Origin of the sequence: Sphingobacterium sp. InxBP1 (genome assembly GCF_026191775.1) — a bacterium.
In the GTDB taxonomy this organism is placed as follows: domain Bacteria; phylum Bacteroidota; class Bacteroidia; order Sphingobacteriales; family Sphingobacteriaceae; genus Sphingobacterium; species Sphingobacterium thalpophilum.
Genome location: NZ_JAINDX010000042.1, coordinates 1 through 230,686 on the forward strand (window position 1 = coordinate 1; position 230,686 = coordinate 230,686).

A 230,686-nucleotide genomic window follows, 5' to 3' on the forward strand; every position below is an offset into this window, starting at 1 on the left:
CCCGTCACCGGCGTATGTACACGTGTACTGGTCAGCAGATCTCCCGCAAAGTTATAGGTATTGGTCACATAATCCGTTCCTCCAAGATGGTTCTTTGAAGCAGTCTGGATCACCCTACCATAGTCATCATAGTATAGCACCGTCAGCAGTGGCTGGGTACCATCTGTCCGATAGATTTTGCTACCGGTCTGCAGAGACTTGATCTTGGTGCTTTTGGTTACTCCATTCACAGGAAGCGTCGTCGCTCCGGTAAATGTATAGTCATCGTAGTAATTAACCTGAAGCACCGTCATATTGTCCTTGTTCTGCGGGATGGTATTGTTGGTATATCCTTCCAAAACAGTGCCACGCTCTTCCCACATCGGCCCCGTAAAATCTGATAATGCCTGCTGCAGATCGTCGTGATTGTCACCAACATGGCCTTTCTCAATTCCTGTCATTACCACCCGCCCAAATGCATCGTATTTGGTAAACGTCCACTCCTCACGCTTGAGCTGCTCGGCATCCCGGGTGAACACGACCTGATCGTTCTTATTATAGACCAGATAATCCCAGCCCCTGCCAGGAATCTTTTTCTTGATCAACCGACGGCGTCCGTCATATTTGTACGCATATATATATTTGTCAAAGTTTGGGTCTGCAGCCAGCTCGTTGAAGCTGTCTGCTGTCACAGCAGGCGGAACCACATAGCGCAGGTCACCAAAATCGTCATAAACATAATAGGTATTGAGGGCCTTGCTTTCGCTCTCCCACACACGCTTGAGCACCACTCGTCCCTCAAAATCCTTGTATTCGTCCACAGACCCACTGCGGTCGGTCGTATTAACCGTATTCTCATCCCGGGTGGTCGTACGATAGAGCTTACCAGCACCATAGTTCGTTGTACCACTGGCTCCACTTGCCGTGACAGTCCACAGCCTCACCACATCGGGCCCGGTGGCCGTATTGGTCCCGTAGTCCGTCTTGACCGTATGCCCAGTCCCTGCTGCAGGCAGCGGCTGCCAGGCTGCTCCCGGTGCACCCTGCTCCTTAACACGGTTCAGCGGGCTGTTCTCGAACACCGTAACCGAGTACGGATTCGCTGTTTTTACCACCGCAGGATCCCAGGTGTTCGTTGTCGCATAATAAGCCTGCTGGTCAGATTTTGCTGTAGGCTTGAACGATCCGTCTCCGGCCTGATTTTTTACATGTGGTAGAAATTTGGTACTTTCCCTACCAAACCCGTCATATTCGATATACTGCACAATGTCTTTATAGGTAGGGCTGGCCATCAGCTGTATCGTCTGGCTCGGCCGCCCCAATCCGTCAAAGTACTGGATCGTCTGGTTCTCGTCACCGATCGTGCGCTGCGCATTCAGCGTGGATAGCGTCACTCCGGGACTACGGAAGGTTCTGGTCACGATATAGTTCTGATCTGCACTTGGCCTGCTCACAAGGGTCTGGAACCCAGCAATGCTGATCGTAACACTCTTCCCTGCAGCCGGTGCAGGGATATAAAAACCATTGGTCAGTGTCACACTCTTTAAGGCCTGGATGCTGGTCTGGTTGCTGTAACTGTTTAGCGTTAGATTGTCAACAAGCGTCTGCCCTTGGACAGATGCCATGGCAGCTAAGGATAATATCGTCAATAAGTTCTTTTTCATAACAGGTCTGGCTTAATTGGGACGGTAGTGATAGTCAAACGCTCTGTTCACTTGGTTCAGATGGTCAAGGATGGCTTGAAGACGCTGCATACCGTCATACGTATAGCTCTCTTTGATCCCCCTCGCATCCGTCTTGCTGGTCATGCCGACCAGTGGCCTATACGTGTAGCTGGTCACCATCGCATTAGGTAGGCTGGCCCGCAGTTTGTCCGCAGCGGCCTTGATCAGGGTATCCATAGTCGCTTCAGAGTGTGTCGACACGTTGAGGTTGTCGATAGCTGCTTTGGTCAGAACACTCTCGACCTGGGCATACGTCGCATTTCGGATCTCGGCTATAGGATACTGACCTCCGTACCCCCACAGATAGATCACTGGTGGTAGTTCTTTTGATTGAATGGTTTTGATCGTACCATTCGGATAATAGCTATAACTGTCTTCTTTGGAGTAGCTCGTCGGTATAGCATTAAAATCCAAAAAATTGCTCGGCGAAACAGGAACTGAACTACTGAACCTGTAAACCCGTTCTACATCACCATTAGATAATCTGGTAAAAATAGTTCCATCAATTGCTTTACCATTTATCACCGTTTCTTGCTGAACAGGCAGGGAAATCATATTATTGCCAAATGAAGAGTTTAGGTCTCCTGAATAACGATATATTCTTTCAGTTCGTTTTCCCGTACTGCCAATATTAACTTCCTTTGAAAGATCCCGATAAGCATTATAACTCATTTCACGTTCCACAGTTAAACTGTCCATCAGGTTTCCATACGGATCATAATTGTATTTTTTCTCTATTGTAGAATTAAGCTGACGGCTCCCGATAGTTTCGAAATTATTTTGAATATGGTACCTACCACGGTTAATCAGATACATCCCAACTCCTCCACTAGTTAAAAAAAACAGCTCTGAAGCAGGTCCTAATTCTTCAACCCGAAAATTCTTTATTAGCTCCACCTTAGGATGACTATAATGGTAGGATCTGTCTTCTAACAACTGCTCTGATCCTCCATTATCCGAATAGACTTTTTCCCGAATCAAGCTACCTTTCCCCCAGTTCGGAAACGCAATATTATCATATGGATATTTTCCTGGTGCCATTGTCACCCGATAGGAATAACCTTCATCAAAATAGCTTTCTTTTCTCCCATTTTTTATTCCGCTACTTTCCTTAAAAACAATTACCTTATCATAGAAGACAGGGCTACCGTTGCTCAGCCCCAAAGCAACCGTGCTGAGAGAAGAAAATTGAATCATTTTTCTCAGCGTCCCTTCACTTGTAAGATTATGATACAGCGCGTCCTTATAGCAGAAGTACTTACCTAAATCGTTCACTAATTTCCCCCCTGGCTTGCCTTTGTAAAAATATTCATACCTCTCAATATCTGTAATTTCGTTTGAAACATTATAATTAACCTGCTTCTTTATTCGTAATCCGCCCGCCTGGACTGGTTCAGAAATACCGGTGACAATTTCCTGTAAATATTTATAACTCACGTAAAACTCAATCGACGGGTTCCCACAGAGGCCGTGCACAGAATTAGTGGCATCATGCAGATCCAGTTCTACTCGATATCGATGTCCTTTCTGAATAATTATAGTTGACTCAAAGTTCTTAGGAGAAGACTTATCCGAATTAGAATGTTGAAATTTCTGAAACGAGTTGTTAGTTAAATTCGTTATTTTTGCTTCCGGAACCAATAAATAATTTGGCAGGGTGGAGTAATCCGAAAATCTGACGATCAGTTTTCCGGCATCCTGTCCTGAATTGACGATATTTTCGTCTGCGGTAAACTCATAAGTAACTTTTTGCGTAGCATTGACAAGTTCAGGAATGTCCTCACACACGACGGAAGGTGTTTTCCAGTTAATTGCAAAAACATTTACATTTTTAGTTGTCTCTCTATATTGCACCCCGTCCTTTTCTAACTGATAATTGTTTGCTTCATATTCAAATATCGAACTGCCTCCCGACGGATAGGTTATTTTGGTAAGTACACCTGCCTTCATAAAATTAAAGTCCGATTTTCGATTGTCACCATTAAAAATAGGTTTCGAAACACTTTGTACAGAATAAAAGTTGTCAGGAATCAGGGAAGAATTGGATTTCCCGTTATAGTAGCCCCAAAAATCAAGTGAATTAGTGTAATGTAGAGGAGGTAGTGGCGTTTCGTCATACTCAAACCTATAAATCTTATGATTTTGGCTCACAGGATCTACCTCGGTAAATTCGGTTAATTTCAAGCTTTTCTGATTTCTTCTAGGAATAGGGACGGTGCCAACGATATTGTGGGAATAACCTGAACGATCAAAATAGGTACCATTATTTAGCTTAAATTCATGTGTTAACAATGTCTTGTCAAAAACTTTTATACCTGTCAACCTAGGGGTATTGTATCCTGTATCTGTTATATCCTGACGGTCAGCTGTACCTATAAACTGAACCTTATTTGTTCCGTACCGAATCTCCCGCAGAATTTTGTTGGTTATATTGGTTCTGGTAAAATACTTTATATTCATCTTATGGTAAATACCTTTGCTATCAATAGGGTCACTCATGTTTGTCATGTCCGTCGCGATTTCAGAGGATCGCTTATAGTCCATATACCGATAGGAATCATAATAAAACCGAACGGTATCAGTTCTGTTTGAACTAATAATTTCAGTAAGTTTCCAAGAAGAAACATACGGCAATATCGGAGTAATACCCGGATCAATATTGGATGAAGGAGCATCATTAATGGCTGTATTCTCTATACTTGTGATTTCTCGTGCCTCAATATTGTCAAGGCTCTTACCAAACCTATATTCAGTACCGATTTTGTCATAAACGATAAACACCCCATTCACTTTATCAAAAGATATCTTTATTGGCTCTTGATTGTTAGTAATATATTGGCCATTGTTATTAACTGTAAACTCGGTATTTAATAACGGAGCCCTTAGATAATAACTATCAGGCTGACCATCTTTAATAGAAAGATAATCGTTGGCCAAGTAATTCGTATCCGCAACTATTCTCCCACCCAGCAAAAGTTCTGTATCTATTGGGTTAATATCGGGCAATTTTTTGCCAATTGTCAAAAAACCATTCTCGCTTTCATCTGGGAACCCGCGGACAGACCTTATTATTTCTCCTCCAGCCATGAGAGTCCAACCTAAACCAACAATACTAGACTCTTGGTCAGCCTGTATTCCGCCAGCATGATAGGATAGTTGGATATCTACAGGCACACTTTTGGTTTTAAGGCTATATACAGGAATGGATATCTGCTTTACTCCTGCAGATAAATCTGTAGGGTACTCAGAATATTTTCCCAATCCCGTTACATCAGGAGAATGGAAAGAAACCAAAGGCTTCTCCAATTGATTCTGTCCTTTTACCACACTTGGCAAGACTAAGATTGCAGCTACAAAGAGAACTGCGCAAAAATGTTTGTTTAAAAAAAACATCATATTCATTATTTCTTCTATAGAATTTTCAATAGTCTGACTGCTTAAATAACATTCATCCTAAAAATTAGGCAAACGGAAAGCGTCCCCATAAATTGCCAACAAGGTTAAATAACTATTATTTCCAAGACTGCACCTCCCCAACGAGAGGTAATATAATTATCAAATTGCTTTATGCTTGCTGCCTCCTTGTTGTGCCGTCGGCGCACCGCTCAGATCATATGGCGAAGCTGGAAAATTAATTCATTTACCTTAACTGCTCCGATAACGTCCAATTTTTTCTCCGTAGAGGTTGCTCAAATTCCAACATCCCCGCTTGTAGGAAAACTATTGTTTTGTGCAACTGCAGTAGCTGATAAAATAGACAGCGCGCGGCAAAGAAACCATTGATTACTTTAATCTTTATAGTCATTAATACTTTAGGTTTCATTCTATACAAATACGATTGATACCCTAGTACCTTTAAACGACTGGGACGTCAGTTGTCGTTTAATCCTTTTTCTGATTAAGCTGGCGTTTGATTTCTGAAATTTCCTGATCTTTTTGCAGCAAATACAATGTCAGTTCCTCTATTTTCTTTAACAGGAGCTTGTTCATCTCACCGAGATCCAATCCTTCACTTTCAACAGTTTTTGCACTCGGCACTTCAGGAAGGTGCCCATTCTGCGTGATAAATCTCCGCAAAGAATCCAAGCTCTTTAGTTCGTAGTTATCATGAAATACATAATCAGGCCAGTTGGCAGTTTCGACTTTGACCTCCTGTGCGCGGATCCTTCCGTTCACGGACAGCTTATCACGTGGAGTTTCGGTACCGATGCCGACGGCACCATCAGTATAAAAAAGATTGGACGAACGGCGCTGCCAATGAAACGATGATCCGAATAGGTCGGGCACCACATTGCCGTTGCCGGTATCATAAAACTCAACAAACACCCTGACGGCATATATATTGGCGTGATTGGTATACACTTTAACAATATTATCTTCAACGATAAGCAAGGGATGATTAGAACTTTGGCCCGCAGCAGAAACCATTCTTATTTTCCATGCGCTCGTCGGAGAATCGTACCATGCCAGGTATTCAGCTCCTGTGCGAGTTCCTGTAGATATAATAGACAATTTCACACGGTACAGCCCGCCTACTTTCAGGGGCTGGTTACTGGCATCAGTCAATTCAACTTTGGTAGTGGCATTGACATTCAAACTTTTAATGAATGTGGCGGTCTGAGCCTTGATCTGGCCCGTGAAACAAACCGTCAGGAGCATAAAGACGACCTGTGAAAATACTTTTCTGTTCATATCCAATATGGTTAAAAAATTTCGCTAAGGTTATTCGCTATAAAAACAACCAATCATTCAAATATTTCAATAATTTTTTCAATAAAAATTTAAGATGTACAATATATGTTATTTCGTATAATTCAACGATGTATCGAGACTCTCGGTGCAGTCAGGTTCTTGTCAATTGCCCTAATGCTAGTAGACAGCACACAATAGGCCACCAGTAACTGGCTTTGATAGGCAAATAAGCCTGTGAATTGGAAATTCCAATCCCAGCATTTCCGCTTCCTGGAAACACATTCTGCGCTTGTACCACATGAAAAAAAGCAATGGCAGGAACTAAGAGTAAATTTCGGATCGTCATATTATTTCTGTTGGGCCGAGAGGGTTAAGATTAATTTCTCTAGTTGTGAGACTTTGTCTTCCAACGCTATCCTTTTTTTTTCATTTTCGATAGCGTGTAAGGTCAGCTCTTCATTTTTCTTAAGCAACTTATTGATCATATCGCCTACCGATATTCCATCAGTCTCAACCTCTTTAGCTGTGGGTATATCCGGTAAATGTTTGTTTGTTTTAATAAACGTTTCCAATGCTTGCAAACTAGGCATCTGATAATTGGGATCAAATACATAATCTGGCCAGTCTGCCGCTGCTGTAGTCACTCTAATTTCCTCGGCTCGGATCTTCCCCTTGACAGATAGTCTATCTTGCGGATTTATCGTACCAATCCCGACGTTGCCATTTGGGCTATAGTTTACTAAAAGGTTATCATATGCGGTCGTTGCTTCTGGATGTATAAAGAAGAATTCTGACAACCCCATTATATTTTCCCCTTGTGACGTTCCATATACTGTAAACCTGATTTTACCAACAGACATAGAGGGTACCTGCACAATAAAATAACCATTAGGATTGTTAGTGACATCAGCCACCGTTACCCAAATGTTATTCCACTGATCGAAAACTTCAAGTTTAAACTTTTTTGGTGCATAATAGCGTGCGCTCCATCCTATCCAGGCACCTCTTTGGGTATGCCTATCTGGAAGATTTTCAATTAATAATACAAATGGATTTGATGGATTAATACCTTGGGTAGTGTAGACAGCATCCATATTTCCATCAAATAAGAGATGAATAGGGAGCTGAGCACTTCCCGACTGACTTACATTATACCGACGGTCTGCATAAAACAAAATATTTTTTTCTAAGGACGCCACCGAACCGTTGGATGGAGATATCACCTGCTCTTGCTGCGCAAACAAGTACGTGTTTAACAACAGTCCAGTTGTTAACAATATGAGATGTATTAATTTCATATAATTTACTTTTCAATTACACTTATAAACCTTAAAAAACCATAGAGTTGAGCACATAAAAATTCATAACAAACATATGAAAGTCATTTGGATTCAAGTCTCTCTAGCCTCTCCATCACCTGATTAAGCACTTTGTCTTTTTCGATTAGATGCAGGGTTAATTCTTCCACTTTTTTTAATAGCAGTAAATTCATCTCTGCAAGGTCCAAACCGTCTTTTTTGATCTCGTTTGCAGATGGAATTTCTGGAAGATGTTTATGGGTTTTGACATAATTGGCGATGTATTCCAAACTATGAAGTGCATAATCGGGTTCGAAAACGTAATCGGGTACATTAATGTCGGTCTTTACCTTGATTTCCTTCGCCAAAATATTTCCTTCAACGGCTAACTTGGCCATAGGATTCCAGGTTCCAATACCAACATTTCCATTTCGGCTGTACTGAACCATGAGGCCATCATACGCTTTCATAGCTTCAGGTTGAATATAAAAAAGTTCTGAAATACCTAAGCGATTCTGCGTATCATCGGTGTTGTAAATAGTAAAACGAATTTTTGATGGAGACACTGTACCGGGAGTAATTCGGGCAACGTAATGGCCAGCAGTATTGTTGCTCACGTCTGCAATGGTACGCCATTGATTAGAGCCATTATAGGTATCGAAAACCTCCATCTTGAATTTTGTAGGCACGTAAAAGCGTGCAGTCCATCCTATCCAAGCGCCTTCCTGCGCATGATATGTTGGTAGATCCTCAATAAGCAATACATAAGGGTTTTGGGGGTCTATACTGGTAGATGAATAACTGGGAAAGAATTGACCGTCAAACAATGTCGGTATATTCATATTGGCGCTGCCCGACTGAGTTACCTTAAAGCGGGCATCAGCAAAGAAAAGGACATTTTTCTCTAGTGATGCAAAAGATCGATTAGACGGCGGCACAATGGCTTCTGTTTGTCCAAACACGGGCAAACTAAGGCTTGTGATAAGGGGCAAAAAAAAATTGATTTTTAGATTCATAATAGTTGATAACTGTCTTACGACCACTTACAATAACAAGTTGTTGAGACCGATTACATAAGTACTGAAGTAGCGATTTATACTTAATAGTAATATTTTAAAGATTTGATCTTTCCTAATTGACACGAATAATGATCAACTGTACGGATGGATATTATAAAGCATTTCAGAAAAAATAAAATAAGTTAATTTTGACCTAGCGAGTAAATGCTTCATAGTCAATGAGAGCCTTTACCACAACAAAAGTAAACCGTTTAACGAAAAAAGCAAAATTATTTTCTCAAAATTACCTACCTAAGTTCTTTTTCTAACTTAGGTAGGCCCAATCAGGAGTAAACATAGCGTATAGGTTAGGTGGGCTACATTTGTAATACGAATCTAAATCGTTGGAGTTTCGCCCCATTCACGCGATTATGGAATATTCTTGATCCATTTTTCGCTGCAATACTCCCAGTACTTGCGACTAAAGACAATTACATACACGCCTTGGACATTTGATCCCCGTTGCGCGTTCAGCCAAGTCCCCCCCCGTTTGAAGTCGAAACCTCGAAACCCGTTGGGACAGTGCCCTTTAAGTTGCCGCTCGTACTGCCACCATCCCGAACTATGCCAATAGGGATTTATCAGGTAATATCCCTGTTCGGTTCGCACAACCTCTTTAAAATTCTTAAACCCTCGCGAATTCAGTTGCTGAACGACAAACTTGCTTATCCATAAAATATCACCTTTTTAATCTTAAAGTTTCGAGTTCTTCTTGCAGTGAAATCATATGTAAAGTCAACTCTTCTATCTTTTGTAAAAGGATCTTGTTCATCTCCCCTAAATCCACCCCATTCACATTGACTTCTGAAGCTTTTGGAACATTTGGAAGATGTTTATTAGCTCTAATAAATTCTTTTATTTCTTGCAAGCTATTCAGTTTATACTCTTCTTCAAAAACAAAATCAGGCCAGTTAGCAACCTCCACTTTAACTTCTTGCGCTCTGATTTTACCATTCACGGATAGCTTCTCTTTAGGCGATATAGTTCCGATTCCAACATTCCCATCTGGTAAGAAAGTTAAATACGTTTGGTCATACCCTTTGCCTATAAATGAGTAGCCTGCTTTAGCTACGCCATTAGTCGTATTTCCGAATGTTCCAAACTGTATGAAATTCTCTGCACCTGTTTGATTTGATACACGATACCCTCTTGCCCATATTCCATTACCTCCTGGAAAATTTGTTTTGATATTCACTCCGAATGCGGGTTCACTCAAGCTGATCTCAATATTGGGATCAGCTGATTGTCCGAACGTGATAGCCGGCGCAAAAGCAAGCAATGTTGCAATAATTTTTTGTTTCATTTTTTAATATAGATTATAAATTACTTTAATAAAATCAGTTGATCAGCTATTCTGAAAACGAGACTTCGCTCATAAGAAATATTTAATAACTAATATCACGTCTTCCCCTGTATTTTATCTTTTTGATTTCTCACGTTCCAATCGGTCCAATCTCCTTTGCATCTCTGAAATTGCCCTGGCCTGCTGCTCTAATAATTCTTGCTGCTTAAAACGTACTTTTTCGTCTGCAATCGCCTGCAAGGTCAATTCCTCTATCTTTTTAAGCAGGATCTTGTTCATTTCTCCGAGCTGTAGCCCATTGGCTTCGACCTCTGATGCTTTGGGCACTTCGGGCAGATGTCCATTTTCCTTAATAAATTTTTCAATATCAGAGAGCCTAGGTAAATTGTATCCTGATCTAAAGACGTAATCAGGCCAATTGCTCGTTGTCACTTCTACCTCTTGAGCAGATAACTTTCCTGCCACAGACATTTTGCTGCCTGATTTTAATCCATGCCCGACAGCTAAAGTATTCATGACCCGTAAATCTCCATTTTTTGTTAATGACATTGAATAGGCGCTTGCATGCCCCCAGTACATACTTCCGTTGCTATGAAAGCCATACATCAGTTCCGTACTCTGGCCAGGATTATACAGAATCGCAGCATGAGATGGATCTACAAGTTGAATGGCATTACCAAAGCCATTTATCCCCGGAGATGGATTCCTTCCATTCACAGATAGTCCGCCTATAACCTGGAGCTTACTTTGTGGCGCAGTAGTGCCAATACCAACATTTCCAGAGGCCGGAAATGCGTTACTTTGACCTTTTGTGTCAAAAGCTAAGCCCAATACAGAAAATAAAATAAATATTCTTTTCATTTTAATAATTAATTTGTTCACGGCATCACTAATATAGAGCATCACTATCGTTTACAAAACTATTGGCGAACAGGTCCAACGACCATTCGAACCACTGCAGATGACGCTACTGATACATGTCTCGGTTAATATTTCAATCAAGGTAAAAACAGGTCAATATCAATTGACACGTCAATTTAGATAATTTATATAAACATTCATACTTTTTAAGAAAAATAATTTACATTTATAATATACAATGAATTTGTAGACCAGGAACATTATTGAATACATTTTCACAACTGTAGATTTTTATGTAGATTTACGGAGCACAATTAATTAATGTGGTATGAAAAGATTTTTAGCCGTATTTTTTTTATTTTCTGGTTGCTTTGTTGCTTGCTCGGAATTTATCGAATATCCTCTGGAGAAAAAAAGCGTTAACCTGATTGCGCCGGCAGACAGTATTTCGACGGTGGACAGCGTCGTGAGTTTCCATTGGGAAAAGCACGAAGATGCGGATAAATATCGACTTCAGGTAGCAACACCCGACTTTGATGCTATAAAAAAAATCATTGTTGACACCACGACAACTGCTGACCATCTAAACTTGACCATAAGCCCCGGGACCTACCATTGGCGAGTCAGACCGGAGAATACAGGAAGTGTAGGATTATTTAGTTCGCGTCAGCTAACCATATCACCTGAAGCCAAATAGAAAAAGAGCGAAACTGCAATGAAGAATAAAGCCATGACATATATACTACTATCGTTGGTAGTGGGTTTGTGGGGTTATATCATTTATAAAATCTTTGCAGCAGTGTCGGACGATAATCAGGCTCCCAGAACTGCACAGAAGAGCTTTGTCCAGAACACGGGCGACCTCAGGTATTACCGACAGAAAAAAACAACTGCTCTGCTGCTGAACTATCCGGACCCCATGCTAAAAAACTCGAATGCCCCTACTTTGCCCGTAGAGCCGGCCGCTCAGGCTCCAACAGAATATATAGCACCTCCCATGGACAATTATCAACCGGAGCCTCAAGTGAATGTACAGTACATCGGCTTTATAGAAAACCTAAACGATAAAAAGCCGACAGCCATCGTGATGATCATGGACCGACAGTATATGATGAACATTGGAGATCAACAGGGTGAAATAAAGCTAACCGGAATACAACAAGACCATATTTCTATCAAAGTCAATGGGAAAAATAAGACGATATTTAAAAATGACAATTAGACTGATACTTCCTATATTCCTTCTTCTTGTGGCTCAATTACCGACTTTCGGACAAGTGAAGGAACTGCAGATTTTCCGTAGGTTCACTATTCCACAGGAAGATGGCAGCAAAACGATATTCTATGCAGAAAACATTAAAGTCCGACCAAACAGCGATAAAGTTTATACTTGGTACGAAAGTAATCAAATTCACCAAACTATGGGCGGCTACGCAGGAAAGCTGCTAAATGGACAGTTTACGAAGTATTTCCCAAATAGAAACCTAGCCGAACAGGGGATGTACTTCAAGGGCTTAAAACAGGGGGTCTGGCGCAGCTGGTATACCAATGGGAATCTCAAGAGCGAGTCCCAATGGATGGCAAACATCGAGGAAGGCCCTTTTGTACGGTATGACGAACAGGGCAACTGGATACAGAGAGGATACCTAAAGGACGGCAATTTACATGGAAGCATTGAAAATCGTGTAAAGGACAGTGTTAGCTATCAGTATTTTGACCGGGGACAGCAAATTACCAAAGAGGCATATCAGAATAATAATATCTTCCGTAAAACAGGTAAACTGATCGGCGATCAGATCAACAAATGGTTTAAAAAGAAGGAGAATCAGCCACCGACGGCCGCTCCCGAAATCTAAAAACCCATGCTCAAGGCTGCTGCTCTATATCTGGTATTGGTCATTTCCCTCATCGTATCGGTACTGTTGGGGAGCATGATCTATCTAGCTTTCTTCTACCGTGACCAAGAAGCGCGGTTTTCTCACAAAGAAATGCTCAGACAGCAGGCAGAAGCCGGATTTGTTCTGGCATCTTCAAGAGACTTTCCACACGTACAAGATACCACGCTCACCAATGTACTACAGCAGGGGGATTCGATATATGTCTCCAAGTTTAAATGGGGATTATATGATATCGCAGTCGTCCGCGCACGTATGCAGCAGGATTCGGTGATGAAAAACGCACTGTTGGGCGCTGCTCCGGCGGATTCTACCGTACTCTACATTACGGATGAGGACAGACCGCTGTCGGTAAGCGGTGAAACGGTAATAAAGGGCACGGCGTTCTTGCCCAAATCCGGTGTACGGCCTTCTTATGTGGACGGTGAATATTTTAAGGGGAATGAGAAGATTGTTGAAGGGCAAAGTAAAGACAGTGACCGGCAGATGCCAACCCTCGATAGCGACCGGCTGTCTTATATCCAGTCGCTCGTCAAAGGTGACAGCACTATTGTGAACTTGTTGCCCTCCGGGACGACTACCAGGAATCCGTTTCATCTGCCGACAGCCCGTTACCGGCTGATATCCGGACAAACCGAGCTCCGCGACAGCCTCCTAGGGAATGTGCAGCTGATAGCAGACTCGACCATCACTATTCCAGCCAATACAGTGCTGCAGGATGTGATCGTGATCGCTCCCTGTATCCGGATCGAGAAGGGATTTTCCGGTGCGGCCCAATTTTTTGCCAGGGATTCTTTGATTCTGGAAGATAACGTTTCACTGCTATATCCCTCCACAGTGGCTGTCATCGGTAATGAAGGGAAAAGTATGAGTATGCGCGTCGGCAACAGCTGTAAAATACTCGGAACAGTGCTCCTCTACGAACCGAAGCGCTCGGATATGCCCTCTTTGGCCAGTTTTGGCAAGGACTGCCTGATCCAGGGGGACCTGATTGTGTATGGCCTGCTGGATTACAGCAAAGGCATGCAGGTGCATGGTCGCACGGCATGCTACCGCTTCCTGTATAAGAGCCCATCATCCATGTACGAGAACTTTTTGGTCAATATCAAATTTGACCGCAGCAGGCTGTCGCCGCATTTTCTACATTCGCCTTTGGTACTGCCGGATCGGAAAAAGCTGGTCAATAAACCTTTAAAGTGGTATGGATATGGCAGTTAAAGCAAAGAACCTCAAGGGATCGTCTCTGGTCGAAACCCTGGTCTCCATGGTGATCATACTGATTGTCTTTGGGATCGGCTTGATGATCTTTGTCAACATCACGAAAGCCTCGCGGAGCGAAATGCGCAAAAATACTGGGGAACTAATGGCTGCATGGAGCCACGAACTGGAAGCAGCCACACCTGACGGCAACCTGACTGGCGAGATACAGCGGGACAGTATGCTATTGTCATACGAAATGACCGAAATGCAGTCGTACCCTGACCGGATACGACTGGTCATCCATGCGATGCAGCAGGGGGATAAAAAAATTATGGACAGTCTGGTACGCTACATACCCAACAGGGCAGGAAAAGGAGGTGAACAATGAGGAACCGGAAGTTAAAGGCATTTACCCTGCTGGAACTCACTATAGCGATGCTGATCTCGGCTATCAGCATCGGAATGGCTTTCTATATGTTTCAGTACTTCCAGCAACTCTTCCTAGCACAGCAGAAACAGCGTCAGGAACGATTTTCTTACAGTCTGCTCAAACATCTCTTACAACAAGATATAGACCGTGCGGTATGGCTAAAATCTGACGTAAACGGTCTGATCTGTGTAAGCGGAAAAGGGAGGATAAGTTATGAATTTGATGCTCAGTATATCGTGCGCCATCAATATGACAGCCATCAGGATACCTTTCAGATAGCGACCATTGATTTCGATACCACAGCCCGGCTGGAAAACCTGCCCATGGATGATCTGACAGATCACCTCAGCCTAAGGATTAAATTTGAAGATAATGAGCACAGATTTGAGTACAACAAAACGTACTCAGCTCAGCAACTCATACAGCCAGAACTGTATAATTATGAATAATTAATTTGGAATATGCCACCAATCGATATATCAAAATACAAAAAGAAACCAGAAGTTTCTGTTCCGAGGCAAAAGCAAACGGAGAACGGAGGCCTAATGGCTTTTCTGAATAGGGATATCAGCTTCGGAAACACACAGCTTTCGGATAAGAAGAAGGAGGAGTTCTATGTGGAATTCAGCACACTGTTATTGTCGGGAGTCGACCTAAAGACTGCTTTTGAGCTCGTGCTGCTGGATCAGAAAAACAGCAAGGACAATAAGCTCTTTCAGGAGATCAAGGCTAATGTGCTGGTGGGTGACAGTCTTTCGGCTGCGATCCAGAAAAGTGACAGATTCAGTAATTACGAATTCTTTAGCCTGCGTATTGGTGAGGAAACAGGTAAACTTGGAGAAGTGATGAAGGAGCTGGCTCAGTTTTATAAGAGTAAGATCAGCCAGCGCCGCAAGATTATCTATGCCCTAACCTACCCTGTCATCGTATTGAGCACTTCGGTAGGTGCAGTTTTATTCATGCTCAAGTTTGTCGTGCCGATGTTCTCCGATATTTTCACACGATTTGGAGGTGAGCTTCCGGCGATTACGGCATTTATATTAAAAGTTTCGCAGTTTATGGACAAAACATTCTGGTGGGGTGTTTTGGCCCTATTGGGGTTCATTGTTTTTATCCGCGTGAACCGAAAGCAGCTCTGGTGGCGCAAATGGTCCTCCATGATCCTGCTGAAACTTCCACTTTTTGGGGATATCATTCGCAAGGTGCATCTCGCGCGCTTCGCCAACACCATGCGCTTGCTGGTCAGTACCAATACGCCACTGCTGCAGTCTATTAAACTGGTACAGCAGATGACGGATTTTTATCCGATTGCCAATTCCTTAGAAGGTGCTGAAAAAGAAATCCTTCAGGGCGAATCGCTGCATGCAGCGCTGTCAAAATATGCATTCTATCCGGCCAAAACTGTGCAACTGATCCGGGTGGGTGAGGAAGTGAACCGCCTTGATTTTTTCTTCGAAAAGATCGCCACGCAGCTTACAGAAGAAGTTGAATATAAGACTTCTACCCTTTCCAGCTTAATGGAACCCTTTATCATCATATTTCTGGGGTTGGTCGTTGGATTGATCCTTATCGCCATGTACTTACCCATGTTCCAGATGAGCAATAGTTTTTAATCATATTTATTATTTTATGAAAAAGTTGATTTTATTTTTGGCTATGTGCTGGTTAGGGTACGGCCATACCACAAAGGCGCAGAATACAAACGATTATTTCGAGACCACAGTTACCTTTCCTGCTGATTTTAAGTTAGGGGACTTTATCGAATTTGCAACTGCCAAACCTACAGCTGCTGGCGCTTCAGGATACTATGAAATATCGATTGCCTACACACGCGGTAATATCGCGGCAGCAGCCACTCACATCGCGTCATCCACACATGCAAACACTTCGCGATGGCAAGAAGCAGGGCGCGTAAACAACAATGTATATACTGTTGGTGGTGTCAACTTCACCGTTGATCACAACCCCAATACAAAGGCTTTTAGAATAAGGGCTATAAATACGCTGGGCATAAGTACCGAATTAAACGTACTTGTAAAAATTCGTTCTATTAATTTCAATACGGGATTCGTTAAGTATACAACGCCTATCTCCGGAAATGAAACCAATGAGGTAAAAATGCTTCCAATGACCTATGACTGGGATCTTATTGTAGGCAATAGTTTCACGTCGCCGGAAGGCAATGTTGCCATTAAAGCAACGGCAAACGGATATATTGGTATCGGTACAGCAAAACCAACCGAACGGTTGTCGGTCAATGGCAAAATCAGAGCCCAAGAGATTAAGGTGGAAGCCTCCCCTTGGCCTGATTATGTATTTGAAGAAGACCACCCCCTGATGCCTTTGGATGAGCTTGAGCACTTCGTCAAAAACAATAAGCATCTTCCAAATATAGCCCCTGCTCAAGCAGTTCAAGAAAACGGTGTCGCTTTGGGGGAACTAAATCGCCAACTGCTCCAAAAGGTGGAAGAGATGACTTTATACCTCATTCAGCAGAATAAGGAAATCAAGGCACTCAAAGACGAAGTCGCCGCCTTGAAATTAGGTAAAAATTAACCGCCGCTTATTATTCTCTAAAAGATTAGAGCCGATTTGGTCTATCGGCTCTAATGCTATACAATTGGAAATAAACAGTTTACCTTCTTCCGTTTTCCAACCTTTTCAGACGGTCCGAAAATTCTTTGAAGCTTTCCTTTTGACTGGTCTTCAGCACATCTATCTCCTTTTCCTTCGCAATCAGGTGTAAGGTGAGTTCCTCGATTTTTTTGAGGAGTAGCAAATTCATTTCTGTCAAATCTACTCCTTCTTTTGCTATCTCCGCCGCTGAAGGAACTTCAGGCAAATGCCTATGTGTTTTCACATAGTTTTCAATACTGGGCAATGTCGGTAATTGATAATCTGGATCGAAAACGTAATCCGGTACCGAAATATCCGTTTTTATCTTTATCTCCTTTGCAAGAATGTTCCCATTGACCGCAAGTTTTGCTTTCGGGGTATTGGTGCCAATTCCCACACTACCGTCATTCTCAACTGTAAAGACTACATTCGCATTGGCCGTCGCTGTACCGCTTGATAAACGCAAAATAGGTTGTCCAGTGACTTCCTGATTTATATAAACCGCAGCTCCGCCACCATTTCTATTGAATTGGTGATAAGTGGTATTGCCAGCGACAGTACGAAATGTACCGGTGTAGGTCTGAGCAATGGAGCATAAACTTGCAAACATGACCCCACTGGAAACAATTATCTTTTTTATCATCAGATCCATTTTTACTGTTCTTTAATGTTCAACCTTTTTTCCAATGCTTCGATGCGTTTATCCTTATCAATCATATGAAGCGTCAATTCTTCAATCTTTTGCAGCAGAATCTTGTTCATCTCACCAAGGGAAAGCCCATTTTCTTGAATCTCCTCCGCTTTAGGCACCCCCGGAAGATGCTTGTTCTCCTGAATAAATTGGGCGGTCTCCTTCAAGCTGGGCAATTGATAATCTTCAGAAAACACATAGTCAGGCCAGTTCGCGGTCTCCACTTTGATTTCCTGAGCACGAATATTTCCGTGTACTGAAAGACGCTCTTTCGGGGTAGCCGTACCGATACCCAGATATCCTTGGGAAGTCCACTTCCCTTCAGGAAATGTTATTTCGCCTTTAAAACCATTTTTATAGCTCGCTTCTGCCACCATCGTTCCGGTAAAGGCCTCGTCAACAATAGTCCATCCTTGATAATAAGTGGGTTTATTGAGGCCTGAATGTGCATTTATGTATATTTTTTGATGGTATACCTTGTCTGTAAAATAAATGACAACAAGATTGTTTTCATTCCCAATTTTAATTGTCGGCGTATGTGCGCCAGAGGAAGATATATTCGGCAAGTGAACATAAGGTCCGTTTGCATTGTTATAAATATAAAAACAAAGGTGCAGATCCAACGTTGAAGAAAGCCCGTAACTATACCCTTTGATCTCTAAAGAAACCATGTCGGCTCCTGAAGAGAAAGGAATGTTCGTCTTTATTTTTAATCCGTTGACTGGCGTGGTGGAAGTATGGTAACGCGCGATATCTAGAAGCACTTGCGCTTGAGCCCTCTGCATAGAAAATAAAGCGATAACGCTGATAAAGAATAATATTACTTTTAAAACGCTCGCAGTATCTTTCCACTGTTTAAATTTGTGATTTTTACTTCTCATAATTAGTATGGTTAGATTGGTTAAGACACATGACACCAACAGATTATTACTTTCTTTCCAACTTCTCAAGACGCTCGAGAACAGCTTCCAAGGTTTTTTCTTGCTGTACGATTTTTTTGTCCTTTTCAATCAGATGCAACGTTAATTCTTCGATCTTCTTTAAAAGCGCAAAGTTCATCTCTGTTAAGTTTACTCCTTCTTTCTGAATCGTGGCAGCCGAAGGTATTTCCGGAAGATGACGATGTTTCTTCACATAATACTCTACACTAGCCAAGGTAGGCAGCTTGTATTCTGGATCAAATACGTAGTCTGGTACAGAAATATCGGTCTTTACTTTTATTTCTTGGGCTAGGATTTTACCATTGACGGATAGGGCTTCTTTCGGATCGTTTGTTCCAATCCCCAATCTATCTACAACATACATCTTGCGTGCGGTCCAATCCGCTGTCTCATGATTCGCATTAGCACCAGTGTAGAGTACTTGCCAATCTGACCAGCCTACATTGTTATAGCTTCCCAAACGTATCCTTGGAACATTGCCGCCATATAAGTTGGAGTATGGGAAATACAATTGGAAGGCGCCTCCATCTTGTGTATTATTATAGCCACCACCTGTCAACACAGTGCCGTAATTAGGGAAGCCTTGGCCGCCGCTTACGAAGCCGATTTGTAATTTACCATTAAATTCTCTGGGAGCTTGGGTGATTTGCCAAGAATAATTTTGCACCGGCAAAAGGGACGTCTGTGCAGTTGCCAAGCATGGAGCTGCAAATAGAACGACTATCGCCCATTTTGTTAATTTCGATTTTTTCATCATATCGGTTTTAAAGGTTTTCCTAATCTTATTCTTTTACCAGATGTCTTACCAAATTCTCCAGATTTTCGAGCCGTTTTGCTTGGCTTTGTATTTGTTTATCCTTTTCAATCAGATGCAGCGTGAGCTCTTCGTTTTTCTTAAGCAACTTATTTACCATCTCACCCAGCTGTATACCATTGACCGACACTTCTTTCGCGGATGGTATATCGGGTAAGTGTCCATAGGTTGTGATAAATTGTTCTAAACTATCTAAAGGCATTAGATTGTAATCCTTTTTAAAAACATAGTCTGGCCAGTTAGAGGTCTCCACTTTGATTTCATGAGCACGGATTTTGCCGTTGACAGATAAGGTTTCTTTGGGAACGGTTGTTCCGACGCCGACACGACCGTTATGCGCAACATAGAAATAATCACCCACATTGAACCTTCCACCTTTTGCCTCAGCTCTAACCGTGCCGCCACCATCAGGCAACACACCGCTAAATAGTTTAGCTGCATTCCAGCCGTAAGTGTCGCTGAACGTCTGAAGACTAGCGATAGCTACTGTAAAGTTAACTTCAATAAACGCGGTGTCTTGATCGTAAGTGATCCGTGCTCCATTCCAATAGCCCGCATTACTATTCGTCTTGAGGGAGAGACCGCCAACATACTGCCAATCTTTAAACCATTCGATATCCAGATAATTGGGCGTGGTAGCACCTCCAGAAGTAAATAGGGTGACCTTACCGAAACCTCGGCCGGAAGCACTACTGACGTAGGCAACGCGCTTCCATCCAGGCGCGTCGACTTTAGCAGTAACGGGCGTTTGCCCAAGAAGATGTAAGGAATGCAACAAAACAACCAAAAGCAATAAGACGTTCCTCCTAATAGCGTAATGAAATATGGCTTTCATAATTTATATATTTAAGTAAATTGATACGTTATTATCTGTATCCTTCAATTTTCACCTTAAATCCTACCTCCCCTTCAATAACTTTCCGCTCGTTGGTCGAGGTCCGTCTATTATCCATCTTCAATGTAACAGTACTGAGATATCCCAATGTGTTAATCTTTTCAAGTTCTGCAACAGATGACACGATAGCCCGGTAATCACCCTTGACAATCAAGCTCTTGGATTTGACTGATACGGTATCGGCCTGCATTGTATTTCTAACAGCATTATTAAAATACACTTGAATTTGCGGCGAATTGACCGCCCTGCTGGCTTCGGACAGGAAATTGTCACTCCAAACCGCAGAGTCCGTCTGGTATACGTTACTCAAACTATCCAGCACTTTGCTACGGCGCTCGAAATCATATTGTGTACTATTACTGATATCCCTGCCAATCAGCTGATGCAACCTGTTGTTTTCGCGGTAGGCCTGATATGTTTTTTGGAAAGCCAGAAACCAAGCCAGCACTAACAAGATACCGGCACCAACAAACAAAAGCTTATTCCGCCTTTTGTAATCAATTTCCCTCCACTTGATCATTGTAATTTATTTTGATGGTAAAAGCGTCAAGCGTATCGTCGTGCTGCTTGTTACCATATTCCTCTATACTGACCTTGGTAATCCAAGGATTATTTTTTAGTTCCCGCAACCATAAATTGAGCATTTCTAAAGTGGGGCTGTTTCCCTTAACGACGATCTGATCGGGCTGTTGCAGTACCGCGTTGCCCAGCGCTTTTGTCTGCGGATTGATCTGAACCTGTGATAGGGTAATCTGGGTGTATTGCCGGATCGTGTAAGCAATTTGATCCAATAGCCAGGCCTTTGATACGCCGCCGTTCCAGCCTAGCTGCGACAACAGCTGTTCGTTCTGTTTTATTTCCGCTTCCAGTTTTCCTAGATCTTTTTGCGTGCTCTGTTGTGTACTTACCCGACTTTCCAAATCCTGATTCTCCTGATAGTAATGGCTAAATAGAAATGTATTGATCAGGAGCAATAGAAAAAGCGCCCCGGTTAGTAATGCCAGGTTGTTTTTAAATTTCTGTTTTTCTAGCCATAACTGCCGCTGCTCTTCCACTTTTGGAACAGCAAGAGATAAGTCGCCAATATAATCGGCCATGAGTGTCGAAAACGCCGCTGCATAAGCAGTTACAAACTGCGGCTTGATCGGATGGTCACCGATCTTTAGGGCGAAACGGCTTTCAAAGCTATTGGCCCACTGATACCGCTGCCATTGTCTGCTTTCGGCGTTGATGTGGATGGCATGTCGATCAAAATAATATTCATTACTGTAGCTATTGAGTTGTTCAAGAATATTGTCCAGCAGAAACGGCCCGATAAATAGTTTAATAACTTGATATCCTGCAGTGTCAAGTCGGTCCAATATATCCGAAACGAAATCCTTACGTACAAAGGCAATCCAATTTGTCGTATCTCCTCGAAACTGTACAGAATAAAATCGTGCAGCGTCATAACTGGGAAAAATCGTCCGGAGCTGATCTTGATCTTGAAAAAGAGTGGTACTTTCTTTGATTAGAATCTGCCTGGATTCGAGATGCAACGCTACGGGAATCATTTGATTCTTACTATTGGACAACAATTCCCAATCAGCAACCTCCCAGGTCTCCTCAATTTCTAACTGCTGCTTGTCTAGACGAACCTTACAACAACGAAAAGATAAGGCCTCCCCTTCCTGACGCAGTGAGATGCCTATACAGCTGTGCAATCGATATTTTTCCTTGATCCACGCCAACATAGCTTAATACAATATGGTCGGTTTGATAAATACTACAGATACCACTTTCTGCGTACTTTTCTCCCGGCTGCTGAACAGCCACTTTAATACTGGTATACGTGATAGTATAGGGATACCTCTACCACTATTGCTATTTTCGGTACGTTCGATACCACCCAACACTATCATGTCCTCATTACGGGCACGAATAATTGATTCAAACCTGCTATTTGATGTTGGAGGAGGTTCGTTTTTGGCCACCGTCCCAATAAAATCAGAGATGTTGACTACAATCTTCATTGTTATTTGGTCATCCCCTGAGACAACTGGAGTGACATCTATCTTGAGGTCAGCACTGACATCCTGATATTGGGTGGTAAACACATTCGTATTGGTAAGCCCCGGATAGACATTTTGGGTTTCAATTTTATAGTATCGCTTACTTCCAATACTTAAAGTTGCTTTATGCCCATTTAGAGTGGAGAGCTTAGGCACAGATCTCAATTCGACATTTTTATTTTCTTCCAGTGCCTGCAGACGGACGTAAAAATTGGGAGTCACGCGGCCCAGGTTGAAAGAACTATTTTTGCCGAGCTGTGAGAGAAACCGGTTGATAGATCCGGCGCCAAATGTAAAACCATCAGATAAGCTGCCCCCGGTTTTAGGAATAGAATCGGCCACCCCCATCTTAATGCCCGTCTTTAGTGTATTGCCTTTCTGTATATCAAGAAGAGTCACCTCAATCAATACCATTGGCACGAGTTTGTCCAACTGCTTCACGTAAGTCTCTATCTCACGGATCTGCGGACCGGATCCCGAGAGCAACAGCATATTTTGTTCCTTAAATTCTTTGATCTCAACATCTTTACGCCATTCCATCGGGATCATCATCATAATGGTATCAATAGAACGATGCTGCAACTGTACTATCTTGCTGTCCCGTAGACCCTCATTCCGACGGTTACCGATCAGATACGTTCCATTGTCTATTCGGAAGGTGTAGGGCGTGCCCTGAAAAATGGAAGTCAGAAACTGATCAAACGATATATCTTTGACATTGGTCGTGATATTACCATCAATCTGGCTATAGATAAAATAGTTGACACTGGCTTCTTCCGAAGCACGTTTGATCAGCTCGATAATCGGAGTATTGCTCGCCTGTATAGTAAATAATTTTCCTCTACCCTGCTCGGTCTTGCCATACAGTGCATAATTACCGGGCTGGCCACCGCCCATACCTTGATTCATGGCGTCCATTCCATTCACTGGATTGGTCGCATTATTCGGGCGGAAACGGACATCTGTCTGACGGTCGTCGTTGATAAATAGTTCTTCACCGGGTATCAGCGATTCAAACACATACACGTTATCATTCGTTTTGCGATACTTTAGCCCGTTTACGTAAGCTAATTTCTCCAGCGCGGTCTCAAAAGGTGCCTCTGCCATAAACCCAGTTACGGCCTTTTGAAGTAAAGGGGTGGGCACAATTAAGTTTTTGCCAGATAATGAACTAATCTTTTGCGCTACCCTCCCCAACGAATCGTTTTGAAGCTCGTAACTCAGCCCATCGTTTGCAGCATTATATCGCACATTAATATCCTTCGGAATAAGAACGGGCTGAGGTTGAGGCAACTTCTTGATGGTCATAATAGATCCGATCACGTCGATATCGAGCCCATAGGTTTTGGCGAGGAACAATAATACGTTTTTGGCGGTCTCACCAGTAAAATTATTAACAATCGAAAAGCTAAGTGTAGGATCAACATTAATATTGAGATCATTGGACTGCGCAAGCGCCCTTAAAAATTCTTGCGCTGTTACGCCTGACACAGAAAGCTTCACTTTTTTTTCAAGCCCTGGAACAGTGCCAGCTAAGGCATTGAGCCGCTGTTCCACACGCATATAATTATCCTCGGCTTCCTGAGCCCGTGTCATTAGGTTCACACAGAACAAATATAATAGGGTTACATATAAAATCTTTAATCTCATCATCAATAATCAATAATTAAATAGTAGAGGGTAAATCTCTTCGATCGTTGTTTCCTGATTAGCAAATAGCTCAAAGGCATTTTCTCCCAAGGTTTTAATCCTCCGTTCTTTTAAATGTTCGTCGACTCTCATATTTCCTTTCTTTATTTCGTCGACTAGGCCTTGGTCCATCGGAATGATTTCATACACCGCTTTTCGGCCCTTGAACCCTGTAAAGTAGCAGGATGCGCAACCAACGGCAACAGCATGACGACTTACCGGAAAGTACGGCTTGAATTGCTTAGGATACAGGGATTCGGTCATCGGCTCCTCACGTTTGCAGCTTGGACATAGTGTTCGGACAAGTCGCTGGGCTACCGAGGTATTGAGCGTATTGGCAATCAAGAAATTAGGTATCCCCATATCCACTAGACGAGATACTGTGCCCCATGCCGAATTGGTATGTATCGTAGACAGCACTAGGTGCCCTGTGAGCGCCGCACGGATCGCCATATTTGCGGTGTCCGGATCGCGTATCTCCCCTACCATGATAATATCCGGATCTTGTCGCAAAAAGGTACGCAGTGCTGCGCCAAAGGTCAGTCCGATATTCTCCCTGAGCTGTACTTGGTTGATTCCTTCTAATGTATATTCTATAGGATCCTCAATCGTGAGTATGTTGTTGGTCGTTTTGTTGAGGTGCTTAAGTGTTGCATATAAAGTCGTAGTCTTACCCGAACCAGTGGGTCCACTGATTAGCAGTATACCGTTTGGCTTCTTCACTCCATGGAGATAGTTCTCATAATCCTGCTCCGACATACCCAATTTGTCCAATTGGATATTGGTCGCATTGTTATTGAGTAGCCGCAGCACTACTTTTTCACCGTGGAGGGTGGGCAGCACGGATACCCGGATGTCGAACTGATCCTGATTACGCCGGTAGTGGATCCGTCCGTCCTGTGGCAAGCGTTTCTCGGCGATATCAAGATTGGACATAATCTTTATTTTATTAATCAGAGCCGGATAATCCTCCCGTTGTAGAACATAACGCTCCACCATCATACCGTCGATACGGATACGCACGCGGCAGCGGTTTTCATACGTTTCGATATGAATGTCACTGCTCTTTAGCTGTTTGGCTTCGTAAATCAGGTTGTCCAAAAAATCGGCATTGAACACCAAATTTTTAACAGCGTCCTTACCGTCCCCTGATTTTTCGCCGAAATAATATTTGTTCAGCCATTCTTCAACTTGTGCTGAGGAAGCCGCCTCCAGAATAATCTGCTCATCAAAAAGAATAGCCAGTTCATTCTGTAGATCTGCAAAGTGACCGGATTCGTCCGCATAAAAAAAGATCTTGTCGGCCTCTCGTTCATAAGGAACAATACGATAGTGCCACGCAATATCCCTCGAAATCGCATGTAGCACTTCTGCCGAAAAATTTGTTGTTGTTGCCACTCCAATAAGTGTTAATAATTATACTTTTCTCATCCGATCCGCAGCAGTTTTTGAAAACTCTGCTCCCAGTTAATATATCCTGCTCTTTCGACAATAAAATAGCCCAAAAACAAGAGCGCTTGACATCCTGCAAGAGGAATTCCGATTTCAGCATCCCGCCATTTTTTTTTGATCAGCGCGAGCGGTAACACAATGAAAAGGCTGCTTGCATAGAATACAAAAAAGCTCAGAAATGGCAAATATAAACTTAAACAGGCTAAAAAGGCTATATCTCCCCAACCAAGTTTCTGGTCCATCACTTGCTGCCACGTCCCTGTCTTAAGCCGGAAATACAGTGTGATTGCCCCCAACTGAAGTAGCAAAAATAGCAGATTCGCAAATATCTGTATATAATCAATCTGCCACAATCCTGTAGAGAAATTCAACGCTATCAAGAGTGCTCCCAAAATAATAAATAACGTAACGTTTACAGCCCGCTGTTTAAAATCTTGTAATGCTATCAGGCTCAAGCTTACACAGATGGCGATATTCCACCACATCTAATCCGGAGTAACCTCGTTTAAATTTTTGTCCTGGTCGATCTCCCAGACGTTAAATGTTCCATCACCATCAAAATCGACTACCGCTGTGGCACGCCCCAAGAACGTGTTCTGATCAGCCCGAACAATTTCGATCCGGTAATTAGCTTTACCATCCTTTCCGTCGGTACTTAACTTTTCCTGTACAAAGCCGAGTTCCTCCAAGTTGCCACTGTACTTCGATTTTTCGAAAAAATAATTCTTTTGCAAGGTCTGCAGATGCTGAAGTTGCACTTTAGCTTCCGTACTTTTCGCTTTGGTAATCAATGGCATTAAATTAGGCAAGGCAAGAAGTACCAGGATACCAATAATCACCATCACCACCAAAATCTCGGTCAGGCTATAAGCCTTTAATTTTCTTTTAAAAAATCTTTTCATAACACTTTTCAACCCCAATCTATTTAGGTCTCGCTAATATAAATATTTTCGTTTAACTCGCGTAATTAAATTCACTGATTAAATCAATATAAATGAATGAGACAAGGGTGTTACTTTCCTAAATTCTGTGATGTATTACGAAAATTGTAGTCGATTTCCCGTCAGATCCGGAGGTGCCACAAACCGCTTTTTTTGAATGGTCTGTCCCCCTAAGTTATGGAACAACTGTATTTGATTATTACATTGAGAAAACAGAAGGACTGGACATAGCCAAAGTTGATCACGACAAATGGTGTATTGCGCGAGATGATCGAGAAGGGCTAACATGGGCTGTACCCTAGTTTGAGAATGGAGTTAAAGGCTATTCCTTCAAATGAGAATAGTACTTTTCTTCACATTAGTATTTTGCCCATCTGGGCCCCTGTTATCACTGGTGTTCCGAATAGCTGCAACGATGAACATATCAGTACTTCCCTTTGATTTTCTTGCGATGCTTCAGCCCAAAATCCAACAAAGCATGGATGACGGGCTGCACTTCCTGCGCATATTGGGTAGGCGTATAAGACACAGTAACTGGTTTTGTGTTGTTGACTGTCCGCGTGATTAGCAGGTTTTCTTCCAGTTCCTGCAATTCCTTTGACAACACCTTTGGAGAAATCCCTTGCGATGTTTCCTGTAAGTCCTTAAACCTCATTGTACCATGATTCTGTAGATTATGCAGAATGCAAAATTTCCATTTGCCACTCAACAGTTCAATGGCATCTTTGAGTGCCAGTATCGTTTCTTTGTCAACGTTGTTTTTAATGTCATCCATAAAAGATAGTCACTTTCCTAAAGGTAATGAATAGCAAATATAAATCGAATATCCAATAGTTTTGTGGTCAGAAATCTAAAAGAATTCATTATGAAAGTAACGGTAATCGCAAATATCTCGGCAAATGGAAGGATCCTATTATCCGACAACCCGCATCATCAATTGCCTCCCGAAGCAATGGAATTTTATATACAGTTTGTCAGGCAGGTTGGCAACGTCGTGATAGGATTAAAAACCTTTGAAAATTTTCTGAAATTTCCATCAGAGGTCAAAGCACTTTTTAATGCGATAGAAATCATCATACTTTCCGCTGGTCCGTACAAGGCAGAAGGCTACAAGACCGTGGCAAGCCCCGAAGAGGCTATTCAATATATGTCCTCCAAAGGTGTACAGGAAATAGCCGTCGGAGGCGGGGCAGGTACTTTCAATGCTTTTATCGACAAGGATCTGGTTACGGATATTTATTTCAATATCAATCCCTTAATCACGGGAGCCGGAGCAACTTTAGCAAACAACAGCCAGCTGAATTCCATATTTACCCCTAAAAACCAGACACTTAAAAATGGCTTTATTCAATTGTATCTGACTAAGGAGTAGATATATGCTATTTAAAATGATGTTTTTAATAAGGCAAACTGTGAATAATTTTTGAGTACAGGCTCATTAAAAATCGTGCGGAAAATTCGGTGTTCGACAAAATGCATAGCGAACGCATTTTGTCGAACACCGGATTATTTCTTCTGGATGGCTGTACTGACTTCCATAGGTAAATCAGACTCTAAAATAGAGGCACCATCCTCGAATACAGCCCGATATTTCTCGTAACGTTGCTCTTTTTCTTGCAGTTTATCGTAACTGGGCGCGCTCGATATCATGCACATCACACCTTTGGCGTTAAAAAAACGATACATTTCTTGATTTCCGGGTACGATTTCCGAACCGATATAAACAATCATGCGGTCATAGGGCAATCCGGAGCCTACCCATTTATCTAAAGCAGCGCGGTCTTTAATATGCATGGACAAATACTGATCTTTATTTTGACCAAGGTAGTATTTTGCCTGGTCGACATTATGCACCGTCACCCAGACCCAGGCATAAGCATTATTTTGTCTTATGATTTCGGCAGTCTTAGCTAGAGGCAAGTCTTTCTTATCGAGATTCAGAATCGTCTTACCTTTGGCCCATTCGATCACTTCCTGAAGGGTGTTGATTCCATATGGAGTTACCTTACCTGTCTTGTCCCGCAACCTCAGTTTCTGAAGTTCGGCCCAAGTATAATCAGCGACCTTGCCAACCCCATTGGTGGTCCGTTCCAGGGTTGCATCATGCAATAAGACAGCCACACTGTCTTTGGTGTAACGCGGATCTATTTCGAATATAGCAGGCGTTTTTTTCAAAACTGCTTCAAAGGCTGCGATCGAATTTTCGGGCAGCCCATTTTCGATCGTACCTCGATGGCCGCTTATTATCTTTTTACCGGGCGAATAGCGAAAATAAGCCCGCATGGCTTTACTCGTTTTAAAGTCAAGCCTATGAAGCTCCTGCGCCTGCAAGCTCCCTACTGCCAGCGCACCAACCAACAAACCCATAAATAACCCTATTTTTTTCATTTGCTATTAATTTTTAACTGTACAACAATTCGGATCGATCTAAATCTCAGGCATTCAATTTTAATAAACTGAAACCAGCTGCTTTGTCTAAAGTAAAAAGAGTCAGAGCGGAATTCTCCTGCACAATACGTCGGTAGTTTGCCAGCGGCATCCCGAGTTGATTAGCCAGAAACAGCCGGTTGATCCCATTATGACCAACGATCAAAACAGTTTTACCGTCGTAGCGTTCGAGCGCGTCCTCATAAAAACTGTTGACCCGCTCGATTACCTGACGCCCGGTCTCCCCTATTGTTCCCGCGGCATAATCCTCCGGTGATCGCAGCCAATTGTCCCAGGCCTGAGGATCCTCGGCAATGAATTCGGACGCACGCTTCCCTTCCCATCGTCCAAAATCCACTTCTATCAATCTCTTGTCAACCTGCAATGCATGTACCGCTCCTGATGCGATCTCAGCCGTTTGACGAGCGCGCATCAGTGGTGAACAGAATACGGCATCAAAAGTATATTCTTTCAAAAGCTGCTGCATCCGCTTGGCCTGATCGACCCCTCTAGCATTCAGCGCGATATCCGTACGCCCACAATATTGATTTCCATTTGCGTTATAGGCCGTTTCGCCGTGCCTTAATAGTATAACCGTTAGCATCTTAAATATAGCCTAATTGTTTGAGTTTAGTTTTAAACTGTTGATATTGCCCTTCATAGGAAGCCGCTAAATCCATGTCGGGAAATACCTGCATTTCTTTCTGGGTCATTTTTGAAGCTGCCTCTTCCAAAGAACCGTAATAGCTGTATGATGCGGCCATAATGGCCGCTCCCAGAGCGCCTGTGGCTTCTTTACATTTGAAAATCGGCACCTGCAATACGGCACTTCTGATCCTCAGCCATACTTTACTATTGCTGCCTCCCCCAGCTGTAAATACGGCAGTGACCTGCTCGCCGGAAAGTTCCTCAATGATCTCGTATGCTAGCCGTTCAATGAAAGCTACGCCCTCTAAATTGGCGGCAAATAAGCGTTCGCGTGACACAGACCCAGGTTCAAAACCACGCGCCTGCGGTGCCATAATGGGGTACCGCTCCCCCTTGTGTTTGAGCGGCCAGGCCAACAGCCCGGTAGGAATCAATGTGGCTACCTCTTCGTTCAGTTTCTCAAAGTCGGTCGGAAAATCCAGACTAATCCAGTCCGCCCCCGTATTGCTCGCCCCACCCGGCATCCAGAAACCCTCAGGATGGCGATGGCTATATAATCTACCCAGGGGATCGACAACTTGTGACCTGGTCACCCCTTTGATGACTAAAGTGGTTCCGATCGTCGTATTCCACTCTCCGGGATTGACTGCCCCGGAAGCCATCTGAGTTGCACAGCCATCGGTCATGCCCACCACCACATCGATACGGGGCAGCTGCCAGGCCCTGGCCAGATCCTCGTTCAGTGTACCGATAACTGTACCCGAGGGAACAACCTGCTGTAACCATTCGGGCTTCATACCCAGTACATCAAAAATATAGGCCGGCCATTCCAGAGCATTCAGGTCGTATCCGCTCTTGAGGACATTGGTGTAGTCGGTTATATGATATTGCCCCGACAGCCTTCCCACAATATAGTCCGAAGCATGTATCCATAACGCGATATCTTTTACCTTCTCGGGATAATGGTCTACATACCACAGCATTTTGCTTATTCCACTCGAGGAATTGAATCCTGTATAGCCGTGCTGCACAAAGTCTTTTGCTGCCTGCATACAACGCTCACCTTGCTTTACCGAGCGGCCATCGCTATACATGATCGCGTCGTGAAGCGGAAGGTTATTCCGATCGAGAGGGATAACCGTTCCCGAGGTCGAAGTGACAGAAATCGCCCGAATGGCCTTTCTATCGACGTCTTGAGGGAGCCTTGCCAAAATATGGGTTATAATAGCCTCACAGTCCCGCCACCAGATAGCCGGAGACTGCTCCTCTCTAAAATTCCCCCGGAGATCGAATTTAACCGATTCTGAACCTACTATGTTTCCGAGCTGATCGACCAAAACGGCGCGTGCACCCTGTGTGCCCACATCCAGTCCAAAGAAATAGCTATCCATCTATGCGGTCACCTGCTTAAATGTCCGACGTGCATTCTTCCACTCCTGATACAGCTGCTCAAACTGTTGGTGGTCCTGGGGCTCAATTTCCTCCAGCAGCACAGGCTCAAAATTAGCCAGGCCAAGTGCTTCATTACAGACAAGAACTCCTCCCAAAACTGATGCCTGCCGGAACGTATTTCTGATCTTGATACTTTTACCAAATAAATTAGCGATAAATTGACGCAATTTGCGGCTTTCCATACCGCCGCCACAAGCCCAGATATAACTTTCATGATGCGGCGACACATCGCTCAGAAACTTATAATTTTCGTAGATGCTACAAGCGATGTCCCAAAGAATAGCAAAAACAAAACTACCTCTGGTCAATTGATGGGAGACGGGGGCATTAAAGATAAATCCCCCTTTGGTAAGCGGCTGGTCTTCGTCGGCAATAAGCGAGCCCAGTGAAGCAACGCATTGCGAATAAGTGGCGCTTTCCAGTTCTTTTTCGATGACATCGTAACCTTCGTTTGGATAGAAAATTTCTTTTAACCGCTGATAATTGAGCCCCGTCACTCCCGCATTGGCTTCCAGGATAAAACTGTCGGCGTCGATGTGGCGGCTGGTCCAGGTGCGCTGGTCTGCATCCAGCACATAATCCTCAACAATCTTGATAATAGGTGTTGTGGTACCAGAAACGATCACAACGTCGTTGGATGTCGGTGCAATACTTTTGATGGCCAATTGTGTATCGCCACCACCAACAATCACTTTGGCTCCTGCATGGATATTCATGCTCTGGGCTAGATCCGGTAAAATATCTCCTAAAATAGAGCCCGCAGCTTTTAATGGTGGAACAAGACTTACTGGTAAATCAAACTGTGCAAATAACGTGTGGCTCCAGTCTCTTTTGGCGACATCATATAATAACGTCTCAGAGGCCTGCGAATGCTCATAGGCACAGACACCGGAAAACTTATACTGGACCCAATCGCTGATACTCATAAAGCAAGCAATGTCCTTGAAGATATTGGGATATACCTTGCGGAGCCCCACCAGTTTGAATGCAGAAAAGAGCGAAGTCGGGTATCTTCCGGTCATTTGGTACACCCGGTCTTTATCCGTTAATTCAGCTTCCCATGCCCTGCCCCGATGGTCGATATTCGGCATGCCCAAAACAGAACGGCCTTCTGTGTCAATAATAACAATACCTTCGCGCTGGCTGGTCGCTGTGATGGCTTCGATCTGCACGGGCCCCGCTTCTTCTATGGCCAGGGCAGACAGCCGGAGAATTTCATTCCATAGTGTATCGGGATCGAAATAAATCGATTCTTCGTAGCGATCGTCAGATTCGTACTGCACATTTTCCCGCTTTATGCTCAGCAGCTCACCCGCTGGCGATGCGACGGCAACACGCGCATTTCCTGTCCCGATATCTATAATCAAATATGCTTTTGTAATCACCATTATACATTTAAATTTTCTATTACCGCTTTATTCACCAATTGACGGATATGCTTATTTCCATTGACAAAATACTCCCTCAAATTGTTGTTCATAATAAACGCATGATGGTCCTCTACTTCATGGGTAGCACCGGCAATATGCGGTGTGGCGATCACATTCTTGTGCTGAATCATTTTATAGTCAATCTCATCCGGAGGTTCATGATAAAAAACATCCAGCACTGCGCCCCGGATCTGCCCCGACTCCAATAGGCCGAGCAGGTCTTCACGATTGACCACCGTAGCCCGGGCAGTATTGACAAAAATAGCCTCTTTTTTTAATAAAGAAAGATATTTCGCATCAATCATCCCGACCGTCTCGGGGGTGACCGGCAGGTGTATGCCGACGATATCACAGGCGGTAAAGAGTTCGGCCAATTCCACCTTTTTATAATCGGTATTCTCGTCTGTATAATAAGGATCGAAATAGTAAATCTCACAGGGAAAACTGCTCAACATACGCGCGATATGCTGACCTACCGCACCAAAACCCACCATCCCCACTTTCTTTCCGGCAAGTTCATTTCCTTTGAATTGCAGATAGGAAGTATGTGCTCCCACTCCCCAGTTTTTATTTTCCAGCCAGTCCATAGCGGGAAGCGTATTGCGCATTAATGTGATCACATTGGCTATAAACATTTCTGCTACAGCCTGCGCATTACGTGCCGGCGTATTAAACACCGGAATCCCCAATCTGGTAGCTACAGGCAAATCAATATTGGACGGTGTGCCCCGACAAATACCCACAAACTTTAACAAGGGGTTGGCGTGCAGCACCTCGGCAGTAATTTCGTCATGCTCAGAAATCAAGGCTTCGGCCCCTGTTTCCCGCAGGAGTTCAATGAGCTCCGTTGGATTAAAAGCTCTGCCATGTGGCTTCCAGGGCCGATAAATGACTTCGCCAACCAAACTCTCCAATTCTCCAAATGCCCTCTCATTCTCATAGGGAGCCGTCAATAGTACTTTCATAGTTTTCGTTCTTCTATTTTATGATATATTTTAGTCCGTGTCAATTACATTTTGTTCGGGCAATTTTAATAAGGCTGTCAAGAGTGCACTCAACAAATAGAGGATGGCTAACAGCCAAACTACACCTTCGCTGCCCAGCGTACCGATGCAGAGCCCCACCAAAACTGGCCCCACGAATACAGGCAGGCCAGCCCCGAGATTGAGAATCGCCATTGCTGATCCCTTCTCCTCTTTCACCAGCGATGGCACCAGTGCGGACAGGGGCACATAGCCGGCGAGCAAAGCTCCCCATAATACGCCCGCCGCCAAGACAGCCCAATAGTTCCCCCCGAACCAAGCCGGGGAATAATAGAACAGCAGCGTGGTCACGGCACAGCCGACTCCGCCAAACCACATAATGGTATTACGCCAGCCCAGCTGGTCGCCCACAAATCCAAATAGGAGGTTAAAGACTATGTTGCTGGTAAAAATCGTACCCCAAATCTGCAACCAAGCTTTGGTCTCAAAACCATATTCGGCCATATATAGGGGCAGAAAAACCGGAAAAGCAAATTGCGCCGTTGTATTGATTACCCTTACGATTCCGCCCACCAGAACCTTAGGCTCGCGCTTAACAATGGTAAGCCCCTTCAGCATATCCCTGAATTTCGATCGGCCTGCATGTGGTACCGAGAATCGATCACGGTTCAGGATCAAGGCAATAAAGGCCCCGATTAAAACCCAGAGCAAGGAAGACCATAAGGTATTCTGATAGCCCATATAGTCCAGAGCCCAGCTTGAATAGTAAGCCCCCAGCACATTCAATCCCCCCGTAAACACAAACCAAAACCAGCCTACTGCCCGCCCCAACATGGATTGCGTAGTGCGATAAGTAATCCATACCATAAATGAATACGCAAACAAAGGGTAACCGAAACCACGAACCGCATAAAATACCAGCATATAAGTAAAATCAAGCTTTTGCATTCCAAGCCCCACAAAACCGATTGTTCCGATCATATAAAGAAGTAAGCCCATCACCATGGATCTGCGTGGCCCGTATGTTTCGGCAAGGACACCCGAAAACCAGGATGAGATGGCTATGGTCACCCCATAAACTGTAAACAAACTAGCCGACTGCTCTATATTCATGCCATGCGCTATCAGATAGGGACTCAACCAGCCCTGTTCAACACCGTCGCCCATCATAAAAAGGAGGATACCCAGATACCCCCATTTTAAATTTGAAGGAATTCCCCATTTCCCAAGTATGTGTACCATAATTTAGTTTTTAGAATTGGTTACTTTACAGCACTAAAATAACAAAATAAAACAGAATAAAATAAAAAATAACATAAATAAAACGTATCAAAACAAAAAAAAGCAATATTAAACATATTGCTTTTTTGGAAAGAACGGGGAATACCAATTTATAATTCAAGTTCAGCGCGCAAAAAATAATGATCACTGGGGTAGACACCCTTATAATTATCTTTGACGATGGCAGATGTTCTGGGGACAACCGCGCCCTTCGTAAAAATAAAATCTATTTTTTTTGCACGGTCTTTCTTTTCATATTGCTCGCCTTTAAATCCATGCGTCGTGCCACCGAAATCTTTCGCCCCGTGAATTTCCGTAAACGTGTCTTTCCAGCCTGCCGACACAACTTTCTGGTACACCTGGCTTTCGGATCCAACATTAAAATCGCCGGTCATGATCTGCACAAATCCATCGGCATACTGCGCAGACTCCTCAAGTACAAGCGCTATCTGTTTCAGTTTTGCTTCGGCATTGACATGATCCAGATGCAGGTTGACCAGACGTAGTTCCTTTTTACTATAACGATCATACAAACGTACCCAACAGGCATTACGGGCACGCGCCGACCCCCAGGAAATACTCCCTCCGATTAAAGGTGTTTCGGACAGCCAATAGGCTCCGGCCGCCAGGAGTTCAAACCGCTTTTTGGAAAAGAAAACCGGATTTTTTGCGATGCCATGATAACCCGTTTTGATGGAATCCATTTCCGGGCCATCAAATCCGAAGGCATGATAATCGGGCATCGCCGCTTTCATATCGGCAAACTGATTATAAAGCACTTCCTGAAAACCGATGATAGCTGGCCGCTGACGCCGGATCACTTCCAGACAGGCGGACCGACGCTGTTGCCAGCCCAATCCTTTTGCCGCGTCCTCTTCAAGGTCCACCCGGATATTACAGGTCAGCACACAGAGCGTATCCTTGCTGACCAGGGCATGGGCAACGTTGTCTTCCAAGGGAAGCAGCGACACCATCGCCGCCGCCCCAAGCTTCTGCAAAAAACCTCTGCGCCCTACAAGATCATGTTGAGTACCTCTTTTCATATCAGACGGTCATTTCATTTTCTCCAAGATATGCCCCTTCGGCTATAAGTTCCTGACGGAGCTCCTCCACATTGATTTCAGCAGGAGAAACACCGCGACGCACCGCAATTTTGGCAGCACGTCCAGCGGCTTCGCCCATCGCCATACAGGGTGCCATGACCCGTATCGCAGACATGGCCTCATGCGTGGTCGAAATCGAACGTCCGGCGACCAACAGGTTTTTCACCCGTGTAGGCAACAAAGAACGGTATGGGATGTCATAACTGTCTCCACACCAGGTAAGGGTACAGCCTCCCCCTTCCGGATGATGAATATCGAGTGGATAGCTCGCCACCGCAACCGCATCGTCAAAACGGGTACAGGACAGAATATCGTCGGCAGTAAGCACGTACTGGCCAACTATGCGCCTTGTCTCCCGAATCCCCAAAAAAGGAGCCATTTTAGTAAATTTAGCCTGCTCAAATCCGGGCACATACGCGACCAGATAACGCTGAATCTCCTCAATCTGCTTGCGGCCTTCGATTTCACCAAAGGTCAGACTCGCCGGATCTGTTCCATCCACACCATTTATCCGCGACATATTCACCCAGACTTCGCCTTCGCGAAGCCCCGTGATCAATATCGTACGCTCTACCGGCAAATGATAGCCGGCCGCTCTGGCTTTCTCCATCACACTACGCAGCCCGACGACGATAAACTGATTATTCTGCCCGAAATATTCGGCCGGAATAAAATCCGTCAGATAGGTCCGGGGCTCCTCAGCAATGGACATACGCAGTTTTTCGGTATCGACACCGCCCATGCAGAACATCAATGTCGGAGGCTGTGCCCCACCTGTTTCATTGCCCTGCTCGCAAGCCACTCCAGCCCTGAAAGCCACGTCGGCATCGCCCGTACAATCGATGACTGTTTTTGCCAGAATTGCCTCCCGGCCAGATTTGCTCTCTATCAGCACCCCTTTTAAAACATCGTCCTCCATCACCACCCCGGCCGAAAAAACATACAGCAACACCTCTACCCCAGCCTCTTCCAAAACCTTGAGCCCGATATTTTTAACCGCTTCAGGTTCGACCAAGGTCAGACTCATATGCAAGGGACAAGGACGATGCTCGGATGCGGCATCCACAGCTTTTAACCTGTCGATAAAACGCTGTGGCAGTCCTTTAATGATCTGATTGCCCTTTTGCCCCAGAAAACCCAGAATGGGCAAACCAATCGTCATATTGCCACCGACAAAACTCCTGCTGTCGATTAAAGCCACTTTCAGGCCATCTGAGGCTGCCGCCTGGGCCGCAATAAGACCAGCAGGCCCCGCCCCCACAACCAGCACATCCACCTCCATTCTTACCGGAACCTCTCTTGCGGGCTCCATAATCTTTTTGATACTGTCCATTTCTGTATAAAATTTATTTTACAAACTACATAATCTATTTGAGCAGCAACACTTCTGCCCTTTGTGTTTCCTTTATCGGGGGAACCTCTTTTTTTATCATCGTCCATAGGATCAATGCTGCCAAAGGATGCATAAATGCCATCACAATAAATAGGGTTCCTGCGCCTACCGAGCCAAGCATCTGCCCGACAAAATAATTGAACAGCACAGCCCCCAATGCACCAAAACCTCCAGCAATTCCCAATACCGATGCGACATTGGCCACCGGAAACGCCTCCGCAATCACCACACTGATTGTAAATAACCAGCTTAGACAAGCTATGGCAACAAGCCCAAAGATGAGCAAAGTCAAGTAGGGATTAGCGATATACGTGGTCAGACAACACAGCGGAGCCAACAAAGCGACCGCCGTCAGCATCGTCTTGCGAGCCAGGAGTGGATCTTTCCCTTTCCTGACCATCCGGTCAGACCAGGCCGACGTACCTATGGCTCCCAAATCGGCCAGCAAAAACGGTATCCAGCCAAACATGCCAATCTGAGCCAGCGTCAGTCCCGATTCTTCCTGCAGATAGCCGGGCAACCAAAACAGGCAAAAATACCATACCGGATCGCTTACGAATCGGATCAACAGAATCCCCCACAAAGACTTTCTGCCCCACAGCTGCCCCCAGGAAAAGGCAGCGGCCGGCTCCCCGGGCTCGACGGTGTTTTCTTTAGCGACAGCATCAGGTGGCTCGCAGTAAATCAGAAACCAGAGCAAGGCAATCACCAGACCGATTGCTCCCGCCACGATAAAGACTGTATGAAAATCGTAGGAAATAGCCAGCCAAGCCACCATCGGCGGTGCGATGATCGCTCCGATCGAACTCCCCGCGACACAAAGGCTGTTGGCAGTAGCCCGCATCTTGCCGGAAAACCAGACTGCAACGACCTTCAGCTGCGCAGGAAAATTGGTCGGCTCTGATGCACCCAGCAAGCCGCGAAAAAAAAGAAAAGAACCAAATGTACGCGAAAAACCACCTCCAAAACAGGCCAGAGACCAGCCTAAAATACCTACTAGCATCACACGTCGTTCGCCAAAACGATCCACAAGCCAACCGGATACCGGATACATAAGTGCATAAAACAACGTAAAAACGTTAATAACCATCGCATAACCATCGTCACCCAAGCCGTATGCTGCCTTCAGCATAGGTTTTAAGATAGACACGATCTGCCGATCGTAATAATTGAAGACAATCGCTAAAAATATGACGAGTATGATTAACCAACGCCTATACAGCGGAGCAATCGGAAGGGCAAACTTGGACATAAATAGATTCTGGTTTTTTTTATATTTTGATTGATCAAATTTATAATAAAAAAAGTAAATAAAACATTTTTAAATAAAAAAAAAGATAATTTAACATTTGAACGCTTGAAGTTTAAAGGTCAACACAGTATCTTTGTCAATAAACTTGTAGAATTATGAAAAGTATAACAGAGCGCCACGAATTCATACTCAAGAAACTTAAAGAAAAAGGAAAAATTTCCATCGAATGGTTAAGTAAAACAATGGAGGTCTCCAGCGTAACGATTCGTAAAGATCTTAAGCTTTTAGAAGATAAGAACCTTTTATTTCGTACAAAGGGGGGTGCTTCTACCTACAATCCCTATGCGGGAGACCGCCACATTCTGGAGAAAGAGTCCATCAATAGTGAAGACAAAGAACGTATTGCCAAAGCTGCAATTAAGCTGATCAAAAACAACGATTCGATCATGATCGGCTCGGGTACCACGGCCTATGCCCTGGCAAAAAATCTAGAAGTAACGCAGCATCTGACGGTGATCACTCCAGCACTGAAAGTCGGATTAGAACTGAGCAACAAGAAAAACATCGAAGTTTTACAGCTGGGCGGACTGATCAGACCCAATTCGTCCTCTGTCGCCGGCCACTATGCTTCAAGATTGCTCGACGAAGTAAGCTGCAGCCTCCTTTTTCTCGGTGTAGATGGTATCGATTTAGAATTTGGCATTTCAATCAGCAATCTTTCCGAAGCTACGCTTAACCAAAAGATGCTTGAAACCTCCCAAACGGTCATTGTACTGGCAGACAGCAGCAAATTTGGAAAAAGAGGACTTGGAAAAGTATGCAACATTGAAGATATCCATTATATCATCACCGATAGTAAAGTCTCCGAAAATGACGTTAGAAATATTGAGGAACTGGGCGTCAAAGTCATTATAGCTTAACCTGAAAAAAGGCCTTTAGCTTTAAAAGCCAGAGGCCTTTTACCTGTCCGGAGACTTTAGTATCCGGGATTTTGTTTCAGATCTGGAACCATCACAATTTCACTTTCGGGTATCGGCCAAAGCTCATCCTTATTAATTTTAAAAATCACATCCTGAACACCAAAAACTTTATTAGCCAACTCTTTATTATAAACCGGTGAACTATTATCGTCGATTTTGACCAATACTGCCGAAGACCACTGATTTGCATCGCGGTTGAGATAAAGATTACCGTTCAAGATCTGGCTGGCAATCCCCCAGCGGCGAAGGTCATACCAGCGGAAGCCATCACCCGCGAGTTCGACTTTACGCTCATAACGCAGCGCTTTCCTTAATTCAGCCTGGCTGAGCCCCGTCCTGAGCGGTGGCATATGCGCCCGCAGGCGGATCTGATTGATCGCATCGTACACTGAATTATCAATCTTATTCGCCTCTATTTTAGCTTCCGCATAGATCAAGAGCAGTTCGGCATACCTAAAAAGACCGATATTCAGGTCACTTTGCCCATTGACAGAAGTGGTTGCAAAATCTTTGATATCCACATGTTTCCGCCACAAATAGCCGCTATATGAACGGGCGGCGTTCGTCTGGTCTGCATTCACCACAACGGCCGGCTTATCGCTGGTCCCGTTTAAAACAGGCCAATAATTTGCCACATTTTTAAATGCGCTGTTCATTTCAAATTGGTAGCCAAGAAATCTGGCCCCGGGCCTCACACAGTACATATCCAGTCTCGGATCTCTATGGGCAAAAGGATGGGCGGCATCATATACGGCAGACTCCGTAACCGGCAGTCCGTCAGACGCCTGAAAAGAGTCTATAAAATCTTGCGTCGGCCCCCAGTATGCAACCCCTCTACCAAGGCGCGACGCTGCATAATATTGTTGATTATGCACATTGCCGGGAACACTGACATTATATTCCATGACCCATATCCATTCTTTGCTGCTCTTGAAGCCCTCATGTCCAAAAATATTGCTCACATCAGGCTCACCTACCACGTGGTTCTTTCCTGCATAATTTATGCTCTCGTTGAAAGGAGTCAGCTCATGCAGTCCATCCGAAAGCTTGATCGCTTTGTCGGCCGACTCTGCGGCAAGCTCGTATTTACCGGCGTAAAGCGCAACACGAGCCTTTAACATATAGGCAGCCACACTGCTCGCTCTTACTTTTCCGAAAGCGGATTGATTAACGGGCAGCGCATCCGCAATCGCTGTCAGTTCGTCCATAATCCATTGCCGGATTTCGGCTGCATCCGTTTTGCCAATATTCGCCTCGCCCAGGGGGACATTTTTGGTCAGTAAAGGTACTCCTCCATACAATTCTATCAATTGTGAATACACGTATGCCCGAATAAAACGGAGCTCTGCATCCAGCTGCTTCAGCTTCTCGGGCGCAATCTTCCCTTGCAATGCCGCGAGATTATCCAATACCAGATGTACCCGGGCAAGTGTTTTGTAATGTGCTGTCCACGGTTTGGTGGCCAAGGCATTATCCGTCGTATAGGAGCTGGTAATGCCCGGCGTATAATTATTCCCCGGACGCGCATAACCGATATCGGTAATATTGTCCAGCACATGCAAGAAAGGGGTGCTGCTTGCATCCAGGAGTGTCAGCGCCTTATAAGCACCCAACAGGCCACTCTCAGCTTCTGTCTCATTGGTCGGAAATGTGCCTGTTGCCGGACCATTCAGAGGCTCTTTATCCAAATTACAACTACTAACCAGTCCGGCCAGTAGTGCGAAACCTAAAACTATCTTCATGTTTTTCTTCATGTCTTCAAAATTTAAAATCAACGCCAAAGGTGTATACTTTAACCTGCGGATAGAAATTACCATCTCCCAAAGAAACCCCTTCACCCGCTGCTGCATTGTAATTGATTTCGGGATCATACCCTTTATAGAAATTGGTTTTCGTCCAGAGATTTTGCCCGTTGACATAAACAAACAGGCCATTCAATCTGAGTTTAGCGAGCAGATGCTTCGGGATTTCATACCCTAGCTGCACATTTTTAAGACGAAGGTACGCTGCACTCCGCATCCAAAAAGTTGAATTCTGCGTATTGTTTGTGGAAGAATGTGATAAGCGCGGCAATGCAGCATCCGGATTGTCTACGGTCCAATAATCGGTCTGCCATTCCTTGACAGCACTAGCCATCGCCAACGGCACCACGTAATGCGAACTCAGATAACCATCCACCTTAGCCACACCCTGTAAAAATGCATTCAGCCGAATCCCTTTATAACTGAGATCCAGATTTATCCCATAGGTATAACGCGGAATAGTATTGCCAATGATCACTTTATCACTTTCATTGATTTTGCCATCCGGAATCGGGTTACCAGCTGCATCAAATTCTCCTGCGATATCTTTATAACGGATATCCCCCGGCTGGAGTTTTCCGAACTGGGCGGGACCGTTTTTGATTTCATCCGCATTATTATAATAACCGTCGGCGAGATAACCGTAGATTGAATTAATCGGGTACCCGGTTTGCTGACGTAAAAACGTACCCATCGTTGTATTGCGCATATCCAGGATTTTGTTTTTTACATCAGCTATATTCCCGCCCAGACCGAGCTTAAAATCGCCGAATTTCTTATCATAACGAACGGCAAGCTCCCAGCCTTTGTTCTGTACCTTCCCTGCATTCTGGAACGGCCCCGGGAGCCCGTGCAATGCAGGTATATCCAGTTTGAGCAAAATCCCGTTGGTCGTCTTGCTATACCAGTCAAAGGTCAGGCTAAAATCCTGAAACAATACCGCATCGAGCCCCGCTCCACTCATTGTCGTCGATTCCCATACCAGTCGCTCGTTTGCCATTTCATTCTGCGATACCAGGGGATACAATTGTCCGCCCATCGATATACTTCCCAGCGCCAGCTGCGAGGCGAAAGGGTAATAAGAATCACCGATATTCTGATTTCCGAGCTTACCCCATGAACCTCTTAATTTGAGCTGACTGACCACCCCTTTCAAATTTCCCATAAACGGCTCTTCGCTAAGGCGCCAGCCTGCCGAGAAAGACGGAAAGGTAGACCATCTGTTATTTTTCACAAACCTGGAACTGCCGTCGTGCCTGATGTTCGCTTCAAACAGATAGCGATCTTTGAAACTATAATTAAATCTGCCGAACTGAGATACCAACAGCCACTCATCGATGGTACTGCCATTATCCTTTGTCGCATTGTCAGCCCCGGCGTTTAAAACCTCGTATGTGTCATACATAAAATCCCGACGATAGCCCATCAAAAATTTTTCATTGTAAGATTCCCGGGAGGCCCCCAGCATCATTTTGAATTGATGGTCACCGTACGATCTGTCGGCTGTTGCCGTTACAAAATAGCTCCCAAAATACTGTCTGTAAGCGCGTTCCGTAAGATCGGTAGTCGTATTGGCCGAGCCCGCCGAAGCGCCGTTTATATCAAATACCTCTACCATTTTATTAAACTGATGGGTATTTCTCGTCACATACCTCGGCGCGATTGTTCCCAGGAGGCTAAGCCATTCCGTAGGTTTATAATTCACCGATAAATTACCAATAAATTCCAGGTTGTTGGTCTTGTTATTCCCTCCCTCTTCAATCTGGGCCACAGGATTATTTTTCACCCAGCCCTCTGCCCATAAACCATTGGGATGGCGGATCGGCCGATCAGTCGGCATACGGCCCAAATAATTCCAGATGGTTCCTTCACCCGCAATCTGTTCCCTGTTTTTATTGGTCATCGAAAGGTCCATCCTCACAGTAAATTTTTCGTTTGGGGTAATGTCCATGTTGTTGCGGAAAACATAACGTTTAAACCCCGTGTTCTTGATAAGTCCGTCCTGCGTGGAATAACCAAACGAAGGTGCGACACGGATAATACCGCTATTTGCAGAAAGACTCAAGAAATGGTTTTGTGTAAAGCCAGAACCCGTTAGAATAGCCTTTTGCCAGTCAAAATTATCGGGGTTTTCGGCATATAAGCGGCTATATTCGGCAATGGCCTCATCCGTATAGGTCGGTTGATTTCCATCATTGAGGTTGGCCTCATTAAACATCCGCATATAGGTGAGCCCGTCAGCCACCTTCGGAATGGCTGTAGGATCCTGCATGCCGATATACCCCTTATAATGGATGGCCAGCTTGTCCTTCCCTCTTTTGGTAGTAATCAATATGACACCGTTGGCTGCCCGTGAACCATAGATAGCTGAAGAAGCAGCATCTTTAAGCACAGAAATACTTTCAATCAAATTGTAGTCAATATTATCGATCGAGCCCGCCACTCCGTCTATGATCACCAACGGTGAAGAGTCAGAGCCACCAAAGGAATTAATCCCACGGATCCGAATCTGGCCGGCATCACCGCCCGGAGCACCTGTCTGTGAAGTCACGGTCACACCCGGAGCCAACCCCTGCAAGGCCGATGAAGTCGAAAGATTGGGCCGACGTTCCAGCTGGCTATTTTCGATAACGGAAACAGCGCCCGTCAAATTCACTTTCTTTTGTGCACCATATCCAACCACAACAACTTCCTCGATGCTGGTCGACGTTCCCTCTAAAACCACCTCTAGACTGGCCTGCCCCTGATAGACCAGCTCCCGCTGTGCATACCCGAGCATAGTGACCAAAATGGTCTCTCCCTTTTTTACATTTAAACTAAATTCCCCATTGTCCATTACAGCCGAAGGACTAGCAGAACTTCCCTTAACCTGAACAGTCGCCCCTATCAGCGGATGCCCCTGCGCATCAACGACGCGACCTTTCATGGCGACCTGCTGTGCCAACGCCATCCCTATGGGCATCGCACATAGTAACGCAGCCAAACGAAATGCTTTATTCATTTTGATTGTATAAGAATTATAGATTTACGATTCATACCACTGAGATTTTCCCGATCCAATTGGTTATTATGAAACTTAGGCATTATATTATTGAACAATATTAAACATTAAATTTTATTATTAAAAACAAAAAACAAATAAAATTAACATTTTAAAACTTATTTAAACACCAAAATAAACATATTTAAAGATAATTTAATATGAAATTAACATAAAAACAGCTTTCAAAAATCGTAAACAGCTTTTTAAATTTCACCCCTAAACACTCATAGATAATGATTTAAAACCATATTCTCCTATAACTTCTCGCTGAGTATCCAGAAATAAAAAGAAAGATTTTTAAACATTAAAAAAATAAGCTAAATTCACACCGGTTCAGCTAATTGAAAACGTCGTCATTAATTAAATTCTGTATGAGAACGAGTATCAAAAACAGTCTACTATTCTTTTGTCTGTGGTATTACATAACCGCAGCAAAAGCGCAGTCAACAAGCAGTGAATTTCAACAGCCTACTTTGAGCGATCAAAAATCGTGGTCCATGGTACTACTGCCAGATATACAGAACTATGTAAAGTTTAAGCGGAATCAGCCTATTTTAGATATCATGATGAACTGGATCGTAGCGCATCAGGAACAAATGAATATAAAAATTGTGCTGTGCACCGGTGATCTGGTGGAGCATGATGACATTATCAACCCCAACCGGCTAAAAATGGACCAGACCGGCAAACAGCAATGGGAAGCTGCTGCACGGGCTTTTGCTAAGTTAGATGGGAAAATACCCTATATTACGGCGACGGGAAACCATGATTATAATATATTCAGCTATACGCACAAACCAAAGACCACCCATTTTCCGCATTATTTCCCTTCGGACAAAAACAGCAAAAACCAAGAGCTGCTGCGGGATGTCACCGAAAATATATACGGTGACCCGAGTTTAGAAAACGCAAGCTATGAATGGCGCTCTCCTCATGGACAAGATTTTCTTTTCCTCTCGATCGAATTTGCACCGAGGGACACGGTACTGAGCTGGGCCAGATCAGTCATTGACAAACCCACATATAGCACGCATAAAGTCGTTCTATTGACACATTCCTATCTGAATTATAAGAATGAGCATATTGAAAAAGAAAAATATGACCTGCAGGACGCCAACTACGGAAAATCCATCTGGAAAAAATTAGTCCAACCTTCCAAAAACATTGAGCTGGTATTCTCAGGCCATATCGGTGCTGCCAATGACATCAAAAAGCACATTGGTTTTCGCACGGACAAAAATGCTGCCGGCAAAAAGGTCAATCAAATGACCTTCAATGCGCAAGCGCTTGGGGGCGGGCACCAGGGGAGCGGTGGTGATGGCTGGTTACGTATTCTTGAATTCCTCCCCGATGGCAAAACCGTAAAAGTTAAAACATTCTCCCCCTTATTTGCACTTTCGACAAGCACACAGCACATGGCCTGGCGCAAGGAATCTTTTGACGAATTCGACATGCAATTGGAATAAGTTTAAAATCTCCTGCGCATTCTCAGATTTATAAATTAAAAGCAGCTAATATTCAGACCTAAATTGTCTCTTAAATTTTGATCTGATAAAGGTATTTACGCATTACCACCAATTGTCGTCTCAGTTTCACCTGATCCGGCGCTGCCGGCAGTAAACTGTGCAAGGAAAGCTCTTCAACCTCCTGAAAAAGCTTTTGAGCCCGTATAAAAAGCTCATCATAGGTAAAGACGCCACTCTTGATACGCAGGAGCTCTTCCCTATCAAGGCGACGTACATTCAGCTTGCCGTCAGACAAGATCTCTTTTGCCTGCTGCAGCAGACGGAGGCTATGCATCATATTTTTGGCGTCATAGCCCCCGCCATGTTGCATTGTGCCTTGAAAACGGGTTTCATTGCGCTCAGATACCCAGCTAAAATATTCACGATAGGCCTTGCAATAAGAAGAATATGCGTCATGATTAACAAAAAGATACGCACAAAGTGCTTGTTCCTTGCCGATAGCACTGCATGAAACCTCATGACTCTCCATTGTAGCCACGATACCTTTATAATTCATGGTCTGAGCCTGGTCATAAAACAGAGCATACATTCCCTTTGCATGGTCGATCTTGACCAAACCACAGTTTTCCTGTTTCCACTGCCGCTTGCTTAACCACTTGCTCAACGGTTCACTACGGTCACCGGCTATGATGAAGCAGAAATCCAGCAAACTTTTGCGCGCACGATCCATCGGATTGTTGATTTTCTTATTCAGTCCCTTTGCCTTGCGCACTTGTACCATCCCGTATTGAGCAAAGCTCGTAGCTGCCTCCTGTGTGATAAAATCCTGAATCTTAAATTGGTCAAATATAGGATCCCGGTCTAATATGCAGTCGGCAGGACTGGCCAGAAGCTCCAATATATTAGGATTACTCTTTGAAAGGAGTTCTACGAAGCGTCCTAGCTCATAATAGACTTCATCATTACTGGCATTTGCAACCTGGGCAATATATTGATTGCCCAGGTAATATTCCAGCGGTAGATAAAATACACCTCTGATATCGGTATCAGAGGACGCTGTGTCCAATCCGTACGCCCTGCTGCCGACAACTGCCTCATACAGGATCAGCCCGCGATCTCTAAGTTCGTTTATAGTCATTTTGACAGCGTTCTAAAGTAATGCTCAAGTCCTTCTTTATCCGATGCTGAGACGGGAAGACGTTTTACTTGATCCTCCAACTTTGTCAGCTGCGTCTCCATGTAGCTCCTCATGGATACTGAACAACTGTATGTAAATCCTTCATCCACCGAGCCCTTCAGTTGGCGTAATTCCGCCACTTCAGTCTTAACGCTCGCAGGTAACAGCACGCCCAGTTCTGCCAAGGTCATGGGAGCACAAGCGCTGCGGCTAACACACCACTCTGCTGCAAGTAGAGACCGCAAAATATAAAATAAGCTTTTGAGCTTCATATTCTCGCGTCGAAGATCTTCAACTTTGCTACGGACAATACCCAAATAATGATGAGCATGCCTACGGCGGTCAAAATAATTTTTGATCATTGCGATAAAACTTGTTTTGAATCCATCAACCTCGTAATAAACGATTGGCGACTGGATCCATTCAAATGGACTGACATTGCTCTTATACAATAGTGTAAGTATTTTACGTAGATCCCAGCCTCCTATATCAAGGTCATCGACTAGGGGAAACCGCATTTCCGTAGCCAGCGGAAATAAGCGGGTGTAGTCTTCCGTTTTTCTCACATAAATGAACCGAACATCGTAATCGCTGTCGATTGACGGAAAGCCCCAGCCCCGGCTTCCTGATTCACAGGCAAAAAGCATCCGTATCCCCTCGCCTGCTTCGATTTCCTTTAGTTTATTGATGATATTTGTTTTCATGTCTTCATGCTTTAATTATACATTAACACAAAGATCAAAAGGGGCACCGAAGCTTTTTTGCGCAACAAAAAAACAACAGCAAAAATAACAGTAGAAACCTTAGTATCAGCCAGATATTTTTCTTAACAAAAGAAAGCGTTAGACAAAAGTAGTTAAAGTACGTAGATAGCGTACGTAGTTAGACAAAGACGCATAGACGTCGTTTCTTACCAACAAAGGGTACACGAATTATCATGTACCCAATCACTAACTACTGAAAATGATGTTTTAATCCCTCAATGTCGTAACATCCTGATCCGGTATCGGAAGATTGAGATTGGCTATTTCTGTATAAACAGACTCATCAACCCTAAATCCCCATTTTCTAAAAAAGTCTGACAGGTCTTTTTGTGAAAATTGACAAGCTGACAGCATAAAATAACGCATTTTTGCTGCATCTGTAGATACAGTAGGACGGTTGTCACGTGTGGCCTTGCTCAAATTAATATACAGATCATCACCAAATGCTAACCATAGTTGATGGAACATAATCATCTTCAGGTCATTGCTGCCCGCATTGAAATCACGTTCAGTAATAGGTTGCTGGAAATACGCATCCAGTTTAGGCCATGCATTATTTGCAGTAACACGACTAATAGGCAGACCAAAACCTCGCTCACTTGCCAGGGAGTACACATTGACTGTGGTTTCCGTCAAATTGCCCCAGGTCCAAGCTTTCTGTTGATAGGTATGTCCTACTTCATGCCAGATACCCCATCCATTCGTGTTCGAAAGGTATTTAGGCTGTAGCATCCTATAAGACAATGCTTCTGTGTAATAAATGGAAATCCCTGCCGCCATATATCCACCAGACGCAGAATCTCTAACTGTAATCAGATGTTTATTATAAGGGGTAGCATGCACGCCGCTTGTACCACTCAGGCCGCTTATACGATTTGAAAAATCAATGATAGAATCCAACCTATCCACTATCAACTGTTGATCCTCCCCCTTATAAAGAAGAGCTTCATCCATGTTGGCCACCATAATTGTACGGTCGGAAGAAAACACCACGTCTGGAGCAACGTTCTTAAGTGAGTCCAATGTCGCAACCCATTGACCATGTGTTGTTTTCCCTTTTTGAAAATAAGGTACTGGAATAAATCCGTCGCCGAAAGTAAGTTCAATTTCACCTGTTGTTGTATAATTATTGGCTGTATAAATCACATAAACTAAGCCTCCGTATTGATCCACTGTAAAGGATTGTGTGCCCGGTTGTAAGTCTAAATATTGCCTCACAGGTCTGATATTATCCCTAAATGGAGTACCGATGGCGAGTCGGGCGCCTGTTGTACCAGCGTTGACTTTAACGGTTACGGTTATCGTACTGTTTGGGGCAACATAAAATCCTGTTGCCTGCATATCATTATGATTACCCCTGAATTGCATTCGATCGGCTTCTGTAGACGCCGATGGCGTCACTCTGAATGTTTGGACACTGTCTGCAATGGCCAGTTTCACCGGATCCGGATCAGAAGGAACGGGATGCATCCAACCGCCATCCTTTTTACAGGAGGATAACATGCTAACAAAGCAAATTGCGATTACATAAAAGATGTTTTTTTTCATTGGTTTTCAATTAAGTTTATGAATGGTATTAATTAAATTATTGTCCTGTCTCCCATCCGGAATTTTGTTTCAAGTCGGGTTCCAATACCAGATGTGCCCCAATAATATGACAGACAAGCAGATCCTTTGTTTCGTTCCTTTTTTCATTCAGATGGCAGTTTAAAATCTTTTAAAAATTATTCATAGGATTATAATCTGTGACGAATATAAAAGGAATATTCACATGATATTTCAGCAATCGATTGCGCAACAATCGCAAACGTTATCGTGTACAATAAACACAATAACATCAAATAATATAAGTTTACTATTAATAAAATTAATAAACTGAATAATAAGACATGGCTGGAACAGCAAAACGTACCTGGATGAAAAAACCGGTAGGCTTGTCAATGTGAACATATAAATGAGAGATAAGGCTTCATAATTTGGTCCGATCACAGTCCTATCAAGTTCAAAATAATTTTTAGTTTTGTTAAGCTTGTTTAATTAAAGTCTACAAAGTCATCGATAAACTAATCGCCATAGAAACCAGAACCAGTAATAGTTTTTTTGAGAACTATAGCTCAGCCTATTACCATATGCTCCTGTTTGAGGATGATGCAGAATTTGCTATCGATTTTGTAGATTATTCCTCTTCAGGTAGCACTCTGCTGTTTCTCAGCCCGTATCAACAGCTAAAATGGTTAAATAACCAAAATATTCCAATCCAGGTATTGAAATTTCACGGTGATTATTACTGCATTGAATACCACAAGAAAGAAGTGGCCTGCAACGGGCTGCTGTTCAATAATATTTATGAAAACCCTTACTTCCCAATCGGGCAATCAACCTTTGACGAAATCAAGGAATTGTTACAACGAATGGAAAGAGAGATGGCCAACCATCCAGAGGATCCTTTCGCCGATTCGGTACTCCGGTCTTATCTACAGCTCATTCTGGCTATCAGCAGCAAGGAAAAAAGCAAAACCCTGCCGCAGATGTTGCCTGGAGAATCGTTCCCAGATCCCATCTCCCGATTTCAGTCTCTGCTGGACCAACATTTCATTACAGAGCGATCGGTAAGCTTCTATGCCGACGTGTTTGCGCTCTCGACCAATGCTTTCAGTAAAAAAGTTAAACACCGTTTTGGCAAGGCTCCTTCACAGCTTATCAAGGAAAGGGTGATTCTGGAGGCCAAAAAGATGCTGCACTTGAGTTATCTCTCAATCAAAGAGATTGCCGATCAGCTTACCTTTGAAGATGAATTCTATTTCAGCCGCTATTTCAAAAAAGAGGTTGGTGTTTCGCCTTCCCATTATCGCAGGAAGGTCGGCATTTCCATCGTGGCTGAAAAGTCCATTGATTAACCTTATCTGTCCATTTCATCCTATAGGAAACCGACTAGCTTTGTATTATAAAGCATACACATATGAACAAAGCACTTTTGGTATTAGCGTCCATGCAGGACAAATCGATTCATTTTATACGTATTGCCATATTTGTGGTTATGGCATGGATCGGTGGCTTAAAGGCCTTTTCCTACGAGGCCGAAGGAATCGTACCCTTCGTAACAAACAGCCCATTAATGTCTTTCTTTTACAAGAACAGCGACAATCTTGTCCAAAACAGCAAAAACCAAACTGTACCCGAATACACGCTGTATAAAAATCCGGAGGGTAAAACGGTGCAGAAAAACATAGATTGGCACCGGGCAAATGGTACCTACACTTTTTCCTACGGTTTGGGCACTGTAATATGCCTTATTGGAATCTTTGTGCTCCTTGGTATCTGGTTTCCCAAGATTGGACTAATCGGTGGGCTATTGACCATAGGCATGTCGATTACGACCTTATCGTTCCTAATTAGCACACCTGAAATCTATGTCACCAATCTGGGCGGTGATTTTCCGACTCCGCATTTCGGCTTCCCCTATCTTTCAGGTGCCGGAAGACTTGTGCTAAAAGATATTATCATGTTGGCGGGAGGACTAATCATTGCTGCCAATTCCGCCAGATCCGTTCTGAAAAATTGAACGTATAAACAGTTTTACCATTGAAGAAACAGGACCCACAAGTCTTTTACCAAAACTAGAGAAGTGTATTAATCAGTTAAACAGAAAACTAAATAATGTGCTTATGAATATAGATTGCTCTAAACGCAAATTAATTAAATAAATTCGTATATTGGTAGTGAACTAATTTTATTTAAATTATGCGCTACTTCCCTATTTTAATTTCCGCCCTGCTACTGACTGCCTGTAAAAAGGATGTCGATCCTACCGAAGGTAAGGAAATATTAAAAGCAGGTTTTTTATATGTAAATCCTCAAGGCAAACAGCTGACGGACTCGATTATTATCGTTCCGCCCAAGGTGTCTACTATGCCTTTGAATATAAGTTACATCCCTTATGCAGGAGCAACGTTCAAAAGCAATATAAAAGTGAAAAAAGGTGCATTTGAACAGGATTATCCAGGGACCCCTGTCGTTAAATGGGTGTTATATGATTTGGACAGAAAGAAGATTGTAAAAACGGAATCCGCAGTAGATATAAATGTCGATATTGCAAACTTAGGTAGATATCGGCTGACGCAATATATTTTTAAAAATGAGGAAGAAAAGGGAACACTGCATCTAGCAGTAGACTCGGCATCCAAGATTGTGGAGATCACAGCACTCAAGTCCATTGACACGATCGTACTCGATAAACTCTCTTCGTATAGTCCATATCTGACCTTTTATTTTAAAGATGACGAACCCTTTGATGCCGTTGTCTCACTTTACAACTCTTTGGAAGATGCAGAGAATAACAAAAAACCAATCGCTGAAACAGACGTACATAAAGCCTTGAAACTGGGTACATCTCAAATCGTATTCACAACTCCAGATCCTATTTTCATCCCGACATTTGATGTTCCGGAAAAGGATGATTTTTACCTACAATTAACTTACATACAGAACGGCAAAAAATTCAGGATACTCGATAATCACTTTGGCACAATTTTCAAATATTATAAAACAGGCTATCTGACAGACGATAGATCCGCCCTTCGGGAAGAAAGAAAATTAAAATTTGGGGATATGACGCTCACAATTAGTTCTTCATTTACATTTCAACGCTAGCTGGGCCTTAACTAGAAATGTTTAATGGTTTGTTTCTTTATTTATTCACCTTTTTGATAGTTATTCACCTTATTGATAAAGCTATAGCCGTACCGGCATAATGATAACCTTTGAAGGGCATTCGGCAGAAGCATAGTTGCTGGTACTTTCTTTGTCCTGTCTCTATGCGATGATCAGAAAAATGATTAACTTTAAAGCACTATGCTCCAAGTAACCTGTGCTATAATAGAACATGCGAATAAAGTACTGATCTGTCAAAGATCTGCATCGATGAAGCTTCCTTTGAAATGGGAGTTTCCGGGCGGAAAGATTGAAGCTGGAGAAAGTAAAGAAGATTGCTTATTCAGAGAAATTAAAGAAGAGCTAAATATCGATATCGCCATAGCGGGTGCGCTTACGATGGTAGAGCACTACTACCCTGGTTTCTCGATCAGGCTCTACCCTTTTGTATGCAGGCTGACAGCGGGAGAACTGAAACCTGCGGAGCATGCACAAGCAATATGGGTTGATGTCATGGAATTGCCTAAATATGACTGGGCTGAAGCAGATCTGCCAATAGTGAGTGAATATTGTCTCCGTCGCCTTTTTAAGTAACTTGATTACCTGACTTGCCCCGTATTATCTCACATCAACATATCAATTTACATGAATCTTACTCACATATCAACATAACGACCCAATACGATGAATTTCAAAGAAACACTAAATAAATTACTAAATTCCAAAACGGTTCAAGGAATTTTGATAGCCAACATTATCGCATTGCTGGTCATTGGTATCCAGTCCGCACTGATACCTAATGAGAACGGTACACTGGTTTTTTCAGAATTTGTGATTATTCCAATATTGATGGGTATGATCACTGCCTGGTTTTGGAAGGACATGGGGATAAAGGGAAAGCAAATAACCGGATATTCTATCCTGAACGGCCTTATCGCTATTCTCATGAGCTTTTTCTTTTTAGGCGAAGGCTTTATCTGCCTGCTGATCGTTTCACCTCTTATTTTTGGCTTCATCATCTCTGGTGCCTTTATTGGCAGAGCAATGTTTAAAAAGAGAAATCAAACATTAAATATAAGTGTTTTGAGTCTATTACTTGGAATCTTTATTGTTGACTCCCTGAGCGACCATCATCACGAAAATATGGTTTCTGATGAGATCTTGATCAATGCGAGTCCAGCAGAGGTATGGCAACACGTGGTTGCCTTCGAGCCCATATCGCAAAGGGAAAACTATTGGCTCTTTAAGATTGGGATGCCGAGCCCCATGGCCACTACAGTAAGTGAGCATAAATTGGGGGCAAACCGAAAATGCATCTTTAGCAATGGCTATATCTTCGATGAGAAGATTGTAAAATTTGACATCAATAGAAACCTGGTTTTTGATATCATTGATCAACCTAAAGACCCTGAAATCATGGGACATATAGATATAAAAAGAGGGGAATTTATCTTAAAGGACAATGGAAATGGAACCACCACCCTGGTCGGCAACAGCTGGTATAACCTCCATGTCTTCCCTACATGGTACTATGACCTATGGGCTGAGAGTGTCACAAGGAACGTCCATTTCAGGGTAATGGAACATATTAAATTTTTAAGCGAACAATAACATATGTTTTCCTTCATCGTCAAAAGGTTTGGATTTTTAAAGGATATTCCCTTATTCGCCGTTGTATTTGATAGTCTCATGCGATTATGGATGTTCTTTACCAAGCCCGAACTACTGGATTGGATCGATGAACTGGAGGAAAACGCCATACGGATGCCTGGTACTACGGTGGGCATACATAAATATGGTGGTACTCAGTTTAATTACAGAGGACGCGAATTCGCACATATACATAGCAATGGCTTATTGGACATCTTGCTAAATAAAGACCTAAAACGGTCGCTCATAACGGAAGGAAAAATTAAGGACCATCATGTGTTTAAAAATTCAGGATGGATAAGTTTTTATATCCATAGTAAAGAAGACGTAAGCTACGCATCTTATCTTTTAAACAAAGCTTACGACCGGGCTAGGCAAAAAGATAACAAAGAAATTTATAGCTAGAAAACTGAAAGTTACGGAATATGCACAAGCAGAACGGATACCCCTGCCTAAACGCCACAAAAGCCAGCCCTTTTGGAGCTAGCTTGCTACTTATGATTATTTACTTTTTATAGGAGCGTGTTTTGGTATATTAACTCGGGGCCCAATCGTACCATGAGGCCAAATATTAGGCATCCGCAAAAGGCGGTTCGTTCCAGCACTGGCCACGGTCCACAATGGGACGCAATTTTGTGATGCGGAAAGTCGCCGTCGCCATTAACCCATCAGCCTGTTCATCGCCAAATTCTATCCGAAGCTGCTCCCTAATATGTTCTAATTTTTCACCTTCTGTGAGTATTTCAATCGCTTCGGCGTATATCCGCACGCCTTTGTAATCTCTTGCCCGCCCAGCGGGTTCGTACACCAAAAAAACCACGGCTTTATTCTCCTGAATATTGTTTAGTGAAACCGAAGGGTTGTCGCTTAATTCCAGTTCAATATTGCCTGCACTATTTAATCGTGGTGTTCCCATCAAAGCGATTGACGGTTCTCCATTTTTATTCGCTGTGCAGAGCAACTTGTCATGATGACTTTTGAAAAAATCTCTCAGTTGGTCCGTACACAGGGTATTCTGTTGCTGTCTTGTGTCCATTTTAAAAAAATAAGATTCAAATTGTACCTTATCACAAAGATAAACAGAATAACTAAATAAGATACATATTGTTTCTAATTTTTTTTATCTTTATAAAAAATTATATGGAGCAAACTAGAAACAGCAGGAGACGTGGCGATGAACTACTGGAAAGCTTGTACGATGCAACAATGAAGCTGACGACCACAGTAAAGATTACGGACCTGACCTTTCAGCAGATAGCCGATGAAGCCAATACGAGCCGTACAGTGCTATACAGAAGATGGGCAACACCATTTGACTTACTCCAGGAAATATACGCATATAAGGCAAAAAAACTGTTTGATGGGATATTCTTCGCGGAATTAAAAGACAATGGAAGCCTGAGAAAAGATTTTGTACAATTGTTGACTGTATTCCAAAAAGTGTATACGGAGATTGGCACCGAAATTATAAACAACTATTATTTTTTAAGAGCGCAAGACAAAGCGGAGACAAACGAGCTTCCCATACACCAGCAGGCTATTGAAAAATACCTGAACGCAACAAAAGACATATTGTCAAATGCTGAAAAAAGAGGTGAACAAATCAAACAAACGAGTGAAGTAACTTTAATGCTTCCCTTCGACCTGATACGAACGGAAAACCTGATCCGACCTCAAATGATCACCAAAAAGAGGTTAGAAATGATGGTAGATGAAATCTTGTTACCGGTATTTTTAAAATGAAAAAGATGCCACTGACATACTTATAAAGGTTTTGCTATGAAATAACGACGGGCCGCCTGCAGGGAAGTCAAAAAGCCCCTTATCCGGGACGGATCGGGGCTTTAATAAACATATGAAACAAACTCTTAGATTTCTAGATGTCTTTCGTATCGTTGATTTTTCAGCTCAAATACACAACGGACATAGGGACGATACACTTTTTTGACTGCTCCTTGATGCCTTTGTTGCATACCGGTTGCTACTATCTGTGACTGATATTCGCCCTTGACGACTTCGCCCGTATGGGAAAGGATCTCCCAGGAAATCAAGCGAACAATATCACGGGATCCATTTTCAAATAACGTGCTGATATTGGCCGTTACATAACCGTTGTCGGAGATACGTCCCGTAGTGCTTAATTGGGTATATACCTGTTCGTCAGGATTTAACACAACGATATTACCGCTTGCATAGCGCTGCGGGTTTGCGACCGACCTGGCACTAATGATCGCCGTACCTCTTGCCTTGGCGGTGATCTCTCCTTCGGAGCTCACTACCGCCACATTATTGTCAGAGGACGTCCATAGGATTCTTTTATCACTAGCGTCGACAGGAAATACTGTGGCCGCAATGCGTTCGCTATCTCCTACAACGAGCGCTAGGCGCTGTGTCGACAAGGCGATATGTTCGACTTGAACAGGTGTGACGGTAACTTTACAGGTTGAACTTTTTTCGCCGTCGGTGGTAGCGACGCTGATCATAGCCTGACCCGGCTTCTCACCTCTTACCTTTCCATCAACCACTGTGGCCACCTGCTCGTCGGTAGACTTCCAGATCAAGCCTCGTGCGTCAGCATTGATGGGTAATACCTTTGCTGCCAACAGCAAATCCTCGCCAACCTGTATCTGTGCCTGGGTGGGCTGGAGTTCGATAGCCATGATCGGTACTGGATCTACCTGTATAAGCAGGTTTCCTTTGATTGCCATCCCTTTAACTTCGGCAGTCACCTGAACAGTACCCGGGGCTATGGCTCTGATCTTTCCGTTATCCACGGTGCATATCCGGATATCTGAACTATGCCATTCGATCTCTGGAATAGGCTCTGATACATCGTTGGGTTCGATCGTATAGGTAGCCTGTATCTCTTCACCGACCTCTAAGGTCGTCTTGGATATATGTAACTGTAATGCAGACGGCAATACCGGAACCACCCGGACGACAGCTACCGCTTTCAGAGGCTGCCCTCTTACCGATACGGTCACTTTTGTTTCACCGATGCGACGGGCATATACAACACCGTTTTCTACGGTCGCGACCTGAGGATCCAGCGTCGACCAAACATAATCGATATTTCTGATGTCTGCAGGTGTATGTACGACCTGCAGCTTTTCGTATTTTCCAACTACAAGGGTGACCTCCTCCTGTTCAAAAGCTATACTGCTAATATCGGCGGGAGCAATATCTTCTCTGTCACAGCTCGTTGCAAATACAAGCATGTGCAATACGAACAGATATCGGCTCAGGTAAACCAAATTACTCTTCATTTCAATAAATAATATGTTCTTCATTATATTGGTGTCAATATTTCCCTTTCGACAGATTACGCTTTCCTGATTCGAATATCTTGGCTCTAAAGCGGCCATTCGCCGTCGTCGTGCTCATTAAAAACTGGCCATATCCGGCATTGGTTACATGGAATACCCCTTCTACCCATCCATTCTCTATTTTAGTGATATTGATCTTTCCGCCACTGGGTACAATATCTTTGACAATCTCATCCAGGTATCGGCTCATGTAGGTGGTTGTAGAAGTCTGAAAATGGAAATGGTTCCCCCCATTGGCTATACTGTACCCATATTCGCCCACACCGCCATTCCAGCGCAGCAAAAAGTATCCACCACCTTCATTTTCAGGATTCGACAATAAATATTGATTACCTGATTTTGCTACTGAAGACGCTGGGAATCTCACCGCAGCGGAGCCGGCTATACTGAGTTCAATCCAGCCATTGCCGGAGAGGTGCAGATTGGAAAGTAACAGATAAGTTCCCGCGCGCGGCGCCTTCAACTTGAGACTTACTGTAGCCGTAGCGCTGCCATTCATCGCCGCCGGAGCCTGATAAGTCACCGTGCTCGCATCTGCTTTAACAATCTTGCCAGGCCCTATTAGTTCCCATGCATCTATAAATCTACTGGGTAAAGCGGCTGGTGTGCCGACGGGATAACCTGGCTCTGCTCCTTCAGATGGACCAGTCAGCGGAGTCAATAAGTCGTCCCACTTGGTCTGTGTGTAGATCAGTGCACGTACGGACTGGCTCTGCCCCGGTTCGACAGTGGCTTCGTATGGTGACAAGGACAGCCTGTTCATCAAAGACCAGTCGCTGAAATGCGTCGTTTCGTAACTTATTGTTTTTTGCGCCATATCCACACGACTGGCACCGACGTACTTCCAGACCTGGTCGTCCTGCTGGTAGGCAAATCCGAGGGTCTGCGGTAGACCGATCTGTTCGGCTACTTCTTCCAGTCCTAAACTAAGTGTCACCTTTTTCTTAAATGTGAGCTGATGTGGCGTCAATCGGTAAGACAAGCCGATACCGGCAATATTTGTCTGTTCGACCGGTTGCACCGAAATGAGTTTGTCTTCTGTCAATGCGCCGGCAGGAATGGAAATGTGCAGGCGTCCATCTGCCGAAACAAGAGTACCCCCGGCAGCACCGATAGTTTTGCTTGAGATATCTCCTTTAGCCACACCAACCGGACGTGGCAATGGCGTAATAGCGGTACTGACCTCCGGATCAGGCGAAACGGGGTCTTTCTTGCAGGATGTACTGAACAGTAGGCCACAGCTCGTGGCACAGGCCAGCAAAATATATACATAGTTGTTTTTCAGCTTCATTTTGATATCACAGCTTTACGAATTCCACTCTTCTATTTTTTGCTCTGTTTTCCTCACTGAGTTCGTCGGCGACCGGCACCGTGGATCCTTTACCTTCGGTTTCAATCTGCGCAATGGCAACCTCATAAATTTTGACAAGCATATCACGGACGGCATCGGCGCGCTTCTTTGACAATAGCATATTTTTTTCAGGATCTCCCACAGCATCGGTATGGCCCACAATGCGGAGCTTCATCGACGGATTGTCTTTGAGCACGCTTGCCACTTCTTTTATCGTGCCATCACTATCGGATGTTATTTCGGCGGAGTTGGAGGCAAAGAGGATACCACTGGTTTCTAACCTACCACTCGTCAATAGCTTGGACCGCGTATCGGCACTTCCTTCGGCAAACCTGAAATTAGAAACATAGAAGCCCAATTGATCGTTGGTATAATTGGAACTGGCCATATCTAATTTAAGCTGGTTGAAGTTGCTGTTCACTGGCGCTGCATTGGGCAGGTCAAACACCTTCTCTTTATCCAGCCAGATGCGGACCCGTTCTTTTTGAATACTGACCGCCACATGAATGACCTGGCCTACTTTCTTATCAAAATTGGCCACCCTATATTTATCTGTCTCTAGCTTTTTGGCGACATTTTCGTAGGAAGTCAACTGTACCGCCGCTTCCGAACGGTACGGAGCGATACTGACTTTGAGACAGTTTTTTAAACGGTAGTCGTAAGACAAAATTTCGCCTCTATCGCCGCGGTCATAAAAAGCAAAGTTCAAGGCCGGCACCATATAACCGCCTGCCAAAGGCCAGTCCATGATCAGGTCAAACTCAATAGTAGCGTGCTCCCCGATATTGACCACTGGGCTGACAAAAGTCCCTGGATACAACCGCAGCCATTTCCCTTTGACATTATTGAGACTGACAACCTCTCCTTTACTACGGGTGTACCATTTTAAGGGGAACTGTCCCAACGGATCCTGTGAAAAATCGTCTGCAAGAAGTACCCGACTCCCTGGAACAAAATCATACGTAGTCGTACTGCTCAGTCCGCGCTGTTGGCGGACCGCCTCGCCTCCCTGCGCCTCAGCACTGCCAGTTGTCGCAGCAGCCTGCGAGCCTTGTTCGTTTTGCTTTTTGATCTTTCCCTCGATTACATTTTCGATGGTATTCCCAGCTATCTTCTCCGCTTTTTGTTTGATTTTATTAAAAAGTCCCTGAGCCATCGCATTGCCTCCTGTCAATAAAATGACCAATAGTGCTAATCTTTTCATATTATGCGTGTTTATCCTTTTGAGCATGTGAAACCAAAATCTTACTGATTTTCCAGCCTTCGGCAGTAGACAGCATATAGATATAATCAGTGCGCGTAAAGGTTTCAAACTGCAGGGTCATTTTAGCCATGCAGGCCACTGGAGTTTCGTCCAATAATGCAAACTCAGTTACACAGTCATAACTGTGGTCTGCCATCGATTTTAAAAACTTGACAAATTGCTTTTTGGAATACCGCTGCTTTGTCTTGTCTAAATGATAGTCAAAGTCATCGGTGAAAAGATGTTCAACCCACTGTACGTCTCCGATACTGATGGTATTAACATATGCACCGATGACTGAGACAGCATTCCATGTGCGAAGTGGGCTGGATTTTGAAGTGGCATGGACAGCGCTAATTCCTGCCCATATGAGCAACAGCAGGACGAGTGTCTTTTTCATGTTCCTTATGTTACCTCCGACCGCTCGGGGCGCCTTGCCAGACGTTCTGTAGCCGTAAAAAGCACTGCTCAAAAGAGTGATGTAAACCATATGAATGGGCTCCAGTACCTTTTTGTTGATTGTTTCTTTTAAAATAGCCATATTTAATTCATTAATAATTTTAGTTGAGATCTTATCTCAGCTCCTAAAACCTGAGAAATTTCTTTTTCAAAATTAAATTCTATCACTGCGGTAGTCCATCACATCTTTGTGTGGTTTATCGTCAGCAGCCATTTCCGTACAGGTATCCGTACCATATGGTATTTGTCTGACGGACATCAAAAGGCAAAAAGCTTTCTATCGCTGCCCGTTTCGGGCAAGAGTGCGGTAGGCTATATAAGCTTATGAATCACATGAACATGTGGTTGGTCCGACTTTCTTTTCTCACTAATTTGCAGCATCATTAGCGCACTAAGGCAGACCGGTGGCGAAATCTGTCTTTACGATCAAAAAACTATCTCTTATGAAAAACAACATCATCCTTTTGCTGATCATGCTGCTGCTTCCGGCGGCTGGGCTGCTGGCGCAGGCACACAAGCCGCAATACGTGCTTTCGGGAAAGGTGGTCACCACAGATAGCAGCAGCCTCGAAGCTCACCTATTCGATCTGGACAGCAAATTGCTGAAAACCGAACTGCTCGGTCCGACCGGAGAGTTCAGATTTGAAGGCCTCAGCAACGGATCCTACTATGTGAAGATCCATCGCCATCAATCGGATATATATAATTCCAAAGTTTTCGAGATCCGGGATAGAGACCTCCTCTTTCCAGAAATCCATATAAGCGACCAAAGGCTGGAGACGGTCGTGATTGCGAGGACCCGTCCTTATATCGAGCGGCAGGATGGTAAACTTATCCTAAATGTAGAAAGTAGCCTTCAGAATACTGGCGGCTCCGCCTTCGATGTCTTGGAAAAAGCCCCGGGGGTAAGCATCGATGCCAATGACAATATAAGCCTGAGAGGCAAAAACAATCTGCTCATACAGGTTGATGGGAAGAATACACCCCTCACGGCAGACGCACTGGCGGACTATCTACGCGGAATCTCAGCTTCTGCGATCGAAAAAATAGAGTTCATCACCAACCCTTCCTCGAAATATGATGCTGCGGGCACGGCAATTGTCAATATAAAACTCAAAAAAGGAACAAAAAAGGGAACCAACGCAACATTAACGACTGCCATAGGCACAGGAAGGTATATCAAAAACAGCAATAGTTTCCATATCAACCATAGGAATAATAAGGTAAATCTATTTGCTAACTATAATTTTGCCTATCGTGAACTGTCAAACGACCTGATTCTGGACCGAAGCTTTTATGACCAGGACAATCTCACAAAGACCTACTTTCAGGATAACTTTATTAAGACCGACAACAGTAACCATAGCGGAAAGGTCGGACTGGACTATCAGCTCAACAAAAAAAATATACTGGGTGCTGCGATCAGCTTTAATAGCAATGTCTTAACTCCTAACAGCAACAGTAAAACCAGTATAATGGACCGCCAACAGCAGCTCTTAAAGACGATTGAAACACAGAGTGACGCCAAAAACAAGTGGCGAAACGGCAGCCTCAACCTCAACCACAGATATAGCCTTGACTCCCTCGGTTCAGAAGTGAATACCGACATCGACTGGATTCATTATTTTAATAAGTCTGTCCAGCGCTTCGACACCAAAACGACAACACCGGGCCAAACCGGCACAGTACCTTACGTACTACGAGGCAACATAGACGGCGGTTTGGACATCTATGCACTCAAGAGTGATGCGATTATGATTTTCGAACAAAACTGGAAATTGGAAACTGGCATCAAATCGAGTTTTGTGAAGTCGGACAACGATATGGAATTTTATGATCACAGCGCTGAAAAGCCAGTACTGGACACCGGCAAATCCAACCATTACATCTATAAGGAATATATCCATGCCGTATACGGCAACCTCTCAAAAAAATGGAATCGGATGACTGCTATCGTCGGGCTGCGGGCCGAACATACCAATGTGACCGGAACGCAGATCACAATGGACCTGGTCAATAAAAAAAAGTATACGCAGCTGTTTCCGAGCGCATCCCTGTCATTTGATCTCAATGAGGACAACAGGCTGGACATCAATTTCAGCAGGAGAATCTCACGGCCAAGCTACATACAGCTCAACCCCTTCAAATACTATATCAATGCGACAACATATAAGACGGGAAATCCTGGGCTGAACCCACAGACTTCGCAAAATTACGAATTGACATACAGCTTGAAAAACAAATATTTAGCAACAGTGAGCTATAGCAAAACTGCTCAAAACATTACATCTGTTGTCAAACCCATCATTGAAAACGGAGAGAACATTTCAGTGCAGACAGACGAAAATATCAGCGCGGCCTTGTACTATGGACTCTATCTCGTCGCTCCTGTTCAAGTAACAAAATGGTGGGAGATGAATACCAGTGCCAATTTTTATTATGGATCCTACTCAGGCAATGTGTCAGAAACGACAATCAAGAACAAAGGGAACTTTAATGTAGACCTGAACATGGTCAACACGATCAGGTTGGGCAATAATTATGCGGCAGAACTGGCTGCCAGCTACAAGTCAGCAGAAGTCTATGCGTTCGCCCGTATTTCACCACTGTGGTCACTGAATATCGGTGCGCAGAAGAAATTCAGCAACAACAGTACTTTAAAGCTATCTTTTAGCGATATCTTCCGCACCAACTACTACAAAGGACTAACTGTCTATAACAATTACAAAGAAAATTTCAGCACCAAAAGAGATACACGACTGGCCATGCTTTCCTATAGCTACAGTTTTGGAGATAGCAAGTCGACGAAGATCCGAAAAACCGGGGGAGCGGAAGACCTCAAACGGCGCGCAGAATAACAGGCCTCCCGGATTTTATTAAGTCGTGTATTTGTTGCATTTTTGAAAAAATAATCCGCCCGATGATGACGAGCAAAAAGTTTGCGCTGTTTCTGGCAAGCCTCTTCACCTTGCTTCCGTTGATGCTCAAAGCAATGGAAATATCATTTAACCGCATCACCGACGGTCTCGCTTCCAATTTTGTCAACTGTGTCACGCAGACGGCAGATGGATTTATCTGGGTAGGCACCAAAAATGGATTGCAACGTTATGATGGAATCCGTTTCCGCAGACTCCTGAGTCCCGGTCTTCCGGGACTCCCCGTAGACCAGCTCCTCGTATCCCAAAAGTCGAAGTCGCTGCTTGTGCGAATGGAACATACATTTTTCTTGCTCAACCCACAAACAAATAAAGCTCAGGAAGTAAAGGTCGATCAGTACACAAAAGACTTCCAGAATTATCAGATCCGTCTCGTCCAACAAGCTGGGCAGATATTCCTTATACTTCATGGGGTAGACATTCTGATATTGAACGAATCGACAAACAAGTTCGAATCGAGCAGCAATACGATCGGCTTTCCTGCTAACTGGGGGCCAACGTGGCTGCAATACGATGGCACAGGGATATTCTGGATAGCGGGACTACAAGGAATGGGCTATTTTGACAGCAATAAGAAGACCTTTTTTACCAACAATAAGCTGAGTTCGGTCAAGAACATCAACCGCTTTTACAGAGACTCCAGAGGCCGTGTTTTTATCCAGATCAAAAAGCGCCATACAAACGGCCTCATCTATCTTGCCGACACTAATTTTGAAAACAAAAAGCTGATTCCGTCCGAACCCAACAGCCGTAGTAACTATCACGACTTTTACGAATGTGTGGAGTTCGGGAATATCATATGGGCCTATGGTGTCGATATTTTCAATCTCTTCGATGAAGACAAAAAAAAGTTTGTTCAATTTTACGACCAGAAGAATACAGACTACGGCATACAGGTCACCACTGTTTCACAGGTTTTCAGAGACCGCGACCAAAATGTGTGGGTAGCGACGGATAACGGACTGTATATCATGTCAATCATAGGCGATCACGTGCGTAATATCGTTACTTCAGGTATATTTGAAAAGGCGGCCATAACTGATCTGACCTCCTTTGGCCCAGATGGTATTATGGTGGGTTCTTGGGGCGAAAAATTAACCACGATTAAATACAATGATGCGCTTAAAGTAAACCTCGAACCGAAAGTCAGCGATATTTTATACAATGGAGCGCCCACCCAGGACCTGAACTTTAGATATATCTGGTCGATCGAATACGATCAAAAAACGGGAAATAGCTGGATCGGATGCAAAAATGGCAGATTGATCTTTTTTGACGCGAAAACCAGAAGATCGCAGTTTCTGGTGCCCAAAATATTCGGCGGACAATCGATCCGCCGCATTTCGGTCCACCCGAACGGACAGATATGGTTTGGCACCGACAATGGCAAAATCATCCGAAAAGAAAATAGCGGCTATACTATACTCAATGATCTAAAATCGTCCGTCTCCTGCATCCGGCCCGGCAATGGAAACGACGTATGGGTAGGTACTCGGGGCTCAGGCGTATTTCAGCTGGAAGCCAGTTCTGGAAAAATCATAAAAAATTACAAATCGGGCCCCCACGGACTTACCACCTCCAAAATACAAAGCATCGAACTTATCGGTGACAGGCTGCTCGCTATCGCGGGTTATTCCGGTCTTGATATTTTAAATCTGCACACGGGTGAAGTGATAAAATACAACATCGGCAACGGCTTGCCACAAAACATGGTAACAGCCTTGGTAACCGACAATGAAGGTTTATTGTGGATGAGCACGACCGCAGGTATCTGTCGTTTTGATCCCGGCAAACGTGAATTTCGTTCGTTCAACAAGCGGCATGGACTCGTGAATACTTCGAACGTAGCCAATCTGCTGACTTGCGGCGTGAAACTGGCGAGCGGAAAACTTGCATTCAGCAGTGACAAAGCCGTCCTAATTTTCGACCCCTCAAAATTCAACAGGAATAATTCTGCACCAAAAGAGCTACATATCACCGATTTCAAACTGTTTGACAAATACCTGTCGGTCGATTCGCTGATCCGAGCGGGGGGTGTCACACTCGAACACTGGCAGAATTTCTTCTCCATCTTCTATTCGACCCTTTCCTATAACGATCCCGACAGCTTTAAATACTACTACCGGCTTGAAGGTTCGGGAAAATCCTGGATTCCGAGTGATCCTCAGCTGGCTACTAACTTTGCTTCACTGTCTCCAGGAAAATACGTATTTATGGTACGCTCTGAGAGCCAAGGCGGTAAATTTTCGGCCATCACCAAGCTCCCGATCACGATAAAGCCCGCGTTCTATCAGACCTGGTGGTTTTTTGTCATAATTGTTCTTTTTATTTTATCCGGCATTTTTATTTTACACCGCTATCGGCTAAAGAGATTATTGGAAGTACACCGCCTAAGGGAAAAGGTGGCCCGCGACCTGCACGATGATGTAGGCTCTACGTTGACGTCCATCCATATACTGAGCGAGGTAGCCAAAAACGATCTTTCGGAACAGCATCACATCGTACGCTCCTACCTCGACCGGATCGGGGCAAACAGTTCGCAGATGATGCAGGCGATGGATGATATTGTCTGGAGTATAAAGCCAGACAATGATCTGCTGCAGAAGATCGTAGCCCGCATGCGCGAACATGCTGCCTTGATTTTGGATCCGCTCAAAATCCAATATGTCTTTCAAGCGGACGATAGCATACGCGATATAAAATTGGATATGGAACAACGGCGCCATTTATTCCTTATTTATAAAGAAGCGTTAAACAACATTTCCAAATATGCTGAAGCTACACATGTGCATATAAGTATAGGGGCAGGTCCTTCACATATAGAACTGCTGATAAAAGATAACGGCAAAGGCTTTGATTGTTCTAAACAGTACTCTGGCAATGGTCTGTTCAATATGAGCCAACGCAGTCAGTCCTTGGGGGCACAGCTCAGCATTACCTCGTCCGCCAATGTGGGAACCGCCGTTTTGTTGACCCTTAAGATTTAACACAGATTCACATCAACATGGGATTGTTATAACGACAAACATTCTCTAACTTGTACTAAATTATGACAAAGATCCTGATATACGAAGACAACAGCCAATTGAGAGAGGTCTTGTCGATTCTCATCAATAGCGATCCAAAATATGTGGTACAGGCTACTTATGGCCATTGTGCTAATGCCCTCGCAGATATAAAAACGCATGACCCAGACCTCATCTTGATGGATATAGACATGCCTTTTGTAAATGGTATATCGGGACTAAAACTTTTACGGGAGTCGGGATTCAGGGGAAAAATAATCATGCTCACGGTATTTGATGACAATGGAAGTGTTTTTGACGCCATAAAAGCAGGCGCCAACGGCTACATCTTAAAGAAAACACCGCCAGCCAAGATTCTGGAGTATATTGAAGATGCTTTAAACGGTGGAGCTCCGATGACTTCGTCCATTGCCGCACAGGTGCTGCATATGCTTGCTGAAGGCAAAACGACGAGAATGTCCACTTTCGATCTTTCTGCACGTGAAAAAGACGTTCTGGATCTGCTCGTCGAAGGATATAGTTATAAGATGATCGCTGATAAACTGTTTATTTCTATGGATACGGTGCGCTCGCATATCAAAAAAATCTACGAAAAACTCCAGGTCAACTCCAAAAGTGAAGCCGTCGTCAAAGCGCTACGAAATAATCCTTCCGGCGGGATCGGGACTGCGTAGAACTGTTTCCATCTTAGATTTTCCACCGTTTATGTGTCCACAGCCAACCGTAAGGTTCTTCCCGGATATTGTCCGCTAGCAGGTCCATATACTTTTTGGTGATGTCACCCTCTTTCGTCGTTTGCGCTTGAGCAGATATAGGTATGCAAGCTATTTTGTAGCTTCCTTTGGATAGCTGCGTGATATGTAAATAGATCACCGCCGCCTGAGCACTGCGCGCGAGCTTCTCCATGCCGGAAAACACGTAGGTGTCCTGATGCAGTAAAGTAAATCTGTATTTCTCCTCTTTGGTCCGCGGACACTGGTCGGCGAGAAAAAGGTAAACCGCAGGCTCTCCTCTCTCTGACAGCACATGACGTATAATGGCATGGTCAGGGACGAGCCTGAGGCCAAAACGCGACCTTAGCTTAACCATGAACATGTCTATCGGCACAGACTTAAGGGGTCTATAAACAGCATAAACATCATGGCGTATCTTAATGGGCATAAAATTAAACATTTCCCAATTGCCACAGTGTCCCAGGCAAGCAATGACATTGCGCCCATCGTGTATATGTTCTTCTATTAATTCCAGATTTTCAAAGATGATCTTTTGGTCCAGTACCGCTGCCGGAGCGGAAATACCTTTTATGATCTCAGCAAAATAAGAGGCAAAACAAGTATAGAATTTTTTGACGATGGCGCGGATTTCCCCATATCGCTTATCCGGAAAGGAGCGTGCTACATTCTGAATAACCACCTCTTTTCTGTACCCAACGACATAATAAGCTACAAAGAAAGCAACTGAGGCCAGGGTATAAAGAATTGGCATGGGCAATAAGCTAACGGCGTAGGCAATAATATAAATACCTTTATACGCCATTACCTGCAAGGCTTGCTTGGGTTTCATCCGCTAAAATTTCATTTTTAAACCCACCGACCCATATGGGGAGACAGAAAAATAATAATCATTATCACCTGCAAACACGCCCTTCAGCGTCCGGTCGCTGTAAGCTGCCGGACGGTATAGGTTCAGTCCAGCCATACCGGTGACGGACACTTTTTCGCCGAACTTGATCTCGGGACGAAACCCCGTAACGATATACTGGTGGGAGAATATCACATCTTTGCCATCCTTTTTCAGCAGAGCGATCTGCCCGTTCATCTCCAAGGCGTACGATAGTTTGAACCTGTCGTTGAAAGCATAGCCTGCGGACACATCCAGCCCTTCTACGAGTTCGATGTTTACATCAAATTTGCCACTGTGTCTCCATTTGACGTAAACTGCCGGAAATATCATCGGATAACCCAAAGAACTATTGATTGCCAATCCACCACCGATATCGAGTCTGGGATTGAGGTGCCGGATAAAAACCGCACTACCACTGGCCAGAACATTCCTAAAACCGATTTTGGAAAAGTCGGTGGATGGTGAAAAAACACCCATCCCCACGCTCGCGCGCAACGACCACCGATCGTTGAGCGGGCGCAAATGGTAGACACCCATCTGAATATTCATGATTTCGGATACCATATATTCGGAAAAGTTCTGGTTTTTCAACGAAACATAGGATCCGCCGAAACCAATGCCCCAGGCTGTGGGACGCTTGTTCTCGTTTAGAGTCATGGATAAGGGGATATTTACCCCCGCCTGATAGACCATGGCCGAGCCTTTACTGTTACCGATTTTTTCTTTTGGTTTTTCTCCGGGAGGCAGATAATAGTAACCGGAGTTTCCAATGTATTCGGTCTTCAGAAATACCTCCTGAGCCTTTCCGTCGAGCGTTAACAAAATAGCCAACGTGGCTAAGAATAATGTTATTGACTTCATGATGTTAAATTTGTATCTGTACTGATTTCTTGGTGCAAAAGAATGGTGAAAATGACGATCCATAAATCGATATTCCATGGACTTCAGAATCGAGCTGATGAGATGCAGAATAGTGAAAATGGAATAATACGTATATTGTCAGACGAATAGCGCTTTTGCGGACCGAAGTTCAGTCGCTGAACCAACGGCGTGAACCTAAACTCCGGTGCGCAATCTGCTGTAATGGCTGGCGGTGTTAAAATTTGTACGCGATGCCGACGGATGCAACGCGGCTCTTCATGCCTGCCCCTTTCGCTTTATCCAGGTCTGCCAGCCCAAATTGGTAGTTGGCTTTTAACTGCCAGTGCTGGTCAAACTCGTAACCGATGACACCTCCTATTCCATAGTCAAAGCGGTTTAGAGCGGGCATATCGGGAGTCCCGTTCTCTTTGAATAGGCTTACACCTCCCAATTTTGTGCTGATCCCATAACCCGCATAAGCGCCGGCCCCTATAAAAGCCTTTCCACTGCCGAGTTCGCCTTGAATGATCCCATAAAGGGGGATTTCTACGCCAAAGGAATTGAGTTTCCTGGAGGATGTACTGGCGGTGGATTCAAGCTTAGAACTGTGAAAATAGACATCAATACCGGATTGAACCGCGAAATTTGGAGTCAGGTCATATTTGATAAAACCGCCGGCAGAGCCGCCGATGCCCATTTTGCTTTTTAGGCTTTTCGCCTGTCCGCTGAGGCTATAATTTGATAGGCTGCTGTTGGCTCTGAAACCCAAAGACAGCTTGCTCTCCTGAGCGGATAATTGGGTGGAAAAAAGCAGCGTACTGAGGGCGAAAGCTAATGTTAACATGTTCTTTTTCATTGTTCCAAAATTTTAAAATTTTTAATGTTATTATTTTAATTCTGAACAAAAGAACGACGCTCGGAGCAATTCGGGAACCAGGAAACGACGGGCTTTAGAATCTAAAACATGAAGTGTATTTTTAATAAGATGTAATTCCGGAGATAGATTATTCCACGATACCATCCATCCACTTTAGGAAGTCGGGCACGCGTACGCGGCTCACCAAAACCTCATGCGGGCATACTGGGGAAAAGGAAAGCTTGAGACGGCTGTTGAAGTATTTGGCAACATTTTTAATCGCTCTTACATTCCCGATACAGTTGCGTGAGACACGAAAAAATAGGCGGTTGTCCAGGAGCTGCTCCAGCTGTTCCAGTGTATAGTTGATGATATAACGCTTATCACTGGACGTATGAAGGAATACGACCCCGTCTTCACTGTAGAAATGAGCGATATCCTTGGTCTCTATATAGTGGTAGTTCTCACCCTTGGATATCAGAAACCGGTTTTTGGTCCTGACAGACAATAATTGTTCGTAATTCTTAGGGCTGGTGGTATAAGGAACATGCTGAAAAATCTTTTCGAACTTGATCAGAGCGGCTTCTAGCTCGGTCTCATTAAATGGTTTGAGCAGATAATCGATACTGTTCAATTTAAACGCTTTAATAGCGTGCTCGTCATAAGCTGTTGTAAAGATCACTGGCGTGGTGACCTCCAAATGATTGAATATTTCGAAGCAGTTGCCATCGGCAAGGCGTATGTCCATCAGTATTAAATCTACGGCAGAGGTTTTCAGGAATGCGATGGTATCGATGACTGTTTTGGTCTGCTTTTCCAGTTCGTAATCGGGCCGTAATTTGCTGATCATACGTTTCACTTCTTCATATGCGAAGCGTTCATCTTCTACTATCAGGTACTTCATGACTTTATATAGGGAATTTTGACGACAAAAAGTTGTGGGCTATGTTCCACAATAACATCCTGGCCGTATAATTTGTACTGCTGTGTGATATATTTCAGCCCGATTCCGCCCTTCTCCACATCGTTGGATGGCTGGATATTGTTTTCAACGGTTATATAACTGCTGTCTACCGTGATGTTAATGTTCAAAAGGGATTCTTCGGTTGCTTTATTATGCTTGAAGGCATTTTCAATCAATAATTGTAGGGTCAGCGGAATAATCGTATGCTGCTCGGAAGAGGTAAGTTTGTTGACCGTAAATGTAAAAGCATTTTCAAACCGCATCCGCATCAGGAATATATACGAATCCAGGGCGTCCAATTCTTCGGAAACCGACACGACCGGCTGCTGGCTGAGAGACAGCACATAACGGTAGGTTTTGGAGAGTGCCTTTGTAAACTTATTTGCATTCTCCTGATTGATATATATTAATGAAGATAGCACATTCAACGAATTAAACAGGAAATGGGGATTGATCTGTGACCTCAGTGTTTCGTGTTGAAAGAGGAGTACCCTACGTTTTGCGGTTTCGGAATCAGCAATGGCTTTTTGTTCGGACTGGAAGTAATAAATCAGTTCAAACGATAGCAGGATCGGTATATTATTAGTCATCGCAAAGGCAAACTTGACCAGGAAAGAGGGTAATCCTTCTGCTGAAATCAACAGGACGTCATAAATCACGTAATTGAATGTCCATAATACAAGCAGACAAATGACGACCAATCCAGCGATATCCGCCAGAATACGATATAGAATATTTTTGGAATAGGGCAGATATTTATTCAAGAACCTGAGTAAAAGGAAGTCCGCTATACACATGGTAACGATCACCAGATAATGTGAAAACAGCTGGATGTGAAAATGGTCCCATAAATCTTCCTTCATCAGAATTATGCTGAACAGCATCTGGCACAAAGAGTAGATCAATGTGGAGAAGAAAAAAATAAGCAGGTTTTTAATACCTAAGTTTTTAAGTTGGACCATCGCTCAAAAATAAAGTTTTTGGTCTAAGGTTTAATGGCCCCCCCTCATGTTTCTGATGAACTTCATTATTTGTGGGATGAATTTAATTAACGCTCATATCGAGTAAGCGGTTTTCTAAAGAGTAATTTTTATCCGCTAAACGATTGGCGGAACTCCAGGGGCGATAGATTGGTTTTGGTCTTAAACAATTTGTTAAATGACTGCACATGTTCAAAACCGAGTTCATAGGCAATTTCGCTCACGGTTAACTTGGTCGTGGAGAGCTTTTCTTTTGCTTTGCCAATGAGCTTTTGCTGTATATGCTGGCGGGTGTTTAAGCCTGTCAATGACTTGAGTAAACCGCTTAAATAGTTGGGCGACACACACAAGGAATCGGCAACGAACTGAACAGTAGGCAAGCCTCGGTTTGTAAGGGAATTATCATTGAAGTAATCGTTTAACATTTCTTCCAGCTGCGACAAAATCATGTGATTGGCCTTCTGACGTGTGATAAATTGACGATTGTAAAATCGTTCGGCATAGTTGAGCAAAGTCTCAATGTGTGAAATAATAATTTTTTGGGAATACCTGTCAATGTTGGTAGCTAACTCTTTATCAATATTTGAGAAAATTGACTCTATGATTTTTTGTTCATCATCCGAAAGAAACAAGGCCTCGTTTATCGCATAACCAAAAAACTCATAGTTTTTGATAGTGCGGGCCAGATCTGTATTCCAGATAAAATCCGGATGAAAAAACAACAGCCAGCCACTGCGGTTGCTGTTGGTCGATTCACTTTCCACCACAATATTCAACACTTGGTTTGGTGCAAGAAAAGACATCAGGCCTTCGTCAAAATCGTATTCCTGCTGTCCGTACATGAACTTGACATCCAAATGTTTTTTCATGGCTATTGAGTAAAAATCATGTAACCAGTTGACATTATTGTGCTCTGGCAAATCGACTATCTGAGAATAATCCACCAAGCTAACAAGAGGATGCTTAGGTTTTTCCAGAGACCTTAACTTATGATACTCTGAGATTGTATTTATCTTCTTAATTCGATTTGCCATAGCTGTTTGTGTTAAACAAATTTAAGAAATTGGTTTATTGTTTTTTGATAGATATCTTTTTGATTTGAGCTACGGTCTGCCCACCCACGGCATAGTTCTCGTCACCCACGATATCAATCATGACGTGTATATATTCCAAGGGGACTCGGGTAATAGAATGGACACTTGCGGTAATGGATTGTATCAGTTCCATCTTTTGGTCTTCAGTTAACGAAGCAGTTGTAATTTTTATACTTGGCATAGACATGTATGTTAAAGGTTAGAACCACCAGAGATTTCGATGCGTTGCCCATTGATCCATTTGGCATCATCTGTACATAAAAAAGCAACTACGCCGCCGATGTCATCGGGAAGACCGACGCGTCCCAGAGCAGTCTGTGCAGCTAGATTTGCATTCATTTCTTTATTATCGCGTACAGCACCGCCCATAATGTCTGTTTCGATCGGTCCGGGAGCAACTACATTTGAACGTATGCCTCTTTTGCCTAATTCTTGTGCCTGATATTTGGTTAAGGTCTCAATGGCTCCCTTCATTGAGGCATAGGTTGCGAATCCCGGAGTTGAGAAACGCGCCAACCCTGTTGATACATTGACCACGCCACCGTTATCGTTTATGTGTTTAAGTAGTTTTTGAGTTAGAAAAAATGGCCCTTTGAAATGAACATTCAGCAAATCATCAAACTGATCCACAGTTACATCTGCATAAGCGGAATAATAAATGAACCCTGCATTATTGATAAGATAATCGATTTTGTCTGTGCCTAAATTTATCTTCAATGAATTGGTTAATGAAGTAACAAAAAGATCAAAACCAGATATATCGGTGACATCCAAGGCCAAGGCAATGGCCTTTTGTCCAACTTTTTCTATTTCGGATATCACCTGCTTTGCCAGTTCTGGATTGGAATGGTAGGTAATGATTACGTCTAATCCTTTTTTCGCGAGATTGATAGCCATATCTCTCCCGAGCCCTTTGGTACCTCCTGTTACTAATGCGATTTTGTTTGACATTTCCGTCGTATTTTAGTGATGAATAATGATTCAAATGTCGGTACATATCTCTTGCCGGACTTAGCCGAATCTAAGATTGTTTTATCCGAAACGTGATCCTTATGCTTATACCCAACATCCCAACTGTCGTTCAGGTTAGTTTTAATCAAAACTCGTCGGTCTCACAAGGGTGTTCGCGAACTGCATTATTGGATTGGTCTGTAGAAAATGAAGAGATATTGAGGTCTCTTTTCGAACGGTTCAACAGCAAAGAATAGTATTATTCTTCCGTGATCACATCAAACACTTCCATAATGTTTGTTTCATTGTCGGTCCAAAGATTCCCCAATGTGTCACCTGCGTCTACGTATATACCTTTTGCCTGCAGCCTTTTAACGGCTGCAAGCGAATCGACCTGTAATGCTCTAAACGCGTCGGCAATAGGTGCTTTAGCCAGTCTTTCCAAAATAATGGTATCTACCTTCGGGCTGTATTGTTGCTCGACGATAAATAGTACAGATAGTATAGCCAAAGCTAATGCAGCAGGCAGAAAGACCCCTTTTTTGAAATGAATTTTCAAGGGTTTCCAATTGAGCAGGATGTGAAAAATGGCACAAATGAAAAAGAAAAGGCCAAAGATCTCATGCACTACTTCGGTATAACCGTCCAATAAATGGAAAAACATAAGCATACCTGATATCCCTACGACAAGGAAAATTAGGGAGATGAAGGGGGTGACGTAATTTCTGTTCAGTTTCATGGTATAAAGTTTATTTAGTTAAGTTTTGAAAATCGTTTTTCAAGATTTGAAAGCCATTTAACACGCTTTTCTCTGCTTACTGATTTCACTGAAGTGAAACTGATCCAGTGAAGGTTTTTGTAGCCCATCGTCTTAAAAATACTTCTTAGCATTACCTTTCGGATGAGATTTCCGATGAGTAGAGCATATAAAATTCGAGGTTTGTTCATCGTGGTGATGATGGTTATGCTTTTTAAATTTTTCAAAAGCGGTACCAATCCAAAACCTCGGGGGTGGTGGTCATACATCACTCCCGGACCTAACACCCGGTCAACGAAACCCTTGGTTGTTGCCGGCATAATGTCCCACCATATGGGAAAAATAAAAATGAGGTGGTCGGCTTGTTTCAGGCGCTCGCTGTAGTCGATCACCTGGGGGTCTATAGGCTGGTGATCTACAAATGCTTTTAGGTCTGCTTTTGACATTGCTGGATTAAATCCATCGTTGTCAAGGTGCATTAGGTCAACTTCATGACTGGCGTTTTGCAGTCCTTTGGTGACAGACTGCAAAATGGCATGGCAATAACTGCCTTCGTTGGGATGGTTGAATACGATAACTGTTCTCATTTTTCGCTGTTTTGATTACAGTACAAAGTTGAGAAGTCAGGGTGCTGTGAGACGATAACAATTGTTAAGAAATTGTACTCCTAATCACAAATTTAGCGCCGATTTCGTATCCTGCTCAGCGAAACAGAAGTAATGCCTAAGTATGAGGCGATATAGTGCTGTGGTATACGCTGAACGATATGGGGATAATTTTCAATCAATTCTGCGTAGCGTTGTTGGGGTGTATTTTTCAGATAAGAGTACAAAAGCTTTTGTCCTTGAAGGAGCCGCCTGAACAAATGCTCTTCCAGCTGCATTCTTAACTCGGGTGAGTTCTCAAGTGCATCGCGAAATTCTTTCTGCGAGACCGTTTGTAAAATACATGGTTCCAGACTCTCGATGCTGTATAAACTCGGTTGGTTTGTCCTAAAACTCTCAATGGAAGATACACTGTGTCCTTCAAAGAAAAACTGGGTGGTAATTTCTCTACCGTCATTATTCACCCAGGTTCTCAAACATCCTTTCTCAATAAAGAACATTGTTCGTGAAATTTCACCTTCCTGCAAAAGAATGCTTTTGGCAGGAACTTCAAGACGTTTAAAAAGATGCTTGAATGGTCCCCATTCTTCAGTCATTGCCTACAATTATTTTATATTTGCTGCTCAAATCGCTCCCCCAATTTTCCATCATATTCACAAGCGGCAAAAGAGACTCCCCTACTTCCGTTAAAAAATATTCGACTTTAGGGGGCAATACAGGATAAATAACTTTTTTGACCACACCATACGCCTCCAGCTCTTTCAGTTGTAAATTTAATACCCTTTTGCTCGCCAGCGGATGTTTTTTCGCGAGTTCAGCGGGTCTACGGATACCACGACTGATCGAATCAATGAGGCAGGGTTTCCATTTACCTCCTATAATCTCAAATGTGATGCTAATGCCACAACTAAAATCTTTTGGTATTTTTTTCTCGTACATGGATCTTTTATTTAGGGATAAATTTACGACATATTTCGTTTTCAGTAATATAGGGATAATATTATCCCTATACCAATATTTTTACCTGTATTTTTCCGCATATATAAGGTCAGTAGCTTTGTCGATAATAATTCATCATAAAAATTAAAAAATGAAATTAACAAATAGAGACAAAGCTGAAGCTATACAAAATAGCATCGAGACCGAAACATTATCCGAACTGGGATTGATCAACCCGCACTCGTATAAGCAGCACAACCCACATGTAGCCACGGGACTACAGGCAATTTTGGATCTGCATGAGCAAATGCCCATGGATAAGGTCTATACGAATGTTGTTCGAAAATTTCAGGATGGCGATTTCGGATTTGTCCATGTCGACTATTTCCTTTTTGAACCTACGGTCGCTTTTGATATCCACCGGTTTGAAAATGGTGTCAGCGTCGAACACTGGGACAACCTTCAGCTCAATCCAAAAAAATTGAACAAAAGCGGGAGAACCATGACTGACGGAAAAACCAAGGCGATAGATCATCATAAAACTGAACAAAACAAAAGCCTTGTAACCGGGTATGTTCAAGACATCCTTATCGACAGAAGGTTGGAGCTATTGCCAAAATATTTCAAGGCGGACAAACTGATTCAACATAACCCCGATATGGGCGACGGCGTACAGGAATTTCTGCATGTATTGGAACAATGGGAGAACGAAGGCAAGCCTCAAACGTACATCAAACTGCATAAAGTACTGGGCGAGGGAAATTTTGTCCTTGCACTGAGTGAAGGCTTTTTTAAAGGGGACCATGTGGCATTCTACGACCTGTATAGGGTCGAAGATGATAAAATCGTGGAGCATTGGGATGTCATTGAAGCAATACCTGAACCCGAAAAACGTAAAAATGATAATGGTAAATTTTAGGAAAGATGGACGCCACAAGATGGTGAGCACTTTTTTTGTGGTGTTGCCTACAACGTTTATAATGTCTGTCGTATCCAGTGTTATGAAGGCGCGGACGGTTGAGAACTGGACCGGTGAACTTCTTAAATCGTGGCTTATCTCACTACCTATTGTGTATGTATGCGTACTGCTCTTATTGCCGCTTGCCAATAAATTGGCGGGCAAGCTTGTAGACAGGAAAGTAAATGTATAATGCGCAAGCATCTCCAAAATCTACTTTTTGGGAATGTTCTCTTTTACGTCAGCCATTAATCGTAAATTCATTAAGGCGGCCGGAAAACGTTCGGGCCGCCTTACATTTTTAAAGCACTGAGCTTAGGCCTGCTGCACGGCTATTTGCTACGCTACAAAGAAGGCGGTGGTCAGCCCGCAGAAGAGAATAAATTCAGTGGTTGATTAAGAATATGGATGTACACAGTTTGAATTATATCGTTCTTTGTTTGTAATATTGTCACTAATGAAAAAGTTACCGCGTAAATGAACTCTGGATATTTAAAAAGTCTGTCTTCTGCAACAGATAAACATACATTAAAGTTAGTTAATGATCAAGTGGTCCTATGCCCCTTGACAGAGGCTGACGCTGATTTTTTTTATGCGATTTACTCACATCCACAGCTGGCTGTTAATTTTGATGAAAGCCCTTTTTTAGAGAATGAGACGGCAATAGGCTTTACCAAGCGTATAATTTCCGTGTGTGAATATAACTTCACCATCAGGTCGACAGAAAACCCTCAGATTATTATTGGAGACTGTGCCCTGCACCATTGGGATCAGACCACTGAGCAAATTGCCATTGGCGGTTCATTGCTTCCCGAATACTGGGGCAAAGGATTTATGCAGGCGGCATTTGAGCTGCTGTTTTTACTCGCAAAAGAAAATTTGGGCGTCAAGAGCATTGTAGCAGTTACGACAACCCGAAACCATAAGGCAATACGGCTTGCTGAAAAAATGGGATTTAAAAAAATTGAAGCAAACGAAGTTGACACTGTCTTGCGGAAAGAGCTTTGATGAAGGCTCCAACGGAGCATATTTTATGTCTTCCTATTTCTTGTATCACAATATACATTTCTACCATATATCCAGTAAAGCGACAATCCGACAAAGGAACCAAATACAAGGGCGAGTATCCAGATCGTCTTTCTATAACTATTCAAATTCTTATTTCTCGATACATGGTAGATTGAATATAAAAACGGAGCGATTATGCATATGAGAAAAAACATCTCCTGTGGCGTAATACTTGATGAGTTTAGCATATCTTCGATTTTACAGAGAGATTGCCACCGCAATCGCTACGGCAATCTTCCGTTATGATGTACAACACCGACTGGAAAAAGTACTAAAGGAACTAAAATACTTATTTAGACAGTTCTTTAATCCTATTGATCTCGTCCAAATTTTCGATCCGGTGTTTATGTTCGATCCCCCATTCATTGATAATCGATATTACAGGCAATAAGCTGACGCCCAATGAAGTAAGATAGTACTCTACTCTAAGCGGCAGCCCCGGGTAGATTTCCTTGCCTACAACACCGGCCACCTCAAGCTCGTGAAGCTGCATGTTTATCACTCTAGGACTTGCTTCGGCAATAGAACGATGTAATTCACTCGGGCGTTTTATTCCTTTATGAATGGCATCTAATATACAGGCCTTCCATTTTCCGCCAATGATCTTCATGGTGACGACTATGCCACAGTCCAAATCTTCCGGAATCTTTCTGCTATACATATTTTCTTATTTTAAGTAAATCTACTCAATTTTTACATTCCCTAGGGAATAATTATTCCCTGGCTGAATCCTTTTTCCCTTATTGTACGCGTTTTGCCTTATACTCATCTTTGTTGTGTAATGAGGAACAAAAAAATGGAAACATTAAAAAAACAAATCAGCATCATAGGCCTAGGGCCTATGGGTATAAAGATTGCACAATTGTATCAACAACAGGGTTTTAAGGTTACGGTATTCAACCGTACAGCTTCCAAGGCAGATGCGCTGATCAGAGACGGTGCCAGCTATGCCGCCACCGTAGAACAGGCCATAGCTTCCAGTCCGGTGAGTATCGTTATTGTGCACGATTATGCGGTATCATCAGCACTCTTTTCAACGGTTAAAAATGAAAGCGTTTTGTCTGGAAGGACCATTCTGCAGCTGACTACGGGCACTTCTCAGGAAGCACGTGACAGTGAAGACTGGTTCAACCGGAGACATGCAGCCTATATTGACGGGGCTATACAGGTGGCGCCCGAACAGATGGCCCAGCCGGATACGACGATATTATTGGCCGGCAGTAAGGCCACGTATGCGAACATCGAAGAAACACTAAAAGTTTTGGGCGGAAATTTAAAATATCTAGGCGAAAATATAGGGGCAGCCGCAGCGTTGGACACGGCTACATTGTCTTATATCTATGGGGCCGCAATGGGTTTCTTTCATGGTGCACTGATTGCGGAAGCGGAAAATTTCAATGTGGCTGACTATGGAAATATTATCGCAGAGATCGCTCCCGGAATGGGTGAATTTTTAAAACATGAGGGTAAGGTCATCAGCAATAACGACTTTAAAATCTCCCAAAGCCCACTTGCCATCTCTGTCGGTGCTACAAAACGAATCCTCGATACCGCGCGTGAAAGCGGTATAAACAACGAGTTTCCAGAATTCGCCGCGCGCTGGTTGCAGCGGGCAAAGGATGCGGGATACGAACAGGAAGAGTTTGCCGCTGTGATTAAAACGCTAAGGCGTACATAGTAGCTACTGTCTACTATGCCCTTGCTGTTGCTGAGAAGTCCCCACAATAGTGCCTGTCCTCGCGTACAGCGCGGAACGAGCACTATTGTGGTCAGGAATTAGTGAAACTCAAGGATCTGGAGCTTGAACGGATTTATCAAGAGAAATGTATTCGAGGCAACAGAATACAGCCGCACATTGAAAAATGTGATAAGGGAGTTGGACAGCTGGGGCGCACAGCACAGGAAAAGAATCCAGGACAGTATGCGAAGGCAGATATAGGCTTTGGTGCTTTTTAGTATCATCTTGCTCAAAATTACCCTATTTTTTCGCATTGACACCTTTCTTGCTGAGCATTAGAAAGGAAACTTGCAATATGACTACGGCAACAAAATGGAATAATGTATCCTTACTTTCATGTTCTCAAGCACTGTACCAGACCAGCTCCTTTATCGGTGCTAACCTGTCGGCATTAGTTGGACTACAGCTTGCTCCCAACGAGAGTCTCGCGACCTTACCCGTTTCGGTGGTTTCATTAGGTACCGCAGTGACGATGATACCCGCTTCATTGATCATGAAAAAGATTGGGCAACGCAGGACCTTTATGCTGGGAACTTGGTTTGGCATTATAGCAGGACTGCTTTCATTTTACGGAATTATCACCCGTTCGTTCAGTCTTTTTGTTGCTGGAACAATGCTGATCGGCTGCTATCAGGGCTTTGCCCAATACTATCGCTTTGCTGCAGCGGATTCGGTACCCGCGCAAAACAAAGGAAAAGCTATTGCTATCGTTATGGCGGCGGGTGTGGCAGCAGCTATTGTAGGCCCCAATTTGGCACGCTATACGCAACATATGGGAAGTGCCACCTTTGCTTATTCATTCTTATCGATCACGATTTTGAGCTTGATTGCATTTTTTGTCATTTTCTCGCTGAAGCTTCATGGCCCAAAAGCAGTGTCCGGCAGTGAACCCATAAGGTCAGGAAGGTCTTTAAAGGCAATTATAACTCAGAAAAACACGATAACAGCACTGATCTCTTCTGCCGTTGGTTATTCGGTCATGACGATGATCATGACGGCAACACCCATAGCCATGCAGCACTGCGGGCACTCTGACAGTGCTTCGGCGACCGTCATTCAATGGCATCTCCTAGGTATGTTTGTGCCGTCATTTTTCACAGGAGCGCTGATCAAGAAATATGGTGTCAATAGGGTCATCCTCCTGGGCATCATTATCCTACTCATACACTTGATCTTTGCATTGACAGGAACGGATTTCATGCATTTTATCTCGGGGCTGATCTTTCTCGGCATAGGTTGGAATTTTATGTATATCGGCGGCTCTGCATTACTTACACAGGTATATCTGTCAGAGGAGAAAGAAAAAACACAGGCATTTCATGATTTTCTTGTTTTTACGGTCATGAGTGCATCAAGTTTCTCCGCAGGAGGTATCCTCAAATACTGGGGCTGGCAGGGTGTTAATATTGCCGTGATTCCCTTCCTCGTCATAGCCCTAATTGCAACCGTCGTCTATGGCAAACAAAGCCAACAAAAATGGAATATAGCGATCAAATAGAAGCGCTGTTGTTACCTCAAATTTTAATGTGGTACATGTAACTTGTGAAACCTTATTCCTATTGGACAAATAGGAAAATAAATGGTAAATATCAGCAAATCTATTGCGTTAATTCAAAAAGTTAGCAATCAGTAGCTAAGTTTGTATTACGATTACCTTCAATTGTTAAATATACAGGTAGCATCATGGCGAAGCAAAAAAATACTATCATCAGTGAGTACCACCTCAACCGTCATCAACCCAATAAGCCACAGATCGCAATTATCGATCTTAAAACTCATTTAGCGGACAATCATTGCCAAGTAAATACAGCTCATATCCATAGCTTTTACCAAATTATCTGGTTCAAACAAGGCAAAGGCAAACATGCCGTAGATTTCAAGGAATACGAGGTGTTTGACAACACGATCTTTTTTGTTGCCAAAGATCAAGTCCATTATTTTGATGGTAACATGGATTATGAAGGGGTACTCATCCATTTCAATGAAGCATTTTTACGTCAAAATGAAAGCCCCACTGAGTCTTTTCTCAACTCTAATCTTTTTAATAACCCCTATCAACAACCATCGTGTTGTGTAGGCGCAGGTATTGATCATATATTGGATGAATATATTAACCAAATGAAATACGAGTTGGAAAATCAGGAAAATTTTGGCAAAGAGCAACTCCTACGAAACTACCTTAAAAGTTTTTTAATCCAGATACAACGACGAAAATGTTCTTTGGAAACACCTACAGGCCATGCGCTGCAGTTATTTGATGAGAAAAGACTGCAATTGATGAAATTTATCGATCTCATCAATGAACAATATAAAAGAGGCCTAACAATAACAGAATATGCGGGTTTGCTGCGGATTTCCTCCCGCAGCCTTTCGGATCTCACCCAACATCTGCTTAACAAAACGCCTTCACAAATGATTCGGGAACGAATCATCCTGGAGGCACAGCGCTTGTTGCTCTACTCTCAGCTCAACATTAATCAGATTGGTTACCAACTAGGATTTGATGATGCATCCTATTTTGTAAAATACTTTAAAAAACATACTGGAATCTCTCCTACTGAATTTCGAAAATCTATTGCTTAAATCTACCATTTCTTTTCGACTTTGGCCATTGTTTGCCCTGTCTGGATGTCCGAACTTTGATGAACAGATTAAAAAAAAATATCATGGCAAATTCGTATTTAGAAATCACGTTAAAAATTAATGAGGCTGACAGGACTGCTGCAGCAGGTGTATACAATAAATACAAAACACCGTTTTTAGAAACAATCAAAGGAGCAGTTTCCAAACAACTTTTGGTCAGGACAGAGGATGTCCAAGTGCTACATGGCTTTGAATCGACAGGCGATGCCGCGGCATATCTTTCTACTGAACTTTTCAACAACGACGTTGTCGTTGCATTAAAGCCATATCTTCAAGATAATCCTGAGGTACGTATATACTCGGTTGTCTAGTATGAGGTTAAATATCTCTCCTAAGAGACTACTCGTTGAGCCTACAGAAACAGCACATAAATAGATAATCCAAATGGTAAGGGCATATTTAGATATATCATTGACAATCGAAGGACTAGACCGCGCGGGAATAACGGCGGTCTTTAATATGTATAAAGGACCATTTTTGACAACAGTAAAAGGAGCTTTATACAATGAATTGTGGATACACGTCGAAGACGTACGTATCCTACATGGTTTTAGCAGTATGGAGGACGCCCAGGAGTATCTGGTCAGCAAACTGTTCAACACCGATTTTATAACTTCCTTGAAACCTTATATGATCGGCAATCCAAATATAAAAATATACCAAGTTGCTTAGCCACGGAAACTTCACGATGATGTATAGCGGACCCGGCCTATTTCTTGCCATAGGAAAACCTTTGCGAGGAAAAATATTTTTAATTTTCCTATTGATATTTTAAACCTTTGCGTTATGAGGAATCTTATTCTACAACAATTTATATCCGTAGACGGCTTCTGTGCCGATAGGGAAAAGACGACTGGCTTTTTTGATGGCACATACAATAGTATCGGCGATGAGATAAACACACATCAGGAAAAATTGCTGGAAAATATTGACCTGATTCTTCTTGGCAGAGAAACGTATAAGATGTTTGCCAACTATTGGCCGGATGCAAGTGGTGAAGATAGCAAGATCGCAGAGGAATTGAACCGCATTCCAAAAATCGTTTTTTCCAGTTCGTTACAACAAGTACAATGGGGAAATCATGGCAATATTTCTTTAGTGACGGAAGATGCCATACCCTATATCAAATCGTTAAAACAGCAAAACGGAACAAACATGATCATATGGGGTAGCATTGCTTTGGCACAATCATTATTGAAAGCTAATCTGATCGATGAAGTCCAATTGGTGGTGGTTCCCGTAGCTCTTGGAAAAGGTTATTCTCTTTTCTCCGAGGACCTCAAACTTCTCCATCTAACACTGTCCGAACACAGATTATTTTCAAATGGGGTCATTTTGCTTACATATAAGCCGAAAGAAAATACGTTGTAGCATCTTGACGTTGCAGTTAGTATGGCAGCCGAGATTTATAGGTTGAGGACCGTATAGCACAATTCTAACCTGACAAAGACAAATCGGTACAACACATGGAGAAACGGGAACGGAAAGCTATATAATTACAGCTCATCTAAAAAAGAAATATATCTTTCGGCGCTTCTGCTATCAAAGCTGGCACTCGTCACTTGACCATCTGCAAATTGTGCAAAAATTCCCTTATAGTCGGCATGGATATACTCAAACGTCAATTCAAAAGGGCGAGTTAATTCGGCTAACGAATATTTGAATTTACCTTGTTTTTGGTAATCGCCTTCCTCTGCTCCTAGCGATATAGCCAAGGCAATTTTTTTTCCCTGCATTTTTTTACCGCTCCTACTACCATAGGCCCAACCATAAAGCAATACTTCGTCCAACCATTGCTTTAACAATGGAGGGCAATTAAACCAATAGAATGGGAATTGAAAAACAATATTGTCGTACTGCTCTACAAGAGCCTGCTCCGCAGGGACGTTAATTTTACCATCGGGATATACGGTATCCAAATGATGAACGGTGAATCGCGTCGGATACTTTTCTAGCGCTGCAATCCAGTGTTTGTTGACCACGGATTCGGACAAATGAGGATGTGTAACAATTATTAGTGTCTTCATTTAGAAACAAGTTAGCGTTTGAATGTCAACATGAAAATTAAAACTAAAGTTAGGTCACATGACCTAAAAACAAATATAGGTCACATGACCTAAATATTCAAATATTATGTCTATTTTTGAATTATTATGACAAAGAAGGGAGATAAAATCGAGCATATTTTACAAGTAACTATTGATCTTTTGAGCCAGGAAGGAGGAGAAAACCTTTCGATGAGAGGAGTCGCAAAAGGATCAAATATTTCGCTCAGCAATCTGCAATATTACTATCCAAATAAAGAGGCATTGTTAAAAGCTGCGATAGCACAATACTTTAATGGTTGCCAGGAGGTGATAACGGCAAGAATGGAACAGTCTGCTCTTGATCAGGCCACTTCAGGGAGTATCTTTTTCGAACAGTTGCTGGATCTCCTCTTATATAATGCAAAAGAATCGGATCAGGCAATCATGTTCAGGGAAATTTCCGCTTTATCATCCCGCAACAAAGATCTGGAACTGGCCATTGATGTATATTACAAAGATTATTGCGCATGGCTCACAGAGTTAATTCGTCCGCATGCTCAGTTGCCCGAGAAAATTGTATGTCTTTTGGTTCCGTATCTGGAAGGATATGCGGGCGTCGGTACAGTACTTCCGCTGTCGAAAAACGAGGTCGTTCAGATGTTATTGGATATCATCAGAGGTACCTTAAATCCACTGTGCTCCGAGTAACCTGTGCTCAATATAGAAAGGTGCGTAAATTCTTTAGGAGTTGATTTCACCAATCCATCAATTTCTATTTTAATCGCTGATTTTTCGATAAATGTAGCACCCGGCTTCTGTTGGATGATCCTCGACAAGATCATTCGGATCTTCCTTCCGAATCAGATCGATAATCAAAAAATCCCCGCAGGCCGCCATAGTGAAAAACATGCCAAAGACTAGCATGCCAACGTTGCCGTTAAAAATTGCGAAGACAGCAGGAAGAATACCTAAAAGAATCGCTGGAGCAACAGCTCCAATGATATATTCCTTCACTTTTAGCGGTTCTTTACAATGGCAGTAGGGCGTCAGCATTTTCCATAGCACGCCAAATTTTATGGATTTAAATCCTCTCTTGGCAAAAATAGCCCATGTAATGCCATGTATAAGCTCATGCAAGGCAATTCCAGCAATAAGAACTCCAAAAATATAGATACTGTCCAGTACGCCTACTTCTCCAAACACGCTTTTAAAACTTAGCTGTGATTTCCATACCCAATAAAACGGTACACCAAAAACAATAACGATGGGAATCAATATGAATAATCCAACTTTGTTGGCCCATACGAGATCGATCGTCAGCTGCTCTTTTTCATATTGTTGAGAATCGTGCATAAGGTAATTTCAAAAATTTAGACATTACAATCAAGGCAATACACTAAGTTAACATTTTTAAACGAATTCTACGCTCCTCCCGAAAGCAAAGAAGCTGGCGTTTTGGTAAAGATGCCTGTTATTCTGCTGAATATACCGGAACATTAGAAGCATCTTGTGAATAGATTCCTTTGAATGGATTTGCTATAAGGATAAAAATAGAACCTCGGCGGTTGTAAAAATTATCCACCAATTCTTACCTTCCGATTCGCAAGCCCAAATAACCAATTCGACCGTGAATGTGTCCGGCTCACCTTATTGTTTCTTTTAACGGCCCTCCCACCGGTCTAAATTTGTCTCAACAAGAAAATTAAAATATCCTTAAACACAAGAGACAATGACAACAAAACTAACAACAATTCTTCTGGCAGCGACATTCTCCTTAAGTATTCCGGCTATTGCCAGTGCACAGAACAATCAAACAGCGATCATATCGTCTGCGGTAGACCAGACTATCCGGCCGTTTAAAATTAGCATCCCGCAGGCAAAACTCGACGAACTAAAACGACGGATTGCCGAAACTCGGTTCCCGGACAAGGAAACAGTAAAAGATGAATCACAGGGTATTCAGCTTGCTCAGCTGAAAGAGCTTGTCAGCTATTGGGGACAGGGGTATGATTGGCGAAAACTGGAAAAGAAACTCAATGCGCTGCCCCAGTATGTGACTAAAATTGATGGCCTGGACATTCAATTTATCCATGTGCGCTCCAAAGAGGCCAATGCATTGCCCATCATTCTGACCCACGGATGGCCCGGCTCGCCTTTGGAGTTTATCGATGCGATAGGCCCGTTAACTGATCCTGTTCAGTATGGTGGAAAAGCCGAAGATGCGTTTGATGTGATCATACCGGCAATACCTGGCTATGGCTTTTCAGAAATCCCCAAAGAACTAGGCTGGAATCCGGACCGCGTGGCCAGGGCCTGGGATGTATTGGTCAAACGTCTTGGATATACAAAATATGTCTCGGAAGGCGGCGATCACGGTTCGGTGATCTCGGATGCTTTGGCCCGGCAAGCCCCTACTGGGCTTTTGGGTATACACCTGACGATGCCCGCAACAATCCCAGCTGAACTTGTAAAACCGATCAATGCAGGAGAGCCCGCCCCGTCAGGACTTTCAGTGGATGAATCCAATGCTTATAATGCTCTGCGTACATTCTTTGGAAAAAATGCTGCTTATGGTGGAATGATGGTGACGCGGCCGCAGACTACGGGGTATTTATTGTCTGATTCACCAAGCGCACTGGCTGCATTTCTCTACGAAAAGATTGCCGAATGGAGTGAAAGCGATCTCCACCCTGAAAAAGTAATCGGCAGAGATGCCATCCTCGACGATATCACACTGTATTGGCTGACCAATACGGGGGCCTCTTCCTCCAGATTTTATTGGGAAAATAACAACAATAACTTCAGTTCCGAACATCAGAAAACGAAGGACATTAAAGTTCCGGTGGCGATTTCCGTGTTCCCGCATGAAATTTATCAGGCGCCAGAAAGCTGGTCCAGGGCAGCTTACCCCACATTATATTATTACCATAAGGCTGCCAAAGGTGGACACTTTGCGGCATGGGAACAGCCGCAGGTATTTACCGAGGAACTTCGTGCTGCTTTTAAGGCTTTACGAAAAGATCTTTAGCCTCAACAGGCAAGAATCAATCACCAAAAAAGAAGAGAATTTAACAATTTAAAAGGCAACATAATGAACAGATTAGCAATTTTAATGATCGCCGTCCTGATGTTATTCGGTGGTTATTCCAGAGGGCAGAATACCGCTGGTCAGATTACTTGGGACTGCGTTCTCAAACGGAAATCGCCTGAAGAAGGAGAAATTTCCATGAAAGCCAAAATACCCCAGGGATGGCATCTATACGCTTTGGGCAATAATCCCAAAAGTCCTATTCAGATGAACTTCAAGTTCGCTCCTGATAAATCATATGAGTTAATCGGAGACGTTAGCCAACCCCAGCCCCTCCGCAAATTCGAGAAACAGCTGGGCATACCTGTTACCTATTTTGAGAACGAAGTTGAGTTTGGCCAAAAAATTAAAATAAAGAGCAAGAATGGAACGATCAAAGGCACCATACAGTTTATGCAGTGTAGTGATGAAGTCTGCGTACCACCACAGGACTTCGGTTTTGCACTCAAAATTCGCCCCTAGCTCTATATGCTCCAGGTGAACGCTTTTTATTAATCACTTAAAATTTTAGATCATGAAAACAATAAAAGATATCTTATACACCCTCAGCCTACCGCTGATCATTGTACTCATCATGGCTTTCAAAGGCTTTGCAGATGACCACAAGATTGCCAACATCAAAGAAGCAAACAGTTCTGAGAAGGGCTTTGCCTTGGTGGAGCTCTTCACCTCCGAGGGATGCTGGAGCTGCCCACCAGCAGACGAGCTTATCGCGAGGCTCGAAAAAGATAATCAAAACAAAGAATTGTTTATCCTGGCGTTTCATGTCGATTACTGGGATCATCAAGGATGGAAAGACCGCTTTAGTCAAGCTAGATTCACCGAACGGCAGAAACAATACGCCTAATGGATGAACCTGAGCACCCTATACACGCCACAGCTGGTGATCAATGGAAAAACAGAAATGGTGGGTTCCGAAACGGGCAAAGTACTAAAAGGTATCCAGTCTGCTCTGATACAAAGTCAGCGAGGAAACCTCTTTGTCAAAAAGGAAAAATCCGAAGGGAATCGTGTTCAGATCAGCTATACCTCCTCTTCCGTGGCTAAACATTCCAGCATCGTGATGGCGCTAGTCCAAAAACATGCTTCCTCAAATGTTTCGGCGGGTGAAAATGCAGGAAAGGCTCTTACGCATGTGCAGATCGTACGCGAATTACAGTATCGCACCCTTAAAGCAACGGATAATTTTTCTTTTAAGCTCCCCGAGGTACAAGAGGGATGGGAAGTGATAGCATTTGAGCAGAACCAAAAGACAGGTGAGATCATCGACGCGACCCGTATCGGTTTATAGCGAAGTCCTGTCCGATTCAAAAAGCCAAATGCTGCTTTCAAGATGCAATATGTCCGCTTCAACACCTTCCATCTTTTAGACAGCTTGTATTCGCCGTAATTTTAGTAAAAAAGAAGAAATATCATGAAACATATTAGACTAAATAGACTCTTGACCATCGCTTTATTATGTACTGCCGTTGGTTTTATCGCCCTGCAATTTTTCAAACAGCCGATAGAACGCAAGCCGGTCACGGGACATTTGCAGGACGCCCCCAAAGAGGTATCCCTGATTCTGGAACGTTCGTGTTACAACTGTCATTCCAATGAACAGCAGCTGTCTTTCTTTGATAAACTGGCCCCGATCTCCTGGATCGTCAACAAGGATATTGAACGCTCGAGAGAAGTCATGAATTTTTCGGAATGGAACAAGTTATCGAAAGCGGAACAAAAGGGAAAATTCTATGCCGTATATAATATGGTACGTGCCGGGAAGATGCCACTCCCCAGCTATGCATTGACGCATCCGGGAGCGAAACTGTCTACAAATGAAATAGAGACCATAAAGCGATTTGCTCTATCGCTTTCCGAAAAAGACAGTCTTATCCCTGCACATATGAAGGTTAATGCGGCTGCACCGTTGCAACAAAAACTGACTTCAGACAAAATGAAGCTTGCTCCCCCACTACCTACTGTACCCGTTTCCCCGAATGGCATTCCGTACAATGCTGATTTTAAAAATTGGAAAGTGATTGGCATGAGTACACTCATTGACAACAGCATACGGGTAATCTATGGGAATGATATTGCTGTCAAAGCTATTGCCGAAGAAAATTTTCATCCTTGGCCGGAAGGAAGCGCGGTTGCCAAAGCAGTCTTCAAACAAACCCGAAAAGCCAATGGAGATATCGTGCCGGGTGATTTTGTGAATATGCAGTACATGATCAAAGACGGCAAGGCGTATACCGAAACTGAGGGCTGGGGATTTGCAAAATTCAATGGACAGCAACTGAAACCAACAGGGAAAACAGCTTTATTCGCCCAACAATCGTGCATCAGCTGCCACAGGCAACTTGCAGAATCGACAGGCTACCTATTTAATGTACCTCCAAAAGTAAATTCTAAAAAATTGATCGATAACTATTTAAAGACCATCCATCATGAAAACGCTACTATCCATACTGCTGTTAATTAGTGTATTGTTTGGTTCGTGTACCAAAAATAATGAGCATGAGACGGCGAAAATACGTTTTATGTTTGATGCCGGCGATCTGCAATTTATCTCCTCTTCTTTTAATCCAGACCAGCAGACGATGTCAGCCTTGTATGGAAATCAGCAAGCTATTAAACTACTGACGGGATCAAACAAAAGGCTACCGGGATCGGCCTTTAAACAGGTCACTTATAAGATGCAGGACGGTCCCAATTATTTCGGGAGCAAAGTAAACGGTGAACTGCTGCGGGTAGAGAGGGTAGAGACCGATGCGAAAGGGAACCTTCGATACCACATCGAATTTGGCTCGATCCCTTCTGACGAATCCCAACAACAGCGTATGGCGCATATTTTGGATCAAGAGCCGATCGAGTTCCCACAATAATATCAAACAGATTAAAGATTAATTTATCAAAAATAGCACAATATGAATACGAAACTAAACATTGGAAAAGGCACGCTGATGTGGTCTATGATCATGCTACTATCCATTGGTGCGCCAAGGGTATACGCACAAAACCCGGCTGATGAAAAAAAACAAGAAGTGTATGGCGCCGTCCACACCAATTTTCAGCAGATCAAAACCGTCAAGGCTGGCCTGCTAAACGTGGGCTATGCAGAAGTAGGCCCGAAAACGGGAAAACCTGTTATCCTCCTGCATGGATGGCCGTATGATATCCATAGTTTTGAGAAATCGTCTGAAATTCTGGCGGCGAAGGGATATCACGTTTTCGTTCCTTACCTAAGGGGATACGGGACGACGACTTTCCTTTCTCCTAAAACGATGCGCAACGCCCAGCAATCCGCGGTTGCGCTTGATATCATCAAATTTATGGACGCCCTGCAGATTGACAAAGGGATAATAGGCGGTTTTGACTGGGGAGCACGGACAGCAGATATTATCGCTGCACTCTGGCCCCAACGTTGTACAGCATTGGTTGCTGTGAGTGGGTACCTGATCGGTAGCCCCAAGGCGAATGAAAATCCCCTGTCTCCTAATGCCGAATTCTTATGGTGGTATCAGTATTACTTCGCGACGGAAAGAGGTTACAAAGGCTATAAGGCCAATACGGAGGAATTCAACAAGCTGATCTGGAAAACAGCATCCCCCAAATGGAATTTTGATGAAGAGACGTATGAGCGCTCTGCCAAGGCATTTGCCAATCCGGACCATATCGCTATCGTTGTCCACAATTATCGTTGGCGGCTAGGACTGGCTGAAGGAGAGCAACAATATGACGCTTTGGAAGCCAAACTCGCCAAATTACCTGTCATTTCGGTTCCGACAGTCACGCTGGAAGGTGATGCAAACGGAGCCGCATATCCACCCCCATCAAGCTATGCATCCAAATATAGTGGACAATATAAGCATCACACGCTGACTGGCGGAATCGGCCATAATTTGCCGCAGGAAGCACCTCAGGCATTTGCCAACGCCATCATTGAGGCCGATACCATGGCCTTGGCAGACTAATCGTATGATAAGAATACGCTAGATAAAGATCTGCAGTTTTTTTTATTGTTTATGGTTAAAATTTAAATATTTTTACCTCAACGTGTTTTCGTTATAAATCTCATTATCATGTTTAAGCCTAAGAAGCAAGCTCCCTTTAGGATCTCAAACCGTTTAATATGGATCAGCTCCATTTCACTGGGAATATTAACGTCGATACCAAAGATTGTTGATCATCATTTTGATCCGGCCGAAGGTATTGCTGATTTTGCCGTCACATCAGGCTTTGCATTATTGATCTGGTATTATAATATATACACGATACCTGCGTACACAAAAAAAACAGGGCGCAAAAGTGTGATCTCCTCGCAGCTCTTTAAGGGGCTTGGTGTCGGACTCGTGCTGATGTTTCTGTTGTCATCGCTTCAGTATTATATCCTTTCGCATTTAAATTTCGGCCCCAAAATGCTCATGTATGAAGTCAGGGGTATACTGATCAATTTGACATTTTACATGTTTATCCACATTTTATACCAGACACACCTCAACCAGCAGGTTGTCCGTGAGCTCGAACGTTCCATGGCTGCCAACCTTGAAGCGCAATATGAGCTCCTAAAGCAGCAGGTGAATCCACATTTTCTTTTTAATAGCCTCAACACCTTAAAATATATGGTGGATAGCCACGATGGCCAGTCTTCAGAATTTATCATAAAACTAGCTGATTTTTATAGATTTACCCTAGACAGTCTCAAGCTTAACGTTCTCCCGTTAAAGCAAGAGCTGGCGATCATGGAATCCTACATTTACTTACTGAAAGCACGTTTTGAGGAAGGCTTGCTGGTTACGCAAAATTTGGGGGCTGAGCTCGCTGAGACCCTCATCCCTCCTTTTACGCTTCAGCTATTGATAGAAAACTGTATCAAGCACAATATCGTTTCGCTCGAGAAGCCGCTTCATATCCGGCTATACCGTGAAGCCGACTATCTCGTTGTTGAGAACAACCTTCAAGAAAGAAAAATTCCAGAGTCTTCCACTGGTCTCGGCATCAAAAACATTAATCAACGTTACCTTCTCCTTACCGATAAAGAGATCGTAATTCTCAAAACAAATGATACATTTACGATAAAACTTCCTATACTATATGAACATCCTAATCATTGAAGATGAAGTCAAGGCTGCACGCTCGCTTGAAAATCTGATCTTAAAACTACGTCCTGATTCCCGTATCCTTGCCAAGATCCAGAGTGTTGAGGGGGCGATTGCCTATCTATCAAATAACGCCAGTCCTGATCTGATCTTTATGGATATCCAGCTGTCTGACGGAATCAGCTTTGACATCTTTAAATCTGTGAAGATTGTATGTCCTGTTATTTTTTGTACAGCTTTTGGGGAGTATGCCATGGAAGCGATCAAGGAAAATGGAATTGACTATTTACTCAAGCCGTTTTCGGAGCAAGATCTCAAAAATGCTTTTGAAAAAGTGGATAACTTCAAAAATATATTTCAAAAGGTGTCCGGAAATGACCTTACCGAACTGCTGACAAGGATCAATGGCGGAGAAAATAAAAAGACAAGCTTTCTAGTGTTCAAGAATAATAAGTACCTGACAGTCAAAACAGAAGATATCGCGTATATCTATATCAATTATACGTCTCCTTCCCTAGTCACCTTTAGGGGGGAAGAATATGACGTCAATCAGTCCTTGGATCATTTGGCGGGATTGCTCTCAAGCAAGCAATTCTTTAGGCTCAACAGGCAATACCTGATCAACTTCGCTGCAGTCAAAGAAGTCGAGCATTATTTTGGAAGAAAGCTGTTTGTGAAATTGACCGTACCTACAGCGGAGAAGCTTTTGATCGGAAAGGATAAAACCTCGCTGTTCCTGAACTGGCTCGAAGACCGTTGATCCGGTTTCCAGCGACGCCCTGTAAATGTACTTAAATGCCACTGTGAGCCCGGTGGCATTTTTTTATGCAGCTACCCCCCAGAGCATAATTACTGCGAAGGCCGATGCCTGCTTCATTATTTTAGGTGTCCGTCTCAGCTGTTAATATGTCCGCTTGCCACAGTTTTCACTGTGATCGGGGCGTATTTTATGCTCTCTTTGTAAGCATCAGATACCGTAATGCGGACTGAAAATGAGAATCAATAAATTTTAAACCACAAAACAACGGAAACATGAGTAACATCGAAAAAGTATTGTACACAGCAAAAACCCGCACAATTGGCGGTAGAGAAGGAAGCGCTAAAAGTAGCGACGAAAAATTGGACATTGTACTTTCAGCACCGGGATCATCTGGCAAAGGAACCAATCCTGAGCAGCTTTTTGCAGCTGGCTGGTCAGCCTGTTATATCGGTGCGCTAGGGCTGGCGGCAAAAAAACTAGGAACAATATTGCCCAAAGAAACGTTTGTGGATGCGGAGGTAGATCTAGGAATGACAGGTGAGGCCTACCTATTACAGGCTAGGTTATATATCAGCCTTCCCGGAATCGATAAAGCCGTTGCGGAGCAGCTTATCCAGCTTGCCCACCAGACCTGTCCATATTCCAAGGCAACAAGAGGCAATATCAACGTTTCCACAACACTCATCTAATCTGGGTGCCTGAGACCCGTCTTTCGCTGGTTTCAGATGGTTTCTACAGGACTTGGTGACTAGCCAAGAGAGCTAATGTCTGAGGTGATATCGGCGTCAACAGCCATAGTTGTCTGAGGAAATGTTGAAGCTTTTTCAAATGGAAATCGCTAAAAACAATAAGGGTAGATCATCTTTATCATGATCTACCCTTATTGTTTGCACCTAGAAATAGGCTATTGACGATTGAAACAGCTGTGCGATATGAACTATTTAGCCAAAAATGCGACTGCTTTTGCCAAAAATGCTTCATAATTCTGATAGAAAGCTGCGTGACCCGAATCAGCAAACTCTAAAAGTGTGGCGTTTTCTAAATTCTGTTTCATATTGTACGCATTCTGCACGGAGATGGGAAGATCCTTATCACCGTGAACAATTAACACAGGTTTTTTGATGTTTTTGATCTCATTAAGCGCCTCTGGGTCAGGCTGAGCCCAGGCTAGTACAGCGGTAAATTGCGCAGCGGATGTTGCATCGCTCAGTGCAAGATCACGGTCAATGGTACGCAAATGCACCCGCGCATAGGAGGCTTTACCCGCCGAAATGCTTACCTGTGAATCCGTAAATCCAAATTTCAGATAGGATTCTTCTGGACTTAGCCCTGCACTTCCAGCGATAATATTCGGCAAGTTGGCAAGGCCGATCGCACCTTTAGGTCCGCTATCGACTAAAATAATTTTATTGATCAGTGCAGGCTCGGTCAGAACGATTCTTTGTGCCACAAATCCCCCCATGGAGAACCCCATAATATTGACTTTCCCAAGATTCATGGCTTTGATAAAATCAATGGCATCGTTGGCCATTGCCTGTACCGTGTTGGGAGTATTTCCTTTGGACGAGGCAACGCCTTTATTATCGAATATGATCAATTGGTATTGCTTAGCCAGTCCATCAGTCACTGCCGGATCCCAGTCATCCATAGAACCTCCGGTCCCAGGCAATAATACCAAAGGAGTCCCCCCCTCTTTCCCCCAGCTCCGGTAGGCGAAATCGGTTCCTTTTACATTGATAAATTTTGTCTTTGCGTTGTTATGATTCACCACTATCGCCTCCTGATCAGTTGGGAAATCATTGTCGTTGCGGCATGAATTGGCCATTGTGGAAAAAAGAGCCGCACATAAGACGCCTGTAATTGTAAATTTTGTAATTGCTTTCATTGTTTTTATGTTTGATTATAGACCAAACTTAGGGCAATCACCTGGACAAAACACGGGTAAACTCGTTGAATCGGACAAATTCATCGCTGAGCACGACATTCTAAATCTCAAACATCGATGCTCGCTATCCTTTGTTGGTCCGGCACGGAATCTGTCCGTATGTACAGCAATGTTACTGCTATTGACAAAATTTAACATCCAGTCTTAATGCATAAGGAATGTTGCCCGCGACTGCATATGACTCATTATACATCTTGTTGTTATCTAATGATGTCTGTATCTATGGGCACGTACCCCAAATGCCTACTCAACGAAAGAATTTGCCCCTTGTGATGGAACTCATGTGTGATCACATGGGTAAACAGCTCCAATGGGGTTGTCGTTTTTGTGACTCCGTTTAGCTTTAAGTCTATCGGCACAAGTTTAGAAGACTCGTATCTGTGGGAAAAATCAATAATTTCAGTATCAATCAACCCGAACATTTCTACTACTGCATCTATGTCATTTATGCTTGTATATTCGGTAAAGGCTATGTCGTTATCCAGTGCATGTTTAACAATCCAATATTCATAGGTATTTGCGATATGGACCAGCAGATTTCGGATGCTTCCTCCACGCCCAAAAGAGCTGTTCTGGTTTAGAAAATTCTCATTCGAAATACGCGTACAATAATCAAAAAGTGTTTTTCTTGATCCTTGAACCAAACGATATTGATATTCAAAATATGAGTTTGTATGTTCCATTTTACTAGTTATTGTCTTTAAATTGGCATGTAGCGTGCCTTCGCTTACTCGGCGCAGGCACGCTACCTCACACATCAGCCTGTTGGGCCGCATCCTTAATCATTTTACTACGGTAGCTTCCAATTCAACTTTTAACGTTTCGAAAAGACTGACGACTTCTAATAAAGTAGTTGCCTGCCTCGTTCCATGCTTGGCAATCCAATCCTGAAAAACTGGAAAATGCGGCCACAATTCTTGGGTGGAGGTTGTATATATATTCAGTCTAACAATATTACCGCAAGAGTAGCCTGCTTCTGTAATCACCCTTTCTAGATTTTCCAAGCTTTTTATTAACTGTGTTTTCATGTCCTCAGTGCTAGATACTCCATCGTCATCGATTGCTGTCTGTCCTGAAACATATAGTGTTCCCTCTGCATTCTTAACTTCGATAGCCTGTGAGTAACTTCTGGCATCTTGCCACTTCCATGGGTTTGTCGCATTAATTTCCATTGTGATTTAAATTAATTGTGTAAAATTCTTAACAACACAAAATTGAAAAACAATGCTAGCAGATGAGGTTGACAAACCTCACAATTTTGCTGTGATAAATATCACAGGTTCAACCTACTCAAAGTTTCTCTTGAGACTCCGAGATAAGCGGCTAATTGGCTTTTTGGAATCCTATTGCTAAGCTTTGGATACTGTTTAAGAAATTGTTCATAACGTTGTGCCGCATTCAACGTCAAGGAAGAGAGCACACGGCGTTGCATACCTAGGTATCCAAAGTTTGCCTTTTCTAAAAAGAACCGCTGCATAGTAGGACTTTCTTGACACAGTTTGAAATAATCGGCATTGTTTAATGCAAGTACCGTTGTATCTTCCAAACAGATCAGGGATAAAGTCGCGGGTGTCCCAGTATAGAATGCATAAAAATCACTTTCCCACCAATCTTCCATAGCAAATGAAACGATATGCTCTTTTCCTGACTGATCCAAATACACTAATTTGGTCAGGCCTGATATGATAAAATAATGGTAAATCGCTTTATCACCTTCCTGGATAATGAATTGATGCTTTTTATATCTTTTGAGTTTAAAATGGTTTACAATGAATTCGGTCTCCTCCGGAGTTAACGAAACTACCTTTTCTATATGTTTAATTAATATATCTAACATCAAAAACAATTATTACAGAGCTCGTTACCCTTGCCACCTGCAGTACATAATACACTTCAAAAGTAAGGCATAAATTTAACCATTATATTTTACCTTTTAGAAAGGGCAGACATAACTCAACAATTTTTTCTTTAAGCTATGGGATACGCGTTATATTCAACTTATCCCAGGGCAAGTTTTTATTTCAGTAAATCTTTGCCATTTCGGCCTATTACAACAAATAGGCTGAGACATCAAGTTAGTCTGAATATATACCGTTGATGTATTCAACAAAGATCGTAAGTTCGTCAGTGGTCAGCCAGCTCGGGTTGTTGCACAACATCACCCAGTCGCCATGTCGCAAAACGACAGAGGTCACAAAACGTTTGTTTATATACACATGATATCGTCGTCCACCATATAGCTCTCCCAGCACGATTTGTTGGGGTATCCCATCTATTTCACAATTAATGATAAACTCTTTCATCTTTTCATCTATACCAGTATTAAGCCTTGTATACTCGAAAACCTATAACGTTCAAAACAATCGTCGAGTACATCAGCCGTGAATTTCAAACTGTTAACGGCTCAAATATACTAATATTTTTAGTAATTAAAAGACAATAGATGATTACTATTGCCTTGAACAGAAAAGCGATGGTTTATATTTATAACGTTATCGAAACACATCCAGAAGTACATTGGAAAGTGATAAAACATCTTATTTTCCCTGTATTTTTGCAATCTCTTTTAAATAGCTATTGTAATCGGAATAAGGCTCATTACGCCTACCATTAGGTTTTAAATAGATAACACCATGCGTATTATCCAGGATAATGTTAAAATGATTTAGGATCTGATTGCCAAAAAGACTAGCTCTTCCTCCCGGTTTGGATGGGTCCGCTGCATTGGTAACGATGTCATTAAACCATACTCCTGCGATCTCCGCATTCAGACGGATGATTTTTCTGCCATTGATCATGGTAAGAGGCTTTAGTTCTTCCCAATATCCATTTCTCGACGTAAAGTCTTCTCCCAAAAGCATGGTACCGTCCCGGCCGGTGTCGAATAAAAACCAAAAATCATATTCTTTGTTATTGTGAACAAAACGGGCCTTAAATTTCGGACGATTTTGTTCGAAGAAAACTGTCGCTTTTTTATAGTCCTTTACCTTCGATGGCAGGGTACTGTGGACAATAAACTCCATCTTATCGTAATCGATCTCGATAACATTATTCCTGAAAAAAGTATTGCCTATGATAACATCTTCGTAAGGCTCCATATTGCTAACTTCGGCAAACGGCACGCCCTGCCATGTGATAGCTCCGATCTTTAGCACATTATTAATACTATTTCTTGTTTTATTAAGACCGTTGGTATTACTGACCGTTACATGGGAAGTAAATGACAAATCCAATTTCTCGGATGAGTTTCTGTTGACAGCGCCCATGCCTGCGCCAAAATCAAATTGAATAACGACTTTTTTGTCGTTCAGCAGCCCGTCAAAATAGATCCGCGAACCGATCATCCTGAAAGGAAAACGTAAGGGATAGTCTCCAACTGCATGCATCCGCGGGAAATCGTTAGGCAGTGTCGAGGCGATACGAATATGACAGGTATCTTTATTGTTCAACAGAACTTTAAAATCATAACTTTTACCGGGATTGGTGCGTAAGATCAACTGGTCTTGATCGGTTTTGAATTTAATAACGCTTTTCTTTGCGGGAATATTGACATAATATATATCAGGGTGTAAAGTGGGATCGAGCTTCCAATCTATCTTTACATTTTCACCGTCTTCAATAAACGCTGTTTCAGCTGCGGCTTTTATGATCTTTTTGTGCTGTGCTACAGCCAAGTTATTCGTCACAACGGTAATCGCGATAACCAATTTAACCAGGGACCAAGCATGCCTTAAATTCTTTTGAAAGGTAGTTCTTCTCATCATGATTTTTTTACACAAAAGAAGCTATCGGGTCCGAATAACTGAAATATATGGCCCGCCAATGCCCCGTCAGTCCCTCGCCAATGTGGCGACAATTCCTAAAATATATTGATATTAGGCCATATATGCAGTTTTCCACCTTTCCCAATCTCAATAGCATTTCGTACAATAATAACGGCATTTGCAAAGACCCATGCGAGTGGAATGAGCTCTATAAATTTACTCTTTATCTCCAGCCAGTCAGTAAGAATCAAGACGAATATGAACAGTACAATGGCGACTAGGGTTGCCAGAATCTGGATGGATATCACTTGACGATTAAGGTGATTGTTCTGTTTTTTTAGATACATCAATACCAATGGAAACAGGACATTTAGTGGAGGAATCAACAGCAACGGCAATGCGGAAAAATTGATAATCTTATTCCATTTTAAAACTTCGGAATTTTCCATTTCCATGGGTGCCACAGTGACAAGGTCGATCTCTTCCACCTCCAAGGCTTTGATCAGTGCCTTAAGTGTATATCCTTTTGGAGACTGCCCCGCCTCAATACGTTGTATCGTCCTCACGCTAATACCGGATTTTTCAGCCAGTTCTTCCTGTGTCAGCTTTAATTGTTCTCTGATCTGTAAAAGATTATTCATTGTTATAATTGATGTGATCCGTGTTGTCAAACGATATGTTAAGTTAGTCAAAGATACGTTTTTAATAGAATCTTTTTAGGTTATGACCTGCTTGCTCAACTCCTCACCTGCGGATCTACATAATATATCCCATGATCAGTGAGCGTCAACAGGTCATGGGGTGATATGGGGCAGTCGACAACCTCTTCCGTTCCATCTCCTATGATAAACTGGAGGTTTTCTTCGATTTCGATAGCTCCTTCCAGGATACTACCTTCATCCAAAAAATACAGATCAGATGTCATCATATTGACCTGGTTTTTGATGATCCATGCTTTCAGTTCGGGTTTGTTCATTTGGACCAATCGTGCTGCCAGCTCCTGAGCTTCACGCAGGTCTTCGTTGGCCCACTTAGGAAACTCCTTAAGTAAAAATGCCTCATATTGATTCCATTTGCCTGTATGAATAGCGTTATTTCTCAGATACATTTTCTCCCCATAGGTGCCTACTTCTTCAATGTAGTCATCCCGTGTTTTTATATTTCTTTCTATAAACACGCTGCCAGACAGGTTCCGCTCATAGATATTTGTCAGCGCATAGGCAATCACCATGATGTGAGGTCTACCCGATGAGCTGCGTGTATACAATGACTTGATCCAGTGGTCGACATGATCGACAGTAATAGGCTGCCAGGTAATATTTTGAGGATCCTGAATTTCAGACGGAGAGACCAGCACATTGTAACCTTGTTCCTGCAGCTCCCTCAAGACCGCTCGATTGATAGTGACAAATTTCATTTCAAAAGCTCTTAATCAAAAGATATTGTTTATTCATCTTTAACACCAGAGCGACAACGCACAATCTAACCCACAAAGTTACTTTTCTGTCCTCTCTGTAATCTTGAACAAATGTGCCACCCATATAGTTCATATCTAGCTGCTTGCACTGATTAACGAGACTACCAAGCGACTGACCGCCGCTGGCTGAGGACGCTGTCAGACGAAATACATCATGCGATTACTCGCTCCGCGGATCTGCCTTGAGTGGCATCTTGGCACAGCGTGTAACCTCTACCGAAGGGCATCCGTAATCCACAACGACTTTGCCTTCGATCAGATAAACACCTGCTCCCCGCAAAGGGTATTTGTCGAGACTCTGCGGAAAATGCATGGTGTCAAAGAAACGCCCCTTCGCATCTAGAAATGTACCGAATTTCATCAGCTCTCCCCGTTTGGTCCTAACATGCTTCTCACAGACAAAATCGCCCACCATACGAACGATTCTACCTTCATAATGAGGAAGTTCGACGGACATCACATCGCCACGATAATCGCTTTTGGCCAAGTCGAACAGGGTACCTGTGACACAAAAGCCAATCAGTTCCATCTCATCGTAATAATCTTCCAGTGCATTTTCTTCCAGCGCGGGCAACACCGGCTTGCGGCTTTCAATCTCAAACAGCAGCATACCGACCTGTGCAGGCTTGTGCTTGCTCATCATTAGATGAGCTTCCCAGAGTAGCTGCTTCTTCCCCTTTCCAGTAAAACGCAACGCGCCTACACGGATAAGGATAATGACCTGCTCAAGCCCAGCCCGGGTCCGTCTAACAAAGTCCTCCAGGCTCTGATAATGTCCATGAGCTCTCCGCTCATCGATAATCCGTTGGGCTAATTTTGCTTCAAGATGCAGCAAACAGTCAAAACCGAGATAAATCTCCCTACCCTGAATAGAGGTATTAAAGGCTGACTGGTTGACGCAGGGCAGGCAGATCAGGCCACCCGAAATCCGTGCTTCGTTAACATAGACTTTGCGATTGTAGAATCCCCCATAGTTATTGAGTACAGCAACCATAAACTCCAGCGGATAATAGGTCTTCAGGAATAGGCTCTGATAACTCTCAACGGCATAGGATGCAGAATGAGCTTTGTTAAACGAATAGCCGGCAAAACTTTCCATCTGGCGCCAGATCTCCCGGCTGACTTTCTCATCATATCCCTTGGCCCTGCAGTTGGCAAAAAACTTGTCCTCGATGTCGATCAGATGCTTCTTACTTCGGTACTTGCCCGACATCATTCGGCGCAGCACGTCTGCATCGGCCATGTCCAATCCGCCATAGGCATTCGCGATCTTCATCACATCTTCCTGATATACCATCACGCCATACGTTTCTTTAAGCTGTTCTTGGAACACGGGATGTGGATACGTCACAGCTGCAGGATCGTGATGCCGGCGGATATATTCTCCCATCATACCAGAGCTGGCCACTCCCGGTCGGATAATGGACGATGCCGCGACTAAAGTAAGGTAGTCGTCGCAACACAGCTTGGTCAAGAGCTGGCGCATGGCAGGGCTTTCGATGTAGAAGCAACCGATGGTGTTGGCCGATCTGAGCTGCGCAGCAATATTGGGATCCTGAAAAAAACGTTTGGGCTGGTCAGTATCAATGACAACACCTAGGTTTTCCCGCACAATAGTACGGCAATCTTTGATATGGCCTATCCCCCGTTGAGATAGAATATCGAACTTCTCAAAACCAATATCCTCAGCGACATACATATCGAACTGTGTGGTGGGCAATCCTTTGGGCGGATTGTCCATCGCCGAATAGCACGTCAGCGGTTGCTCTGAGATCAGTACGCCGCTTGCATGGATAGTCCGCTGATTGGGAAAATCGGCCATCCGATTGTAGACACTCAAAATGGTGTTGGTCACTTCATTCTTGTTGAGCATATGCTCAGGCTCGTGCACCAGACGGTCGATATCCGCCTTCGGTAGGCCGTATACTTTGCCGAGCTCTCGCAGTATGCTACGCGAACGGAATGTGCTCATGGCACCCATCAATGCCGTATGCCCCTGCTGATAACGGCCAAAAACATAGTTGTATATATCGTCTCGCTCATTCCAGGCAAAATCGATATCAAAATCGGGAGGGCTCTTGCGCTTAGGATTGAGGAATCGCTCAAAGGGGAGGTTAAGGGCTATAGGATCAACGTCCGTAATACCGAGACAATAGGCAACAGCAGAATTAGCCCCTGAGCCTCTGCCCACATAATAGAAATTGTTCGCACGGGCATATCTGCAGATGTCGTCCGTGATCAAGAAATAGCTGGAAAACTGTAGCTCTTCAATAATCTCCAGTTCGCGGCGGATACGTTTGCTTGCCATGTGATCATGATGGCCATATCGTCTGGCAAAACCTTCCATACAATGTGTGTATAACAGTTGCTTGTCTTCATACCTGCTGTCAGTAAATGTATCTTTGTTTTTAATACTGGTAAAGTCAAAGTTAAAAGAGCATTGATCTAGAATGCTATTGGTATTGGCCAACACCTGTGGTAGCTCAGAAAACAAGCGCACCAATGTGCTCCTGTGAATAAAAACTTCGTCCTCTGCAGCGACTTGCTCCTTGCTCAGCTGCGAAATCAGCAAGTTGTTGTCTATAGCTCTGAGCTGCCGGTGGAGGGTATAATCGGTCTTACGGAAACTGATAGGTGCGAGGATCACGCAGCGATCGAGCAGTCTTCGTTCCAGCAGCTGTGCGCGTGTACGCTCACTAGGTCTTATGCCAATATACTCAAAGTCATGCAGCGGGAAAGCGCCGATTCTACTAAAGGGATAGATTACAAAAACCTGCTCAAATTCCGGCGCACGGTCCGGCGTCCTACGATTTGCTCTATTGAGTTGAGTGCGGTATTCATTGATCTCCCGAAATCCCCGCTCATTCCTAGCGATGGCAACGAAGCAGAGCTGGTCTCCGTCCCTAAATTCCATTCCGGCAAGAATATTGAGCCCCGCATCACGTCCCTGCTTGATAAAATCGAGGGATCCTGAACTATTATTAATATCGGTCAGTACAGCAGTGTCATAACCGCCAGCCTGCATACCTGCGATCAGATCCTCGAGGCTTAGCGTACCAAAACGGAGGCTAAAGTAGCTATGTAGATTTAAGAGCATGCTCCCCTCCTTTCTGCGGCGGTGGCGCACAGATTGCTTTCATCAGCAATTCGACACCATACCGCTTGCGAATCTTGTCCATAGCTTGCATCAGGTTTACTTCCTCGGCCGTGTCGTCAAACAGGTCAGTCTGATAGGAACCATAAATGAGTCCTGAAAATTTAATCCCGATAAGGCGTATGAGCATTCGCCGGCTGTATAGCTTCTTGAAGAGTGAAAGCACCACCTCAGACAGCTTTCTGTCCGAATTGGTGTAGGGGATCTGCAGCTGCTGGGTATGCGTATCAAAGTTACTGTATCGGATCTTGAGGGTAACGGAACTGGTTAGCCGCTGCTCTTTCCGCAGATCGAAAGTCAAGGTGTCGACCATGCCGATCAGTGTGCGGCGGAGCACGTCCATATCAATGGTGTCCTGCTGAAAGGTCGTCTCCTTGGACATAGACTTTTGTTCACGAAAAGAGACCACAGGTGATTCGTCGAGCCCATTGGCCTTACGCCAGATGTTGATCCCATTCTCACCAAGGACTTTCTGCATCGTCAACAGCTCCATCTGCTGCAATGTGCCAATCTTAGAGATTCCCATATTACGCAGCAGGGTATATGACTTTTCGCCGACCATAGGAATCTTGCGAATAGACAAGGGGGCCAGAAAACCCTTTTCGGTACCCTTCTGCACCTGACGTTCGCCGCATGGTTTGGCGGTACCGGTAGCGATCTTGGAGACAGTTTTATTGACGGATAAGCCGAAACTAATGGGTAGGCCCGTTTCCCGAATAATCCGCTGGCGGAGTTCCTGCGACCATTTCCAGCAGCCAAAAAAACGGTCCATACCGGAGACATCAAGATAATGCTCATCTATGCTGGCCTTTTCGACAATGGGTGTCGCCTCTTCAATGATCTGAGTGACGATACTGGAATATTGGCTATACCGGTCGTGGTCTCCACGCACAACGACAGCCTCGGGGCACATACGCAGTGCCAGCCGCATGGGCATAGCTGAATGCACGCCGTATCGACGGGCTTCATAAGAGCAGGATGCGACAACTCCGCGGTCGCTACTCCCCCCGATAAGGACAGGCACACCAATGAGCTTACTGTTCTGCAGACGCTCAACAGATACAAAAAATGTGTCGAGATCACAATGTACTATACTCCTTTCCATGTCTTTCGTTCTAAAAGACCGTTTTCCGGTCCCCCGTGTTGTGGATAATTACCCTCAAAAATACTAATATTATTAGTAAATAAACAATATGGCATATCATTTTTACACTTATGACTTAATGGCTAAGTGAATAAATATATCCGTCGATCAGTAATCGTACAAATTCACCGATGTGTTGCTATAGAAACCAGCGACTACCATCTAAACACTTCAGGGGTTACCAGCACTCTTTTATTCAATAAAAGGTACCATTAAGCATCGATTTTTGCTATATTTGAGTTGAGCGGTCTACTGTAAAGTGTAGCTAAGCTCACTTAAGTTCGTTACACAAAATTTTGGAAAATGTCTTTGTCGGGTACATATACCTTTCTTATTGTTGTTCTCTGTATTTACTCCATAGCACACATGGCATACACCTTTTTCGACGGTGGCCTGGCTACTACCGAAAGTAAAATATGGTTCTTTTCGGCAGGCCTCGCGCTACTGTTTAATTCATTTATAAATATCCTCCTTTTGAAGGTCAGCGATAATCTGGTGAAACGGCTCACCGTCACTGCCAACGCTGGACTGCTGCTATTTGTGGCATTCATGTCGTTAATTATACCTGAGGTGCAAGTGTTTGTGCTGGTTATAGTGCTAATAGGTGTATTAATTTGTTCATGGCTGCTTCCAGTTCACCCGAAAGCAGCCTGATAACAGCACTAGCCAAAGAACTCAGGGGGGTATTCTACCCTACCTTCTATGCCACTGAGTCCGTTTTCGACCAACTCAATGGCCATACTGTTTTCCGATGGAACATCGAAAGGCAACTTGATGTTGAAACATGCCGCTTCTTTGTAACCAAACTTTGGATAATAACTGGCATGCCCCAATAAAATAGCGGATGCGAATCCGAGCATTTTGGCCCTTTCATGTGCCTCCTTGAGCAATAATCCTCCTATTCCCTTATTTTGGTATTCTGGCAATACCGCAACAGGCGCTACAGCTAAAGAATCATGGTCTATATTGACGCCCTTGATCTTGATTCTGCTCAGCAGAATATACCCAACAATTTGCTCTGCGAATACCGCCACGAGAGACAATTCCGGAATGAAAGCCTGAGACTTGCGTAGCCGTTCAACAAGAAATTGCTCCTGGTGGTCTGTATATACAGCCTCTTTAAATGCTGCTTCGATAAGTTTAAAAACATAAGGCCTATCTTCCTGTTTTTCCTCACGGATATAAATTGGTGTTGTCATTTTTGTCTTCATTTAGTTGACACCATGATCTCCTATCTCCCGGAAACGGCATAAGTAATACAGATTATTTTAGAATAATCTGCGATGCTGCACAATCTCAGCACAGCGCACAAATGACACGGACCGGCAATAGGATTTGTGATCGTTATAAAAAAATATTATTTTGACGCTGCGATATTACAGCGCTAGTAATTGATACTTAACACAAGATACGCAGAAAGCCTTATGGCTTGTCTGCGGATTAAGCAATCACACAATCAGAAGGGCAATATGTAGTGATAATAGATACCATATACACAAATATAAAACATTTATATGAGAAAAAACAAGTAAAACGTTTGCCCATCCTTAGATCAATATATGCCGTGGTGGACTAGTTTCACTTTTTATAAGAACAATTGCAGTTGGCGTCGACACCCGCGTTCTCAATAGCAATGGCTTCATCAACTGTGGTAGCTGTACCTACAGCTTCAACAATTCTCCGAAACTGTTCTTTTAGTATTTCGCTCATCTCATTGAAGCTAGGCAGCTAAATATGTAATTGTCAAATGATATCCTGAAAACGCAAGCTTGCGTTTTCAGGATATCGAGGGCCAACCAAGAGTGGAAGCTTTTTTTGCAAAGCTATTACAAATTATTCCGCAGGTATCCCTGAAAGTTATCTTGGAACTGCAGATCATTGCCTGTCCTATATTTGCTCAATTTGCTATATAATGCTAATCCCCACAGGATAAACTCGCTCAGAAAATGATGATCTTCTGGCTTTGCGTCCGGCTGATATTGCTCGATCAACGTGCGCAATGGGGTTATTTGGTCCAATAGGCGTCCGTAATCGGCATCACTAAGTTCATCGGACAACTCAACCCCCTCCGATTCTGCAAACCAACGGACGATGCCATCGTAAGGATAGTGTTGGCCTTCTTTTTCCAACTTCTCAATTTTGGGAAACAAGATCGGAAATAAGCTTTTTACTGCATTTTCGATTAGCTGCATAGCGACTGCAGCAGGGCCCTCCTGCTCGCCTTCGTAAACAAGCTCCACCTTTCCAGTTATAGCGGGGACGATCCCCATAAAATCGCTCAAGCGTACGGAGGTCTTACCAGATCCATTTTTGAGCATGCGTAACTCGGCAGTGCTCAATAGGTTTTGAAATGCCGTAATGCTCATCCGTGCACTAACACCACTTTTTTCATCCACATACTCACTATTTCGGGCTTCGAAACTGATTTGCTCGATTAACTCACGCGCGAGTTCTGGTACGTATATCTGGTCCTTCTGCGCGGCTTCCAAATTAGCCTCCTGCGCAGTAATGACCTTAGCGATCTCAATCGATGTGGGGTAATGGGTTAAAATCTGTGAACCTATCCGGTCTTTCAGCGGTGTCACGATACTTCCCCTATTGGTATAATCTTCCGGATTGGCCGTAAATACGAACTGTATGTCCAGCGGCAGTCGTAATTTAAAGCCTCGGATCTGGATGTCTCCCTCCTGCAGGATATTAAAAAGTGCTACCTGAATGCGTGCTTGAAGATCGGGCAGTTCATTAATGACAAATATTGAGCGGTTTGCCCGAGGAATCATACCAAAATGAATTACACGGTCATCAGCATAACTCAACCTCAGATTTGCAGCCTTGATAGGATCAACATCTCCGATCAAATCGGCTACTGTAACATCGGGGGTCGCTAGTTTCTCCGCAAAACGTTCACTGCGGTGTAGCCAGCCTATCGGGGTGTCATCACCTTTTTCCTTTAGGAGCTCGAGCGCGTAACGGGATATCGGATAATAAGGATCGTCATTGATTTCAGAACCCGCTACTATAGGTATATATTCATCCAGCAGATTTACCATAAGCCTGGCCAGTCTGGTCTTGGCTTGACCACGAAGGCCTAGAAAATTAATATTGTGCTTGGAGAGAATCGCTCGCTCCAGTTCAGGAATTACGGTGTCCTCATAACCATATACTCCGTTAAATACAGTTTCGCCATTCCTTATTTTTGTAATCAGATTGTCACGCAATTCTTCTTTTATCGTCTTAGGTTGATATCCTGAATTCTTTAGTGCGCCAAATGTTGTAATCTTCATGTAATCCATATGTTGTTCTTAAAATGAGGCGCAAACGGCTGCGCAAGATGATATGCTGTTATCGTATTCTCTTTCTTCGATTTTCCTCGTAGTCTTCAAAGATCATTTCGCCAAGATCTCCAAGCCCGGTATAATAAGCCTTACCCTGATTGGATGCTGTAAATTCGTCAACGAATTGCTGCAGATAGGGATCAGCGGTGATCATAAAAGTCGTAATGGGTATCCCCAATTTACGGGCTTGAGCGGCCATGCTGTAACACTTACCTGTAATAAAAGGATCAAGCCCCATCGGATTTTTATAATAAGTACCATCCGGCATGTTCAAACAGCTCGGCTTGCCGTCAGTGATCATAAATATCTGCTTGTTAGCGTGCCGCTTACGTCTGAGTATGTCCATTGCTAACAGGAGGCCGGCGACAGTATTGGTATGAAATGGCCCCACCTGTAGATATGGCAGATCTTTAATCGCTATAGGCCAGGCATCGTTACCAAAAACGATAACATCAAGTGAGTCTTTCGGATAACGCGTTAGTATCAGCTCGGATAGGGCCATAGCTACTTTCTTTGCGGGAGTGATGCGGTCTTCGCCGTACAGGATCATGCTATGGCTGATATCAATCATCAGCACCGTGCTCATCTGCGATTTAAACTGCGTATCTTCTACAACCAGATCACTTTCGGATAAGGCGAAATCGCCTATGCCATGATTGACCTGTGCGTTTTTCAGGCTTTCGGTCAGTGCAATCTTTTCCAGGCTGTCTCCATATTGATAGCTTCGCAAATCGCCCATACTTTCGTCACTCCGCCCTTGCTGGCTGGTTTTATGATTGCCCGACTTCCCTTTTCTCATCTTTCCAAAAATCTGGTCCAACGCATTCTGGCGTAAGGCTTTCTCCATCTTTGAGGTTAGATCTACACCACCACTTCCACCGAACTCCAGCCGCTCTCTGATGTATCCTTTATTCTTCAGATCTGCGATGAAATCGTCTATGGTATATTCAGGAGTAGTCAGCTTGAATTCTTTATCCAACTCCCGCAACCAATCAATAGCCTCATCAAAATCGCCGGCGGTGTGGGTGATGAGCTCCTTGAAAATGTCAAACAATTTATCAAAAGGTGTTTGAAACGGCTCATCATACTGCTTGAAATAAAACCCCCTATTTCGCTTCTTGCTTTTCATGCGTTCATTGTTTTGGGATGAAGCAGATTTTCGCATGATGACATCCGAATTGCTTCATAGGATGAATTTACGAAATAATAATGAGGAAAGCTACCAAATGAATACGAGTATAATAAACATCGGAAGCAGCGATTTGACTACTGCATAGTGCTACTGATCATTTTTTTATATTCGTTGGGCGTCACACCAAACTCTTCTTTGAAGTATTTTCTAAAATATTTGGGCTCATTGAATCCAACCAAAAAAGCCACTTCACCAACGTACATCTGACTTTTCTCAAGGAGTTCCGCGGCCCTTTTGAGCCTTATAAATCGGATAAACTCCGACGGCGTTTTGTCTGTGAGGGCAAGTATTTTTTTATAAAAATTAACTCTGCTCATGGCCATTTCACGGCATAAGTCTTCAACCAGAAAGTCAGTCCTTTCCATATTGGCCTCTACTATCGAGACTGCCTTCTGTATAAACTTTTGATCCATCGAGATGATGTCCGTCTTGCTCGTCGTGATATCAACTCGGGACTTGAACTTCTCCTGCAACTGCTTCTGCCGACGTGCAATATTTGATAAGGTCATCCGAAGAATATCAATGTTAAATGGCTTTGAGATATAAGCATCGGCGCCGGCCTCCATACCCTGAAATTGATTTTCATCTGAACACTTGGCTGTCAGCAGCACCACCGGTATATGCGAAGTGCGAATATCTCGTTTAATTCTTCGGCAAAATTCGTAGCCGTCTACATTTGGCATCATGACATCACAAAGGACGATGTCCGGAATATGCTCAACTGCCAGGTCGTAGCCATGCTGCCCGTCCCTAGCGGAAAGCACTCTGTAGTCACTGACAAAAAGGTCCTTTAGAAATAACCGAAAATCTTCGTTATCATCGATGATCAGTAAAGTATAAACATGGCCATCAATTTCCTCTTTTGTCTGTTTAGGCTGGCCTAAATCCGCATCTACATATTTTTCCGTCTCATTGCCCGAATAGATAATATCCTGTTTATTTTTACCATCTTTTGGCATCGGTATATGAACGGCAAAGATGGTTCCTTTTCCGGGTTCGCTGCTGACGTCGACCGAGCCGTCGTGAAGCTTGACAAACTCGCTCACAATATGCAGTCCCACACCCGTTCCCGCTATACCGTGGGTATCGTCGGAATCAATCCGGTAAAAGCGGTCAAAAATCCGATCCAGATGTTCTCTTGCCATCCCTATACCTGTATCAGAAACTTTGATACACAGCTTTTTATCAATTTCTTGATCCACTACCGTTTCGGATATATCTACACAGACATCCACATGCCCCCTATTTTTCGTATACTTAAACGCATTGGATATTAGATTGGAAACCACCATATACATTTTATCTTTATCGAACCGCAAATCAATATAAGGATGATGGGTTGTAAATGTCAATTTGATGGATTTTTCAGCTGCTAAAGACAAAAAAGAAGTACTGATCTCCCTGACAAATTCAACAATATTGCCGGACGAGATATTCAATTTTGCCTTGTCCTGGTCGAGTTTCCTAAAGTCGAGTATATCGTTGACCATCGTCAGCAGCTTTTGTGCGTTTTTGTACATGACTCCCAGGGCTGTTTGCTGTTCGGGATAATTTGAGTTTTTCATCAACATTTCCAGTGGGCTGATGATCAATGACAATGGTGTCTTAAACTCATGGCTGATATTGGTAAAGAATTTTAATTTTAGCTGGTCTATTTCATGTAGCTTGTTGGCTTCCAATATCCGTGCATTCTGATCCAGCTGATCTTGCTTACGTTTTAACCGATGTCGGATAAATAACCTGACCAACCACATAAATGCAAAGATATAAATGCCTATTGCCCACCACGCAAGCCAAAATGGAGGATCGACGACAATATGCATCTCGATAGGCCGAGGTGACCATATATTATCTTCATTGCCCGCGTAGACTTTGAGTACGTAGTGTCCAGGGTTGAGATTGGAGTAGGAGGCAAAGCCTGTGCTACGCGATGTTTCTATCCATTCTTTGTCTACGCCTTCCAACTTATACCGGTATCTATTTTTCTCAGGATGGATAAAGTTGAATGCTGAAAAACGGATCGTAAAATTGGTTTCATTGTATTTCAGGGTGATCTGGTCAAGGTCGACGATTGAGCGTGGCAACACCAAATGGCCATCTTTTTTGTCATCGGGATGAATCACCTCATTCGATAACAACAGCTCCGTAAACCGCGCACGGGGTGCAGTCTTGTTTACGGGAATCTTTCTCGGATAAAAAGCGACATAGCCCGTTGTGGTGCCCATATATATTCTACCGGTCCTGTCAGTATAGACGGCATTGGGATTAAACACCATGCCCGTCAGTCCGTCACTTAAATCGAAAGTAGAAATGATGCTCTTTTGCTTATTGTTATCGCCAGGTATATACTGTATCCGGTTAAGCCCGTTGCTGGTTCCAGCCCAGATATAACCATCCTGGTCTTCAGCCAGGGAGCGTACGTCATCGCTGGAGAGCCCGTCAGCAAGTGTTAAAGTCGAAAACCTTCCTCGCGAACTGTCGAATATCTTGATCCCTCTTTTCGTTGCCAGCCAGACGCGTCCTTTAGAATCTTTCATAAGCTGATATACGGGTACTGCCGCGGCATGGTCTTGGAAGTTGACCTTAGAGAAATAGGGGGCAATGCGCTGACCAGCACCAATCGTATACACTCCGATGTCTGAACTGAAGCTGATCGTTCCATCCGCATGCTTGGTTGCGGAAAGCATAAAATCAGAGCGCAGTTTGCTGTTTTCCCGATTGTAATTTGTGAATTTTGTTCTTCCCGGGTCCAGTCTGTCAACTCCGCCCCCTAAGGTGGCTATCCATAAATGGTTTTCAGAGTCTTCACTAAGACCATATATGCTTTGATTCGACAGTGCATTTTCGTTTTTCTCCTCAGCTTCATAACGCCTGAACCGCAAGCCGTCATACACATTTAGCCCCCCCATAAAGGTTCCGACCCATATTTTTTTGGCATTGTCCTCCAAAAGAGCGGTGACGATATCAGAAGACAGGCTGGTGAGATCTCCACGCTTATTTCTAAAAAAATAGCTTGTACCCGTACGCTCGTTAAACTTTATCAGTCCCTTTCCATTGGTACCTAGCCAAAGGTTATCTTCCTGATCCTTGATGATACTGCTGCAATCAAAAATTTCGCTTCTAAGACTGCCAACACGCGTGATTCTCGTACTTGGAAACTTGAACATTTCGGGATGATAGTAAGATACGCCATATTTATATGTTCCCGCCCAAATGGTTCCCTGAGGATCACAATATAAGCTCACAACGGAATTTTGCCGAAGGGAGTTGTTATTGAACTCTTCATTTTGGAGAACTTGTATGCTGTTTTGCTTTTTATCATATAAATTGATGCCGCCATGGTCAGTTGCGATCCATATCAATCCCTTACTATCGGCCACGACTCCGCGAACGAACGTATGGGACAGTGCAGGTTTTGTGTCCATGTCAAACTGCTTCCATTCGTCCTTTGTTGTGTTGTAACAGGATATACCTTTATTGTTTACCCCCGGATAGACCCAAACATCATGATCATTATCAATAAAAACATACCTGGTAATCAAGCGGTTAATTGAACCTATATTCGGATACTCTTCACGTAAATCAATTTTCCTCGTGCGTGTATCCAAACGTTCCAGAATGCCATCTTTATGGAGAATCCACACAAACTCGTCTTTCAAAGCGATCTCTACAATTTCGGAAGGTGAAATCGTGGCCCGGGCATTGGAAGGTGCGAAGGCTGTCAACTTTTTATTCTTAGGCTCATACTTGAATATACCTTTGTGCGGATAGGCAACAATAAAGTTTTTAAATTGATCGATACGAATCGAAACCGGGCTCGAGGGAAGTCCCATTCGTTCGAGAATGGAATCAGTATTATTGACAAATGCCTCTTTACGCCAGTCAAACATCACATATTTGTTGCCCAACATCCATAAATTGCCCTGATCATCTTCGACAATTTTCTTCAAGGCATCATAAAACGTACCCACAGGTCCATCGCTACTGCGATCGAATACTTTTACGCGTTCACCGTCAAATCTATTGAGCCCGGTATTCGTCGTAAACCAAACAAATCCACGACTATCCTTATAAATCGCAACAACCTCATTTCCAACAAGCCCATTGCGATTGTCCAAGTGTGCAAACTTAAACTGCTGACCATGACTAGCGGTGGCCAAAAAAGATAAGAATAAATATAAGAGTCGTTTCATTGGTTATCGCGTCCAAAACTAAAAGTCAAAATACTGAATTTATCATAGCATTGCATCATGAATAAACATTTTATACCTATTCCTGAAACATTTGGATACCCTGAATGAGCGATCGATCTTCCTTTGAAGCCCATCAACTTCTTCGGCTTACTCAACACCTCCGCCTACAGACATCAAGACAAAAATTTGTCCGCCTCAGCGTTTATTGTGACCACAAAAACACCCGGCATTGACAGTGCAACCTGTTGTCGTAGCAGGTTTCTAAATAGTCATGCGCTAAGGCCCTGAAAGTTTGTATTAACATTTTATCCTCTTATCTGCAACATTCTATGCCCGTCGTAGCCGCTTGTTGTTTCTAATTTTAACCATGCCCTTCTCGGGAAAATAACCAATAGAAAATATAAACTTAAATTAACCATGAAATCAAAAAACCTATCACAAAAGTTTTTTTGGCCTAAACTTAGGCATTGCGGGTATCTAATGTTAAAGATACTGTTTGTGCTCTACATAAATGCATTGAGAGCACAGACAACCAGTATCCCTGTATCGGGAAAGATAACCAACAGCAGTACCGGAGTAGCACTGAGCAACGTCTCTGTTAAAATAAAAGGGACGCGATCAGCAACCTTTTCAGACGAAAATGGTAAATATACCATTGCTGCTCCAAGAGGGAGTGTACTTATCTTTGCACATCTTGGCTTCAACACACAAGAACTGAAAATCACTGATAGCCAAATCAATGTACAGCTAACCGAAAGTATCCGTGCAATGGACGAAGCGGTCGTGGTTGGATACGGAAAGATGAAACGTGGTGACCTAACGGGTTCGGTGGTTTCTGTAACGGCTGACGACATCAGCAAATCCATCAGTACTTCGTTGGACCAGGCGTTACAGGGACGTGCCGCAGGTGTATCTGTCACCCAGAACTCGGGGGCCCCTGGGGGCGGGATATCCGTTAGTATACGTGGCACCAATTCTTTCAGTGGAAATGAACCGTTATATGTGATCGACGGAATTCCAATAGATGGCAATACCCGGGACAATTCTAGCGCGCTCTCATCCATCAATCCGTCAGATATTGTATCGATGGAAATATTAAAGGACGCATCAGCTGCTGCAATCTATGGAACCCGCGCGGCCAATGGTGTTGTACTGATCTCCACCAAACGTGGGCAAGCCGGAAAAACCAAGTTGGGATATGAAGGCTATGTGGGCTGGCAGCAGCTACCCAATACCCTGGATGTCCTGAATCTCCGTGAATACGCTGTCTACCAAAACCTGCGCGCTCGGGTAATTGGATTTGGCGATAGAGAAGAGTTTAAAGATCCATCTTTACTGGGCGAAGGTACAAACTGGCAAAAGGAAATCTTTCGTACTTCGTTGATGCACAATCACCAATTGAATATTTCGGGCGGAACTGAACAAAACCGCTTTGCTATCAGTGGCGGATACCTCGATCAGCAGGGCATAGCGCAAGGGTCGAGCTTCGAACGCTACTCGTTGCGGATGAACTTTGACTCGAAAATCAACAGATGGCTGACCGTGGGCCTCAACGCCTATACCGCCAAAACTAAAAATGTCAACACGATAGACAATGGCGGAATAATCTCGCTGGCTATCCGACAACTACCCGAGGTACCGGCAAAAAATCCAGATGGTTCCTGGGGGACACAGCAGGAAAATATGTATGGTACCTATTTCGCAAACCCGTTAGAGGAAGCGCTTACACGTGAAAATTACGCGAAAGGCTCGCAAATAAGTGTCAATGCATATGCGGATATATCTTTTATAAAAGAGCTTATACTACGAATCGAAGGTAACGGTAATTATAATTACTCTAATTCCTATCAGTTTACCCCCGCTTATGATTACGGAAATTTTAAACAGCAGTCGGCGGGAGCCAGATTTGCCAGCAATGGGGCTTTTACCAATCTAAAAACTTATCTGACATACAATAAATCGTTTGCCGAAAAACACAGCCTATCCGTAATGGTCGGACATGAAGCTCAGGAAAACAAATGGGAATCATTGTCCGGAAGCCGTACCAATTATTTTCTGAATACCGTTCACGAACTGGATGCTGGAGATTCAAAGACAGCACGTAATGGGAGCTCCCGAAGCTCGGGTGCAATAGAATCGTATTTTGGGCGCCTCAATTATGGATTCAATGATAAATATTTATTGACGGCAACGCTACGCAGGGACGGATCGGATAAGTTTGGTGCAAACAACCTTTGGGGTACATTTCCCTCGCTCGCGGCTGCATGGAAGATTAAAAATGAATCATTCTTGAAAGATAATCCGACGATAGACAACCTGAAGCTTCGTCTCGGCTGGGGTATAGTCGGAAACCAGGCGGCAAGTTCATATGCCTATGGCGTCACAATGGCTTCGGCGGCATCCATATGGGGAACAGGCTTCTATCCCGGCAATTTCGCCAATCCAGACCTAAAATGGGAAAAGACCAATGCGTATAATGTAGGTTTGGATCTAAGCTTGTTCAAAAACCGAATAGAATTGATCACTGAAGTATACCTGAAGAGGATCGACAATCTCCTGATGCAAGCCGTGCTGCCTGACTATGTCAGTGGCCTGATCTCAGCACCATGGGTCAATGCCGGATCGATGACCAATAAGGGGCTTGAGCTGACATTAAATTCCGTTAACGTCAATAAAAGCGGCCTATTTTGGAAATCGGGTCTGACATTTTCGATGAATAGAAACCACGTGACTCAGCTTTATACAGATGCAGCCGCCATTCAAGGCAAAATAGGTGCAGAAACATTTACCCTCACCAAAGTGGGAAATCCCGTCGGCCAATTCTATGGATACAACGTGATCGGCATGTTTCATAGTGAAGCTGATTTTTACCGCAAAGACAACAACAACAATTTTATCCTCGACGAGGATGGCAACAAGCTGCCTGTCGCCCTCCCAAAAGACAAAGCGATCGGTGTAAATGGCATATGGGTAGGTGACTTTATATTCGAGGACAAAAATAAAGATGGTAAAATTGATGAACAGGACCGCGATTTTATAGGTAATCCGGAGCCTAAATTTATACTGGGACTAAACAACTATTTTTCCTATAAGGGGTTTGACCTAAATATCTTCCTGCATGCTGTTTATGGAAACAAAATATATAACCAACTGCGCAAGGATTTCACTAACCCGATGAACAACTCGGGAATGCTCAAAGAAACAACAGGTATCGCCCTTATCGAAACGATAGATGCAGCTGGTTCGGATCAGGACATTGCTAATGTGAGAGTGGTCAATCCCAATGCTAGCATTCAACGTATCACCGTCAGCGATGCCAATGATAACAGCAGGATGAGCAATAGATTTATTGAAGACGGTTCATATCTGCGCCTAAAAAACCTGTCTTTGGGATATACATTTCCCCAGGCGCTGCTGAAAAAATATCAGATCGAAAATCTGCGATTATACATAAATATTCAAAACCTCTTCACCTGGACTAAATATTCAGGTTACGACCCAGAAATAGGCGCCTACAATCAAAATGTATTATTAAGGGGAATAGACTATGCACGATATCCTTCGCAGCGCATCTATACCTTGGGTTTGAACTTCATGTTTTAATGTTAAAATACTGAATTATGAAAAAGCTATTCGTGATAGCCGCATTGATGGCTACCGTTGTTCTACAATCCTGTAAGAAAAGTTTTTTGGAGCGGGAACCGGAAGGAGCCTATGTCGACGGCACTTTTTATACCTCGGCCGAAGCCTTAAAAGCGGCTACCGCTCCTCTTTATAATCGAGCTTGGTTTGATTATAATAAGCGGCCAGCTGTCGCTATTGGCAGTCTTAGAGCCAATGATGGATATAATCCTTACATGAATCCGTCATACACATTATTTACCGTCACCTCATTGGATGCAGGCCTGTCGGACTCCTGGAAGTCCTTTTATGGCGTTGTGACCATGTCAAATGCCATTATCGACGCCGTAACAACCAAGGCCACAAACGTTACTGAAAGTCAAAAAAATATGGCTATTGCCGAAGCACGTTTGATGCGCGGTATCGCGTACTTTTATCTTCTCCGCACCTGGGGGCCGGTAATATTGATTGAGAATAATGACACGGTAATCAAAGATCCCTTACAGCCCCGGCACCGCGAGGAAGATATCTTTCGTTTTATTATAGACGATCTGACTTTTGCCGTCCAAAATCTTCCTGATAAGGCCGATAAGGGCCGCGCAACGAGCTGGGGCGCCAAAGGCATGCTTGCCAAAGTATACCTCGCGCGCGCAGGCTGGAAAACCGGTGGTACACGTAATGAAGCTGATCTAACGAAAGCAAAGGAATATGCCCAGGATGTCTGTGTAAATAGCGGGCTTGATCTGTATCCCAAATACGAAGATCTGTTCAAATACAAACACAACAATAACCCTGAGTCACTCATCGCTATGCAATGGGTTCCGCTCGGCGAATGGGGCGTATGCAATACGCTATTAGCTGACTTGGCATTCTCATCGGAGGTGACCGGTGGTGTCAATGTCTGGGGGGGTGGATTAAACGGCTCCATCGATATGTTAAAACAATATGAACGTGCTGATACCATCCGAAGAAATGCCAGCTATTTTACGCAATATTCTTTTTACCCCTACATCAGCATCGATAAAGGTGGCTATTCGTATAGCAGCACCGGTGCTTCGATCAAAAAAGGCGTAATTGGTGGACCCAACGATGACAATGACGGTTATGTGCAATCCATGAGCTCTCCGCTCAACACCTATATTCTACGCCTCGCCGACGTATACCTAACCTACGCCGAAGCCAGTCTCGGCAATAATGCCACACTCAGCGCAGGCGAAGGCTTAACCTATTTCAACAAAGTGAGAGAGCGGGCAAAGATCGGCAAAAAAACATCGATTACGCTGGACGACATTATCAAAGAGCGCCGTGTGGAGTTCGCCATGGAATATACCAACTGGTATGATATGGTCAGCTGGTATTGCTACAAACCTGAAAAAATGCTGAAGTATTTTAATGAGCAGCAGCGGGGCTGGACGACTGCCTCTATCACAAAGGATGAAGATGGCAACCTTATTTTCGAGGACCCCACCCCTCCCGCAGTACCTGTGGTCGTAACTGCACAAAATATCTTCTTTCCCTACCCGGAGAATGATATCATCCAAAATCCGCGGTTGAAAGAAGAGCCGCAAGCTTATCCATTTAAATAACCCGCAAACATTATGAAAGCAACACGCTATAACAACCACTTGATCTGTATTTTGCTCGCTGCTATCGTGCTAATGGCTGCATTTTCATGTAGCCGCGATAAGGACATGACCATGAGTCCAGAAATCACGCATGTCAGGTTGACGGATCCCGAAAAAGCCGATAGTACGTTTACCGGTGCATTTCCGGGCACGATGGTTGCCGTCATTGGAAAAAATCTCGATGGCATACAGAGAATTTATATCAATGACCAACAAATCGGTTTTAATGCGAATTACTGTACGCCGACAAGTGCCATAATCTCCATACCTGCTGACCTATTGCTCACTGGCACAAATCCTGAGCTGCCCAATGAGATCCGGATAGAGACTACCCATGGCATAGCAAGGTTCAGCTTCCATATCTACTCGCCGCCCCCCCAGATCGCGCGTATTGAACTCAAGTATCCCGCGAAAACCGGTGAAAAGCTTAGGATATATGGGCTAAATTTCTATGAAGTCCAAAAAATAATATTTGAAGGTGATGCCGGAGCTTCTATTGAAGCAACGGAATATAACGTTGGTAAGGAATACGATAAAATCGAATTGACGATTCCAGCGGGCATTCAGGATGGCCGCCTCGCTGTCTACTGTATGACGGATTCCGTCAGTATAGCTTTCACGACCCATGTTGCTCCGCCTACAATAAAATCATGGAGCAGTGATATGCCTGTCATCGGTGACCTGGCATTTATCACAGGTAATCATTTCATCGACGTAACACATCTGAATATCAATGGTGAATTTGAGATCCCGGCAGAAGATATCAGCGTTTCCAACAGCCAGGACACCATTTATTACCGGCTGCCTAAAGCTCCCCGTAAAGCGGGAAAATTGACAGTCTTTGCTGCAGGCGGACAATCCAACACAAGTAGCACATTTTACCCTGTTCAGAACCTCGTATTGGACTGGGACAATGTCGGTGCATACGACTGGGGAGACAACAATATGCCTGTAGTTGCAGACGGAACAAAGCCGCCTTTCTTTACAACAGGAACAGCATACCGCATATTTGGAACTCCGGGTGCCTGGCAGTACTGGTGGGGTAACTTATCCAATAAAGGGGTATATCCAACGACCAATGTGATACCAGCAAACACCCCGATTGCTAATCTCGCCTTGCGTTTCGAATGCTTCTTAAATGAACCGCTGTCGACGGCGACATTCGATATGCAGTTGAAAGGGAACTGGGACAAGATGGTCGCCGACTATGTGCCCCGCGACAAAAGCACCAATAAAACGAGCGTCGGCAAATGGATCACATGTGACATTGCGCTCAATAGGTTCACCAGCGCCACCGACTATGGCACCTTTGCAGCTATAGCAAACCCCGAACTCGGCATATTCACAAAGAATAAATCTGAAAATGCCAACACGAAAGTGGATATACATTTCGACAACTTTAGAATTATTGATACCAGCAAAAATTAAATCAACTACATATGAATACCGTTTTCACGTGCAGCAGACACCATTCAAGCATGGGATTGCTTACAAAAGAATAATACACTATAAACAACTTATTATGAAATTCAAATTTATGCCGTTTTTCTTCGTCTTGTTACTACAAACGTTAATAGCTAAAGCCGAAATTAAACTTCCTGCGATATTCGGGGACAACATGGTTTTGCAACGGGACAGCCCCATAAAAGTATGGGGTTGGGCCGAGAAAAATGAAAGAGTTCGTCTCCGTTTCATGCAGCAAAATGTGGAAGCAAAAGCGGATCAAAATGGAAAATGGAGCCTTACTCTGGCTCCTATTCCATATGGAGGCCCCTACCTCATGGAAATTAATGGAAAGAAAGACCATATCCTCATAAAAAACGTCCTGATCGGAGAGGTGTGGCTTGCTTCAGGCCAATCCAATATGGAATGGACGGTTAAAAATTCCAATGATGCGACGGCCGAAATTGCCCGCGCCAATTATCCAGCCCTCCGGGCATTCAATGTCGTAAAGAGTATGAGCGATGCTCCAATGGAAAACCTGGCGGGTACATGGGACATATGCTCGCCGTCTACTGTTGCCGACTTTTCGGCGGTAGGCTATTATTTTTCCCTAAAACTGTATCGGGAACTCGGTATACCCGTGGGTATAATCAACGCTTCATGGGGCGGTACGGGTATCGAAACTTGGACCAGTAGTAGCAGCTTTAACAAACTGCCGCAGCATTTCAAGCAGCCCTATACAAAAACCGGAATAACTGACTTAAAGGCATTTACAACGGAAAATGAACAAAAGAAACAACTCTATCTTCAAGCGTTGCGAAAAGACCCAGGTATCATCGAGAAATGGTATGCAAACAGATCGGAGCTTTGGGCCTGGCACAAGATGAAGGTACCACAGTTATGGGAATCTACCCTGCAGGAGACAGATGGCATCGTATGGTTCAAACGGAACATATCTCTTCCGAAAGGCACTGCCGGAAAAGGTGGAACGATTCATCTTGGGACGATCGACGACGACGATATCTGTTGGATCAACGGAATAAAGGTGGGCGCAACAACGGGATATACCGTAGAGCGAAGTTATAATATTCCAACAGATATTTTAAAAGACGGCGAAAATAGCATCACGGTAAAAATCACGGATACCGGTGGCGGCGGCGGATTTTACGGAAATGCTGCCAGCCTGAATATCGAAATCGGCGGTGAAAAATTTCGACTCGATGGCGAATGGTATTACAAAGAGGCCGTAACCAATAAGCAGTTTGGTTATAAGGAGACCTCGCCCAATATGTATCACTCCTTGCTTTTCAATGCGATGATCAACCCGATCATTCCATACACAATTCGCGGCGTCATCTGGTATCAGGGAGAAAACAATGCTGGGCAATCTGATGATTATCGTACCCTTTTTCCCAACTTGATCCGCGATTGGCGATCGCAATGGAGCAAGGAATTTCCTTTTTATTGGGTCCAATTAGCCAACTATATGGCCAAAGACAGCATACCAAAAGACAGTGACTGGGCTAAGCTGAGAGAGGCGCAAACCAGGACACTCAACCTCCCACGCACAGGTCAGGCCGTCATTATCGATATCGGTGATGCTGATGATATTCACCCACGAAATAAGCAAGAGGTAGGACGGCGACTTGCTCTAATTGCTCTGGCCAAGGATTACGGCCAAAAGGATATTCTTTACTCCGGACCAACATTTAAGTCTCTGGAAAGAAAAGAAGATAAGTTGCTTATTTCCTTTGAATCAACTGGTGGAGCGCTATCTGTAACCAACAAATATGGCTATATCGAAGGCTTTGCTGTTGCCGGAGCCGACAAAAAATTTGTTTGGGCCAAAGCACATATCGTGGGTGATAAGGTGCTGGTATATGCGAACCAGATTACTAATCCGCTGTACGTCCGCTATGCATGGGGCAACAACCCCGATGTCAATCTGTACAATAAAGCAGGGCTTCCTGCTGTGCCCTTCAGTAATGAGGAGGCGAAAATCACGGAATAATCCTAACAAACAAAATAATAAAAACTATGTCAATGAAAACACTATTAAATTACCTCATTATGCTGATGATGTTCCCGGCATGTTCAAACAAGGAAATTAAAAAGGAGGAAGTCACAGATCCCACAGAAGAACCGGCAGCTGCTTACGGTAAATTCCTGATCCGGGAAAACTTCAGTACGGGCCAACTGGTCAACGAAATGGGTTTGGGGATAAATCTCGGTAACGCCCTCGATGCTACTGGCGATTGGATTGTCCCCAGCAGTATAGCGAACTATGAAACAGCATGGGGCAGCCCGATCATCACAAAGGAAATCATCGAGGGATATGCCAAGGCCGGTTATTCGTCGCTCCGGATACCTGTTACCTGGAGTAATATGATGATAAACAATGAAAATTACAGAATTCATCCAGATCTGCTGAATAGAGTCGAGTCCATCTTAAACTGGACCCTTGATTGTGGAATGGTAGCGATCATCAATGTACACCATGAGAATGAATGGGTAAAGAAAGTACCCACAGACAATGAGGCCCGGAAAAAATTCACGTCGATATGGGAGCAACTATGTGGCCGTTTCGAAAAATATGGTGACCACCTCATATTTGAGCCCATGAATGAAATCGGTTACGATGAGATATGGACTCCCTGGCGCGGTGGACAGGCCGAAAAAGCAAAGGCATTTGGATATGTCAATGAGCTGAACCAGCTTTTTGTCGATATCGTAAGACGCTCGGGTGGTAACAACGCCAAGCGCCACCTGTTGGTTGAAGTCTATAATACCGGGCTGGAATACGCGTTTGACCCGCTCACGAAAATTCCGGATGATCCCGCTAAACGCCTCGCATTGACAGTTCATTATTATAACCCGCCGCTATTTGCCATACTGGGGAATGGGGAGGATGCTGGCTGGGGCGTCGGCGTCCCATCTTGGGGTACACCCAGCGAATTGAAGGAACTCCAGGATAATATGGATCTACTCAAAAAGAACTGTGTGGACAAAGGTATACCTGTTGTTATCGGCGAATATGCTTGTTCTTCACTCAACAGGACGCAGGAAGTAGTCAGGTTATTCGCCGTCTCAGTTACTGAAGCCATCTATTCGCGGGGCATGTGCCCCATGCTTTGGGATGTTCAGGGCGCGGGGCAATACGACCGAACGACTTGTACATTTAAAGACCCTATCTTTTTACAACAGGTGATGGCTATCCCCGATAGATATCCCCGGAATTAATGGTCTGTATATCCGCTACCGGCAGTGCCTCTATACTGCCAATGCAATTGCGGTGTCAGGGCAAACCCTGACACCGCATAGTAAACAGATACATGATTTAAGAAGCAGAAACCAACAACCATGAAAACAAAAAACATTTTCCTCCTTTACCTAATTTTCTTGGCGCCCCTGTCTGCCGGGGCTCAATATAGGTTTGACAAGCCGCTCTATGGTGCTGCCTATTATCATGAGTATATGCCATATGAACGTCTGGACGAAGACATCCGCCTCATGAACAACGCGGGCCTGAATGTTGTACGTGTCGGGGAATCGACATGGGGGCTGTTCGAACCGCAAGAAGGGGTATTTGAATTTGATTGGATGGACCGCATCATCGACAAGATGTACCGGGCAGGTATCAAAGTGATATTAGGGACTCCCACCTACTCCATTCCCGCTTGGCTAGCCCATAAACACCCTGAAGTAATGGCCGACCATCTCCGTGGCAATAAAGCCTACTACGGCATCAGGCAAAATATTGACTTTACCAATCCCACATTTAGATATTACAGCGAAAGGATTATTCGCAAACTAATGGAAAGATATGCTCAACACCCCGGAGTAATCGGCTATCAGGTAGACAATGAGACCGAAGCACGTGGTGTAAATAACCGTGATTATTTCGTTGGGTTCCGTAACTACGTTAAAGAACGCTTCAACGATGATCTTACGCTTCTCAATAAAGAATGGGGAATGAATTACTGGGGGATGAATATCAACAGCTGGGAAGAATTTTATACCCGTGATGGCGTCACCAACCCCTCCTATAAAAACGAATGGGAACGGTACAATCGCAAACAGGTGGCTGATTTCCTGAATTGGCAATGTGATATCGTCAATACCTACAAACGCAAAGATCAGTTTATCACCCATTGCTTTATGCCGGATTTTCATAATATAGACCAGGTAGAAAGCTTTCGACAGATGCAGTATCCTGCCATTAATATTTACCACGATGTACAGGACAAACAGGACGGTCAGCGCATCGCCTATGCAGGTGATTTTGTACGCACTGTCGCGCACAACAATTATCTGGTAACGGAAACCAACGCCCAAGGGATCGGATGGGATTCGCGCACACAATATCCACCCTACGACAAGCAACTGAGACAAAATGTCTATGGACATTATGCCTCCGGCGCGAATATGGTCGAATACTGGCACTGGGCTACCTTACATTACGGGCAAGAAACGTACTGGCGCGGTCTCCTAGGACATGACCTGCAGCCCAATCGTGTCTATGACGAGTTCAAAACGACTTCAGAAGAGCTGAAGAAAATTGGGAACCAGATCATAGATCTGAAAAAGAAAAACCAGGTAGCCATACTCTACAGCCACGACTCTTACCACGCGCTAAATTTTATGCCGTATACTTACAAAAGCAATTACCCAATCGACATGGTACATAGATCTTTATACTTCCAAAATATCGAAACCGACATTCTGCCCTGCGACAAAGCTATCAATTTCAAGGGATACGATATGTTGGTGATTCCGCCTCTATATGTTGCCACCGATGAGCTGTTACAAGCCGTTGACCAGTTCGTAAAGGATGGCGGGCATGTCGTGATGATGTTCAAAAGCGGGTATTGTAACGAGCATTCGGCAGTCAGGGCGTCGCTCGCCCCCGGCCCTTTGCGCAAGGCCTGCGGCTTCTATTATCAGGAATATTCGACAATCGGTGAAATGCTTCTGAAAAATAATCCTTTTCAATTGAAAAATAACAGGCATATCAGTGACTGGTATGAATTTCTGATACCCGAGACAGCTGAGCCACTGGCTTATGCCGAACACAGCTTTTTCGGCAAATGGCCCGTCATTACCCAGAACAAATATGGCAAGGGAATGCTGACCTATATAGGAACATATCCATCTCAAGAACTGCTCGATAGCATCATAAGAAAGGTCGCTATAGAAGCGAAAATCATCCCCGCAGATAAGTTCATCTTCCCCATTATCGAACGTTCGGGCACGAATAAATCGGGAAAAAAACTGCGTTATTTTTTTAATTACAGTGCAACACGCAAAGAAATCACCTATAGCTATCCGTCTGCCAACGAGCTACTTTCTGGCATGACAGTGCAATCTGGTAACACGTTAGTCCTGGAACCATGGGGTGTATCAATTGTGCAAGAGAAATAACAGCCCATGGTCCATATCTAACTATTAAACAATTTTCATGAAAACATTTTTAGTCAGCATATTTCTATATTTATCGTTTGGCCTCTGTGCCCAAACGATTACCCTGCAGTCACCTGATGGACAGATCACTGTCCATATTGACCTTTCCAACGAACTTCAGTATACCGTTTTTTATAAGGATCAGCCATTGATATACCCCTCCCCCTTGGGTTTTGAGTTTCAGGATGAACCGGCCATGCATAAAGGCTTTACTTTGATAAATGATGCCCGTTGTAGCTTTCAGCAAGATTCCTGGGCACCCGTGGTCAAAAACAAGCATGCTCAAGTTACCATGCAGTGGAATGAAGCGCACCTCGCTCTTGTAGAAAAAGGAAGCGAAAAGCGCCGAATGGATCTCTTCTTTAGAGCATATAATAATGGGATCGCCTTCCGCTATCAACTTTATAGTAGCCAGCGGATCGGCAATAGAGCCATCAGTCGGGAGATGACGGGTTTTTCGGTACCCGCCCATGCCCAAGCATGGATAGCAGAGTATGAACCCTCCTATACCTCCAGTCAGGAGAGCGAATTTAATAAGCGACCAGTGTCTGCATTAAAGCCGACAACTGTAGCCGGACTGCCACTACTGGTCGAAATCAATAAAGATAACTATCTGGCTATCACTGAAGCAAACCTAGACAACTTCCCAGGATGCTACATTGGTCGCGAAGCCGAAGACACCACAGCGAAAGTCATGCTCACCACCAAGCTCTCACCGCTTCCAGGCGAAAAAGAAGAGGGTATCAAAGCACGCTTTGCAGACAAAATATATACCCCTTGGCGTGTGGTGATGATAGCTGACAAACCCGGACACTTCATCGAATCTGAAATAGTGCAATCGCTCAACCCGCCATGTGCCATTGACGATCCTTCATGGATACAGCCCGGTCTTTGTGCATGGGATCACTGGTGGAGCGGTGAAGTAAAAATGGAGATGGCTGTCATCAAACAATACATCGACTTTGCTGCAGCACAGGGATGGCCCTATATGCTTATCGACTGGCAGTGGTATGGCCCGTTTAACCAAGCTCAGGCCGACATTACCAAACCTGCTCCACAACTCGATATGGCCAAAATCATCGCATATGCCCGTGAAAGGAATGTACGCATCTGGTTGTGGCTATACAGCACGGACGCCAACCGTAATAATGCATTCGAAGAAGCCTTTGCCTTATACCAAAAATGGGGTATCGCTGGCGTGAAAATAGACTTTATGGATCGTGATGATCAGGATATGGTAAATTGGTACCGTAAAGTGATCAAAAAAGCTGCTGAACATCGGCTTATGGTCAACTTTCATGGTGCATATAAACCGGATGGTATCGAACGTACTTATCCCAACATGATAACACGGGAGGGTGTACTGGGCGAAGAATATGCGAAGTTTTCGAAACGCATTACGGCTGCTCATAACGTCACACTGCCTTTTACGCGTATGTTGGCAGGCCCGATGGACTACACTCCCGGTGGTTTCCTCAACGTTACTCCCGAACGGTTTAAGAATCAATCTCCTACTCAGGTAATGAATACACGCTGTGCAGAACTCGCTAAATTCGTCATTTATGAAAGCCCCTTAACTGTTTTTTCTGATCATCCTAAGCATGTGTTGGGACAGCCCGGAAGTGACTTTCTAAAGATTGTCCCGACAGTGTGGGATGATATTCGCTTTATCGATGGGTATCCAGGAGAATATATTGCTTTAGCCAAACGTTCAGGAAAAAACTGGTTTATCGGTGCCATGAATAATCACGCCACACGTAAGATTGACTTACTAACCGATTTTCTACCCGCTGGCAAATACGAGCTGGAATACTGGGCAGATGCGAACGACGCGACAGAGAACCCCACAAAGCTCCAAAAAAAACATCGGATAATCGAGTCTGGGACGACAATAACGATACGAATGGCAAACAGTGGCGGCTATGTCGCTGTGCTTAAACCCCTTTGATCCAGCTTAAACAATAAAAAATATAATGACAACTATGTGTAAGAAAATTTTTAATATGTTATTGGTAATAACGGCGTTTGCCTATCCCTCCGCTGCCCACGCCCAACAACAGCGGCAAGAGCAGGCACAGCAAGGCAAATTCCAGCCAACTTGGGAATCCCTCGCGCAGTACGAGGCGCCTGAGTGGTTTCGCAATGCGAAATTTGGAATCTGGGCACACTGGGGTCCACAATGCCAGCCCGAGCAGGGGGACTGGTATGCCCGAGGCATGTATGACGAAGGAAGCTGGCAATATAATGCACATGTGCAACGGTATGGCCATCCTTCTGTATTTGGTTTTAAAGACGTCATCCATACCTGGAAGGCCGAAAAATGGAACCCCGAAAGGCTTGTCGCCCTATACAAAAAGGCAGGCGCACAATATTTCTTCGCGATGGGCAACCACCACGATAACTTTGACCTATGGAACAGTAAGTATCAAAAATGGAATTCGGTCAATATGGGGCCCCAACGCGACATCCTCGCCGCATGGTCGAAGGCCGCAAAAAAAAATAAGCTGCCATTTGGTGTCAGTATTCATTCATCTCATGCCTGGACATGGTATGAAACATCACAAAGGGCTGATAAGTCGGGGTCTTTTCAAGGTATACCATACGATGGACATATGACGAAAGAAGATGGTAAAGGTAAATGGTGGGAAGGCTATGATCCGCAGGAATTGTATCGTCAAAACCATCCGCTGAGCCAGGGTAGCGAAGATGTGAAATCACTCTGGGCACAATGGGATTGGCATAATGGGGCCTCCCTACCGACTGAAGATTATATTGACAATTTTTACGACAGAACGGTGGATATGATCAACAGTTATCAGCCAGACCTCTTGTATTTCGACGACACCACGCTCCCACTATGGCCCATAAGCAATGTCGGGCTCGATATTGCTGCTCATTTCTATAACAGCAATGCGAAGAAAAACAAAGGAAAATTAGACGCTGTATTGTTCGGAAAGATCCTCAGCGAACCCCAAAAGGAATGCTTGGTGTGGGATGTCGAGCGTGGCGTCCCAGATAAAGTTCAAGAAAAAGCATGGCAGACCTGTACCTGCCTGGGAAGCTGGCATTATAACAGATCGGATTACGAAAACAACAATTACAAGTCGAGTAAGACAGTCATACATATGCTCATTGATATTGTAAGCAAAAACGGAAACCTCTTGCTCAATGTGCCAATCAAGGGGGATGGCAGCATAGACGAAAAAGAAGAACAGATACTCCATGAGATCGGCGAATGGATGCAAGTGAACAAAGAGGGAATTTTTGACACTAGACCTTGGAAGATCTTCGGTGAGGGGCCAAGTGCGGAAGAATCAAAACCGCTAAATGCCGCTGGATTCAACGAAGACAGAGAAAAGATGTATAGTTCCAGAGACATTCGTTTTGTTCAGAAAGACAACTCGATTTATGCACACATCATGGCATGGCCGGATGATGGAGCAATTAGCATAAGATCTTTGGGAAGAAAAAACAAGGCAATAGAACCAATAGTGGTGGAATCCGTGGCCCTGCTGGGATACGATAGAAAGTTGACATTTCGACAAAGCGATGAATATCTTTCTGTAAAGCTGCCAGCGATAAAGCCAAACCAGATTTCACTTGTTCTGAAAATAAACTAGATCAGATTTAAACCTAAAACAAACCCAATGTCAACATATTTTCAGCGACATGACTAACACCCAACACATGAATAAAACTATTGACAAGATAAAAATGATACTATTGTGGTTCCAAATATTTCCAATCCTATTGCATGCACAGTCGGCAATGACTAATATTGAGGGACGACAATCGACCAGTTTGAACGGTATATGGAATATTATCATCGACCCTTTCGATGCTGGATCGGGCAACTGGGCCGCATACTACAAAGACCGAAAACCGACAAACGACTCCGATTTTGTCGAATATGCTTTTGAGGGCGGCCCCCAGCTGTATGTTCCCGGCGACTTTAATTCGCAGCTTCCGGATCTCAAATATTACGAAAGTAGCATCTGGTACAAACGTACATTCTCCATAAAAACGACGGCAAACAACAGATTCTTCCTCCACTTTGGAGCCGTCAATTATAGAGCCGAAATCTATTTGAATGGAGCCAAAATCGGCGAACATGAAGGTGGATTTACTCCGTTTCAGTTCGAAGTAACAGATCAGCTCAAAAACGGGGACAACAGCCTGATTGTAAAAGTTAACAACCAGCGTATGAAAGACGGTATCCCCGGTCTCGGATTTGACTGGTTTAATTATGGCGGAATAACGCGGGATGTCGACCTTGTCTCCACACCTAAAACTTATATCAAGGATTACTTTATCCAGCTGTCGCAAAACAATGAGAATATCGTCAAGGGATATGTGAAACTGGATGGCTCGACTAAACAACAAGAAATCCGGATAAGCATTCCCGAACTAGGTGCCAATTTCAGAACAAGAACCAATGAGGATGGAATGGCAACACTGCGGTTCCCCCTTAAAAACAAAAGCCTGTGGACGCCAGCAAATCCTAAACTATACGACGTGATTGTATCTGCACAAACAGACACTATACAAGAAAAGATTGGCTTCAGAACGATTAGAGTGGATGGGACAGATATCTTATTGAATGGCAAATCGATTTTTCTAAAAGGTATTAATATCCATGAAGAGGTCCCACAGCGCCAATCTCGTGCATACAGCGAAAGTGATTATAAAATGCTTCTGGACTGGGCCAAAGAACTGGGTTGTAACTATGTCCGTCTAGTACACTACCCGCATCACGAAAAAATGGTAAAAATGGCGGAGAAAATGGGACTGATGGTTTGGGAAGAGCTTCCGGTGTACCAAGGGATCGATTTTGCAAACGAAGGGATGAAGGAAAAAATGAGCTTAATGCTTAAGGAAATGATCTCGCGTGATAAAAACAGAGCAGCTATTGTCCTATGGAGCCTTTCGAATGAAACGTACTCCTCCGCTCCGCGCGACAGCGCACTGAAAACACTTTATTATCTCACAAAATCGCTGGACGATACCCGACTAGTAACATCAGCGCTCAACAATATGCGTTTTGAGGGCAACAAAGCTTACATTGAAGACGAGGTGAATAGCGTCATGGATGTCATGGCCATCAATCAATATCTCGGCTGGTATATACAATGGCCTGAAGCGAATAAAGAAGTTGAGTGGATATCCAAATTCAACAAACCACTTATTTTTTCGGAATTTGGCGGCGAAGCGGTCTTTGGCAACAACAATCATCCTGAACGCGCCAGCAGCTGGAGCGAGGACTATCTCGCAAATATCTATAAGCGCCAGTTTAACATGTTCAAATCCATATCTTATCTGCGCGGAGTGACACCGTGGCTCCTTGTCGACTTCCGCTCGCCAGGCAGAGCACATCCTCTTTACCAGAAAGGCTGGAACAGAAAAGGATTGTTGTCTGATCGCGGAGAAAAAAAGAAAGCGTGGTACGTAGTCGCAGAGCACTTCAAAAATCACTGAAAAGATCGTGCACAGCCATTCTAGCAGAAAAGTTCTACGACTGCCGATAGCTCATTACCAGATACTAAATACCATTACCTCTAATCTACAGTTAGCTGGCAATGGTATTTTTTTTTCAGAACAATCAGCTGTTACCGCTGGTCACGACATTTGCAGTATGACAAACCAGCGCCTCTGATTCCGAAACGCTTAGATTAGACAATCCCGCCCTTTTTTAATTCTTGTAAACCAAATTCCATCGAGATCAGTTCAAAAATAAACTTAAATATAAAAATTATGGCACTAACAACAGGAAACGAGGACAAGGTTACGAAAGGTATCGAAAAAGAAACATCAAAGCTTCCATCAGTTTTATTTTTGGGTGCGGCTTTTGTCGCTATGGGAGTTTCTGCGGCATTGAAATGTTGCAAAACAACACGCGACAGTGACGCACTGTTCATCGGCCAATGGGCTGCACCTTTTCTACTGCTGGGTATTTACAATAAGATTGTAAAAACTGAAGGCCACGATTAGAAGCTTATTTGAATTGTTGATCAAAAAAGACGGAACAAATTCCGTCTTTTTTGATTTTATAAACCTACCAGAGCAACTATCCTTCACTGACTTGAATAGTTTTGAAATAGGTATCTTCGTTTATCATCGGCGTCGCCATCTGATTTTACCTTGCTGAATCATGTCGATATATTTCTGGATATGCTCCTCGGTTAATACGGTTTGTTCGTCATAGTGATATTCAAATCGTTTACTAAAACGATCGTACTGAACACTTGCAGCATAAACATCATTCACGAAAAAATGCCAAATATTATACTTCTTAGGTCTGACTCGCACAACGTAACGCTTCCCCTGATGATAGAACATTTGTGGCACATCGTGATCGTAGCGTAATATAAGTGCATCGATACAGGCCTCTTTTATGTCATCTGCAAGCTCGCCATACGCAAGCAGCCAGCTTCCTCGATCTTTTCGAAAGATATAATAAACAATGCCGTTTTTATGATACAAATAGAAATCGCGCATGCCCGGGCCTCTTCCATGGACGATAATCTGCGCAAACATTACTCTTCCCCGACAGTGAATTTCCAGCAGATTCATAACTCAAAACTACTAACAATTTTAGTAATATTCAAAATTCTGTCTTTGGATAGGATACTTGCCTAAGCGTGTTGTCTTTACAGCAATCTATTGTTTAAGGCGAATGCCAAAGCTTCACTCATGTTACTCACTCCCAACTTTTCAAATAGCTTCCGGCGGTGGAATTTTACCGTGTCTATCGAAATGAATATTTTTTTAGACGTTTCGTGAATACTAAGCCCCCGGTGATAATAACGTAAAATCTCTATTTCTCGTTGTGTAAGGTTAACTCGTGTATGAGCTACCCATTTATTTGTCGAAAGATCCAGATGCCATATCAAATCCGAATGGAGTTTCTCTATCGTGACATTCCCCGAAGATATTTTAGAAGATAAGGATACGATACACATGGCTTTCCATATCTTCCCTTCTTCGGTTAAAAAAAACGGAGTCAGCTTATGATTGATTAAAATGTACTTTTTGCTCGCATCCTGGATTTGAAAATCATAAGAGATGACATACAGCTTCCGCTCCTCCAACGGTATTGTTTCGTAAAAGCTGAAACCAGCATTGTTAATGTTGATAAGCATCTCAAAATCCGTTAACGGGACATATTTTTGATAAAAACTATAACCCATTTCCATCACTTTACCTGGACTTAAACCGGCCAGAAATAAAGGGTTGTCAGAAACGAATTCAAATGATTTCAACTGGTAATCAATAATATATATACTGTTATTGGTAACACGGGCAAACGCCTTAACGAGTTCTATATAATGATTAGCCTGTTCCAAATCCTTTAAGGATAGCTGGGTAACTGTATTTTTAGGGGAAAATAAATCGTTAAAATCCATAGCGAAATTTTATATTCCGAAAATAAATAAAAACTACACTACGGTGTAGTCTTTATTAGAACAATCTATCCTATTTTTGAGCGGAAAATGTAGAATGTCCACCCAGCCATAAGCGAAAATTTAGAGACAGTCTATATTGAAACCCTAACACCTATAAAACATCTATAATGATTCATTGCAAAAACTGTGGCGCTGATGTTACTTCTAAATTCTGTCCTAACTGCGGTCAACCAGCGGTACTCAAAAGAATTGACGCCCATTATATCACGCACGAGATTGAACATGTACTTCATTTTGAACGGGGGATCCTGTATACCATCCGTGAACTCATTACCACGCCAGGAAAAAATATAAGACATTACATTTCCGAAAACCGAAGCCGCTTAGTCAAACCTATTATTTTTATCATTGTCACCTCGTTGATCTACTCCATCATTACCCATTTTTTTCATATTGAGGAAAACTATGTCCGTTTTTACGAATCGACACCTTCTGCGACAGCTTCCATGTATCTATGGATACAGCATCACTATGGCTATGCAAATATCATTATGGGGATATTCATTGCTTTCTGGGCAAAACTGTTTTTTAAGAAATATGGCTACAATATTTTTGAAATTACCATCCTTCTATGTTTCACTATGGGCATGACGATGCTAATATACACAGTCTTTGCCTTGATCGAAGGAATTACACAGAAGAATAGCATGATATATGGAAGCATACTCGGCTTCTGCTACTGTATTTGGTCCATGGGGCAATTTTTCGACCAACGTAAAATAACGAATTATATAAAAGCGCTCGCTGCCTATCTTATTGGTTTTATGACCTTTACAATAGCTATATTTCTTATCGGCACAATCATTGACACCGTATTTATCTAAGATCTGCCTGAGCTGTTACTGATAAAATGATTTTCGAAATTCCAGTGGTGAAATATCCGTCTTTGCCTTAAATAGTTTATTGAAAGACTGCGAATGTTCAAAACCCAAATGATATGCGATCTGAGCGACTGACAGGTCCGTGGTGGAGAGTTTTTCTTTGGCTTTGTCAACTAATTTTTCGTGGATCAGTTGTCGCGGAGTTTGCCCGGTCAGCGATTTGAGTAGACTACGCATGTATTTGGGCGACATATGCAGCTTCTCGGAAATAAACTGTACGGTCGGAAGCCCATTCTGAGCGACATGGTCACCATCAAAATAGTTATTCAGCAATCTTTCCAGTTTCTCTAAAAATTGGTGGTTCGCCTTACGGCGGGTCATAAATTGACGCTGATAGAAGCGCTGAGCATAATTGAACATGGTCTCAAGCTGAGAAATAATAATGTTGTGGCTGAAACGATCTATGTTCATCTGATACTCCTGTTTGATATTTTCGATGATCTGCTGAATTTTTATTTCTTCATCTGCCGATAAGAACAGCGCTTCGTTAACTGCATAATCAAAAAAATCGTACTTCTTAATTGATGTTGCCAATGTGGTATTCCAAAAAAAGTCTGGATGAATCATCATCATCCATCCAGACGGATTTTTACCCTGCTCTTCTCTTATCACACGCAACACCTGATGGGGCGCCATAAAGAACATCAGGCCTTCATCAAAATCGTAATCATGCTGTCCGTACTTGTATTTATGATCCATATTTCTTTTGACGGAAATCGTATAATAATCAAATAACAAACTCTGCTTGCCTATGGCTGGCTTTGTCATATCTTCAAAATCAACAATACTAATCAGTGGATGCTTTGGTTTAGGTAAACCGCGCAAAGCATGAAACTCAGAAATGGTCTTTAGTCTTATCGGCTGATAGTCTGGCATGTCAAGTGTTTTAGAATATCACATGTAAACAGATCAAAGATACACTTTATTGCATTGGAGTAAAATAATCACCCTCCTTTAGATCGCGCAATAAAGTTGGATGTTGAGGAATCCAGCCCAAATATTTTTGGGTCTGCTCACTCGATGTCAGATTATCCAACTCTGCAAAGTGTGTAAGCCACCCGAAATGTTGTGTCGCTTCTTGTTCGTTAAGGGAAACGAGCGGAATCTCCAATTGCTCGGCAATAGCTCCTGCAATCGATCGGAAGGCGACACCTTGTTCGGCAACGGCATGATACCGTATCCCTTTTTCAAAAGGTTTTTCTAAAGCCAGACGGTATAGCGCTGCTGCATCTAAACGGTGGACTGCCGGCCAGACATTATTTCCTTGATGGATCATCGCCGAAACACCTTTTTCCCGCGCAGCTTTAATCAGTAATGGAACAAAACCTATGCGGTCGCCCCTGCCGTGGACGGACGGCGACAATCTGATAACAGCAATGTTGACACCTTTTGCTGCTATTTCATCGGCGGCATTTTCTGTAGCAATTCTTGGATTCGGAATGTTGGTAGAAACATTCTGTTCAGTGGTTATACCAGGCCGAGAAAATAAAGCTGTTCCGGAGGTTACGATAAAAGGTTTACTGGTTCCCAGCAATGTGTCTCCGATCGCACGGATCACTTCCTTATCTAGGGCACACATCTCTTCAAAGCGGCTAAAATCGTGAACAAACCCCAAATGAATGACAGCATCTGACATCGCCGCTCCGGATTTTAAACTTTGAAAATCGGTTAAGTCACCGTGATGAACTGATGCGCCCATCTCCACCAATTTCTCTGCTGATGCTGCTGACCTAGCCAATCCCAGAACAGTATGGCCAGCAGTTAATAATTCTTGTACTACCGCGGTTCCGACGAAACCTGTAGCACCTGTAACAAATACGTTCATATGAGATACTATTTATGAAACAAATTTCAGCTTTCATCTCTTGGCGTGTGTAGCCAAAAGAAACTTTGTTGTAGCCGAATGGTCATAGAGCCACCACTCGATAGCAAGACCGTGTATCTGAGCCTACGTTACCGCTGACCGAAACACTAATTTCACTTCAGTCAGATTATATAATAGTATTTTATAAGAGCTGTGAGCGTGCCTAGGTCATTCTATACATAAATTGCTCTTACCCTTCCATTATTTCCGTATAATACCTATATTTTTAGAAAAATATAACTAGTAATGTTATCCATAGAATATTATTTCAGAACATATTTTATACAGCTCTGCACGTTTGCTTTTCGATGGGTCAATTCAGAAGAGATAGCAAAAGATATCGTACAAGATGCCTTTGTTGTCTTGATGGATAGACAAGAGTTATTGGAAAAGGGAGAACGGGTAATCAAGAGTTTTCTCTATACCTCAGTAAAAAATATGGCGATGAACGCCAAACGACGTGATAGTGTATTTGATAAAATACGCAATCAGCTCACTGTGGAAGAAGCCGATGACAACACGATCTTAGACGACCTGATTAATGCCGAATTAATCGGTGCCTTACATCGTGAACTTGATGAGTTGCCAGAAGGGTGTCAACGCATCTGCCGTTTGATTTATTTGGACGGAATGAAATATGATGAAGTCGCTCAGGAACTAGAGGTGTCTGTCAATACGGTAAAAACACAGCGGATGCGTGCAATTAATCTTTTGAAGACCAAATTTTTGAGCTTATTAATGATTGTAGGTATATTCTAATTGCAGTTATGCAACTTCCTCTTTCGTAAAATTTTTTTTTATCTGGAGTCACCCTTTTTGGCTTCTCAAGTTATTTAGTTATAAATTATGATAGAAACTGACAAAATAGTATTGGCCGAGTTAGCATCATTGCTTTTAAAAGAGGGAAAACTTTCCGTTGAGAACGAGGCCGAGTTGCGACGATTGTTGGAAAAATACCCAGTCGCCAAAGATACGTTACGGCACCGTCTTGCTCATACCGATGTTTATGTTCCATTTGACTTACGAAGGACGGATCTTGATCAGGAATGGCGGGCTTTAGAAACAAAATATAAAGAACGACAAAACGTAATACAACGTCCACGATATCCACTTTGGGCCATAAACCGGAGTAAACTCGCGGGAATAGCGGCCGCGTTCGTTCTTGTTTTTATTTGTTTATGGCTTTGGAAAGCCTATTTTCCAACTTCAAACTATCTTGTTCCTGATAAGGTCTACGGACAAAAAAATGATATTCTGCCAGGTGAAAACGGTGCTATTTTAAGGATAAGTGGACACGGAAATATTAACTTATTAAATAATCGGGTGGATCAACAGCTCATTCAGGGTATCGAACTGAAAGACGGTAAATTGGTTTACACAGATCTCGGGAATAAAGAGTCAAACCCGATCCATAGCTTAATTGTACCAAAACGATCCACGATAGCATTGACACTGAGTGACGGGACACGAGTATGGGTAAATTCGGAATCAGAATTGACCTATAAAGCGGGCTTCGACAAAAACGAAAGGAAAGTTAAACTAAAAGGTGAGGCTTATTTCGAAGTGGCGAAAGATGCCGATAGACCATTCATTGTGGAAGCCAATGATCTGAGAATTCAGGCCATAGGAACGGCTTTTGATATCAACTCCTACACATCTAACGCTAGCGTTTCATTGACAGAAGGCCGCGTGAAAGTCCATGGATATCAAAAGGAAATTGTCATCGATGCCGGAAATGTCGCAAAGATGCTGAACGATCAATTAGTAAGTTATCCCTTAAAAGATGCTGAGGAGGCAACAGCATGGAAGGACGGCTACTTCTATTTTAAAAACAAAAATATGCAACAGATTCTTGACGAATTGAGCCGCTGGTATGGTGTCAAAATAGAAACCAAAATCATGTTAGATAAACAGCGATATGAGGGCGGAATTAAAAAAGATGTAACCCTTGCTGAAGTGTGCAATCTATTGAAAGATCTAACAGGATACCAGTTTTGCATTGATCGAGACAAACTTACCGTTAGCCGACCAACAATCAATCACGAATGAACCATTTAAAATAAAAAAGGAGGACTATACATGTAGAAAATAAACGCCTAAGTACATATGAAGAGAATGCAGAAGTACGCCAATACTCCTGCATCTAAATGAATTAACAACTGATCGTAAACTATTAATTCTCTACCAAATTATGAATAATTTATTTTATTCAAAAGGAATTCTTTGTCCTATTGACAGGGGAAAAATTTTGAACAATCTAATCAAAATGAAACTGACAGGAATATTATTGGCGACATCGATGATGGGAGCCTATGCCTCAAGCTCTGCTCAGATCACACTGCATGCTAAAAATGCTAAAATGGAATCAGTCCTCAAAAACATAACTAAGCAGACAGGCGTTAGGTTTATATTTATGGAGGGCCTATTACATAACGAAAAAGCTGATGTCGAATTAACAGACGCATCGCTCAATAAAACGCTTGAACAGCTTTTTAAGAATACTGCCTTCTACTATATGATCCATCGTGGTACGGTCGTCATCAAACGCAAACGAGAAGAGATAGTTGATGAGGAGCCCCATAAGCGCACGACCTATCAGCAGCGGTCCATAAAAGGAAAAGTTCATGATACGAAAGGAAATTTATTGACCGCGGTGTCCATCTTACTTAAAGGGACCAACATTGGTACTTCTACCAATTCTAGAGGCGAATTTCAGCTTTCCCTTCCCGACGGCAACAAGGGAACATTGATTTTTAGCGCTGTGGGGTTTAAGCAACTTGAACTGCCCATTAATACCAAAACTGAATTGAATATCGTCATGGATAGTGACGAGGTGGGCCTTGAAGAAGTTGTCGTAGTGGGCTTTTCAGAAGTCGACAAAAAGCACCTCGCTTCGTCTGTATCCCAAATGGATATGGAAAAAATAAAAAATCGTCCGATCTATAAAATGCAGGATGCATTCTCGGGAACTATTCCCGGTGTTACGATGATGCGGGGAAATAGTCTTCCTGGCAGTGTCCCCGGTCCTATTTCTATACGCGGAATCAGTACGTTGCAAAACGCAGATCCCTTGGTTATCGTCGATGGAATGGAGCAAAGTATCCATGATATCGATCCCAATCAGGTGAAAAGCATCACCGTACTGAAAGATGCAGCTTCGGCATCAATGTATGGATCACGCGGTGCCAATGGGGTTATTATCATCGAAACAGAACGAGGACAGACAGGACAATTCAAAGTCTTTACAAACAACTGGTATGCGATCAATAAGCCCATAGATCTACCAGAATTCGTAGGTGCCGTGGATTTTATGAAATTGCGAAACGAGACCTTAATTCAGCAGGGACAACCTCCTGTCTATTCGGATGAAACTATTGAACAATATGCCAGTGGAAAAATTAAGGGCGTAAATTGGTTGGACGAAGTCATGGAGCGCACATCCACCGCTATCAACAATAATGCGAGTATATCCGGCGGTGGGGGTGTCGGAACCTTTAATCTGATGTTGGGACATATTAGAGAAAATGGACTCAACAACATTGAGGGATCCCAAAAATTCTCCGCGCGTTTCAATACAAATATCAATATCGCAGATAAATTTGTTTTAATGGCTGATTTTTACGCCCATCGTCTGCAAGTCAATCGCCTAATGGCAAATGATGATGGCCATGGACTCTATCAGCAAGCCTGGCGGCTCAACCCCACGCAGCAAATTTATTATGATGTAGACAGACCCGAACCTTTTATCCTTCACAACAACATCAATCCTATTGCATCAATTAAACATGGCGGTACTAAAAACTATATGCATGACCGCAGTACTATCAATCTTCGTCCTAAGTATAACATCAATAGTAACCTCAATATCGAAGGAAATGTCTCATATATGATCAATAAGTCAGCCGACAAACAAAAGAGGTTGACCTACAAGTTCTATGATGAAAAGGGAGCTCCTATCACGATATGGGGAAATGATGTTAACGCCTCTCAAGGAGTAAGTGAAAGCCAGCTGACAGCACGCGCATTGATAAATTATAACAAAGAACTACGGCAGGATAAAGATAAAATATATGTAACCGCGGGTTCAGAAATTATGAATTACACCTTCACTGATTTTAGGGAAATTAGTAAGGCATCTTTTTTCGGCAAACTAAATTATTCACTTGACAACCGTTATATATTTGAACTCACAGGACGTGCCGATGGGAGCAGTAAATTTGCGCCTGGCCATCGCTGGGGCTTCTTTCCCTCTGGCGCTTTAGCTTGGAACCTTCATAACGAACACTTTTTCAAACCTATTCTCGAATCAGAGACAATTAACAATGTGAAGATTAGGGCTTCTTATGGACTCATTGGGAACGAAAATGTAGCACCTTACTTATGGCAAGAATCGGTCAACACCTGGGGCTGGACTATGCGCGTTCCGAACTCTAATTTCTCATGGGAAAAACAAAAACAATGGAATCTCGGTCTTGATGTGAACGCTTTGAAGAATAAATTTTCGTTTGTCGCAGAATTATACCATAAGAATTCATACGACTTAATCTATGACCAATTTGCGGTGCCCCCCTTAACAGGGTCTTATACACTAGTGTCAGCAGTCAATATTGGCGCTGTGGAGAATAAAGGTTGGGAGATCTCGGCAACCTGGTCTGATAAGATAGGCGATTTTTCCTATAAAGTAGGCGGTATGCTCTTCAACAACCGCAACCGTATACTTAAAGCGGGTTACAATGAAAGTGACCGATTGATCTTTAAAGGGAATAACGACCAAATCTGGTATAAGGGGATTCCCATCAACAATTATTATGGTTTTCAATCCAATGGTTTCTTTCAGAATCAACAAGAAATCGATGAAACGGCAGCAAAGATGCCCAACTCCAGGCCCGGAGACATCCGCTATATTGACCAAAACCAAGATGGTCTAATCAATGACAATGACCGCGTTTATTTGGCAGACCCACTGCCTTATTATAATTACGCCATCAACGTAGACCTGCATTACAAACGGTGGGATTTTTCGGCCCTAGGCCAAGGCGTTGGTAAAAGAACAGGGCGCTTGGCAGGTCAGGAAGCTTATCCAGTATACGTCGATGGAAATAGCAATGATTTAGGAGCGCCACGTGTGGAATACGTTGCTGATCATTGGACTCCCGAAAACCCAAATAGTCGATTCCCACGTCTTTGGACAGGATCGTCCCCCAACACCCTCTTGAGCAACATATGGCTCAGCAACGCTGCATTTTTCCGTGTTAAATCCTTACAATTAGGTTATACCTTTCCTTCGATCGGCAAAAGTGTCAAAAATCTACGAATTTATGTGAACGCCCAGGATATGTTTACCCTAACCGAATGGGAAGGACTCGACCCCGAACGGATCGGAAGCGGTAACGGCAATTATCCACGGATGGCAACCTACAGTTTTGGATTAAGTGCAAGCATTTTTTAAAAAATAGGACAATGAAAAAAAAGATAATTCTCCTGATAACAGCATGGGCAACGCTAAACAGTTGCGAAAAATTTCTTGATAAACGGGATCCTACCGCAACTTCTTTTGATGAATTTTTCAATACCGAAGAAGATCTGCGCCGAGTCGTATATAGTAGTTACCTAGACGCCTTCACAGGTCCAGGCGAACGGCGCCTCCTCTTTTATATGACCGAAGGACGGTCGGACAATGCCTATGCCCGCATTGAGACTGACCATCATATGATTATAGCCAATGGTAATATGACTAGCAACTCGGCCTTAGCTGTTTATTACTGGAATCTGCACAATCAGCATATCGGACGTATCAATACTTATTTAGCCAATGTCGACGTTCCGTATGTTGAAAATGAATCTACAAGGCAACGTTATAAAGCCATCTTGGAGGGGCTGCGCATCTGGCATTATTTCAGAATCACGGAATTGTGGGGGAATGTACCTTTTGTATTGAAGCCTGTTAAATTGGAAGAGGCGACACCGCCGGTAACTCCTAAGGAAGAAATACTCAATAAGCTCTTTGAAATGAGCGAAGATGTCGCCAATAGACTTCCTGAAAACGAAGGAACAACAAATGCGTATATGTTCAATAGATATTCTTTCAAAACGCTGGTGATGCGATATGCGCTATATAATGGAAGATACGAATTAGCAGCAAGACTCGCTAAAGAAATCATAGATAGCGGCAAATACCAACTTCACCCTCAATACGCTAACCTTTTTAATTATCAGGCGGACAAAACCAACAAAGAGTTTATCATTAAGTTTGATATGGAAAGCCATAACAACTCGGCAACGGCTTCCTTTCAGCATCTCGCACCGCAGTATCGAACCGGAAACGGACAGTCTTACTTGGTGCCGCTAAAATCGCTGGTGGACACGTATTGGACACTACAGGGTAGACCGATAGATAGCTGTCCGCTACATTCAAAACAAGAGTATGAACTCAATCCCAAATTAAATCGTGATCCACGGTATGAGGCCAGTATATTTGGTCATAGCGACCTATTCAATAATGAAAAAATTGATATCTATGATCCGAAGAGCGTTTTTTACTATCAAAACTTACGCAGCAGCAGATCTGGTTACTGGTTTAAGAAATTTGTGGATCAGGCCGATGCCTTCCGTACTGGCGGAAATATGCATTTTCCATTGGCACGCTATGCCGAAGTACTGCTGACCTATGCCGAAGCGAAAATCATGTTGAACGATATCGATGAACTAGCAAGAAGCTGTATTAATCAAATCCGTAGAAGAGCCGGACTTGACATGAGTGTGGCTGATGTGAATCTCGTAGCAAAAAACCAACAGGAATGGATAGCGCTGGTCCGTAATGAAAGGAGAATAGAGTTTGCCGGTGAAGGATTGCGCTATAGCGATATCCTACGGTGGAAAATCGCCGAAACTGCACTCAATCAGCCAGCATTAGGACATATGCGTTTGAACGCTAATGGGCAACCAGAGATACTTAAAATTGAAGATCGAAAGTTCTTACAGCACCAATACTTGTGGCCGTTCCACGAAAGCAGCTTTCAGGTGGAACCTAATCTGATACAAAATCCCGGATACTAGGGCTACAGTATAGAGGTTACTTTCGTTAATTTTACATCAGGAGGTGTTTTAATGGCGCCTCCTACATGTAAAGTGTCAGCCGAAGAATCACTCAGGGCGTATCGCGTCAACGAAGACAGGTCCAATTGCTGATCGGCCTACCCTGAATCATTTTAGCAGCTTAAATAAGGATTGCAGCAACTACCTTTTCAAAACGGCCATGATGGCTTACTGAAACCGCCAAAGGTTCTTTCCGATCAGGCACTAATAGATAGGGAATACCGTCTGGATCTTTCATAATTTTAGCCTTTTCAATCTCCTTAACTTGACTGAAGGTGGTCAGATCATCAACGGCAATGCTATGTATCAGATCGGGACTAATCATAGTCACAGTATAGAAAATTGATTCACCGCAGGTTACCTTACCCCATGTATAATGGCTAGACAACTTGATCAAGGAACACACCAACTGTTTGGGCATATATTTTCGAATTCTGTTGCGCCTATTCCAAATTTTATAGGCAGCTTCTTTCATACTCCACAGAAGCCATACCGTGACTTCTGGATCTTTGCTATTGGCGATAAGCAGCTGTTCACTGGGCGTAAATAACTTCGTAATAAATCCTGGGCGTGTCCAATCACTTTCCTGACGGGACTGGACTAAATCAACCACATCATTGCCGACCATTTTTCTTCTGAAGCTTACTTTCTATAATATCAATCGCAGCCCCTACATTAAGCATGCGTTCCATATCAGGGTTATCAATGACCACATCGAACTTCTCCTCTATGTCCAATACGATATCCACCAAATGGGCTGAATTGATCTGGAGATCATGGATAAAATCCGTATCTTCGTTCAGATGGCTAAACGCTTCATTATTTACCGTATAGGGTTCAATGATATACCGTAGTGCGTCAATTAATTCTTCTCTATTCATAAGTCTTTTTGATCAAATTTTTTAAATATTACACAGGCGTTTACATCCCCAAAACCGAAGCTCGCCTTAGCAACAATCTGCGGATTATGCGTGATCGTCATTAGTGGCACCTTTGACGGATCTATGATCGCAGCGATTTCGGGATGTAGATCATCGCAATTGCAGTTGCCGAACAGGAATCCCTCATGGAGTTGTAATATCGACGCAACGCTTTCTATGCTTCCGGCTGCACTGAGACAATGGCCGGTCATACCCTTTAGGGAGTTGATATATGGGAAGTCACTTTTGCCACGTCCAAGAGCTTTGGCCCAGTTGTCTATTTCCGCAACGTCTTTTGTCGTGGCGGTAAGATGTCCATTGATAGCATCAACCTCGGCGGCAGAAATGCCTGCATTTTTAAGCGCGTCAGTAATACACCGCTGCACGGCAGCACTATTGGGAGCGGTCATGCTTCCACCTCTACGCTGCCCTCCTGAATTGAGCTGTCCACCCAGTATTTCTGCATATATGGTCGCTCCACGTTGCAGGGCACTTTCCAAATCTTCCAACACCAAGGCGCCAGCGCCACTACCGGGGACAAAACCACAGGCTGTCGCGCTCATGGGGCGAGAGCCGGCCGATGGTTCACTGTTGTATCGAGAACTACACACACGAAGGGCATCGAAGCCCGCCCAGATATACGGACCGCTATCCCCAGTGCTACCCGCCAGCATTCGCTTTGCCCGTCCATAGCGTATACGGTCATAAGCCATTAAAATAGCCTCTGTCCCTGTCGCACAGGCAGAAGAGTTGGTGGTAACCTGATTTCCCAGCGCCAGTTTGCCACCTAGGTACGCACTGACCCCGCTGTTCATAGTTTGAGCCACTACCGTACTGCCAAGCCTACGGACCTGCAACTCGTCGATTTTGTAAATGCTCTCGTGAAACTTATCTACTCCCGAAGTACCAGAACCGAAAACAGTACCGCTGTCCCAGTCGGGATCAACAGGCATAGCTAGTGGTAGACCTGCGTCGGCCCAGGCTTCCATACCAGCGATGACGCCGTACAATATACCGGTACTACTAAAGTCTCTGAGCTCAAGCTCAGTAAAACACTGCCTCTTAATATGTTCCGTTATCGTTGGCATCCCGGCTATCTGACAAGAAAACTGCAGCTCTTGTAATCGAATATCATGACGGATACCCGAGACGGTATTTTTTATTGCCTGCGTAAAGGCAGGAACACCTACTCCATTCGGAGCCACTACCCCAAGTCCTGTAATGACGACCCTGTTCATTTTTTCTGCGTTATCATGCCTGACAATATACCTTTGCAAACTTCCTGCCCCATTTCATTTCGCATCCTGACTGCACACTTAAGTTTACCGAACCGAAAATATATCTTGTCTGCAATAACGGTAACCTTCTCTTTGGGATACACTGGTTTTAGGAACTGGACTTCAGTTGATGTTAAGGCCATGGTGTATGCATTCTGCCGAATGTCTCGACTCAAATAAGCGCCAAAACAGGCCAGCCCAATTTGCGCCATCGTTTCAGTCAGGATTACGCCAGGTGTGACTGGTTTATTCTGAAAATGCCCACGGTAAAAATCGAGATTTTCGTCGAAAGTATATGTGCCCACAATTCGGTTATCGTCTACATCAACCAACTCGTCCACAAACAAAAATGGCTCAGTATGTGGCAAGTGCGCAATAATATCATTCAATTCCATCACTCCCATATTTATAAAATTTACCATCTTAATAAAACGCGCTGCGCCGTAAATCCAGGCCCAAAACTCAGCATCAACCCCAGCTCACCGGTACAGGGCTGACGTTCCATGATGCGTTCAAGAACATACAGGACAGTAGCGCTGGACATATTACCATACTGTGAAAGTATGATTTTAGTATCGGCTATGTCCTTGCCCAATCCGGCAAAAATCTGCTCGATTGTAGCCACTATCTTTTTACCTCCGGGATGAAAGATCATATAATCAATATCTTTAATTCCCACATAATTCTTTTCGAGAAAGGGGTCGATGACCGATTTAAAGTGTGACGCAATTACATGCGGCACTTCCACATCCAGGATCATTTGCATCCCCGTATTGGTCAGTCTAAAGCCCATAATATCGTGGGCATCGTAAAAATGATACATCTCCTGGTCCAATATAGTAGGTCCAGAATCTGTCTGATGAGACGACAATAAACAGCATGCTGCCCCATCTCCAAATATAGCCGCGCTGACCATGTTGGACATCGAAAAATCAGCCAATTGGAATGTCGCCGAAGGTGCCTCCACCGCGATGACTGCAGCGCGCTTTCCGGGATTGGCCTGTAAAAAATTTTTGGCATAGATAATACCTGAAACCCCAGCAACACAACCCATCTCGGTGACTGGCAGCCTAACGATATCCTGTCGGAGTTTCATTCTATTTATGAGATGAGCATCTAAAGAAGGTATCATAATGCCAGTGCAGCTGACGGTGATAATATAATCTAGCGACTGTGGTTCCCAGCGGGCTTTGTCAAGTGCTTTTTTGAGCGCCGCCTCGCCCAAAATAACGGCTTCCCGGCAATAAATATCATTCTTTTCTTCAAAAGATGTTGCCGTAAACACTTCAAGAGGATTCATGATCGCGTATCGTCGATCCACAGCAGAGCCTTCAAACAACTTTTTCACCTTTTTAACAAAGCGCGGTTCATGACCACTTAGCCACGCTTCCACTAATGGCAGGATCTCAGCTGTTGTACAGGAATAGTTAGGCAATTGCTTGGCGATACTTGTTATCTTAACGTTCATATATTGGAAATTATCCATTGGTAACGGAACGCCCATTTCCAGTGGAGACTATAATTTTTCAAATGCAACTGTTTAGCGAATCGTTCCAGCTCGCATTTCTTAAATCCTCGCAATATGGATATTAGCCCATCATCTTTTGTCATCTTATTTAACCTAAAAAGAAAGCAAATAGTTTGAAATAGTCGATAGGCAATTTTACTGCGTTCAAGATCATTGATGACGACTCCCACACGGGCTATTCTGCTCAGAATGCGCATGAAGTGAACTATTTTCTCATCATTAAAATGGTGCAGTGTGAGGGTACATAACGCGATATCATAGGAAGCGGTTTCAAAATTTTCTTCAAATACGTCGGCACACCGATATGAGATATTTGGATAATCTCCAGATAGTTTCCGAGCATAATCTATAGTAAATGAATTAGCATCTATGCCGACCATTTTAAAATCTATATTATTTTGAAAACCGTAATCGCTTAGTACACGCAGCATATCGCCATTACCACAACCTATATCAATAACCATAATTGTCTGGACTGTACCAGTTTTAGCAAGCAATTTCTTGACACCGTTTAACGTGGTACCATTACCGCCAAGAAAACGATTGATCAAGGACAGTTGATCCAATGTGGTACGAAGTACTGTTCCCTCAAGCGAAAAATCGTCCATAATTTCGGTTTGCGCTGTCCTATATTTGGTATTTATGCCCATTTTATTGTCTTTGTGGTTCCATGAGTTTGTTTGATGATCCAACTCAGTACGGCTGGAAAAAGAGTTGACATGTGGATAAGAACGGTTCTGCCAATTTCGTATTGGAGTACTTTTGCTAAGACTCTACCGAAAAATAGACGTCGTCCAAAATTTCGTTTCCATTGCCTGATATATGCGCATTCCAATTGTTGACGAGAAGTTATCTTGCCATCGTAATAATCGACGATAAGTTCCGAAGCAAGCTTGGCACTTTGTATGGCCATCGCCATTCCATTGCCACAGAATGGATGAATCAGTCCAGCGGTGTCGCCAATCATCAGCATATGCTTCTCCACAGTCGTCTTTTTTTCGAAAGAGATTTGGCTAATGGTCAACGGTCTATCAAAGAGCATGCTGCTATGCTCGAAGAAATATTTCAGCTGATTGTTTTCAGCTAAGACATACTTTTGATGCTCCGCGATATTTTTATATCTCTTAAAAGTCTTGATATCTGCCAAATAGCATACGTTGATAGTGTCTTGTTCGGTTTTTGAAATACCACAATACCCACCCTCAAAATAATGTAAGGCAATGAGATCATCTGGGAAGCACCCTGTATAATGGGCTTTGACAGCTATCCATCCCGACATCTTTTGTATGAAATTGCGCGACAACGCTTGGTCTATATGGCCACGTTTGCCGTAAGCGCCAAGGACGATTTTAGATTTAAGCACTTTGTCACGACAGGTAACGGTGAATTCATCACCTTCGAAAGAAATTTCCGATACTGTACCCGTGTTTACAATACATCCATTTGCAATAGCGTTCTGATATAAAAAGTCATCCAGACAGTAGCGGCTCAGTCCGATCCCACCCAAGGGAAGTTTAATAATACCCTCCCGCCCAACTTGTGTTGTGAATTTAAGTCGCTCAATTTGGCTAGGCTTCAAGGTGTTGACATCTACCCCTAGCGAGCGTAAATAAGGTAAAACCTCGTTAGACAAGTATTCTCCACAAACCTTATGTCGTGGATATGCGTGTTTTTCAATCACGGTAACATGCAGTCCTTGTTGAGACAAATGTAGTGCACTTGTGAGCCCTGCCAGCCCCCCACCTATGATAATTACGTCAGGATTTGTTTCCATACACCATTTTGCTCTAAAACAACGATCTACCTTTTTCACTCCTACGTAAAATGGTACAACGCCTCACGATAAATAGGTCTAAAAAAAGAGCACGTTAGTGAATGGAGCACCGCTTGCTCTTTGATTTTAACCTATATTTGAAAACTTTTGAATAGAACAAATGTCGTCTGTAAATAGTTTTCGGACTACATCATCAATACATTGGCGCCGTGGCCCAATACCAACATATCCATCTCACTTAGCCTCATCCTGCTTTTCTATGGAAAGCTGATCGGAAGAAACTGTCCCGTTCGCAGACATCATTTCTCTGAAGGTTAGCCAGTGCTATGAATCAGCTTTGCTTTGTTCAAACTTTTTATATGCAGTATCTAGTGTATCGAATTCGGATTCTGATATAGTGACTTGTTGGCCGTCCGCCAATTGCGCTACACGATTAAAAACATCCACAGTTTTTGAGATGATTTCTTTGGGGAATTCGTTCAGTTTTCCCTCTTCAATAAGCGATCGGAAAAACTTCAGCTGTTTCGTGTAATAGGGTTCGTCCTGCTCCAGGATAGCGTCGTAGATCTTTCTTAAAGTATCGACGTGAAAGTATAATCCACTTTTTTCCATATCATCGTTTTTTTTATTTTAAGGTTTCTTTATGAGATTTTACTCAATTGCATGTTTCGTATTGAACAAATATCAACACAACATCGTTGCCAGAAGATGAAAAATACTGCCTCCAGAAAGTTAAATATTTTCTGGAGGCAGCCTATACATCTGCATGAATTATTTCCAACCTACATTTTGAACCAGATTCGGATTTTTATCGATCTCGGATTGTGGAATGGGGAACCAGTAATTTTTGGCGGTAAATACACGTTTTTGATAAACCGACCGTTTGAAAAATGCCTTCGGGTTAGCATCGTTATCGTCTTTTTCTGTGCCCGAAAAATTCATACCATAAAAATTTCCGTTTAGGACACTTTCTCCTATTTTCCAGCGTCTTATATCACGATATCGTATACCTTCATTGTTCAATTCCACACGGCGTTCATTTCTGATCGCCTTTCGCATCGCATCCTGAGAGGCAGGAACGGGCAATGCATCTTTTCCGACACCATATTGAGGGACACCAGCACGTTGTCTTATCAAATTGAGATATTTCAAAATATCGGAATGGGAAGCATCGATCTCATTTAGGGCTTCTACATAATTCAGATAAACTTCGCCTAGACGATACAAGATACCGGGCCGGTACGGATTCGTTCCATTTCGGGGATCATGATCCGGATGTACCTTTTTTCGGATCAGATACCCATTCTGTGGTGCGTCGTGTGTAGGACCTCCGTCCCAGTTGCCGCTGTAAAATTGGGTTGTCCGATTTTCCCTTCTATACCAGGCACCATTATACAATACCGAGATATAAAACCTCGGCTCGCGATGTGTATACATGTTATAGGTACCGGCGAGAGTGACTTTTCCGTCTCCCTGTGATTCGGCCCAACGCGTATTTCTGACTTCCGCTGCTGTTGAAAATCCCTTCTCCTGATAGCCTGACAAAGGGTCGTCTATTGTACGTCCATTCTCCATAAAAAAAGCGTCTACCAGCGATTGCGTGATACCGAGTCCGCCATTACCACCGGTACCTCGTGGCTGCGCGTGTTTGTCGTATTCCCAGACATTGCAGTCGGGTCGCGCAAAAAGAATCTCCTCATTGCCATCTTGAGGCCTTCTGAACAGCATATTCTGGTAGGAAAGAAACGGATCAATAGTCCCGTCAGGATTATACTCTACATAGAGCTTATGCCCAGCCATTTCCGCTTTCTCTATCAGCAACTTTGAAGCCTCAGCAGCTAGTCTCCACTTCTCAGGATTATAGGTTCCATTAAATATCGCTTCACCTTTATTATTGACAAACCCTGTATAGGCAGTATTTCCATTGACCAGCGGACTGGCCGCAAACAACAGAAGCCGAGCTCTTACTGCTAGACACATAATGGAAGTGGCCCGTCCATACTTTTGTGCAGCGCTGTATTTGGCGGGTAGGATAGCGGATAGATCCAGCAGCTCCTTTTCTGCCCACTGCACCACCTGATCAAAGGGTGTCTGCCCGATCATCAACTCTTCGGCTGGAGCATTGGGATCCGACAAGCCGAGATGAAACGGTATAGCGCCATAGGTCTCCAACAGGAGTGTATAATAGTAAGCGATCATAAAACGTGCTTCCGCTTTCATCAGATTAACCTCTTCTTCGGTCACCAGTTGAGCCGGATTAGGTTTTACATTTTCCAGAAAAATATAAGCCGATCGGATCCGTTTGGGAAGCTCCACCCAATAGTTTGGCTCCCAGGCAGTACTTGGATTCCAGTTTCCCGTTTGCATACCAATAACCGACCAACCAAATTGTTCCCAGCCTGTAGATGGAGCCATATCGTCCGAAAGAGGGTCCCACCCCAAGGTCCGTGTACTTCCCCAATAGGGATCTGGTACATTGCTGTAAATCCCAGCCAGCCAATCTTCGGTTCTCGTTTTGTCCTTAAAGATCATTTCCAGCGTTAACTGATCGTCAGGGCTCTTATCCAAATATTTGGAACAGGACGCCAATGTAAGAACTATCGTTGCCAGAGAGAAAAAGGCAATTTTATATTGTATTGTCTTCATATTCTTATCGCTTAACTCTATTTAAAATTTAACTCTAACCCCGCCGAGACGGATTTCATGATTGGATAGCGCATTCCATTGTTGACACCAAGTTCAGGATCCCAGAGTTTAAAATCACTGACTGTCAAAAGGTTGTTACCACGAAGAAATATCCTAAAATTGCGTATCGAAAGGTGGTCCAATAGTTTTGTAGGTAAACTATACCCTATTTCAACATTTCGTAACCGAATAAAACTCATATCTCTGAGCCACCAGGTAGAAGCCATATTATTGTTTGCACTCTGGTAGTCGGAAAGCCGCGGATAAAAAACATCCTGACTCGGATTATCCACTGTCCATCGGTCCCAAACATTACTAAAGATATTTCCCATAGCACCATTGGCGCTTCCCGGAATAAAATTTGAGCCGCCTATAATGCGGTAAGTACGCGATACGCCTTGGAAAAAGAAACCGAAATCAAGGGCTTTATATCGCAGGTTGGAACCAAAACCGAAAACAATCTGTGGATCCTCTGTCCCCCCTATTGCCGTCCTGTCCAGCGCGTCCACCACACCATCTCCATTGAGATCACGGTATTTGATGTCCCCAGGACGTACAGGCCCAAAAGAATGCCTGGTGATCTCGGGCTTCAAGACGCCGTTAGCCACATCGCTAAAATCCGCATCCGTGAAAAGACCCTCGTCAATGAGGCCAAACAGCTGTCCGATTGGTTTGCCCGTCGAAGAGCGTGATGTGCCGATTACCGCACTAGGCTCGTCCTGTTCCAGTATTTTATTGATAGCATAGGTGAATGTGCCCCGTACGGAAAGGGATAAATTATGGTTGATCGCTTTATTTACTTCAAGTGACATATCTATACCTTTGTTGTTCACCCGTCCAAAATTTGCCCAAGGGGCATTGGTAAAACCGCTGGATCCCGGGATCGAACGACGTTGCATAAATATGTCTTTTCGCTCCTCATTAAATAAGTCAAGCTGGAATTCCAGGGCTCTCCATAGCCCCAGTTCTACACCGACATTCGACTTTGCTACGGTTTCCCATGTCAAATTGCCGTTACCTTGATCTCCTTCCATGCGACCAGCTCGTTTAAAATCATTGTTGAGTCCCCAGGAATATCCTCCAGTTTCGTTGATGGTCGTGATATAAGCAAATCGACGGCCGTCGAGTTTATCATTCCCTACTAGGCCATAGGACCCGCGCAGTTTAATTTTGGAAAAGGTTCCCCTCAGATGCTCCATAAAAGGCTCCTCGGAAAGATACCAGCCAAGTGCAAACGAGGGAAAGAAGCCGTATCGCTTGCCTGGCGCAAAGTTTTCAGAGCCATTATAACCAAAATTAAATTCGGCTATATATCTGTTGTTATAATTGTAGGAAAACCTGCCCGCAATACCTTGATTGCGATAAGGTAGAAGGTCGCCGTTATCATAGTTTCTCTGGTTGTAAAGAAACATAGCCTCTATATTATGCCCCGCGAAAGTCTGAGTATAATTAAGGGCTCCTTCTAGATACATGCTTTTATCTCCCCAATCCGAGTTTTTCTCATACCCCAAGAATTCCTGTCCATAACTATCAATCACCAACTGTAGTTTTCCGTTTTCATCGCGGCCAATGGCTGGATTATAATAGTCAGGGCTTTTGCTTCTCACCACTGATGTGTTCGAATATCTATCAAACGAAAATAGCCCCCGCGCTTTTAACCCTTTGAGCCAAAATGAAAGGTCTTGTTCCACAGAAAATAGAGATTCGATTTTACTGGCGCTGATCCGCTCGTATCCCCGTTGTGTGGCTAGAGCCCATGGGTTGGTCCGCTGTGGGGTACGGGGGATTTCACCGGAAGAATAGATAGTCGGATGCACATAGGGCGGGATAGTGAATGCTTCTTGAAATAGATCATCGACGCTCTGAGGTGCCCGGGTTCTATCCTGCAGATAGCCACCAATATTCAGGCGGAAAAGTGTAGTCGGGCTGACATTGATATCCACATTGGACCGTACATTGTAACGGTTTAATCGCGAAGATGAGTTCCAAGCCTGATTTTTGTCACGCTCGATCAACCCGCCCTCCCTGTAATAAGAAGTCACCAATGAATATCGCAGAATATTTGATCCACCATTGACACTTACATTAGCCCTTGAATTTCCGGCGCGGTCGCGGAGTATTGCATCAAGCCAGTTGACATCGGGGTAAAGATCCGGATCTGTTTGATTACGGATATTTTCTATCCGTTCTTTGGAATAAAGTCCTTGCTCTCCTCGCTCCTCCCGGATACTATTCATGACTTCGAGATAATCGGCTGCTCCTATAAATTGTGGTAGTTGTACCGGCGAAGTGATACCTTGCTCAAAACGCGCCGAGACATTTGGCTTACCGACTTTGCCCCTTTTTGTATTAATTAAAATGACGCCGTTAGCGCCCCTGACTCCATAGACTGCGCTGGCCGCAGCATCTTTTAATATCGAAAATGATTCAATCTCTTCGGGATCCATATTATCGAGCGAGCGCTCGACTCCGTCTACAAGAATTAATGGACTACGGCTTCCCCCAAAAGTACTGATGCCACGAATCCAAAAGTTGGAATTATCATAACCCGGCTCTCCCGACCGCTGTACGGCGATAATACCTGCAAGTTGCCCGGCAAGGTTATTACTCATAGAGCGCGATGTCCCAATTTGTAACCGTTTGGGTTCAATCGTCGTAATAGCTCCAACGACAGAAGCCCGACGCTGTGTTCCAAATCCGACTACAACAACTTCATCTAATGCACTGACGCTGTCGCTTAGCAATATGCGATATTCGTTCCTGGCCTGTAAGGGTACTCGCTGATTCGCGAAGCCAACCAAACTCACAGTAAAATAACTGTCCTCAGGACCAAGGCTGAGCTGAAAGCGTCCCTGACCATCTGTCGATGTGTGTCTCTTACCTGAACCACTTGTGACCGTTGCATTGGCCAACGGTGTCTGCCCGGCATTGAGCACTTGTCCATTAATGAGACGCTCTTGTTGCTGTACAACCGGTCTACCACTACGTTTCACAATAATGGTATTATCATTTATAGTATAAGAGGCTTTCAAACTCGAAAATATGCGGTCCAGAACATTCTTAATAGGTTCATTTTTGAATGTCATCGATATACGCCTTGTATCGTTGATATCGTTTGGTGAATAAATAAATTTTAAACCAGTCCTGCTGTTTAGGTCTTTAAATACCTGCTTCATGGGGAGGTTATTAAAATCTATTGTGATATTTTTTTCCTGGCCAAAAAGCGGACCGCTTAGACAAAGCAACCAAACAAAGTTGCTCAAAAAAAAGCAAAAAAAGTTTCGCGCAAACTTATTTTGTTTGCGGGATGTCATAAGTAATTTATACATTTGAAAATTGATTAATATTTGATCATTACCAAAATGCCATTAGGCGTGATTAGGAATGTAGCAGCATTCCTAATTTTTTTATGGAATTGTTCGTGTTACATATATTTTTCCTTTCTTTTCTAAATAGTTTATATTATTGGTCTGTTGAATGATATCCAGAACATCGATGATGTTTTCGTATCTGCTGATCATACCTGTTATCGGAAAGTTGGAAATTGCCGGATCAACAATGACGTTGATCCCGTACCACTGTTCGAACTCAAGCGCCACATCTGATAGCTTTTCATTTTCAAAATAAAATAGGCCTTTTCGCCAAGCACTGGCCTTTTCAATGTTGTTGGACTGTACCAATAGGATCTTCGATTTGCTCCTATCGATAAAGGCCTGTTGCCCCGGTTTAATAATCACCTGTGTTTCATACAGGTTATGTTTAAGACGGATGCTTCCTTCCGTCAGTACCACATTTTCTTCATTATGACCAGATGCGTTCACATTGAATTTGGTTCCTAGTACTTCAATGGTCTGCAGCGTTGAACGTACCACGAATGGCACCTTTTTACCCGCCGAATATTGCTTATACACATCAAAAAACACCTCACCATGGACGTCTACAGAACGGTTATTCTTGTTAAAATCTCGATCAATCTCTATGGCAGCCAAATAATTGAGCCACACCTGCGTACTGTCGTTCAACAATACGGAGAAAACACTACGTGACGGATTTTCTATGCGCAGTTTTCCATCACTCTCCATATCCGCGAGTAAGTCAAGGGCAAGTACTTTTTCATCGTTGATTGTTGTATAACGTACGCCTCTGGGAAGCGTATCCAGAAGATCAAACCGTTGTTTATTGCCAATTAGCAATGATGGATTGCGGTTGCTGCTAACGGCAATTTTCATAGGGCTAATTGTGGTATGCTGATTTCGATAAAAAATAAAAATTCCTAAGATAATAAGGATACTTGCTGCGGCATACCATATCTGAGGACGATACCGGTGTACTCCTCTTTTTCTGGTGCCTTGATGGACTGCCGTTCTAATTTCCTGTCCGATACGGTCTATATCAACAGGATCTTCACCTTTCCTGTCCATTGCATCATATAGACGCTCTACAAATTTTTGTTCTCTAGTTGTCGTCCTGCCCGAGAGATATCTATCGAGAAGATCTTTTAAAACTGCACGGACATAAGGTTTCCTTTCAAACATATAAATTGGTTTATACTGGTTCCTTTTTTATATGTCGTTCGTACTAGCGGGAATTCCCAAAAAAAATTAAAAAAAAATAAAAAGGATCTTTTGGATGAGGTGTTTGAGCGTATTCGTGGTATTGAGTAGCTGATTTTGTACTGTCTTGGTAGATATTCCAAGTAGATCTGCAATCTCTTTTACGGTCTTGTCTTCATGGTAACGCAGCAAGAAAATCGCCCGACGTTTTTGAGGCATGCGCGAAAGCCATGTATTTACCATTAATTGAAGTTCTGACTGTATATATCGGTCATCAGCTGTCGACCCGTCACTGATCTCCTCAACGAGGAGCTCCAGTTCATCAACGTATTTCTTTTCTTTCCGAAATCGATCAATCACTTTAAAACGAACGGCCTGGCAGAGGTAGTGGTCTACGTCCAGAATTACTTTTCGCTCGCGTTTTTCCCATAATTCTATATAAAGATCCTGAATAATTTCTTTTGCAGTATCTGCGTCCCGCAGCCGACGGAAAGCTATTTCGTACAATTTCTGCCACGTCCGATGGTAAAGTTCGTCAAACGCTTCCTCGTTCGAGTTCTTTACCAAAAGAAAAAGTTCTTCAAGACTAGTTTTGCTCATAACAGACGATTTATAATTGTTACGATATTAACTTGGTTTAAAATTGATGAATGCAATATATAAAATCTTAATGGAAGATCCTATCACGACACATCCGCACCATCTGCAAGATCTTATTTAACGTTACCTAATATCACTGATGTACATCTCTATTGTTATTGTTGAAGCAGCGTTTTCTGCTAAGCTCTTCTTCCAAATTTTGTTTATATTTACATATTCGCAAAAATTCGAGATGAAGTCACTGAAATAAATTATGGAAAACAGAATTATCGACAAGGTCGCCCTTATCCATATTGCCAACAAAAAAGTATTGAGCACGCGCTCCAAGTCGAAGAATAAGCTGTACTTTCCCGGAGGAAAACGAGAGAATAACGAATCAGACCTCGAGTGCCTAAAAAGAGAAATAACAGAAGAACTGAATGTCGATATCGTGGAAAGCACCGTGAAATTCTTCGGTTTTTTTGAAGCACCAGCAGATGGGCATGAAATCGGTGTGACGGTCCAAATGCTGTGTTATTTAGCGGATTTTACAGGCATATTGGAAACGGCCAATGAAATAGAGTCTTTTGAATGGATAACCTATAAGGATAAAAACAGAACCTCCGCCGTGGATCACCTGATATTGGATAAACTGAAGAGTATGAATCTGATCGATTGATTTTTATTAAATCAATTATTTATTTCTCGGCTGGTTGATCACCTGTCGACACCAAAGGCGTGCACCCCAGCTTGGAAAACGACACCAGACCATGCCGCTATCGTATCCTCAAATTGCTTGAATTGGCTTTCGCCATTGATGTCCGCCCCTTGGTCCGTATCAAAAATACGTTGCCATTGCGGCATATCTGAAACAGAAATCTGCTGGTCTCTATCCGAAAAATTCATCACAACAAGTAGGCGTACGCCTTTCTTTTCGATATGCAGCATCAACAGACTTTGCTCACGCACATAACTGACTTGCATCTCTTCACGCTGTACATTCTTAAATACGGGGTTAGTTTTTCGGAAATTAATCAATGCGCGATAGTAAGCCAAATACGAACGATGTTTGCTGCTATCGGGCTCTTTCCAATCTAATACTGAGCCCTCAAAAGTCGCTCGGTCCTGTGGATCCGGCACTTCATTCCCGGTATGGAACTCCGCAAACTCCTTCCTCCGGCCTTCCCGTACGGCCTTCACAAGCTCCGAACTGCAATGACTGACAAAATATTGGAACGGTTTTTTTGTTCCCCACTCTTCACCCATAAAAATTAAGGGAATAAACGGAGATACAAACACAGCCAGCGCCAACAGCTTTGGAATGGGATCTTTATAAAGCACAGTACTTCTTTCACCCAGCATCCGGTTGCCCACCTGATCATGATTCTGGCTGAAAACAATAAACTGCTTTCCGGGGAGGCCGTCGGCCTTACTACCAAAGAATTTCTGTCTATGGGTAGAATAACAGCCATCGTAAACATAAGCAGTTTCATAGGCTTTGGCTAGGTGACCGATCCCATCAAACTCTTCATAATATCCCCTTCTCTCCTCACCTACCGCCACACGTAGCGCGTGATGAAACTCATCAAGCCATTGCGCATCCATCGCAAATCCGTTCTTCACCAGTGGCTCAAGAAAACGGCGGTCATTCAGATCGCATTCCACAAATAGATAACGCGGCTTACCCGTGGCTGCAATAATTTCATCGGTCTGTTGTCGGATAGCTTGCAAAATATGTACTGGGCTGAAGTCCTTTATCGCATGAACCGCATCCATACGTAAGGCATCAATATGAAAATCTTCAAACCACATACGAACATTCGCAAGCACCATATCGCGGATGCCATGGTTTAAGCGATCATCATAGTTGATCGCTTGCCCCCAAGGGGTATGATATTTGTCGGTAAAGTAAGGCCCAAACTCCGGGAAATAATTTCCTTCAGGTCCCAGATGGTTATAAACGACATCCAAAATCACAGCTATACCGAGCTGATGACAGGCGTCAACAAAACGTTGCAATCCTACAGCCCCCCCATAACTATTATGCACAGCAAAAGGAAAGACGCCATCATAGCCCCAGTTTCTGTCACCAGAAAATTGTGCTATCGGCATAATCTCTATCGCAGTAATGCCCAAATCTTTGAGATGCGGAAGCCTTTCCATCGCTCCGGCAAAATCATGCTTTTCTGTAAAAGCACCGACATGGAGCTCATAAATGATAAAGTCCGACTGTCGTGACGGCTGATAATCTCGATCCGTCCACGGAAAGCTCAAGTCAATTATTTCGGAAGGACCGTGTACGCCCTCGGGTTGCGAAAGTGATGCTGGATCAGGGTACTCTTGTCCGTCAATATTGATTCGGTATAAACAACCTGGTCTAAGATCTTGGCTCTCGGCATACCAATAACCATATTCCTCTTTCTGAAGCGGTATCGTAAGCTGTGAATCCAACACGCAGCTTACAGAAGTTGCAAAAGGTGCCCACACCCGCACCTGCCCGCCCGTCGCACTGCAGCTGGCTCCGATTTTTTCTATTCCCGTTTTTTGCATATCTGATAATACTTGATGGATTTTAAATAGACATAAATACAAGGACCGAACGTGGTGGCACCATAATCGGATCTCCGGGCGCATGTGATGCAAGCTCACCTATTTGGTCGAAATTGGTGTCCAGTACTTTCGTCCAGCCGGCGCTATATCGCTCGTCAGGAAGTATATATTCAACTTCTTCCCAATAGGCATTAAAAAGTAGATAAAAGTTTTTATCAGTCACTTTGGTACCGTCCTGATCTACCGACCTGATCCCTTGCCCATTCAAAAATAACGCAAGTGAACGCGCCAGATCATCCTCCCAATGCTGGTCGTCCATTTCGGAGGCATCTGGCAAAAACCAGACAATATCTTCAACTCCCGTACCTCGGATAGGAATTCCCTGAAACCACTTTCGTCGGCAAAAAATCGGATGTTCGCGCCGAAATGCAATCAATTGTTTGGTGAAATTCAGCAAGGATTCATCTTTACGCGCCCAATCGAGCCATGAAATTTCATTATCCTGACAGTACGCATTGTTGTTTCCTTGTTGGGTGCGCCCCCATTCATCTCCTGCTACTAGCATAGGTACTCCTTGAGAAAGAAACAACGTTGTCAGCAGATTCCGTTTTTGCTTTGCTCTCAACTGATTGATTCCGGAATCGTCCGTGGGACCTTCAGCTCCGCAATTCCACGAACGATTATGATCGTCACCATCTTGATTATCCTCTCCATTGGCTTCATTATGCTTTTCATTATAGGAAACGAGGTCATGCAAGGTGAAGCCATCATGGGCGGTCACAAAATTAACGCTGGCAGAAGGGGTGCGGTTGTCACCCTTATAGAGATCTGACGAGCCAGTGAGGCGGTTGGCAAACTCACCAATCATGCTATCTGCTCCAATCCAATAATCACGGATACAATCACGGTATTTTCCGTTCCACTCTGCCCAACCCGCCGGGAATTCGCCAACTTGGTAGCCGCCCTCGCCAATATCCCAAGGTTCAGCAATCAATTTTACCTGAGAGATGACAGGATCCTGATGAATGACGTCGAAGAAGGAACTCAATTTATCCACATCATGCAGTTCGCGAGCCAAGGCAGAAGCCAGATCAAAACGAAAGCCGTCTACATGCATTTCCTGAATCCAGTAACGCAGACTGTCCATGATCATTCGCAGAACATTTGGCTGTCGCGCATTTAGGGTATTTCCGGTACCTGTGAAATCCATATAATATCGGGGATCTTCTGCCAGACGATAGTAAGATGCATTGTCAATACCTCTAAAGGAAAGCGTCGGCCCCATTTCGTTGCCTTCACCAGTATGATTATAGACAACATCTAAAATCACCTCAATCCCCGCCTGATGAAAGGACTTCACCATATTTTTAAATTCTACCACTTGCTCGCCGTGCGTACCTGCCGATGAATAACGGACATCTGGAGCGAAAAAACCAATGCTATTGTAGCCCCAGTAGTTGCTGAGGCCTCTATCTTGTAAGTGCCGATCTGTTAAAAAATGATGTACTGGTAACAGCTCAACAGCGGTAATGCCCAAATCTTTGAGGTAGGCGATTGCCACGGGATGTGCCATTGCGGCGTAGGTTCCCCTGATTTCCTCGGGTATATCAGGATGCAGAGCCGTAAATCCTTTTACGTGTGTTTCATAAATAATACTTTTGTGCATCGGTATACGCAACGGCCGATCTTCACCCCAATCAAAGCCACTGTCGACAACGACTCCCTTTGGAATATAGGGTGAACTATCCCTTGTGTCAAAACTCAAATCTGCCTCAGCGTCACCAATGTGATACCCGAAGAGTGCATCATTCCAATTTATTGTACCGGAAATGGCTTTGGCATAGGGGTCAATCAACAACTTATGGGGATTAAACCGATGTCCCTGAGCTGGTTCATAGGGACCGTGAACGCGGTATCCATACCGTTGGCCGGGTCTGATCCCAGTAAGGTAGATATGCCATACTTGGTGCGTCTTCTCGGTCAATTTATATTTGGCGACCTCTTCAGAATCCTCGCCGTCATCATAGAGACAAAGCTCCACGCCCTCTGCGTGTTCAGAAAAAAGTGCAAAATTAACGCCTTTGCCATCAAAGGTAGCACCAAGTGGGTAAGGACTACCGGTAAAAACTTGAATTTCCATGGTATTTTATCGATTGAATAGTATGGTGAGTTGAAGTAATTGTTTTTGGATAGCTATATTAAAAGCATCCTTCTGCATTCGCCAAATCCAATTGCCTGTTGTGCTCGCAGGTCTATTCATCCGGCAGGATCCATCCAGATCTAACAGATCCTGCATAGGGACAATAACCGTATCAGCTACGGAGGCGTACAACATATGCAGAAAAGATTGGTTTATCGATCTGCTATCGATCGATCGTCCCATATACTTGCTGATCCGACCCTTAGCGGTTTGATCCAGATCCTGATTATACCAGGACAAAGTCGTATTGTTGTCATGGGTACCCGAATAGGCAACAAAATTCTGTTGATAATGATGTGGAATATGAGGTGAACAGGCGAAATCTTCGCCAAAAGCAAACTGAAGTACTTTCATCCCGGAAAAACCAAATTGGTCGCGTAACTGAAAGACCTGTGCATCTACATCCCCAAGGTCTTCAGCTACGAAGGGCATACTGCCCATCTCCTGTTTGACCTTATTAAAAAAAATAGCGCCAGGGCCCCGAGACCAATGCCCCTCTTTAGCCGAAAGGGCGGTAACGGGAACTTCCCAAAAGGCTGAAAAAGCCCTAAAGTGGTCCAAACGCACGCGATCATAAAGTTTGCAGCTATGGACCAGACGATCGATCCACCAGCTATAACCATCTTTTTTAAGCGTCTGCCAATTATAGACAGGCATGCCCCACAACTGCCCAAGCTCGTTAAAATAATCGGGTGGAACCCCTGCGACCATCGTCGCCTTGCTATCATCAGCGATTGAAAAATATAACGGGTTGGCCCATACATCAGCAGAATCATAGCTAGCATAAAATGGTATGTCGCCCAGTAGTCGTACCCCCCGGTCTTTACAATACTGATGTAAGCTTTCCCATTGGCTAAAGAAGATGAACTGCATCCATTTCTCTCTTGAAATATAATAATCATGGGCTTTCTCAAATTGATCAAGTGCTGATTGATCACGTTTCCGATACTTTTCTGGCCAGGTATACCAAGGTTTATATCCATGTTTTTCTTTCAAAACCATGAATAGCGCGTAATCGTTGAGCCAAACAGATTCCTGCAGACAAAAATCATGGAAAGCTGGTGTAGCTTCTCTCGAAGCGCGCTCATAAGCCCTTGACAGCAGTGCGAGTTTCCACGCATGGACGCTGTCAAAGTCAACCGGTAGTGAAGGGTTAACTTTAACCTCCGTGAGATCAGCTTTGTCGAGCAGTCCTAATTTTATCAAGGGCTTCAGGTCTATAAATAATGGATTGCCAGATCTGGTGCTAAAAGTGCTGTAAGGAGAATGATTTTGCGCGGGATCAGTGGGACCAAGTGGAAGCACCTGCCACCAGGTCTGCCCGCTTGCCTGTAGCTTGTCCACAAAACGACGGGCCTGTTTGCCCATATCTCCTATGCCAAAGGGAGACGGAAGCGAACTGATGTGCAGCAATATTCCGGCGCTCCTGTTTTGCGGCTTATCTTTAAAGGTCAAAATTGCCAACGGTAGCTGATTAAAAATGTCGTTCATCAGGATTTCGTTGCCTTCACCACTGTTTTCAGAAACGACTTGCTGCCAGTTCACTTTATGCTTAGTTGGGAGGCAAACCCGCGTATCCGCCCAGTCAAAACTTCCGGTAACAAACTTGACAGCCTTTGCAAGTGCCCCTAGATGTAGAGGTACTACTACGACCAGCCAGTTGTCATCAGATCGACGTGCAAAAGCTAAAATATGCTTCCGGTAACGGCCGGATACCTTAAGTTTAATATAACTGCCGCTGCCAATTAGCGCTGGATTTGTCTTACGTAGCCGGATCAGTTCGCGGATCAGCCAAAGCTTGATCTTCCCATCATGCCGTTCACGCCACAGTGTAGCAACCAGATCTTCTTCTTGTATTGCAGCGATATCAGATATTAGCTGCTTCCGCAACGGATAATCGACCGGCCGCCGATTATCGGGGTCGACAAAACTATAATCCCAAAGTTCGGAACCTTGGTAAATATCCGGAACACCGGGACAGGTAAACTTTAATACTTGCTGGACAAGACTGTTGAGCATACCATGGTCTGCAATCTCTTCGATAAACTGATAAAAGCTCGTGAAGAACGGGCGTTCCGCATCAAGCAGAAAGCGCGCGAAGTCCTGAACAGTGTTTTCATAACTGAAATTGGGTTCCTCCCAGTTAGAGCGTTCTTTACCTTCGCGCAGATATTTAACCAAATAATCCAAAAAGCGCTGTTCAAAGCCCTCGTCTACAACCTTTCGATGTTTCCCTGAAGGATAAGAACTCACTAAGGCCTGATAAATAAAGTACTCGTCATTAGGGTGCGGGAGATCGCTACGATATTCGTTCCACACAATGTCCTGCCAGATCTGTACTTGTTTCACCCATTTATCTGCGATTGATGTGAGCACCAATAGCCGGCTACGGGCGTCTTCCCCACGCTTCGTATCGTGCGTCGAGCTTGCATTCAGCGAAAGGGGCCAATATTGTTGCCGATGACGCATTGCGCGATGAAACTCCTTTTTGCTGAAGCCAAAATTATGCGGGTGATCCCCTACCTCGTTATGTGCAATAAACCGGTTGTAGGTATACATGAGCGTATCCTCCACTCCTTTAGCCATAACAGGGCCGGTGAATTGCATCATACGCATCAATAGTTGAAGTAACGCAGGCAATGTGGATATCTCCCGCCCCTCCTGCGCATCCTTAAATAGGCTCCAAACTTCTTGTACAATCTGTTGGTCCAGTTCTGTAGTACAGGTTAGCTTCTTAAATAATCTGGTTATTAGGGCATAACTCTCTTGCGATAGGGGAAAATGGTCATCATAAACCCTATACACTGGAAAATACGCGAGAAAAAATTCCACAAATGCCTTTATAGCATCTTGTTTATCCTGGGCAGCCGGCAACAATGCCGACATCATCCGCACCAAATTGTCAACGTCACCACTCATGTGCTCACGAACAATATGCAATTTCTTGTTCAATTGCAGCTTTTTGATCGTTTGTTTTTCACCCATCAACTTTCGGTAGTAGCGATCGAACACTTTTTTACTTTTCCGATTGGTAAAGACATTATTGCAGGCAGATAGGAATTCGTACCCGGTGGTCCCCTGGATAGGCCAGTTTTGAGGCAATTTTTCTCCTCGTTCGAGAATTTTTTCGGCCACGATATATGTATTAGGCCCGACCAGTTTACGTAAATTATGTAGATATTGACTAGGGTTATAAAGACCGTCGATATGATCCACGCGTAGTCCATCTATCAACCCCTGTTCAATAAGTGTGTTTAACAGCTGGTGCGCATGGTCAAACACAGCCGCATCCTGCATATGTATACAGATCAGGCCGTTGACCGTGAAAAAACGGCGGTAATTTATCCGCTTGCTGGTTTCCCACCAGGGACATAGTTCATAATACTGACTATGGGCAAGTTCGCGCAGACGCTCACTGCTGCTGTTAAACTTCTGTAGGGTAAGCTCAAGCTCCACATCGCCAATTTCCGAAATCATGGCTTGACGGATGCTATTCCACTCTTCGGTATTGCCGTTGGCTTGGAGGGTATTTATCTGCACGAGAAACCCGTTGTAGTCGACGTGCATTTTCCGGAGGTTATCCGCCAGGATGTAACAGTAGGATTCGGGACAAAGGGGATAGAAATTGTCCTGATAACTCAGGTAAAATTTGTCATGATTTCGGATTAAAGAGAGATGCCCCTGATGGATTACATCGTCCAGCGATTGTACAAGAACTGGAACCATGAGCTTTCCATCTTCAAACATATTTGAACTGAGACAGGTATCAAAATACCTATTGTACCGCGAAGCCGCGCCAAATTCTAAAACATCCATCAACCGTTGATTTGAAGTATGGAACGCCATGTGATTCGGCACGATATCCTGCAACCATTTTATTCCATATTGATGGAGTTTTTTTCTGATCCGTTTAAAATCATCCAATGACCCTAGTTCCGGATCAATTTGGTTCATTTCGATTCCATCATAGCCGTGGCTGCTGGAAGGAACCGAACGTAATATCGGTGCAGCGTAGATAGTATCTATCCCAAGCTGCTGCAAATAATCGATTACCAATTCGAAGTCACTGAAATTAAAGTCTTTATGAAATTGTATTCTGTAGGTAGTATATGGCGCTGACTGATGGCAAATGGACACATTTTTATTTGTATGCATAGCTTGGCTGATTTCGTTTTTATAGCAGAACAGTACCCAGCCGAATTAGTTCGCCAGATCTTTGAAAAAAATTTGTTGATGCAATCCAATCTCCGGAACATCTTAGGAAAAAAATAATTTAAAATTAAAACGAAATCTGCTGAACGAGGTTCTTATTGTACTTCTTCAATATATATTGCAGGTTAAAAATAAATACATTATGAAAAAAATAGGAATTACCTTTTCTGCTTTTGATTTGCTCCATGCTGGTCACATCAAGATGCTCGAAGATGCAAAAGAACAATGCGACTTTCTGATCTGTGGTCTTCAGACTGATCCAACTTTAGACAGACCCGAAAAAAATAAACCGACGCAAACCGTATTCGAACGTTATATGCAATTAAAAGCCTGCAAGCATGTGGATATGATTATTCCCTATGCCACCGAACAGGACCTGGAAGATGTACTGCGTTCCTATAAGATCCATGTACGGATCTTAGGCGATGAATATATGGATAAAGCTTTCACCGGACGGAAATATTGTGAGGAAAAAGGTATAGTGCTTTATTTTAATCGACGCGAAAACCGGTTCTCCAGCTCTTCTTTACGTAGCATTATAGCGACCAAACAGCAAGCCAATCAGGGAGCGATTGTCAATATTAATGAAAATACCAATTATCCATTGAAACGTGCGAATGCATAACTTTTTAAACTAGCAGATATGATTATAGGAATTATTTTCGGTGTTTTTGATATGTTACATGTAGGTCATATCGTCGCTTTGCAGGAAGCCAAACGGCAATGCGACTATCTTATCGTCGGCCTCAAGACAGACCCAAACCGGCAGGAACCAGGTGAATATGTACCTGCCCAGACCATGGTAGAGCGATTTATAAAATTAGAAGGATGTCAATTTGTTGATGAGATCATTCCGTATGAATCCGATGATGATATTACTGATATGTTGCAATCACTGCCTATTCACAAACGCTTTATTGGTGAAGAATATAGAGCCATAGATTTTCCCGGAAGAGATTACTGTGTGGCCGAAGGCATTGAAATCATCTATACCAAGCATAAAAATCGCTTCTCCAGCCATTCGCTACGAAACATTGTAAGCACAAAGGAAATGGAAAAGTCCAGCAAAAGTTTTATGATGAAAGCGGCAAATTAAAAACTATCCAGAGTCCTGATAACGAGCCATATACTCCTAGTTCGATAATAAAAGGCAAAAGCAATTTATTCTTCAATGATGGAAAAGATCAATATCGGCATAATAAGCAATATCAGAAAAATCCGGCTAGCTTATCGGACTCTATTCAACGAACATCCGCAAAGCCCTGCAAGAGTTGTACTTGAAGGGCCTTCGATTGATACTGTCAGCATCTCACCCAATATCTCACCCCAGCTCTTATTATTGGATTACCGGATCGTATACAAGGATGCTGACCTCTTTTTTGCATTGACAAGAGATCATTTCGGAAATATCCCGATATTGCTAATAGCTGATCAGACAAATATCAACCAAGCAAGATCATGTGATCGTTTTATTCGTTCCTTACTAGCCGTTGAACTTGATCCTCTACAATTGTTCTCCCATATTAGAAGTTCGGTTGGTTGGCATACATACATCAGTTTATCCTAAAAATCGGATATAGCAGATGGGATTTTTCATAATAATCAGAGTGCTTATAGATCCAGTCTAACTGAGCTCTCCCATCAGTTGCAAATTCCGGATTGTTTACTTTTTCCCGTTCGAAAGCTATTTTCAAGTTCTTGTTTTCCTTGAGCAGCTTAGCGGCCGTATCTTCAAAAACGTAAGCTGAATAATATTCTTTCTGCCCTAGAATTGCATCAAAAAAATTCCAGTTGAAGTAGGAATCGGTTGCCTCGGGTTCCAATGTCTCCAAAAGATATTTCACACCATCCTGATCTAGTGGAATTAAAAGATCGCCGGCGCTAAACTTGCGCGCGGCAGATTGGCGGACTATATCGGTGTCGTAGTGCAAATAATGGCCCTCGTACGGAGAAGTGACAGTCTTGAAATCCTTGATTCGATATTCCTCCACGTTCAGTACAGTGTCCTGCTGGATCGGAATCATTTTAATATGATTAAGTTTTAGCAGATCAACGACTTTCCATTCAGATTGAGGAATTACATAATATCTCGGGATAATGATCTTTTTAACGGGCACATAGGAATTATACAGTTTGATCTTTTTTGAAAATTTTGCATTCCGATCATACCATAACCTCTGGGTTGATGAGACTTCGCTTGGTTTATATTTTGCTTCATAACCTTTGAAGTCGATGTTTTCATATGTTGCTGTATCCAGTTTCCAGGAAATCGGATAGTCACTTCCGACACGATATTGGACCAAATTCTCGGCCTTTTTCCGCTGTATAACCTGATAATTCTGCTCCATAAACCGAATATTATAATACATATAGTCATAAGTTGCCTTGACACGGTCAGCATAAGATTTTAGCATGTGTGTTTCGACCACTGTTCCGATAACGTTAAATAGACTGGTATAACCCGTGGCATACCTCGGGGAATCCATAAAAACTGGAAAACCAGCATCGGGAATATCGTTATGAATATTTACGTAAGGAACCGATAAAAAACCATTTTTTTGCAGCTGACGTAGCAGTGTTTTTTGCATTTCATTGTTTAAATAGCTTCCCAACTTGTCTCCCAGTCGCTCCTTATTTGTCGATATATAGGTAAATGTATATTGATAGTCTGCACCATTGCTTACATGGTTGTCAATAAAAACATCGGGCTTCAACCAATGGAAAATCTGCTGAAAGCTTCTTGAGTTCTTCGTATCAGTTTTGATAAAATCACGATTTAGATCATAATTGCGCGCGTTACCGCGAAAGCCGTACTCCTCTGGCCCGTTCTGATTGGCTCTTGAGAAACTGCCCCGATTGAGCATACCACTTATATTATAACTCGCAATAGCAGCGACGACAACGTTCTTGGGTATCGTTATCTTGCCTGTTGCCAGGTCCCGCATAAGCATCATCGTCGCATCAATACCATCTGGCTCACCGGGATGGATCCCGTTGTTTATCAGCAATACGGATTTTGCTACCCTTGATTCTTCCAGAGCCTTCCTTGATGGGTCAAATATGACAACGTCGATGGGCATGCCGTTATCATCTTCACCTCTGGTCTCATATCGTATAGACAGGTATTGACTGGACAAAGCTCGGTAGAAATGCTGCATCTCTGCCAATGTTGTCGTTTGATTGCCATTTCCGCGTTCATAAGGTGTCAGATTCTGCGCATAGGTAACACTGACGGTCAGGAAAAGCAATAGTATGGGAAACGTATTCATAAATAAAATTTGAAGGACTAATTTACAACAAACTTTATTTAAATCGTAGTCAGATTCACACCGAACGCTCTACCGCTGTATTGTACCCAGATACCTGTATTCAAAATCGGGATCTTCATCGGTCCATCATACGTTTTAATCGGTATGTCAGAATCCATCAAAACCATTCCAGCTTTTCATACGTTATGTAAAAATAGGACTAGTCATCCAGATCTCAATTGAATATTGCGAAAAAATTATGGATAATGTTATAATACGAGATATCATCCAACAGCTTAGGGATGTCGAAAACGCCAATCTATGGATTGATGAAAACTTTGAAAAAAAACTTTCCCAAGTAAACGGGGAGACAGCTTTTGTGCGGCCAATTTCTGACCTGCATAGTATTGCCGAAATCACTTCGCATCTGATTGAATGGCGTAAAGAAGTACTTAGCCGACTCAAAGGCAATCCTCGAGGCCTTGAGATTAACGATGGAGCAAATTGGCGAACGAACGAAGAACTACAACAACGACGCTGGGAAAACATACTCAACGACTTCCATGCGACCCAACTGCAGCTAATCATATTTCTAGAATCTAAAGACGATGCATATCTCTGCACATCTTATCCGCATGCTGATACAACGTTTCCGCACGATTATAAATACATGGTAACTGGCTTGCTCCACCACGACCTCTATCACCTTGGACAAATGGGCATTGTAATCAAATTTTTAAATCAGCAACAAAAAGGCCTTTAGTCCTAATTAGGAATGCTGAACAAAAGCCTCCCGCTTGAGCTCATGAAGTGTTAGATAAATGTCATCGCATAACAATTGGTTATCTGCCCCTTGCGGATTTTTTGCAGTTTAGACTCCAGCATCCTTTTCGTCAATGGCTGTAAATGGTCAAGATAAAGGATGCCAAGTGTGTGATCATATTCATGCTGAATCAACCTCGCGGTCAGCCCAGAGAACTCACGACGTTGTTTCTCAAAGTGAGCATTATAATATTCGATCGTAATTGACCAGCTGCGTTTCACCTTACGGGAAATTCCGGGGATGCTTAAACAACCTTCTTCATCTTCCCACATTTCATCGGACCTTTTGATAATCTTTGCGTTAATGAACGTTTCTCTTATGCCTTCATCGGTTACATCGAAATATACTGTCCTATCTTCATAGTCTAGATTCCTATAAGAGGAAATGCTATCGACAACAAACAATCGGATGGGAATGCCGATTTGTGAGGCCGCTAATCCACAGCCGTTGGCGTTTTCCATAGTTTCCCATAAATCCGCTATCAATGTCTGCAACTGCGGATAATCTTTGTTTATGGACACACAGTCCTTTTTCAGTACGCTATGCCCATAGGCTAAAATGGATCTCTTCATCTGTCATCTTTTTAACAAAGATCACAAGTCTCAGGCATTCAGACAATGAACCTATGTTAACAAATCTCCCGACGGATACGGCTCAAGCCCTGTGGCGTAATGCCAATATAGGATGCAACATATTTTAATGGGATCAACTTAATTATTTCAGGCTGTTCGGTAAATAAATTTATATAGCGCTCCTTTGCACTATATTTCAATAAAGAGACCTCTCTCTTACTCTTAGTGAGAAATAGTTTTTCTGCAATATGACGTCCTAGATAATTCCCCACCTCGCTATGGGCATAAATGTGCTGAAGATCTTCATAGGAAATATACCAAACTATGGTCTCAACCAAAGCCTGTAATTCATATTCCGACGGTGTCTGTGTCAAAAAAGAATCGTAAGCACAGGTAAATTCTTTGTTAAAACAGAAATGAAAAGTGATTTCTTTTTCTTCGTCGGGAATACAAAATCTAACAATACCGCTTTCTACAAAAAATAGGTTATTTTCAATCTGCCCCCTAGCAGTGATAACCTCATTTCTCTTATAGATTCTTCTTCGAAAATGACGAGCGATAAAATGCCATTCCGACTCGGACAATTTTATAATCCGTTCATAATATTCTCTAATATGTCCCATATGATCAACTTGCACAGCAGTACGACGGAGTCACCCTGCGGTCAAACGCTTTTATGTTATTATCAATTTATGATTTGCCCCTTGTTATCTTCCAGTTTTCGCCGAAACTGCTCCAGTTCTGCCGGACTCGGTCTCTCCCAGTCGGTTACTTCTCCAATAATTTTTAAGGGCGAGCGCGAACGGTAGGATCGTGTTGGATTACCCGGAAATTTCTGGTCCGTAAGATTTGGATCGTTTTCGAAGCTGCCCACTGGTTCGACTAAATACACGTGTTCCCGGCCCTCACCTTTGGCCAATGCCGCAGCAAGACCAGCTCCATTGACAAGGGCAGTAAAATAAATATGGTTCATCTTGACATCCGCCTTATAATTGGAATTCCCCCCAGGCGTCAACAAATCTCCGATCTTCAAATTCGCTCTGGTACCATGATAAAAAGGTCCTTTGTCAGAGGGATTGCCGGCGAGCTGTTTTGACAATGCTGCATAATCAGCCGACTTTTTGGCTTGCCCCAATCGCCCATATGATTCAGATATCTTCAAATAAAGAAAAGGCAACGCACTCTTTACTGTATCATCATTTATTTTCATCGCGTAGCGCAACACGGTCTCTTGCCATTTTAGCGTATCCGATAAGGTGTCTTGGTGCCTGGATAGATAATAGCCTGCCAGAAATCTCTCATGGTCGTTCGTTGATTCGGTCCATCCCTGCTCAAACAGTCTGGCAGCTTCTTCATTATTTCCAATATCCTCCATGGCCATTCCCTGTAGACAAAGCTTAACAACAGCATTAAAGGGTGAAAATTCCATATTTAGTTTATTTGATGTTCCTACAAAGATAATGATTAATCAACGCTAAAGCATCGTCCTTCCTTCGTCTCCAAAATAGAGACTAATTGTTCGAGAAATGACACTTGCATCACATTGATCTTCTGTTTTGCTTCTTCTAAGGTGAACCAGCCCGCTCGATCTACTTCCGGGAAGCTGTGTCGTGTACCCGATCTTGGCGGCCACTCTATCTCGAAATGGTTGCTGGATATCGCATCAGGGTCAATGGTGCCCTCAACAGCCCAGCACTTTACCGTTTTTCCACCCTTCTGTCGGATGGGATCCAGCAGAATAAACTGTCCCTCGGGTAAATACCCTGTCTCTTCGAAAAATTCACGCTTGGCTGCACTGAGCTCATCCTCGTCTTCTTCAACCTCTCCTTTGGGCACCGTCCACCAGCCGTCATCTTTTCTGACGAAGAACGGTCCTCCCGGATGCACCAAGAAAAACCTGATCTGTGAGTCCTGAAATTTATACAGCAATAAGCCTGTGCTAAATTTTCCTTTCATGAGCGCTAACGATCGATACCTAACTATTGAACGAATATCATACCAATAGTGGTGTAAGATTATTTTTTTTAGTATATTTACTCCACAGTCAGCATCCGACACACCAATCACAGCGTTATATTATAACCCCCCCACATATTTTTTTATATTTATAGTTGGAAAAATAGCATAAACATGTCAAATACAGAAGGTAAATCTGAAACAAGAGCAGCAGAGATAACCCGCAAATACTTACTTTTTTTGGATAAACATATTGACGATGTTGTACAAGGCCGTGTGTCGGATTTCATGGAACTCAATGAGATCGCGAAAGAACTGGCTATATCGCATACACACCTCACCGATACGGTGCAAAAAGAGAAAGGTAATCACCCCTGTTATTTTTATGACCTCAAGATTATCAATAAAGCAAAACAACTGCTGGCAGATTCGGACCTCTCTATTGCCAAAATCGCTTTGGTATTGACGTATGACCCCTCGAATTTTTCGAAATTCTTTAAAAAATGGACTGGGCAGACTCCTGGCTCCTTTAGACAAAAGAATAAGATCCCACTGGAGTCGTAGAAAAATGATATGCCGGCGTTTGGTACTTAGATTATCCAAGCCGCGTGGGTATATTACCTGAAATTACTATATTCCACTTATTGCGTCAAGCAGACTAATGCTTATCTGCTTGACAGAGTGCAGCTGCATAATTCTCGCTTTTGGTTCTTCTCACGTAAAATAACGAAATAATAATGCCCCCGGCAGTCATTGCAGTTCCTACTAGTAGTGGAGAGGCATAGCCATATCCCTGCTCAATTGGAACTCCGCCCAGAAAGGCCCCCAGAGCATTGGCGATATTGAAACAGGCTGGGCCCAAGGATGCCACGAGCATTTCCGAATCACTCTTTACAGAATTAAGCAATAAAACGGTAAGTGATGGCACTAGCGCAAATGTGGTCATTCCAGTCCAGAAAGTCATGACCAACGAAGCCCAAGCAATCGAAGCAGTATAATAAGTCGTAAGCATGCTGAGCATCTGAATTATCAGTACAACAATAACAACTACCGGAGCAGAAAAGGAATCCGTAAGCTTTCCGCCAATCAGGTTGCCAACAAACATACCCAGTCCAGCCAGAACCATAATATACGGCAAGTGTTGCTCCGCAATGCCGGACACTTCACTCATCAGCGGAGCAATGTAGCTGATCCACGCGAAAAGAGCTGCAGGAGCCACTGAAAAGATCAATATCATAAACCAGACATTGCTATCCCTAAAGATGGCGAGATCTTCCCAAGGATTTGTTCTCTTCTGTTTACCTATTGTTTTTGGAAGCCATAATTTTAAAGCGATAATGGTCAGCAAGCCAATTAGTGCAATCAACAAAAAGGTATAACGCCATGAAGAATGATGCCCTATATAGGTTCCCAGTGGTACACCAAGCAGATTCGCAACAGTAAGGCCAGAAAACATAATGGATACCGCCTGGGCTTCCTTACCTTTTGCAGCAAGACGGCTGGCCACCACGGATCCCACACCAAAGAAAGCCCCATGAGGAAGCCCCGATATAAAACGCGATAACAACAGAAAGTGATAATCAGGAGCGATGATCGAAAGACCATTAAAAATAGTGAAAAGCACCATTAGCACGATCAGCGTCTTCGTGGGCGAATACCGGTTCATACCCAGTACAAGTAACGGAGCGCCGATAACTACACCTAATGCATATGCTGTAATTAAATAACCTGCTTGCGGGATTGAAACATCGAGATCGTTGGCAACATCTGTCAACATTCCCATCATCGTAAATTCCGTAACACCAATGCCCAGTCCTCCGAGCGCAAGTGATAACAAACTTTTTTGAATTTTCATTTCTTCAAAGTATTTGCTTACAAAGTTCCGACAGGAAAATATATAATCAAAATAATTTAAATTTCGATAATCTATAACTATAATTATACAAAAGCAACAACTGGCCCCCGCATGTACACAAATTGCACAGGGAGGCACTTATTTCACATGATAAGATTTAAATGGAAGTGTGTAAGAAAGTTCCTGCTTCAAAAGAGGTATCAGTCAATGATATTGTGGATCGGTTTGTGGTTTGTATCGATTTGCTTACCGATCATTTCATAAATAGTATGATCAATCACACTACACATACTATTAAGTGCCAGATCATTTGCTTCTATACCAAAGGGTTCTTCAATTTCGTCGGCTATGGCTTCCAGGGCGACAAAAGTATACGCAATAAAAACCACAATCAATGGCATAAACCACCCTAGCGCATCCACAAGACCAAAAGGCAACAGAAGACAATAAATGTAAACTGTGCGATGCAATAGCACACGATAACTATAGGGAATCGGAGTGGAAATTATTCTTTCGCATCCGCCGACGATATTTGCCAGGTTATCAAAATTTTCATCGAAACGGGCCTGTTGTATACTATCTATTCTATTTTCCTCTCTAGACTGCTCTACCCACTCAGCCATTAGTTTTAGTACTATGGCTGGCTTGTACCGCGCATTTTGGACCAGCCGGAGCTGTTGAGGGCTTAGCCTTGGCGTCAAGTCGTCATGCGCGTCTGTCTGTCGCAGCTGATGTTTAAGGGCATGTAAAAAAGCACTCAATAGGTTTACAAAATCGGCAACGGTATCTTTATGGGCTTTTGGACTGCCTAAAGTTAAAGCCTGCCGGGTCAATGAACGGGATACATTCAGCAAGCTCCCCCATAGTTTGCGACCCTCCCAATACCTTTCATAACTGACATTGTTACGAAAACCTAAGAACAAAGCAAGTACAAAACCAAAAAGTGTCAGCGGAGCGGTATTCAATGGGACTTTAAAGGAAAAGATATTGCCACGAAAATAAGCGACCGATAAAGACAGGGCAAACAATAATAACAACCTGGGGACTAGGGCAGGTAATACGGAGCCATGCCACACAAAAAGCATCTTAAACCAGTTTTCCTTTTTTCTTACAATCATTGCTTTTGCTCAGATCACTTAATTATCCTTGCCTCACGAGACAGCCAACTGGCTTATATCCTATCGTATCACTATCCAAAGATAAGTTTATAATTTAATAGTGCAATCAGGAAGGATTATTTTTATCGGCATCACATAGTAAAAAAGGCGGCATCTTCGATACCGTCTTTTTTGTCATTTTCCCTGTTTGTCAATGGATGCCATATCAATCACAAAACGATACTTCACATCACTATCTAACACCCGCTGATAGGCCTCGTTGACATAATCGATATCAATAAGTTCTGTCTCCGGAAGAATATTATGCGCTGCACAGAAATTAAGCATATCCTGAGTTTCTTGTACTCCCCCAATGCTCGAAGCCGTCAGAATTTTATTCCCCCCCATGATGGAACGTCCATTAATTTCCATGGGAGCTGCAGGAATGCCAACACAGATATAAACTCCTTGTGTTTTCAATAAGCTCAGATAAACATTGTAATCATGAGGTGCGGAAACCGTATCTATAATAAAATCGAAATACGAAGCTGACGCAGTTATTGCTGAGGCTTCTCGTGCATTCAGAAACTTCTGAGCACCCAGCAATGCCGCATCCGCTTTTTTCCTTGGCGAATGGCTTATCATGGTCACCTCAGCTCCCATAGCAACTGCGATCTTAACAGCCATATGCCCCAGTCCGCCTAGCCCTAGTACACCGACTTTGTGTCCTTTCCTGACATTCCATCGCTTTAATGGTGAATAAGTGGTGATACCGGCACAAAGCAATGGCGCGACTTTCGTAATGTCCAGCGTCTCCGGCACATGCAAGACAAAATTGGCATCAGCTACAATATTATTGCTATAACCACCATATGTACAAGAGTGGTCATGCATAACGTCGACACTATTATACGTCCACACGGTCTTCTTCTGCTGACAGAACTGCTGTTGATCTGACTTACAGTTATCGCATTCCCCACAGGATGCAACCATACAGCCTACGCCTGCAAGATCTCCTTGTTTAAACTTGGTCACTTCACTTCCCACAGCCTGAATCCGTCCAACAATCTCGTGCCCTGGAACAATGGGATATTGTGTCCCCCCCCATTCGTCACGAACTTGATGGATATCCGAATGGCAGATACCGCTGTACAGTATATCGATTAACACATCATTCGGACCAAGCTCTCTTCTCTCAAATTCCCAGTATTCGAGTGGCGAATGCTGGTCTTTTGCCGCATATCCCTTCGATTTAATCATTATTCCTTTTTTTTAGTAAAACAAAAAATACAAATTACAGTACGAAGGTAATAGCTATTCGCTTCGGATAAAAAATAACATTCGGATATTGACATTGCACAAACAAACTGAAGTGCCGACGTACTTATTGAAGTAACTTTACTCATCCCTTAGCGATTCCACTGGATTGGCAATTGCTGCTTTAATCGACTGATAGCTCACAGTGAGGAACGTCACAGCAATAGCGCCGACACCGGCAAGCACAAAGATATCCCAACCAATTGATATTCTATAGGAGTAACCGGACAAATAGCTTTCCATTGCCCAATAGGCCGCTGGAAACGCAAGTACACAGGAAACCACGATCAGCACGACAAACTCCTTTGTCAGCATCTGTGTCACGCCAATGACCGAAGCCCCAAGCACTTTACGGATACCTATTTCCTTAGTCCGGCTTTCAGCCATATAGGCAGCCAAACCAAATAGCCCTAAACAGGAAATAAAAATTGTCAGCCCCGCAAATAAGCTGGCTAGTTTACCTGTGCGTTGCGCATCGGCGAATTTCCTTGCATATGCTTCATCCACAAATTTGTAATCGAAAGGATAATCCGGGTTAAACTTCTTGAAAACGGCCTCAGCTTTCGCTAGCGCATCCATCGTGTTTAGCTTCGGATTAAGCCGAATATGCATCGTGCTCATCCAATTGCTTGCCCCTTCTATAACCAGCGGTTTCACCGGCTCAAATGGTGATTCTTGGATAAAATCCTTAATCACGCCAATAATTTGGAATTTTTTTCCACCATCATTAAAATACTGTCCAATAGGATTCTTAAAACCCATTGTTTTCGCAGCGGTCTCATTGATTATTGCCGCCGTTGAATCCGTGGCAAATTTCGTCAAATCAAAGTCCCTTCCGGCCACTAGCTCAAAACCTGCCGTTTCCACCACCCGATCGTCACCAGTCTGACGGTTAAACTGGATCACATCATTTGGATTTTTCCCTTCCCATGTAAAACCATTCCAGCCACTCCAGCGCTCGGTGAGAGGCGACATCAACCGACAGACCGATTGGGCAATATTCTCGGCCAACAACGCCTGCTTGACCAGCTGCACGTTTTTTGGTAGCTCGCCTACCTCCTGCACATAAATAAGATTATCTTTTTTAAACCCAAAATCCCTGTCTTGTGCATGTTTAATCTGCTTCCGTATGACGAGGGTGCTGATAATTAGGACAATAGCGACACTAAATTGACTAACCACCAGTATCTTGCGTGGATTAATCTTTTTGTGAACATTTTTAAACTTTCCTTTCAGTACTTTGATCGGGTTAAAAGAGGACAAAAAGAACGCGGGATAGATACCGGCAAGGAAACCTGTCGTTAAAATGAAGCCCAAGAAGGATAACCAAAACGTATATTTCTGGACGGGTAGGCTAAATTTCTGGCCTACCAAGGTATTGAAGCTGGGCAAAACGACAGCAAGGAGAATCAGGGCAATGATTCCCGATATAAAAGCTAACAATAAAGATTCCAGTAGAAACTGAAAAACAAGCACACGCTGATGTGCTCCTACCACCTTACGGATACCGACCTCCTTGGCTCTTTTCTCGCTTTGTGCTGTACTCAGATTGATAAAATTAATACAGGCGATTAATAGGATTAAACAGGCTACGATGCTAAAAGTCTTAACCATATCTATCCGGCCGCCTACAACCTTGCCATTTTCGTATTTATTGTAGAGATAGATATCACCAAATGGTTTTAAGAAAGTCTCGGTCTCAATACTCGAATTACGGGGAACAATATCTTTGATCTGTTCCTGGATCTTGCCAAGCTGCGCACCTTTGTTAAGCTCAACATAAAGGTCAACGGAACTATTGCCCCATTGGCTATCTGAATAGCCTAATTTTTCCATCAATGTCCAAGGTAGGAAATAGGCATAGCCACTGAAAATAGTATTGGCCTCGCTTTTTTTCAGCACCCCAGTGACGGTTAAGACATGAACAGTATCGATTTGTATCGTCTTCCCGATCACATCTGCACTTCCGAAAAGCCCTTTTGCGGTTTGTTCGGATAGTACAATGCTCTGAGGTGAGGTTAACATGGAATGACGATCTCCCGCATATAGCGGAAATTCAAACATATCGAGAAACGCTGAATCAACAAAGGCCCCTACGTCAGCCATGACCTTTTTTTCTCCTGTACTAAACAACAAACCGTTTATACTGCTTAGCCTTGACACATCTTCAATTTCCGGCACCTCGTTTTTTAACACTGGCGCTAAGGGCTTGGCCGTAGAAAACCAGACATTAAGCTTGTTATCCGAAAAATCTCTGGATCCAACTGTATATAATTCCGACGTTTTCGGGAAGTGCCGGTTAAAGTTTAGCTGAAAACTCACCCATAACAAGATCAGCATGGCTGAGCACATACCCACCGCCAGGCCAATAATGTTCGTTAGCGTAAAGCCTCTGTTTTTCTTTAAATTACGAAAGGCTATTTTGAAATAATTTTTAAGCATAGTCATCAATCGTTCCAAGCAACCCACTTGCCATACAAATAACACGCTGATAAACACAATATTAAAACAAACAAACACCAATTTCAGCTGTCCATTATCGAACGCTTTTTGTCCGGAACTGAACAGCTGTCCTCTCATATTGTCGCAAATACACCGGCCTTGTACTTTCCCCTTTCCTTCAATTTGAATATTACCAAATAAACGTTTTCGGCCCAACACTGGAAATTTCCCGATGGATAATGTTAGCAATACAGCAACAAATATACAATTACTCACAAACCGGACAGTTTGGACTTACGCCCTGCAATAGGTTTGTCCCAATTCGCCGCTCAACAATTTGCTTTAGCAGAAACTAAAACCACGCTCGCTGGATGCTGCGTCAAACCGATAAATATCTCTGTGTAATGAAAGCTTTAATGGCAGGTAGATCTTATCTTTATAACATCTAATATTTCATAGTATGGTAAACAGAGACAAAAAACTGCAAAATATTATTAACTGGTCAAAGCGTAATGATGATATCCGGGCGGTACTGTTAACTAGCTCCATGGTTAATCCGCTTGCTCCGGTGGACGATTTAAGCGATTTAGATATTGAACTGATTTTTGAATACAACCAACACTATATCGCCGATAATCAATGGCTACACAATTTTGGTACTCCCATAGCGATGATCGAAGAGGGCGAAACTAATTTCGATGGTAAACATGCCATGAAAATGGTTCTTTATGAAGATCAAGTAAAAGTAGATTTTAAACTTTTTAGTAAATCGAATTTTCTCGGAGAAGTCAAACAAGCACAACTCCCTGAAGATTGGGATATCGGATATAAGGTATTATTGGATAAAGACGGAATAACGCATGGCCTAAAGAAACCGAGCCATCAGGTATCTATTATAAAAAAACCAAATAAACTTAAATTTGAGCAGGTCCTAAATGACTTTTGGTGGGACTGCACATATGTTGCCAAATGTTTGGTCCGCAAGGATATCTTCTATGCAAAATTCATGGCGGAAAACAATATCCGAACAGACTACTTAGTTCCACTCATCGAATGGTATATTGCAAACCAGCACGACTGGAATATCACGACCAATAAGCACGGGCGGCTTTTCCAGACCTATCTCACTGATGAAATGTGGAACAAAACATTACTTACGTTTGCTGGGAAAGAAATTGAAGAAAACTGGAATGCCCTGTTTGCAATGGCAGATCTTGTCTCCCAGATAGGTCGTGAGCTGTCAAGTCAGTTGGTTTATGAATATCCTGAACAGCTTGAAGCCGACATCCGGAAATATCTGATTGGATTAAAAACAATTTCCTTAACTTAACGTCCACCTACAATACGCTGGCACATGGATACATTGGAACTGAATAAAGACTATTGGGACGAACGCTATAAAAAACATGAAATCGGCTGGGATATTGGCTATGCATCGCCAGCGATCGTCGCCTATGCAACAGCATCGATTCCAAAATCCGCCACGATACTGATTCCCGGCTGTGGCAACGCCCACGAAGCTCGGGCCCTGTTATTTGAGGGCTTTACAAATCTTACTTTACTTGATATCGCACCCACACTTGTTCGTAAGGTGCAAAAACAATTCGATAAAACTAAATACGTACGGGTTGTCTGTAAGGACTTTTTCCTGCACACACCACAGTACGATTATATCCTCGAGCAAACCTTCTTCTGTGCGCTCCATCCCAGCTTGAGAGAAAAATATGTCGAACAAATGGCATCTTTGCTGCGCCCCGGGGGAACTCTTGCCGGTCTATTGTTCAACAGGACCTTTGAAAGAAAAGGTCCACCATTTGGTGGAAACATTGCTGAATATCAGAAGCTGTTTAATAGCCTTTTTGACATTGTACAGATGAAGCCCTGCGCAGACAGTATCCCACAAAGGCAGGGCAGTGAGCTTTTTATTGAACTGCGAAAGAAGTAAAGTCAGTTTCCCGGCATTACTTTATAAGTCGGGTCCTCTTTAATATTCACTAAAGCGACTCCTTCAGCATTCTTCAGCAGAGATCGGCAATCCTCACTGAGATGCCAGAGCTCAATCTTTTTGTCCTGAGCCGCATACCGTTCGGTGATTTTATTGAGCGCATCAATAGCAGACATGTCAACAACCCTGCTTTCTTTGAAATCTAAAATCACATGATCAGGATCTTCGTTTACCTCAAATTTTTCCAAAAAATTGGCAGTAGAACCAAAGAAAAGCGGGCCATAGATTTCATAGTGCTTTACGCCATCCGAATCTATGTACTTTCTAGCTCGTATACGTTTGGCATTGTCCCAGGCAAATACAAGGGCAGATATAACTACCCCCATCAGCACAGCAAGGGCCAAATTGTGCAAGAGCACCGTGATTACGGCGACGAGCATGCCAACAAATATATCTGACTTCGGAAATTTAGTAATGATACGCAAGCTTACCCATTGAAAGGTGCCAATGGCAACCATCATCATGACACCAACCAGTGCAGCCATCGGAATCTGCTCTATGAAAGGAGCACCCACCAAAATGATCAACAAAATGGTCATTGATCCAATAAACGCCGATAATCGGGTGCGGGCGCCGGCGTTCAGGTTGACTAAAGTCTGTGCAACCATAGCACAGCCCCCCATACCGCCAAAGAGGCCATTTATCGTATTGGCGATACCCTGCGCCATGGACTCACGATTAGCATTTCCCTTGCTTGCCGTGATCTCGTCCACCATGTTTAAGGTCAATAAGGACTCCACGAGGCCCACTCCCGCCATCACTAAAGAATACGGAAAAATGAGCTGTAAGGTCTCCCAATTCCATGGGATGTCTGGAAAATGAAACTGCGGCAGCGAACCACTTACCGAAGCGATATCCACCACTTTCTTGGTGTCGATTCCCAATGCTGACACGAGAACAAAAATTACCAAAATAGCTACCAGAGAGGCAGGTATAGCCTTGGTAAGACGTGGAAACCCGACGACGATCAATATCGTCAATAAGGTGAGTCCGCCCATGACATATAACGTGCCCCCCGTCATCCAGGCCATACCAGTATCCGTGTTCACCTTGAATTGGACAACTTGTGCCATAAAAATAATAATAGCCAAACCATTCAAAAAACCATACATAACCGGCTGCGGGATCAGACGGACAAATTTACCCCACTTAAATAAACCAACCAAAAATTGTAAAAGACCTGCTAACAGCACTGCCGCAAAGAGATAATCTATTCCATGGCTCGCAGCCAATGCCATCAGGACAACCACGGTCGCCCCAGCTCCACCAGACACCATTCCGGGCCGCCCTCCTAAAATTGAAGTCACTAGTCCCATTAAAAATGCAGCATAAAGCCCTGTCAAAGGAGGCAACCCCGCCAAGATCGCAAAGGAAAGCGATTCGGGTATCATGGTCATCGCTACTGTCAATCCAGCGAACAACTCATTCTTGAGATTGACGGATCGCAGCGAAAAAAAGTCAAAGGTATTATTCATGTCGATAGTTGTTGTAGCCTCCAAAGAAGCGATGCAAAGGTAAGCATCGACCCGCCATATCCGCAATAGAGATACGCTCTAAATAGTGGTGACGAGAGCCATTATTGCAAACACTTTCCGTTAATAATTGTTATTCTTATCAAATTTTATTGCAAAACAGTATATTAACCCTATGAAGCAACACATTGGCCCTTTCCCCTACTTATTCGTTCTTTTTCTGCTACTGTACAACACTTGTTTTAGCAGTATACCCACTGCCCTTGTTGCTGATGACAGCATTTATCATGACATATTTCGGCCCAGTCGCCCACTAGCTCCTGCTCCTACCACACGGTTTGACAGCCTGACAATTGAGCAGAAGAAAAATTTCCTGCGCGCCGGTATAGAGTGGTTCTCCATTCAGGCGATTCCTGCTTCGGTCAATTATTTTATACGGAAAGATCCTGTTGCCAACATCTCCTTTAAGAATTTTTTTAGTCATCTTAAATTTTCTGCCTGGACTTGGGATGACAATCATTTTGCGACTAATCAGATTGCCCACCCCTATCATGGCCAGTTTTATTTCAATGCTTTTCGGTCCAACAATTTTAGTTTTTTGCAGTCCACGGCAGCTACGGTCGCAGGTAGCTATATCTGGGAAACTGCCGGTGAAACTGAACCCCCTTCCATCAATGATATCATTAATACAAGCTTTGGTGGTACTATTCTGGGAGAGATGACCCATCGGCTGTCGCATCATATACTGGCCAGGCCGAGCCTGACGAAAAGCCAGCGCAATAAAAAGGAAATTTTAGCCATGTTGATCAATCCGATCAACGGGTTAAACCGTTTGCTCGACGGCCGCTGGGGGAATACACACAAAGGCACAGTGATAGATAGTTCCTTAGTACATACCGAAGTCGAACTTGGTATACGTCGTTTTGATGCCAAAGAACACGATATTATCAATCGTGGAAAGAATGACATCTATGCCCGCATCAAACTGATCTATAATAATGATGCTTTAGACCGCAAGAAACCTTTTGACGACTTCTACCTCAATCTGGAAGTCGGCTCAGACGACAGCTCCATCGTGAACGCTGTCAATATCTATGCATCACTGTATGGAAACCGCGTACTATCAAATTTACCAGGCCGTCACCGCGGTATTCTGTCCGCTCATTTTGACTTTCTGCGTAACGAAGCCTTTTACTATGGATCTCAAAGTATAAACTATACTCTTTTTTCACACTTTGCCATCGGCAGTCAAAGTAAGTTAACAACTGTCTTGGGCGGTGGACCAGTCATACTGGCCGCGGTGCCCGACCCTTACCTTCATTTTGGTGAAAGCCGTACCTACGATTATGGCCCCGGAGCAGATATCCGGGCGTCAGCAACCCTCAGTACCCTGAAGCGTTTCAAATTTGGCGTCGACTATCGCGGTGGTTACTTTGTTACGATAAGCGGCAATAAGTCGCACCACTACCTGCATACCGCCTCCACCAGTGCTGCCTTACGGATCTGGAAAAATTTTGGCGTAAACCTGTATTCAGGGTACTTCAGACTAGAAGGACACTATCGGTATCACAACAACGTTAATAGAGATTATCCCTTTGTCCGCCTAGCACTGGCCTATAACTCTGAATACTAGAAGAAGTGCCTTTTTTGGATGGGCTGCCGGTGAAGTCGGCTTAGTTCGCCCAGTACTTCTTTAAAGCTTCTTTCAGTCGCGGATCATAGCCATAGATGTCCGGATAGGACACTATTTTCCCCGCATCATCCAGCCATGTTGTATAGTACGTAAGGTATACAGGCATCTTTCGCTTCAATGTTACCCAACGTGATTTGGAGATCGAATCCGTCGTGATCTCTTTTGCGATCCGCTCGGCCTGCTTTTCATTATTGACGAGGTAGCTCGCCAGATCTACCGGCTTTTCTACGCGTACACAACCATGGCTCACCGCACGGTTGGTCTGCCCAAACATCTGTTTGGCCGGTGTATCATGCAGATAGATCGAATACGGATTCTCAAACAGAAATTTTACATTTCCCAATGAGTTGTCTGAGCCCGGATTCTGTTTAAAGCGAAACTTTTCGACAGAGTCGGCATTCCAGTTTACCGTGGCCGGATCCACCTGTTTGCCTTTATAATAAGCTACCATGTTGCGTGACGCCAAATAGTTTGGGTTGTTTCTTACACTGGCCAGTAACTCTTTTTTAACTATACTGCTCGGAATATTCCAGACAGGGTTTACCTGCATAGCATCCAAGACGCCCTGCATTACAGGCGTTTCGTGATTCTCACCCTTGCGCGTATACCCCGGATTAGTCGTCTCTCCTACACATACATTCATCACTTGCCGGGATTTGCCTTCTTCTACAATATGTAACCGTTGCTCGGGGATATTGACAAATACATAGCGTTCGGGAAACACCTCGCCCATCCAGCGCAATTTCTCCAGCGTCATCAACACACTGATCCGTTGCGCAGGATCCAGATCCCCATTCTCCAACAGCTCCTGAAACTTGAGATAATACTGATTTTTTGGCTGAACGGATGCTAAAACCGCCCCAATCGAAACGCTATCCATCAAACGTGCTACATTGCCGTAGTTCATACGCTTTTGCGGTACAAAATAACGACCATACAGACGCTTGGGATTCACCATCCCATATTTGAGTCCGCTAACATAGGCGACAAACCCATCTGTACCCAGCAAGTCCAACTTTGCCAAAAGAGGATAGGCTTCTGCCACATCTTTGGGCTTCAATTTGCGAAGGGAAAATAAGGTTTCCTTAATTTCAATGGTATGGAAATAGCTCGTACGTATGCCATGCGCCTCACTCCGCTCAAAATACGTCAGCATCGTATCCAGGCTTCCATCAAATAAGTGGCTAGCAACTAAAGTCATTCCTTCCGTCGAATCAGCCAGCTGCTTCATCCAGCTTGGATTATGTAATTTAGCCTTCTGCTTCCCGTAGACTTCCCAGAATACTTTAACATAAGCCGCTGTATCGAATTCCTTATAGGACTTTTGATCAAAACCCTCTGCCAGCACATCACCATATGTCGGCGGATTCTCTTTACAAGAAAAAAATACTATTGAAACGAATGAAATAAGAACTAAAAATCGTGACATACTACAGATAATGAAAAAGAAATGGCTTCGCAATAATGAAGCCATGTTCGGTGCACAAAGATAAATAATTCTTTTTGGCAAACGAATGCCCTTTGTCATCGAATCACTACAGGAATCAATCCCTATATTTTTGAAGAAAATCCTCAAGAAGATCAACCATCTCCGTATTCCCTAGAAATGCTGCGGAGCGCTGATGTAAGCTCCTGGGCTCAATATCCAGAATACGTTGACAACCATTGGATGCCTTTCCTCCTGCCTGCTCTATGATAAAAGCAATGGGGTTACATTCGTACATCAGGCGCAGTTTGCCATTGGGATGCGCAGAGGTCGTTGGATAAAGAAATATACCGCCTTTCAACAAATTGCGATGGATGTCGGCGACCATCGAACCAATATAGCGGGAAGCATACGGCCGTAGGGTTGACGGATCTTCCATCTGACAATATTTGATATACTGCTTAACACCGTTAGGAAATTTAGAATAATTCCCCTCGTTGATGGAATAAATATGTCCGGCTTCAGGTATTTTCATATCGGGGTGAGATAAACAGAATTCGCCGATTGAAGGATCCAACGTAAAGCCATTCACGCCTTTTCCAGTAGTATATACCAGCATGGTGGAGCTGCCGTAGATCACATAGCCCGCGGCAACTTGCTTGGTCCCTTTTTGTAAAATATCATTGTTGTTGCAGGAAACACCTGTGTCAGAAATCCGCCTGTAGATCGAAAATATGGTGCCGACAGAGACATTAACGTCAATATTGCTTGACCCGTCCAACGGATCTATACAAACAATATATTTCGCATTTTTTGACACACCAGAATGGATATAAACGGGGTTTTCATGCTCCTCTGACGCAACCACACAACATTCGCCCCCACTTTGTAGCGCCTTAATAAACTGCTCATCGGCGTACACATCCAACTTCTTTTGCCCTTCGCCTTGAATATTCGTCTGCCCCGCGTCGCCCAGAATATCTACCAGACCGGCTTTATTCACTTCTCTGTTGACGATTTTTGCGGCGATACCGATATCGCGCAGCAGCCGGGAGAGCTCTCCTTTTGCATATGGAAAATCGGCTTGCTTTTCAATGATAAATTGACCTAGTGTAGTGATGCCACTCATAATATTGTTATATTGGATATTTGTTGCACAAAGCTAAAAAAGTAAACTACATTTTAGCAAACCAAATCGACTAAACCCGTACATTTTAGCAAATCAAAATACGCAATCGATTGCGGGTATCCTTGCTAACTTTCTTATGCTAAAACGATTATAGTCAACAAAAAGGCAACGATGCTCCGAAAGCACTAAATTATTGCAAAATTTTGGCCGTTAGAAAAAGACTAAAAAATGATAAGTATTTGGTAATTTTGGCTAAATTAATTGATATATGCAGCAACTGATTAAGCTCATCGAAAAAGAGAGAATAGGAAACCAACCGTTCAGCCAACATACACTTATCATTGATGATAAGCAAGTCGTACATGGAGCACTTTTCTTAATCAAGACAACCCGAAAAACCTTTAAAATTATGGTCCCAGCGCCGTTTTACGAAGAATTATTAAACGGAAAGACAACTATCCAGCAATTGATCAGGCATCCGGAGGCCATGTTGCTAACCTAGGTGCTTGTTTTCTCGTCTCGGGATAAATTTACATAAACAGTCTGTGGCAAAGGGCATATTCCATATCTTCGCAGTATAATTAGGACATAGATTTATCATCCAGAACTATGCGCAAAATACTTTTAATCGCTTTATCAGTTGTTATCACACTCATTTGTGCTCAAAACACGCAGGAAGTGAGCGTAGGTCTTATTGTCAAGACACAATTCGCACTCTGGAAACTACTTTTATTGTTTTTTATCCTTGGGATGTTATTTGCCTTTCTTTTAAAAGGGGGAAAAAGGAAAACACAGGCTCCGCTTGTCGGAAATACGGATTATTCTGCTGATGACTATCCGGAGCACAACCCCGGACTTTCCGACGAAGATAGGGAGTTTCTCTCGTAACCGTAAAAAAATAAAAGACTAAAAATGAAGGCCTAAACTGTTTAAACGCATTTTTATTCTCCAAATAGTTGTGAAAAACATGGATTACTCCTATCTTTGCATCACTTCAAACAAGGAACAATAGTTCAAAATAAAAGAAGTAGGATTCCGTAGCTCAGCTGGTAGAGCAATACACTTTTAATGTATGGGTCCTGGGTTCGAATCCCAGCGGGATCACAAGAGAAAAGCTAATCGCAAGATTGGCTTTTTTGTTTTAACGGTATTAAGGATTCGAAAGAAGGGCCGGCCGGGTTCGATCCGATGGAGGCTCAGGGATGTGCGCGGGAACTGTGGGGCTGAGCCAATCCCAGCGGGATCACAAAGCCACTCGTTTTTGGGTGGCTTTTTCATTTTTCATAGCGACATCAAGCACTTAACCCAAAAGGCAACCTTCTGATCATTCCGTCAAAGCTGAGATACGCTTAACTACATAAATGCCGATTTTCACGAAGTTTATATACACCCTACTACATGGTACAGAATATGTAAAAAGACAATAAGGGGATGTAAAAGCATCGATTAGGTAAGAAAGCCGACACGCGGGATTTATAACAATACGGAATTAAAATTGTATATTGGATCCCATGAGCAACCCAATAATTCCTAATCCATGTACTTTTACGATATGAAAAAGTCACTTTTTCCTGTAATTTTACTCTCTTCCGGTTTAGTCGCAATATCCCCCCTGATCACGCGGGCGCAGACATCCGGGAAACCCAATGTGATTTATATCTATGCAGATGATCTCGGCTTTGGTGATTTAAGTAGCTATGGAGCTCAACAGATTCAAACACCTAACCTCGATCGGCTCGCCAGTACCGGCACGCAATTTACCAATGCACATAGCAGCTCCGCGACCTGTACCCCCTCCCGTTTTGCATTAATGACCGGCACTTATCCTTGGCGCCAGACAGGAACCGGCATTTTGCCGGGTGACGCAAAACTGATTATCCCAACAGATAAAATTACCTTACCCAAAGTATTTAAAAATGCAGGATACGCGACTGCAATTGTCGGAAAATGGCATCTCGGTTTGGGCAATCAAGTCAGCAAAGACTGGAATGCCGCAATACGGCCTGGACCAAATGATGTGGGTTTTGACTATTCTTTTATCTTTCCTGCCACCGCCGATCGCGTGCCGACCGTTTTTCTCGAAAATGAACGGGTGATCGCTGCGGATATAAACGATCCTATTCAGGTCGATTATGAAAAAAAAATTGGCAATGATCCCACGGGAAAAGAACATCCTGAATTATTAAAAATGCAATCCTCCTCAGGCCAGGGACATAATCAGACCATCGTTAATGGTATTGGCCGGATCGGCTACATGAGTGGTGGTACGCGTGCACGTTGGGTAGATGAAGAACTTTCTATGACTTTTCTTCATAAAGCACAAGAGTTTATTTCACAGCATCAGGACAAACCCTTCTTTCTTTATTTCTGCCTGACCGAACCTCATGTACCGCGTATGCCCGCAACGCAGTTTAAAGGCAAAAGTAAGCTCGGATATCGTGGCGATGCCATTCTTCAGCTGGACTGGACAGTGGGGCAAATACAAAAGCACTTGCAATTGCTCGGTATTGATCACAATACCCTCATCATATTTAGTAGTGATAATGGTCCGGTGCTCGATGATGGTTATATGGATGGCGCGGTTACCCAATTGAACGGTCACCGACCCGCCGGCCCACTCAGAGGTGGCAAATATAGCATCTTTGAAGGGGGCACTCGCGTGCCTTTTATTGTGAATGGCAAAGGTGCGGCTAAGGGCAAAATTTCGGATGCCCTGATTTGCCAGATCGATCTTTTGGCCACTAGCGCCCAGCTTGTGGGCGTCAAACTCAATGCTGATGAGGCGATAGATAGCGAGCCTTTATTAACAACATTGATGGGGCAGGAAGATAAAGGCCGGACGCACATGGTTCAGCACGCACAGACCCTGGCGATCGTAAAAGACAACTGGAAATACATCGCACCTAGCAACGGTACCCCATATATGAAACTGACAGACACCGAAACCGGAAATCTTTCCGAAGACCAATTGTATGACCTAAAGAATGACATCGGAAAAAAAAATAATGTTGCTTCAAAATATCCTGAAAAGGTAGCCGAACTAAAACAGTTGCTAAATGATCAACGAGAAAAATAACGATAAACCAAGCTCTCAAGCCTAAAATGTTGACAAACAGCAATTCATAACAAACAAAAAAAAGCTTAGCATCCGGTCGGGCGACCTGCTAAGCTTTTATAAATACCTCTGTGTAAGAGGCAATCAACCTAAACCTATGACAAAGATAGTGCTTCAAATGATATAAACAAAAATTTTGTTATATTTTTTTTCAACTCCCATTAATTTGCTTTCAGATCATATTCACAAAAGGAATAGTAAGTGTACAATATACACACAGACTTTTTGGGATTTTCCAAAGCTCTTTTTTAAGTTAAGCACCTCCAGTGGGGTTTTAACCTAAATAGCTATCCCCGCCCTGAATAAATTCCGCAACATTATTCTGTCATTCAACGGTCTATTTTATACCTCTGGAAAGGTGTTTATCGGATTATTTGTTACCTTTGGTTAATCAAAATTGTACGTGCATGTTTACCGGAATCATCGAAACGCTGGGAAAAATTGAACATATCGAAGCTGAAAAAAGCAACATCCATTTTTATGTGAGCTCCCCTATCTCAAACGAACTGAAAATTGATCAGAGTGTCAGCCACAATGGCGTCTGCCTCACAGTTGTCGGGCTGAATGATCAAGTACATAAAGTGACTGCGATCGATGAGACACTGCAGAAAACCAACTTAGCCGAACTGAAAATCGGGGATCTGGTTAATCTGGAGCGATGTACACTTGCTGGCGGAAGATTTGACGGCCATATCGTACAGGGCCATGTCGATCAGACGGCTACCTGCATCCAAAAGAAGGATGAAAATGGCAGCTTTATTTTTACGTTCCAATATGATCCGTCCAAGCAGAATATCACAGTGGAAAAAGGATCCATAACGGTCAATGGGATTAGCTTAACCGTCGTAGGTTCCAGAGATGATCAATTTTCCGTTGCGATTATCCCTTATACACTCGAACATACCAATCTTAAACAGGTCAATGTTGGCACCACTGTCAATCTTGAATTTGACATTATTGGCAAGTATGTTCATAAAATAATGGCTATGCGCGGATAAGCCCTTCATGACGATTGGTGGTGAGCACTGCTGCTTTACTCCAGATAATGCCCTTGGCGAATGAGCAAGGCTCTGTATTTATTAAAGACGCTTGACTTGGAGACAAATCCCATATACTTATTTTCATTCCCCAGCACGGGTAGTATCCAGGTATCATCTTTATTCATCTTAGCCATTACAATTTCCATATTCTCGTTGATATTTACCGTGTCATTTGGTTTCTGGGCCAGTTTTTCAAAGGTTGTGTCCCCACCGTCGACCTCCCCGAGCAGAACAGAAAATAAAAACTCGCTGTACAAGATGCCCATAAATTTCCCCTCATGACTGACCACCGGAAAGATATTGCGTTTGCTGTGTATAATATCGGATTGTCGGCTCTTGGGTGTCTCCTCCGGCCTCAATATAACGAAATTCGTTTCCAGCACATACTTGATCCGCATCATGCTCAGCACAGACCGGTCCTTATCCTCATAGGAAATCAGATCCCCGGATTCAGCCAATACTTTGGTGTAAATCGAATGTTTAAGTACCGCCCGGTTGATCAGATAGGAGATTGAACAAACCAACATCAGCGGCACCATCAGTGTATAGCCTCCGGTGATCTCTGCAATCAGGAATATACCTGTCAATGGTGCATGCATAATTCCGCTTAAGGCACCGGCCATCCCAGCCACCACAAAGTTAGGTACATTGAGTTCGGCCATTCCCGTTAGGTTCACGCCATAGGAAAATGCAAAACCTAACAGCCCCCCCATCACCAAGCTTGGACCAAATACACCTCCGTTACCGCCACCATTTAGCGTAAAAAGCGCAGCAAAAGATTTCCCGAAGAGTGTTAGAATGGTATATCCAAGCACCACCAGGCCAATGTCCTTATAATCGGAAAATAGACTGTTCTTCACAATGGCGTTAAACTGCCCATTGAGGATCTGTTGTATTGTAATGTAGCCCTCACCATATAGTGCAGGAAAGACAAAGATCATCAGCCCCAGCGAAATACCACTGATCCATACTTTACTGTAGGGATTTTTCACCTTGGCAAACCACTTGCCGACTGTCCGCGAAACACGGGCAAAATAGATCGTATACAATCCCACCATTACGGCCAGCAACAGATAAAATAACAGGGCCGAAACCTGCCAGTCAGAGTTGAACGTGCTAAATAGAGGCTCACTGTACAGAATTCGCGACACCACGGAAGCTAATGCCGACGAAATCAATAACGGAATAAAAACCGGAATCGAAAATTCCGGAAGTAGGATCTCAATGGCGAAGATCATCCCTGCCAAGGGGCTGTTAAAGGCCCCAGAAATGCCCGCCGCCGCTCCGCACGCCAACAACATCGTGACTTCCTTGTATTGTAAACCAAAAAAACGGGCGATATTCGAACCGATAGACGATCCGCCCAGGGCCACTGGCGCCTCTAGACCACAAGACCCACCAAAGCCTACCGTGATCGCCGAAGTGACGACCTGCGAATAGATATTGCTCGGATCCAATCGGCTGCCTTTGCGGCTAATCGCGTAGATGATCGGCGTGATGCCATGCTCCATCTTCTTCCCCTTCAAAAATTTGCGTACAAAAAACACGCTCAACAAAATCCCGATTAAGGGAAACACCAGATACACTGAATATTTGACTTTCCAGTCAATATCATCCTGGATCGTCGCCGCAATAAAATGAGTCAGTCTTTTTAAGATAGATGCCATAAGTCCACCAACAATACCTACCAAAAAGGCTAGAATGATGATAAAATTCCGGTTCGAAACTTTCTTCATCCGCCATTGATTGATCTGGTCTATCTTCTTAAAAAAACGTACACTGAGGTTTGCCATGTCTTTTTATTGAAAGCTCAACACTTCCTTTTTCTTTTTTGTTTTGAACTTGTCTGGTACAACAGCCAGAACTTCCTTCTCTAAGGCCTGTATAGCTTGCCGCTTCACGTAGTTCTGCGTGGTGACCAGGGATATTTCCCGCACGGGTTCGGGAGATTTAAAATAACGGATCTTGTCCAGCTGCTCTTCTACATAGTCCGAAATTGACAGTTCTGGAAGTATCGTAATCCCGTCATTTATATCGACCATTCGCTTTAACGTTTCCACACTTCCTGTATTGTATTCAAAGCGTCCGGAGAGATCCTGATTATGTTTGTGATGACAGATGTTTAGCACCTGCCCACGCATACAGTGCCCTTCATTGAGCAGCCATAACTTGTCTTCGGCAATATCATCCCCACTCAGCACCTTTTTGGCAAAAAGCGGGCTGCGCTCAGAAATATAAGCGACAAAATTCTCATAAAATAAAGGCGATTCAAGTATGCCCGGATCATTTAAAGGAGTAGAAAGAACCCCGCAGTCCAACAGCCCCACTTTCAGTTCGTGAACAATGCGTTCTGTCGTATACTCCCAAATCTGCAACTGTAGTTTAGGGTATTTTTCCATAAACGTGGTCAGCACTTTTGGCAATAAATACGGCGCGATGGTCGGGATCACGCCCACCCTGAGTGTACCCTCAATCTCCCCTTTTTTGTCCTGAACAATCTCGCTAATCCGGCGGCTCTCTGTCAGCACCACCCGTGCCTGAAGGATAATCTTCTCACCTATTTCAGTCGGCACAACAGGCTGCCGGCTGCGATCAAAGATTTTTGCGCCCAACGATTCCTCTAGCTTCTGGATCTGCATGCTTAAGGTCGGCTGCGTCACAAAACATTTTTCAGCGGCAGCGACAAAACTACGGTATGTGTCTACAGCGATGATGTACTCCAATTGGATTAAGGTCATGTTAAAATCTTTAAAGCGCAAAATTACAAATACTCCCGCAAAACGATGGCAAATACACAATATTTTACTCCCCCACGACGGCTTCTGTATTTTTATATAACAATAAATACCCTGCCAAAATGCAGCATTTTGCGCATTATTGTTACAATACTTCATAATAAAAGTGGATTCATCAAAAAGCTTTTCTTAAATTTGACGATTTAACATGCGATATTTCAAACATGAAGTTTATCAATAGTACAACCATTGCACTAGCACTACTGCTGAGTGCAGCCAATATGCCTTATAGCAAAGCTAATCCCGATGAAGGAATGTTTCCTTTAAGCGAATTACACCGCGCAGGATTAAAAAAAGCAGGCTTGAAAATCAGTGAAAAGGATATCTATAACCCCGGCAACGTGGGCCTCGTGGACGCGTTGGTCCAGGTCAGCGGCTGCACCGGCTCCTTTGTCTCTAATAAGGGCTTGATCATCACAAATCACCACTGCGCCTTTTCCGCCGTACAGCTGGCCAGCACAGCAATAAACAATTACCTTAAAAATGGATTTGTCGCACAGAGCCAGGAACAGGAGATTGAAGCAAAAGGATTAAAAATCAGGATTACGGACTCTTATGAAGATGTATCTAACAAAATTTTAAATGCTGTAGCCAACATCAGTGACCCAGTGGAACGTATCAATACGATCAAACGCAAACAGGAAGAACTGGTCAGACAAGCCGAAAAAGAAGATCCGACGATTAAAGCCGAAGTATCCGAGATGTTTATCGGCAAAAGTTATGTACTGTTCCGTTATAAAACCATCGAAGATGTACGTCTTGTCTATATCCCACGCCAAAATATAGGTGAATTTGGCGGCGAGACCGACAACTGGGTATGGCCACGCCATACGGGCGACTATTCCTTTCTAAGGGCCTATGTCGGCAAAGACGGGAAATCGGCGCCCTATTCCAAGGATAATGTGCCTTATCAGCCAAAAAAACATCTGAAAGTAAACCCAAATGGGGTCAAAGAAAATGATTTCACGTTCATCTTGGGCTACCCGGGCCGCACATTCAGACACCGCCCTGCACAATACATCCGATATCAGCAGGAGTATCTCCTGCCTTACGTTTCCAATCTGTACGATTTTCAGAATAGACAGATGGAGGAAGCGGGCAAAGATAATACAGATGTTGCGCTATCCCTTGCTACACGCATAAAACGAAATGCGAACGTGCTCAAAAATTACCGCGGCAAATTGAAAGGGCTGCGTGGCATTGATCTGCTATCCACAAAAAAACAAGAAGATGAAGCGCTGGCCGCATTTATTTCAAGTAAACCAGAACTTAAGGACAAATATGGCAATTTATTGAGCGACATTGATGCATACTACCAAGTTAGCGATCAGGATGCTCTCAAAGAACTCTGGATCAACAATATTTACAGCAGCACTAGCTTGCTAAGAGTCGCACGCGACCTCAACGCTTTCAAAGCTGCCCTAGCTAATGAACGCTCACCGCAAAGCACAAAACAGCTTTTTGAGTATAATATTGAATCGTTCAAAAAGAACATAAAGGACATCTACGCAAGCTACAACAAACAGGCTGATCAACGTATCTTTGGAAAAATGCTGGAAGATGCAGCCGCATTCCAGGGCAAAAACCAGATAGCTAGCATTCAAAAACTGCAATTAAATCCTCAGATGGCCAACAATTATGCCACCCAAGCCATTGATGAAAGCAAATTGGCAGACCAGAACTATATCTTAAATTCCGTATTGGCCGATGCAAATACGCTGTTGCAGTTTAACGATAAACTGCTGGATGTTCAAAACGAACTCGATAAGGATATCACCACGTTCGCCGCTGAACAAAAAAGACGGGAAGGAGTCCTTAATAAATTGATGGGCGACTATGTTGCTGTCAAAGAAATATTCCAGGCCAAAAACTTTATCCCTGACGCCAACTCAACTTTAAGACTGACTTACGGACACATCAAAGGGTATTCCCCTGCCGATGCAACCTACATGAAGCCATTCACAACCATTGAAGGAATTATTCAGAAAGGCAATCTTGGACTCCCTGAATTCGATTATCCGCAAGAAATCAAAACAGCATACCTCAACAAAAATTTTGGCCCTTACTTGATGAAAGACCTGGGGTCGGTGCCCGTCAATATGCTATACGACATGGATACAACCGGCGGGAACTCAGGTTCTCCGATCATGAATGCAAACGGCGAACTGATCGGTGTCAATTTCGACCGTGCATATGACGCGACCATCAACGATTTTGCGTGGAACGAGAGTTATAGCCGCTCCATTGGAGTGGACATTCGCTACGTGCTTTGGGTGGCTGATAAAATTGACAACGCACACTTTATTTTGAAGGAAATGGGTGTATAAGCTATCCCACCCTTTGCATATAAAAAAAACACCTGTCCCTAGAGAGACAGGTGTTTTTTTTATGTAGCAATGACTAGAAAATAGGCTGCTTTTCCAATAGTTTCAGAACCACATTTCGCAGCCTTGCCAGCCCCTCCTCCAATGTTGCCCGTGAGCAGGCAAGATTGAGACGTATAAAATTATCGGTACCTTTTCCGTACATGGCTCCCACATTGACCTGCAAGTGTTCGCTTTCAAGCAACATCTGTCCTAGCTTACGGCTAGATACCGGTAGTATGGAACAATCCACCCACGAAAGGTAAGTCCCTTCAAGCGGCACAACGCTTAATTCAGGCAAATACGTTGCTAAATAACTTTTTAAATAGCTATAGTTATCCCATATATATGAAAGCACCTGCTCAAGCCACTCCTCGCCGTCCTGATATGCCGCGATCAGCCCCGTGATAGCGAAGGGACTAATCATGCCTATCTCATTGACAAGGAAGGCCTCTCTAACCTTCTGATTCCATACAGGATCAGCAACAATGACTGCCGCTGCTTGTAGTCCGGCGAGATTGAACGTTTTGCTCGGGGCAATACAGGTAATCGAATTGTTCAGAAATGACGGTTTAATGGTAGCAAAAGGAAAATGCCGATTGTCTTCAAACACCAAGTCACAATGGATCTCATCGGAGACAACCAGCACATTATGTCTTAGACAGATATCCCCAAGACGTTCGAGTTCGCTCTCCGTCCAAACTCTTCCGGCTGGATTATGTGGACTGCATAGAATAAAAAGCTTTACATTCGGATCGCTGGCTTTAGCTTCAAAATCGTCAAAATCAATACGGTATACTCCGTCATCATACATCAGGTCATTCGAAACGACTTCACACCCGTTGCGTGTGATAGACGAAAAAAAACAATGGTACACCGGCTCCTGTACCAATACCTTGTCGCCCGGAACCGTCAACGCATGAATAATAGCAGAAAGCGCAGGGACAACACCATCGACCGGTAGAATCCATTCTCGTTCCAGCACAAATCCATGTCGACGACGTAACCAGCCCGCTATCGCATCATAATACTCCTCCGGAATCTTGGCGTACCCGTAGATCCCATGCTGTACCCGTTTCATCAAAGCTTCAACAACAGGCTCCGGGGCCGGAAAATCCATATCCGCTACCCACAGCGGGATCAGATCTTCATAAGCCTGCTGGTTCCATTTTACCGAATCTGTCCCTTTGCGGCTACTTAGTTTATCAAAATTGTAGATCATATAGCAATTCAATTATTAACCACTTCCAATAACCTGAGCTTGACAGCTCGAATATACCCGAACAAAACCGCCGCTCGGTAGGCTAAATTAGAAAAGATTATAATGAGAAGAAAGCTTATATTTACTTAAAATTATGTACGCATGACCAAAACTAAGTTCTCCCTCAAGAAACGACTCCATAGTTTCCGTTATGCCTTCAATGGACTCAGAATAATCTGGCGGGAGGAGCACAATTTTAAGGTACACTTGCTGGCGATGGTCTTGACCACCGCATTGTCACTGCTACTGCAGATCAACGCCTATGAATGGTTAGCTGTCATACTTGCCATTGGCTTTGTCCTGGTAGGCGAACTGCTCAATACGGCCATGGAAAACCTGGCCGATTTTGTATGTGCAGAAACGGATCCCCGCATCAAAAGGATCAAAGACCTCACAGCTGCTGCAGTTTTGTTGAGTAGTATCACAGCATTAATCGTCGGTGCGATCATATTCGTACCTAAATTATACACGCTATTCTTAAGGATTGACCTTTTGTAACACTACCCTTTGATCATACGACAGCTTACCCGGATCTACGAAGGACATTTTTCCGCCTCTCTCTTCCATCTCACCAAAGCCCTCCACTGCACGACCCCCGACGAGCTTGAATGCGACCTGTCGCACAGACTGCTGTCCTTCCGAAGAAAATGTGTAGTCGGCAAGCAAAAGACTGTCTTTGAGCGTACCGGCAATATGCCCCGCATTTTTGTCCTTTTCTTTCCATAGATAATTAAGGTCACCGTTCACTTGATCTCCCTGTATCGTTATCGCCAGCGATATCGTATCTCCATTTTTAACATATTGATAGCTCTGGCGAATGGTCGTCACACTGTCTGCTACTATATTGCGGATAGTATCCGGTTGCGAACTTTGTGCTCCTCTGTCAGTACGCTGCTGACAAGCCGTGACACTAAACAATAGACATAACACGATGCTAACTAACTTCATATTTTATTTTGTTGGTTGACTACAAAGAAGCAATCGGAATGCCATATTGTTTTAAATGCCAGGTATTTATTCTTTTTTAATATTTAGAATAAAAAAACAAAATACAATCAATTGCTGTTTATAAATTACAAGCTAGGATAAAAGATTAAAAATAAACAATTTAGTAACAATAAAATTATGGGAACCTTATTGTAAAGCTAGTTTTTATTAGTAAATTGTACTTGATAAAATTCAGAATTCTTAACCAATATTAGTATGAAAGATGTAAGCTTTAAGAAATTTGACAGTGGGTGCACCTCCCTCGCAAAGTTATCCATTGAAACAGATCTGGCTATTATTGTAAAAGAAAATGTTTCTGTTTCGCCTGAATCAAAGCTGGAGAAACTTCGCCGCTGTAAGGAAGAGCTGCTTAAGAGCCTTTGGTTTGTACAGCGCCAATATTAATACCCGATGATGTTTCATTAACTTTCAGGAAGTACCCTGATTCTTTACTTTCGGAAAAAAGCCTCCCCAAAACTATCAAGGAGAGGCTTTTTGCATAGACCAGGCTCTTATCAAAATATGTAGCCTGATATAACTTTAAAGCGACCTCAAATGTTTGTAATTCGATTTGATCGTATCCCAGACTTCCTCAAAATTGCCGGACAACATTAATTTTGCCATACTTTCGGTCATTCCTTTCATTTGACTGAAAGAAATCTTTGGCGGCATGGCCAGCGCGTTTGGATTCGTATAAATATCAATCAAAACTGGCTCGTCAGCGATTGCCAGAGCCTCTGCCATCACCGTATCGGCTTCCTCCGGACGTGTCACGGTATATGCTTTGATTCCCATCGCCTGAGCGACCATGGCAAAATCGGGATTAATCATGTTGGTTTCCTGATCCTTCAAGCCAGCCACCTGCATTTCGAGCTTCACCATGCCGAGCGACCGATTGTTAAACACAATCAGCTTGATGGGTAGATTATATTGCTTGATTGTAGCGAGATCTCCCATTAGCATCGAAAGCCCTCCATCACCACAAAAAGCAATTACCTGTCTTTGGGGGTAGGTTAATGCCGCGCCGATCGCCATTGGCATCGCATTCGCCATAGAGCCATGATTAAATGATCCCAGCATCTTACGGTCCCTGCGCTGGTTGATATACCGTGCCCCCCAGACACAGCACATCCCGGTATCGACCAAAAAGATTGCATCATCGCTGGCTTTCTGGTCAATCAAATTTGCAACAAATTCGGGCTGTATAGCACACTCACTTCCCGAATCTTTGACATAAATCATCAGATCCTCTTTTACCTTTTCATAACTAGCCAGCTGTTTGTCGAGAAAACTGGAGTCGCTCCTCGCTTCTATAAATGGAAGTACGGCTTTGAGTGTCACGGCAACGTCCCCCACCAGTCCATAATCGACCATCGATCTCCGCCCCAATTTTTCTCCTTCGATATCGATCTGTACAATGGTTTTGTTGGTCGGTATAAAATCCTTATACGGAAAGTCTGTACCTAGTAAAAGAATAAGGTCTGACTGATGCATGCTCTGAAATGCCGAAGCTGTGCCTAGTAGGCCCGTCATACCGATCTCATTGGGATTGTCCCCCTGTATATCCAATTTAGCCTTAAACGAATAACCTACCGGCGCAAGGATCTTCTGAGATAGTTCTACCACTTCTCTCCGGGCATGCTTGGCACCTACCCCACAGAATAATGTGATTTTGTCAGCTTGGTTGATATACTGTGCCAACCGGCCAATCTCCATTTCAGAAGGCCTGATCTGGGGCTCGGTAAAAAATACTTTGGCGGCAGTGTTCATATCCACGGCCTCCATTTCAGAAACGTCGCCCGGCAGGCCAATTACTGCTACATCCCGTTTCGATATTGCCTGCTGCAAAGCATTCTGAACCATACGTTGCACCTGCTCAGGTCTTGTGATCATCTGGTTATAACAAGAACAGTCGTCAAACAACTTGACCGGATTGGTTTCCTGAAAATAGTCGGTACCAAACTCGTACGTCGCACAGGTTGAAGCGATTACCAGCAGGGGCACCCTGGTTTTGTGAGCTTCATATACACCGTTGATCAAATGTACATGTCCGGGACCACTGCTTCCTGCACAGCAGGCTATTCCGTGCAGATCTGCTTCAGCAGTAGCAGCAAATGCGCCCACTTCCTCGTGTCGGACATGTATCCATTGCATAGTTCCGTCTTGGTGGACGGCTTCATTAAAAAAATTTAAACTGTCTCCCGTTACTGCATAAATACGTTTGATCCCCGCATTCTTTAAAATATCGACAATCTGGTGCGCTACATTTTTCATATTAAATAGTATGATTAAAAGTTTGATACTGCAATAGTGTTGCTAAGTCTTCACAATCGCTGTCTTAATAAAAACAATATTGCTGGCCAATGGTTTTCATATACATAGTAAGGGAATGAAAAGCCGTATAAGCTGGATGTAAAGGGCGGATTGTAGCTGAGCTAATAGAGCAGTTCCGGAGCAGGAGTTCGTAAACAAAAACAGGCTACTCCTTTATATAAACGAAGCAACCTGTTGATTTAAAAAATTTTATTTTTTTCAATTGAGCTGACTTGAGAGCTCGTTCACAAACGCTTTGGCATCATTGAGATCTTGGTTCCATTCTGCATAACGCTTGGCCATATTCAGTTTCGCAATTTTTGCATTTAACTTGGTTAGATTAGCCCAGTCTTGCGATTTCTCCAACTTCGCTCTGAGGACACCCACCTTCGTGTAATCCTGAATACCTTCCAGCATGCGTTCGTAACGGATCGAACTGCGCCCTTGTGGATATACAATGTAGGTATCTCCGGCAGGCCATGTCCGGAATCTGGAATCACGTAGAGGGTCTTCTACCCAGGAATTAAAGGCCCAGCGTAGGGCGCCATCAAATCCCGCGGCCAGCGCATACCAAGCCATATAGGTGGATTCAGCAGGATCTGAAAAGGTGAACTGATTAGGGAATTCATCGGAACAACAGACGTAAAACGTGGTAATATAACCCTTCTTACGCCGTTGGACGAGGTCATTATGATCAAAAGGATCTCCGACCGCGACACTGATATCTGTACTCTTCTGATAGCGTTGATAGCTCTTATGGTTGTCGGCAAATGCAACGCCAAATTCAGGGGCTACGCGCTCAAGAAGCGCAATAGCAGGGTCCATTTCTTCCCGTCCTCGTTCGTCCATCGCAATATTCGTAATCTTGAGCCAGCCCTTTGCGCTGACATGCTTGCTAAAGTCCTTTAAAAAAGGTGTCCATAGCTCCTCAAAAACCGCAGTCCCCGGTTTGGCAATAACGTTGACAAACTCATTTTTGGCTTCATCAAAATAATGGACCTCATTGTTCCAGGGCAACAGCGAATAACAGTTGATTTGCTTATTGATACCCAGATCCATCATAAATTGCACCCACCGGTCAAATATGGCGTAATCATAAACCCATGTGCCAGCTTTGGTCTTCTTCCAGATAATCATATCGGCATAGGGGTCGTAAGTCTGTACATTCCATGCGTCTTTATTGAGCGTCGCCGTAATGACCTTCTGTCCGGCAGCAGCGAGTTGCTTCATCGTCGGCTTAAGGGCTTCGAAATGTTCATCGCTCCACACCTTGACATTGTTGACACGTGCCACAGCCGAAGGGTGCTGCCATTGGTCCAAATGGAATGTCCAATCAGAAGCTGGTGGCATAATATGGTTTTGAACATTGATAATCAAATCCAAATTGTGCACTACCTTACCTTTTTCTTTAACTGAAATCGTTGTTTTATATTCTCCAGCTGACGCCGATGCAGGTACTTTCACAGTGATCCAAACCGGACGAACTTTCTTCGCTTCGAGATCAAAACTTTTTAAGTCATCCAACATATCGGGCGAGAGCGACGCTTTAAAATCCTCCGGCTTACGATGGCCACAGCCACTGGCAAATTCATCCGTCATCACATAACGTACAAAACGTGCCTGTACAGCGTCGGCGCTAATAGACTGCCCCTTTCCTGTCTTCAGTTCCCCATTGGAAACCGTTACACTGGGCACAACCGCAGCTGTCCATAAAAGTACCTGGGCTGAAACCTGCTCTCCTTTCCAGGCAAACAACGTCGCACTACGCTGCATAGTGAGATCGGGCTTGACGGATTTTGGATAGCGCTTGTCGATAGACACGAACGAGGCGTGCAGCCCCGCCTTTACTGCTGACCAGTCAGAAAGGGTATCCTTCGTCGGATCAGCCAGCTCGGTAAAAGTAGTTCCCACAGCATAGCCTTGCTGGGCAATACCTCGATTATTGCCGCACAACATCAGGCATGCTACGGCAATAGCAGAATAAGTAGTAATTTTAGGCATAACAGTTTAATTAACAAAAAGTGGAAACAACTTCTGTCTGCCTAAAAATACTAATTTTTTGTTTATCCTAGACTAACTTTGTTCAAAAATTTCAGAAAGTGCGTGATAGAGTTCTGGATGATTTTTTTGGAACTTTGCTGGATTTTCAAAAAAATACTCCGATGCCACAGCAAAAAATTCGGCGGGACTGGTCATACCATACACGTCGATATCCGATTTATCGTGCCTGATTTTATCAATTTCCTGCCGTATCAGGTTCATAAACGGAATGACAGAAGCTTTATCCAGGAGCTGTTCAGGAATACCATCCACCGACCCGTCAGTTTTATCGATCAAGTGGACAAATTCATGTATCGCCGTGTTCTGGCCGTCAAGGGCATGTTTAAAGCCATATTCCAACGCGGATTTCGATAAAATCATCTGCCCGTTCATAGCTCCCTCACCTATCATGCCCATAATATTCCGATCTGTATGCCCTTCAAACTGATATTCGGCGTTGAAATGTGCTGGATAAACCATAATATTGGTTAAATTTGGATAGTGCCAGTTCTTAAACGCAAATATTGGAATAATAGCACTCGCAGCAATCATCATATAATCTTTTAGCTCCACTTCAACACCCACACCTTCAATATGGACGCTATCCAAAAACTTAAGGCAACGCGATTCAAACTCCAGTTTATCCGCTTCGGAAAGATTTCGATAATAAGCGACTTCCTGTTGTAAAATCTCTTTTCCTTCATCGCTCAGTACACGCTTAATAGCTTTGCTATTTTTTGCAGTACGGTTTAACAAATAATATACAATATAAATTGCTGCCGGTATCAGCAGTACAATAAAAAGCTTGCCTAACATACTTATTTGATCTTCACCCAACGTGGGTCTCTGGCCTGCAAATTACGCAAAAAGCCTTTAAAATGAGCAGTACCAAATAAGATTAAAATCTTCTGCTGAGGTGCATCAGCAACAAGGGAAGCTAAATTTTCTTCTCTTTTCTGCATAATAAACTCTTTGTCGAACTTATTTTTCAGGGCTGCTTTTATGGGTTTGCACCCGTAAGGCGCATCCAATGGGGTTTCATAATCACACGGTTCCAGCTTAATCGTGCCATAGATGTATTCAAAATCGTCCAGCAGTTTGTTTTTAGGAATATCTGCATTGACAGCGGTCTCATAGTCCACAAGAAAAAACGAGTAATCGGGCTGGCTGATAATACGCTGGCCCAATTTTCGGTAAAGGGGCGCACGTAGCACACGTACGGTGTCTCCTGGCGTTTCGATACACTGCTGCAGGCCCAGGCGGTTTCCTGTCAGCTTGCGGAATTTACGATCATACACATCGCGCTGCACAGCACTATCCACTTGATAGGCTATACTTTCGTAAAAAACAACATATCCAGATTTCTGAAGTGAATCTACTGCCCGCTGTATCTGGTCGTAATAAACGCGCGTACCTAAATGTCGCATGGGAATATAGATCACGCTACGGTTTCCATTACGAAGTTCAAACTTTCGCGAGGCGTCCCGGAGCACCCCAGTGCTCTGTACCATTAACGAGGTATCACAGGCCGCACAGAAAATAAGGACAACAAAAAGGGAGATAATCTGTCTCAACTGCATTTTTTATTATAATAACATGCTATTTTAACAATATATTATCTCCCTTGTTTAATAAAATTATATCGTAGGCAGCCCGATTGTCGTTCCATTCGGAATCACCGCATTTTTCTTAATAACCACGATGCCGTCGTAAATCGTATAGGTCTGATGGTTGGCATTCATCAGATGTGGACCGCCATTAATACGTACATCGTTCCCAATACGGCAATTCTTGTCCAGGATTGCATTTTCGATGTAACAACGTTCACCGACACCGACGACCGGAATATTTTTCTTTTTCGCTTCTTCCATATCCGACAGGTCTTCATAATAATCAGATCCCATCATGTAAGTGCCCCGTACTACTGATCCAACCCCGATCCGCGAGCGTACGCCGATGACCGAACGGTCGACTTTGTCCGCCTGTATAATACAACCATCCGAAATAACAGAATTGATCAGCGTTGTCCCCGAAATTTTGGAGGGGGGCAGCATACGCGGGCGTGTAAAAATCGTGTTCTTGTCAAACAGGTTAAAAGCGGGAATATTGTCCGTCAGTCCAATATTTGCTTCGTAGAATGAACCTATAGTTCCGATATCTGTCCAATAACCTTCGTATTGATAGCTGAGCACCTTGACCTGCTCGATGGCATCCGGGATAATCTCCTTCCCGAAATCCATCCCGCTGTTTTCCTCAAGCAGCCGCTTCAGTACACCTTTGCTAAAAACATAAATCCCCATGGACGCTAGATATTCCCGTCCCTGACTCTTCAGATGCTCACTCACTTCCGAATTCCAGTCGACGAGCTGCTCGGTATTGGGTTTTTCGATAAACGAGGTAATATGATTACGCTCATCGGACTTCAAAATCCCGAACCCTGTTGCATCCCGGCCGTTTACGGGGATTGTGGCTATTGTGAGATCGCCCTTATTTTCCACATGAAAATCCACCAGTGCATCGAAATCCATCTGATATAACTGATCCCCAGACAGAATCAGCACATAATCATAGTCTATGCTCGCGAGTTTGCGAAACGACCGACGGACAGCATCCGCGGTTCCCTCAAACCATTTGTCACCATCATTCGTCTGTTCTGCTGCAAGAATATCCACAAACCCTTTGCTAAAAATACTGAAGTTGTAAGTATTCTTAATATGGGAATTCAGAGACGAAGAATTGAACTGTGTCAACACAAAGATCTTATTGAAACCTGAGTTGAGACAATTCGAAATCGGAATATCGACCAAACGATATTTTCCTGCAATAGGAACTGCGGGTTTGGACCGCTGGTCCGTCAAAGGGTACAGACGCGAACCCCTCCCGCCCCCCAGGACGATAGCTACTACATTGTGATGTGACATATCAAATTAAATTAATCGGTTATATAGCTCTATATACTTCGCTGCGGATTTATCCCAAGAAAAATCCAAGCTCATCATACGTTGCTGGTTACGCTTAAATTCATCTCTATTTTCGTAAAATTTAATACCCCTGGAGATAGCGCCGGTGATTTCATCGATGTCCAACGTTTCAAAGCCGACTCCATAGCCCCCATTTTCCAAATCAATGACTGTATCTTTGAGCCCTCCAACACGGTGGACAATCGGCAAAGTACCATACTTCATCGCGTATAGCTGATTGAGCCCGCAGGGCTCCACCCGCGACGGCATCAAAAGAAAATCCGCGCTGGCATAAAGCCAATGGGCAAGATTTTCATCATAACCGAAAAACACATCGACATTTTCCCGTTTTTCCTCGATGAGCGCTTTCACCCTTGATTGAATCGCAGGATCTCCGGCTCCCAATATAAATATACTTAATTTGCCGCAATATTTTTTAGTCAGGTCGAAAATTATTTCTGGTAATAAATCAGCCCCTTTTTCCGTTGCAAAACGGCCGATAAAAACCAGCAGCGGTAGTGCCGGATCAATTTTATAGTGCTTCGCCAGAGCCTCTTTATTCCGTAATTTGCCATCAAACGCCCGTTTTGCCTCATAGTTTTCCAACAGCGTATAGTCTTTAGCTGGATCCCAGATCTCCCAGTCAATCCCGTTGACAATACCCACAGATTTCTGACGTTCGTCATAAAACAGTTGTTGTAGGCCATTGGCTTCAACATACAGTTCTTGAAGATAGCCTTCTGACACCGTCGTGTAGGCATCACAGCACTTGATCAATGCCGCTAGCGGATTGATTACTCCGTCCCAGTCAAGCAGGCCCCATTTCCAGCTATCAAATGTGGGCAATAAAATCGCCTTGCTCCAATGCGTCCAGCCCTGATACTGACCGTTATGCACGGTAGCGACGGTCTGTACACTTCCCAGAAAACTATAATCGTTGCTGTACTTCATCAAAAACGGAATCAGCCCCACATGGTGATCGTGACAATGCACAATATCCGGTATGATGTTTTTCTCTTTAAACCACTGTAATACGGCGTGCTGAAATGCAATAAACTGTTCACCCTCGTCCGGATAACAATATACCTCGGATCGATCCAGTTTGCCCGGAATTTTGATCAAATACAGGTCAAAGCCCAGTATAGAGCTCTCCTCCTTATACACGGTATAGAACAAACATTCAGAGCCTTGATAAAAGGATCCCTCGTGCACAATGACAAAAGTATGGTCCCTGACAAATGATCGATCATACCAGGGCATAACGACAGCTGCCTGCACCCCCAGTTTACATTGATATTTAGGCAACGCGCCCACCACATCAGCAAGCCCCCCAACCTTAGCTACAGGATAACATTCAACACTTAAATGAAATACGTTCATGCGATCAGATTTTTATACAATATTCATTAGCTATTTTAGATACGTGCGGTTTCCTACACCGGCATACGGCCTACAGCTTTGACAACAGTGGTCTCCTGTTTTTCTTTTTTGCGCCCGAGAATATACCCGCCTAGTGGGGGAAGCACCAATTGAACCGACTGTGCCTGATTCATCCAGTACAGATGCTCGCTTTGCAAATGCTGACCGATTACACCCGAGCCATAGTATTGTAGATCGTCCGAACTTAGTACGACCTCCCAGTCGCCGCCATAGGGCAGTCCGATACGAAAATTCTCCCGCAGCACCGGTGTCAGATTGATCACCACTACCGTATCATCCCATGCCTCGTAGCCCTTGCGCCAGTACACGAGCACCGAATTGTCCCGGTCACCGGAATCAATCCACTCAAAGCCCGAAGCATTAAAGGCGCGCTGGTATAGACTGGGCTGCTGTTGATACGTTTTATTTAAGTCTGCAATAAACCGCTTCATACCACGGTGTGGCAAATATTCCAATAGGTGCCAATCGAGCGATTGGTTAACATTCCATTCGGACGTCTGCCCAAATTCTCCGCCCATAAACAGCAGTTTCGCTCCAGAAAACGTATACATAAACAAATACAGCGCCCGCAGATTGGCAAACTTTTGCCACTCGTCTCCCGGCATTTTATAGAGCAGCGACTGTTTTCCGTAAACGACTTCATCGTGTGATAATGGCAGCATGAAGTTTTCATGGAAAGCATATACCGTAGCGAACGTAATGCGGTCATGGTGGTACTTCCTGTTAATCGGATCTTCTTTGAAATAATTCAGCGTGTCATGCATCCAGCCCATCATCCATTTCATCCCGAACCCAAGCCCACCGGCATAAGTCGGCCGGCTTACACCGGGCCATGAGGTAGACTCTTCGGCTATTGTCTGCACATCCGGAAAATAACCGTATACCGCCTCGTTCAGTTCTTTTAGAAAGTGTACCGCCTCCAGGTTTTCATTTCCGCCGAGTGCATTGGGAATCCACTCGCCTGCGTTCCGGCTATAATCTAGGTATAGCATCGACGCTACAGCATCGACTCTTATTCCATCGATATGAAAGCGATCCAGCCAATAAAAGGCGTTGCTGATCAAAAAGGAGCGCACTTCATTACGCCCATAATTAAAAATATACGATTGCCAATCCGGATGAAAGCCCTTCCGCGGGTCTTCGTGCTCATATAAGCTCGTACCGTCAAAACGGTGAAGTCCATGGGCATCGCCCGGAAAATGGGAAGGCACCCAGTCCAGTAAAACCCCTATCCCCGCCGCATGGAGTTCCTCAATAAGATACATCAAATCCTGCGCTGATCCATAACGCGAACTTGCCGCGAAATAACCTGTTATTTGATAACCCCAAGATGGATAGTAAGGATGCTCCATCAAAGGCATGAATTCGACATGGGTAAAGTTCATCTCCTTAACGTACCGTACAAGCCGTTCTGCAATATCGCGATATCCAAGCAATGCCTCAGGCCGCTCCGGGTCCCGGGCCCAGGACCCTAGATGAATCTCATATACCGACCAAGGTTGGTCCAGCCTGTTTCGGTTCCCTCGCTCTTTCATCCATTGATGGTCCGTCCACTCATACCAGGTTGAATGAACAATCGATGCTGTACGCGGTGCTACCTCCCATCGAAACCCAAAAGGATCTCCCTTCTCCAGTAGCTCTCCAGAACTGGCCTGAATACAATATTTATACGTTTCGCCGTTGGCTAAACCGGGAATAAATCCTTCCCAGATACCGCTGGTATCCCAGCGGACGTAGAGCGCGTGACTTTCCTTATCCCAAAAATTAAAATTTCCCGTTACCGATACGGATTTTGCATTTGGCGCCCAAACCGCAAAATATACACCTGTTTCGCCGTCAACTACCAGTTCATGCGAACCAAATTTCTCATACAATCTGAAATGCTTGCCCGCCTGAAATAGCGCGACATCAAATTCAGAAAAAAGACTATGCGGTATTACTTGTCTCGCCATAATCAGCCCTCAATCAATATGTTATCAAATTCCCGTGCGACATTAATCCAATATCGCCCCTGTTCGTCCTGTTGTATCTTTGTATCCATACCGTCTGTTTTGACTTTCTGGATAGCAAAAGGAAGGCCAATTAACTGTATTTTATATTCTTCATAGCGCTCTGTATACAGTCCGTCTGTCGTCTGTTTGATCGAGAGAGAATTCTGGGTACCGGATACGGTAAAACATTTCTCCAGGTAAATATCCTGTTCATAAGCGAACGTATCCCCATGATCCGAATACAGATACGAACGCTGTACAGCTTCAGAAAAATAAACATTCAGCTGTAGTTCTTCAACCTTCTTTTCGCCTGTATATTGCATCACTGGATATTCCGGAATTACCGATCCTGCCCGGACAAAAACAGGCATTTCATCCAGCGGAGTGGGCACAGAATGCTCTTTTCCACCGCTATAGCGTTGATTATTGAAATAATAATACCAGTCGCCACCAGGTAAGTATACTATTTTGCTTTTCTGCCCTGGCTGCAAAACAGGTGAAACCAGTATTTTGTCCCCGAAACAAAACTCCTCTTCACGTTGCCAATTGGTAGGAATATGCTGCTCTACCATTGAAACTGGCCGTAAAATCGGGTATCCATACCGGGTCTGTTCCCAAAAACAAGTATAGATATAAGGCAAAAGCTTGTAACGCAGTTCGATGAATTTTTTATTTATTTTTTCCCAATCTTCTCCAAAACTCCAAGGTTCACGATCACGGGTGTCACCGGCTGAATGCACGCGCATAAATGGGGAAAAAACACCAAATTGCATCCAGCGGGTAAACAGCTCCCCATCAGGCTCACCCGTAAAACCGCCGATATCCGTACCACAAAAGGATAGACCCGACGTTGATAGACGCTGCAGTTGAAGCGTGCCTAATTTAAGGTGTTCCCAGCTGGCCAGATTATCTCCGGTCCAGACCGACGAATAGCGTTGCGTACCCGCATAAGCCGCTCTGGTAATGGTAAATGGACGTTTGTTTTTATACAATTTCTTTAACCCGTCATAGGTCGCCCGAACCATCTGCATTCCATAGATGTTATGGGCCTTGCGATGCGAACCACGATGTCCGTCATATTGATGCCGCACATCGTCCGGAAATGTACCCCGTCCGAACACTGCCGGTTCGTTCATGTCGTTCCAGAAACCGGCTACACCGTCTTCCACCAGCCCTTGATAAAGGGTACCCCACCATTGTCGGACCTCAGGATTTGTAAAATCCGGAAACTGACAGCGTCCGGGCCAAACGTATCCTTCCATAAAGTAATCGTCGCCCCGGCGGCAAAAATACCGGTTTTCCTTTCCTTCCCTAAAAACCCAGTAATTTTCGTCAACCTTAATCCCCGGATCAATCATTACTACGGTTTTAAAACCGTCATTTGCCAGGTCTGCGATCATATTTTTAGGATTTGGGAAATACTGTTTATTCCAGGTAAAACAACGATATCCATCCATGTAATCGATATCCAGATAAATGGCGTCACAGGGAATCTGGCGCTTTCTGAATTCTTCTGCCACCTTCCGTACATTTGCTTCAGGATAATAGCTCCAGCGACATTGATGATAACCTATTGCCCATAAAGGCGGTAGATAATGCGTTCCTGTTAGTGTGTGATAACGACGTACAACATCAATGATATGCGGGCCATGGATATAGTAATACTGCAGTTCGCCCCCTTCCGACCAGAAACTGGTCTTTCCGGAATCCTCAGCTGCGAAATCAAAATATGTTTTAAAAGTATTATCAAAGAAAATACCGTAGGCCTGGCCATCTTTCAGCCCAATATAAAACGGTATTGTTTTGTATAATGGATCCTGATCGTACGCATACGCATAAGTATCAGAATTCCAATTTTTTAACCTTTTACCTCTCAAGTTTAGCTTCGTCGCTTTATCGCCAAGCCCATAGAAAACTTCGTTTTCAAAAGCCACTTTTGTACAATACACGTAATAGCCGCCAAAATCCGGATTTTCTTCCCAGTGCATCGGGGCAAGATCAGCATTAAATAGATTTCCAGATCGGTCAGAAAACGAAACTAAAAAATCGTTCTTGTTGATGCGGCAGCTGATGGTATTGGTATGGACCGCATAATGATCCAATTCTTCCTTACATTGGTGAATGCTCACGCGGTGATCTTTTTTTGCCAGTGCATAAGAAAAATCTTCCAGAAATGTGCCCTGAGGAGCCAGTCGGACACGGACGATTTCGTCTGTGACAACTTTAATTTCGACTTTGGCTTTACCGTCCGAAAAGTAATATGACTTGTCGCTCTGGCTATGGGAAATAACGGTCTCGAGATACTTTTTCTCGATTTTGGGCAGATCCAAAACTGGATTATTAACGTGATGCATACTTTCCAGGGTATCATCACTGGCTCCCTCGTTTAGTGTGGTCTGATTTAGGTTGTCGTCTTCAAGCATAGTAATAGTGTTAAAGTTTCTGAAGGCTTAATTCCTCTTTAAGATATAAAAATTATCCTGCGCCAGCAACAAAAGCAAAAAAAAATCCCACCTGCTCTTCGCAGTGGGATTGATATCATTTGTGGGAATTGGCGCGTCTATTTAATAAAATGCGCGCGGAGCATCCAAGCCATCTTTTCGTGCTTTTCCAGCAAACCTACCAAAAAGTCCTCTGTGCCGTTATCTGCGGTTTCTTCCACTACCGAAATATCGGCGCGCAGAGCCATGGCGATAGCTTCATGATCGGCCAGCAGCTCCTTATAATAAGACTGGCTGTCTGTTTTTTCTGAAGTGGATTCTGTCAGACGGGTTAGCTTCAAATATTTATCAAACGTACCTACTGCGTAATGACCCAGCGTGCGCACACGCTCTGCAATTTCATCAATCACTTCAGCAAGCTCATCGTACTGCGATTCCAAAAATAAATGAGCGGCATGAAAATCAGCGCCTTCAACATTCCAATGTGCATTACGTGTTTTCATATAAAGAATATGTTCGTCTGCCAATAGCACATTGAGCAATTTCGCAACTTTTTTTAAGTCTGCATCTTTAATTCCGATTGAAGTTTTCATATGTGTTTGATTTGTTAACTGTATGTATTAATTGCTTAATTAAATTTATCAAAAAAAACAGTAAAATCAAAAAAAAGGCCACCCAATATATCATTTCAATGGCATAATAAACGTATTTTTGCGCTGCAACAGCAACGGACATCATTGGAAACTTCACACAACAGCTATTTTCATCAGTTCAGGACAGACATTTCAGAAATCAGTCTTCCTGACCGCTTTACCTTCCCATTCTGCTATGAAGCCCATCCCATCGCTGCAGCTGCAGCAGTCGAGCTGCAGCATTATCTCGCCACACAAAAGGAATGGTCGCACAACTTTGGCTTAGACAAAAATAGTCAAGGTGGTGGCATCGGAAAGATGTTTGGTGTACTGGTCGTCCAAAATGAACAGCAACAGCTTGGTTTTCTGGCAGCAGTCTCAGGAAAACTAGCGGGAACGAATAAACACAGCTATTTTGTACCGCCAATATTCGACATGCTCGAGAAGGATAGCTTCTTTTTGAATGAAGAGGTACATCTCAACGCACTCAACAGAACAATAGAGTCGCTCGAAGGCAGCGAAGAACTGGAGCTCACCAAAAAAAATCTAGAAAAGTTAAGCGCACAGTGGAATCAGGAGCTTGAAATTCTAAAAAGTAAATTAAGAAGCCAGAAAAAAGCACGTAAGGAAAAGCGGACGGCACTCCGCCCTCAGATGACCGATGAAGCATATGAACTACTAATGGAAGATATGCGGAGCCAGAGTCTTGCTGACAAGCAAGCATTACAACGCTTCCAGTATGATATGCATCAGGCCTTAGCGCCCGAATCCGTAAAACTCGAGCAGTTGCTCACTACAATTTCAGACCTTAAAGAACAACGCAGAACCAGATCCGGAAATCTGCAGAAACGGCTTTTTGAGCAATACAATTTCCTCAATGCAAAGGGAGAGCAACAGAATGTCGTGACCATATTCCAAGACTTTGATCAGAGTACACCGCCTGCAGGATCAGGGGAATGCGCTGCTCCTAAATTACTCCAATATGCCTATAGTCATCGCCTTACTCCTATTGCAATGGCTGAGTTCTGGTGGGGTTGTTCGCCATCTTCCGAAATAAGGCGGCACAAGAACTTTTATCCAGCCTGCCGCAAAAAGTGTGAACCTATTTTAGGTTTTATGCTTCAGGGCCTAAAAGTGGACGAAAACCCCATGTTACAGGAAAATACGCTGCAGGTACAATTACCGCAAATCTATGAGGACGAAGACATCATCGTATTTAATAAACCTGCGGAATTCCTTTCAGTACCCGGTATCCATATCAAGGACTCGGTGTATAGCCGTGTTCTTAAACGCTTTCCGGATGCCGGACCGGTCATCATCCACCGTCTCGACATGGCGACTTCAGGACTGCTGGTTGTTGCCAAAAACAAGGATGCTCACCAATTTATTCAGGAGCAATTTATACAACACGCGATCCGCAAAGAATATATTGCTTTGTTGGATGGTATCGTGACACAAGAGTCTGGATGGATAGACCTGCCATTACGGGTAGATCTTGACGACAGGCCAAGGCAGATGGTTTGTTATTCCTATGGCAAGCCGGCGCAGACCAAATGGCAAAAAATCGCTGTTGAAGGCAACAAAACACGGGTCCGCTTTTATCCCTTGACCGGCAGGACCCACCAGCTCCGCATGCATGCGGCACATCCAAAAGGACTCAACACGCCTATTGTAGGTGACGATCTGTATGGAACAAAAGCCAATAGATTACATCTTCATGCGGCTGTCATTACCTTCGTGCACCCCCGTTCCAAACAGAAAATGACCTTTGAAATCCCGCCGGATTTTTAAGCCTATTGACCATAACGTTACAAAAGTCAGCAAATCAGGGAAAGGAAAATCATCGCCAAGTCAAAATCTGCTTCTGAAATTATTGACCTAAATCAACATTTCTCTCCAACAGACTGCATTGCAACAGTTTATACGTAATATTCAGCATTTTACTCCGCTTATTACATTACAATAAAATTTTAAATATTCTTAATTTTTTATTTCCTTTGTTCACTGATTTTTTGATTTTAAGACTTTAAAAGTCAGAAATAAAGTCAAGCAGCAAAACAATTTTGAATATTCAAGATTATAGCAATATAATGGAAGCTACAATAAAAGCAAATACCTTTATCACTAAACTCTTTCTTTCGATCACATTCCTGCTGTCCGTAACAATAGCCTTTGCACAGACAAAGACGGTCACAGGTACTGTACGGGACGCAAAGACGAAAGCACCTATCGCCTATGCGACTGTCGCCGTGGTCGGTGCACCAGCTGCCGCAGGAACATCGACATCGACCAATGCCAATGGAGAGTTTAAATTGGTATTTCCGACCTCCTATGTCAAAATTCGAGCAAGTTACGTTGGTTACGATAATAAAGACGCATTTGTCACGAATGATGCTGTACAGACGAAAGATATCTTAATGGACGCGCAGGACAACATGCTGGAAGAGGTCGTCGTCAAGGCCAAAAAGAAAAAATACAGCAACAAGGACAATCCTGCAGTGGCTCTGATCCGCAAGGTCATCGAACATAAAGACAAAAACCGACTTTCGGGACAAGAATATGCCGAATTTGACCAGTACGAAAAAATGTCTCTGGGATTGAGCAATCTGTCCGAAAAATTTGTCAACAAAAAGATCTTTAAAAACTACCAGTTTCTGTTTGAAACGGATGATTCAGCCAAAACGGCGAACAAATATGTATTGCCAGCTTTTATTGAGGAGAAATTATCCAAAGTCTATTACCGTAAAGACCCGAGCAAAACCAAGCAATATATATTGGGCAGTCAGCGTGCACAGTTTGATCCCAAGTTTATTGATAACGACGGACTATCCGCTTATTTCAACAAGCTCTATGAGCAAGTGGATATCTACGACAACAACATTTCCTTGGTTACCAACCAGTTTTTGAGTCCGATTGCCAATTCGTCGCCCACGTTCTATAAGTTTTTCATTACAGATACCATCAAAACCTCGCAGCCCTGGCTTGTCGAGCTGAGTTTTGTGCCCCGCAACAAAGCGGATATGCTATTTAAGGGCCAACTTTATATCACGCTGGACGGAAATTACGCCGTGCAGGGTGCCAACATGACCGTTGCCGATGACATCAATCTGAACTTTGTACGCGACCTTCAGGTACAGCTCAAATTCGAAAAAGACAGCAAGAGCAGATTTTATCTAAAAACGAGTACCTTGGGTATAGACTTCTCTCTGACTGAAAAAGGAATGGGTATCAGGGGGAGCCGAACAGTAGATTATAATAATTATAAGGTCGGAGTCCAACGTCCCGATAGCATTTATGATGGACCTTCCACTGTAATTGCTTATAATGTAGAAAATAAGAAAGCGACTAAATCTTTATTCGAAACACAGCGTCCATTGGCTCTGGCACAAAACGAACTGAATATTTACCACAATATCGATACACTCCAAAAAATACCTTCCTTCCGGACTTTTATGGATATAGCAGCCCTGGTTCTTTCGGGGTACAAACAAGCCGGACCAGTGGAAATCGGGCCCGTAAACACCTTCTATAGCTTTAATCCAGTCGAAGGCTTCCGACTACGTTTTGGTGGCCGCTCGACAGAATCTTTAAGTAAACGCTTTTATGCCGAAACCTATGCAGCTTACGGTTTCAAAGACCAAAAATGGAAGTATTTCTTCAGCGGTACCTATGCATTCAACAACAAATCTGTGTACTCCTTCCCTATGCACTATATCCGCGCATCTTATAAAAAGGATACCAAGATCCCCGGACAAAAGCTTGAATTTATTCAGGAAGACAACTTTCTTTTATCATTCAAACGCGGCGATAATGACCGCTACATTTACGAGACGAATTACGGTCTGGAGTATAAAAAGGAATTTTTGAATCACCTGACTATCGGTGCAGGCTTTAATATCAATAAACAGACGCCGGCCGGAAGCCTAACATATCAGATGCTTGATGAAAATGGTCAGAATAAAATATTCAACGAATTAAACACCACTGAATTATCGGTAAACTTTAGATATGCGCCACATGAAGAATTCTATCAGGGCAAAATCTACCGCACACCGATCTTCAACCAATATCCGATATTTACGTTTAATTATACCGCTGGAATAAAAGGTCTGGCAAACGGTGAATATAACTACCACAGTTTTAACGTCGGTGCATTCAAGCGCTTTTATCTAAGTCAATTTGGGTTCGCCGATGTGACAGCAGAGGGTAATTACATAGCGGGGAAAGAAATTCCATTTCCTTTCTTGACGATACACCGCGCCAACCAGACTTACGCTTACCAGTTAAACTCGTATAACTTGATGAACTTCCTTGAGTTTGTGAGCGACCACAATGCCTCATTGAATGTGCAGTACTATATGAATGGCTTTTTGCTAAACAAAATCCCGTTGATCAAAAAACTCAAATTACGTGAGGTATTTAGTTTCAAGGGCGTTTACGGTGGCCTGCGTAGAGAAAATGATCCGGATGATCCTAACTACGGCTCTAAAGTATTTACTTGGCAGCGTAATGCCGAAGGCGTTCAAAGTTCGTATACTTTCGGTTCCGAGCCTTACATGGAAGCCAGTGTAGGTTTAGCCAACATCTTTAAAATCCTACGCGTAGATTATGTAAAACGGCTTAATTACCTTAACCATGTAGATGCTCCAGCTTGGGGGATCCGTGCACGCGTGAGGTTTGACTTCTAGTAGTTTCCACTATTTATATTATAATTATCGAGGCCGTGTCATGAATATATTGACACGGCCTTTTTCTATACGCATACAGCTATACAGCGTCTCGTGAAAACCGGCCAGAAAGTCCCTTCAAGTCCCCACAAGTGCCTTCAAGTCCGTTCAACTCCCTACGTGATTCGAGAGCGATGCGGGAACGGTCCGAGAACGGTTCGGGTTTTATTCGTGTACGCCTCGCTCCAACCTCGGAATAGCTTCGGCTCTAATTCTGCCGGGCTCCGACTCCCCTCCGTCGACCACCCGAATAGCAGTCAAACAACAACCGAGCATGGGGCGAAGCTGCCCCGACGCAATCTCGAAGCAATCTCGAAGGGTTCCCGAATAACCCTCGAAGAATCGCCGAAGCAGCTATTGGACCATAAATAGCAAAAGTCCTCCTAGCAGACGCAAGGAGGACAAAATTAGAATATGACGATGGTTAGTTTCTCTTTTTAAAGGCGTCTAGTCCGCTCTGCAGAAAGGCTTTGTATTGTTCCACATCATAGTTGGCTCCGCTCTGTGGAACGAGCACCTCGCCATTGGGATCCACAATCACATAAAGGGGCTGCGAGTTGCTATTAAATACGGACGCCTGAAAGTCGCTGTTCTTGTTACCTATCGTTTTTATTTTCTTCTTACTGTAGGTGGAAACAAATTGCTCATCCGCAGGCAGTTCGGTCTTATCATCAACAAATAATTCAGCCATCACAAACTCTTCTTTCAGCAATTTAGCTACGGCTGGGTCGGTCCAGACATTTGCCTCCATTTTACGACAGTTCACACAATTCCAGCCGGTAAAGTCAATGAGGACAGGCTTATGGAGTTCTTTGGCTGTCTGTAATGCCTGATCATAATCATAATAGGGATCAAAGCCTTTTGGCGTACCGCGTCCATGGAAAATCTCCGCGTATTTTTTGATTTTTCCATCCGTATGAGTAGTACTGCTGCCGGCAATGCCCGAAGATAAATCAAAGTCCTGCGTTGCAGAAGGAGGTAAGAAAGCGGAAATAGATTTTAATGGTGCTCCCCATAACCCCGGTATCATGTAGATAACAAAAGAGAATACGACGATCGCTAATATCGTCCGCGGCACAGATAGAAACTTCAGATCACTGTCGTGGGAGAATTTGATTTTTCCGATAAGATATAGCCCCATTAAGCCAAAAATAGCGATCCACAGCGATAGAAATACCTCTCTGTCCAGCCAGTTCCAGTGGTAGGCGAGATCTACATTTGAAAGAAACTTGAGGGCCAAGGCTAGTTCCAAAAAGCCCAATACCACCTTTACACTATTGAGCCAGCCACCGGATTTTGGCAGTGATTTCAACATAGACGGAAACATCGCAAATAGACCAAAGGGAATTGCTAAAGCGATGGAGAACCCCAACATACCGACAGCCGGCCCCAGACGCTCGCCTTTTGAAGCAGCTTCCACCAGCAAGGTACCGATAATAGGTCCTGTACAGGAGAAAGAAACCAACGACAGGCTGAAAGCCATAAAAAACAGTCCTACCAGTCCTCCTTTATCCGATTTGGCGTCCATTTTATTGACAAAAGAACTTGGTAATGTAATTTCAAATGCGCCGAAGAAAGATGCCGCAAAACCAATCAGCAACAAAAAGAATATAAAATTGAATATTCCATTGGTCGAAAGTGCGTTGAGTGCATCCGAACCGAATGCGATGGTAATGATCATGCCGAGAGCAACATAGATCACAATAATGAAGAGCCCATAGAGCAGGGCCTTACTGATACCACTCGCACGGCTACCTGACTGCTTGGTAAAGTAACTGACCGTCAAAGGTAACATGGGAAATATACAAGGCATCAACAGAGCTGCAAAGCCCCCCACCAAGCCAGCAATAAAAATATTCCAAAGGGACTTCGTGCCTGCTTTTGTCTCTGCAGAAGCAGGCAGATAGGCTGCCACGGCCGTTTTACCGGAATCAATAGCGGCCGCCGCTGTATCCGGGGACTCTTCAAAAGCAAGGGAATCGGCATTGATTGCGCCATCAGTAAATTCTAGACCTTCAACGTTCACTACGGTGTCCGTCTGGGCAAATAATATTACCGGAAAGACAAGCAGCAACAAAATGACAAGTAGTTTAAAATTAATTTTCATTGGTATATAATTGTTCGTTCATTATTCGTCTGATCCCGCCAAACGTACAGGACTGTCTTGCGTACGAACCAGTAGGGCAATAGCCGGCATCTGTACATAAAACCCGGGAAGCAATACACTTCCCGAGTCAACTATAAACATATGAAACTAGTTCTTTTAAGCGCCAAAAACCGGATCAGCCAATCTGCAAATTGGCTGAAAGCCCACAAAATCAAGATCCGTGGAAAGGTATCCGGCTCTTACCGGCTCCTCCCTGACCAAGTCTGTACTTAAATACTTTTTATTATCGTCACAGAGTAGGGTGACGACTACTGCTTCAGGTCCTAGCTCTTGCTGCAGTTTAACTGCTCCTATGACGTTTGCGCCCGAGGAAATGCCCACGGCAAGCCCTAGCTGCCGCGATAATTTCTGAGCCATCAGAATGGCATCACCATCATTGGCACATACCACCGCATCAAGTTCATCCAAATCTACAATAGCAGGGATAAATTCGTCCGATATACCTTGTATCCGATGCGACCCCACTTTATGTCCTGTAGACAAGGTAGGGCTTTCGGCTGGTTCTAAAGGGTGGATACGCACCTTCGGATTGACCTTACGTAAGCTGCGTCCGACGCCCATCACTGTACCGCCTGTTCCAACACCTGCAACAAAAGCATCGGCTACCAAGCCCTGATCGGCTAACTGCCTGACGATCTCATATCCTGTTGTTTTCTCGTGTGCCTCAGCATTATATTGGTTTTCAAACTGTCTCGGAAGAAAAACTCCACCTTGGGCCGCAAGCTCCTCACTGAGACGGATGCTCCCCAAAAATCCCCCCTCTTCCTTGCTGATCAGCTGTATGTTAGCGCCCATACTACGGATAATATCGGTACGTTCTTTGCTCAACCAATTCGGCATGATTATCTTGACCTGGTGCCCAAGAGCTTTGCCGATGGCCGAAAAAGCGATCCCTGTATTGCCGCTGGTCGCCTCAATGACGAGGTCTGTCGGCTTAATCTGACAATTCATGTATGCTTTGTACAAGATGTACAAGGCCATTCTATCCTTGATGCTACCTGTTAAGTTATAGTTCTCACATTTCACGAAAATCCGGCCCGGATGACCCTTGTAGGTGTATTGTAACTCCAGCATGGGTGTATTTCCAACCAATCGCCACAAATGCTTAAACCTCTTGTCCAAGGCAGGCGATAAACATGCACTCAATAATTCTTGTTCAGCCATTTCTAAATAAATGATTATTCCGTTGCAAAATTGCCCAATAACAAGATATTATTCAATACAAGTCATTATATTCAAGAAAAATTATATGATATTTGCTCGTGAGCGACAAATTATTCAAGTAAACATCGTAAATTTAGCAAAGCACCGAAAATATTAAATTATGGAACTCGACGGTATTGATTTGAAGCTATTGCGTCTGCTTCAGCAGGATGCCTCCCTGAGCAATAAAGAACTTTCCTTTGAACTCAACAAGTCGATCGCGGCGGTACACGAACGCGTCAAAAAACTAAAAAGATTGGGTTATATCAAAAAGACCGTTGCGATACTCGATCGGCACAAGGTTGGCATTGGGCTGATTTCCTTCTCACAGGTATTCTTAAAGGCCCATACTTTTGAAGTACTGAATGAATTTGAAAAGGAAGTCGCCAAGTTCCCAGAAGTAATGGAGTGTTATCAAATGGCAGGTTCCTATGACTTTATGCTGCGTATTGCGACAAAAGATATGGATGCCTACCATATTTTTCTTCGGCACAAATTGGCCGTACTACCACAGGTAAATACGGTACAGACATACTTTGTCTTGTCGGAGACCAAAAGTGAGACTGCATATCCCTTATAGCGTCAACATCAATGAGGTATCAACAACAATCTTATCGATACCTCAAACATATCATTAATTATCGTACAATAATGTACCGGTAACATTCCAGCTGCTAAAGCTTGTTCCTTCCGGTGCACCTTGAGGTATTTGCACCTGTATGCTGTGGTCACCCGCCTTTAATTCACCCATATCAATATAAATGGGTGGCGTGACTGTTCCGGGACACCAATTGGAACGGCTTAAATCTGAAGAGGATAAACCCGTGACAAAATTTCCCGAAGCTGGATTAAAGAGACGGTATGAACCGCAGTCATTGCGCCATGGAGTATATTTAAACTGCAAGGTGCCATCCAAAAAAATCCGGTTTTCTTTGGGCACGAATTCGTCGCCATTTCCCCAGCCGCCATGGCCCGTGGTGATATAACGCAACTGAACATTTTTTGCGTCCTGATCCAGATGAAAGGACATTGTCAGACCTTTATCACGGTCAAACATAGATCCGTACTCCTGCCCGCCCATTTCCATAACATTGGTTGTTGTGAATAGCGACATGGCTTTTCGGAGCGGGCTTTCTGCACCGCCATCAAAGCCCGGATGTATGGTCAGTTCCAGACTCACTTCATGTCCATTTTTGTCGTAGTTTCCGATAAAGGTGCCGATATATATATCCCGATCACTTAACATCCCTGCAAGCTCAGTGATATCTTGACGGTAAAGTACAGAGTCCTGCCACGCCTTATCCTTTAATTGCAAGTGGTTAAATTGTTTTATGCCGAAGGGTGTAAAGAAACGCATCAATTCCACTATGGGCTCAAAAGAATGTGAACGCACTACCCCTCGGTAGGCCTTACCGTTTCCATTTTCATATTTTGGCAAGGTAGCCATGCCATTTTTCATACCATCTAAAAAGCTCTGAGTCTGATTGTCCGGAATGATAAAAACAGAGCCTGTGCGGTCATAGGCATCACCCTTAGACTGCTCAACTAACTGCACAAAGACATTATCACTAGACTTAATTTGGGGAACTCTGACTTTTTTGACGATTACGGTACCATTGGCAAAACGCAAGATGGAATCCGATTTGACCTCATCCGAAAAACGGATGCGTTCCTTATGAAAAACCGGTATCCGCGTGAAACGACTTTTCCAGATAAGGTCTTTGTAAGACAGTTCATCATAATTTTTCTCACTGCCTCTTAATTTTAGTTGTTCAGGAATACTCTTCACACGTTCCACTCGAGTAGCGTAGGTCCTTGTGTTGCCATTGCGGACAACTTCGAGTACCAGTCCCAAATTCTGGCCAAGTTCGCCCGGAGCTCCCTTGACACCAAGTTTATCTGTATACCACAGCTCTATTTTGTTGGAGTTAATACTTGTCTCCACTTTTTTACACGGATATCCAAGGATCACCTTTGTTTCAAGGGTCGGGATAAACTGCTGTCGGACAAGTGCCGTCGAATCCCGTGTCAAAATAAGGCTCCCATTTTTCAGCTTCGCGATTTTAAGCAAAACATTCCTCCCAGCCCTCTCCACAAGCAGCCGTTCATAAGGGGGTAATAATTCACCTTTTATATCTTTCTCCGAACTCACGTAAGTATTTTCAGCGTTGGTGTAAACAAGCACGGCATTGGCATTAGCTGACGTTTTCCCGTTGAAGCTCTGATTGTAATGTACAAGGTAATTTGTTAGCGACTGTGCATACGAAGATATAGATAGACATACAACAGAAAATAAAAGTACATTTTTTTTCATCATCGGTAATATTGATCAAAGATAAAATTGTTTATTTGTTGAGCCATATGTCCAATAGGTAAAAGACGGCGAAAATCACTGAAGCATACCCATTCGTGGTCATAAAGTCGCGATTTACGCGGCTCAGATCTGTTGAAGAAAACAGCGTGTGCTGATAGACTAGCAATGCAGCATAGAAAACGACACCGAGGTAATAGACCCAGCCCACCGGCATCAAAAATACCGGTGCCAGCACAAACAAGAAGGACAGCACGTGCAGCAATTCGGAAACACGCATAGCACCTTTCGTACCCAGCCAAACTGGTATTGAATTGAGATTATTAGCCCGATCGAAGGCTTCGTCCTGCAACGCGTAGATAATATCAAAGCCACTCACCCAGGTCAAAACTGCAAATCCGTACAGCAGGGGTACCGTTGCAAACTGTCCGGTGATCACCATATACGCTCCAATGGGAGCCAGGCCCAGGCCCGCACCAAGTACCAAGTGGCAAAGCGGAGTAATCCGCTTGGTATAAGAATAAAAAAGCACGACAAAGAGCGCTATCGGTGACAACATAAAACACAATGAGTTGATGAAATAGGTGGCCCCAACAAAAATCAGACAATTGACCATAGTAAACAACAATGCATTTTCCGCAGAAATCCTGCCGGCAGGAATATCACGCATGGCCGTCCTGGGATTAATGGCATCAATGTCCCTATCGAGATAACGGTTAAATGCCATAGCAGCATTCCGGGCGGTTACCATACATAGGATCATCATTAGCAGGAGCTTCCAGGAGAAGGTATGGTCGGTCGTCTGTAAAGCCAAAAAGAATCCAATAAACGCAAAAGGCAATGCAAACACACTGTGTGCAAATAAAACTAACGATAGGTATTTCTTCATTAATATTAATGTTATTTATGCGATCTCTCAAACTGATTACTTCGCGGCCATCCAGCTCATGCGGAATGAGATGCTGCCTTGGAAAATAGGAGCACTACCCGAGGGAACTACTCTCCGGATGCACAAACTGTTTGTTAACCTCGTCAATCGTTTCCAGAATGGGTTCATGTCCTGTCTTTTTCTCTGCTGAAGTGAGGAAAACGGGTGGTACCTCTTCAAACCATTGTAACAGGGATTTTTTAAATTTCGCTATGTTGGCATCGGATTTAACCGCTGATTGTTTGTCAGCCTTGGTGAACACCAGCATAAACGGCAGACCACATTCGCCCAACCAGTAGCAGAAATCAAGATCTATCTTTTGCGGCTCATGGCGGCTATCAACCAACACAAACACACATTGCAGATTTTCCCGGAGTGTAAGATAACGGCGGATGAATTTTTCCCATTCATTGCGGCTTGTTTTGGATGCTTTCGCAAACCCATAGCCCGGCAAATCGACCAGATACCAAGTATCATCGATCAAAAAATGGTTGATCAGTTGAGTTTTACCCGGTTTCTGGGATGTTTTGGCAAGTCCCTTTTTGTTTGTCATCGCATTGATCAGAGAAGATTTCCCCACATTTGAGCGCCCTATGAAGGCGTACTCCGGTAAGTTTGGCGCAGGTAATTTATCAACTCTCGTGTTGCTACACACAAATTCGGCTTTTTTTACTTCCATGAAACAAAGGTACATTAAATGAAACCCTCTGGCAAGGTTTAGCCACCATCTATTCTATAAAACTTTACTACTTTTACTGTAACGTTTACAACGATATCACTACTAATCGATAAAATAAACATAGTATCTCGGGGAACAGAAGCTGCAACCCGGCTTTTTCTCGAACACATATAATTAAACCTGATATAAAATGTTACTTGAAATCAATCATGTTACGAAGGACTACGCCAGTCACCGCGCACTGGATGATGTATCCATGGAAATCCCTCAGGGTAAAATCTTTGGACTACTGGGACCAAATGGCGCGGGAAAGACTTCGCTGATACGTATCATCAACCAGATTACTGGGCCAGACTCCGGAGAAATCCGGTTTAATGGACAGCCTCTGGGACCACAGCACATTGGCCAAATCGGTTATCTACCTGAAGAACGCGGGCTGTACAAAAAAATGAAAATTGGCGAGCAGATGTGCTACCTCGCTCAGTTAAAAGGGCTTTCACGAAAAGAGGCGTTACGCAGGATCCACGACTGGTGCGAACGTCTGGAAATCACTTCGTGGTGGAACAAGAAAATCGAAGACCTCAGTAAGGGGATGCAACAGAAAGTGCAGTTTGTAGCCACAGTTATCCATCAACCTCAACTGATTATTTTGGACGAACCGTTTTCGGGGTTTGACCCGGTCAATGCCAATACCATCAAAGAGCAGATCCTCAGATTGAATGCCGAAGGTGCAACGATCATCTTCTCGACCCACCGGATGGAAACTGTTGAGGAGCTCTGCGACAATATTGCATTGATCCACCGTTCGAAAAAGATTTTAGACGGTCCAGTTCGTGCCATCAAAAAAAATTACAGCAACCGAACGTATCAGCTGGACTTCATGCCGAATAGCCTGAATTTTGATCTGGTCAACGAGCAGCTATACGAGGTAATCCATTCTACGCAAACAGAGAGCATGCATACAGCCAGTATTCAACTGAAGCCCGACGTTAGCATAAATCACGTACTCGCTGATTTGTTGCCAAAAGTGCAACTCAATCAGTTAATAGAACTGGTTCCCTCCATGGCGGACATTTTTATTCAGAAGGTTACCCAAGTTTCACCTCTATCCCAACAACATGCATAAAATATTACTTATCATCCAGCGCGAATATTTGTCACGTGTCAAAAAGAAGTCGTTCATCGTAATGACTTTCGCTGTCCCGCTTTTCTTTTTCGCATTATATGCAGGGATGTTTTATCTGACCCAAAAGAGCTTCAAGGACACACATACCAACGTTTTTGTTATCGATGAGCAGGGGAACTTCGCGGCTAAATTACGAAGCAACAAAAATGTCAGTTATAAAAAAAGTACACTGGATCTTCAAAAACAGAAACAACAGCTTGCACTTGGCCAAGGCAAACAGGCCATCCTCTATATTCCAAAAGACATTTTAGCCGCACAGCAGGCTGAATTGATCAGCAACGGCAAAACGAGTTTTGTGACCCAAGAAGTCATTAGTGGACAGCTGGAGGAAATCATCCGGGACAGTATATATAGAGCTAAAGGTATTGATATTAATACCATTCAGTCCATTAAACCCAAAGTTACGATCGATGCCAGGGAAATAACTGCAGATGGAGAGGAAAAGAACAGCAATACCGCCATTGCTATGGGAATTGGGGTAGCGTTGGCCATACTTGTCTACCTTTCTCTCTTCCTTTACGGCGCACAGGTAATGCGGGGTATCATTGAAGAAAAAAGTAACCGGATTATTGAAGTCATCATTTCCTCGGTAAAACCTTTTCAGCTCATGATGGGCAAAATTGTGGGTATAGGCATGGTCGGACTAACACAGTTTACCATGTGGCTCGTATTAACGCTAGGTCTGTTTATTACCGCGACAGCGTTGTTTGTCAATCCTCAGGATGTGCAGGCCGTCGCTTCCGGCCAGCCCGGTACGGGCAATCTCGGCACCGTTTCCAAAGCGGTCGGTCAGAATGGTCCTGCATCGCTCCTCTCCGCTTTACAAAGTTTCGACTTTACTGAAGTGATTGTGTTCTTCTTCCTGTTCTTTATCGCAGGTTACCTACTCTACAGCGCTATATTTGCTGCTGCAGGTTCGGCCGTTGACAATGAAACTGAAGCTAATCAATTCTCCATGCCGATCACTATGCCACTCCTGCTAACCTATATCTTGTCTTTTGGGGTCATCATTAACGACCCAAATGGCACCATCGCAACATGGCTGAGCTTCATCCCATTTACATCGCCGATCGCCATGCTTGTACGCATCCCCTTTGGCGTTCCGCTTTGGCAGATCCTGACGTCGCTGACTTTACTGGTACTCACGTTTTTATTAATCACTTGGGTAGCTGCACGTATCTATAGGGTCGGTATATTAATCTACGGTAAAAAAGCTAGCCTAAAAGAGATTATTAAATGGTTTAACTATAAACATTAGTTTCACAGCATTACCATAACCACAGATAAGGCCCAGCTGATGCAGCTGGGCCTTATCTGTGATGTTTAGTCACAATGACGATTTAATATCTAATTTTAAATTTTTCAAACACAAAATGCCATAGCCAGACCGGTCCGATAAGCAGAAAACGAACAAATTGTTTTCCTGTGACGGTCTTCTTTTCTCTATTTTTACCCAGAAATAATGCGAGTAGCGATATGAGGGCGATCGCCAAGCATACCCATATGACTGCCGGACCACCATTTTTTTCTATATACTCCAGCTGTACAATAAAATAACTCATCCCCCCTATCGAAAACAGTACGGCATAGGATAAGGTCGCCGACAGTCGCAGATAGCAATAGATTACAATGGCTATAAAGAAAGACCCCCAGTTCAAAAAGCTGTGCCAATTGAGCCTGACTAGAAACTCGAATTGTGGAAAAGGTATCATCCAGATACAGCCCATGACTCCAAAAAACAAGAGCGGTAAAAAAATAATCTGAATAATACGGTTGACCGGATCTTGGAAATTAGCATTTAATTCATCAAAATAGTAATCGATTGGACGTTTCGGCTCTACTTCCTGAATTTTCTTCTTTTGTTTCATTCGGCAAATTTAACAAATATTGATATGCTTCGCTGGGCGATTCATACAATATTCTTATTTTTTGGTCTGTAAGGTGTCATGATCTGCTTTGGAAGTTAGGCGGATTCTTCTGCGCTCGATCAATTCCGTAATATTGTAGCATGAAATCATATAAACATATTTTATTTGATCTGGATGGTACCCTGACCGATCCCGCAGAGGGCATTACTAAATGCATTGCTTATGCACTTGAAGCCAAGGGCATCCATACGGCGGACTTAAGTACGCTCAAGCCGCTTATTGGCCCACCCTTAAAAGAATCATTTATGCGCCAATTTGGCTTTGAAGAAACCGAAGCATTGGCATGCGTGGAGAAATATCGCGAGCGCTTCTCCACCCTCGGTTTGTACGAGAATTTACTGTTTGACCGCGTACCCGAATTGCTTGAAGGGCTTAAAACAAAAGACTACCGTGTTTATCTGGCCACGTCGAAACCGGAAATATTTGCACATCAGATTCTGAAACATTTTCAAATAGACAAGTACTTTGATTTTGCCGGAGGGAGCACGCTGGACGATACCCGACCAACAAAGACAAGTGTCATTCAATATGTCATGGAAAACGCCAATCTCTCCAATCCGGTAAACTGTATCATGATTGGTGACCGCAAACACGATCTGATCGGTGCCAAAGAGACCGGCATGGACGCCATCGCTGTTCTCTATGGATACGGTAGCAAAGAAGAACTGGAAAAAGAATGTCCCTCCTATTTACTCGAATCGGTAGGTGATCTGATCGATTTCTTCCAATAATAGCTAATAATAGATCAGCGAGCATTAGCTTAACCGAACTGTAATACCAGGCCTGTTGAAGATCATATCATAAAAAAGAAGCCCGATCGATGATTGGGCTTCTTTTTTATGACAGGAATTGGGTTACTTCGCGTAGGATACCGATCTGGTCTCGCGGATAACGGTAACCTTGATTTGTCCCGGATAAGTCATTTCTGTCTGTATACGGTTAGAAATATCAGCGGCCAATATTTCAGACTGCGCATCAGACACCTTCTCGCTCTCAACAATTACCCGCAGTTCGCGACCTGCCTGAATGGCGAATGTTTTTTCGACACCGGGGTAAGACAAAGCAAGGTCTTCGAGCTCTTTCAAACGTTTGATGTAACTTTCAACCACCTCACGACGGGCTCCCGGACGGGCTCCCGAAATCGCATCACAGGCCTGCACAATTGGCGATATCAGGGCTGTCATCTCAATTTCGTCATGGTGCGCCCCGATGGCATTGCAGACATCAGGATGTTCTTTGTATTTTTCTGCTAGCTGCATTCCGAGGATGGCATGTGGCAACTCGGGATTATCATCAGGCACTTTACCAATATCGTGCAGCAAGCCGGCGCGTTTGGCGTGCTTTACATTTAATCCAAGTTCAGCAGCCATGGTTGCTGCAAAATTAGCTACCTCTCGAGAGTGCTGCAACAGGTTCTGACCGTAAGACGAGCGGTAACGCATACGTCCTACCATACGAATTAATTCGGGATGCAAGCCGTGTATACCCAAATCAATAGCCGTACGCTCGCCAATTTCGACAATTTCATCTTCGATCTGTGTGCGTGTTTTGGCCACCACCTCCTCGATACGGGCTGGGTGGATACGCCCATCGGTCACCAGGCGGTGCAACGCCAAACGGGCAATTTCGCGACGTACAGGATCAAAACCCGATAGGATAATGGCTTCAGGAGTATCATCAACGATGATCTCAACACCTGTAGCAGCTTCAAGAGCGCGGATATTACGACCTTCGCGACCAATAATACGCCCCTTGATCTCATCATTTTCGATATTAAAAATAGAAACAGTATTTTCGATAGCAGATTCGGTCGCTGTGCGCTGAATCGTCTGAATTACCACCTTTTTCGCTTCTTTAGTGGCCGTTAGCTTCGCTTCATCCACGATGTCTTTGATCTGAATCATCGCCTGAGAGCGTGCTTCTTCACGCAGCGAATCCACCAGTTGGTTTTTCGCTTCATCAGCGGTGACACCTGCAATGCTCTCCAGCTGCTTAATCTGCTGCAATTTTAGTGTTTCGACCTCCTCCGATTTCTTCTCGTTAAGCTCCACCAGCTTATCCAGCTGTTTTTTTCGGGCCTCCAGTTCCTGCTTATCGCGATTGATGTTCTCAAGCTTTTGGTTGATCGATTGTTCTTTCTGTCTCAACGTATTTTCCTTCTGATTGATGGTGTTGTTACGTTGATTCACTTCCTTTTCATGTTCGGATTTTAGTTGAAGGAATTTCTCTTTGGCTTCTAAGAGTTTTTTCTTTTTAATGTGTTCTCCTTCCTGCTCTGCTTCTCTCAGTATGCTATTCACTTTTTCTTTAGCTTCCTGCTCTTGTTTTTTGAATAACAGGACCAGAAGATAACGGCCTATAGCTACACCAACAATCAGAGAAATTATGATATAAATTGCGACGTCCATGTATGTATAATTGTGTTATATATATTTGTTTTTGTTATTTATTAATTTCGTTTCCATTGTAAGCAAAAAAAAACCGCAATTAAATTTAAACAGGTCTCATGTATTATTAAACTTCGTGATTACATAATTAGGCTTAGATTGTGACCTAGATGGCTTTCGCAAAATGGCCTATATCTCTTTGCGCCTGTAATATTGAAGCGTTAAGTTTAAAATAGTGACAACCCGAATTTAATTGCGGCAAATTCGTCGTTTTAAGCTCTAAATATAAAGAACGTAAATTTATTTGTTAAAGAAATCCGTCAACAACTGATCGAGTTCCTGTACTGAATTCTCCAATCCTGCCTCATGGTTCTGTGACTGCCGCTCCGCATTTAGCATACGCGTCGCAAATTGCAATACACACATGGACAACAAATCCTGTTTATCCCTTACAGTATAGTTTTCCTGCAATTCCTTTACTTTTTCATTTATCAATTTCGCAGCGTGTCGGATCACTTCTTCCTCCGCGCTATCTACCCTTAAGGGGTAAACACGGTCTGCGATATTTATTTTTATGGAAATCTCTCCCATCTCTTTGAGCTTTTTAACGTTGTATTAGCCGAATCCCTCGCTATCTTATCCAACTACTTCAACAAACTAATACACTTGTCTATTTCTCGCACAAAATCGTTAATTTTTTGTTTTGTGTCAAGTATTTTTTCATTAATTGCCTCCTTATCCGCTTCAGAATCCAAAGTTCGGGCTACTGCCAACGCTTTGACTTTCTCTTCCAACTGCTTGCTCTTTTCGTTGCTCGCGTCGAAAGCCACTTTTAAGGATTGTACCTCTAATTTAAGCAAATCATTTTCTTCCTGCAAGACTTCGCACATTTGAATTAAATTTTTCGTTTTCTCAACGATCAGATTCATTTGTGAAGACAATGTTGCCATAATATAAATTGAAGATTACCAACTAATGTTTTTGTCTAATTAACCGCGCACTTCTGCACTGAGTTCCTTCTCAAAATTAACAATTAATTTTTGAACTATCGCATCAATTTGTTTATCGGTCAGCGTTTTTTCTTCATCCTGCAAGATAAAGCTCAGAGCATAAGACTTTTTCCCTTCAGGAATTTTATCGCCTTTGTAAACGTCAAATACATTTACTTCCTTCAAAAGCTTGCGTTCGGTCTTCTGAGCAACATATTGCAACTTGTCGAAGCTTACATTCTCGTCGATCAACAACGACAGATCGCGGCGAACAGACGGGAACTTGGATACCTCTTTATATTGAATGCCATTCTTACGAATAATCTTCATCAACAGATCCCAGTCAAAGTCTGCGAAGAACACTTGCCCTTCGACATCGGCCTTTTTCAAATTTGCCTGCGCAACTGCCCCAAAAGACACCAAACATTTTTGTCCTTTCATGTAACTCAATCCATAAACAAAATGATTG

The 230,686-nt window shown here is 43.5% G+C and carries 201 protein-coding genes, 1 tRNA gene and 1 pseudogene (1 of these 203 cut by a window edge); 80 read left to right on the forward strand and 123 right to left on the reverse strand.

The features are described 5' to 3' along the window. From K7A41_RS07685 to K7A41_RS07720, 8 genes are all read right to left on the reverse strand, one after another. The coding region (locus tag K7A41_RS07685) for a DUF6443 domain-containing protein (RefSeq protein WP_265713229.1) at positions 1–1,643 on the reverse strand (1,643 nt) is incomplete at its 3' end. Between the two features lie 12 nt (positions 1,644–1,655). Next, a complete protein-coding gene (locus tag K7A41_RS07690) occupies positions 1,656–5,099 on the reverse strand; it encodes a hypothetical protein (protein ID WP_265713230.1) in 3,444 nt (1,147 codons plus the stop codon). Positions 5,100–5,585: 486 nt separating this feature from the next. Next, positions 5,586–6,395 carry a hypothetical protein gene (locus K7A41_RS07695; protein WP_265713231.1) on the reverse strand — a complete coding sequence of 270 codons (810 nt, stop codon included), beginning with the start codon at positions 6,393–6,395 and terminating at the stop codon, positions 5,586–5,588. Positions 6,396–6,742: 347 nt separating this feature from the next. After that, positions 6,743–7,693, reverse strand: coding sequence for a tail fiber protein (locus tag K7A41_RS07700; RefSeq protein ID WP_265713232.1), 951 nt, complete (start codon positions 7,691–7,693; stop codon positions 6,743–6,745). Positions 7,694–7,776: 83 nt separating this feature from the next. Continuing rightward, positions 7,777–8,709 carry a hypothetical protein gene (locus K7A41_RS07705; RefSeq protein ID WP_265713233.1) on the reverse strand — a complete coding sequence of 311 codons (933 nt, stop codon included), beginning with the start codon at positions 8,707–8,709 and terminating at the stop codon, positions 7,777–7,779. 411 nt (positions 8,710–9,120) lie between these two features. After that, entirely contained in the window at positions 9,121–9,360 is a 240-nt protein-coding gene (locus K7A41_RS07710) for a hypothetical protein (protein WP_265713234.1), read from the reverse strand. A gap of 70 nt (positions 9,361–9,430) precedes the next feature. Further along, positions 9,431–10,054 (reverse strand): hypothetical protein, encoded by a 624-nt coding sequence (locus K7A41_RS07715; RefSeq protein ID WP_265713235.1) that lies wholly within the window; start codon positions 10,052–10,054, stop codon positions 9,431–9,433. A 114-nt stretch (positions 10,055–10,168) separates the two neighbouring features. After that, a complete protein-coding gene (locus K7A41_RS07720; protein ID WP_265713236.1) occupies positions 10,169–10,915 on the reverse strand; it encodes a hypothetical protein in 747 nt (248 codons plus the stop codon). 328 nt (positions 10,916–11,243) lie between these two features. Between K7A41_RS07720 and K7A41_RS07725 the strand changes: the two genes are divergently transcribed. Genes K7A41_RS07725 through K7A41_RS07760 form a run of 8 tightly spaced genes read left to right on the forward strand, consistent with a single transcriptional unit; the run spans position 11,244 to position 16,996 of the window. Then, positions 11,244–11,612, forward strand: coding sequence for a hypothetical protein (locus K7A41_RS07725; protein ID WP_265713237.1), 369 nt, complete (start codon positions 11,244–11,246; stop codon positions 11,610–11,612). An 18-nt stretch (positions 11,613–11,630) separates the two neighbouring features. Then, a complete protein-coding gene (locus tag K7A41_RS07730) occupies positions 11,631–12,137 on the forward strand; it encodes a type II secretion system protein N (RefSeq protein WP_265713238.1) in 507 nt (168 codons plus the stop codon). Continuing rightward, positions 12,127–12,771, forward strand: coding sequence for a toxin-antitoxin system YwqK family antitoxin (locus K7A41_RS07735; protein ID WP_265713239.1), 645 nt, complete (start codon positions 12,127–12,129; stop codon positions 12,769–12,771). The genes K7A41_RS07730 and K7A41_RS07735 overlap by 11 nt, the downstream gene beginning before the upstream one ends. A gap of 6 nt (positions 12,772–12,777) precedes the next feature. After that, complete coding sequence (locus tag K7A41_RS07740; protein ID WP_265713240.1) at positions 12,778–14,028, forward strand: hypothetical protein; 1,251 nt, start codon at positions 12,778–12,780, stop codon at positions 14,026–14,028. After that, the gene (locus K7A41_RS07745; RefSeq protein ID WP_265713242.1) at positions 14,018–14,398 is read left to right on the forward strand and encodes a hypothetical protein; all 381 of its coding nucleotides are present in this window, start codon (positions 14,018–14,020) and stop codon (positions 14,396–14,398) included. Before K7A41_RS07740 ends, K7A41_RS07745 begins: the two co-directional genes overlap by 11 nt. Continuing rightward, a complete protein-coding gene (locus K7A41_RS07750; protein ID WP_265713243.1) occupies positions 14,395–14,889 on the forward strand; it encodes a PulJ/GspJ family protein in 495 nt (164 codons plus the stop codon). The genes K7A41_RS07745 and K7A41_RS07750 overlap by 4 nt, the downstream gene beginning before the upstream one ends. A 12-nt stretch (positions 14,890–14,901) precedes the next feature. Further along, a complete protein-coding gene (locus K7A41_RS07755) occupies positions 14,902–16,053 on the forward strand; it encodes a type II secretion system F family protein (RefSeq protein ID WP_265713244.1) in 1,152 nt (383 codons plus the stop codon). Between the two features lie 16 nt (positions 16,054–16,069). Beyond that, the gene (locus K7A41_RS07760) at positions 16,070–16,996 is read left to right on the forward strand and encodes a hypothetical protein (RefSeq protein ID WP_265713245.1); all 927 of its coding nucleotides are present in this window, start codon (positions 16,070–16,072) and stop codon (positions 16,994–16,996) included. Between the two features lie 79 nt (positions 16,997–17,075). Here the strand turns inward: K7A41_RS07760 and K7A41_RS07765 are convergent, their stop codons facing one another. The 11 genes from K7A41_RS07765 to K7A41_RS07815 all read right to left on the reverse strand — a co-directional run bounded on the left by K7A41_RS07765 (position 17,076) and on the right by K7A41_RS07815 (position 27,305). Next, the gene (locus K7A41_RS07765; RefSeq protein WP_265713246.1) at positions 17,076–17,699 is read right to left on the reverse strand and encodes a hypothetical protein; all 624 of its coding nucleotides are present in this window, start codon (positions 17,697–17,699) and stop codon (positions 17,076–17,078) included. An 11-nt stretch (positions 17,700–17,710) separates the two neighbouring features. After that, entirely contained in the window at positions 17,711–18,628 is a 918-nt protein-coding gene (locus tag K7A41_RS07770) for a hypothetical protein (protein WP_265713248.1), read from the reverse strand. A 46-nt stretch (positions 18,629–18,674) separates the two neighbouring features. Continuing rightward, a complete protein-coding gene (locus K7A41_RS07775) occupies positions 18,675–19,445 on the reverse strand; it encodes a hypothetical protein (protein ID WP_265713249.1) in 771 nt (256 codons plus the stop codon). A 25-nt stretch (positions 19,446–19,470) separates the two neighbouring features. Beyond that, positions 19,471–20,337 (reverse strand): hypothetical protein, encoded by an 867-nt coding sequence (locus tag K7A41_RS07780; protein ID WP_265713250.1) that lies wholly within the window; start codon positions 20,335–20,337, stop codon positions 19,471–19,473. A 31-nt stretch (positions 20,338–20,368) separates the two neighbouring features. Then, positions 20,369–20,917 carry a hypothetical protein gene (locus K7A41_RS07785; protein ID WP_265713251.1) on the reverse strand — a complete coding sequence of 183 codons (549 nt, stop codon included), beginning with the start codon at positions 20,915–20,917 and terminating at the stop codon, positions 20,369–20,371. Further along, the gene (locus K7A41_RS07790) at positions 20,895–22,130 is read right to left on the reverse strand and encodes a hypothetical protein (RefSeq protein WP_265713252.1); all 1,236 of its coding nucleotides are present in this window, start codon (positions 22,128–22,130) and stop codon (positions 20,895–20,897) included. The genes K7A41_RS07785 and K7A41_RS07790 overlap by 23 nt, the downstream gene beginning before the upstream one ends. Before the next feature lie 3 nt (positions 22,131–22,133). Further along, positions 22,134–24,101, reverse strand: coding sequence for a secretin and TonB N-terminal domain-containing protein (locus tag K7A41_RS07795; RefSeq protein ID WP_265713253.1), 1,968 nt, complete (start codon positions 24,099–24,101; stop codon positions 22,134–22,136). Positions 24,102–24,107: 6 nt separating this feature from the next. Then, positions 24,108–25,535 (reverse strand): GspE/PulE family protein, encoded by a 1,428-nt coding sequence (locus K7A41_RS07800; protein ID WP_265713254.1) that lies wholly within the window; start codon positions 25,533–25,535, stop codon positions 24,108–24,110. Between the two features lie 29 nt (positions 25,536–25,564). Continuing rightward, on the reverse strand, positions 25,565–26,074 hold the full coding sequence (locus K7A41_RS07805) for a hypothetical protein (protein WP_265713255.1): 510 nt from the start codon (positions 26,072–26,074) through the stop codon (positions 25,565–25,567). Next, the gene (locus K7A41_RS07810) at positions 26,075–26,491 is read right to left on the reverse strand and encodes a type IV pilin protein (RefSeq protein WP_265713256.1); all 417 of its coding nucleotides are present in this window, start codon (positions 26,489–26,491) and stop codon (positions 26,075–26,077) included. It lies immediately after the preceding gene. Positions 26,492–26,954: 463 nt separating this feature from the next. Beyond that, a complete protein-coding gene (locus K7A41_RS07815) occupies positions 26,955–27,305 on the reverse strand; it encodes a winged helix-turn-helix transcriptional regulator (RefSeq protein ID WP_265713257.1) in 351 nt (116 codons plus the stop codon). Positions 27,306–27,395: 90 nt separating this feature from the next. On the opposite strand from K7A41_RS07815, the gene K7A41_RS07820 reads away from it, so the two are divergent. Next, positions 27,396–27,902, forward strand: coding sequence for a dihydrofolate reductase family protein (locus K7A41_RS07820; protein ID WP_265713258.1), 507 nt, complete (start codon positions 27,396–27,398; stop codon positions 27,900–27,902). A gap of 134 nt (positions 27,903–28,036) precedes the next feature. Here K7A41_RS07820 and K7A41_RS07825 read toward each other — a convergent pair whose 3' ends face one another. From K7A41_RS07825 to K7A41_RS07865, 9 genes are all read right to left on the reverse strand, one after another. Continuing rightward, complete coding sequence (locus K7A41_RS07825) at positions 28,037–28,918, reverse strand: glycerophosphodiester phosphodiesterase family protein (protein WP_265713259.1); 882 nt, start codon at positions 28,916–28,918, stop codon at positions 28,037–28,039. 46 nt (positions 28,919–28,964) lie between these two features. After that, positions 28,965–29,561, reverse strand: a complete 597-nt coding sequence (locus K7A41_RS07830) for a histidine phosphatase family protein (RefSeq protein ID WP_265713261.1) — start codon at positions 29,559–29,561, stop codon at positions 28,965–28,967. A 1-nt stretch (position 29,562) separates the two neighbouring features. Continuing rightward, positions 29,563–30,996 (reverse strand): FGGY-family carbohydrate kinase, encoded by a 1,434-nt coding sequence (locus tag K7A41_RS07835; RefSeq protein WP_265713262.1) that lies wholly within the window; start codon positions 30,994–30,996, stop codon positions 29,563–29,565. After that, the gene (locus tag K7A41_RS07840; RefSeq protein ID WP_265713265.1) at positions 30,997–32,445 is read right to left on the reverse strand and encodes an FGGY-family carbohydrate kinase; all 1,449 of its coding nucleotides are present in this window, start codon (positions 32,443–32,445) and stop codon (positions 30,997–30,999) included. Next, on the reverse strand, positions 32,445–33,452 hold the full coding sequence (locus K7A41_RS07845) for an NAD(P)-dependent oxidoreductase (RefSeq protein ID WP_265713266.1): 1,008 nt from the start codon (positions 33,450–33,452) through the stop codon (positions 32,445–32,447). The genes K7A41_RS07840 and K7A41_RS07845 overlap by 1 nt, the downstream gene beginning before the upstream one ends. A gap of 30 nt (positions 33,453–33,482) precedes the next feature. Further along, entirely contained in the window at positions 33,483–34,712 is a 1,230-nt protein-coding gene (locus K7A41_RS07850; RefSeq protein WP_265713267.1) for an MFS transporter, read from the reverse strand. 149 nt (positions 34,713–34,861) lie between these two features. Beyond that, positions 34,862–35,794 (reverse strand): endonuclease/exonuclease/phosphatase family protein, encoded by a 933-nt coding sequence (locus K7A41_RS07855; protein WP_265713268.1) that lies wholly within the window; start codon positions 35,792–35,794, stop codon positions 34,862–34,864. 1 nt (position 35,795) lies between these two features. Beyond that, complete coding sequence (locus tag K7A41_RS07860) at positions 35,796–37,136, reverse strand: FAD-dependent oxidoreductase (protein ID WP_265713556.1); 1,341 nt, start codon at positions 37,134–37,136, stop codon at positions 35,796–35,798. A gap of 85 nt (positions 37,137–37,221) precedes the next feature. Beyond that, positions 37,222–38,499 carry an MFS transporter gene (locus K7A41_RS07865; protein ID WP_051607198.1) on the reverse strand — a complete coding sequence of 426 codons (1,278 nt, stop codon included), beginning with the start codon at positions 38,497–38,499 and terminating at the stop codon, positions 37,222–37,224. Positions 38,500–38,654: 155 nt separating this feature from the next. On the opposite strand from K7A41_RS07865, the gene K7A41_RS07870 reads away from it, so the two are divergent. Next, positions 38,655–39,419 (forward strand): DeoR/GlpR family DNA-binding transcription regulator, encoded by a 765-nt coding sequence (locus K7A41_RS07870; RefSeq protein WP_265713269.1) that lies wholly within the window; start codon positions 38,655–38,657, stop codon positions 39,417–39,419. Positions 39,420–39,475: 56 nt separating this feature from the next. On the opposite strand, the gene K7A41_RS07875 is transcribed toward K7A41_RS07870, so the two are convergent. Together K7A41_RS07875 and K7A41_RS07880 are read right to left on the reverse strand one after the other, a co-directional pair. Then, positions 39,476–41,221, reverse strand: coding sequence for a RagB/SusD family nutrient uptake outer membrane protein (locus K7A41_RS07875; RefSeq protein WP_265713270.1), 1,746 nt, complete (start codon positions 41,219–41,221; stop codon positions 39,476–39,478). A gap of 16 nt (positions 41,222–41,237) precedes the next feature. Then, the gene (locus tag K7A41_RS07880) at positions 41,238–44,282 is read right to left on the reverse strand and encodes a SusC/RagA family TonB-linked outer membrane protein (RefSeq protein WP_265713271.1); all 3,045 of its coding nucleotides are present in this window, start codon (positions 44,280–44,282) and stop codon (positions 41,238–41,240) included. Between the two features lie 413 nt (positions 44,283–44,695). Between K7A41_RS07880 and K7A41_RS07885 the strand changes: the two genes are divergently transcribed. After that, positions 44,696–45,790 (forward strand): metallophosphoesterase, encoded by a 1,095-nt coding sequence (locus K7A41_RS07885; protein WP_265713272.1) that lies wholly within the window; start codon positions 44,696–44,698, stop codon positions 45,788–45,790. A 70-nt stretch (positions 45,791–45,860) separates the two neighbouring features. Here the strand turns inward: K7A41_RS07885 and K7A41_RS07890 are convergent, their stop codons facing one another. From K7A41_RS07890 to K7A41_RS07900, 3 genes are all read right to left on the reverse strand, one after another. Continuing rightward, positions 45,861–46,928, reverse strand: coding sequence for a DNA polymerase beta superfamily protein (locus K7A41_RS07890; RefSeq protein WP_265713273.1), 1,068 nt, complete (start codon positions 46,926–46,928; stop codon positions 45,861–45,863). Beyond that, positions 46,925–47,671, reverse strand: a complete 747-nt coding sequence (locus tag K7A41_RS07895) for a nucleotidyltransferase domain-containing protein (RefSeq protein WP_265713274.1) — start codon at positions 47,669–47,671, stop codon at positions 46,925–46,927. The genes K7A41_RS07890 and K7A41_RS07895 overlap by 4 nt, the downstream gene beginning before the upstream one ends. 267 nt (positions 47,672–47,938) lie before the next feature. Further along, a complete protein-coding gene (locus K7A41_RS07900) occupies positions 47,939–49,279 on the reverse strand; it encodes a M60 family metallopeptidase (RefSeq protein WP_265713275.1) in 1,341 nt (446 codons plus the stop codon). A 581-nt stretch (positions 49,280–49,860) separates the two neighbouring features. Here K7A41_RS07900 and K7A41_RS07905 point away from each other — a divergent pair. The 6 genes from K7A41_RS07905 (at position 49,861) to K7A41_RS07930 (ending at position 54,436) form a co-directional block, all read left to right on the forward strand. Continuing rightward, positions 49,861–50,628: a helix-turn-helix domain-containing protein gene (locus K7A41_RS07905; RefSeq protein WP_265713276.1), complete on the forward strand. Its 768-nt coding sequence runs from the start codon at positions 49,861–49,863 to the stop codon at positions 50,626–50,628. A gap of 62 nt (positions 50,629–50,690) precedes the next feature. Next, complete coding sequence (locus K7A41_RS07910; protein ID WP_265713277.1) at positions 50,691–51,293, forward strand: DUF417 family protein; 603 nt, start codon at positions 50,691–50,693, stop codon at positions 51,291–51,293. Between the two features lie 179 nt (positions 51,294–51,472). Continuing rightward, positions 51,473–52,381 (forward strand): hypothetical protein, encoded by a 909-nt coding sequence (locus tag K7A41_RS07915; RefSeq protein WP_265713278.1) that lies wholly within the window; start codon positions 51,473–51,475, stop codon positions 52,379–52,381. A gap of 201 nt (positions 52,382–52,582) precedes the next feature. Continuing rightward, a complete protein-coding gene (locus K7A41_RS07920; RefSeq protein WP_265713279.1) occupies positions 52,583–52,975 on the forward strand; it encodes a (deoxy)nucleoside triphosphate pyrophosphohydrolase in 393 nt (130 codons plus the stop codon). A 90-nt stretch (positions 52,976–53,065) separates the two neighbouring features. After that, positions 53,066–53,992: a hypothetical protein gene (locus K7A41_RS07925; protein WP_265713280.1), complete on the forward strand. Its 927-nt coding sequence runs from the start codon at positions 53,066–53,068 to the stop codon at positions 53,990–53,992. Positions 53,993–53,995: 3 nt separating this feature from the next. Beyond that, positions 53,996–54,436, forward strand: a complete 441-nt coding sequence (locus tag K7A41_RS07930) for a luciferase family protein (protein WP_265713281.1) — start codon at positions 53,996–53,998, stop codon at positions 54,434–54,436. Positions 54,437–54,602: 166 nt separating this feature from the next. Here K7A41_RS07930 and K7A41_RS07935 read toward each other — a convergent pair whose 3' ends face one another. Then, positions 54,603–55,067, reverse strand: a complete 465-nt coding sequence (locus K7A41_RS07935) for a pyridoxamine 5'-phosphate oxidase family protein (RefSeq protein WP_265713282.1) — start codon at positions 55,065–55,067, stop codon at positions 54,603–54,605. A gap of 104 nt (positions 55,068–55,171) precedes the next feature. Between K7A41_RS07935 and K7A41_RS07940 the strand changes: the two genes are divergently transcribed. After that, positions 55,172–55,774: a TetR/AcrR family transcriptional regulator gene (locus K7A41_RS07940; protein WP_265713283.1), complete on the forward strand. Its 603-nt coding sequence runs from the start codon at positions 55,172–55,174 to the stop codon at positions 55,772–55,774. A gap of 125 nt (positions 55,775–55,899) precedes the next feature. Here K7A41_RS07940 and K7A41_RS07945 read toward each other — a convergent pair whose 3' ends face one another. From K7A41_RS07945 to K7A41_RS07960, 4 genes are read right to left on the reverse strand one after another with little or no spacing between them, the layout of a single operon-like run. Then, a complete protein-coding gene (locus K7A41_RS07945) occupies positions 55,900–57,321 on the reverse strand; it encodes an Ig-like domain-containing protein (RefSeq protein WP_265713284.1) in 1,422 nt (473 codons plus the stop codon). A 10-nt stretch (positions 57,322–57,331) separates the two neighbouring features. Further along, complete coding sequence (locus K7A41_RS07950; protein WP_265713285.1) at positions 57,332–58,648, reverse strand: hypothetical protein; 1,317 nt, start codon at positions 58,646–58,648, stop codon at positions 57,332–57,334. A gap of 7 nt (positions 58,649–58,655) precedes the next feature. Next, on the reverse strand, positions 58,656–59,912 hold the full coding sequence (locus K7A41_RS07955) for an OmpA family protein (protein WP_265713286.1): 1,257 nt from the start codon (positions 59,910–59,912) through the stop codon (positions 58,656–58,658). Position 59,913: 1 nt separating this feature from the next. Then, the gene (locus K7A41_RS07960) at positions 59,914–60,492 is read right to left on the reverse strand and encodes a nuclear transport factor 2 family protein (RefSeq protein WP_028071277.1); all 579 of its coding nucleotides are present in this window, start codon (positions 60,490–60,492) and stop codon (positions 59,914–59,916) included. A 361-nt stretch (positions 60,493–60,853) separates the two neighbouring features. Between K7A41_RS07960 and K7A41_RS07965 the strand changes: the two genes are divergently transcribed. The 3 genes from K7A41_RS07965 (at position 60,854) to K7A41_RS07975 (ending at position 67,046) form a co-directional block, all read left to right on the forward strand. Continuing rightward, positions 60,854–63,268, forward strand: coding sequence for an outer membrane beta-barrel family protein (locus K7A41_RS07965; protein ID WP_265713287.1), 2,415 nt, complete (start codon positions 60,854–60,856; stop codon positions 63,266–63,268). A gap of 62 nt (positions 63,269–63,330) precedes the next feature. Further along, positions 63,331–66,333: a sensor histidine kinase gene (locus tag K7A41_RS07970; protein ID WP_265713288.1), complete on the forward strand. Its 3,003-nt coding sequence runs from the start codon at positions 63,331–63,333 to the stop codon at positions 66,331–66,333. 62 nt (positions 66,334–66,395) lie between these two features. Further along, positions 66,396–67,046, forward strand: a complete 651-nt coding sequence (locus tag K7A41_RS07975; protein WP_265713289.1) for a response regulator — start codon at positions 66,396–66,398, stop codon at positions 67,044–67,046. A gap of 13 nt (positions 67,047–67,059) precedes the next feature. Here K7A41_RS07975 and K7A41_RS07980 read toward each other — a convergent pair whose 3' ends face one another. The 12 genes from K7A41_RS07980 to K7A41_RS08035 all read right to left on the reverse strand — a co-directional run bounded on the left by K7A41_RS07980 (position 67,060) and on the right by K7A41_RS08035 (position 76,002). Further along, a complete protein-coding gene (locus K7A41_RS07980; RefSeq protein ID WP_265713290.1) occupies positions 67,060–67,935 on the reverse strand; it encodes a lysophospholipid acyltransferase family protein in 876 nt (291 codons plus the stop codon). Positions 67,936–67,938: 3 nt separating this feature from the next. After that, positions 67,939–68,856: a DUF6268 family outer membrane beta-barrel protein gene (locus tag K7A41_RS07985; RefSeq protein WP_265713291.1), complete on the reverse strand. Its 918-nt coding sequence runs from the start codon at positions 68,854–68,856 to the stop codon at positions 67,939–67,941. A 235-nt stretch (positions 68,857–69,091) separates the two neighbouring features. Next, entirely contained in the window at positions 69,092–69,712 is a 621-nt protein-coding gene (locus tag K7A41_RS07990; RefSeq protein ID WP_265713292.1) for a porin family protein, read from the reverse strand. Positions 69,713–69,860: 148 nt separating this feature from the next. Continuing rightward, positions 69,861–70,616, reverse strand: coding sequence for a LytR/AlgR family response regulator transcription factor (locus K7A41_RS07995; protein WP_265713293.1), 756 nt, complete (start codon positions 70,614–70,616; stop codon positions 69,861–69,863). Then, positions 70,613–71,638 carry a sensor histidine kinase gene (locus K7A41_RS08000; RefSeq protein WP_265713294.1) on the reverse strand — a complete coding sequence of 342 codons (1,026 nt, stop codon included), beginning with the start codon at positions 71,636–71,638 and terminating at the stop codon, positions 70,613–70,615. Before K7A41_RS08000 ends, K7A41_RS07995 begins: the two co-directional genes overlap by 4 nt. A 128-nt stretch (positions 71,639–71,766) precedes the next feature. Next, positions 71,767–72,525, reverse strand: coding sequence for a helix-turn-helix transcriptional regulator (locus tag K7A41_RS08005; protein ID WP_322784018.1), 759 nt, complete (start codon positions 72,523–72,525; stop codon positions 71,767–71,769). 199 nt (positions 72,526–72,724) lie between these two features. Beyond that, a complete protein-coding gene (locus K7A41_RS08010; protein ID WP_265713297.1) occupies positions 72,725–72,931 on the reverse strand; it encodes a tautomerase family protein in 207 nt (68 codons plus the stop codon). Positions 72,932–72,942: 11 nt separating this feature from the next. Beyond that, positions 72,943–73,701, reverse strand: coding sequence for an SDR family NAD(P)-dependent oxidoreductase (locus K7A41_RS08015; protein ID WP_265713298.1), 759 nt, complete (start codon positions 73,699–73,701; stop codon positions 72,943–72,945). A 259-nt stretch (positions 73,702–73,960) separates the two neighbouring features. Then, the gene (locus tag K7A41_RS08020) at positions 73,961–74,440 is read right to left on the reverse strand and encodes a DUF4405 domain-containing protein (protein ID WP_265713299.1); all 480 of its coding nucleotides are present in this window, start codon (positions 74,438–74,440) and stop codon (positions 73,961–73,963) included. 14 nt (positions 74,441–74,454) lie between these two features. Then, positions 74,455–75,045 carry an NAD(P)H-dependent oxidoreductase gene (locus K7A41_RS08025; RefSeq protein WP_265713300.1) on the reverse strand — a complete coding sequence of 197 codons (591 nt, stop codon included), beginning with the start codon at positions 75,043–75,045 and terminating at the stop codon, positions 74,455–74,457. Positions 75,046–75,137: 92 nt separating this feature from the next. Further along, the gene (locus tag K7A41_RS08030) at positions 75,138–75,659 is read right to left on the reverse strand and encodes a Crp/Fnr family transcriptional regulator (RefSeq protein ID WP_028071293.1); all 522 of its coding nucleotides are present in this window, start codon (positions 75,657–75,659) and stop codon (positions 75,138–75,140) included. Continuing rightward, positions 75,652–76,002, reverse strand: coding sequence for a winged helix-turn-helix transcriptional regulator (locus K7A41_RS08035; protein WP_028071294.1), 351 nt, complete (start codon positions 76,000–76,002; stop codon positions 75,652–75,654). Before K7A41_RS08035 ends, K7A41_RS08030 begins: the two co-directional genes overlap by 8 nt. A gap of 151 nt (positions 76,003–76,153) precedes the next feature. Between K7A41_RS08035 and K7A41_RS08040 the strand changes: the two genes are divergently transcribed. From K7A41_RS08040 to K7A41_RS08050, 3 genes are all read left to right on the forward strand, one after another. After that, positions 76,154–76,921: a nuclear transport factor 2 family protein gene (locus K7A41_RS08040; RefSeq protein WP_265713302.1), complete on the forward strand. Its 768-nt coding sequence runs from the start codon at positions 76,154–76,156 to the stop codon at positions 76,919–76,921. After that, on the forward strand, positions 76,908–77,153 hold the full coding sequence (locus tag K7A41_RS08045; RefSeq protein ID WP_160169528.1) for a DUF2798 domain-containing protein: 246 nt from the start codon (positions 76,908–76,910) through the stop codon (positions 77,151–77,153). Before K7A41_RS08040 ends, K7A41_RS08045 begins: the two co-directional genes overlap by 14 nt. A 284-nt stretch (positions 77,154–77,437) precedes the next feature. Further along, positions 77,438–77,968, forward strand: a complete 531-nt coding sequence (locus K7A41_RS08050) for a GNAT family N-acetyltransferase (RefSeq protein ID WP_265713303.1) — start codon at positions 77,438–77,440, stop codon at positions 77,966–77,968. A 23-nt stretch (positions 77,969–77,991) separates the two neighbouring features. On the opposite strand, the gene K7A41_RS23740 is transcribed toward K7A41_RS08050, so the two are convergent. Next, complete coding sequence (locus K7A41_RS23740) at positions 77,992–78,216, reverse strand: PLD nuclease N-terminal domain-containing protein (protein ID WP_416221946.1); 225 nt, start codon at positions 78,214–78,216, stop codon at positions 77,992–77,994. A gap of 101 nt (positions 78,217–78,317) precedes the next feature. Then, positions 78,318–78,689 carry a winged helix-turn-helix transcriptional regulator gene (locus K7A41_RS08055; protein ID WP_265713304.1) on the reverse strand — a complete coding sequence of 124 codons (372 nt, stop codon included), beginning with the start codon at positions 78,687–78,689 and terminating at the stop codon, positions 78,318–78,320. 135 nt (positions 78,690–78,824) lie between these two features. Here K7A41_RS08055 and K7A41_RS08060 point away from each other — a divergent pair, with 135 nt between their 5' ends. The 7 genes from K7A41_RS08060 to K7A41_RS08090 all read left to right on the forward strand — a co-directional run bounded on the left by K7A41_RS08060 (position 78,825) and on the right by K7A41_RS08090 (position 83,780). Beyond that, positions 78,825–79,706, forward strand: coding sequence for an NAD(P)-dependent oxidoreductase (locus K7A41_RS08060; RefSeq protein WP_265713305.1), 882 nt, complete (start codon positions 78,825–78,827; stop codon positions 79,704–79,706). 101 nt (positions 79,707–79,807) lie between these two features. Continuing rightward, positions 79,808–79,984, forward strand: coding sequence for a hypothetical protein (locus K7A41_RS08065; RefSeq protein WP_265713306.1), 177 nt, complete (start codon positions 79,808–79,810; stop codon positions 79,982–79,984). Between the two features lie 77 nt (positions 79,985–80,061). After that, positions 80,062–81,264 carry an MFS transporter gene (locus tag K7A41_RS08070; protein WP_265713307.1) on the forward strand — a complete coding sequence of 401 codons (1,203 nt, stop codon included), beginning with the start codon at positions 80,062–80,064 and terminating at the stop codon, positions 81,262–81,264. 185 nt (positions 81,265–81,449) lie between these two features. After that, entirely contained in the window at positions 81,450–82,349 is a 900-nt protein-coding gene (locus K7A41_RS08075) for a helix-turn-helix domain-containing protein (RefSeq protein ID WP_265713308.1), read from the forward strand. 83 nt (positions 82,350–82,432) lie between these two features. Beyond that, positions 82,433–82,720 (forward strand): hypothetical protein, encoded by a 288-nt coding sequence (locus tag K7A41_RS08080; protein WP_265713309.1) that lies wholly within the window; start codon positions 82,433–82,435, stop codon positions 82,718–82,720. 73 nt (positions 82,721–82,793) lie between these two features. Further along, a complete protein-coding gene (locus K7A41_RS08085; protein WP_265713310.1) occupies positions 82,794–83,081 on the forward strand; it encodes a hypothetical protein in 288 nt (95 codons plus the stop codon). A gap of 114 nt (positions 83,082–83,195) precedes the next feature. Then, the gene (locus K7A41_RS08090; protein WP_265713311.1) at positions 83,196–83,780 is read left to right on the forward strand and encodes a dihydrofolate reductase family protein; all 585 of its coding nucleotides are present in this window, start codon (positions 83,196–83,198) and stop codon (positions 83,778–83,780) included. 125 nt (positions 83,781–83,905) lie between these two features. On the opposite strand, the gene K7A41_RS08095 is transcribed toward K7A41_RS08090, so the two are convergent. Beyond that, positions 83,906–84,436 (reverse strand): NAD(P)H-dependent oxidoreductase, encoded by a 531-nt coding sequence (locus tag K7A41_RS08095; RefSeq protein ID WP_265713312.1) that lies wholly within the window; start codon positions 84,434–84,436, stop codon positions 83,906–83,908. Between the two features lie 126 nt (positions 84,437–84,562). Between K7A41_RS08095 and K7A41_RS08100 the strand changes: the two genes are divergently transcribed. Continuing rightward, positions 84,563–85,144, forward strand: a complete 582-nt coding sequence (locus K7A41_RS08100) for a TetR/AcrR family transcriptional regulator (protein WP_265713313.1) — start codon at positions 84,563–84,565, stop codon at positions 85,142–85,144. A gap of 69 nt (positions 85,145–85,213) precedes the next feature. Here the strand turns inward: K7A41_RS08100 and K7A41_RS08105 are convergent, their stop codons facing one another. Continuing rightward, positions 85,214–85,789: a DUF3267 domain-containing protein gene (locus K7A41_RS08105; protein WP_265713314.1), complete on the reverse strand. Its 576-nt coding sequence runs from the start codon at positions 85,787–85,789 to the stop codon at positions 85,214–85,216. A gap of 376 nt (positions 85,790–86,165) precedes the next feature. On the opposite strand from K7A41_RS08105, the gene K7A41_RS08110 reads away from it, so the two are divergent. The 9 genes and pseudogenes from K7A41_RS08110 (at position 86,166) to K7A41_RS08150 (ending at position 94,054) form a co-directional block, all read left to right on the forward strand. Further along, positions 86,166–87,464 (forward strand): epoxide hydrolase family protein, encoded by a 1,299-nt coding sequence (locus K7A41_RS08110; RefSeq protein WP_265713316.1) that lies wholly within the window; start codon positions 86,166–86,168, stop codon positions 87,462–87,464. 63 nt (positions 87,465–87,527) lie between these two features. Further along, positions 87,528–87,986, forward strand: coding sequence for a protein-disulfide reductase DsbD domain-containing protein (locus K7A41_RS08115; protein ID WP_265713317.1), 459 nt, complete (start codon positions 87,528–87,530; stop codon positions 87,984–87,986). 112 nt (positions 87,987–88,098) lie between these two features. Next, positions 88,099–88,815: pseudogene (locus K7A41_RS08120) on the forward strand (DUF1223 domain-containing protein). Between the two features lie 123 nt (positions 88,816–88,938). After that, positions 88,939–89,988: a heme-binding domain-containing protein gene (locus K7A41_RS08125; RefSeq protein ID WP_265713318.1), complete on the forward strand. Its 1,050-nt coding sequence runs from the start codon at positions 88,939–88,941 to the stop codon at positions 89,986–89,988. Further along, positions 89,954–90,391, forward strand: a complete 438-nt coding sequence (locus K7A41_RS08130; RefSeq protein WP_265713319.1) for a hypothetical protein — start codon at positions 89,954–89,956, stop codon at positions 90,389–90,391. The genes K7A41_RS08125 and K7A41_RS08130 overlap by 35 nt, the downstream gene beginning before the upstream one ends. Positions 90,392–90,433: 42 nt before the next feature. Beyond that, the gene (locus K7A41_RS08135) at positions 90,434–91,480 is read left to right on the forward strand and encodes an alpha/beta fold hydrolase (protein ID WP_265713320.1); all 1,047 of its coding nucleotides are present in this window, start codon (positions 90,434–90,436) and stop codon (positions 91,478–91,480) included. 108 nt (positions 91,481–91,588) lie between these two features. Beyond that, positions 91,589–92,620, forward strand: coding sequence for a sensor histidine kinase (locus K7A41_RS08140; protein ID WP_028068785.1), 1,032 nt, complete (start codon positions 91,589–91,591; stop codon positions 92,618–92,620). Next, a complete protein-coding gene (locus tag K7A41_RS08145) occupies positions 92,601–93,365 on the forward strand; it encodes a LytR/AlgR family response regulator transcription factor (RefSeq protein ID WP_265713321.1) in 765 nt (254 codons plus the stop codon). Before K7A41_RS08140 ends, K7A41_RS08145 begins: the two co-directional genes overlap by 20 nt. Before the next feature lie 272 nt (positions 93,366–93,637). Further along, positions 93,638–94,054 (forward strand): organic hydroperoxide resistance protein, encoded by a 417-nt coding sequence (locus K7A41_RS08150; protein WP_265713322.1) that lies wholly within the window; start codon positions 93,638–93,640, stop codon positions 94,052–94,054. Between the two features lie 248 nt (positions 94,055–94,302). Here K7A41_RS08150 and K7A41_RS08155 read toward each other — a convergent pair whose 3' ends face one another. The 10 genes from K7A41_RS08155 to dinB all read right to left on the reverse strand — a co-directional run bounded on the left by K7A41_RS08155 (position 94,303) and on the right by dinB (position 104,810). Further along, positions 94,303–95,250 (reverse strand): alpha/beta fold hydrolase, encoded by a 948-nt coding sequence (locus tag K7A41_RS08155; protein WP_265713323.1) that lies wholly within the window; start codon positions 95,248–95,250, stop codon positions 94,303–94,305. Between the two features lie 260 nt (positions 95,251–95,510). Continuing rightward, entirely contained in the window at positions 95,511–95,993 is a 483-nt protein-coding gene (locus K7A41_RS08160; protein WP_265713324.1) for a DinB family protein, read from the reverse strand. A gap of 99 nt (positions 95,994–96,092) precedes the next feature. Next, entirely contained in the window at positions 96,093–96,482 is a 390-nt protein-coding gene (locus tag K7A41_RS08165; protein WP_028068790.1) for a RidA family protein, read from the reverse strand. A 101-nt stretch (positions 96,483–96,583) separates the two neighbouring features. Next, positions 96,584–97,147: a Crp/Fnr family transcriptional regulator gene (locus K7A41_RS08170; RefSeq protein ID WP_265713325.1), complete on the reverse strand. Its 564-nt coding sequence runs from the start codon at positions 97,145–97,147 to the stop codon at positions 96,584–96,586. Positions 97,148–97,385: 238 nt separating this feature from the next. Next, entirely contained in the window at positions 97,386–97,613 is a 228-nt protein-coding gene (locus K7A41_RS08175; protein WP_265713326.1) for a hypothetical protein, read from the reverse strand. A gap of 234 nt (positions 97,614–97,847) precedes the next feature. Then, a complete protein-coding gene (locus K7A41_RS08180; protein ID WP_265713327.1) occupies positions 97,848–99,074 on the reverse strand; it encodes a retropepsin-like aspartic protease in 1,227 nt (408 codons plus the stop codon). Between the two features lie 95 nt (positions 99,075–99,169). Next, positions 99,170–99,715 carry a helix-turn-helix domain-containing protein gene (locus K7A41_RS08185; RefSeq protein ID WP_265713328.1) on the reverse strand — a complete coding sequence of 182 codons (546 nt, stop codon included), beginning with the start codon at positions 99,713–99,715 and terminating at the stop codon, positions 99,170–99,172. A 95-nt stretch (positions 99,716–99,810) separates the two neighbouring features. Then, positions 99,811–100,491, reverse strand: a complete 681-nt coding sequence (locus tag K7A41_RS08190) for a hypothetical protein (RefSeq protein WP_265713329.1) — start codon at positions 100,489–100,491, stop codon at positions 99,811–99,813. Between the two features lie 220 nt (positions 100,492–100,711). After that, positions 100,712–103,648: a DNA polymerase III subunit alpha gene (locus tag K7A41_RS08195; RefSeq protein ID WP_265713330.1), complete on the reverse strand. Its 2,937-nt coding sequence runs from the start codon at positions 103,646–103,648 to the stop codon at positions 100,712–100,714. Next, positions 103,629–104,810, reverse strand: a complete 1,182-nt coding sequence (gene dinB / locus K7A41_RS08200) for a DNA polymerase IV (protein WP_265713331.1) — start codon at positions 104,808–104,810, stop codon at positions 103,629–103,631. The genes K7A41_RS08195 and dinB overlap by 20 nt, the downstream gene beginning before the upstream one ends. 405 nt (positions 104,811–105,215) lie before the next feature. Here dinB and K7A41_RS08205 point away from each other — a divergent pair, with 405 nt between their 5' ends. Further along, positions 105,216–105,503, forward strand: coding sequence for a hypothetical protein (locus tag K7A41_RS08205; RefSeq protein ID WP_265713332.1), 288 nt, complete (start codon positions 105,216–105,218; stop codon positions 105,501–105,503). 8 nt (positions 105,504–105,511) lie between these two features. Here the strand turns inward: K7A41_RS08205 and K7A41_RS08210 are convergent, their stop codons facing one another. From K7A41_RS08210 to K7A41_RS08230, 5 genes are all read right to left on the reverse strand, one after another. Next, positions 105,512–106,048, reverse strand: a complete 537-nt coding sequence (locus K7A41_RS08210) for a GNAT family N-acetyltransferase (RefSeq protein ID WP_265713333.1) — start codon at positions 106,046–106,048, stop codon at positions 105,512–105,514. A 379-nt stretch (positions 106,049–106,427) separates the two neighbouring features. Further along, positions 106,428–106,559: a hypothetical protein gene (locus K7A41_RS08215; protein WP_265713334.1), complete on the reverse strand. Its 132-nt coding sequence runs from the start codon at positions 106,557–106,559 to the stop codon at positions 106,428–106,430. A 116-nt stretch (positions 106,560–106,675) separates the two neighbouring features. Next, positions 106,676–108,133, reverse strand: a complete 1,458-nt coding sequence (locus tag K7A41_RS08220; RefSeq protein ID WP_322784019.1) for a magnesium chelatase — start codon at positions 108,131–108,133, stop codon at positions 106,676–106,678. 58 nt (positions 108,134–108,191) lie between these two features. Further along, positions 108,192–109,313, reverse strand: a complete 1,122-nt coding sequence (locus K7A41_RS08225) for a vWA domain-containing protein (RefSeq protein ID WP_265713336.1) — start codon at positions 109,311–109,313, stop codon at positions 108,192–108,194. Between the two features lie 137 nt (positions 109,314–109,450). Then, positions 109,451–113,569, reverse strand: coding sequence for a hybrid sensor histidine kinase/response regulator transcription factor (locus tag K7A41_RS08230; RefSeq protein WP_265713337.1), 4,119 nt, complete (start codon positions 113,567–113,569; stop codon positions 109,451–109,453). Between the two features lie 498 nt (positions 113,570–114,067). Between K7A41_RS08230 and K7A41_RS08235 the strand changes: the two genes are divergently transcribed. The 10 genes from K7A41_RS08235 to K7A41_RS08280 all read left to right on the forward strand — a co-directional run bounded on the left by K7A41_RS08235 (position 114,068) and on the right by K7A41_RS08280 (position 131,706). Then, positions 114,068–117,172 (forward strand): SusC/RagA family TonB-linked outer membrane protein, encoded by a 3,105-nt coding sequence (locus K7A41_RS08235; protein ID WP_265713338.1) that lies wholly within the window; start codon positions 114,068–114,070, stop codon positions 117,170–117,172. 17 nt (positions 117,173–117,189) lie between these two features. Further along, the gene (locus K7A41_RS08240; protein WP_265713339.1) at positions 117,190–118,776 is read left to right on the forward strand and encodes a RagB/SusD family nutrient uptake outer membrane protein; all 1,587 of its coding nucleotides are present in this window, start codon (positions 117,190–117,192) and stop codon (positions 118,774–118,776) included. A gap of 12 nt (positions 118,777–118,788) precedes the next feature. Next, complete coding sequence (locus K7A41_RS08245; RefSeq protein WP_265713340.1) at positions 118,789–120,243, forward strand: glycan-binding surface protein; 1,455 nt, start codon at positions 118,789–118,791, stop codon at positions 120,241–120,243. 94 nt (positions 120,244–120,337) lie between these two features. Continuing rightward, the gene (locus K7A41_RS08250) at positions 120,338–122,269 is read left to right on the forward strand and encodes a sialate O-acetylesterase (RefSeq protein ID WP_265713341.1); all 1,932 of its coding nucleotides are present in this window, start codon (positions 120,338–120,340) and stop codon (positions 122,267–122,269) included. 32 nt (positions 122,270–122,301) lie between these two features. Beyond that, a complete protein-coding gene (locus K7A41_RS08255) occupies positions 122,302–123,498 on the forward strand; it encodes a glycoside hydrolase family 5 protein (protein ID WP_265713342.1) in 1,197 nt (398 codons plus the stop codon). 120 nt (positions 123,499–123,618) lie between these two features. Continuing rightward, complete coding sequence (locus K7A41_RS08260; protein ID WP_265713343.1) at positions 123,619–125,679, forward strand: beta-galactosidase; 2,061 nt, start codon at positions 123,619–123,621, stop codon at positions 125,677–125,679. A gap of 37 nt (positions 125,680–125,716) precedes the next feature. After that, on the forward strand, positions 125,717–127,666 hold the full coding sequence (locus K7A41_RS08265; RefSeq protein ID WP_265713344.1) for a glycoside hydrolase family 97 protein: 1,950 nt from the start codon (positions 125,717–125,719) through the stop codon (positions 127,664–127,666). A gap of 55 nt (positions 127,667–127,721) precedes the next feature. Then, positions 127,722–129,338, forward strand: coding sequence for an alpha-L-fucosidase (locus K7A41_RS08270; RefSeq protein WP_265713345.1), 1,617 nt, complete (start codon positions 127,722–127,724; stop codon positions 129,336–129,338). A 67-nt stretch (positions 129,339–129,405) separates the two neighbouring features. Beyond that, positions 129,406–131,193, forward strand: coding sequence for a glycoside hydrolase family 2 protein (locus K7A41_RS08275; RefSeq protein ID WP_265713347.1), 1,788 nt, complete (start codon positions 129,406–129,408; stop codon positions 131,191–131,193). 276 nt (positions 131,194–131,469) lie between these two features. Continuing rightward, positions 131,470–131,706: a hypothetical protein gene (locus K7A41_RS08280; protein WP_028068811.1), complete on the forward strand. Its 237-nt coding sequence runs from the start codon at positions 131,470–131,472 to the stop codon at positions 131,704–131,706. A gap of 123 nt (positions 131,707–131,829) precedes the next feature. On the opposite strand, the gene K7A41_RS08285 is transcribed toward K7A41_RS08280, so the two are convergent. Both K7A41_RS08285 and K7A41_RS08290 read right to left on the reverse strand, forming a co-directional pair. Then, complete coding sequence (locus tag K7A41_RS08285; RefSeq protein WP_265713348.1) at positions 131,830–132,288, reverse strand: hypothetical protein; 459 nt, start codon at positions 132,286–132,288, stop codon at positions 131,830–131,832. Between the two features lie 77 nt (positions 132,289–132,365). After that, a complete protein-coding gene (locus K7A41_RS08290; protein ID WP_265713349.1) occupies positions 132,366–133,121 on the reverse strand; it encodes a response regulator transcription factor in 756 nt (251 codons plus the stop codon). 167 nt (positions 133,122–133,288) lie between these two features. Here K7A41_RS08290 and K7A41_RS08295 point away from each other — a divergent pair, with 167 nt between their 5' ends. Next, positions 133,289–134,005, forward strand: a complete 717-nt coding sequence (locus tag K7A41_RS08295) for a DUF3667 domain-containing protein (RefSeq protein ID WP_265713350.1) — start codon at positions 133,289–133,291, stop codon at positions 134,003–134,005. 15 nt (positions 134,006–134,020) lie between these two features. Here the strand turns inward: K7A41_RS08295 and K7A41_RS08300 are convergent, their stop codons facing one another. After that, on the reverse strand, positions 134,021–134,938 hold the full coding sequence (locus K7A41_RS08300; RefSeq protein WP_265713351.1) for a helix-turn-helix domain-containing protein: 918 nt from the start codon (positions 134,936–134,938) through the stop codon (positions 134,021–134,023). A gap of 46 nt (positions 134,939–134,984) precedes the next feature. Further along, positions 134,985–135,887 (reverse strand): SDR family oxidoreductase, encoded by a 903-nt coding sequence (locus K7A41_RS08305; RefSeq protein WP_265713352.1) that lies wholly within the window; start codon positions 135,885–135,887, stop codon positions 134,985–134,987. Between the two features lie 285 nt (positions 135,888–136,172). Here K7A41_RS08305 and K7A41_RS08310 point away from each other — a divergent pair, with 285 nt between their 5' ends. From K7A41_RS08310 to K7A41_RS08325, 4 genes are all read left to right on the forward strand, one after another. Further along, positions 136,173–136,685: a sigma-70 family RNA polymerase sigma factor gene (locus K7A41_RS08310; protein ID WP_265713353.1), complete on the forward strand. Its 513-nt coding sequence runs from the start codon at positions 136,173–136,175 to the stop codon at positions 136,683–136,685. Positions 136,686–136,772: 87 nt separating this feature from the next. Next, complete coding sequence (locus tag K7A41_RS08315; protein ID WP_265713354.1) at positions 136,773–137,975, forward strand: FecR family protein; 1,203 nt, start codon at positions 136,773–136,775, stop codon at positions 137,973–137,975. A gap of 217 nt (positions 137,976–138,192) precedes the next feature. Next, positions 138,193–141,375 carry a SusC/RagA family TonB-linked outer membrane protein gene (locus tag K7A41_RS08320; protein ID WP_265713355.1) on the forward strand — a complete coding sequence of 1,061 codons (3,183 nt, stop codon included), beginning with the start codon at positions 138,193–138,195 and terminating at the stop codon, positions 141,373–141,375. A gap of 11 nt (positions 141,376–141,386) precedes the next feature. Then, positions 141,387–142,982 (forward strand): RagB/SusD family nutrient uptake outer membrane protein, encoded by a 1,596-nt coding sequence (locus K7A41_RS08325; protein ID WP_265713356.1) that lies wholly within the window; start codon positions 141,387–141,389, stop codon positions 142,980–142,982. Positions 142,983–143,142: 160 nt separating this feature from the next. On the opposite strand, the gene K7A41_RS08330 is transcribed toward K7A41_RS08325, so the two are convergent. The 12 genes from K7A41_RS08330 to K7A41_RS08385 all read right to left on the reverse strand — a co-directional run bounded on the left by K7A41_RS08330 (position 143,143) and on the right by K7A41_RS08385 (position 156,358). Then, complete coding sequence (locus tag K7A41_RS08330; protein ID WP_265713357.1) at positions 143,143–143,634, reverse strand: 4'-phosphopantetheinyl transferase superfamily protein; 492 nt, start codon at positions 143,632–143,634, stop codon at positions 143,143–143,145. Between the two features lies 1 nt (position 143,635). Next, positions 143,636–143,902 carry an acyl carrier protein gene (locus K7A41_RS08335; protein WP_265713359.1) on the reverse strand — a complete coding sequence of 89 codons (267 nt, stop codon included), beginning with the start codon at positions 143,900–143,902 and terminating at the stop codon, positions 143,636–143,638. Further along, entirely contained in the window at positions 143,899–145,179 is a 1,281-nt protein-coding gene (locus K7A41_RS08340) for a beta-ketoacyl-[acyl-carrier-protein] synthase family protein (protein ID WP_265713360.1), read from the reverse strand. The genes K7A41_RS08335 and K7A41_RS08340 overlap by 4 nt, the downstream gene beginning before the upstream one ends. Beyond that, positions 145,176–145,622 (reverse strand): 3-hydroxyacyl-ACP dehydratase FabZ family protein, encoded by a 447-nt coding sequence (locus K7A41_RS08345; protein ID WP_265713361.1) that lies wholly within the window; start codon positions 145,620–145,622, stop codon positions 145,176–145,178. Before K7A41_RS08345 ends, K7A41_RS08340 begins: the two co-directional genes overlap by 4 nt. A gap of 11 nt (positions 145,623–145,633) precedes the next feature. Continuing rightward, positions 145,634–146,686: a type III polyketide synthase gene (locus K7A41_RS08350; protein ID WP_265713362.1), complete on the reverse strand. Its 1,053-nt coding sequence runs from the start codon at positions 146,684–146,686 to the stop codon at positions 145,634–145,636. Next, positions 146,683–147,396: a methyltransferase domain-containing protein gene (locus K7A41_RS08355; protein ID WP_265713364.1), complete on the reverse strand. Its 714-nt coding sequence runs from the start codon at positions 147,394–147,396 to the stop codon at positions 146,683–146,685. Before K7A41_RS08355 ends, K7A41_RS08350 begins: the two co-directional genes overlap by 4 nt. Next, positions 147,387–148,520, reverse strand: coding sequence for an NAD(P)/FAD-dependent oxidoreductase (locus K7A41_RS08360; RefSeq protein ID WP_265713365.1), 1,134 nt, complete (start codon positions 148,518–148,520; stop codon positions 147,387–147,389). Before K7A41_RS08360 ends, K7A41_RS08355 begins: the two co-directional genes overlap by 10 nt. A 324-nt stretch (positions 148,521–148,844) precedes the next feature. Beyond that, positions 148,845–149,132, reverse strand: coding sequence for a hypothetical protein (locus K7A41_RS08365; protein ID WP_028068831.1), 288 nt, complete (start codon positions 149,130–149,132; stop codon positions 148,845–148,847). 159 nt (positions 149,133–149,291) lie between these two features. Beyond that, a complete protein-coding gene (locus K7A41_RS08370) occupies positions 149,292–151,166 on the reverse strand; it encodes a RagB/SusD family nutrient uptake outer membrane protein (protein WP_265713367.1) in 1,875 nt (624 codons plus the stop codon). A gap of 17 nt (positions 151,167–151,183) precedes the next feature. Continuing rightward, positions 151,184–154,534 (reverse strand): SusC/RagA family TonB-linked outer membrane protein, encoded by a 3,351-nt coding sequence (locus K7A41_RS08375; RefSeq protein WP_416221947.1) that lies wholly within the window; start codon positions 154,532–154,534, stop codon positions 151,184–151,186. A gap of 78 nt (positions 154,535–154,612) precedes the next feature. Beyond that, entirely contained in the window at positions 154,613–155,740 is a 1,128-nt protein-coding gene (locus K7A41_RS08380; protein ID WP_265713369.1) for a FecR family protein, read from the reverse strand. 66 nt (positions 155,741–155,806) lie between these two features. Next, complete coding sequence (locus tag K7A41_RS08385) at positions 155,807–156,358, reverse strand: RNA polymerase sigma factor (RefSeq protein WP_265713370.1); 552 nt, start codon at positions 156,356–156,358, stop codon at positions 155,807–155,809. 253 nt (positions 156,359–156,611) lie between these two features. Here K7A41_RS08385 and K7A41_RS08390 point away from each other — a divergent pair, with 253 nt between their 5' ends. Beyond that, positions 156,612–157,016, forward strand: a complete 405-nt coding sequence (locus K7A41_RS08390; RefSeq protein ID WP_037532438.1) for an NUDIX hydrolase — start codon at positions 156,612–156,614, stop codon at positions 157,014–157,016. 38 nt (positions 157,017–157,054) lie between these two features. Here the strand turns inward: K7A41_RS08390 and treZ are convergent, their stop codons facing one another. The 3 genes from treZ to treY are packed head-to-tail and all read right to left on the reverse strand — an operon-like array spanning position 157,055 to position 165,242. Then, the gene (gene treZ / locus K7A41_RS08395) at positions 157,055–158,887 is read right to left on the reverse strand and encodes a malto-oligosyltrehalose trehalohydrolase (protein ID WP_265713371.1); all 1,833 of its coding nucleotides are present in this window, start codon (positions 158,885–158,887) and stop codon (positions 157,055–157,057) included. A gap of 22 nt (positions 158,888–158,909) precedes the next feature. After that, positions 158,910–161,027 carry a glycogen debranching protein GlgX gene (gene glgX, locus K7A41_RS08400; RefSeq protein ID WP_265713372.1) on the reverse strand — a complete coding sequence of 706 codons (2,118 nt, stop codon included), beginning with the start codon at positions 161,025–161,027 and terminating at the stop codon, positions 158,910–158,912. A gap of 6 nt (positions 161,028–161,033) precedes the next feature. Next, on the reverse strand, positions 161,034–165,242 hold the full coding sequence (gene treY, locus K7A41_RS08405; protein WP_265713374.1) for a malto-oligosyltrehalose synthase: 4,209 nt from the start codon (positions 165,240–165,242) through the stop codon (positions 161,034–161,036). Between the two features lie 199 nt (positions 165,243–165,441). Between treY and K7A41_RS08410 the strand changes: the two genes are divergently transcribed. The 3 genes from K7A41_RS08410 (at position 165,442) to K7A41_RS08420 (ending at position 166,866) form a co-directional block, all read left to right on the forward strand. Next, positions 165,442–165,924, forward strand: coding sequence for an adenylyltransferase/cytidyltransferase family protein (locus tag K7A41_RS08410; RefSeq protein WP_051606577.1), 483 nt, complete (start codon positions 165,442–165,444; stop codon positions 165,922–165,924). 18 nt (positions 165,925–165,942) lie between these two features. Then, a complete protein-coding gene (locus K7A41_RS08415) occupies positions 165,943–166,395 on the forward strand; it encodes an adenylyltransferase/cytidyltransferase family protein (RefSeq protein ID WP_265713375.1) in 453 nt (150 codons plus the stop codon). 75 nt (positions 166,396–166,470) lie between these two features. Next, on the forward strand, positions 166,471–166,866 hold the full coding sequence (locus tag K7A41_RS08420) for a hypothetical protein (RefSeq protein WP_265713376.1): 396 nt from the start codon (positions 166,471–166,473) through the stop codon (positions 166,864–166,866). On the opposite strand, the gene K7A41_RS08425 is transcribed toward K7A41_RS08420, so the two are convergent. Further along, positions 166,853–168,568: a hypothetical protein gene (locus tag K7A41_RS08425; protein WP_265713377.1), complete on the reverse strand. Its 1,716-nt coding sequence runs from the start codon at positions 168,566–168,568 to the stop codon at positions 166,853–166,855. The genes K7A41_RS08420 and K7A41_RS08425 overlap by 14 nt on opposite strands. Before the next feature lie 238 nt (positions 168,569–168,806). On the opposite strand from K7A41_RS08425, the gene K7A41_RS08430 reads away from it, so the two are divergent. After that, positions 168,807–169,310 carry a DinB family protein gene (locus tag K7A41_RS08430; RefSeq protein ID WP_265713378.1) on the forward strand — a complete coding sequence of 168 codons (504 nt, stop codon included), beginning with the start codon at positions 168,807–168,809 and terminating at the stop codon, positions 169,308–169,310. 50 nt (positions 169,311–169,360) lie between these two features. On the opposite strand, the gene K7A41_RS08435 is transcribed toward K7A41_RS08430, so the two are convergent. The 4 genes from K7A41_RS08435 to K7A41_RS08450 form a co-directional block, all read right to left on the reverse strand. Continuing rightward, on the reverse strand, positions 169,361–169,942 hold the full coding sequence (locus tag K7A41_RS08435) for a peptide deformylase (protein WP_265713379.1): 582 nt from the start codon (positions 169,940–169,942) through the stop codon (positions 169,361–169,363). A 56-nt stretch (positions 169,943–169,998) separates the two neighbouring features. Then, on the reverse strand, positions 169,999–170,565 hold the full coding sequence (locus K7A41_RS08440; RefSeq protein WP_028068842.1) for a Crp/Fnr family transcriptional regulator: 567 nt from the start codon (positions 170,563–170,565) through the stop codon (positions 169,999–170,001). A 62-nt stretch (positions 170,566–170,627) separates the two neighbouring features. Further along, positions 170,628–171,041 (reverse strand): NAD(+)--rifampin ADP-ribosyltransferase, encoded by a 414-nt coding sequence (gene arr / locus K7A41_RS23745; RefSeq protein ID WP_398456136.1) that lies wholly within the window; start codon positions 171,039–171,041, stop codon positions 170,628–170,630. A gap of 365 nt (positions 171,042–171,406) precedes the next feature. Continuing rightward, positions 171,407–171,898 carry an NUDIX domain-containing protein gene (locus tag K7A41_RS08450; RefSeq protein ID WP_265713381.1) on the reverse strand — a complete coding sequence of 164 codons (492 nt, stop codon included), beginning with the start codon at positions 171,896–171,898 and terminating at the stop codon, positions 171,407–171,409. A 174-nt stretch (positions 171,899–172,072) separates the two neighbouring features. On the opposite strand from K7A41_RS08450, the gene K7A41_RS08455 reads away from it, so the two are divergent. Continuing rightward, the gene (locus K7A41_RS08455; protein ID WP_028068845.1) at positions 172,073–172,462 is read left to right on the forward strand and encodes a helix-turn-helix domain-containing protein; all 390 of its coding nucleotides are present in this window, start codon (positions 172,073–172,075) and stop codon (positions 172,460–172,462) included. Between the two features lie 94 nt (positions 172,463–172,556). Here K7A41_RS08455 and K7A41_RS08460 read toward each other — a convergent pair whose 3' ends face one another. The 4 genes from K7A41_RS08460 to K7A41_RS08475 all read right to left on the reverse strand — a co-directional run bounded on the left by K7A41_RS08460 (position 172,557) and on the right by K7A41_RS08475 (position 178,885). After that, on the reverse strand, positions 172,557–173,753 hold the full coding sequence (locus K7A41_RS08460) for an MFS transporter (protein WP_265713382.1): 1,197 nt from the start codon (positions 173,751–173,753) through the stop codon (positions 172,557–172,559). A 200-nt stretch (positions 173,754–173,953) separates the two neighbouring features. Further along, positions 173,954–174,871: a bestrophin family protein gene (locus K7A41_RS08465; RefSeq protein WP_028068847.1), complete on the reverse strand. Its 918-nt coding sequence runs from the start codon at positions 174,869–174,871 to the stop codon at positions 173,954–173,956. Positions 174,872–175,045: 174 nt separating this feature from the next. Further along, positions 175,046–176,110, reverse strand: coding sequence for an NAD(P)-dependent alcohol dehydrogenase (locus K7A41_RS08470; protein ID WP_028068848.1), 1,065 nt, complete (start codon positions 176,108–176,110; stop codon positions 175,046–175,048). 138 nt (positions 176,111–176,248) lie between these two features. Further along, positions 176,249–178,885, reverse strand: coding sequence for an ABC transporter permease (locus K7A41_RS08475; protein ID WP_265713383.1), 2,637 nt, complete (start codon positions 178,883–178,885; stop codon positions 176,249–176,251). Positions 178,886–179,069: 184 nt separating this feature from the next. Here K7A41_RS08475 and K7A41_RS08480 point away from each other — a divergent pair, with 184 nt between their 5' ends. Further along, the gene (locus K7A41_RS08480) at positions 179,070–179,939 is read left to right on the forward strand and encodes an AadS family aminoglycoside 6-adenylyltransferase (RefSeq protein ID WP_265713384.1); all 870 of its coding nucleotides are present in this window, start codon (positions 179,070–179,072) and stop codon (positions 179,937–179,939) included. Between the two features lie 24 nt (positions 179,940–179,963). Further along, positions 179,964–180,554, forward strand: coding sequence for a methyltransferase (locus K7A41_RS08485; protein ID WP_028068851.1), 591 nt, complete (start codon positions 179,964–179,966; stop codon positions 180,552–180,554). 2 nt (positions 180,555–180,556) lie between these two features. Here K7A41_RS08485 and K7A41_RS08490 read toward each other — a convergent pair whose 3' ends face one another. Beyond that, complete coding sequence (locus K7A41_RS08490) at positions 180,557–182,089, reverse strand: SulP family inorganic anion transporter (protein ID WP_028068852.1); 1,533 nt, start codon at positions 182,087–182,089, stop codon at positions 180,557–180,559. A 172-nt stretch (positions 182,090–182,261) separates the two neighbouring features. Here K7A41_RS08490 and K7A41_RS08495 point away from each other — a divergent pair, with 172 nt between their 5' ends. Then, entirely contained in the window at positions 182,262–183,719 is a 1,458-nt protein-coding gene (locus tag K7A41_RS08495) for a DUF3943 domain-containing protein (RefSeq protein WP_265713385.1), read from the forward strand. A 40-nt stretch (positions 183,720–183,759) separates the two neighbouring features. On the opposite strand, the gene K7A41_RS08500 is transcribed toward K7A41_RS08495, so the two are convergent. Both K7A41_RS08500 and fbp read right to left on the reverse strand, forming a co-directional pair. After that, the gene (locus K7A41_RS08500) at positions 183,760–185,208 is read right to left on the reverse strand and encodes a L,D-transpeptidase family protein (protein ID WP_265713386.1); all 1,449 of its coding nucleotides are present in this window, start codon (positions 185,206–185,208) and stop codon (positions 183,760–183,762) included. Between the two features lie 115 nt (positions 185,209–185,323). Further along, positions 185,324–186,334 (reverse strand): class 1 fructose-bisphosphatase, encoded by a 1,011-nt coding sequence (gene fbp, locus K7A41_RS08505; protein ID WP_028068854.1) that lies wholly within the window; start codon positions 186,332–186,334, stop codon positions 185,324–185,326. 268 nt (positions 186,335–186,602) lie between these two features. Between fbp and K7A41_RS08510 the strand changes: the two genes are divergently transcribed. The 5 genes from K7A41_RS08510 to K7A41_RS08530 all read left to right on the forward strand — a co-directional run bounded on the left by K7A41_RS08510 (position 186,603) and on the right by K7A41_RS08530 (position 190,447). After that, complete coding sequence (locus K7A41_RS08510) at positions 186,603–186,836, forward strand: hypothetical protein (protein ID WP_265713387.1); 234 nt, start codon at positions 186,603–186,605, stop codon at positions 186,834–186,836. A gap of 107 nt (positions 186,837–186,943) precedes the next feature. Beyond that, a complete protein-coding gene (locus K7A41_RS08515) occupies positions 186,944–187,222 on the forward strand; it encodes a LapA family protein (protein WP_265713388.1) in 279 nt (92 codons plus the stop codon). 143 nt (positions 187,223–187,365) lie between these two features. Beyond that, a tRNA-Lys gene (locus K7A41_RS08520) sits at positions 187,366–187,438 on the forward strand. Between the two features lie 448 nt (positions 187,439–187,886). Further along, the gene (locus K7A41_RS08525) at positions 187,887–189,410 is read left to right on the forward strand and encodes a sulfatase-like hydrolase/transferase (protein WP_265713389.1); all 1,524 of its coding nucleotides are present in this window, start codon (positions 187,887–187,889) and stop codon (positions 189,408–189,410) included. Positions 189,411–189,856: 446 nt separating this feature from the next. Further along, on the forward strand, positions 189,857–190,447 hold the full coding sequence (locus tag K7A41_RS08530; protein WP_028068857.1) for a riboflavin synthase: 591 nt from the start codon (positions 189,857–189,859) through the stop codon (positions 190,445–190,447). Between the two features lie 35 nt (positions 190,448–190,482). Here the strand turns inward: K7A41_RS08530 and K7A41_RS08535 are convergent, their stop codons facing one another. Further along, positions 190,483–192,282: a chloride channel protein gene (locus K7A41_RS08535; protein ID WP_051606579.1), complete on the reverse strand. Its 1,800-nt coding sequence runs from the start codon at positions 192,280–192,282 to the stop codon at positions 190,483–190,485. Between the two features lie 6 nt (positions 192,283–192,288). Then, positions 192,289–193,227, reverse strand: a complete 939-nt coding sequence (locus K7A41_RS08540) for a hydrogen peroxide-inducible genes activator (RefSeq protein ID WP_028068859.1) — start codon at positions 193,225–193,227, stop codon at positions 192,289–192,291. Between the two features lie 221 nt (positions 193,228–193,448). Between K7A41_RS08540 and K7A41_RS08545 the strand changes: the two genes are divergently transcribed. Then, positions 193,449–195,611, forward strand: coding sequence for a S46 family peptidase (locus tag K7A41_RS08545; protein ID WP_265713390.1), 2,163 nt, complete (start codon positions 193,449–193,451; stop codon positions 195,609–195,611). Positions 195,612–195,684: 73 nt separating this feature from the next. Here K7A41_RS08545 and K7A41_RS08550 read toward each other — a convergent pair whose 3' ends face one another. Further along, on the reverse strand, positions 195,685–196,869 hold the full coding sequence (locus K7A41_RS08550; RefSeq protein WP_028068861.1) for a MalY/PatB family protein: 1,185 nt from the start codon (positions 196,867–196,869) through the stop codon (positions 195,685–195,687). 141 nt (positions 196,870–197,010) lie between these two features. Here K7A41_RS08550 and K7A41_RS08555 point away from each other — a divergent pair, with 141 nt between their 5' ends. After that, complete coding sequence (locus K7A41_RS08555) at positions 197,011–197,406, forward strand: diacylglycerol kinase family protein (protein WP_265713391.1); 396 nt, start codon at positions 197,011–197,013, stop codon at positions 197,404–197,406. Here the strand turns inward: K7A41_RS08555 and K7A41_RS08560 are convergent. Beyond that, a complete protein-coding gene (locus K7A41_RS08560) occupies positions 197,386–197,856 on the reverse strand; it encodes a hypothetical protein (RefSeq protein ID WP_265713392.1) in 471 nt (156 codons plus the stop codon). The genes K7A41_RS08555 and K7A41_RS08560 overlap by 21 nt on opposite strands. Positions 197,857–198,111: 255 nt before the next feature. On the opposite strand from K7A41_RS08560, the gene K7A41_RS08565 reads away from it, so the two are divergent. After that, positions 198,112–198,300 (forward strand): hypothetical protein, encoded by a 189-nt coding sequence (locus K7A41_RS08565; RefSeq protein WP_028068863.1) that lies wholly within the window; start codon positions 198,112–198,114, stop codon positions 198,298–198,300. A 135-nt stretch (positions 198,301–198,435) separates the two neighbouring features. On the opposite strand, the gene K7A41_RS08570 is transcribed toward K7A41_RS08565, so the two are convergent. The 9 genes from K7A41_RS08570 to K7A41_RS08610 all read right to left on the reverse strand — a co-directional run bounded on the left by K7A41_RS08570 (position 198,436) and on the right by K7A41_RS08610 (position 211,673). Continuing rightward, the gene (locus K7A41_RS08570; protein ID WP_037532447.1) at positions 198,436–200,169 is read right to left on the reverse strand and encodes a thiamine pyrophosphate-dependent enzyme; all 1,734 of its coding nucleotides are present in this window, start codon (positions 200,167–200,169) and stop codon (positions 198,436–198,438) included. A 258-nt stretch (positions 200,170–200,427) separates the two neighbouring features. Further along, positions 200,428–202,209 carry a DUF4091 domain-containing protein gene (locus K7A41_RS08575; protein ID WP_265713394.1) on the reverse strand — a complete coding sequence of 594 codons (1,782 nt, stop codon included), beginning with the start codon at positions 202,207–202,209 and terminating at the stop codon, positions 200,428–200,430. A gap of 72 nt (positions 202,210–202,281) precedes the next feature. After that, positions 202,282–203,064 (reverse strand): zinc-dependent peptidase, encoded by a 783-nt coding sequence (locus K7A41_RS08580; protein WP_265713396.1) that lies wholly within the window; start codon positions 203,062–203,064, stop codon positions 202,282–202,284. Positions 203,065–203,066: 2 nt separating this feature from the next. Next, complete coding sequence (locus K7A41_RS08585; protein WP_028068867.1) at positions 203,067–203,828, reverse strand: hypothetical protein; 762 nt, start codon at positions 203,826–203,828, stop codon at positions 203,067–203,069. Between the two features lie 57 nt (positions 203,829–203,885). Next, positions 203,886–205,169 (reverse strand): glucose-1-phosphate adenylyltransferase, encoded by a 1,284-nt coding sequence (locus K7A41_RS08590; protein ID WP_028068868.1) that lies wholly within the window; start codon positions 205,167–205,169, stop codon positions 203,886–203,888. A 6-nt stretch (positions 205,170–205,175) separates the two neighbouring features. Then, positions 205,176–206,588, reverse strand: coding sequence for a glycogen synthase (locus K7A41_RS08595; RefSeq protein WP_265713397.1), 1,413 nt, complete (start codon positions 206,586–206,588; stop codon positions 205,176–205,178). Positions 206,589–206,641: 53 nt separating this feature from the next. Further along, positions 206,642–208,600, reverse strand: a complete 1,959-nt coding sequence (glgB, locus tag K7A41_RS08600; RefSeq protein ID WP_265713398.1) for a 1,4-alpha-glucan branching protein GlgB — start codon at positions 208,598–208,600, stop codon at positions 206,642–206,644. Positions 208,601–208,602: 2 nt separating this feature from the next. Next, on the reverse strand, positions 208,603–211,062 hold the full coding sequence (locus K7A41_RS08605) for a glycoside hydrolase family 31 protein (protein ID WP_398452630.1): 2,460 nt from the start codon (positions 211,060–211,062) through the stop codon (positions 208,603–208,605). Positions 211,063–211,199: 137 nt separating this feature from the next. Beyond that, a complete protein-coding gene (locus tag K7A41_RS08610; protein ID WP_028068871.1) occupies positions 211,200–211,673 on the reverse strand; it encodes a Dps family protein in 474 nt (157 codons plus the stop codon). A 144-nt stretch (positions 211,674–211,817) separates the two neighbouring features. Between K7A41_RS08610 and K7A41_RS08615 the strand changes: the two genes are divergently transcribed. Both K7A41_RS08615 and K7A41_RS08620 read left to right on the forward strand, forming a co-directional pair. Beyond that, positions 211,818–213,503 carry an RluA family pseudouridine synthase gene (locus K7A41_RS08615; RefSeq protein WP_265713399.1) on the forward strand — a complete coding sequence of 562 codons (1,686 nt, stop codon included), beginning with the start codon at positions 211,818–211,820 and terminating at the stop codon, positions 213,501–213,503. A 299-nt stretch (positions 213,504–213,802) separates the two neighbouring features. Then, positions 213,803–216,400 carry a DUF5686 family protein gene (locus K7A41_RS08620; RefSeq protein ID WP_265713401.1) on the forward strand — a complete coding sequence of 866 codons (2,598 nt, stop codon included), beginning with the start codon at positions 213,803–213,805 and terminating at the stop codon, positions 216,398–216,400. A gap of 463 nt (positions 216,401–216,863) precedes the next feature. On the opposite strand, the gene K7A41_RS08625 is transcribed toward K7A41_RS08620, so the two are convergent. Beyond that, entirely contained in the window at positions 216,864–218,546 is a 1,683-nt protein-coding gene (locus K7A41_RS08625) for a protein-disulfide reductase DsbD family protein (protein ID WP_265713402.1), read from the reverse strand. Between the two features lie 156 nt (positions 218,547–218,702). Then, positions 218,703–219,770 carry a PLP-dependent cysteine synthase family protein gene (locus tag K7A41_RS08630; protein WP_265713403.1) on the reverse strand — a complete coding sequence of 356 codons (1,068 nt, stop codon included), beginning with the start codon at positions 219,768–219,770 and terminating at the stop codon, positions 218,703–218,705. 160 nt (positions 219,771–219,930) lie between these two features. Here K7A41_RS08630 and K7A41_RS08635 point away from each other — a divergent pair, with 160 nt between their 5' ends. Next, the gene (locus K7A41_RS08635) at positions 219,931–220,389 is read left to right on the forward strand and encodes an Lrp/AsnC family transcriptional regulator (RefSeq protein WP_265713404.1); all 459 of its coding nucleotides are present in this window, start codon (positions 219,931–219,933) and stop codon (positions 220,387–220,389) included. A 54-nt stretch (positions 220,390–220,443) separates the two neighbouring features. On the opposite strand, the gene K7A41_RS08640 is transcribed toward K7A41_RS08635, so the two are convergent. The 3 genes from K7A41_RS08640 to yihA all read right to left on the reverse strand — a co-directional run bounded on the left by K7A41_RS08640 (position 220,444) and on the right by yihA (position 223,727). Then, entirely contained in the window at positions 220,444–222,126 is a 1,683-nt protein-coding gene (locus K7A41_RS08640) for a PNGase F N-terminal domain-containing protein (protein WP_265713405.1), read from the reverse strand. Positions 222,127–222,154: 28 nt separating this feature from the next. Continuing rightward, positions 222,155–223,009 carry a UbiA-like polyprenyltransferase gene (locus K7A41_RS08645; RefSeq protein ID WP_265713406.1) on the reverse strand — a complete coding sequence of 285 codons (855 nt, stop codon included), beginning with the start codon at positions 223,007–223,009 and terminating at the stop codon, positions 222,155–222,157. Between the two features lie 94 nt (positions 223,010–223,103). Next, positions 223,104–223,727: a ribosome biogenesis GTP-binding protein YihA/YsxC gene (gene yihA / locus K7A41_RS08650; RefSeq protein ID WP_028068879.1), complete on the reverse strand. Its 624-nt coding sequence runs from the start codon at positions 223,725–223,727 to the stop codon at positions 223,104–223,106. Positions 223,728–223,917: 190 nt separating this feature from the next. On the opposite strand from yihA, the gene K7A41_RS08655 reads away from it, so the two are divergent. Next, positions 223,918–224,853 (forward strand): ABC transporter ATP-binding protein, encoded by a 936-nt coding sequence (locus K7A41_RS08655; RefSeq protein ID WP_028068880.1) that lies wholly within the window; start codon positions 223,918–223,920, stop codon positions 224,851–224,853. After that, a complete protein-coding gene (locus K7A41_RS08660; protein WP_265713407.1) occupies positions 224,846–226,171 on the forward strand; it encodes an ABC transporter permease in 1,326 nt (441 codons plus the stop codon). Before K7A41_RS08655 ends, K7A41_RS08660 begins: the two co-directional genes overlap by 8 nt. An 82-nt stretch (positions 226,172–226,253) precedes the next feature. Here the strand turns inward: K7A41_RS08660 and K7A41_RS08665 are convergent, their stop codons facing one another. Next, entirely contained in the window at positions 226,254–226,781 is a 528-nt protein-coding gene (locus tag K7A41_RS08665) for a hypothetical protein (protein WP_028068882.1), read from the reverse strand. A gap of 140 nt (positions 226,782–226,921) precedes the next feature. Between K7A41_RS08665 and K7A41_RS08670 the strand changes: the two genes are divergently transcribed. Beyond that, a complete protein-coding gene (locus tag K7A41_RS08670; RefSeq protein WP_028068883.1) occupies positions 226,922–227,572 on the forward strand; it encodes an HAD-IA family hydrolase in 651 nt (216 codons plus the stop codon). Positions 227,573–227,695: 123 nt separating this feature from the next. On the opposite strand, the gene rny is transcribed toward K7A41_RS08670, so the two are convergent. The 4 genes from rny to pheT all read right to left on the reverse strand — a co-directional run. Then, the gene (gene rny / locus K7A41_RS08675) at positions 227,696–229,249 is read right to left on the reverse strand and encodes a ribonuclease Y (protein ID WP_028068884.1); all 1,554 of its coding nucleotides are present in this window, start codon (positions 229,247–229,249) and stop codon (positions 227,696–227,698) included. A 279-nt stretch (positions 229,250–229,528) separates the two neighbouring features. After that, a complete protein-coding gene (locus K7A41_RS08680; RefSeq protein WP_028068885.1) occupies positions 229,529–229,819 on the reverse strand; it encodes a cell division protein ZapA in 291 nt (96 codons plus the stop codon). A 53-nt stretch (positions 229,820–229,872) separates the two neighbouring features. Further along, complete coding sequence (locus tag K7A41_RS08685) at positions 229,873–230,178, reverse strand: hypothetical protein (protein ID WP_028068886.1); 306 nt, start codon at positions 230,176–230,178, stop codon at positions 229,873–229,875. A 39-nt stretch (positions 230,179–230,217) separates the two neighbouring features. Continuing rightward, on the reverse strand, positions 230,218–230,686 hold the 3' end of the coding sequence (gene pheT, locus K7A41_RS08690) for a phenylalanine--tRNA ligase subunit beta (RefSeq protein ID WP_265713408.1). It continues 1,928 nt past the right edge of the window; the window shows 469 of its 2,397 coding nt (coding positions 1,929–2,397); its start codon lies off the right edge, out of view — the gene reads right to left on this strand; it ends in the stop codon at positions 230,218–230,220.

Bases quoted from the DNA above. Each gene is read 5' to 3' on its own strand.
- K7A41_RS07690 (WP_265713230.1), bottom strand. From the start codon at position 5,099: ATGATGTTTTTTTTAAACAAACATTTTTGCGCAGTTCTCTTTGTAGCT.
- K7A41_RS07695 (WP_265713231.1), bottom strand. From the start codon at position 6,395: ATGAACAGAAAAGTATTTTCACAGGTCGTCTTTATGCTCCTGACGGTT.
- K7A41_RS07700 (WP_265713232.1), bottom strand. From the start codon at position 7,693: ATGAAATTAATACATCTCATATTGTTAACAACTGGACTGTTGTTAAAC.
- K7A41_RS07705 (WP_265713233.1), bottom strand. From the start codon at position 8,709: ATGAATCTAAAAATCAATTTTTTTTTGCCCCTTATCACAAGCCTTAGT.
- K7A41_RS07715 (WP_265713235.1), bottom strand. From the start codon at position 10,054: ATGAAACAAAAAATTATTGCAACATTGCTTGCTTTTGCGCCGGCTATC.
- K7A41_RS07720 (WP_265713236.1), bottom strand. From the start codon at position 10,915: ATGAAAAGAATATTTATTTTATTTTCTGTATTGGGCTTAGCTTTTGAC.
- K7A41_RS07725 (WP_265713237.1), top strand. From the start codon at position 11,244: ATGAAAAGATTTTTAGCCGTATTTTTTTTATTTTCTGGTTGCTTTGTT.
- K7A41_RS07730 (WP_265713238.1), top strand. From the start codon at position 11,631: ATGAAGAATAAAGCCATGACATATATACTACTATCGTTGGTAGTGGGT.
- K7A41_RS07735 (WP_265713239.1), top strand. From the start codon at position 12,127: ATGACAATTAGACTGATACTTCCTATATTCCTTCTTCTTGTGGCTCAA.
- K7A41_RS07740 (WP_265713240.1), top strand. From the start codon at position 12,778: ATGCTCAAGGCTGCTGCTCTATATCTGGTATTGGTCATTTCCCTCATC.
- K7A41_RS07745 (WP_265713242.1), top strand. From the start codon at position 14,018: ATGGCAGTTAAAGCAAAGAACCTCAAGGGATCGTCTCTGGTCGAAACC.
- K7A41_RS07750 (WP_265713243.1), top strand. From the start codon at position 14,395: ATGAGGAACCGGAAGTTAAAGGCATTTACCCTGCTGGAACTCACTATA.
- K7A41_RS07755 (WP_265713244.1), top strand. From the start codon at position 14,902: ATGCCACCAATCGATATATCAAAATACAAAAAGAAACCAGAAGTTTCT.
- K7A41_RS07760 (WP_265713245.1), top strand. From the start codon at position 16,070: ATGAAAAAGTTGATTTTATTTTTGGCTATGTGCTGGTTAGGGTACGGC.
- K7A41_RS07765 (WP_265713246.1), bottom strand. From the start codon at position 17,699: ATGATAAAAAAGATAATTGTTTCCAGTGGGGTCATGTTTGCAAGTTTA.
- K7A41_RS07770 (WP_265713248.1), bottom strand. From the start codon at position 18,628: ATGAGAAGTAAAAATCACAAATTTAAACAGTGGAAAGATACTGCGAGC.
- K7A41_RS07775 (WP_265713249.1), bottom strand. From the start codon at position 19,445: ATGATGAAAAAATCGAAATTAACAAAATGGGCGATAGTCGTTCTATTT.
- K7A41_RS07780 (WP_265713250.1), bottom strand. From the start codon at position 20,337: ATGAAAGCCATATTTCATTACGCTATTAGGAGGAACGTCTTATTGCTT.
- K7A41_RS07785 (WP_265713251.1), bottom strand. From the start codon at position 20,917: ATGATCAAGTGGAGGGAAATTGATTACAAAAGGCGGAATAAGCTTTTG.
- K7A41_RS07790 (WP_265713252.1), bottom strand. From the start codon at position 22,130: ATGTTGGCGTGGATCAAGGAAAAATATCGATTGCACAGCTGTATAGGC.
- K7A41_RS07795 (WP_265713253.1), bottom strand. From the start codon at position 24,101: ATGATGAGATTAAAGATTTTATATGTAACCCTATTATATTTGTTCTGT.
- K7A41_RS07805 (WP_265713255.1), bottom strand. From the start codon at position 26,074: ATGTGGTGGAATATCGCCATCTGTGTAAGCTTGAGCCTGATAGCATTA.
- K7A41_RS07810 (WP_265713256.1), bottom strand. From the start codon at position 26,491: ATGAAAAGATTTTTTAAAAGAAAATTAAAGGCTTATAGCCTGACCGAG.
- K7A41_RS07815 (WP_265713257.1), bottom strand. From the start codon at position 27,305: ATGGATGACATTAAAAACAACGTTGACAAAGAAACGATACTGGCACTC.
- K7A41_RS07820 (WP_265713258.1), top strand. From the start codon at position 27,396: ATGAAAGTAACGGTAATCGCAAATATCTCGGCAAATGGAAGGATCCTA.
- K7A41_RS07825 (WP_265713259.1), bottom strand. From the start codon at position 28,918: ATGAAAAAAATAGGGTTATTTATGGGTTTGTTGGTTGGTGCGCTGGCA.
- K7A41_RS07830 (WP_265713261.1), bottom strand. From the start codon at position 29,561: ATGCTAACGGTTATACTATTAAGGCACGGCGAAACGGCCTATAACGCA.
- K7A41_RS07835 (WP_265713262.1), bottom strand. From the start codon at position 30,996: ATGGATAGCTATTTCTTTGGACTGGATGTGGGCACACAGGGTGCACGC.
- K7A41_RS07840 (WP_265713265.1), bottom strand. From the start codon at position 32,445: ATGGTGATTACAAAAGCATATTTGATTATAGATATCGGGACAGGAAAT.
- K7A41_RS07845 (WP_265713266.1), bottom strand. From the start codon at position 33,452: ATGAAAGTACTATTGACGGCTCCCTATGAGAATGAGAGGGCATTTGGA.
- K7A41_RS07850 (WP_265713267.1), bottom strand. From the start codon at position 34,712: ATGGTACACATACTTGGGAAATGGGGAATTCCTTCAAATTTAAAATGG.
- K7A41_RS07855 (WP_265713268.1), bottom strand. From the start codon at position 35,794: ATGAAAAGAGGTACTCAACATGATCTTGTAGGGCGCAGAGGTTTTTTG.
- K7A41_RS07860 (WP_265713556.1), bottom strand. From the start codon at position 37,136: ATGGAGGTGGATGTGCTGGTTGTGGGGGCGGGGCCTGCTGGTCTTATT.
- K7A41_RS07865 (WP_051607198.1), bottom strand. From the start codon at position 38,499: ATGTCCAAGTTTGCCCTTCCGATTGCTCCGCTGTATAGGCGTTGGTTA.
- K7A41_RS07870 (WP_265713269.1), top strand. From the start codon at position 38,655: ATGAAAAGTATAACAGAGCGCCACGAATTCATACTCAAGAAACTTAAA.
- K7A41_RS07875 (WP_265713270.1), bottom strand. From the start codon at position 41,221: ATGAAGATAGTTTTAGGTTTCGCACTACTGGCCGGACTGGTTAGTAGT.
- K7A41_RS07880 (WP_265713271.1), bottom strand. From the start codon at position 44,282: ATGAATAAAGCATTTCGTTTGGCTGCGTTACTATGTGCGATGCCCATA.
- K7A41_RS07885 (WP_265713272.1), top strand. From the start codon at position 44,696: ATGAGAACGAGTATCAAAAACAGTCTACTATTCTTTTGTCTGTGGTAT.
- K7A41_RS07890 (WP_265713273.1), bottom strand. From the start codon at position 46,928: ATGACTATAAACGAACTTAGAGATCGCGGGCTGATCCTGTATGAGGCA.
- K7A41_RS07895 (WP_265713274.1), bottom strand. From the start codon at position 47,671: ATGAAAACAAATATCATCAATAAACTAAAGGAAATCGAAGCAGGCGAG.
- K7A41_RS07900 (WP_265713275.1), bottom strand. From the start codon at position 49,279: ATGAAAAAAAACATCTTTTATGTAATCGCAATTTGCTTTGTTAGCATG.
- K7A41_RS07905 (WP_265713276.1), top strand. From the start codon at position 49,861: ATGCTCCTGTTTGAGGATGATGCAGAATTTGCTATCGATTTTGTAGAT.
- K7A41_RS07910 (WP_265713277.1), top strand. From the start codon at position 50,691: ATGAACAAAGCACTTTTGGTATTAGCGTCCATGCAGGACAAATCGATT.
- K7A41_RS07915 (WP_265713278.1), top strand. From the start codon at position 51,473: ATGCGCTACTTCCCTATTTTAATTTCCGCCCTGCTACTGACTGCCTGT.
- K7A41_RS07920 (WP_265713279.1), top strand. From the start codon at position 52,583: ATGCTCCAAGTAACCTGTGCTATAATAGAACATGCGAATAAAGTACTG.
- K7A41_RS07925 (WP_265713280.1), top strand. From the start codon at position 53,066: ATGAATTTCAAAGAAACACTAAATAAATTACTAAATTCCAAAACGGTT.
- K7A41_RS07930 (WP_265713281.1), top strand. From the start codon at position 53,996: ATGTTTTCCTTCATCGTCAAAAGGTTTGGATTTTTAAAGGATATTCCC.
- K7A41_RS07935 (WP_265713282.1), bottom strand. From the start codon at position 55,067: ATGGACACAAGACAGCAACAGAATACCCTGTGTACGGACCAACTGAGA.
- K7A41_RS07940 (WP_265713283.1), top strand. From the start codon at position 55,172: ATGGAGCAAACTAGAAACAGCAGGAGACGTGGCGATGAACTACTGGAA.
- K7A41_RS07945 (WP_265713284.1), bottom strand. From the start codon at position 57,321: ATGAAGAACATATTATTTATTGAAATGAAGAGTAATTTGGTTTACCTG.
- K7A41_RS07950 (WP_265713285.1), bottom strand. From the start codon at position 58,648: ATGAAGCTGAAAAACAACTATGTATATATTTTGCTGGCCTGTGCCACG.
- K7A41_RS07955 (WP_265713286.1), bottom strand. From the start codon at position 59,912: ATGAAAAGATTAGCACTATTGGTCATTTTATTGACAGGAGGCAATGCG.
- K7A41_RS07960 (WP_028071277.1), bottom strand. From the start codon at position 60,492: ATGGCTATTTTAAAAGAAACAATCAACAAAAAGGTACTGGAGCCCATT.
- K7A41_RS07965 (WP_265713287.1), top strand. From the start codon at position 60,854: ATGAAAAACAACATCATCCTTTTGCTGATCATGCTGCTGCTTCCGGCG.
- K7A41_RS07970 (WP_265713288.1), top strand. From the start codon at position 63,331: ATGATGACGAGCAAAAAGTTTGCGCTGTTTCTGGCAAGCCTCTTCACC.
- K7A41_RS07975 (WP_265713289.1), top strand. From the start codon at position 66,396: ATGACAAAGATCCTGATATACGAAGACAACAGCCAATTGAGAGAGGTC.
- K7A41_RS07980 (WP_265713290.1), bottom strand. From the start codon at position 67,935: ATGAAACCCAAGCAAGCCTTGCAGGTAATGGCGTATAAAGGTATTTAT.
- K7A41_RS07985 (WP_265713291.1), bottom strand. From the start codon at position 68,856: ATGAAGTCAATAACATTATTCTTAGCCACGTTGGCTATTTTGTTAACG.
- K7A41_RS07990 (WP_265713292.1), bottom strand. From the start codon at position 69,712: ATGAAAAAGAACATGTTAACATTAGCTTTCGCCCTCAGTACGCTGCTT.
- K7A41_RS07995 (WP_265713293.1), bottom strand. From the start codon at position 70,616: ATGAAGTACCTGATAGTAGAAGATGAACGCTTCGCATATGAAGAAGTG.
- K7A41_RS08000 (WP_265713294.1), bottom strand. From the start codon at position 71,638: ATGGTCCAACTTAAAAACTTAGGTATTAAAAACCTGCTTATTTTTTTC.
- K7A41_RS08005 (WP_322784018.1), bottom strand. From the start codon at position 72,525: ATGAAAAAACATTTGGATGTCAAGTTCATGTACGGACAGCAGGAATAC.
- K7A41_RS08010 (WP_265713297.1), bottom strand. From the start codon at position 72,931: ATGCCAAGTATAAAAATTACAACTGCTTCGTTAACTGAAGACCAAAAG.
- K7A41_RS08015 (WP_265713298.1), bottom strand. From the start codon at position 73,701: ATGTCAAACAAAATCGCATTAGTAACAGGAGGTACCAAAGGGCTCGGG.
- K7A41_RS08020 (WP_265713299.1), bottom strand. From the start codon at position 74,440: ATGAAACTGAACAGAAATTACGTCACCCCCTTCATCTCCCTAATTTTC.
- K7A41_RS08025 (WP_265713300.1), bottom strand. From the start codon at position 75,045: ATGAGAACAGTTATCGTATTCAACCATCCCAACGAAGGCAGTTATTGC.
- K7A41_RS08030 (WP_028071293.1), bottom strand. From the start codon at position 75,659: ATGACTGAAGAATGGGGACCATTCAAGCATCTTTTTAAACGTCTTGAA.
- K7A41_RS08035 (WP_028071294.1), bottom strand. From the start codon at position 76,002: ATGTACGAGAAAAAAATACCAAAAGATTTTAGTTGTGGCATTAGCATC.
- K7A41_RS08040 (WP_265713302.1), top strand. From the start codon at position 76,154: ATGAAATTAACAAATAGAGACAAAGCTGAAGCTATACAAAATAGCATC.
- K7A41_RS08045 (WP_160169528.1), top strand. From the start codon at position 76,908: ATGGTAAATTTTAGGAAAGATGGACGCCACAAGATGGTGAGCACTTTT.
- K7A41_RS08050 (WP_265713303.1), top strand. From the start codon at position 77,438: ATGAACTCTGGATATTTAAAAAGTCTGTCTTCTGCAACAGATAAACAT.
- K7A41_RS23740 (WP_416221946.1), bottom strand. From the start codon at position 78,216: ATGCTAAACTCATCAAGTATTACGCCACAGGAGATGTTTTTTCTCATA.
- K7A41_RS08055 (WP_265713304.1), bottom strand. From the start codon at position 78,689: ATGTATAGCAGAAAGATTCCGGAAGATTTGGACTGTGGCATAGTCGTC.
- K7A41_RS08060 (WP_265713305.1), top strand. From the start codon at position 78,825: ATGGAAACATTAAAAAAACAAATCAGCATCATAGGCCTAGGGCCTATG.
- K7A41_RS08070 (WP_265713307.1), top strand. From the start codon at position 80,062: ATGACTACGGCAACAAAATGGAATAATGTATCCTTACTTTCATGTTCT.
- K7A41_RS08075 (WP_265713308.1), top strand. From the start codon at position 81,450: ATGGCGAAGCAAAAAAATACTATCATCAGTGAGTACCACCTCAACCGT.
- K7A41_RS08080 (WP_265713309.1), top strand. From the start codon at position 82,433: ATGGCAAATTCGTATTTAGAAATCACGTTAAAAATTAATGAGGCTGAC.
- K7A41_RS08085 (WP_265713310.1), top strand. From the start codon at position 82,794: ATGGTAAGGGCATATTTAGATATATCATTGACAATCGAAGGACTAGAC.
- K7A41_RS08090 (WP_265713311.1), top strand. From the start codon at position 83,196: ATGAGGAATCTTATTCTACAACAATTTATATCCGTAGACGGCTTCTGT.
- K7A41_RS08095 (WP_265713312.1), bottom strand. From the start codon at position 84,436: ATGAAGACACTAATAATTGTTACACATCCTCATTTGTCCGAATCCGTG.
- K7A41_RS08100 (WP_265713313.1), top strand. From the start codon at position 84,563: ATGACAAAGAAGGGAGATAAAATCGAGCATATTTTACAAGTAACTATT.
- K7A41_RS08105 (WP_265713314.1), bottom strand. From the start codon at position 85,789: ATGCACGATTCTCAACAATATGAAAAAGAGCAGCTGACGATCGATCTC.
- K7A41_RS08110 (WP_265713316.1), top strand. From the start codon at position 86,166: ATGACAACAAAACTAACAACAATTCTTCTGGCAGCGACATTCTCCTTA.
- K7A41_RS08115 (WP_265713317.1), top strand. From the start codon at position 87,528: ATGAACAGATTAGCAATTTTAATGATCGCCGTCCTGATGTTATTCGGT.
- K7A41_RS08125 (WP_265713318.1), top strand. From the start codon at position 88,939: ATGAAACATATTAGACTAAATAGACTCTTGACCATCGCTTTATTATGT.
- K7A41_RS08130 (WP_265713319.1), top strand. From the start codon at position 89,954: ATGAAAACGCTACTATCCATACTGCTGTTAATTAGTGTATTGTTTGGT.
- K7A41_RS08135 (WP_265713320.1), top strand. From the start codon at position 90,434: ATGAATACGAAACTAAACATTGGAAAAGGCACGCTGATGTGGTCTATG.
- K7A41_RS08140 (WP_028068785.1), top strand. From the start codon at position 91,589: ATGTTTAAGCCTAAGAAGCAAGCTCCCTTTAGGATCTCAAACCGTTTA.
- K7A41_RS08145 (WP_265713321.1), top strand. From the start codon at position 92,601: ATGAACATCCTAATCATTGAAGATGAAGTCAAGGCTGCACGCTCGCTT.
- K7A41_RS08150 (WP_265713322.1), top strand. From the start codon at position 93,638: ATGAGTAACATCGAAAAAGTATTGTACACAGCAAAAACCCGCACAATT.
- K7A41_RS08155 (WP_265713323.1), bottom strand. From the start codon at position 95,250: ATGAAAGCAATTACAAAATTTACAATTACAGGCGTCTTATGTGCGGCT.
- K7A41_RS08160 (WP_265713324.1), bottom strand. From the start codon at position 95,993: ATGGAACATACAAACTCATATTTTGAATATCAATATCGTTTGGTTCAA.
- K7A41_RS08165 (WP_028068790.1), bottom strand. From the start codon at position 96,482: ATGGAAATTAATGCGACAAACCCATGGAAGTGGCAAGATGCCAGAAGT.
- K7A41_RS08170 (WP_265713325.1), bottom strand. From the start codon at position 97,147: ATGTTAGATATATTAATTAAACATATAGAAAAGGTAGTTTCGTTAACT.
- K7A41_RS08175 (WP_265713326.1), bottom strand. From the start codon at position 97,613: ATGAAAGAGTTTATCATTAATTGTGAAATAGATGGGATACCCCAACAA.
- K7A41_RS08180 (WP_265713327.1), bottom strand. From the start codon at position 99,074: ATGATGAGAAGAACTACCTTTCAAAAGAATTTAAGGCATGCTTGGTCC.
- K7A41_RS08185 (WP_265713328.1), bottom strand. From the start codon at position 99,715: ATGAATAATCTTTTACAGATCAGAGAACAATTAAAGCTGACACAGGAA.
- K7A41_RS08190 (WP_265713329.1), bottom strand. From the start codon at position 100,491: ATGAAATTTGTCACTATCAATCGAGCGGTCTTGAGGGAGCTGCAGGAA.
- K7A41_RS08195 (WP_265713330.1), bottom strand. From the start codon at position 103,648: ATGCTCTTAAATCTACATAGCTACTTTAGCCTCCGTTTTGGTACGCTA.
- dinB (WP_265713331.1), bottom strand. From the start codon at position 104,810: ATGGAAAGGAGTATAGTACATTGTGATCTCGACACATTTTTTGTATCT.
- K7A41_RS08205 (WP_265713332.1), top strand. From the start codon at position 105,216: ATGGCATACACCTTTTTCGACGGTGGCCTGGCTACTACCGAAAGTAAA.
- K7A41_RS08210 (WP_265713333.1), bottom strand. From the start codon at position 106,048: ATGACAACACCAATTTATATCCGTGAGGAAAAACAGGAAGATAGGCCT.
- K7A41_RS08215 (WP_265713334.1), bottom strand. From the start codon at position 106,559: ATGAGCGAAATACTAAAAGAACAGTTTCGGAGAATTGTTGAAGCTGTA.
- K7A41_RS08220 (WP_322784019.1), bottom strand. From the start codon at position 108,133: ATGAAGATTACAACATTTGGCGCACTAAAGAATTCAGGATATCAACCT.
- K7A41_RS08225 (WP_265713336.1), bottom strand. From the start codon at position 109,313: ATGAAAAGCAAGAAGCGAAATAGGGGGTTTTATTTCAAGCAGTATGAT.
- K7A41_RS08230 (WP_265713337.1), bottom strand. From the start codon at position 113,569: ATGAAACGACTCTTATATTTATTCTTATCTTTTTTGGCCACCGCTAGT.
- K7A41_RS08240 (WP_265713339.1), top strand. From the start codon at position 117,190: ATGAAAAAGCTATTCGTGATAGCCGCATTGATGGCTACCGTTGTTCTA.
- K7A41_RS08245 (WP_265713340.1), top strand. From the start codon at position 118,789: ATGAAAGCAACACGCTATAACAACCACTTGATCTGTATTTTGCTCGCT.
- K7A41_RS08250 (WP_265713341.1), top strand. From the start codon at position 120,338: ATGAAATTCAAATTTATGCCGTTTTTCTTCGTCTTGTTACTACAAACG.
- K7A41_RS08255 (WP_265713342.1), top strand. From the start codon at position 122,302: ATGAAAACACTATTAAATTACCTCATTATGCTGATGATGTTCCCGGCA.
- K7A41_RS08260 (WP_265713343.1), top strand. From the start codon at position 123,619: ATGAAAACAAAAAACATTTTCCTCCTTTACCTAATTTTCTTGGCGCCC.
- K7A41_RS08265 (WP_265713344.1), top strand. From the start codon at position 125,717: ATGAAAACATTTTTAGTCAGCATATTTCTATATTTATCGTTTGGCCTC.
- K7A41_RS08270 (WP_265713345.1), top strand. From the start codon at position 127,722: ATGTTATTGGTAATAACGGCGTTTGCCTATCCCTCCGCTGCCCACGCC.
- K7A41_RS08275 (WP_265713347.1), top strand. From the start codon at position 129,406: ATGAATAAAACTATTGACAAGATAAAAATGATACTATTGTGGTTCCAA.
- K7A41_RS08280 (WP_028068811.1), top strand. From the start codon at position 131,470: ATGGCACTAACAACAGGAAACGAGGACAAGGTTACGAAAGGTATCGAA.
- K7A41_RS08285 (WP_265713348.1), bottom strand. From the start codon at position 132,288: ATGAATCTGCTGGAAATTCACTGTCGGGGAAGAGTAATGTTTGCGCAG.
- K7A41_RS08290 (WP_265713349.1), bottom strand. From the start codon at position 133,121: ATGGATTTTAACGATTTATTTTCCCCTAAAAATACAGTTACCCAGCTA.
- K7A41_RS08295 (WP_265713350.1), top strand. From the start codon at position 133,289: ATGATTCATTGCAAAAACTGTGGCGCTGATGTTACTTCTAAATTCTGT.
- K7A41_RS08300 (WP_265713351.1), bottom strand. From the start codon at position 134,938: ATGCCAGACTATCAGCCGATAAGACTAAAGACCATTTCTGAGTTTCAT.
- K7A41_RS08305 (WP_265713352.1), bottom strand. From the start codon at position 135,887: ATGAACGTATTTGTTACAGGTGCTACAGGTTTCGTCGGAACCGCGGTA.
- K7A41_RS08310 (WP_265713353.1), top strand. From the start codon at position 136,173: ATGTTATCCATAGAATATTATTTCAGAACATATTTTATACAGCTCTGC.
- K7A41_RS08315 (WP_265713354.1), top strand. From the start codon at position 136,773: ATGATAGAAACTGACAAAATAGTATTGGCCGAGTTAGCATCATTGCTT.
- K7A41_RS08320 (WP_265713355.1), top strand. From the start codon at position 138,193: ATGAAACTGACAGGAATATTATTGGCGACATCGATGATGGGAGCCTAT.
- K7A41_RS08325 (WP_265713356.1), top strand. From the start codon at position 141,387: ATGAAAAAAAAGATAATTCTCCTGATAACAGCATGGGCAACGCTAAAC.
- K7A41_RS08335 (WP_265713359.1), bottom strand. From the start codon at position 143,902: ATGAATAGAGAAGAATTAATTGACGCACTACGGTATATCATTGAACCC.
- K7A41_RS08340 (WP_265713360.1), bottom strand. From the start codon at position 145,179: ATGAACAGGGTCGTCATTACAGGACTTGGGGTAGTGGCTCCGAATGGA.
- K7A41_RS08345 (WP_265713361.1), bottom strand. From the start codon at position 145,622: ATGGGAGTGATGGAATTGAATGATATTATTGCGCACTTGCCACATACT.
- K7A41_RS08350 (WP_265713362.1), bottom strand. From the start codon at position 146,686: ATGAACGTTAAGATAACAAGTATCGCCAAGCAATTGCCTAACTATTCC.
- K7A41_RS08355 (WP_265713364.1), bottom strand. From the start codon at position 147,396: ATGGGCATAAATACCAAATATAGGACAGCGCAAACCGAAATTATGGAC.
- K7A41_RS08360 (WP_265713365.1), bottom strand. From the start codon at position 148,520: ATGGAAACAAATCCTGACGTAATTATCATAGGTGGGGGGCTGGCAGGG.
- K7A41_RS08365 (WP_028068831.1), bottom strand. From the start codon at position 149,132: ATGGAAAAAAGTGGATTATACTTTCACGTCGATACTTTAAGAAAGATC.
- K7A41_RS08370 (WP_265713367.1), bottom strand. From the start codon at position 151,166: ATGAAGACAATACAATATAAAATTGCCTTTTTCTCTCTGGCAACGATA.
- K7A41_RS08375 (WP_416221947.1), bottom strand. From the start codon at position 154,534: ATGTATAAATTACTTATGACATCCCGCAAACAAAATAAGTTTGCGCGA.
- K7A41_RS08380 (WP_265713369.1), bottom strand. From the start codon at position 155,740: ATGTTTGAAAGGAAACCTTATGTCCGTGCAGTTTTAAAAGATCTTCTC.
- K7A41_RS08385 (WP_265713370.1), bottom strand. From the start codon at position 156,358: ATGAGCAAAACTAGTCTTGAAGAACTTTTTCTTTTGGTAAAGAACTCG.
- K7A41_RS08390 (WP_037532438.1), top strand. From the start codon at position 156,612: ATGGAAAACAGAATTATCGACAAGGTCGCCCTTATCCATATTGCCAAC.
- treZ (WP_265713371.1), bottom strand. From the start codon at position 158,887: ATGCAAAAAACGGGAATAGAAAAAATCGGAGCCAGCTGCAGTGCGACG.
- glgX (WP_265713372.1), bottom strand. From the start codon at position 161,027: ATGGAAATTCAAGTTTTTACCGGTAGTCCTTACCCACTTGGTGCTACC.
- treY (WP_265713374.1), bottom strand. From the start codon at position 165,242: ATGCATACAAATAAAAATGTGTCCATTTGCCATCAGTCAGCGCCATAT.
- K7A41_RS08410 (WP_051606577.1), top strand. From the start codon at position 165,442: ATGAAAAAAATAGGAATTACCTTTTCTGCTTTTGATTTGCTCCATGCT.
- K7A41_RS08415 (WP_265713375.1), top strand. From the start codon at position 165,943: ATGATTATAGGAATTATTTTCGGTGTTTTTGATATGTTACATGTAGGT.
- K7A41_RS08420 (WP_265713376.1), top strand. From the start codon at position 166,471: ATGATGGAAAAGATCAATATCGGCATAATAAGCAATATCAGAAAAATC.
- K7A41_RS08425 (WP_265713377.1), bottom strand. From the start codon at position 168,568: ATGAATACGTTTCCCATACTATTGCTTTTCCTGACCGTCAGTGTTACC.
- K7A41_RS08430 (WP_265713378.1), top strand. From the start codon at position 168,807: ATGGATAATGTTATAATACGAGATATCATCCAACAGCTTAGGGATGTC.
- K7A41_RS08435 (WP_265713379.1), bottom strand. From the start codon at position 169,942: ATGAAGAGATCCATTTTAGCCTATGGGCATAGCGTACTGAAAAAGGAC.
- K7A41_RS08440 (WP_028068842.1), bottom strand. From the start codon at position 170,565: ATGGGACATATTAGAGAATATTATGAACGGATTATAAAATTGTCCGAG.
- K7A41_RS08450 (WP_265713381.1), bottom strand. From the start codon at position 171,898: ATGAAAGGAAAATTTAGCACAGGCTTATTGCTGTATAAATTTCAGGAC.
- K7A41_RS08455 (WP_028068845.1), top strand. From the start codon at position 172,073: ATGTCAAATACAGAAGGTAAATCTGAAACAAGAGCAGCAGAGATAACC.
- K7A41_RS08460 (WP_265713382.1), bottom strand. From the start codon at position 173,753: ATGAAAATTCAAAAAAGTTTGTTATCACTTGCGCTCGGAGGACTGGGC.
- K7A41_RS08465 (WP_028068847.1), bottom strand. From the start codon at position 174,871: ATGATTGTAAGAAAAAAGGAAAACTGGTTTAAGATGCTTTTTGTGTGG.
- K7A41_RS08470 (WP_028068848.1), bottom strand. From the start codon at position 176,110: ATGATTAAATCGAAGGGATATGCGGCAAAAGACCAGCATTCGCCACTC.
- K7A41_RS08480 (WP_265713384.1), top strand. From the start codon at position 179,070: ATGGTAAACAGAGACAAAAAACTGCAAAATATTATTAACTGGTCAAAG.
- K7A41_RS08485 (WP_028068851.1), top strand. From the start codon at position 179,964: ATGGATACATTGGAACTGAATAAAGACTATTGGGACGAACGCTATAAA.
- K7A41_RS08490 (WP_028068852.1), bottom strand. From the start codon at position 182,089: ATGAATAATACCTTTGACTTTTTTTCGCTGCGATCCGTCAATCTCAAG.
- K7A41_RS08495 (WP_265713385.1), top strand. From the start codon at position 182,262: ATGAAGCAACACATTGGCCCTTTCCCCTACTTATTCGTTCTTTTTCTG.
- K7A41_RS08500 (WP_265713386.1), bottom strand. From the start codon at position 185,208: ATGTCACGATTTTTAGTTCTTATTTCATTCGTTTCAATAGTATTTTTT.
- fbp (WP_028068854.1), bottom strand. From the start codon at position 186,334: ATGAGTGGCATCACTACACTAGGTCAATTTATCATTGAAAAGCAAGCC.
- K7A41_RS08510 (WP_265713387.1), top strand. From the start codon at position 186,603: ATGCAGCAACTGATTAAGCTCATCGAAAAAGAGAGAATAGGAAACCAA.
- K7A41_RS08515 (WP_265713388.1), top strand. From the start codon at position 186,944: ATGCGCAAAATACTTTTAATCGCTTTATCAGTTGTTATCACACTCATT.
- K7A41_RS08525 (WP_265713389.1), top strand. From the start codon at position 187,887: ATGAAAAAGTCACTTTTTCCTGTAATTTTACTCTCTTCCGGTTTAGTC.
- K7A41_RS08530 (WP_028068857.1), top strand. From the start codon at position 189,857: ATGTTTACCGGAATCATCGAAACGCTGGGAAAAATTGAACATATCGAA.
- K7A41_RS08535 (WP_051606579.1), bottom strand. From the start codon at position 192,282: ATGGCAAACCTCAGTGTACGTTTTTTTAAGAAGATAGACCAGATCAAT.
- K7A41_RS08540 (WP_028068859.1), bottom strand. From the start codon at position 193,227: ATGACCTTAATCCAATTGGAGTACATCATCGCTGTAGACACATACCGT.
- K7A41_RS08545 (WP_265713390.1), top strand. From the start codon at position 193,449: ATGAAGTTTATCAATAGTACAACCATTGCACTAGCACTACTGCTGAGT.
- K7A41_RS08550 (WP_028068861.1), bottom strand. From the start codon at position 196,869: ATGATCTACAATTTTGATAAACTAAGTAGCCGCAAAGGGACAGATTCG.
- K7A41_RS08555 (WP_265713391.1), top strand. From the start codon at position 197,011: ATGACCAAAACTAAGTTCTCCCTCAAGAAACGACTCCATAGTTTCCGT.
- K7A41_RS08560 (WP_265713392.1), bottom strand. From the start codon at position 197,856: ATGAAGTTAGTTAGCATCGTGTTATGTCTATTGTTTAGTGTCACGGCT.
- K7A41_RS08565 (WP_028068863.1), top strand. From the start codon at position 198,112: ATGAAAGATGTAAGCTTTAAGAAATTTGACAGTGGGTGCACCTCCCTC.
- K7A41_RS08570 (WP_037532447.1), bottom strand. From the start codon at position 200,169: ATGAAAAATGTAGCGCACCAGATTGTCGATATTTTAAAGAATGCGGGG.
- K7A41_RS08575 (WP_265713394.1), bottom strand. From the start codon at position 202,209: ATGCCTAAAATTACTACTTATTCTGCTATTGCCGTAGCATGCCTGATG.
- K7A41_RS08580 (WP_265713396.1), bottom strand. From the start codon at position 203,064: ATGTTAGGCAAGCTTTTTATTGTACTGCTGATACCGGCAGCAATTTAT.
- K7A41_RS08585 (WP_028068867.1), bottom strand. From the start codon at position 203,828: ATGCAGTTGAGACAGATTATCTCCCTTTTTGTTGTCCTTATTTTCTGT.
- K7A41_RS08590 (WP_028068868.1), bottom strand. From the start codon at position 205,169: ATGTCACATCACAATGTAGTAGCTATCGTCCTGGGGGGCGGGAGGGGT.
- K7A41_RS08595 (WP_265713397.1), bottom strand. From the start codon at position 206,588: ATGAACGTATTTCATTTAAGTGTTGAATGTTATCCTGTAGCTAAGGTT.
- glgB (WP_265713398.1), bottom strand. From the start codon at position 208,600: ATGGCGAGACAAGTAATACCGCATAGTCTTTTTTCTGAATTTGATGTC.
- K7A41_RS08605 (WP_398452630.1), bottom strand. From the start codon at position 211,062: ATGCTTGAAGACGACAACCTAAATCAGACCACACTAAACGAGGGAGCC.
- K7A41_RS08610 (WP_028068871.1), bottom strand. From the start codon at position 211,673: ATGAAAACTTCAATCGGAATTAAAGATGCAGACTTAAAAAAAGTTGCG.
- K7A41_RS08620 (WP_265713401.1), top strand. From the start codon at position 213,803: ATGGAAGCTACAATAAAAGCAAATACCTTTATCACTAAACTCTTTCTT.
- K7A41_RS08625 (WP_265713402.1), bottom strand. From the start codon at position 218,546: ATGAAAATTAATTTTAAACTACTTGTCATTTTGTTGCTGCTTGTCTTT.
- K7A41_RS08630 (WP_265713403.1), bottom strand. From the start codon at position 219,770: ATGGCTGAACAAGAATTATTGAGTGCATGTTTATCGCCTGCCTTGGAC.
- K7A41_RS08635 (WP_265713404.1), top strand. From the start codon at position 219,931: ATGGAACTCGACGGTATTGATTTGAAGCTATTGCGTCTGCTTCAGCAG.
- K7A41_RS08640 (WP_265713405.1), bottom strand. From the start codon at position 222,126: ATGATGAAAAAAAATGTACTTTTATTTTCTGTTGTATGTCTATCTATA.
- K7A41_RS08645 (WP_265713406.1), bottom strand. From the start codon at position 223,009: ATGAAGAAATACCTATCGTTAGTTTTATTTGCACACAGTGTGTTTGCA.
- yihA (WP_028068879.1), bottom strand. From the start codon at position 223,727: ATGGAAGTAAAAAAAGCCGAATTTGTGTGTAGCAACACGAGAGTTGAT.
- K7A41_RS08655 (WP_028068880.1), top strand. From the start codon at position 223,918: ATGTTACTTGAAATCAATCATGTTACGAAGGACTACGCCAGTCACCGC.
- K7A41_RS08660 (WP_265713407.1), top strand. From the start codon at position 224,846: ATGCATAAAATATTACTTATCATCCAGCGCGAATATTTGTCACGTGTC.
- K7A41_RS08665 (WP_028068882.1), bottom strand. From the start codon at position 226,781: ATGAAACAAAAGAAGAAAATTCAGGAAGTAGAGCCGAAACGTCCAATC.
- K7A41_RS08670 (WP_028068883.1), top strand. From the start codon at position 226,922: ATGAAATCATATAAACATATTTTATTTGATCTGGATGGTACCCTGACC.
- rny (WP_028068884.1), bottom strand. From the start codon at position 229,249: ATGGACGTCGCAATTTATATCATAATTTCTCTGATTGTTGGTGTAGCT.
- K7A41_RS08680 (WP_028068885.1), bottom strand. From the start codon at position 229,819: ATGGGAGAGATTTCCATAAAAATAAATATCGCAGACCGTGTTTACCCC.
- K7A41_RS08685 (WP_028068886.1), bottom strand. From the start codon at position 230,178: ATGGCAACATTGTCTTCACAAATGAATCTGATCGTTGAGAAAACGAAA.